This is a genomic window from Rhabdobacter roseus, assembly GCF_014202275.1.
GTDB classification, from domain to species: Bacteria; Bacteroidota; Bacteroidia; order Cytophagales; family Spirosomataceae; genus Rhabdobacter; species Rhabdobacter roseus.
The window spans coordinates 309,803-540,488 of record NZ_JACHGF010000004.1 but is presented as its reverse complement, the minus strand read 5'-3'; the positions used below and the strand labels follow the sequence as shown (position 1 = coordinate 540,488).

The window sequence follows — 230,686 nt, the reverse complement described above, 5'->3', positions numbered from 1 at the left end:
GCCAGAGGTACCTGGTCTTGTTTTTCTTTCCTGGCGTTTTTGGTAAAAAAACAAAGTAGCTCAAAATAACGTATTGCTCGGCGGGGTACTTCATTTCGCTGGAAAAAATACGTTACTTTGTATTCTTAAATTTTTTTAAGAAATCTCTTAGCCATTCGATCTTATGCAGCGCAGAACCTTTTTGCAACAAAGTACCCTGGCTACCTTGGGCGTGGCGGCGGCAGGCTGGTCGGTGGCGCAAAGTACCCCCGCCGACTTCCCGACGGTGCGGGTACCGGCCGAAAAGCGGAATTTTTCCAGTACGGCGGTGGAGGCCACCATCGAGCGCATGAAGCAGGTCATCAAAGATCCGGAGCTGGCCTGGATGTTTGAGAATTGTTTTCCCAATACGCTTGATACGACGGTCCATTTCAAAACCATTGAAGATAAACCGGATACCTTCGTCATTACGGGCGACATCGACGCCATGTGGCTCCGCGACAGCACCGCGCAGGTGTGGCCCTACCTGCCCCTCATGAAGCAGGACGCCAAGCTACAGCACCTGGTGGCGGGGCTCATCAACCGCCAGACGGCCTGCATCCTCATCGACCCGTACGCCAACGCCTTCTACGACCAGCCGCGCGAGAGCGAGTGGTCCAAGGACGCCACGGCCATGAAACCCATGCTGCACGAGCGCAAGTGGGAGCTGGACTCGCTCTGCTACGCCATCCGGCTGGCCTACCACTACTGGAAAACCACCGGCGATACGCGCCCGCTCGACCCCGACTGGAAGCAGGCCATGAGCCTGGTGCTGCAAACCTGCCGGGAGCAGCAGCGCAAAGAGGGGCGCGGGCCGTACCGCTTTGGACGCGTCACGTCCTGGTCGACGGACACCGTACCCGGCAACGGCTACGGCAACCCGATCCGGCCCGTGGGGCTGATCGCCAACATCTTCCGGCCTTCGGACGACGCCACCATCTACCCGTTTTTTATTCCGTCCAATTTTTTTGCGGTCATTTCGTTCCGGCAGGTAGCGGAGCTTCTGGAGGTAGTTCACCGCGATGCGGCGCTGGCGCAGGAGTTTCGGGCGCTGGCGACGGAGGTAGAAGCGGCCCTGAAAAAGTACGCCGTGTACCCGCACCCCAAGTACGGAAAGATCTACGCCTTCGAGGTAGACGGCTTTGGCAACTACCTGCTCATGGACGACGCCGGGATTCCGGGGCTCATCAGCCTGCCGTACCTGGGGGCGCTGCCGGTGAAAGACCCAATTTACCAGAATACGCGCAAGTTCATACTCAGCGAAGACAACCCGTACTTCTTCCGGGGCCAAGCCGGCGAAGGCCTGGGTAGTCCGCACACGCTGGTGGACCAGATCTGGCCCATGGGGATCATTGCCCGCGCCATGACGTCTACCAGTACCCCGGAGATTGAAGCACAGCTGCGGCTCCTCAAAACAACCCACGCCGGTACGGGCTTCATGCACGAGTCGTTTGATAAAGACGACGCCACGAAGTTTACCCGCAAGTGGTTTGCGTGGGTCAATACGCTCTTTGGCGAGCTGCTGCTCACGCTGGAAAAAACGCACCCGCAGCTGCTGGCTAAGGTGTACTAGCAAAGGGTCGTTCTCCCCTACTGAATCCGGCTGAGGTACTTTTTCTTTGTAAAGTACCTCAGCCGGATTTTCCTAAGAATTATAGGTAGCGGTAGAGGCCGCCTCAACGGCCTGGGGCTCGGCGGGTAGCTCGATGTAGAAGGTAGTGCCCTGGCCCGGCTCGCTCTCAAACCAGATAACCCCCTGGTGCGCCTCAATGATTTGCTTGGAAAAAGACAGCCCCAGCCCAAAGGAAGGCTCCCCGTGGGTACCTTTTCGCTTGGCTTCCGAGAACGCCTGAAATACTTTTTCCTTCAGATGTTCCGGAATCCCGATGCCCGCATCCTGCACGGTGAGCCGGAACGTCTGGTCGATTTGCTCCGCTTTCAGGCGGATCACGCCCTCCGTGGGGCTGAACTTAATGGCATTGGTGAGCAGGTTGCTCAGTACCCGCCACACCTTTTCGCGGTCTACCAAAAGCCGAACGGGCTCGTCCAGGATCAGCTCGATACGCTGATGTTTCTCCTCCGCTTTAAACCGCAGGGTATCCACGCACTGGTAGATCAGCGCCTGCACATCTACCCACTCTTTCTTCATGTCGGCGGGGCGGTTGTTGAGGTTGGTTGTGAGCAAATCATTGATCATCTTGATCGCGTGCTGGCTCGACTCCTGGGCCAGCTCCACCAGTTCGGCGTGCTCTTTGGAGAGCTGGGCTTCCTGCAGCAGGAGCATCGCGATGGTACCAATGGCCCCGATGGGATTGCGCAGGTCGTGGGCCACGACCTTCAGAATCCGGTCCTTGTTGTCGTTGATTTCGCGCAGATCGGCCGTAGCCTGCTCCAACTGCATGTTCTGGAAGGTCTCCTGCTTGTTGAGGCGCGTCAGCTCCGCTACGTTGCGCCGGGTAGTTTGCCAGTTTCGAACGAGCAGCAGCAGGATCACCAAAATCATGACCGCTACCAGGATGGCAATGTAGAGATATACTTTTTTTAATTCATTCTCTTTGCTGAGCAAGTTGTACTGGTACTGCTGCTCGATCCGCTCAAACTCCTTGTACACATCGGCGGTCACCAGGTCTTTGTTGGCTCGCTCCAGCGAATCGTTCAGCAGCATGTACTCTCTGAGGTACTTATAGGCGCGGTCGGGCTGTTGCAGGCGGTCGTAGTAGCCCCAGTTGAGCTTGTGAAGCCGGGCTTCCACCACCAGGCTTTTGATGGTATCCAGCGAGGTCGCCAGGCTTTCAGCCACTACCCGAACGTTGGCCAACTGGTTGGTTTCCAGGTACAGATTTCCTAGCTTTAATAAGGAAACCTGGGCGTCGTGGTTGTCAAATCCGGGCTGGCTGTTGATAGCTATGCTCTTTTTCAGCAAATCTTCCGCGATGGCGGTTCGTCCGGTTTTGGTGTAAAGGTCGGCCTGGTTGCCATACACCACTCCTTTGGCCCGGGCTAGGTACTCCTTCCGGTCGGGGTACACTTTTTCATTTTCCCGGATGTACGCCAACGCCGCCTTGCTGTAGTAAACCGCACTGTCAAGCATGCCTGCCCGGGCGTAGCTAAGGGCGGTATTGCTAAGTACCTCTTGGCGCAAAGCGAAGTTGGTGAAATCAGGCTGGCAGAAGGAGGCATCTTCAAAACACTGCTTAAAATTAGAAGCCGCATCCACAAACTTACCCTGTTTGTAGCTCACCATCCCGAGCCGGTAGGTATATTGGCTCTGAACGCAGCGGTCCAGCACCGTTTCGGCCATCATCTTCCCCCGGTAGTAGTGCTGGTAGGCCTCGTGGTACTTTTTATACTCAAAGAGTACGTCCCCTTTCCGAAAAATAGCCATGACGTACTCCAGCATGTACTTCTGCTTGAGCTCTTCGGTAGCCAGCGTCAGGGGGATGCTGTCCAGGTAGGCAATGGCGTTGGGGTAGTCTTTGCGCTCGAGGTAGTACTTGCCGCCCAGGAACGCATATTTCCGGATTTGGGCGCCCACTCCGGGCCGGTCGATCAGGTTATAGGCTGAGTCGAAAAAAGCCTTCGCGGCGTCAGGGTTTTTATCGAAATTTCGAAGCGCTAGTTCCTGAATACTATCTACGTAAGCGATATGGTCAGGATTGCGCTGAAACCCCGAATCGCACGACACCATACACAACCCCAGGCAAAATGAAAGTATACAAGTGCCCGCCGAGCCCCTGAAAAAATACTTGTAAATTTTTACCATAGGTTTGTTAATCAATTATTTAAATACTCTCGCCCCGTCCTCCTGCCTACGCTTCCTGGTAGCCTGCTGCGCCAAAAAGTCAAACTAAAGGTAGGTATAATTAATTCCCTGCACAAGAGCGGCTGAGGCCCGGCCAAGGTACTTAAAAGCAAGTACTTACTACTGTTTTTCTGATTGGTACGTAAAAATAGGAAGGTTATGGATGAATACAAACCGGTGATTTGAAATAGTCCCGCAGCCGGCCCCTATTTCGGCAAAAAAAGCGGAGTTCTATCTTTCTAAACCTGGGCGGTATCCAAGCTGTAGCCACTCTGACCACTACCCATTTCCACTCACTCCCCTTTTAACCTTAATTAACCTTGTTGCAAGGACGATTAACCTAGTTCCTGGCTACGGGCGGGTACCTTTGTTGCGTCTTATTTCCCTCCCAGCCACAGGTACTTTTAGCCATGAAAAACCTTTCCTTTTTCTTAATGCTCCTGCTTCTCTTCGGGCTCGGCAGGCCGCTACTGGCCCAACATCCGGCAAAGATCAGCCTGCAGGGCGTAGTACTTGACTCGGCCAGTCGGCCGCTCGAAGGAGCAACCGTGATGCTGCTCAGCGGGCGCGACTCGTCGCTGGTTTCCTTTGGGCGTTCGCAGGCCAACGGGCGCTTTGAATTTAAAAATGTAAGCAACGAAGGGTACCTGCTCCAGGTTACCTTCGTGGGCCTTCAGCCTTACCGCCAGCGCATCGAAGTACTGGCGGAGCCGACGCTGGAGCTAGGCACCTTGTCGCTAGTACCCTTTCCGAAAGACCTACAGGAGGTAGTGGTACGGGGTGAGCGGGCACCGGTCCAAATCCGGCAGGATACCATCGAATACAATGCCGACTCGTTCAAGGTGCAGCCCAACGCCGTGGTGGAGGACCTGCTCAAGCGCCTGCCGGGCGTGGAGGTAGAGCGCGACGGCACCGTACGCGCCCAGGGCCAGCAGGTACAGCGCGTCACCGTAGACGGCAAGGAGTTTTTTGGCCGCGACCCCAAAATAGCCACCCGCAACCTACCCGCCGACGCTATCGACAAGGTACAGGTACTGGACCGCAAGTCGGACCAGGCGCAGTTTACGGGCATTGACGACGGCCAGCGCGAGAAGACCATCAACCTCACGCTGAAGGAAGAAAAGAAAAACATGACCTTCGGCAACCTGACGGGCGGTGGCGGGCCCAACCACCGCTACGCGCTGCGCGGCAACCTAAACCGCTTTTCCAAAACCAAGCAGCTGTCCTTCCTGGGCATGGGGAATAACGTGAACCAGCAGGGTTTCTCGACCGACGACTACCTCAACTTTACCGGCGCAGCGCAGCGGATGATGTCGGGCCAGGGCGGTGTGCGGATTCAGATCAACGGCGACGGCGACAACGAGATCCCGCTCAACCTCGGCGGCCGCACCAACGGCTACCTCACCAACTGGGCCGGGGGCGTCAACTTCAACAACCAGCTTACGCCCAAAACCGAGGTCAACGGCAGCTATTTCTACAACCAGCTGGGCCAGAACGTCGACCAGCGCATCAACCGCCAGACTTTCCTGCCCGGTCGTACCTTTGGCAGTACCCAGCAAAACGCCCAGCATACCGGCAACGCCACGCACCGGATGAACCTGGTGCTGGACCAGAAGATCGATTCGGCCAACTCCATTCGCTGGACCAACCGCTTCGACTACCGCCAGACCACCGCCCGCGTGCGCGGGGAGAGCCGCGCCTTCGGGGCCGACGGCCAGCTCGAAAACGAAGGCCTGCGCACGACCTCCTCGCAGGGCGACGGCCTGCGCCTGAACTCCGACCTGCTCTTTCGGCACCGCTTCCGCAAGAAGGGCCGCACGCTGTCCAGCAACCTCAGCCTGGGCCTCGACCAGAGCGACCGCCAAGGTACCCTCCACGCCCTCAACCGCTTCTTTGGGAACAACAGCAGCACGCCGACGCGCGCCGATACCCTGCGCCAGGAAAACGAGCAAACCAACGACCGCCAAAACTACGGCCTGACGCTCGCTTATACCGAGCCGCTGGGCCAACGCAAGTACCTGGAGCTCAACTACGCCTGGCAAAAAGCGCTCAACGAGGTAGACCGGCGCGTGTACGATCTGCTCGACGAAGGACGCACCCGGCGGCTCAACGCCCCGCTCAGCAACCAGTTTCGGAACGACTTCACCTACCAGCGCGGCGGCTTCAACTTGCGTACCACCCAAACTACCTACAACGCCTCGGTGGGCCTGAGCGTGCAGCAGTCGTCGCTGAAAGGGGTACTTGTACAGCAGGACACGAACATCGAACGGAGCTTTGTAAACGCCCTGCCCAACGCCCGCTTTCAGTACAACTTCACCAATACCCGTAACCTCAACCTTACCTATGACACCGACGTACGTGAGCCGAGTATTCAGCAGCTCTCGCCCGTCGTGGACAACACCGATCCGCTCAACGTGTACGTGGGTAACCCGGCGCTACGGCCCGAGTACAACCACCGCCTCCGGCTGCAGTTTTTTGATTTCAACCAACTAAAATTCAGCAATTTGTTTGGCTTCGTGAGCTTCACCTACACGGCCAACCGCCTCACCGACAGCCAGCAGATCGACGCCGACCTGGTACGCACCTTCCGGCCCGTCAACGTCCGGAATGACTACAGCCTCATGGGTGACGTAGCCAAGGGCTTTCGCATCCGGCCGCTCAATACCCGCGTGAACCTCAGTACCAATTTGCTCTACAACCGCTCCATCACGCCCGTCAACGGCCAGGACAACCAGACCCGCCGCCTGGTGAGCCGGAACACGCTCCGGCTGGAGTACCGCTACAAGGAAAGCTTTGACCTGACGGCCAGCGCCCGCCTCACCTACAACCAAACCGCCTACTCGCTCAATACCACTCTGAACCAGCGCTTTACCAATCAAAACTACGACCTGGAAGCCAACTGGCGCCTGGGCAAGGTACTTACGCTGAGCTCCACCTTCGACTACGCCATTTACCATTTTCCCGACTCCGACTTCAGCCAGCAGGTACCTCTCTGGAATGCCTCGGTGGCCCGCACCATGCTCAAAAACAAGCGGGGTGAGCTGAAGCTCTCAGCCGTGGACCTGCTCAACCGCAACGTGGTCGTGAACCGCGTGGCGCAGGCCAACTTCGTGCAGGACGAGCAGATCCGCTCCTTGCAAAGGTACTTCCTGCTGAGCTTCACCTACTCGCTGGGGATTAAGCGGGGGCCGCAGCCGGGCGGAATACGCATCATGCAACAGTTTTAAATCAAATCATTGAATCACCAATTAATTAAATTCAATACCTATGAAAAAGTACCTTGCCGGACTGCTGCTAGCCCTCTGCGGCGGCACCGCCCTCGCCCAAAACACCGAGGGCATCGTGCTCTACGACCAGAAAGTGAACGTACACCGTCGCCTGCCCGACGAAGCCATGAAGGCCATGGTGCCGGAGTTCCGCACCAATAAGATGCAGCTCGCCGTACGGGGCGGGGAGTCGCTGTTTAAAAGCATCGAATCCAACGACGAGCCCATCGAGGCGAGCGGCGGCGCACGCTTGGTGATACGGGTACCACAAAACGAAATCTATCGTAACTTTGAGCAAAAGAAGAGCGTGGAGCTGCGCGAGCTGGCCGGACAGAAATTCCTGATCCAGGACTCGCTGCGCCAGGTACCCTGGAAGCTCACGGGAGAGTCTAAGAAAATCCACGGCTACGACTGCCTGAAGGCTACCTACATCCAGCCCGAGCGGCAGCAGCCCATCGTGGCCTGGTTTACGGACGCCATTCCCTGCCCCAGCGGCCCGGCCGTGTACGGGGGCCTGCCGGGGCTCATTCTGGAGCTGGACGTCAACGAAGGCGAAATGATCTACACGGCCACCAGCCTCGGTTTAAAAAAACTCACGGGCAGCGACCTGAAGGTACCTTCGGGCGGCAAGAAAGTCAGTGAGGCGGAGTTTAACAAAATCCGGGACGAGTACATGAAAGAAATGGGCAACGGCGGAATGCGGATCATCCGGAACTGATCCGCTTTGAGAAGTACCCCCGAGCCATCGGTATACAATATGAATCTTTTGCGTCGAAATAAACTACCCACCTTCCTCATGGTCGCCAGCCTGGTTTTGCTGGCGGCCTTTCAGGCATTTTGGCTGCGGAAAGAATATTTCGAGCAAAAAAATCTCCTTCAGAAGGAGACCGACCTACTGCTGCGCACCACCATCCAGGCCCTGGAAGATTCGGTATTTCAGCAAAAAGTGGGGAAGTACTTTCTGGAAGAAAAAACTACCTCCACACCTGCTTCTCCCAAGCCTAAAATCATTGCTCTGCGCCTTCGGCAATCCGAAAAAGGGGGGGTGCTCCCGTCTGCCGATACGCTTTTGCCCGAGCTAGAAAATTCGGCTTTCTTTACGGCAACCGACCTGCCGGCCACCGCGATCAAGAGCATCAAGGTACTTAGGTCCTCGTCGGGGATAGGCGACTCGCTGCGGCTACAAGGCCTACTGCACGACTCCACCCGCCAGCCCAAAATAGAGATCCGTATCGTGAGCGCCAAAGGGCAAGACGACTCTCTGCAGCAGATCATCAGTCGGGTACTTCGGCCTATCCAGGCCTCGGTAGCGGGTCGTCAAGAAGAAGCAGAAGTTAGGCCCTCAGAAAAGCCCCGTATCCTCAGATCCCGGCTTCCGGTCGACAAAAAAATAGTGATTCAGCTGGGCAAGGACACCCTCTCCCTGCAAGCGGTGCAAACCGACTACGCGCAGCGCATCCGGCAGGCCCAGATTCCGCTCGCTTTTACGATGCAGCGCAACGCCGGTGTCGACAGTACCTCCACCGCACTTCGTACCGAACCCGTACGGAGCACGATGCCGACGGGCTCTACCTACTCAGCCGCCTTTACCCGCTACCAGCCGTACCTGCTCCGAAAGATCACGCCCCAGCTGCTGTTTTCTCTTTTCCTGCTGGCTACCACGGCCCTGGCCTTTGCGGTTATTTACCGCAACCTGCAGCGGCAGCAGCGACTCGTCCAGCTCAAAAATGATTTTATCAGCAACGTGACGCACGAGCTCAAGACACCCATCGCTACCGTGGGCGTGGCGCTGGAAGCCCTGCAAAGCTTTGGCGTGGACCGCAACCCGGAGCAGACGCGCGAGTACCTGGCCATTTCTCGCCAGGAGCTCGACCGCCTCGCGATGCTGGTTGACAAGGTACTTAAAACAGCCCTTTTCGAGCAGCAGTCGCTGGCCCTGGCACCCGAGCCGCTGGATGCCGCCGAGCTGGTCCAGCAGGTACTGGGTACCTTGAGGCCGCAGTTGGAAAAATACAACGCTCAGTACCAGTACGTACCTGAAGGCTCAGATTTCGGCCTCCGGGGCGACCGGATACATCTTACCAACGTACTTTATAATTTGCTCGACAACGCCCTCAAGTACAGCCCAAGTACCCCCATTATTACCATCCGGCTGTGGGAAGACGCTACGCACCTCCGGCTGGAGGTACTTGACGAAGGCATCGGGATTCCGGAGCTCTACCAGCAGAAGATTTTCGAAAAATTCTTTAGGGTACCTTCGGGCGATGTGCATAACGTAAAAGGCTACGGCCTCGGCCTGAGCTACGTAGCCAGCGTGGTGCGGAGCCACGGGGGTAGTATTGAGGTGGAAAGTACCCTGGGCCACGGCAGCCGGTTCACGATCCAGCTACCCCGAAACCTAAGTCTATCAAGTACCGCAAGTACCTTTAAAAGTACCCCCTCATGACGCGCCTCAAGCTACTCTACGTGGAAGACGAACCCTTTTTGGGGAAAATTGTGAAAGAAAGCCTGGAAAGCCGCGACTTCGACGTGCGGATGGTAGCGGACGGCGGGCAGGTCATGGCCGAGTACGGAGCCTTTGCGCCCGACCTGTGCGTACTGGATGTGATGCTGCCGCAGCGCGACGGCTACGAGCTGGCGCGTGAAATTCGGGCGCTGAACCCCCGGATGCCCATCCTGTTTTTGACGGCCAAAACCCAGACCGACGACGTACTGAAAGGATTTCAGGTGGGAGGAAACGACTACATTCGGAAGCCCTTCAGCCTCGAGGAGCTCATCGTGCGCATCCAGAACCTGTACCAGCTGGCGCAGCTGCGCGAAGGCACTTTGTCACTGGCCCAGCCTACTGAGGTACCTCTCGAAAGTATCCGGCTGGGCAGGTACCTGTTTTTCCCGCAGCAGTACGAGCTACGTCTAGACGGCCACGTACGGAAGCTTTCGCACCGTGAGGCCGAGCTGCTGAGTATTTTGATTGAGAACCGGAACTTCAAAGTACAGCGCCGCGACATCCTGATGCGGGTCTGGGGCGACGACTCGTTCTTCAATTCCCGCAACCTGGACGTGTACATTACCCGCCTGCGCGACTACTTCCGCGACGACCCTCAGGTAGAAATCGTGACGCTGAAAGGCGTAGGGTACCTCTTCAAAGGCGCGGCTCCCTACCCGGTTCAGTCCGGCCGCTAGAGGTACCTGCTACACTTCGTACACAAAATACGGCTGGGCATAGCCCGCTTTCGTCAAGATGTGCTTGGCTACGTTGAAGACCTTCACACTCCCACCGATTTCGCCTTCTAGGGTGCCTATGTGCGCGTGGCCGTGAAAAGCCGCCAGGACGTTCCGGCGGCGCAGCGGATCGGCCAGGCGGGAAGAGCCCAAAAAGGGGTAGATAGCCTCCGGCTCGCCCACGATGGTATCTTTGATGGGCGCGTAATGCAACAAAACAATTTTTTTGATGTCTTCGTGGTCGGCGTCGAGGCGCGCCAGGGCGCGGTCCAGGTGCAGGGCTTCGTCAACGGCCTCCTGCACAAAAGCCTTCATGGCACCTTCGCCAAACATCGAGAGCATGTAGTTGTCAAATCCGCCGCCAAATCCTTTCACGCCCGCAAACCCCACGCCTTTGATCACCACCGCTTCGCCGTCCAGCACGTGGACGTTTTCTTTCTGCACCACCTGCCGGATCAGCTTATGGCGGTTTTTTTCGTAGTCGTGGTTGCCCAGTACGGCCACCACCGGGATCTTGCAGTGCTTGAGCTCATCAGAAAGTACCTCGGCTTCCATTTCGTCGCCGGTGTCGGTCAGGTCGCCGCAGATCAGCAGCACGTCGGCCTGCTCGGATACCTCTTTGAAGTAGTCGGCCCATTTGCCTTTGTCCGTTTCACGAACGTGGATATCGGCTACGGCCGCTATTCTTACTTTTTGGCTTTCTTCCATAATCAAGTCGTTTTGATTGTGGTTACTTTATAGTCCCACTCTTTGATGTCAATCATGTACTGGGTCTGGTCGATGATCGGCCCCCGGCACACCTTCTCTACGGGCGAGGGCAGGTCGTACTGCTCATGAGCCCGGACCATCAGCTCCTCAAAGAGCCAGCGCGGAATGATCTCGTGGAAGTCGGAAGGGTACACAAACTGAAACTGGAGTAGCTGAGCCAGCAGCAAATGCCAGTGCGGGTCCATCCGGAACAGCAGGCGTTTCCAGTCGAGCTTCTTTCCGCATTTGAGCAGGATATGGTTAACATCGGCCGCGTCGTAGCGCTCGCGGTTCTGGACGTACATCTTGCACCAGGCCAGCTCCACGGGCGACAGCAGAAGTACCTCCATGCCCGCAAACTCGCCCTTTTCGGCGTGCTCGTACCAGCTGTCGTCCACCGTGCAGATGTTATTGACGGTATCAAAAATAATATCAATGAAGTACTCTCCCTTGAATATTTTGGCCAGCCAACGTACGTCGGTCAGCTCGGTTTGGTACCCCCGGTCGGCGAATAATTTCAAGATTTTAGGGTACTCGCTGGGTTTGCAGAACAGGTCCAGGTCCTTGGTGTCGCGGTAGACGCCCGTGTAGTGGAACAGGGGAATGGCCCCGCCCACCATATAGCGAATCTCGTGTTCCTTCAGGAGCTGCAAAGCATCCCGGTAAAAGGCAAGCGCTTGCTCTTTTTGCTCTTCGGTTTCAATCATAGTAGCGGTTATGCCAAAGGGTTATTTTATTTCATTTTGCCGACTTTCTCTATCTTGAAGCTACCTTTAGTAGCGGCACAGGCAAGTAGTAATAAAATAACGTGCCATTGGATTTTGGCCCCTATCGCTTCCCCACTACGCTACTGAGCGGCGAGACGCCGTTCTCGTTAAATGCCTCAATAGCAAAGTAGTAAGGCACCCCTACGTTGAGCGCTCGCAGCTCGAGGGCGCCGGGCTGGTCGTCCCAGATCTGGTAGGTTTGGTACAATTTATCGGGACCAATTCCCCAGCGGATGTTGTAGCCCACCGCACCGGGTACTTTCTCCCAGCGGAGGTCGGCGTTGCGCTCGTCCGGCTGCCGTACTACCTCCAGCTTGCGAGGCGTGGCAGGTACCTTGCCCATGCCTTTGCCAAACACCCGAAAATCGCTGATGGCCAGGTTGGGCGACGCCACGTACCCGTGCTCGTACTTGACGTAGCGCGCCCGCCGGGGCTGCCCGTTGGGCTGCGGGGGTACTTCCAGGTAGGCGCAGGGGCGGTCGCGGCGGGGTAGTTGGGCCAGGTCGGCGGCCAATTCCCAGCGTTTGCCGTCGAGTGAGGTATAGAGCTTAAATTCCGTATAGACCTTGGCGGGGTCGTTGTCGTAGATGTTGGACTTGTAGTCGGTGTAGTTGATCTGCACGGCCCGTACTTCGTGCTCCTTTTCCAGGTCCAGGATCAGGGTTTCGCCCGGCTTATTTTGCTGTGCTACCCAAAAGGTACGCGGGTTTTCGTCGGTAAGGTGGGCGGGGCCCAAGGTACCTACGGGCAGCGTATCCCGCACCGACGACGCCCGCACGGGCTTGCGGTACGACAGCAGCATCCAGCCCGTAAAGAGCTCGTCGCGGTGCTGCCATTGTTGGGTGGGCAGGTAGTGGGGCAGATCGCCGAAGCGCGTGTTGGCGTACATCTGGTCGTCCTGGTCGAAGCCCGCCGGGAACATGGCAATGCGCCGCTCGAAGTTCCAGTTGACGGCAATCCAGGGCGTGCCGGTATTCCAGTAGTTGCCGTAGTTGTCCTGAAACGTATTGCCGTGCCCGGCCCCCTGCACAAACCCGCCGGGCTTGTACGAAATGGGGTTATAAGGTGCGTATTCAAACGGACCGAGCGGATCTTTGCCCACGTAGGTACCATTGGCGTATACGTTGTACTCGGTACCCGGTGCGCCGTATTGCAGGTAGTACTTGCCGTGGTGCTTGGTCATCCAGGCTCCTTCGGTGAACGGCTTGATGGGGTCGGAGTGGTTGGGGCCGAAGCGCTCCCAGCCGTGCTGGTAGGGGTCGAGCCAGAACATAGCCTGGTACTGGCTTTTGTAGGCCAGCCGCTTGCTATGATCCAGCTCCGCCCCGAAAATAGGGTACACGTTGGACGAGCCCCAGTACATAAACCAGCGGTCGGTGTCGGGATCGTGAAAAATGGCCGGGTCCCAGGGGCCGATGTCCTTGGGCAGGCGGGGCATCCAGCGGTTATAAAACTCAAAAGTACCCTTCTCGGGCTCCACCGAATACAAGATGGGCCGCTGCTCAAAGGTCGATTGGAATAAAAATAAGGTATCGTTGACGGATAGCGCCGCCGGGGCGCACATGTCCTCAAACGGCCAGCGGTTGGCTACGATGTACCGCCAGTTGACCAGGTCTTTGGAGTGCCAGTAGCCGCCCGAGATCGTCACGAAGAGGTAGTACTCGCCCTTGTGGTTCACAATGACCGGGTCGGCACCGGAGCGGTAGGAGATCCGCTCGTTGATTTGCTCAAAGTTGTACTTGTAGTCAATGTCCATCGGGTTGCAGTAGGTACGCGGAGGTACCTGGGCGTAGCCGGGCAACAAAGCTCCCAACAGGCTGATCAGTAGGGTAAAAAAAGTACGTATGACCATTGCTTTACCAGTTAAATACACGTCCGGAATAAAAAGGAACAGCGGCGGTAAGCTACGCAATTTTCCACAAAAAAGAGCGGCCCACGTTTCGTGAGCCGCTCTAAACACTACATACTCCACAACCCTATTCTACGCTAGAAAAGGTGTCACAATGGCAAAGACAGCCTCCTTGGTCAGAATTTCGTCAAATGCTTCGGTCACGGCTTCTTTGGATTTACCCGCAATGCCGTTAATATCTACTCCACCCTGTACGGTATTGTCCTCGCCCGCGTATACGGCAGCCGGTGAGCCTTCGTTCAGCGTTATCCAGGGCTTGATCTCGGGACGATTCCGGATGGTACCTAGTATTTTGCGGGCAACGGCGGCGTGGCGCGCTTCCACGGAGTGGATCTGTAAGGCGTACTCCAGCAGGGGCTTGTCTTCAGCCGCCATCAGGTTTCCGGCCTGGCCTTTATAGGCGCGCACGCCCGTATCTTCAAAAGCGTGCGACAGGAACACAAAGCCGTCGAAGGTATTGAGCGAATCGGGCAAAGTACCTTTGGCCGTAAAATCAAAGTTAGGCTTGGCAGGAGCGGCTGCGCCCAGTGCGCTTTCCAGGAACGCTACGTGCTGCGACTCGTGCTTGCCAATTTGGGCAAATACGGGCTTGTACATATCGGGGATCAGTCCGGCTTTGGCGTTTCCGGCCTTGTAGAACTCATCCTCCAGGTACTCCAGGGTAAGCGCAAACTTTAGTACTTCAATGGCTCCGGGCGTAAAGGCGAAGGCTTTATTAAATACCGAAGCCAGCGCAACGGGCGTAGCGGCCGCCATAAGCTTGGTGCCAAGGCTGGACATAAAGCTACGACGGGAAGCAAATTCCAAACGATCCAACGCCTCGGCGTCCACCTGTTTGATGTCTTCAATGAGTTTGAAAATATTCATAGTTTCTTAGAAATTTTGTAGGAATGGGAGATCGAGATCACTGGAAAACGGAGGCATTGGCGGTGAGCGTCGTTTTGAAGAACGGCTGCACGGCGGGCAGGATTTGCTTGGGCGGCGTAGCGCGGTCAAGCCCAAACATCATTCCGTTGACTTGCGCATCGACGATGTCGTCTCCGGCAAAAGAAGTCGTATTGGGCATCAACAGGTCGCGGATGGCCGCCGCATGGCGCGCTTCTACGGATACAATCTTACCGGCCAGCACCAGGTAGTCGGGCGTTGTGATAAGTTTACCGGCTCCGTTGTAGGCCGCTACGCCCGTATCTTCCAGTACCTTGGCGGTACCCAGTACGCTGGCGCGGCTCGAAAAGTCTACGCTCGAAAAATCCAGGGCCAGGCCCGGAATGATCATGCCCGTGGGCGTCAGCGCCGCTTGGAAGAAATCCCGGTGGATGATCTCGTGGTCACGGATGTCGGTCAGCATTCTCATTTCCATGTCCGTCATACCGGCGTAAGGCTTGGCTACGGCTTCGGTATAAAAAGCGGCTTCCAGCTGCTCCAAAGCGTAGGCGTAGTTCAGAATCCCTACGTCTCCCTCGCCCAGGTCTACGGTGGCTCCGTCGATACCCGGCACAATGTCGTGGTCTTTACAGGCTCCCAGCACAAATACGCCCAAGGTAGTTGCTACCCCCGCCGACCGCAAAAAATATCGTCTATTCACCCGGGTTAGCATCTGACCTCCCCTTAAATCCGAGTTGGTCATGAAGTTGTTTTTTTTGTTCATAGCAGTAAAAAGGTTGTTCAGTACCCTCCGCCCATCGGAAAGCATTTGTAAAGACCTACGGCGGAAGTTTTAGTATAGATTGAAATCAGGAAATAAAAGCAGCACACACGCCTATTTCAACCAGCCAATTTCTTGCACTAAATCAAGTCTAAAGTACCTGAGGAGGGTACTTTGATAGCACTTTTCAAATTCGTTATTTTTGCAAATTTTCCGCAAAAAATTCTCCAGAGCTACGTTCTCTCCGGCCGCAATTTCTTAAGATTCTACCCGGCTACCTGCGAGGTACTTCCCAAAAACGCCTTACCTTTGGTGCCGGAACCTGGATTAAGCAAACAGTACGAATGAAAATTAACTTTATCGAAGAGCTGCGGTGGCGTGGGATGTTGCACGACGTGATGCCCGGTACCGAAGAGCAGCTCAACCGCGAAATGACCGCCGGGTACATTGGTTTTGACCCTACGGCCTCGTCGCTGCACATCGGCAACCTGGCCACCATCATGCTGCTGGTCCACTTTCAGCGAGCGGGCCACAAGCCTTTTGCGCTGGTAGGTGGCGCCACGGGCATGATCGGCGATCCTTCTTTTAAGGCCGCTGAACGCTCTTTTTTGTCCGAAGAAACACTTCTTTACAATCAGGAGGGCATTCGGAAGCAGCTGGAAAGCTTCCTGGATTTTGACTGCGGGGCGCACTCGGCCGAGCTCGTCAACAACTACGACTGGTTCAAGGGGATTGGCTTTCTACAGTTCTTGCGCGACGCCGGCAAGTACCTTTCGGTAAACTACATGATGGCCAAGGACTCCGTCAAGAAGCGCCTCGAGACGGGCATTTCCTTCACTGAGTTTTCGTACCAGCTCTTGCAGGGCTACGATTTTTACTGGCTCTACAAAAACAAAGGGGTTCGGCTCCAAATGGGCGGCTCCGACCAGTGGGGCAACATCACGACGGGTACCGAGCTGATCCGCCGCAAGGAAGGCGACGAGGAGGGCTTTTTCAAGGCCTTTGCCCTCACCACGCCCCTCATCACCAAGTCCGACGGTACGAAGTTTGGTAAAAGCGAAGGTGGCAACGTATGGCTCGATCCGGCCTTCACGACGCCCTACGAATTTTACCAATTTTGGATTAACCAAGCCGACCTGGACTGCCACCGCCTGCTGCGGGTGTTTACCCTACTGCCCAAGGAAGCGATTGAAGCGCTGGAAAGCCAGCACGCCGAGGCACCGCACCTGCGGATCATGCAGAAGGCCCTGGCCGAGGAAGTAACTACCCGCGTACACTCCGCCCGCGACTACCAACTGGCCGTGAAAGCCTCGGAGGTACTTTTTGGCAAAGCCACGCTGGATACGCTCCGCACCATTGCGGCCGATGAGTTCGAGACGATCTTCGACGGGGTACCTCAGACCGAGATCAGCCGGGCCGACTGGGACAGTTGCCCCAACGTGACGGAGCTGCTTGCTACCACCACGCGCGGCGAAGTATACGCCTCTAAGGGCGAAGCCCGCCGGGCCATCCAGCAACATGCAGTGAGTATCAACAAAGTGAAAGTAACCGGCTCCGAGCAGGCGCTGGCCGAGTTTGATCTTTTACAAGACCGCTTCGTGTTGATTTCTAAAGGAAAGAAAAATCACTTATTGAAAATAAACTAACAAAGTACCCCTTCTGACCAGTACCAAGGTACCTTGAGCCTCGTGGCCAGGGTACTTTTTTTAGGCCCGATCAAAGCCAAAGATGGCGGCGTGGGGATTCTTCTTTTTCAAGATAAGGTCTCGGATAATCTCCGCCGCAATGACGCTGAAGAGGATGCCGTTGCCACCAAAGCCCAGCGCAAAGTAGGTGTTTGGGTGCTCCGCCACGCCCCCGATGTAGGGCAGCCCGTCCTGGGTTTCGGCAAAGGTACCGCACCATTCGTAGTCGCTCACGAAGGGCAGATCGGGGAAAAGCCGCCGGGCGGCCTGGGCCAGTTGCCAGCTCTTGCTTTTGAGGAGTTTGTCGCGCTTGACCGCACTCTGAAAGGCTTCATCTTTGCCTCCAATCAGGATGCGCTGATCTTCGGTAGTACGCATGTAAAGGTAAGGACGTGCACTTTCCCACACCAGGGCATTTTCGTACCAAAGCGGCCCGGCCTGCGGAATGGGCTTGCTGATGATGGCGTAGGTAGAATGCAGCCGCGTGACGGTCTGGCTGAGGTAGTTTTGAGATTCGTAGCCGCAGGCAATAATCAACTGGCGCGTCTTTATTTTTTTACCATTGCTAAGCCGCAAAAGTACCCCCTCCTTTTGGTGGACGACTTCGTCTACCTGGATGGTATCGTACACCCGCGCGCCTTTTTTGATGCACGCCTGAAACAGGCAATGCGCCAGCCGGTAGGTGTCGACCTGCGCCGCATCGTGCGAAAGAATAGCCCCGCTTTTTTTGATATGGGGAAAATGCTTTCGCAGGGTATCCTGATCCCACCACTCTACATTAATTCCGTGGCGTTTTCGGGCTTCGTACTCTTTTCGTAGCTCGGGTAGTTCGTCCTGCTTGGAGGCGTAGTACACACTTTTGCGCAGCGAGAAATTAACCTCCTCTCCCACCTCAGCGGCGATGTCCTGTAGCTTATAAATAGCCTCCAGGCAAAGCCGGTAGGCGGTTACGGCCTCTTTTTCTCCCCGAAGTTCCGTGAGTTTGGTGAGATGGGTATCGATTTCGTACTGGAGCAGGGCCGTACTGCCGGAGGTACTTCCCAGCCCGATGTGCCTTTTTTCCACCACTACCACCGGTACGCCGGCCTGGCTCAAGTACCACGCCATGAGTGCGCCCGTGATTCCGCCACCCATGATAACTACCTCCTCACTAAGATCCTCACTAATGGAAGGATAATTATTTAAAGCGCCATTTTTATAGAACCAGTACGGCTGGCCGCTTAGTAAATCCATGAGAGAGGGAATGCAGGTACAATGAGAGATTTAAATTCGTTACGTAGGTACCTGTCTTACAAAACTCATGCCGAGGGTAGCTTCCCAACTAAAGTACCTCTCACTCCCCCTTTCCCCGGTACAAATTAAGTACGGGTGCCGCGGTGGGGTTGTACTGGTAGGTGGTCCAGGTAGCGTCGTCGTAGATCTCCACGATGCGATAGCCTTTGTAGGCCGTACCCCAGCTACCGCCAAAGTGCCCGTCAAAGAAGTAAGGCTTACCGCCGCTCAGCTTCTGGCCGTCCTGGTCGTGGTCGTGGCCGTGGAAGGTAGCCAGCACGTTGGGTGTTTTTTCCAAGAGCTCCCGCACCTCCGGGCAGTCGATGCCATGGGCAGTCCAGGTGGCGGGGGTGATGTGCAAAAAAACGAAAATACCTTTCTTGGCGCTGTACTTGGCCAGCTCCTGGCGCAGCCAGGCCGCATCCGGGCATAGGTACTCGCCTTTTTCGTTGGAGGTATCGCCCAGGATGAAGGCGTACTCGCCGCGGGCAAAGCTGTGGTTGGTGGGGTACCCCCAGGTACCTTCCCAGACGTCGCGCCCCACGCGGTCGTGGTTGCCTCGCGTCACGAAAAACGGAACGGTCAGGCGTTTCAGGGTCGTTTTGAGGTCATACAGCAGGGTAGGCTCGTCGTGGATGAGATCCCCGTTGAAGATGGCAAACTCCAGCCCCTTCTGAAGCTTTTCCTGATTGAGCCAGCGAATCAAGTCGTTGTGAAAGGCCAGGTAGTCGGTATCAGGCTGCCCGTAGTGCCCGTCGGAAGCTACGGCAAAGCGTGAAATCAGGGCGGGTGGACCAGGGCTACGGAAGCCCAATAGGGAAAGCGCGGGGATAAACCTCAGAAAAGAACGCCGATCAAAAAACATAGAAAGCGAGTTATAACACAAAATAAAGAAGCGGGGTACCTTGGTACTATACTGTAAAATAAAAGAATTTGACTCATGGCTCTACTCATACGCACATACTTTCTGGTAAAATTAGCCTTTTGAGAAACTTTTTGGACCTTTGTACGTACATAGGGGTGAAGCGCCGGAAAGGTGTCCTAAGTAACAAGGGGCACGAAGGTACCTTTCCTGGGCACTTCTATCCTTGATGCGTAATCCTTATCGCTTTGTTACTTCACGTATGAAAAATCTATTCAAGAGGTACCTGCTGGTGGTAATACTGGGTACTTGGGCCAGTACCACGGCGCACGCGCAGCTGAGTGTGGATCTGAATGCCGGCTACGGCCTGCCCGCTCAGTCGGGCAGTCAGGGCTTACCGGGCGGCGGGCTGGGCGTCAAGTACTATTTCTCGCCCCGCTGGGCCGCGGGGGTGCGGGTGCGGGGCTACGCCGAAACCATCACCGAAGCCGACGGCGGCGTAAGCGGCAAGCTCGTAGCGGCCACAATCCCGATCATGGCCCATGCCGAATACTACCTCACCGCCACGGACCTGCACCCGTACGTGGGCCTGGAAGTGGGGGCCATCCGCTCGGCCCTTTCTGCCAAAATAAACCTGAACGGCCAGAACATCTACGACGATACCTACGGGGAAACCACGCTGGGTTTTGCGCCCAAGGTAGGGTTGGGCTATGATATCTCGCAGGGCATTGCCCTGACGGCCGAGGCCCTGTACCAGGTAGGTTTTCCCGGCAGCCGCAACGGTACGCCGCAGTTCGACCTGAAAAACTCGTCCCGGTTTCTGGCGCTGCACATTGGGATTTCCATCACCTTCGGAAACCGGTTCGAAGGCTACGTCATTCACTAGCCTATGGACCGCCTGCTGCTGCAAAAAGCGGCTTCCTACTGCGCCTACCAGGAGCGCACCCAGGACGAAGTACGTCAGCGCCTGCAAAAATGGGGCGTCTGGGGCGACGAAGCCGAGGAGATCATTGCGGAGCTCATCAGCCAAAACTACCTCAGCGAGGAGCGCTTTGCCCGTACTTTTGCCGGGGGAAAATTCAGGATCAAGCAGTGGGGCCGCCACAAGATCAAGCAAGAGCTAAGCCGCCGCGGCCTCACCGACTACACCATTCGGCAGGGCATGAGCGAAATCAGCGACGCCGCCTACGAAGCCTCCCTGGAAGAACTACTGCAAAAGAAGCTAAGTACCCTGCAACGTACCGAAACCGACCCGCTGAAGCGCAAGCAAAAGCTCATTCGCTTTGCGCTGGGCAAGGGCTACGAAAGCGAACTGGTGTGGCGACTCACCGAGAAGCTCCTAGGTACCTAAAGCAAAGTACCCCCGCCAAAAGAAGTCTGGCGGGGGTACTTTGGGTAAGCAGGTACTTTCAAGGTACTTAGAGGATTACCTCAGAAATCGTCGTCGAAGGCAATCTTATGGGACGACTCCTTGTCGTTCATGCCCGTCATCACGCCGGCCTTCTGGTACTCACCCACGCGTTTTTCGAAGAAGTTGGTCTTGCCCGGCAGCGAGATGAGCTCCATGAAATCGAACGGATTGGAAGAACCAAAGTGCTTCGAACAACCCAGGCGCTCCAGCCAGAAATCAGCCACGAACTCGATGTACTGCTTCATGAGCTCGGCGTTCATGCCGATGAGCGAAACCGGCAGGGCTTCAGATATAAATTCCTTCTCAATCTCGACGGCATCCAGAATGATTTCCTTCACCCGCGCTTCGGATAGTTTGTTCTTGATATGCTGCGTATAAAGCAGGCACGCAAACTCGCAGTGCAGGCCTTCGTCACGCGAGATGAGCTCGTTGGAAAACGACAAGCCGGGCATCAGGCCGCGTTTTTTCAGCCAGAAGATCGAGCAGAACGAGCCCGAAAAGAAAATTCCCTCTACCGCCGCAAACGCAATGATCCGCTCCGTGAAGTCCGGGCTATTGATCCATTTCAGCGCCCATTCGGCTTTTTTATGTACGCAGGGTACCGTGTCGATGGCGCGTAGCAGGCGGTCTTTTTCCGTAGGATCTTTGATGTACGTATCGATCAGCAGCGAGTAGGTCTCGGAGTGGATGTTCTCCATGGCGATCTGGAAGCCGTAGAAACACTTGGCCTCGGCGTACTGCACTTCACTCAGAAAGTTAATGGCCAGGTTTTCGTTCACGATGCCGTCAGAAGCCGCAAAAAAGGCCAAAATGTGCGAGATGAAGTGGCGTTCGCCATCGTTCAGGTTTTCCCAATCCTTCTGATCCTGCGAGAGGTCGATCTCCTCGGCCGTCCAGAAAGAGGCTTCGTGGCGTTTATACATTTCCCAAATATCCGAGTGCTTGATGGGGAACAAAACAAACCGAAGCGGGTCCTCTATCAGTAGAGGCTCTTGTTGGGAATTCGTCTGTGACATAGTTGGTTGACTTTATATTTTTTTTAGAAGTACTTATTGAAGAAATTGCGGGGCCGCGTGAGCCCTTGGCGATTGAATCAGGCTAAACAAAACTACGCCTTAATGCTTGCAAATTCAAGGACAGGTACCTGCTCTTTTAGACTTACGCTTGAAAAATTCTATTTTAAAAATTTTAACTTTGTCGCTATCAATCCGTTCACGAATGAATTCCCTCCGAAAGTGAAAACGGACGTATAGAGGTACTTACGGAGGAAGTACCTAGACCTAACTACCCGCATGAAAATCTCCGGATTTACGATCATCAAGGATGCCCTTCTCAACGACTACCCCATCGTAGAGGCGATCAGGTCCCTTCTGCCGCTGGTGGACGAAATGGTGGTGGCGGTGGGCCAAAGCCAGGACGGCACGCTGGGGCTGATCCAGGCCCTGGACTCCGACAAGATCCGCATCGTAGAAACGGAGTGGGACATGACGCTCCGGCAGGGAGGCAAAGTACTGGCCGTCGAAACCGACAAGGCATATTCGTATCTGGCACCCGACACCGACTGGGCCTTTTACATCCAGGCCGACGAGGTACTTCACGAGCAGTACATTCCCGTAGTGCGGGAAGCCTGCCAAAAGTACCTCCACGACCCACGCGTGGAAGGGCTGCTTTTTGATTACCTCCATTTTTACGGTACCTACGACTACGTCGGTGATAGCCGTACCTGGTACCGGCGCGAGGTTAGGGTTATTCGATTTAGTCCGGCTACGGACCGCCCACGCATCAGCGCTTTTCGCGACGCCCAGGGTTTTAGACGAGGTACCCAAAAGCTAAAAGTCAAGTCCTGCGGAGCGGCCATTTACCACTACGGCTGGGTAAAAAGCCCCGTACAGATGAAGAAAAAAATGAAAAACGTAGGGCGGTTTTGGAAGAATGAGGATAGCTGGCAAAAACTACTACAGACCGAAGATTTTTTCGATTTCAGCCAATTTGACTCCCTAAGCCGCTTCACAGGTACCCACCCGGCAGTGATGCAGCCGCGCATTCAGCAGCAAAACTGGAACGTTGAATTAAACCCCGAGCAAAAGAAATTTGCCCTTAAAGATGCGCTGCTCTACTGGTACGAGAAAAAAACCGGCCACCGCCCCTTTGAATTCCGAAACTACGAGCTCATTTGAAAGCTTCATTTGAAATAACTATCCAGGCCTTTCGCAAGTATATTTTATGCGTCCTATCCCACCTACGGTAAGTATTATAACTTCTGTTCGTAATCAGCTACAAATGAATAAGCTATTTGTAGAATATGTACAAAGGTATACTTATTACGAATATGAACTGATCGTGATCGATAACGCTTCCACGGATGGCAGTACCGAATTTTTCAAATCGACGGGAGCTACCGTCATTCGAAATGAAACTAATTATTCCTACCCCCATTGCCAGAATCAAGGGTTATCTGTTGCGAAAGGTCAGCTTATTGCTTTCCTGAATAATGATCTTATCGTTTCGCCAAATTGGGACCAAAAACTACTTGACGTAATGCAAAGGCAAGGCTATGATTTCCTATCGCCAGCCTCTAATGATCGGGCCGAAAGTGACAAAAAAACCCGAACGTTGAGGAATAGGTGGCGGCTCATTAAAAATCCACTCTTGACTCTCTTTGGCCCCCGCCGGGCTGTTCTTTTAGGTATGTTTAAGCTAATGTACCGAAACTGGGAGGCTTATCAAGATCAGCGCACGACGCATTTTGCGGGGAAGGTAAAGGAAGGTTTTTCCGGTTCCTGTATTGTAGCTACCAAGCAGGGTCTGGAGAAAATAGGTACATATTGGGACGAACGCATTCAGCGCGCCGATTTTGATTTTTACCTTCGAACCAAAAAAAGGGCGCTAACAGAAAAAGACGTGAAGCCGCTTCATTTAGCCCTGGAAGTTTATTTTCACCATTTTTCTCGGCTTACTCTAAAAAGCAAACATTACGTACCTTTCACTGACGCCGCTAACCTCATTACAGAAGATGAGAAATGGGGGTCCGAAAAAAAAGAGCTCATAGCCGATATTGAGTATTGATATTGAACTATAAAATACAACTTACGAACTCCTTCATTTCTACTAATTCCTAATGTCTATGTTTAATCGCATTAAAAGTCTGATAGAAAATAAAATAGCCAAGAAAAAAGCGCGGCGCTACACCCAAGAATACGGCCACGTACTCTCGACTTTCAACCTAGACGAAGAGGGAGAAATTGTATTTGCGAACTGGGCTAACCCGTTGATAGACCCTAAAGAAATTACCCAGCAGGAAGTAAATTTTTTCAAGAAATTTATCCCCAAAGGTTCGCTCTGCATTGACATTGGTACCCATATTGGTGATACCACCGTGCCGATGGCGCTGGCGGCGGGCAAAACGGGAACCACCCTTGGTTTTGACCCTAATCCGTACGTGTACAAAATCCTTCAGGAAAACGTAAAGCTGAATACCGATAAAACAAACATCATTACGTATCCTTTTGCGATCACCAATGTGGAGGGGGAATTTAGCTATGCTTCTTCGGAAGCCTCTTTTGGCAACGGAGGTATTTCAAACGAAGTAGTAACCGAACACGGAAATTATCAATTGACCAAAAAAGTAAAAGGCATTGTTTTAGAAGACTTCTTGCTGAAAAACTACGCCGCTGAGCTACCTACTATTTCCTTTATAAAAGTGGACGTGGAAGGGGCCGACCGGGAGGTGATCAGATCCCTGGAGGGCTTACTAAAAAAATACAAACCCGCTTTGGTAGCCGAATGCTTTACCAAATCTACTCCGGCAGAAAGAGCCGAGCTTTTCGACACGGTGTCCGGCCTGGGCTACGCGCTTTACTATTTTTCTGATTTTACCGACCAGGCTGAGATTGTCCCTATTACCTCAGCCAAAGATATGACGAAATGGAAAACGTTTAATTTTTACGCCATTTCCACCTAAGTACCTACCCAGCAAAGTACCTCCTTCCCAAAACCTCCCGGCTCAACAGTGCGCCGCTGCTGATATAGGTACCTTCTACACCCACGCCCACACCACCACGTTCCAGTCATCGACGTGGTCGCGGTGCCGGTGGATGGTCCGGAAACCTACCCGCTCGTGGGCGCGCTGGGAACGGACGTTGGCGGTAGAGATTTCCGTCACGAGCAGGTCGTAGTGCGGGTAGTACAGGTCTTTGTGTTTTTGATAAAGCTGATCGAACACGCCCTGGCCCCGCCAGCGCTCGTCCACGCACACCTGCCCCATGACGTAGTAGCGGCGCTGCGCCAAGGTACTTTCCTGCCAAAGTACCTCGTCCATGAGCGCAAACATGGGCTGTAGGTCCGGAATTAAAGTACCCATGGTAGGCAGCATGGCCAGGGCAAAGGCTACGACCTCGTCGCCGTCTTTGGCCATGACCTGCGGCGTGAGGCTGTGCATGAGCCGAAGCTGCTCCCACGTATGCCGGACCGTCACGAAACCCTGCTGCTGCCGGGCCTCGGCGGAGAGCTCCGTGCGGAGGTTTTTTTGTTGGAGGGCCAGGATCTGACGAAGGTCGTCGTCGGTCTGGGCATGGGTGAGTTGAAGAGCCACGGGGGTAGTTTTGACAAAAAACAAAAATAGCGTAAGGTACTTTAAAGTACCTAGATCCAGCGTTTGCGCCGGAAAAACCAAAGTACCACCAGCGACGACACCACCATCATCACCAGCGCTTCCCAGAAGCCCCAGGTGTCGTGGGAGGTAGGGATGATGTCGTAGTTCATGCCAAAGATGCCGGCGATGAGCGTCGGAGGCATGAAGATGATCGTCACGACGGTGAAGATCTTGATGACCTGGCTTTGCTCCAAATTGATCAAACCCATGAAGGTATTCTGGAGGTACTCCAGCCGCTCGAAGTTGAAGGTGGTGTATTCGAGCAGCGAGCTAATGTCCTTGAGAATAATCCGAAGGTGCTCCTTGCGGTCTTCGGGAAAGTACTGGCTCCGCAGAATGCTCGAAAGTACCCGCTGCTTATCGATGCTCGTTTCGCGCAGCATCATGGTGATCTCCTGCAGGCCGCTGATTCGGATCAGTACCTCCTGCCGGGCTTTTTGCTCGTGGGTGAGGTTTTTGCTGATGGTGGATATATCGCGTGAGATACTCTCCAGCGAGTCGGCGTCGGCTTCGATGCGCGTTTCGAGCAGCACCAGCATGAAGTCCACGCCCGTCTGGAAGGTCTCCTGGCTCACCTTCATTTTCTTCACCGTGTCGGCGAACGTCTTGGAGTCGCCCTGGCGGTAGGTAAAGAGCACGTTCTCGTGCAGAATAAACGAAACGGGGTAGATCTCGTAGCCGTCCGGGTTGATCCGGAGAAAATTGGAGTTGGCGTTGATGGTATTCTGCTGTTCAAAAAAACGCGAACTACTCTCGATTTCGACGATCTCCTGCGGGGTCTGGAAGCTGATCGAGCACTTGGTCTCCACCCATTCCTCTTCCTCGGGCGTAGGTGACTGCAAATCAACCCATAATAAATTGGGCAGATGCCCTAGTTCGCGAATGTCGTTTTCCCGCTTGATCTGCCGGCCTTCCTTATAAAATATACGTACCATATCTCCTTTGCTGGCTCCTTTCTCCGGCGGTGGCCTAAGCTCCCGGCGGCGAGGTAGTTCGTAGAACTATATCGTGAATTATTCCTAAGTTTCTGCCAAGTTAGTTGTATTTTTGCGCGATGCAAAATACCGCTCCCACCCGCATCTTCACGCTGCCCTTCTGGTTACTCAGCCTCAGTTCATTTCTGTTTTTTGCCAGCTTCAACATGCTCATTCCGGAGCTCCCCCGCTACCTCACCAGCATGGGCGGTGCCGAGTACAAGGGATTTATCATTAGCTTGTTTACGCTCACAGCCGGGCTGTCGCGCCCGTTCAGTGGCCGCCTCACCGACCGCGTCGGGCGGGTACCCGTCATGGCCTTCGGGTCGTTGGTGTGTTTTGTGTGCGGCTTTTTGTATCCTATTTTCACAACCGTCATGCCCTTTCTGGCGCTGCGGCTGGTGCACGGCTTCTCCACGGGCTTCAAGCCTACGGGCACGGCTGCCTACGTGGCCGACATCGTGCCGGCGCACCGCCGGGGTGAGGCACTGGGGATCTACGGGGTGAGCGTCAGCATGGGGGCGGCGCTGGGGCCCGCGTTGGGGAGCTGGGTGGCGCAGCACTTTTCGCTCAACGCCCTGTTCTACACCTCGTCGTTTTTGGCTTTTCTGTCGATTGGTATTTTGGCCAATATGAAAGAAACCCTGCCCCGGTCTTCGCGGCGGCTGTCAGTCGATGCGTTCCGGATTACCTGGCGGGACGTATTCGAGCCCAGCGTGTTGGCTCCGTCGCTGGTGATGCTGCTGACGTACTTTAGCTTTGGGGCGGTGCTCACGCTCATCCCCGATTTCAGCGCGTACCTGGGCCTGAAAAACTACGGTATCTACTTCCTCATCTACACCCTTACGTCGCTGGTGATCCGGCTGGTGGCCGGTAAACTGTCCGACCGCCACGGGCGCGTGGGCGTAGTGATTGTGGGCTGCTCCATGCTCATCATCGCCATGCTCTTCACGGCCTACGCCACTACTACCTTTCTGTTTTTTACGGGAGCGGTTTTTTTTGGCTTTGCTACCGGCATACTCTCGCCCATCCTGACGGCCTGGACCGTAGACCTGAGCTACGAGCACAACCGCGGCCGCGCCATGGCTACCATGTACATTGCCATGGAAGCAGGCATTGGACTGGGTGCGTACCTTTCGGCCGAAATCTACGCCAACGACGCCCGCAATCTACCGCTGGCTTTCGGGGTGAATGCCGCCCTGGCGCTGGTAGCGCTGGTCTATGCCGTGCTCATTTTAAGACAAAACCGAACCGCCAACCGTGCTCTTTGACGACTCGTATCGGACCCTCGAAAGTACCTCAGAGGGGTACTTTAAAGATCGAGGCAGTAAATTTTTTGCTTTTGCCTACCCTATTCGCTCCGAGGCCGACACCCGTCCACTGCTGGCTCAGCTCCGGGAGTTGCACCCCAAGGCGGTGCATCATTGCTACGCCTACCGGCTGGGGCTGGATCGTACCCACTACCGCGCCAACGACGACGGCGAGCCCTCCGGCTCGGCGGGGCGGCCCATCCTGAACACCCTCTACTCGCGGGATCTGACGAACGTCCTGGTGGTGGTGGTGAGGTACTTTGGGGGTACTTTGCTGGGGGTGCCGGGGCTAATTCATGCGTACAAAACGGCCACGGAGCAGGCGCTGGACCAGGCCACGGTGGTGGTCAAGTACCTCTACGACCGGTACGAGCTTTCGTTTACGTACGCACACATGAACGACGCCATGCGGCTGGTGAAAGACATGGAACTACCCGTGCTCGAGCAGCAGTTTGAACTCAATTGCCGGATGCAGGTGGAGGTACGCAAGACGCTCGTGGAGCGTTTTGCGGAGGCGTGCGAAAAAATAGTAGGACTGGAATGTACCTACCTGCCCTCGTAGAAAGGGGGTACTTGGGCTAGGATTTGATGTCGACGTCATCGTAGAAGTACTCGTCGAAGGTACGCTCGGAAGGCTCTCCGTAGCGAAGTACCGTATACACGAGCCAAATCATCAAGAACGGCGAAAAAATAAACATGACCGTGACCAGGCTGTGATTGGTATCCCAATGCCCCAGTACGGTATAAATGACTAAGAACAACGTCACGAAGCCGAGCGCGAAAAGTGGGTTCTTGAACATGGAGTTTCTTTTTTGGATTCTTTCTTTTGGTTTAGGAACGAAAAAAAACTTCTAAAAAAGTATGCCTGCATAGTGCTCATCTCTTGCTTTTTAGTTTTTTTTAGTAAAAGGTTTATAAAAAACTACGCCGCCGCCCTCCCAAGGGAGCGGCGGCGGCGTAGTTACTTCGTGAAATAAAGGAGACTAGTACCCCGGATTTTGTTTCAGGGTAGCTTTGCCTGCTGCCTGTGAGTTCACAATTTCCTGGAGCGGAATGGGGTAGTACTCGTGCTTACCTTTGGTAAACGCCACCCCGTTGAAGTAGGTCCGCTTGGCTTTCTCGACGGCATAGTAGGCATTCAAAACCTGATCGGCCAAGCCCCAGCGTACCAGGTCGAAGAAGCGGTGCCCTTCCATCCCTAACTCTATGCGGGTTTCAAAACGGACCGCTTTGCGGGCATTTTCAGCGTTGCTGAAGGCGCTGTCGCCTGCACCATACTCGCTGATTACGTAGTTGGCGGCGTTGCTACCGTTGGCGTTTTTCACGAATCCATCCGGATTAGCCGCCCGGCGACGTACCTGGTTTACCAGCTCCCGCGCCCGCGCCAGGTTGCCCAGCTCTACCTCACACTCGGCCAGCATCAGCAGTACGTGCGCGTAGCGTACCATGCGGTAGTTGTTGGCATTCAAGCGGGGGTTTCCCGAAAAAGTATTGGTACCTACATCGGAGCGGTACATCAGGTGCTTGCGGGGTGAGTAAGGCCCGCCGTAGGCCTGGTCGCGCACGTAGGCCTTACCCGGATGCACGCCCCAATCCAGGAAAGGAATTCCCCGGCGCCCCACGGTGTGGTCGAGGCGGGGATCAAGTTCTCCGGCGTCGGGCGTGAAGGGCTGCGTTACTTCGATGTTCTGGTCGTTTTTAACGTCCGAATTGTTGAAGGTATCAAAAAGCGGGAGCCCGTTTTGCGTCTTGAAGGCATTTACCAGGTTTTGGCTGGGTTGATAAAAACCACAGCAGGTCGTTACGCCGCCACCGCCGTAGGGGTAGTTGAGGGTAGCGCCTTGGTTCCCGTTTTCGCCGCCGGGGGCTCCGTCGTTCACGGAGTGCTGCACCTCAAAGATAGCCTCGGCGTTGTTGTTGGTAGCGGCCCGGAAGTTGTCGCTGTACCGCGCCACGAGGCTGTAGCGGCCACTGTTGACGATGGCGTCAAACTGTGCCTTGGCCTCGGCCCACTTCCGCTGAAACAGGTACGCTTTGCCCAACATAGCCGCCGCGGCCCACTTAGTAGCGCGGCCCTTTTGGGTTTGGGTTTCGGGCAGGTTATCAAGGGCATATTTGAAGTCGGCTTCGATATTAGGCCAGATGTCCTTGTCGTTGGGTACTTTGGTGCTGTTCAGGTCGTCGGGGTTGTACACTGTCTCGTCGATGTAGGGTACCATGTTCCAGGTTTTTTTAGCTTCAAAGTGAAAATGCCCCCGCAGAAACCGCGCCTGCGCCTTGATCTGCACCTTTTCAACGTCGGATAGCTCCGCGATCTGGTCCACCAGCAGTAACACGTCGTTGGCACGGGCCACGCCGTCGTACACGGCCTGCCACTTGCCCCGGAAGTGTCCGTTGTCGGGCTGAATGAGCTTTTGCTCAATCAGCGAAATCTCGGGTTGGTCACCGGCAATGGTACCCTTGTAGGCGTCGTCGGCGGCCACGCTTCCGTAGATCCAGTTGTCGGCCGAGCCGTGCCAGGAGGTAGTACCGGCTCCTACGCCGTCTACCAGCGAGTAGGCTCCCGTCAGGAGGTAGTTGATGCCCGCGCGGTTTTTCAGGGTTTCGAGCGAGAGCGCCGCTTTGGGTTTTACTTCCAAAAACTTGTCGCTACAGGAAGTAGCCAGTCCAAAGTAAAATAAGCTTACTAGTATGAATACTTTTTTCATCGTTGTCTTTCTTTTGATACGTTAAAATCATCCACCCTTACCAATCAGAAACTGAGGCTCAAGCCTACCAACGTAGCCCGGTAAGCCGGGTAAGCACCTTCATCGACGCCAATCTGACGGTCCTGATCGGTACCGCTGGAGTTGCGCAGGTTAATCTCCGGATCCAGGCCCGTATATTTGGTAAAGGTCAGCCAGTTTTGGCCTTGCAGGTAGACCGAGGCCTGCCCTAAACCTACTTTCGACAGAATCTTGGTCGGGATGGTGTAGGTCAGCTGAACGTTCTTGAGGCGCATGTACGAGCCATCTTCCAGGTAGTAGGTGGAAGGCTGGCTCGACACAACGTCGTTGGAGCGCAGTATGGGTAGTTTGGCGTCCGTTTTGCCGGGCTCCCACGACTCGTTCAGCATCCGTTTGCTGCGGTTTCCCCCGAAGGTGGGGAAGTCGGTCCAGTAGCGCACATAGTTGAAGATCTGGTTGCCCTGTACACCCTGGCCGAACAGATCCAACCGGAAGGCTTTGTAGCTGACGCTCACGTTGATCCCGTAGCTGAAGTCAGGGTGAGGAGTACCAATGATGGTGCGGTCACTGGCGTTGATGATGCCGTCGCCGTTCACATCCACAAACTTAAAGTTACCGGCTTTGTTGTTCACACCGCCGCCAAACTGCGCCGGCAGGCGGGTACCTTCTTCGTCGGTATTAATAAAACCATCAATAACATAGCCAAAGAAGGAGCCGATGGGCTGCCCGGCCTGGGTTACGCTCATGGCCGGGAGGCGCGTGGTAAAACCAAAGTACTGCGTGGCCGGATCGCCGGTAAGGGCAACGACCTGGTTGCGGTAGGTAGAGATATTGGCCCCCACAGAATACCGCAGATCCCCGTTGAGGCTGCTTCCGTTGTAGTTAAGCCCCAGCTCAACGCCTTTATTCACCATTTCTCCAATATTCTGGAACGGTACGGTGGCTACCCCTTGCGTACGCTGTACATCGGGCCGGAAGAGCATGTCGGAAGTACGGCGGTTGAACCAGTCGAAGTTTAGGTCTACTTTTCCTCGCAGCAGCACGGCATCAAAGCCTAGGTCAGTGGAGGTAGTTGTTTCCCACTTGGCGCGGGGGTTGGCAAACTGGAAGCGATCGTAGCCTTGTACCGACGAAGTATTAGCGCCGTTGAGGTCGTAGAAATTCTGGGCTGCATTGGTCCCAAAAATCCCGAAGGGGTTGTAGTTTCCGATCTCCTGATTACCGGTTTGTCCCCAGGCCGCCCGGATCTTCAGGTCGTCGAGCCAGCTGATTCCTTTCATGAAGCCCTCGTTGGAAATACGCCACCCGGCCGATACGGCGGGAAAGTACGCAATCCGGAACGCCTCGGCAAAGCGGGAGGAGCGGTCGCGGCGGACCGTCAGATCCAACAGGTACTTATCATTAAAAGAGAAGTTGGCCTTGGCAAACTCCGAAGCCAGCCGCCAGTCGGCGGCGGTACCGGAGTTGACCGACGTACCGGGGTTCCCGGCGTCCAGGTACCTGTTTTCGATGTCGTCGGAGGCAAAGCGCTGGCGACGGGCCGTAAATTGTTCCCAAAAACTTTTGATGGACTCGGTACCGGCCAGCACGCTGAAGCTTAGCCGATCGTCCAGGAAGCTTGTTTTGTAGGTTAGGGTATTGTACCAGGTCCAGGTCCACTCGTAGTTGTTGGTTTGGTCCAGCTGGTTAGCGCCCGCATTTTCGGACGACTCCAGATCCACGGCGCGGTACGACCGCATGTTGTAGAGGTTATAGTCTACTCCAAACTGCGTGCGGGCCGTCAGGTTTTTGGCAATGTCTACTTCGGCGTAGGCATTGCCAAACAGCCGGACGTTGCGGCCTACGTTGTCTTTGTTGCGCCACAGCTCTGCAATGGGGTTCCGGGAGTTGTCCAGGTCGGGGCCGGAAGTACCGGCGTAGTTGCCCATGATGTCCCGAACGGGAATGATGGGTTGGATCCGGAAGGCAAACGAAATGGGGTTGGATTCATTCTGGTTGCCGTTGGTTTGGCCTACGCGCTCGTCGAGTGCCACCTGGAAATTCTCTCCTACCCGTACCCGGCTGGTGACGTTAAACTCCGTATTGGCCCGCAGTGAGTACCGCTTGTAGTAGGTGTATTGCATAATACCCCTCTGATCGAAAAGGTTGAGCGACATGGCGTAGCGGCCGTTTTCGTTGCCACCCGATACTCCCAGCTGGTGGTTCTGGATGGGCGCGGGATTGAACATTTCGCCAAACCAATCGGTCCCTTCCTTGTTGGCGCGGCTAATCAGGTAGCGACTGCTGGGATTAAAGGGATCATAAACGTAGCGGCTGGGATCGGCGCGAGGGTCACCCTCTTTGGCTCCTCCGGGGATGATGTAGTCCGGAATGACGGGCGTGGCTCCGTTCCCAAACTGCGCGTTGCTGGGATAAACCAAGCCCGACTGCCCCGCATTGGGCGTAGCTACGCCGTTTACCAGCGTATTCAGGGCGTTAATCCGTGACCGCCACAGTACGTTGGCGTACTCCTGGGTATTCAACAGATCCAGTCCGCGCCAGGCGCTCTGCGTGCCGTAGTAGGTATCGTAGGTCAGCTTGGGTTTGCCGGCTTTGCCTTTTTTGGTGGTAATGATAACTACCCCATTTCCCGCCCGGGCTCCGTAGATGGAGGCAGCCGACGCATCCTTAAGTACCTGCATCGACTCAATGTCATTGAGGTTGAGCGAGTTCAAGCTACCTTTGGTAGGCGTACCGTCGATCACGTAGAGCGGCGAGTTGTCGTTGATGGTACCAAAGCCCCGGATACGCACCATGACGCCCCCACCGGGCGAGTTGTCGTTGGAGACGTTCACGCCGGCCACGCGTCCCTGCATGGCCTGGGCCAGGTTGGTGGCGGGCACGGCCAGCGCCTGCTTCACGTCAATGGTCGATACGGCACCGGTAATATCCCGCTTCGACTGCGTGCCGTACCCCGTTACGATGACTTCACTCAGACTTTTTACGTCGTCGCTCAGGGAAATGTTAATCACGCTCTGGCTTCCTACCGTCACTTCCTGCTTCATGAAACCAATGGAAGAAAAGACCAGTACCGCGTTGTTCCCCGGTACCGTGAGGGAGTAATTTCCGTCGGCATCCGTTACAGTACCGATCGTCGTGCCTTTCACCTGTACGTTGGCACCCGGCAGCCCCTGGTTTTCCGAGGAGGTAGTTATTTGGCCGGTCACGCGGCGTTCTTGCGCCTGCGCTAGTACTGCACTCAATACCAGCACGGTAAGTACAGCCCATCGGGCTGCATTTCGTACAATTCTCATCATACACATAGAGTAGTTGAAGGTTGAATAATTGGATAGATTTGGGGGTGCAATCAGGAAAAATTGCCATGAAATGTACACGATAAAAAAATCATAACTAGCATTTCATAATAAAAATATTTCTCCAAATAGTAACATTCTTAGTATACGGATAACTACACCTTGTCTACAAGCAAATGGAGCCGTTTTTTTAAAAAAGGTACCTGGAGCAGGCCCCAAAAAAGAATGATCCTACGGAGGCTTGAAAGCGGTACTCGGGCCGAACTCAACCTGGCTTTTTGCCGTTTTAAAAAAATAGATTTCCTTTACCGGTTCTTTACCTACATCTACCCAAAGTACCATTGAAACCACTGAACGACATTGACCTTACGGGCTACGACCGGATTGAAGTACAGGGCGCCCGTGAGCATAATCTCAAGAATATTGACGTTGAAATACCCCGTAATAAGCTCGTTGTTGTAACGGGCATCAGCGGGAGCGGAAAATCCTCCCTGGCCTTCGACACCATCTACGCCGAAGGGCAACGCCGCTACATGGAGAGCTTTTCGGCCTACGCCCGTGGCTTTATTGGCGAAATGGAACGCCCCGACGTAGACAAGATCAGCGGCCTGTCGCCGGTGATTAGCATTGAACAAAAAACGACCTCGCGCAACCCCCGCTCAACGGTAGGTACCGTAACGGAAATTTACGACTTCCTTAGACTACTATACGCAAGGGCGGGTGAGGCGTTTTCGTACGTGACGGGCCGCCGCATGGTGAAGCAGTCGCAGGACCAGATCATCGCCCAGATCCTCTCCCAGTTTCAGGGCCAGAAAACGACCCTGCTGGCCCCCGTTGTGAAGGGCCGCAAGGGCCACTACCGCGAGCTGTTTGTGCAGATTGCCCGCCTGGGCTACAACAAAGTACGGGTAGATGGCGACGTGCAGGACATTGTACCCAAAATGCAGCTCGACCGCTACAAGGTACACGACATCGAGATTGTGATCGATCGCCTCGTCCCGGACCCCGAGGCCGAAGACCCGCAGGTGCGCTACCGCTTGAGCCAGTCGGTCACGACGGCCCTCAAACAGGGCAAAGGCGCCATGATGGTAATGGGTACCGACGGCGTAGCGCAGTACTTCTCCCAAAACCTCATGGACCCCGAGTCGGGCATTAGCTACGACGATCCGGCCCCGAACAGCTTCTCGTTCAACTCGCCCTACGGCTGGTGCCCTACCTGCCAGGGCTTGGGCGTGGTGGAAGAAATTACGGAGGAGTCGGTGATGCCGGACAAGTCGCTCAGCATCAGTCGGGGCGGTATAGCGCCCATGGGCGAGTACCGCGAAGCCTGGATTTTCAAGCAACTGGAGGTACTTCTTAAGAAATACAAAGTTACGCTAAGTACCCCGCTGGAAAAATTTCCGCCCGAGGCGATCAAGGTAGTGCTGTACGGCAGCGACGAGGCCATCCCGGTACCTTCCAAAAAGTACCCCGGCACGGAGTGGGACACGAAGTTTGACGGCATTATCAACTTCCTGAAACGCCAGCAGGAAAGCGGCAGTGATAAGATCCAGGACTGGCTGAAGGATTTTTTGGTGGTACGTACCTGCCCCGACTGCCAGGGCGCTCGCCTGCGGCAGGAGTCGCTGCACTTCAAGCTTGACGCCAAAAATATTTCACAGCTGGCCGAAATGGACATTCGGCAACTGGCCGATTGGCTGGTAGATCTGGAAGAGCGGCTCGAAGAGCGGCAGCGGTTCATTGCTCATGAGGTACTTAAGGAAATCCGGAAGCGTGTGAAGTTCCTGCTCGACGTTGGCCTGGACTACCTCACGCTCAACCGCGCCCTCCGGACGCTGTCGGGCGGGGAGGCGCAACGCATCCGCCTTGCCACCCAAATAGGTACCCAGCTCACGGGGGTACTTTACATCATGGATGAGCCCAGCATTGGCCTGCACCAGCGCGACAACGTCCGGTTGATCCAGTCGCTTAAGAACCTACGCGACCTCGGCAATACCGTACTGGTGGTGGAGCACGATAAGGACATGATGCTGGCCTCTGACTACATCGTGGACATCGGCCCCGGTGCCGGTCGCCACGGCGGACAAATTGTGGGCCAAGGTACCCCCGAAGAATTCCTGAAGAACGGAACCATCACCTCCGACTACCTCAGCGGGCGGCGGGGCATCGAAGTACCTGCCCAGCGCCGCAAGGGCAACGGCCACACGCTGGTACTTAAGGGCTGCACGGGCCACAACCTCAAGAACGTGACCCTTAAACTACCCCTGGGTACTATGCTGTGCATCACGGGCGTGAGCGGCAGCGGCAAGTCTTCGCTCATCCACGAAACGCTCTTCCCCATCCTGACCCAGCACTTTTACCGCTCGCGCCGGGAGCCACTCCCTTACAAGAGCATCGAAGGCCTGGAGCACATCGACAAGGTGATTGAGGTGGATCAGTCGCCCATTGGCCGTACGCCCCGCTCCAACCCGGCTACCTACACCAACTTGTTTACCGACATCCGCTCGCTCTTTGCCGAACTACCCGAGGCCAAAATCCGGGGCTACAAGCCGGGGCGCTTTTCGTTCAACGTCAAAGGCGGCCGCTGCGAAGACTGCGAAGGAGCCGGGCGCAAGAAGATCGAGATGGACTTCTTGCCGGACGTGTACATCGACTGCGAGACCTGCAAGGGCAAACGCTTCAACCGCGAAACACTGGAGGTACGTTTTAAGGGAAAATCCGTAGCCGACGTCCTGGACATGACCGTGGAGCAGGCGCTGCCCTTCTTCGAAAACCAGCCGCGCATCCTGCGCAAGGTACAAACCCTCAACGACGTAGGGCTGGGGTACATTACGTTGGGCCAGCACGCCACCACCCTCTCGGGCGGCGAAGCGCAGCGCGTGAAGCTGGCCGAGGAGCTCTCCAAGCGCGACACCGGCAAAACGCTCTACATCCTGGATGAGCCCACCACGGGCCTCCACTTCCAGGATATTCACCATTTGCTCAACGTCCTGCAAAAGCTCGTCGAAAAAGGCAACACCGTGCTGATCATCGAGCACAACCTCGACATGGTGAAAGCCGCCGACCACGTGGTGGACGTGGGCCCCGAAGGAGGTACCCTGGGCGGCCAGATTGTGGCCGAAGGTACCCCCGAGAAAGTGGCCAAAACCGCGGGCAGTTACACGGGAAAATTTTTGAAGGAAGAGCTGAATTAAAGATTTAGGCTAATCGGCTACCTTAACCTGATTGTAGCTTCGTTTTGCCCCTGCAAGCTATATAATATTCAAAGAAGTTGCGATAGTAGCAACTTTACATTACAAAAATTGACTACAAGTACCAGCTGGTTTTCATTATCTGGATAGGTACCCATAAAGAATATGATCGAATCAACGTGACTCAAATCAAATACAATGGATAACCTGCAAAGCGAAAAACACTATAAAATGGCGCTGAGCCGGGTGTGGGAGTTAATGGAAAATCCTACGAAAACACCCGCCGAAGAACAGGAGATGGATATGCTAGCCACCCTGGTAGAAGCCTACGAAGCCCTTCACGTCCCGATGCAGCCCAGCGATCCCATTGCTTTTTTAAAATATAAAATGGAGCAGGATAACCTCAAACAACTCGACCTCATTCCTTTCATAGGCGACAAGACCAAAGTATCTAAAGTGCTGAATTACAAGCAAGAACTTACCGTAGCAAAGGGCTCCGCATACCCGTTAGCTTTTTGATTCCTGCCTGAAAATAGCCAAAAGGGAGCTTGCGGATCATAGAAACAAGGCACTGATCATCGAGCACAACCTCGACATGGTGAAAGCCACCGACAACGTGGTGGACGTGGGCCCCGAAGGAGGTACCCTGGGCGGCCAGATCGTGGCCGAAAGTACCCCCGAGAAAGTAGCCAAAACCGCGGGTAGCTACACAGGGAAATTTTTGAAGGAAGAGCTGAAGGGGTAGGGGAAATTTAGTCCTCCTACCCGCCTTCCAGGTGCCGGAGCAAATCTTCTCCCCATTTTTGCCAGACCCCCATAGCCATATCACAGATTTGGCGGGCTAGGGGTACTTCGGCAGTATACGGCTCGGCATTCATATAAGCTTGACCTGCGTAGTCCAGCGACTTTTCTTTATTCGGTAAAGTGTTCTGATAAAATAGTCCCAAACTAATAAGTGTTCTAGCAAGGTCTAATTGAAAAGCCAAGGGATTCTCCTGCGCCAGGCTTCTACGGATATCCAGCGCCTCGCTGTACTCCTCTTCGGCCTGCTTGAGCTGCTGCGTGTCAGAATGCAAAATCGCCAGGTTGTTCAGCGTCGTGGCCACAGCGGGCAGGTAAGCCTGGGGATTCTCCTGCGCCAGGCTTCGGTAGATATCCAGCGCCTCGCTGTACTCCTCCTCGGCCTGCTTGAGCTGCTGTGTGTCAGAATGCAAAATCGCCAGGTTGTTCAGCGTCGTGGCCACAGCGGGCAGGTAAGCCTGGGGATTCTCCTGCGCCAGGCTTCTACGGATATCCAGCGCCTCGCTGTACTCCTCCTCGGCCTGCTTGAGCTGCTGTGTGTCAGAATGCAAAACCGCCAGGTTGTTCAGCGTCGTGGCCACAGCGGGCAGGTAAGCCTGGGGATTCTCCTGCGCCAGGCTTCGGTAGATATCCAGCGCCTCGCTGTACTCCTCCTCGGCCTGCTTGAGCTGCTGTGTGTCAGAATGCAAAATCGCCAGGTTGTTCAGCGTCGTGGCCACAGCGGGCAGGTAAGCCTGGGGATTCTCCTGCGCCAGGCTTCGGTAGATATCCAGCGCCTCGCTGTACTCCTCCTCGGCCTGCTTGAGCTGCTGCGTGTTTTTATGCAAAACCGCCAGGTTGTTCAATACGATAGCCTTTTGAGCGTCATCCGCGGCGTACTTCAGCATCAATTCATAGTAATGAATGGCCTGCCTATGCTGATTATGCTCCGCCAAAAAATAGGCCGCCGAAAAACAACTATCATAGTTTTCCCAGATCGCTACGGCTTCGGTATAGTAGTAGCAGGCCTCGGTAAACCAGTTCAGGTTGTCTTTATCCAAAGCAATCAATTGGGCTTTGGTCAGGTACTCTTGGGCCAGGGTCTGTTTTTTCTGGGTCAGAAAAGCTTCTGCCTTTTCCAGCAAGGCTTTATCCCTTTCCAGCTCATCGGGGTTCAAGGCCCGGTTGGCCCCTTCCAGGTCGCCTTGCTCAAATAGCCTTCTGGCTTCGTGCAGTCGGGGGCTAGCGGGGGCACTGTCGCTGTATAAACGCAACGCCAGGGTACGTACGTTTTCTTCAAATACGGTGAGCTCCCTTTCTAGTTTATTGCGCTGTTGGCTCAATGTCAGGAGTTTCGTGGTCAGGTCCTGCAAGGTACCCGTGAGTAATTCCCGCACTTCTTCATCCTCCACGGTCGCTAATTTTTGTTCGTGCTTTTCTTTTTTCTGGCTTACTTCCGCAAATTCTTCGTTCAGTTGGCTGAGTTGAGCACTTAGCTGGCGGTGCGTTTCATAAATATCAAAATTAAGGGTCGAAATCCGGGCTACTACTTCATTGGCTACCTCCGTGGGCAGGATAGTCAACCGGCCTTCCATGCGCTCTATCCCCGCTTGAGTAGCTTTTACTCCCTCCAATACCTCGGCCATCTGCTCTTTCAGCATGGCCAGCAGTTTGGCGTTGAATATCTCGCTTACGCCTTCTACGTGTTTAATTTCTTCGGAGAAATTGCGGCACATCAATTCAAAAAAAGTCTGATGGTGGTCCCCCTGCATCCAACCCAGGCATAGCAAAGCTTCCAGCGCCTCGGGTACCTCCAGTCCACGGACGGTGCGCAGCTCATCCAGCACAAAGCGGTGTACCTCATCTTGCAACAGCAATTGCCGTTCGCTTAGCTCATGCGTGTAGTCCCACAATACGAGTTGATCAAATACCTTATCGGCGGGGTTGTCGGGTAGCGTTTGCTGGGTATCTACCCTCTCTATCTCAGCAGATAATTTGTTGCGGATAATTTCGATAAGCCGGATCTGGTAGTCCGTATCGCTCAGGGGGAAGCGGCACAGGGTAGGTAGTGTGCGTTGGAGTTTGTGATACAGGCCTTGTAGGCGGGTACGCTGGGTGGCCAGGTGCTCGCCACCATTGTCCAGGGTTTGAATGAAGACAATGCTCTCGTCACAGGTTTGTACCAGTGAGCTCAGGTACGAGCGCCGGATGGCCCGTTGCAGGGTGGCATTCACCGGTACGTCCAGGTCCGCCACGTTTTTCTGATACCAGCTTTTTCCGGTTTGCCAGAGCTTGTTCCCCGCCATTCCGCGCACGGCATCGATGCGGTTGCCCAGTATGCCCCCAGCCAGCACTCCGGTCATGTCGGTCACGTTGGTTTGCTGTACGTAAGTGAGGAGGTTTTGGGCCAGTAGGCCCAGTTCGTTAAGTTGCATAGTGCTGTGGGTGAGGTATTTTTCAAAAATAAGAAATACCAACCGATTATAGGAGTACTGCGCGCCAGCGGATATAAAAAAGGTACAACCTCGACATGGTGAAAGCCGCCGACCACGTGGTGGATGTGGGCCCCGAAGGAGGTACCCTGGGCGGCCAGATTGTGGCCGAAGGTACCCCCGAAAAAGTGGCCAAAACGGCAGGCAGCTACACGGGCAAGTTTTTGAAGGAAGAGCTGAAGGGGTAGGTACCTGGCTACGCTTACCGCCAGATCCAGAAGCCTTAGTCCGTGGTAAATCTTCTGGATCTGGTCTGTTTTGTGCCAGGATCAGATAAAAAACGACCGCTTATTTGCCAAATTCACATAAAATCTTTTTTTTGCAACGTTATTCTGTTCCGCCGCCATAAAGCGGAGGCAAAGGCTGTCCACCCATACCGTTCTATACTTGCTTTTCTACTCCTCCTTACTTGCTTCCGGTCATACAATTTCCGGAAGGTACTTTGAGCGGTCGCGGCGTCTGGTTTCTGATAAACATACGTACCGATCCTGCTATACCGTTGGAGCGGCCCGAGTCTTACCACTCCGGCAGCTGGCTCTGCATTTCACCCGTATTTCACGTATTCTATTTCTATCTGTTTAACCTAAATTTTTAAACTTCTCAACTACATGACCAAACATTTTACGATTCATCTCTTACTCCTTTTCCTTTGCTTTTCGACGGCGCAGCTACGGGCTCAGTCCGTCACGGTGCGGGGAAAAGTAACCGCTCAGGAAAACGGATCGGCCCTGCCGGGCGTGAGCGTGGTTGTTCAGGGAACCAACACCGGCACCACAACCGATGCCGAAGGAAACTACTCCCTGTCGGTTTCGGCGGGCAACACGGTACTTTCGTTTTCATTCATAGGGTACCTGGCTCAACGGGTTACGGTCAATAACCAAACCGTCATCAACGTAGCGCTGGAAACCGACGTGAGCCAGCTCGAAGAAGTCGTGGTGACAGCCTTTGGGATTACGCAGGAAAAACGGGCGCTGGTATCGGCCACGCAGGAAGTCAAAAGCCGGGACCTGGCCCTCTCGCGCGAGCCTAACCTACTGGACGCCCTCAACGCCAAGGTAGCGGGCGTGCAGATCACCCGGCAGGGCGGGTCGGCCGGGGCGGCTTCCAGCATCGTGATTCGGGGGATGTCGTCCATCAGCGGTGAAAACCAGCCGCTGTTTGTGGTCGATGGGATTCCCATCAACAACAGCTTCCGGACCACCAGCCGCTCTTCCAGCGTGGATGTACCCAACCGCGCCATCGACATCAACCCCAACGACATCGAGTCGGTGAACGTACTGAAAGGCCCGGCGGCTACGGCGCTGTACGGCATCCAGGCGGCCAGTGGGGTGGTGATTATTACTACCAAAAAAGGCTCGCGTTCCGAGGTACAAAACGTGTCGGTCAATTTTTCGTCCAATACCTCCGCCGACCGCATCATGCGCAACTTCCCGGCCCAAATGCGTTACGCCCAGGGTGACCGCGGCGTATATGCCACCGGTACTTTTGGACACTTCGGGCCTCCGCTCACTACCCTTCGCTACGACGGCTCCTCCAACAATCCGGCCGACGCCCGGGGTTTTCTGGTGGACATGAACCACCCTAGCGCCGTCGCCGATGCCCGGCTGACGCCCGTCAACAACCAGGATGTTTTTTACCAAACGGGGCTTACCTTCGACAACAACTTCAACGTCTCGACTGGCAATAAAAACAGCTCGGTGTACTTCTCCGTGGGTGATTACCGCCAGAGCGGGATCATCCCCTCCAACCAGTACAACCGAAGTACCTTCAAGCTCACGGGCGAATCGTCGCTGAGCAGTAAGCTGCGCGTGGCGGGCTCGGCTACCTACGTGTACAGCAACAGCACGCGCTTTGGGCGCGGCGATAACTTCGCCGACGTGGTGCAAGGTACCATCCGCACGCCACCCAGCTTCGATAACTCCCTGGGGTACGTACTTCCCAACGGGACGCAGCGGGCCTTCCGGACCAACTCTCCCGACAACCCTTACTGGACCATCAACAACAACCCCTACAAGGACGAGGTAAACCGCATCCTGGGGTACTTGCAGGCCAACTACGACCCTACCTCCTGGCTGAACGTGATGTACCGGATCGGGACCGACGCCTCCACCGACAAGCGCCGCCAGCAGTGGGCCGTGGGTAGTTTTGGGGGTGACGCCCTGCCCGGCGGACGCGTACAGGAAGATACCTACACCGACCGGATCATCAACTCCGACTTCATCGTGACGGCCACCAAGCAACTTAGCGATTTTAACGTATCGCTGATGGTGGGGCAAAACTACTACAGCCAGGCGGGCTCGCGGCAGTACTTCGACGGCCGGAGCCTGGCCATTCCGGGGCTTTATAACATCGCCAACGCCCAGAGCAACCTGGTCCAGATCCAGAATCAGTTTGCCAAGAAAACGGCCGCGCTCTTTTCGCGGGCCTCGATCGACTACAAAAACTACCTCTTCCTAGAGCTGAACGGCCGGAACGAGTGGACCTCTACCCTGCTGCCGCCCAACAACTCCTTCTTCTACGGCTCGGTGGGGACAGGCTTTATTTTCACCGAAGCCTTGGGCATCAACCAGGGTCTCTTCAGCTTTGGCAAGATTCGGGCCTCCTACTCGGAAGCGGGCCGGGATGCTCCCGTTTTCTCGGATCAGACTTTCTACAACCGCGGCTCCATCGCGGGAGTCTGGGGTGGTTCGCTGGTATTCCCGCTGCCTTCGGGCGTGGGGGGCGTCGAGCTTTCCAACCTGGCCGGCAATCCTAACCTGAGGCCGGAGCGGAACAAAACCATCGAAGTAGGTACCGAGCTGCGCTTCTTCAACAACCGCCTGAGCGTGGATGCAACCTACTACCGCGCCCGCAACGTAGACCAGATCATTTCGGTATCCGTGCCCGGCAGTACCGGCTACACCAACCAGCGCATCAACGCCGGTACCATCCAGAACCAGGGCTGGGAGGTCATCCTGAATGCCACGCCGGTGCAGATCAACGATTTCAAGTGGGACCTAATCGCCAACTTTACGCGCAATCGTAACGTAGTGCTCGAACTACCGGTTGACCGCATTCCACTGGACGGCTTCGGAAACCTGCGCCCGCTGGTGAAGGAAGGGGAGCCCTATAGCGTATTCTACGGCACGGGCTTCCAGCGCGATGCCAACGGCAACGTGATCATCTCTAACCAAGGCTTCCCGGTGCGGAACCCCATCACGGCCGACAATCCCTCGGGCGACGTGAAGCTGGGTGATCCTACGCCTAACTTCCTGCTGGGGCTGCGCAACAACTTCTCCTATAGAAACCTATCGCTGACCTTCCTCTGGGACATCCGCCAGGGCGGCGACGTAGCCAACGTGACCAGCAACTGGATGCGTGCCCAGGGTGTAGCCGACTTCACCTACGACCGCGGCCACCGGGTCATTTTTAAAGGCGTAAAAGCCGACGGCACGGTGAATACCACACCCGTGGTGATTGACGATGAGACCTACTATAATAACAATACCGGCAACCGGGACATCGCCGAGCGGTTCATTGAGGACGGTTCCTGGGTACGGCTGCGCGACGTAACGCTTACCTACGCGCTACCGGCAACGGTGGTGAGCAAACTGAAGCTACGCTCGCTCAACATCAGCGCCTACGGCCGGAACTTGCTCCTATTTACGGGCTACTCGGGCGTAGATCCGGAAACGAACTTGGCCGGGCCCAACACTTCCTTCGGCGTGGATGCCTTCGGTACCCCCACGACCCGCAGCGTGGGTATCAATCTGAGCTTAGGTCTTTAATTTTTACACTTTTTGTATTTGACGATCCTTATGAATACTATAAAAAACAAGTACCTGGCGGCCTGGCTGGGAGCATGCCTTTTTCTGCTGTCGGGCTGTGATCTCCAGCAGGCCAACGTCAACCCCAACGCCGCTACCGACGTACAGGTGAACGTGATTCTGCCCGTAGCGCAAGCCAACATGGTCTGGGCCATCTCCGATTTCAGTGCCCAAACGGCCAGCTCGCTGATCCAGCAAATGACCGGTACCCTCAACGTGCAGTACAACGTAAGTACCTACGCCTACTTGCCTACCAACTTTCAAAGTACCTGGAACAACCATTTTTACGCCGGGGCGCTGATGGACCTCAAAACCATCATGGAAAAAGCCACCGAAAACGGCTCAACGCACTACCGGGGCATTGCCAAGATCCAGACCGCCATGCTGCTAGGGTACCTGGTAGACCTCTGGGGCGACGTACCCTACTCTACCGCCCTGGACCTGGCCAACGTGGCCCGGCCTACCTACGACCGCGGCGAGGCCCTGTACCAGGAGGTATTTCGCCTGCTCGACAGCGGCATCGAAGACCTGAACGCCACCAGCTCCTTCTCGCCGTCTAACAACGACCTGGTGTTTCCGGCTACCAACGAGACCAACTGGCGCAACAACTCCCGCCCCCGCTGGATCAAGTCGGCTAATGCACTGAAAGCCCGCTACCATAACCACCTGAGCAAGATCGACCCTAACGGTTCGGCCCAGCAGGCACTGGCGGCCATCAACGCGGGTACTTTCGTGTCGAACGCCGAAGAAATGAAGGTGTCGTTTGGGACCACGCCCGACGCCGGAGGGCCGTGGTTTGGTTTCCTGCAAAATACCTTCGGGCAAAACAACATTTCGGTAAGTACCTTCTTCATCGACCTCCTGCGCGACCGCGTAGCACCGGGTGTCAACGACCCGCGCCTGCCCTTTTACGTACGCCCCAACGCCGCCGGTAACTTCGTAGGTACCCCCGCCGGGAGCCCCATGGCCAGCGGCGCTTCGCAGGTTGGTCCCTACATTTTTTCGGCCGATGCTCCTACCAACATCGTTACGTACGCCGAGGTGAAGTTCATTGAAGCTGAGGCCCACCTCCGGCTCAACCAGTTTGCCCAAGCCGCCACCGCCTACAACGCGGCCGTGAAGGCCTCGCTCTTACGGGTAACGGGCTCCGCCCAACCCGCCTACGAGGCCCGGTACGCCAGCGAAACGGCCGAAACAATTCAGCAAAACGGTCTTCAAAAACTCTTTACCGAAAAGTACATTGCGCTGTTCCTGCAAACCGAAGCCTGGGCCGACTGGCGTCGGAGTATCCCCGCCGGAGCGGCCGGTACCGTGAGTGGTATTCCCAATCTCAACCCGCCCACCACCAACGTCACCAACGGCGTTTTCCCGCGTCGGTTCCTGTATCCGCCGTCGGAGCTCGACAACAACAGCGCCAATATCCCCGAGACTTCCCTGACGGCCCGGGTGTTCTGGGACCGCTAGGCGTGGCTTTACAGGTACTTTTTTAGATTTTATTCAACTGAATATAAAAGCATTGAACTCTATGAAAAAACAACTTTCGCTCCTTCTGATGGCGCTGCTGGTGAGCCTGAGCGCCTGCTTCAATGAATATGACGAGGGCTATGAAATCCTGGGGCCCGTGGCCACCATTCCGGTACTTACCTTCTCCCAGGCCCAGCCTACCGCTGGGAGCCAGATCACGGTGAATTTCAGGTACTACTCCGAAAACATCGAAGTGAAAGAGCTCCGGCTCGTCCAAACGCTGAGCAACGCCACAACGACCGTAAGTACCAAGCCAGTCAGTGGTTTTAACCGGGACAATTCCTACGAAGATAGCTTTACCTACACGGTACCGAGCGTCAGTGCGGGCACGGTGATCAACCTGGGGGTGGAGGTAGTTACGACCAACGACCTGACTAACGCCCGGCGCGCCAACATCACGGTACGGTAGGGATAGGTACCTATCCCTGTAAACAAAAAGTACCCTCTCGGCCATCGAGAGGGTACTTTTTGTTTCTAAGGTACTTTAATGTCAAGCGTTCCTCCGGGCCACCCTATGCCCTTACCCCTATGCCCTCTGCTACTAAGCTTTACATCCAGCGGCTCAGGTATTCATTGAAGGTCTCCTTGTATTGGTCGCTCACGGGGATGGTGGAGTGGTCGATCTGAATGCTGTTGCGGGTTACGGCGGCGATTTTATCCAGGTTCACGATAAAGGAGCGGTGGACGCGCATGAAGTGAGTGGTGGGTAGTTTTTCTTCCAGGGCTTTCAAGCTGGTGAGCGAAAGCACCGGCTTCTGATCGCTTTTAAGGTGCACTTTTACGTAGTCCTTTAACCCTTCGATGTACAAAATATCCGCAAAGGCCACGCGCACCAGCTGGTACTCTACTTTCAGGAATAGATACTCTTCCTTAGGGTCGGCCGCGGCGGGTGCCGCCCGATGTACCAGCTCGAAGTACGCCTTCCCTTTGGTAGCGGCCCGCAGAAATTCTTCGTAGTTGAAAGGCTTAAGCAGGTAGTCTAGCGCATCGACCCGAAACCCCTCCAGCGCGAAGTGATTGAAAGCCGTGGTAAATATAATCCGGGGGCTTTTTTCGGCGGCGTTGTCCAGCACCCGGGCCAGCTCGATGCCCGTTAGGTCGGGCATTTGAATATCCAGAAAAATCAAGTCGACTTGCTCCTGATGAAGCGCCTGAAGGGCCTCCACGGCACTGGCGTAGCGGCCCACCAGGCGCAGGAAGGGCGTTTTTTCAATAAAGGCGCAGACCAAGCCCAGCGCCAGGGGCTCATCATCCACCGCAATGCAGTTCAGGATCATGTTACGTTCAATTTAAGATTGACCACGTACTCACTGCCCTTCTCTCCGGCTTCGAGGGTATACCGACTAGGATAGAGCAGATCCAACCGGCGGCGGGTGTTCACCAGCCCGATCCCGTTGCTTTCGTCCAAGGTAACTTTTTTATCGTTAAAGAGCGTATTACGTACTTCCAGCTGCAGCAGATTGCCCTGCTGACGCACCACGATCACAATGTGGCTCGCCTGCACGGCACTTACGCCGTGCTTGAAGGCATTCTCGATGAAAGGCAACAGCAGCATGGGGGCAATGGGTACGTCACTGAGCGGAGTAGGGGCCTCAAACTGTACCACTACTTTTTCGGTCAGCCGGAGCTTCATAAGCTTGATATAGTCCTGCACGAAGTCGATCTCGTGGCTCAGCATCACTTTTTCCTGCTGGGTTTCGTAAAGGACGTAGCGCATCATACGCGACAGGTTGTGCAACGACTCCCGGGCCGCCTCCACGTCTACCACCGTGAGGGCGTAGATGTTGTTGAGGGTATTGAAGAAAAAATGTGGGTTGATCTGCGCCTTCAGGAATGACAATTCGGAGTTGATCTTTTCGCGCTCGAGGGTTTGGCGCAGCAGCATATCCTTCTGCCAGTTTTGCACGGCCGTGAGGCTGGTACTAATGCCCAGTACCATCAGGGCCGTCATGAGCGAAAAGTAGTCGAGCCAGTCTTCGCGCTTCATGACGCCCCCCGCTTCCCGGGCGGCCCGATAAGCCCGCTCCATGTACTCGCGCATGTTGATGAACACCTCCAGGCGCTGCACCAGAAACGACACCAGCAGCACCGACAGCAGGTTGAGTACCACAAACCAGGCGATGCGGTTACGGAGCAACAACCGAGGTACGCCGAATAACGCATTGATGTAAAAAATAGCCACCAGCAGGCTAAACAAAAAGGCCTGCTTGATCCAGAACTGGGTTGGCAGTATTACATTCCAGGTCAGAGGTTGCCACAATAGTAAGAAAATCCCCAACAAGCTCCAGATGAGTACGTGAGTAAGGATGGTGACGTAACGACGTGGTGAGAGGGAGATCATGATAAGTTTACTTTCTTCTACTAGGCTAGTATACGCAAAAATCTTCACAATCATACATAGTACTTTTGGCAATACCTCTAGAGAGTCGACCGTTGCCCCGAAAACGCCGATCGAACGGGGGTTTCAGTCCATAGGTACCCCCCATGATCCTCAGAAGTACTTAAAAATAGAATCATCGGTTGAAAACGTACGTTGGTCGGTGTTCGCCTACTCTCTATCTATTGCATTTTTTAGGTACCTGCAAGTGTTTGTTATTTTGTAGGCAGGTATTCAAATCAAGTCCTATAACATTCCATGAATAAGTTTTCCATTCTATTAGCCATTAGTTTCGCACTTACTGCTACGGCTTACGCCCAGGTACCCGGTTTTCCGGGCGGACAACCACAGCCAACGGTCATTCCAGGTACTTCCGACGATGTTTCTAAAGGAAACAGCAAAATCAGTGGCGTCTTGATCGACTCCGTTTCCAAACAACCCGTCGAATTTGCGGTAGTGGGTTTATGGAATCCCAAAACCAATCAGCCTATTGACGGTACCACCACCGACGATAAAGGTAAATTTGAAATAAAAGGCATTGCGGCGGGCAAGTACCAGCTTAAATTCTCCTTCATTGGCTACAAGTCATTTGACAAAGACATCGAAATTGGCCGCCGGGACAACATCGACCTGGGCAGCGTAACCCTGGCTCCGGACATCGTTCAGCTGCAGGAAGTAAACGTAGTAGGCCAGACCGAGCTCATCGAAGAGCGCGTGGACCGGCTGGTCTTTAACGCCGAAAAAGACGTAACCAGCCGCGGGGGCGACGCCACCGACGTGATGCGGAAAGTACCCATGCTCACCGTGGACCTCGACGGAAACGTATCACTCCGGGGTAGTTCTAACGTACGGGTACTGATCAATAACAAACCTTCGACGATCATCGCCAGCAGCGTGGGCGACGCCCTGCGGCAAATCCCCGCCGACATGATCAAAACCGTGGAGGTAATCACCTCGCCCTCGGCCCGCTACGACGCCGAAGGTACCGGTGGGATCATCAACATCATTACCAAGAAAAACACCCTGCAAGGACTTACGCTCGACATCAACAGCGGCGTGGGGAACCGGGGCGCCAACCTGGGCCTGAACGGTAGCTACCGCGTTGGGAAAATGGGCTTTACCCTGGGTGGTTTTGGCCGCGCCAACTACAACGTAAAAGGGGAAGGCGAGAGCATTCAGCGCAGCGTAGCCGGAGCTGCCAATCCTTTTTCGATCCAGCAAAATTCTTCTTCCATGAACCAAGGGGCTTTTGGTCGCTATACGCTGGGCTGGGATTATGACATTGACAAAAATACCTTCCTGACGGCCAGCGTGCGCTACGGTACCCGCAACCAGTTCACGGACCAGAATATCAAAACCCTTCAGACCTTCCCGAATAGCATCAACTCAACCTTCCGGTCGGTGGATAGCAAGGATCTGTCAGGTACCGTCGACATCAACGTTGATTATACCAAAACCCTTAAGAAACCCCAGCAGGAGCTGAGCATCCTGACACTTTTCAGTCGCAACAACCGAACCAACGACTTCGACGCGAGCATCCATAACGGGGGCTTTGGCACGGGGTCACTGCTCGACCGGGAGTTCAACCGGAACAGCAGCTACAACCAGGAAAGTACCGTTGAGATCAACTACCAGAGCCCCATCAAGAAAAACCAGCTGGTAGAGATGGGTGGAAAAGGCATCATGCGGCAGGTAAAAAGTGACTTTAACTTCACCAGCCAGCTACGCCCCGACCGCATCGGGAGCCTCAACTACGACCAGAACGTAGGCGCCGCTTACTTCTCCTATACCCTGACGACCAAGAACAAGTACTCGTTCAAACTGGGTACCCGCTACGAGTACACCGACATCAGCGGCGTAGAGCAGGGCGACACCCGGCTGGATATTCCCAACTACCACAACCTGGTACCCAGCCTGAACGTGTCCAAAACGCTCAAAGGCGGACGTACCGTCAAGGCGGCCTACAACCGCCGCCTGCAACGCCCCGGTATTCAATTCCTAAACCCCAACATCAACGACGCTAACCCGCAGAACATCACGGTGGGGAATCCCAACCTGCGTCCCGAGCTGACCGACCAGTTTGAGCTAAGTACCAGCTGGTTCAAGAAGTCGATTTACCTGAATTTCTCGGCCTTTGCCCGTAATACCAACAACTCCATCGAGAACATCCGGGAAACCCTGGAAGGCGGCGTGATCCGGACTACCTACGGCAACATTGGTCAAAAACAAAACTACGGCGTCAATATCTTCGGTAACATTACGCTCTTTAGCATATGGCAGTTGGGCGGTGGGGTCGATAGCTACTACGCCATCATCAATAACAACAGCTCCGGCTCTAACGCCGCTGCGCTGGGTGCTTCTAACGAGGGACTGGTGCTGAGCGGACGCCTGTTCACCAACCTCACGCTCAAAAACGGCTGGGGTATCCAGGGTTTTGGCTTCATGCGGGGTCGGGAAGTACAGCTGCAAGGGTACCAAACTGGCTTTGGCATCTACAGCCTGGGCTTCAAGAAAGATTTCAACGAGAAGCGGGGTAGTTTTGGTCTATCGACGGAGAACTTCCTGGCCAATACCTTCAAGCTACGCACCGAGCTAAGTACCCCTACGTTTACGCAGAGTTCGGTCAACGCCCTTTACAACCGTGGGGTCCGGGTGAACTTCTCCTACAAAATTGGTAAAATGTCTTTCAACGATCAGCCACGCCGCCGCAAGAGTATCAACAACGACGACGTGAAAAGTGGTGGCGATGGTGGTGGCGATGGTGCCCAGCCTCAGGCCGCCCCAGGTGGCGCTCCTGGTGGTGGCGGCGGCGGCGGACGCCCTCGCGGCAAATGATATTATACTAAAAGAGCTTTATTAAAAAAGTAAATGTTATCCTAGTAAAAAAGGCTTGCCGTTATACGGCAAGCCTTTTTCGTTTTCTAAGCGAGGTACTTTCTTTTACTGCTTCACGATCTTCTTCACCACCGTCCCCTCGCGCGTCACGATGTTCAGCAGGTACAAGCCCGGCGTTATGTCGGTAAGGGGTAGTTTTTCGGAAGCCTGGGTCGTTGACGTACGGCTTATGGTTTTACCGTTCAAATCGCGCAGCACAAACTCCACCGCCTGGCCAGCACTTAAATCTGCCAATGGCCCTTCGATCGTGATTTCGTCCCGGGCCGGGTTCGGGTAGCAGATCCACTCCTTGGCTGGCGTTGCCGCCGGTAGGTAGGCTACTTCGGCTCCCATCCGGGCGTTGGGCGGGGTACTTCCAAGCGATTTGATCTCAATACCGAGTATCATGGGGTCATTAAGGCTACGACCAAACTGCAACGTCAGGAACCCATCCGACACCTGCACCAGGTAGGTTTTTTTGAGGGCGTTTCTGAGCCCGGCTTCCGCCCGGATCTCGAAGTTCTGCGCTATCGAGCTTCCTTCCAGCGACATGTGGAATAACCGTTGGCTGCCGCTTACACTTTCATTAAAAAACAGATTCACCTCGTACCAGTAGGTACCTTGGTACACAGGGAAGTTCCAAATCATATCGCCTCCGCCCTGGCTATCGCGCCGAAAAGTCTCAAAAATGGCCGTCGGTGCTCCCGTGGTATTGGTACTTACCACCGTTACTCCCGGTACGCTAGCTGCCTGTGCCACGTTGGTATAGATGGAGGGGGTCGTCTGCGTGTCGGCGCTCCAGTTCATGCCCGTGTCGCTGATCTCGGGGCCACCGGCATTGACCCGGAACATGAGCGTAGGAGTAGAAGGCGGTACTGCGTAGACCTGCAGTTGCACGGCAATGCTATCCTTCCCGCCCGTCGGATCGGTCACCACCAGCGAGAAGGTGTAGTTCCCGACGTTGCCTTGGGGTGCCGCCGTAACCACAATCGTATCCCCGGTTTGGAAGGTCACAAAACTAGGTACATTGTAGGTCGTAAGGGTCAGTGAGTCCCCGTCGGGATCGGTCGCGATGATGTTGAAGGTACTTGTGCTGTTATTGGGCACGGACTGGCTGGCGACGGGGCTAAATACCGGCGGGTTCAGAAAAGACTCGTACGCGCCCGCATCGTACTTACCGCCCAGGGGCCGCGTGTTGCCGTCAAAGTCCTTCGTAATATTCCAGGTACTTACGTTGATACCCGCATTGACGGCGGGCGAATTGACGGTAAGGTGGTAGTCGCGCGTGGAGCTATTCACAAACTGGGCCGCCGCTACGGTACTTAGCTTGCGGTTGCCCTGGTCGTCGGAAGTAGCCCCGCTCATGTGGCCAATGTACGCATTGTTCTGAGGCGCAACCAGCAGATTATTATATACTTTCTTGTTTGTGCGGGTACCATACAGCCGGATCGACTCCAGCCCTGAGGTCACGATGGTATTGTGGGCAAGCAACAGGGTAGAGCCCTGCGCGGGTACGGTGCGGTCATCGGCAAAGATACCCATTCCGCCCACCGAAGCTATTACGTTATTGATTATACGCAAGCCTCCCTGATAGCCCGGCATTGAAAACCCATTTCCTGGCCCATTAATAACCAAATTACTATAACACACCCCTCCGGCACCTCCGCCAACTTGAATCCCATTGTCTTGAAACTGCGCAAAAGGATCTCGCCCGAAATTCGTTACCACATTATTATATACTTCCGCATCGGGCGTACAGGCCACTTGAATGCCATCGGCACCCGTACTATCAACCCGGTTTTCGTATACCTTCAGGCCATAGATTAAATGCGGGTATACTACCCTGCTTTGCCCGTTACAATTGATCGTAAATCCGTCGTAAGACGTGTTTCCAATGTACAGCCCCTCACCACCCGTATGGTGGATGTAGTTGTGGTGTACTTTGACGTCGTTCATGACAAAGTTGCTCCGCCAGGTCAGTGAGTCGCAGTTGGGATCGGTCTTGACCATGATGCCCGCGAAGCCCGTACCGCTCACTTCGAGGTGGTCTAGCTCCACGTTGGTACTTAAAGCACCTACCGAAACCCCACTCGCCGGGCCACCCGTAGCCGTAATCCGGATGCCGTAGGGATCGGCGCTACCGGTACCCGTTACACGAATGTACTTGGAGTTTTGGAAATCGAGCGCGCTGTAGTAAGTATTGTGCGCAATCGTAACGGCCCCGCCGCAGTTTTTGAACGTAATGGGCTGCGAAGCCGTGCCCTGAAAATTAAGGAAGCGTAGCAGACTGTAAGTACCTGCCTGGATACAAACTACCTCGCCGGGTTGTACCTGCATTTGCTGGTTGTTGTAAATACCGCTGGCCGAAATCGTACGGGTGCAGCCGCAGTTTTGGGCCCGTAGGGGCAATAGGCCCGCCCCCATCAATAGGAGCGATCCGAGGAGGAAAGATTTTTTCATACAATGAACGTTGAGATTAATTGTGGGTTAAAAAAATAGGGTACTCAATAGTGCATAGGCATGTGGGGACGATGTTAGTAAACGAATTTATTTAATCCAATTTTTACTTAAAATTTTAAAAAAATTCTAATTGTAAAATAAAGGCATAGGCTTCAATTTACCCTACCGGCTTCTGGTGATCTATGTTTGATACTACCTATGATCTTCGTCATTCTTTTACAACTTAGGTACCTATATTGTTCATTTCACCCATTCAGTAGTGGTTACATTATAACCCGAAAGATATATACATTTTTGAATGTTAAGTATATAAATGTAACTACACCTAAAAATATTTTTACGTATCCTGCCGAAGTACCTCCAATGGAGGTCGCGAAAGTACCCCCCGGCTATTGACCAGCCCCACCACGACCGTCAGCAGCGAGACCAACCCAAAGACCGCCAACACCGGTAGCAACGCGGGCGTGAAGGTAGTTTCAAAACTATAACGGGCTAAAAGCCAGCTACTCACCAAGGCCACCAAAATACCCGTAAGGGCCGCCAGCGATCCCAGGAAAAAGTACTCCAGAGCCGTGATGGCGAAAATCTGGCGGCGGCTCGCGCCCAGCGTGCGTAGCAGCACGCTCTCCTGCAAGCGCTGGTACTTGCTGATCAGTACCGACGCCACCAGCACCACCAGGCCCGTCAGGATGCTGAGCCCCGCCATAAACCGGATCACGAAGCCGATCTTTTCCAGGAGCTCGTCAATCACCCGAAGGACCAGACCCAGGTCTATGAGCGAGACGTTCGGAAACTGCTGCACCATGGCCCGTTGAAAACGGGCCGATACTGCTTCCGAAGGTACTCGCGTGAGCAGCACGTGAAACTGGGGCGCTTCTTCTAGTACCCCTTGGGGAAACACGACCAGGAAATTGGTACGTACTTCGTTCCAGTCGACCTCCCGCAGGCTTCGGATCACCGTAGGTACCTGCGCGCCCTGTACGTTGAAAGTGAGCGTATCGCCCAGTTTAAGGCGGTTGCGCCGGGCGAAGCCTTCTTCCAGGGAAACAGGTACCGCCCCGGCCGGGCCAGGGGCCGTGCCAACCCAGGTACCTTCCACTACCCGCTCCGAGGCTGTGAGCGAATCGCGGTACGTGACCCGGTACTCGCGGCCAAAAATTCGTCGCGACACGGCGCTGTCTTGCCGGGCGACGGCCGCCGTAGCGCCATTGACCGCCTCCAGGCGCATGTTCACAATAGGTACCAGCTGCTCGGTGGGCAAGCCGTATTGCTGGGCCAGCGTCCGGACGGCCTCTTTTTGACTATCCTGAATATCGAACAATACGAGGTTGGGCTGGTGGCCGCTCGTCGAGAGCGTGACCCGCGTAAGGAGGATGGTTTGTACAAAAAATAGGGTACAAATGAAGGCCGTACCCAGCCCGATGGTCACGATCAGCAGGGTGGTCTGGTTGTTGGGTCGGTAGAGGTTGGCCAGTCCCTGCCGGGCTACGTAGCTCCAGCCGTCGGGAAAAAAGCGGCGCACCAGCCGCATCAGCAAAGTACCGATGCCCGTCAGGACCAAAAAGGCAACGCCAATCCCTACCGTAAAGAAAGCCGCCTGCGCCAGGCTCCTGACCTGAAGGTAGGTAAAGCCATACACAAAAAGCACGATAAGTACGTACACAACCCACTGAGCCAGCCCTTGCCGCGGCCGGGTACTTTCAAACGATACCCGCAAAGCGTAGAGCGGCGAAATGGCCCGGATGGACAGCAGCGGCAGTAGCGCAAAGAGAACGGAAATCAGAATACCCAGCCCTACGCCCTGCCCCACGGCCGACCAAGAGATGCCGGTAGTGAGGGTAATGGGCAAAAAATCCTGGATGATGACGGGCAGTACCTGCTGGAGCAAAGTACCTAGCAGCGCGCCCACCAGCGCACCGATCGCCCCCAGCGCCGTGATTTGAATAAGATAAATAAGAAAAGCCTGCGACGCCTTTACGCCCAGGCAACGCAAAATAGCAATGGAATTGAGCTTTTCGCGCACGTAAATATGAATCGCACTCGCTACCCCAATGCATCCCAGCAGCAGCGCAATGAAGCCCACCAGCGACAGAAAACGGCTCAGATCTCGAAATGAGCGACCGGTACTTTCCTTTTGGCTTTCGACGGTGGAGTAGTTGAGGTCTTCCGCGTCGAGCCGGGGCTCCAGGGTTTTGAGCAGGGCAGGTAGATTTACCTTCCGGTCAAACTGGAGGTAGTAGAGGTAGTTGATCCGGCTGCCCTTCTGCAGCAGGCCCGTGGGCTCCAGGTAGCGCATCGGGATGTACACCGAGGGAGCCACCGTGCTGGTGAGGCCCGTCTGGCCGGGGGCTTTTTGCAAAATACCGGCAATCCGGAACGTCACCTCACCTACCTTGATGGAGTCGCCCACCTGCGCTTCGTACTGCAGCATGAGGGTTTGGTCTACCAGCGCTTCCTGCCGGGTCCGGAAGGTACTTCCGGCGGCAGCGGGGGTGGTCTCCAGCTCTCCGTAGTAGGGGTACTCGCCCGCCAGGGCGCGGATCTGGGCCAGGCGTGAGCCTCCGCTCCGCACAAAGTAAATCATCGAGGCAAAGCTCCGCTCCTCCGAACGGCGGTTAGCCAGGGAGTCGAGCCGCTTTTGAAGCGCGGGGCTCGCGGGGCGGTTGCCCGAAAGGCGCAGGTCAGCCCCGAGCAGGCTGGCGGCTTGCTCATCAATATTCTGCCGCAGGTTGTCGCCGAGGGCGTAGATCGCCACCAGCGCCGCAATGCCCAGTACCATCGACGACACAAACAGCAGCATCCGCGACCGGTTGCGGCGGCTGTCGCGCCAGGCCATGCGCAGCAGCCAGCGGAAGTTCAGGCCGTCCTTAGGATTCATCGGAAATGAGCTTGCCGCCTTTCATGTTGAGAATACGCTGCGTCTTGGCCGCCAGGTCCAGATCGTGCGTCACCAGCACCAGCGTAGTACCGGCCTCGCGGTTGAGGTCAAAGAGCAGCTTCACCACCTTTTCGCTCGTTTCGGCGTCGAGGTTGCCGGTAGGTTCGTCGGCAAAAAGAATGCGGGGCTGATTGGAAAAAGCCCGCGCCAGCGACACCCGTTGCTGCTCGCCGCCGCTAAGCTGCGCCGGGTAGTGGTGGCCGCGGTCGGCCAGGCCTACCTTGTCGAGCAGCTCCAGGGCCCGCGGACGGATATTTTTTTCCTGGCGCAGCTCCAAAGGTACCATTACGTTCTCCAGCGCCGTAAGGGTAGGTAGTAGTTGAAAATTCTGAAAAATGAACCCCACGTAGCGGTTGCGTACGGCGGCCAGTTGATCTTCGTTGAGCTCGTCCAGGCGGGTATCGTGCAGCTCTACGCTCCCCGATGTGGAGCGGTCGAGCCCGGCGCAGAGGCCCAGCAGGGTCGTTTTGCCGCTACCCGATGGCCCCACAATGGCCAGGGTAGAGCCCGCCTCTACCGAAAACGTAATATCGTCAAGTACCCGAAGATCCCGGCCACCGCTCCGGTAGGACTTACTGACTTGCTGCAAACGCAGAATGGTGCTCATGCTTGATGGGGAGGGAATGACTGCGGGAATAAAGACTTTATGGCTGATTGGTACGAAAGTCGCACTAAATTGTTAACTAGCTACCAAACTCATTTGCAACGCATAGGGTTCAAAAAATATCATCTTAAAACAAGCCGCTGTGAATTTTAAAACCAAAACTACCTACCTATCGATCTGGTTGAGCCTGGCGCTGGGTATGCTCCTGGCCTGTAACAACGATAAATCCTCTACCAACGAGGAAGCCTCCAGTACCTCCGCGCGCGACACAAGTACCTCGGCAAGTACCAAGAAAACGATTTTGTTCTTTGGCAATAGCCTCACGGCGGGCTACGGCCTCGACCCCAGCGAAGCTTTTCCGGCCCTGATCCAGGCGCGCATCGACTCGCTCAAACTACCCTATACCGTCGTGAATGCGGGCGTGAGCGGCGAAACCTCCGCCGGGGGCAACGGGCGCATCGACTGGGTACTTCGGCAACCGGTGGCAGTTTTTGTGCTGGAGCTGGGCGGCAACGACGGCCTGCGCGGCATTCCGCTCGAGGAAACCCGAAAAAATTTACAGGCTATTATTGATAAAGTACGCGCCAAGTACCCCGAGACGAAAATCGTCCTGGCGGGGATGCAGATTCCGCCCAACCTGGGCCAATCCTATACCCAGGAGTTTAGCCGCCTCTACCCCGAGCTAGCCCAAAAGAATAACCTCACGCTGATCCCCTTCCTACTGGAAGGCGTAGGCGGCGAGGCCCGGCTCAACCTCCAGGACGGTATCCACCCCACCGCCGAGGGCCACCGCCTCGTGGCCGACAACGTGTGGGAGGTACTGGAAGGGGTACTTTAGCAAAAGTACCTTCATTCCGTTTACTCCGAGCGCAGGGTATCGGCGGGGTTGGTGAGGGCGGCCTTGTACGTTTGGAGGCCAATGGTCAGCAGGCCAATAGCCAGGAGGCTTCCCAGGCAGGTCAGGAATACTCCGGGGCCCAGGCTGGCCCGGTAGGTAAAAATAGTCAGGAAAAGGGATCCCAGAAAGTACCCCAGCGGCAGCGCGATGGCCGCGGCAATGAGGATCATTTTTACGAAAGTACCCGACAACAGGCCCATGATCTGGGCAACGCTCGCCCCCAGTACTTTCCGGACGCCGACCTCCTTGGTTCTTTTTTCGGTGGTGTAAGTCACCATGCCGAGCAGCCCCAGGCTGGCAATAACAAACACGATCAGGATCATGAGCCCGGTTAGTTTTCGGTCGCCCCCCTGGCTATAATCGTCGTAGAGCTGCTCCTCGTACCAGGAATACACGAAGGAGTCGTGCGGCTGGTACCGCTTCCAGATATTAGCCAGCGATGCCGTCACGTGCTCTTGGTTGGCTCCGTCGGTAATTTGGAGCGAAAGTACCTTTATCTCTTTCGGATCATAGCCCAGTACCAATGGCGCGACGGGTAGTTCGTAGCGCATGAAGCAGAAGTTTTTCACTACACCGGCTACCAGAACTTCGGTTTGGTTCAGCAAAAGCGTTTGTCCCACTACCTCCTGAGGGTTATTCCAGCCCAACGAATTCACCGCCTTTTCGTTAAGTACCACAAAATGCACCGTTGTGTCGGCCGTCGGGGGTAGGTTGGTACCGGCCACAAACGTCAGCTGCATATTTTCGATAAAAGGAGCATTCGTGGCGTAGAGATACGTTTCTTTGGCCGGTTGCTCCTGGCCTGCCGGGCCCACTTTACGAAGCTCTCCTTTTCCGGCTGCTTCATTAAAAGGAGCTGACGTAAGTCCCACGCGCTCCACGCTCGCTTCTTTGCTCATTTCGTTGGCCAGCAAGCGGAAGTCGCTCCCGGCTGCCAGCGGAATATTCAGGATATTCTTGCGGTTGAAGTTCTGATTGTCGGTAGCCATGTATTCAAACTGGCTGTTCATGATACCCGTAAAAGTCATAAGCGCCAGTGCGACCACAAATTGGATAATCGTAAGTACCTTGCGAAAATTGACTTTTCCTACACTCACCGGAGCCAAGGTACCTTTAAGTACCTGTACCGGCTGGTAAGAGGCCAAAATCCGGGCCGGTAAGAAGCCCGCCAAAAGGGCTACTCCCAGCGTGAAGCCCAGGAAGGTGAGCCACAGCAGCTGCGGATTCAGCACTTCCCACGTCAGCCAGCGTACCTGCACGTAAGACTTCATAAACAGCAAGCCCAGGTACCCAACAACCAAGGCCAGGAAAGCCACAATGACGCTCTCTACCAAAAACTGATTGACCAACTGCCAGCGCTTCGCCCCGGCTACCTTCCGTACGCCCACTTCCCGCGCCCGGCTCAGTGAGCGCGTCAGGGTAAGATTGACGTAGTTGAAACTGGCCAGCAGGATAATGACCAACGGAATGAGCAAACTGACGCCGATTTTCCAGATGGGCTCCACGTAAGGATTGTTGAGCAGATTTTCAAAATCGGGAGAAATGTCCCCCAACGCCTGGCTCCGAAAGGCGTGTCCTTTGAGGTCTTTAACGTTCAGTCGCTGGTTGCTTTCCTGGGCCACTGCGGCCAGCGCCCGATCCAGCGCCTGCGGCGGGGTACCTTTAGTGAGGAGTACAAAAGTATAGGTGTTGTAGTCGAGCCAGCTGTCGGGCTGTCGCTCGGGGTGCAGCAGCGGGAAGGTAGCCATCGATACCACCATATCCGACTTGAGGTGCGTTTGATGTTTTCCTAAGGGCGCAAAAACCCCCACAATCGTGAAAGTACCCAGCTCCCGGTGCGTGAGCGTACGCCCCACCGGATTAGCCGTCCCGAAAAAGCGCTCGGCGGTTTCGTGCGTGAGTACCACCGTTCGAGGCTCCACAGCGGGCTTTCCGTGAGCCAGCTTAAAACCAAAAACCTCGAAATAGGCCGGGTCGGCGTAGAGACCGCTGGCTTGTAACGACTTGGCGCCATTGCTAAAACTACCCCCAAACGCCCGGATCACGCGCACCGACTTCTCAATGCTACTTTGCTCCTGCTTCAGCTTTTCACCCAGCGGAAAAGGCGTGGAAGCCAGGCTGTGCTTGGTGCCATCGGTACCGGTGGCGTCGGTGATGATGCGGTAGGTGCGGTCAGCGTAAGGATGAAAGGTGTCTTTTTCAAAACTACTCTGTACCTGAATGAGCTGCATGAAGCAAAACGCCATGGCCAGCCCTAAGCCTATCACATTGATGAATGAAAACAGCTTGTGCTTCCATAAACTGCGCAGGGCGATTTTGAGGTAGTTGAGTAGCATGGCGGCTTTGTTTAGTATGGAAGTCAAAAAATCAAGGTACTTTGGTAGAGGCTCAAAATATGTACCAAAAGAACTAGGAGCTCACTATCAGTATTTTATGAATTATAAAACGTTCAATTCCGGACAGGGCTACGCAAAAACGAACACCTCGGCCACCACTTTTAGTACCCTCCGCTTGCGCCCAAAGTGGTAGGTACCTTTGTTGCCGATGGCCAAAGTACCTGCTTGTCGAAAGTACCTCTTGAGGATTTTGAGGAGCCAAGCCACAGAAAATAAAAAGGTAGATAGACTTAGTAGAAATAGCTACTTGGCTTATTTACAAAGTACCTTTCCCAAGGGAATTCATGACTAAAAAGTCAGAAAGTACCCTTAAGAGCGCTATTGAAAGTACCTTAGAACTAGCTAAAAGGTACTTTTATTGGTGAATTTGTATAAAATATTCGGGATATTTTTGGTTTAAAAAGAGCAACTCTATGGCAACAGCAAGTACCCTCTGCATTATTGGCAGCTCCAATACGGATATGGTGGTGCGGGCGGAGCACCTACCCGCCCCCGGCGAAACGGTGATGGGAGGTACTTTTCTGATGAATCCCGGCGGCAAAGGAGCCAACCAGGCCGTAGCGGCCGCTCGCCTGGGCGGGCAGGTACAGTTTGTGACCAAGGTGGGTAACGACCTTTTCGGGCGGCAGGCCATCGAGCAGTTTCAGCGCGAAAAAATAGACACCACCTACGTGCTCGTTGACCCGGATCTGCCCTCCGGCGTGGCGCTCATCAACGTAGACGCGCGGGGCGAAAACTGCATTGCCGTAGCGCCCGGTGCCAACGCCAGCCTACAAGCCGCCGACGTAGCGCCCGCCCTGGCAGAGTTGCCGGCTTCTGCCCTGGTACTTCTGCAGCTGGAGATTCCGCTGGATACGGTCGCGGCGGCCATCCGGCAAAGCCACGCCCAAAACCTGCGGGTGGTACTTAACCCGGCTCCGGCGCAGGTACTTCCACCCGACTTACTCCAGGGCCTCTACCTCATCACGCCCAACGAAACCGAAGCTGAGCTACTAACGGGCCTTCCGGTACGCGACGAAGCGTCGGCCCGGCGTGCCGCCGAGTGGCTGCGGCAGCAGGGCGTCGACAACGTCATCATTACGCTGGGTGCGCGGGGTGTATACCTACTGACCAATGATGTGTCCCGGATGATTTCCGCCCCGGCGGTGCAGGCCGTCGATACCACGGCCGCCGGTGACTGCTTCAACGGCGCGCTGGTCGTGGCCCTTTCCGAACAACTACCCCTGGACGAAGCCGCGGCTTTTGCCTGCCGGGCCGCCGCCATCAGCGTGACCCGCCTGGGCGCGCAAGCCTCCATGCCCCAGCGCCAGGAAGTAGATCAGGTACCCTTTCTTGCTCATCCTAATTCATAAACCCTATGTTCATCATTGAAAACTACAGCACAGCGGTTATTTTCTGCGTAGTAACCATGCTTTGTTGGGGCTCCTGGGCCAACACCCAGAAGCTCGCCGCGGGTACCTGGCGCTTCGAGCTATTTTACTGGGACTACGTCATTGGCATCGTGTTGCTCGCTAGTATCCTGGCTTTTACCGCCGGAAGTACCGGTACCGAAGGCCGCCCCTTCCTGGCCGACCTACGCCAGGCCAGCGGTAGTGCCATCGGCCAGGCCATGCTGGGTGGGGTCATCTTCAACGCGGCCAACATCCTGCTGGTGGCGGCCATTGCCGTAGCGGGCATGTCGGTGGCGTTTCCGGTGGGCATTGGCATTGCGCTGGCGTGGGGGGTGGTGGTCAACTACCTCGAAAACCCCGTGGGCAACGCTTCGCTGCTGTTTCTGGGCGTGGCGCTCATCGTGGCCGCCATCCTGCTCAACGCCTACGCTTACCGCCGCACCGCCAGCCAGGCCGGTGGCGTATCTACCCGTGGCCTACTGCTTTCGGTGGCGGCGGGGGTACTGATGGGTTTCTTTTACCGGTTTGTGGCGGCGTCTATGTTTCCCAACTTCACGGTACCCGAGGCCGGAAAGCTCAGCCCCTACACGGCCGTTTTCTTTTTCTCGATAGGGGTACTTTTGAGCAATTTCCTGTTCAACTCCATCCTCATGAAAAAACCCATCGAAGGCTCGCCCGTAAGCTACGGGCAGTACTTCCAAGGTACCTCCCGGAACCACCTGATGGGCATACTGGGTGGGGCCATCTGGTGCCTGGGCATGAGCTTCAGCATTTGGGCTTCCGACCAGGCTGGTCCGGCTATTTCGTACGGCCTGGGGCAGGGCGCTACCGTGGTGGCCGCGCTTTGGGGCATCCTGATCTGGAAAGAATTCCGGAATGCGCCCAAGGGTACTTCCCTAATCCTGAACGCCATGCTGATCTGTTACATTCTCGGGCTAGGTACTTTGATCGCCGCCCGCTAACTTTTTTCTTTAAACTACCCCATGAAATACCTACTCCTCGGCGGTCTATGGCTCGTGCTGCTGGCCTGCGCTTCGTCCGGCCAAACGAAGAAAACTGCCGCTTCGAAAACCAGCAAAATTCGGCTCATCATCGACACCGACGCCAACAACGAGCTCGACGACCAGCACGCCCTGGCCTACGCATTATTTAACCGACAGGTCTTTGACATCGAAGGTATTACGGTCAATAGCACCCGCAACGGCGGGAACATCCAGGGCCACTACGACGAAGCCGTGCGGGTACTTCAGCTGTGCGGAGCTTATGGCGACGTGAAGATTTACAAAGGTGCGCAAGGCCGCTACGCCGACATCCAAAACCACCTAAACGAAAGTACCTACGACGGCCATGAAGCCGTTGACTTCATTATTAAACAAGCCCGCGCCAACGACGCCCGCCCCTTGGTACTGCTGCCCATCGGGAAGCTCACCAACATAGCGCTGGCGCTGAAAAAAGCCCCGGATATTGCGGACAAAGTACGGATTGTATGGCTGGGCTCTAACTACCCCGACCCCGGCGAGTACAACCTGGACGACGACACAACCTCGGTGAATCCGGTGGTGCACTCGGCGGCGCCTTTTGAAATGGTGGTAGTGCGCAATGGCAAGCCCAGCGGTACGGCGGCCGTGCGGGTCACCCCCGCCGACGTGGAGGCCAACATCAAGGGGAAAGGCCTAAAAGTACCTCGCCCTGTAACCGGCCGACACGGCAACGCTTTCACCACCTTCGGCGACTACGCCGTCGACCTGTTTTCGCACATCGACCTGCACGGCAGTCCGCCGTCGCGCGCGCTGTACGACATGGCCGCCGTGGCCATTGTGAAAAATCCGACCTGGGCCGACCGCACCGAAGTACCCGCCCCTACCCTCACCGGCAACCGCTGGGTACTTCCCACCAACAACCCGAAGAAAATAGTGATCTGGGAGAATTTTAAAAAGGACGAGATCCTGGCCGATTTTTACCAGTCTTTGGCCAATCCTCAGTAGGCATCAACATAATATCCGTCCCTAAGCATCGAATTTCCTTCCTTAAGGTATGCTCATACTTCACTCGTTTTACAAGTACCTTTACTCTCATGCTTATGGCTAATTTTTTCTGTACGAATGCTCCTTTACTCCACTTATCTTTTTGCTATTTCTTTCCCTCCATGAAGAGCGAAGGTTCTAGGGGGTACTTTCCAAATAAGGATGAATCGTAGTCGTACCGCTCCCAGTCTTCTATTTGGGAGGTATTATATTCCTGAATCGCTATTTCAGAGAAGCCCGCCGCTTTAAATACCTTAGCCAGTGAGATCCGGTCGTAGAGCCAGCGATTGCGCTCATTCTGGATTTCTACGTCCAGGCCCGGCGATAGCCTGAGAAGTACCCGCCGTACTACCGCCCAAACGAGCTTTTGCATTCTGAAAACAAGAGGAGCCGGGGAGCCATCAAAATAGGTAGGCCGACGGGGCGAGTCCATGCTTTGCTTGTGGTTGGGATCTACCACAAAATTCAGCGAATCGCCATTTAGATATTTCAAGTAGGTTTTATCTACGTTATTGGCTCTCAGTACCTCAGCCATACGGCCTCCCGATTTTTTACGTACGGCTTGGTCGATCACGTTCAGGCACGACCACTCGTAGCGGAAATCCTGCCGGGCATCGGTTCCTTCCTGATCAAGAACATCCAGCTGCTGAACGTACTCCCGGGCAAAAAATTCCAGGTCGGGGGTAGAGATGCGGCAAATTCCACCGGGCTTAAGTACCCGGTGCAGTTCTCTCAGCGCGTGAATGCCCTCCTCATACGAGAGATGCTCAAAGACATGGAAGCTATACACAGAATCAAAGCAATGGTCTGGGTAGGGAAGCTTGCCCTTTAGGGAGCTATTGGTTAAATGGGGCTCTTTGGGGTAAGGCAGTGCGGTGAATCTCAACAAGTTCCATTCGCCCGCTAGCTTCCTTCGCTCCTCATTAAAGAATATACTTTCTGTTCTCCATACCAAGAGATTGGATTTACCGAAGGGATTTTTAATCAGCGACATAGATTATAGGCTAGATTGGCAGATTTCTAAGAAGCGACGAGCGAAGTTTTTAAGGCCGTCAATATTTTTGCGCTCTCCCATTTGCTCACGCGCCGGGTCAGCCCTCATAGGCAGCGAATCCCAGTGCTGATCAATCAGCTCTGCTAACTCAGAGGACGAATGAGGATCAAAGAAAAAAGCATGGTCGGGCTCTTGCTCCAGGTGCATGGGCGTGCGCGAGACAAATACGGTTTTACCCAATCCCCGGCAGTCTTCGAGCAAGGCGCTCCAGCCTTCAAACAACGACGGCTGAACGATGGCTCTGGCGCCTCGCATCAGTTGTACTTGGTCCTTGCGCGGCAGCAGGCCCAAGATACGGATTTCTTCCTCGAGGCCCTGCTCGTGAATGAAGTTTTTAAGGCTGTCGGCGTAGTCTGGAAAACGGAAATCGTGGAATGCTCCCGTACATACAAGTACCACCGGTTTTCCCTGCTTTTTAAGTTTATGAATGGCTTCAAAAAGCATGAGATGATTTTTGTGTTTCCAGAATTGGCTCGGAAACATCAGGTAGTTTTCGGGTAAATTATACTGCTCTCGGTAGACCTCCGGATCTTCTTTCCGCCAGTTATCGCCCAGGTACATACAAAAAGGAAGCAGTTCGAATTTGTTTTTTGCCTTAGGAGCTAACCTACAGGCATCGTTGTAGCTGAACGGGTTACTCACAATAATTTTATCCGCTTTCCGGGCCATCTTTTTAAATAGCCATGATCTCATAAACCGTTCAGAAGAAGAAAAAAACTGAGGTAGGTGGAGATGCTGAAAGTCTGGAATCCAGCATACGAGCCGGGCAGAAGAATGTGTTTTGGAGAGCAGTCCATTGGCAGGAAAAATGACATCTACTTGATTGGATTTCAATAAGATAGGCAAGTTATTTTCCGGAAAGAAGGGACGTTTATTTCGGCGCCATCGTTCTACGGCCGCCAGGCTTTTTTTCAGGATAGGAAAGCTTGTCCCAAAATAATAGTCAAAGGGGTACATGCCTTTGACTAGCGCCGAAACATCCTGATAAGCCGCAGGATGATGGTCTTTTTCGTGCAGAAACAAAGACGTTTTATCTTTTCTTTCGGCATCAAGTAATGATTGTCCAACGAGCAGGCTTTGGATATAGAGTCTACCAGCTATCCAATTACTACTACCATAACCAATAATACCTACATGTAGAGGGTCTGTCATACTTTTGTTTAATAAGCAGCTTTGTAATTATCATTCTCTGCTTACCCACAAAAATAGAATAATTAGGCAATGTTTAATCCTAATATTGAGCCAAAGATTATTTCACCTATCAAGGAGCGTCTCGGAGAAAGAAGATATGCCTTGATAGGTGAATTTGAACTTACTTTTCCTGCTCGCTGAGCATAGATACCTCCACACTATTGGCGTTAGGCGTAAACTCCAGCGTACGGATGGGAAACGGAATGCTGATGTCGTGAGCGTCAAAAGCCGTTTTGATGGCTTTGATGGCTTCGCTTTTGGCCAGGGGTGGACCCGCCTTGGTTTGGTCCAGCCAGAACCACAGCAGAAAATTGATGCTGCTGTCTCCGAATTCGGTAAAGTGCAGCTCGACCGGCTTATCCGTACGGACAAAGTCCAGGGCCACTACGGCGGCTACGGCCACCCGCTGTACTTCCGCCAGGTCGTCGCTGTAGGAAATACCGCAGTCGATCTGCATACGTCGCTCGCCCGACTTGGAGAAGTTCTTGATCGGGTTCTGAAATATTTCCTTACTGGGAATCTCTACTTCCTGACCAGCGAAATTGTCAATAATGACCGACCGTAGATTAATGGATTTCACCTTGCCAAAATAATCTTTCGTTTCGACCACGTCACCAATGCGGATGGGCCGCTGCAAGGCAATAAAAGTACCCGAGATGAAGTTGGAGGTAATGTCCTGAAACGCAAACCCAATGGCCAGCGCAATAACCCCGGCCCCGGCCAACAGGGAAGTCACGGTTTTGTCCAGCCCCAGAATACCCAGCGCAAAGAACAGCCCGACGGCGACGATGACTACGCGCGTGAGCGCCGATACCAGGTTGACGAGGGAAATATTGTGTGACATCCGTCTCATCATGCGGGTAACAAACCGCCGGGCGTACTTGGCCAGAAAACTAAACAAGACGACGACCAGAACCGCCAGGATGAAGTTGGGTACCAGCGAGAGGGCACCTTTGTACCATAGGGTCAGTTTATTAATAATAGGGGTAATGAATTCCGAAACGGGCAACCACATAGTGCTTCAGTTAATGTAAAAAATCAAAACTTCGCTCTGTATACTACCAACCATATGCCTTTATGGTTCTCTGGCGTCTGGTATTTAGCCCTAGAATTGAGCCACTTTTGCCAATTCCTCAGGCTAAACTGTTATCTTTGCCGTATCAATAGCCCATCCATTTTTTTGTAGTAAGATATGAAATTCGGAGTAGTAGTTTTTCCTGGTTCCAATTGTGACGATGATACCGTTTTTGCGCTTCAACACAACCTGGGGCAAGAGGTAATCAAATTGTGGCACAAAGACCACGACTTGCAAGGGTGTGATTTCGTTATCCTGCCCGGTGGGTTTTCCTACGGAGATTACCTGCGTTCAGGGGCAATCTCCCGCTTCTCCCCCATCATGAACGAGGTGATTCAACACGCCAAACGGGGTGGCTACGTAATGGGCATCTGCAACGGTTTCCAGATCGTTTGCGAAGCCCATTTGCTGCCGGGCGTACTGCTCCGCAACATCGAGCAAAAATTTATCTGCCGCAATATTCACCTCAAAGCCCAAACGAACCAGTCGTTGCTGACGGCAGGGTTGGATCAGGAACGTGCCTACCGGGTACCCATTGCACACGCCGAAGGTAGGTACTTTACCGATGCGGATACGTTGAAGAAACTCAACGACCAAGAGCAGGTACTTTTCCGCTACTGCGACGCCCAGGGAAACGTAAGCGAAGCCGCCAACCCCAACGGCAGCCTGGAAAACATCGCGGGGATTTGTAACGAAAGCCGTAATGTATTCGGCCTAATGCCCCACCCCGAGCGCGCCGCCGACGAAGCGTTGGGAAATACCGACGGCAAGCTCATCCTGGAGCAGGTACTGAATGTACTCGTGTAAGGTACCCTTCCACGTACCCTGCTAAAACAGAAACGCGGGCGACCTTTTGGGCCGCCCGCGTTTCTGCTTGTCGATGATGAATAAAATCCTTTACCGAAGATCCACTACTTCCACGCCGGGGTATTGCTTAGGGTTGAAAGCAAAATGGCTATCGGCCACGTTGACTTCGGGCTCAAAATTGTCGACCCGGTAGGTCACTTGTTGTCCGCTTTTTTGGGTAATTTTCCAGCTTTTGATGGACTTATCGTTTTTATTAACCCGAATCTCCACCTTCGCTACCTGGCTATTTTTTCCCGTAGGTTGTAGCTCTACTACTTCGTAGGTTTGAGCGCCTTCCTTTACTTCCTGCACAAAGCGGTACTTAAAGCCCTTCTTGTACGCGGTATAGATCTGCGTAGGGTTAAGGTCACCGGTTTCGCTGGGGTCGAAGTCTTGCAGGTTTACTTCGTTGGTTTCCTTGATGTAGGTCGCCATGGTACTTCCGTCGTTGAAGATCTCTTGTCCGGCCATTTTCAGGCGAAACTTCGTGCCTTTCACCGTGGCGTCCCCTTTCATGGATTTGCCTCCCTCGGGACTATAGGTAAATTGCGCCCGAAACGACTTCATATTCTTGTACTTATTGCTCATCGCATCCAGAATCTCCGCCGCTTTTTTATCATTCTGCGCCTGGGTTGGCTCCACCATGACGGCCATTGCTCCCACCAATACCAGCATTAAAAAAACGATTTTACTTTTCATGTGTATGTAAATAAATAAAAGATTGATTATGGTTTTCTGTATAACACGGGGTAGGTACTTCCTCATTCGCTCCGTTGGACTACGCCGCCTGCCCAAAGTTTAAACGCAAGTACCCCTTGGGATGTTTCAGTCCTCTCGGAATGGCCATGAAGTACCTTAGGCAATCCCCAGCGACCGCAGGTGCTGCTCCAGACTTTCCAGATCGTGGAAAAGTACATCCCGTGCCTTGCTTCCTGTAAAGGGCCCTACGATGCCCGTGATCTCCAGCTGGTCCACGATGCGTCCCGCCCGGTTGTAGCCCAGCTTCATTTTTCGCTGGATGAGGGAGGTACTTCCCTGCTGATGTGCCACCAGTAGGCGGGCGGCTTCGCCCAGCAGCGGGTCAAAGTCTTCGGCATCCAGCTCGGCGCGTCCTTCACTCGCTTCGTCGCCCTCGTATTCGGGCAGGGCGTAGGCGCTCTCATAGCCCCGCTGGCTGCCAATAAAGTCACAAACATCTTCGATTTCGCGCGTATCGATGAAGGGACACTGCAACCGGATAATGTCGGAGTTGATGGCCAGCAACATATCCCCCTGCCCTACCAGCTGCTCGGCTCCGCCGGTGTCGAGGATGGTACGGGAGTCGATGCTGGAGGTTACCCGGAAAGACAACCGCGCCGGGAAGTTGGCCTTGATCAAACCCGTGATCACCTTGACCGAAGGCCGCTGTGTAGCCACCACCAGGTGGATGCCTACCGCCCGCGCCAGCTGCGCCAGGCGCGCAATAGGCGTCTCTACTTCCTTGCCGGCGGTCATCATGAGGTCGGCGAGCTCGTCGATCACCAGCACAATGTAGGGCAGGAACCGGTGGCCTTTCTCCGGGTTCAGGCGCCGCTGCACAAACTTCGCATTGTACTCTTTCAGGTTCCGCACGGCCGCTTCTTTCAGCAGGTCATAGCGTGAGTCCATCTCGATACAGAGCGAATTGAGCGTATAAATTACCTTTTTGGTATCGGTAATGATCGCTTCCTCGCTGTTGGGTAGTTTGGCCAGGTAGTGCCGCTCGAGTTTGTTAAACAGCGTGAGCTCCACTTTTTTGGGATCTACCAAAACAAACTTTAGCTGGGCCGGGTGTTTTTTGTAAATGAGCGAAGCCAGGATGACGTTCAATCCCACCGACTTGCCCTGGCCGGTAGCTCCGGCCATGAGCAGGTGAGGCATCTTGGCCAGGTCGACGATATGAATTTCGTTCGAGACCGTTTTGCCCAGCACGATGGGCAGGTCGTAGGTACTTTTCTGAAAACGCTCACTACCCAATACCGAGCGGATGAAAACCGTCTCGCGGTTTTTGTTAGGTACTTCAATACCAATGGTACCCCGCCCCGGCATGGGCGCGATGATGCGGATACCCAGAGCCGCCAGACTCAGCGCAATGTCTTTTTCCAGGTTCTGGATTTTAGAGATACGTACCCCCGCTTCGGGTACTATTTCGTAGAGCGTTACGGTAGGGCCAATGGTCGCTTTGATCTTGGCAATGTTGATTCCGTAGCTCTTCAGGGTCTCCACGATGCGCTCCTTGTTGCTTTCCAGTTCATCCTGCGACACTTTCTCCTGATGGTTATCACTGATTTCGTTCAGCAAATCCACCGTCGGGAATTGGTACGCGGGGAGGTCGATTGTGGGGTCGTACTGCCCGAATTCCCGCAGTACCCGCTCGCTGATGTCATCTCCTTCGGGTTCCTCTTCTACGGGCAGCAAAGGTACTTCCTCTACTTCCAGCTCCAGGCGAAGTGCGTTCGCGGGAGCTATTTCTAGCTCGGGCTGAAAGGGTACTTCCAAACCTACCACGGGTGCGGGTGGTACTTGCTCTTCCTCCGGGTCGAGCACGTCCTCGTCATCATCGTAGGTATCTTCCATCACGGCCCGCAGACTGGTCAGTGCAGGGGCTGGTTTTTCTTCCTCCTCTTCCACAACTACGGTCGTCGGCCCGGCGGGCTCGGCATCTACCGCAGTCTCCAAGGGCGAGGAGGTACTTTGTCCCCAGCGCTCGGGAGAAGATACATTATAGAAATACACCACAAATACGAACAGCACGAACACAATGACCAGAATACTACCCCAGCGTAGCAGATCGAAAAGTAGCGTATTGACTTCGTACCCAAACCCTCCCGACAAAAAGCTCAGGCGCTGCTCGGTCCCGCTCATGAGCACAATGTACCCCATAAGGACACTGATCCATAAAGTATAGAAAACGATTTCCTGGGTAGTGCGCGCCAGCGGCAACGGCTCCGTTCCGAAAACCAGCTTCCAGCCCGAGAAGAAAGGTACCAGGGGCAACGCCAGGGCCGCTACGCCAAACCAGCGATAAACGAAAATCTGCGATGCCGTCGCCCCAAAAAGTCCCAGCAGATTTCGGGTCTGACGGCCCACGTGACGCACGGGCTCCTCACCCAGCGCGTCTACGACGCTTTGGTCAGCGGTGCCGGTAAAAATATACGAAAGAAAGGCTATTTCCAGTAACAAGCCGAGCAGCATCAGGAAAGTACCCCAGGCCAGAATGCTCTTCGGGCTGGATACAATTTGTCTCCAGTCGAACGATAATTGGCCTGCCGCTTGGTTTACCTTCGGTGCTTTCTGTCGATGCGTGTTTCCTCGGGGTGGCTTTTCGGACATTACGGCTGTAGTCTAATACTCACAATGGCTATACTGCTAGATAAAAACGTTGAGGGTCAAGCTTGCGAAACCAACGCCTTACAAAGGCGGCGGGCGAGTCCGGGGCCTTCGTAGATGAAGCCCGTATACACTTGAAACAGGGCCGCCCCCGCTTTCCGTTTTTCAAGCAGGTCGGACGGGGAGGCGATACCCCCTACACCGATCACGGGAAAGGCGTTTTCGGATTTGGCACAAAGGTAACGAATTACTTCCGTGGAATGGTACCTGAGTGGCTGACCGCTCAGCCCACCCGCTCCGATTTTTTCCACTTCGGCGGCGGGCGTGTGTAATCCTTTGCGCCCAATGGTGGTATTGGTGGCGATTACCCCCGCAATGCCCGACCCCTTCACGATCGCGACGATGTCGTCCAACTGGCTTAGGTTCAGGTCTGGGGCTATCTTCAGGAAGATCGGTTTCGGTTTGGGTTGCGAGGTATTCAGCGCCTGAAGCTCCCGAAGTAGCTGCGTGAGCGGCTCTTTTTCCTGCAGCTCCCGCAGGCCGGGCGTATTGGGTGAGCTGACGTTCACGACGAAGTAGTCTACGGCGTCATACAGCGCCCGAAAGCACTCCAGGTAGTCGTCCAGGGCGCGTTCGTTGGGGGTATCTTTGTTCTTGCCGATGTTCCCCCCCACGAGTATATCCGACTGACGGTAGCGCAGCTTGGCGGCCGCTACGCCCGCTCCCTTGTTATTGAAGCCCATCCGGTTGATGAGGCCCTGGTCGGCTTTGAGGCGAAACAAGCGGGGCCGATCGTTGCCCGACTGCGGCCGGGGCGTTACGGTACCTATCTCAACGTAACCAAACCCCAGCGCGGCCATTTCGTCCACCAGCTCGGCATTTTTGTCGAAGCCCGCCGCCAGGCCAATGGGGTTTTTAAACCGCAGCCCCGCTACCTCCTGCACCAGCGATGGATGCTCGAAGGTATAAAGCTTCCGAAGCAAGGCCGGTACCAGCGGAAGCCGGTACACAAACCGTAGTACATCACACACAAAATGGTGGACGCGCTCGGCATCAAACAGGAACAGGATGGGTAAGAGAAGGTACTTGTACATTCCGCAAAGGTACACGGTTCAAAGCAAGTGGTAAGCGGAATGTCCTTTATTTTTTAGCGTACGAGTACGGGTTTTCCCTTTCTATGATTAGCGCATTATATTTTTTGAATAGAAGCCGAATTGATACAAAACCGCAAGCCCGAAGGGGCCGGGCCATCCGGGAATACGTGCCCCAGGTGGCCATCGCATACGTTGCACATCACCTCTACCCGCTGCATTCCGTAGCTGGTGTCCAGGTCGTACTGAATTACCTCCGGCGCCACGGGCTCGGTGAAGCTCGGCCAACCCGTGCCCGACTCAAACTTGACCGTAGAGTCAAATAGCGGCGTGCCGCAGGCCCGGCAGGCGTAAAGCCCCGGCTCGTGCCGCTCGCAGTACTCTCCCGTAAAAGCCCGCTCGGTACCTTTCTGGCGAATGATGTAGTACTCTTCCGCACTTAGCTGCGCTTTCCACGCAGCTTCACTTTTCTCGACCCGTTGCGGGGGAGTAGGACTACCTTCGGTAGCATATTTTAGTACGTCGTTCCAGTTCATTTATTTTTCAGCTTTATACCGTGGTCGTTAGGGCTATTTGCTGGCTTTACAACAACGAAAGGCCGTAAAGCGTTTGGGGGAAGGTACTTTATAGATTGTAAGTACCTTGAGTACCTATTAAATGAAAATAATTTCTTGGAAAAGTACCCTTATTCTTATTTTTTTCCTATTTCATTATGAAGTGTAGGTATAAATTCGGATATTGGACTTTTCTTATTTAGTCATCCCCCCACTAAAGCCAGTCGCCGCATGATTTCGTCTCTTGAGGGTAAAACCTCCTCCGGGGCGGAAGCATCAGGTACATACCCTATCCAATCCTGAGTGGAGCAGGTATCCGTGTGCGCAAGGCTTCTGAATGGTCAATTAATTCTGAAAAATAAAATTGTTGCTTGTGAGAACTGGATTTAAAGTACTAGGACTGGTAGGAATGCTGGCCGCAGGGCCGGGCACGTACGCTGAAACTCCCCCGACTATTCATACAACAACGGCGACCGCCAAGGAAACCAAAGACTTGGTGAAGGTCATTGGAAAAGTGGTAGATGCCGCCAAAAATACCCCCGCCAGCTTTGCCACAGTGGCCCTGCTCCGTACCGACTCGACGGCCGTAAGCGGCGTGATGGCCGATGAAAACGGTGTGTTCTCTATTCCAGAAGTACCTCCGGGCAACTACATCTTGCGCATCACTACTGTGGGGTATGATACCCGCTTTGTCTCCAACGTAAGCATAGCGACCGAGGCCGGCACCACCGACCTGGGGGTTATTGGCCTCACGGCCTCGGCCCAGGAGCTGAGTGAAGTGGTGGTACGCGGTGAAAAAACCATGATTGTGAACGACATTGACAAAAAGATTGTGAACGTAGGGAAGGATCTGCTGGCTACGAGCAATAACGTGAGCGAGCTCCTGGAAAAGGTACCTTCGGTGTCGCTGGACGAAAACGGCAACCCGATGCTGCGCGGCAAAGGTAATGTGGTGGTTCTGATCGACGGGAAGCCTTCGTCGCTGTACGGGAATGACCTACCCACGGTACTTCAATCGTTTCCGGCGGAGCTGATTGAGCGCATCGACGTCATGACGACCCCCTCCGCCAAGTACGAGGGCGAAGGGGCCTCGGGCGTTATTGACATCATCACGCGCAAGAGCCGCATCAAAGGTACCAACGGCAACCTGCGGGGTACTTTGGGTAACAACTGGAATAACAATGGCTCAGGCTATATCAACCATAAAGAAGGCAAATGGGGCCTCCGGGCGTCGGGCAGCGCGCAGCAGCGCAAGTGGTTTTTCCGGCGTACGCTCCAGCGCGAAAACTACCTGGGCGAAACCACTACCCGGCTGGACCAGAACGGAAACGGACAAGACGGCAACACGAGCCTGTTCGGGCGGCTGGGCGTCAACTACGACTTCGATGAGCAAAACAGCCTGGGGGTGGTGGTGAACTACTCGCAGGATCAAAATCACAACCGTAACTTCTACCACAACGAAACACGCTTGCCGAATGGCGAGCTCATCCAGCAGTTTGACCGCCTCTCGAACGGAAATTCACGCGGCAACAACGTCAACGCCAACCTGGATTACCGCCATCTTTTCAGCGACAAGGATCACGTCTTTACCTTTACGGCCAACTACTCCGAGGGGCAGTCAAACGGTAGCTCGGAGTTTGACCAGCAGAGCGATTGGGACGAGCTTGACCTCCGGCAGCAAAGCCTGCGCCAGAATAACCGGCAGGCGCTTTTTCTGAATGCCGACTACACCTGGCCCATCACGCCCAAAGCTACGCTGGAGGTAGGAGCGCGAAGCCGCCTGAACAGCAGCACTACCAATAATGCCTTCTATACCTATATTCCCGACACCGATACGTTTGTGATCAATCCCAACGCCAGCAATGAGTTTGGGTACAGCGACGCCAGCTACAACGGCTACGTGACCTTCACCCAAAAAACCGGCGACTGGGGTATACGGGGCGGCCTGCGCGTCACTGACGCCACCCAACACATCAATCAGATCAGCCGTCAGCAATCTTTCAAGGCCCATTTCCTGTACCTGGTACCTACCCTGGCCCTGTCCCGAAAACTCGACGACGAAACGCTGGTGAAGCTTAATTATAGCCGCCGGGTACAACGCCCGCAGGCCGATCGGCTCAATCCGTTCACGGACATTTCGGACCCGCGCAACATCCAGAGCGGCAACCCGAACCTCACGCCGGAATATACCCACAAAGCCGAGCTGGGCTACTCGAGCTACAAAGACAAAGGAGGCTGGGGCCCATCGATGTTCGTGGATTACTCCAACAACGCCATTACGCGCATTCGAACCATCGACGAAGAGGGGATTGCGTACTCGCGCTTCGACAACGTAGGGCGGGAAATGGCCTACGGCTTTGAGACGGACTTTTCCCGGCAAATCAGCGAGAAGATCAAGGTCAACGCGACGGGACGTATTTTCCGGAGTGAGGTAGTTTCGGAAATTGCCAACATCGACAACCAAACCTGGAGCTACTCGGGCAACCTGAACGCCTTCATGCAACTACCTTTTAACGTGCGGGCTTCGGCCTACCTCAACTACGACGGCCCCCGGGCCATTGCGCAGGGAACCCGCCAGGGTACTTTCATTGCCAACATGGGCCTTCGCAAGGACGTCCTCGAGCGCCGGGGTACGGTCTCCTTCAACGTGCAGGACATTTTTCTGTCGCGCATTTACCAGAGCGAGCTCCGGACCGACACCTACCTGCAAAATTCGCTCTGGCAGCGCACCAACCGTTTTGTAGGCCTTACCTTCCAGTATAAATTTGGTAAAATCTCCGCCAGCGGCGACAACGACGCTTAGTCGATCGGCCTCATTCACGAGCTTTCAAAAAAGTCAGGGGGTACTTTGCGGTTTATGGCAAAGTACCCCCTGACTTTTTGAACGAATCCTCTTTCCCGAACCTTAGCTCGTCATGGCGGCCAGTAGGTCGGCCTGGGTAATGATATGTACCCGATTGGCTTCATCCCGTACCAGCAGGGCTTTGTTTTCCCGGTCGATGAGCGACGAAAGCGTATCTACAGTACTATCCAGGGCCACAAACTTAAAGGGCTTGTCCATCACCTCTTCTACGGTGTGCTGACGTACTTCTGGGTTTTCGATCAGGCGGTGCAGGATCACCGAATCCGTGAGGCTGCCTACTACTTCCTGCTCGGCATTCACGACCGGCAGCTGGGAGATACTTTCCCGGTTCAGCAGGCTGATGGCCTCGTCTATTTTGGTGTCGGTCCTGACCGTCAAGAGCGCGCCGTGGCTATTTTTTTGTTGGACAATGTCGCGGGCCGTAGCGTAGGTACGTTCCAGAAAGCCGTGGTCCTTCATCCAGGTATCGTTATAGATTTTGTTCAGGTAACGGGTACCGTGGTCGGGCAGGATAATCACCATCACGTCATCGTCGGATAAGTACTGCCGGGCATACTCGAGCGCCCCGTGCACCGCCGAGCCGCAGCTCCAGCCCACAAAGAGCCCCTCTTCGCGCGCCAGGCGGCGGGTCATGATGGCCGCATCTTTATCCGTAACTTTGATGAAATGGTCGATCAAATCAAAATCGACGTTTTTGGGCAAAATATCCTCACCGATCCCCTCCGTAAGGTAGGGGAATATCTCTTTCTCATCGAAAATTCCCGTTTCCTTGTATTTTTTAAAAACCGACCCGTAGGTATCAATCCCCAGGGTAACTACCTCGGCCTTTTGCTCCTTGAGGTACTTGCTGGTACCGCTGGCGGTGCCGCCCGTTCCCACGCCCGTAGCGAAGTGCGTAATGCGCCCCTCCGTTTGCTGCCAGATCTCCGGCCCCGTTGTTTCGTAGTGCGCTATGGCGTTGGAAGGGTTGTCGTATTGGTTGGGATACAGCGAATTGGGAATATCCTGGTTCAGCTTACGGGCCACCGAGTAGTAGCTGCGCGGATCGTCGGGCAGTACGTTGGTAGGGCATACCACCACCTCCGCGCCCACCGCCCTCAGAATATCGATCTTCTCCTGCGACTGCTTGTCGGCCATCGTAAAAATGCACTTGTAGCCCTTGGCAATGGCCGCCAGCGCCAGGCCCATGCCGGTGTTGCCACTGGTCCCTTCGATGATCGTCCCGCCGGGCCGCAAGGTACCGTCCTTCTCGGCATCTTCAACCATCCGGATTGCCATGCGGTCCTTGACCGAATTACCCGGATTGAAGTACTCTACCTTGGCCAGGATGGTACCTTTAATTCCCTTCGTAACGCGCTGCAGCTTTACCAGGGGCGTGTTACCAATGGTTTCTATGATTGAGTTGTAGTACTGCATAATTCTAAGTGAGATTTTATTTAAAAAAAATAAACGCTTTAAACTACCTGTCCAAAGTACCTCCACTACCTGGCGAAAACGCAACGAGCGCTGCGGCTCACAGCTCCCCGAAATTCCTCAGTTCGTTTCGGTTGTCATCGACTGCGGCCGGGCAAAATCGCAGCGGTGGCCTTTCCTCATACTGGAACAATTTTTGTAAAATCTAGTATAGTAAGTGAAGCAATACCCGACCAAGTACCTCAAAAGAAAGCATACTTTACACAAGTTCGGCTTTTTTTCGTTTGAATAGTACCAGCAAGGGTATTACCTTACAGGCTTCCCTCCGCTACCAGTATACACGATTACGTACATAAAAAGCAAGCCAAGTATCATGAAAAGTACCCTCTCTACCCTTCTGTTTATTCTTATTGGCTCCACTCTTTCCCTGGCCCAATCCAAAATCACGGTCGACTCCGTCTTCAATAAGTACTACGACGCCACCGGCGGCAAAGCCCTTTGGGACAATATAAAAACGTACTCGATGCAGCGCTCCTACCGCGCAGGTACCTCGGCCGACTACGATGCCGAGGTGTACGTATCGCTGCCCGAGCAGGCCATGCACAAGTCGAAAATCATTATGAAGCGCGGCTTTGTTTACGCCGTGAAGGGCAACGATGGCTGGCTGAAGATCCCGCTCGGAAGCGGCGATAAGGTGACCAAGTACCAGGTAAATGACCTGGGCAAAGCCGAGCAGACCAGCATGCGCGCCGAAATGTACGATCTGTTGGTGCCTTTCCTAAACTACCAAACCCGCGGCTACGTGGCCACGCTGGTAGGTACCGAAACCCTCAACGGCAAGCCGGTACATCAGGTAGAATTGCAGAGCAAAGACGTGCGATACAACCTTTATTTTGATGCCGGTTCAGGGCTGCTTGTTCGCGAAAAACAACTCGAAGGGGGCGTCGAGACCGTAACGGATTATTCCAATTATACAAAGTCCAAATACGGAATTATGTACCCCGCCGCTGCCGTCGAGACTAACACCAAAGATAAGAAGGCCATTAAAGTAACGACGGCCTCACTCGCCATAAATGAGGCGATCAATCCCGAGTATTTTAAGCGATAAGTTTTTTTTAGGTACCTCCCGGTAGTTTTGGCTACTTGCTCGGCGCTCGGGAGATTTGGTATGCTTTATGAAAAAAGTTGTAACCGTAATAGCCATCATTTTCCTGGTGATCATTCTGCTGGTAGGCGTACTACTTTGGGGAATACAAACACCCGCCGGGCAGGAGTTTCTTACCAAGCAGGGTACTTTGTACCTCCGAAGAAAGCTGGGAACCCGCCTGGATATTGAAGCTATTCGGTTCAGTTTTCCCGACTGGGTCGCCATAGAGGGAGTGTACCTGGAAGATACCCAAGGAGACACCCTGGTGTCGGGTGAGCGCCTGTACGTAAACCTGGATATGTGGGGGCTGGTGAAAGGGAATGTAGCCTTGAATACGATTGAGCTGGAAGGCATGCGCGCTAAAATAAACCGCACCCTGCCCGACACGACCTTTAATTTTCAATTTATTATAGATGCCTTCGCCTCGGATACAGATACCCCGGCCGACACTACTTCCGAGCCGCTGGAAATGCGGCTGAACGAGCTAACCCTCAAGCGGGTACACCTCACCTACCGCGATGCTGTTATTGGTACTGACGCCGACGCCAACATCAACCTCGCGCAGGTTTATTTCAGTAAGTTTAATCCTACCCGGTCGCAGTACCACCCCGACCGCTTCGTGGTGAACGGAGCCCGGGCAGACCTTCGGCTTTACGAAGCATTGGTCAAAACAGAAACACCCACCACACCAGCACAGCCCGCTGATCCTGCCGATACCCTGGACGTAAAAGTAGGTGACCTGGATATTCGTAATTTTAATTGGACGTTTGTGGACGAAGTAGGTGGCCTGAAAAACGGGCTAACCCTGGGCCGACTGGCCGGCCACGTAGACCATACCGACCTCAATAATCAACGACTGGACATCCGAAACCTACTGCTGGAAAACACAAGTACCTACGTAGCCTTTTCTCAACAACCTAAAAAACCAGAGGATGAACCGACGGCCGCTGCGGCAGATACCGCCTCGGCGGGCTGGAACGTGCGGGTAGGTGAGCTTAAGGTAGCGGGCGTCAACCTTCGGTACGACGACTTCAACGAGCCCCGCCAGCCCAAAGGCCTCGATTTTGCCCACTTGGATGTACAGGGGCTCGTCGTAGATATGACAGGCTTCGTTTTTGCGCCCGATAGCATTGCCGGGCAGCTGGGCCGGGCGGCTTTCCGCGAGAAAAGCGGCTTTGTGTTGCAGGAGCTACGGACCGACTTCACTTACGCCACCCAGCAGACCTACCTGAAAAACCTGTATATCAAGACCCCCAACACGACCATCCGGGACGAGCTTGTACTACGGTACCGCAACCAGGAGCAGCTAACCGAAAACATAGGTCAGGTACAGGTGCGGATGCGCCTTACCAATAGCCAGGTGGCTTTTCGGGATCTGCTCATGCTTTCGCCCGACCTGGCCGAAGTACCTCCGTTTGATAAAAATCCCAACGCCTCGTTGCAAGGGAGCGGGCTCGTGACGGGCACGGTCAATAACCTTCTGCTGTCCAATATTAATTTCCAAACGCTCAACGGTACCCGGCTGCGGCTCAACGGCCGCATTCAGGGCCTGCCCGACACCGATCGCCTGGCCGTAGATCTCAGCCTGGACGAGCTTTCTTCCACCCGCTCCGACTTACTGAGCCTGGCTCCTGCCGATGCCATCCCCGCTTCTATCGAACTTCCGGAGCGCATTAACCTCACAGGCAAAATCCAGGGTACTTTGCAGGATTTGACCATGGACGCGACGCTGGGTACTTCCCTGGGTAATGGCTCTTTTAACGGCAACATCAAAAACAGCACCAACCCTAGCCTGGCTACCTACAACGGCACCCTCAGTTTTCAGGAGTTTGACATGGGTACCTTCCTGAAGCAGCCACCCGAAGAAATGGGTAAAATCACCTTGTCTACGGACGTAAACGGGCAGGGTTTCGAGCCCGCTACCATGCAGGCCCGCCTGAATGGCACCGTACAAAGCGCCAGCCTGAAAGGATATACTTACAATAATCTGGCTCTAAAAGGAAACATTGATAAAGGTTTAGTCGATTTTGAAGCTTCCCTCAACGACGAAAACGTAGCAGTGCAGCTTAGCGCCAATGCCGACATTTCGCAGGAGTACCCCGCCGTTAAAGCCGACGCCAGCATCGAGCGCCTAAACCTACTGGCCCTCAATCTCTACGAGCAGGATCTGCGTATCCAGGGAAACATCAACGTCGACATGTCGTCTACCAATCCCGAAAATCCGTTGGGAAGCATCGTGGTACAAAACTTCGTTCTGACCCAGGAGGGAAATCCCATTGCCGTTGATAGCCTTGCCATCAACCTACGGAACGTAGAAAATGGCCGCGAAGCTACGCTGGAATCACCCTTTCTGAAGGCACGCCTGCAAGGTACTTTCACGTACCCCGAACTCGGTGATATGGTACTGACGGAGGTGAACAAATACTTTGTGGTTTCGGATTCCGTTCAGGCTCCTACCCAGCCGTACGATTTCGAGATAAACGCCCGCCTGGCCCACCACCCGGTGCTGCAATCGTTTGTGCCCGCCCTCACCAAGCTCGATACGGTGCGTTTCGATGCCCGCGTCAGCAGCCAGGCCGACACCTCTCTCCGCCTGGACCTGGTCGCACCGTTGATCGAGTACGATACCATGCGGATAAGCAATACGACCTTTAATTTAAGTGGAGTAGGTACCGAAGCCAATTTTACCGCAAACGTAGGGGAACTACTGAGCAGTGGCTTCCGGATGCGCCGGGCCTCGCTGGAAGGAGATATTATCAACAACGACGTCATTTTTAATTTTGTAGTAAAAGATTCGCTGGACGATAACCGCCACGCACTGGCCGGACATCTGGCCTATAACGAGGGGCAGTACCGCTTTAACCTGCGCGATGAGCTCCTGCTGGACTACCAGCCCTGGCAAACCGATTCGACGGGCTATATTCAATACGGTGCGGATGGCTTGCTGGTACGCAATTTCTCCATTGGCCTGGAAGATCAAAAGTTCCTTATCAACTCCACCACCGACGAACCCAATGGCCCCATCGAGATTGTAGCCGATAGCATTGCCATTGGTCCCTTCGTAGCGCTGGTAACGCAGGACACCACCCTGGCGGCCGGTAAGCTGAACGGCGATATCATCGTCAGGGATTACATGGAATCGCCCTCCTTCACCGGCGACCTGGTCATCAATGACCTGGCCGTTACGCAAATTGCCATTGGCGACCTGACCGTAAAGGCTACCAACGAAACGGCCGACCGGATTTCGGCGGAGGTAACTCTGCTGAGCCGCAACAACGACATGACCATCACCGGAGACTACCTGCTCGACTCCGAAAAACCGCTGGACTTTACCCTAAACCTTAAGAAGCTGGGTGCGGAAACCATCGAAGCCTTCAGTTTTGGGCAATTGCGCCGCGCTCAGGGCTCGCTTTCCGGCCAAGCGACCATTCGGGGGGCCGCTACGAGTCCGGAGCTAAACGGTGCCGTTTCTTTTGACAGCGTATCTTTTACGGTAGCTCAGCTGGGGGCCAGGTACCTGATCAATCAGCGAAAGATTGCCTTTGAAGGGCAGAAAATTGTATTCAACAACTTTGTAGTGACCGATTCGCTTAACCAAAATCTGGAGGTGAACGGGAGTGTCAACATAGCTGACTTGCCGGATATCGCTTACGACATGAACATCGAGGCGCATGACTTTACGGTACTTAACGCCACCCGCCGCGAGAACGACTTTTTTTACGGCAAAGGCCTTATTGACGCCAATTTGAATATTAAAGGAAAAGGCTCGGAATCAATCATCGACGGGACCATTCGGCTCCGGCCTGGCAGTGACATTACGGTGATTCTGCCCGATGACGCAGCGGGTGCCGAGGCTACCGAAGGGGTGATTCAGTTTGTGGATATGAGTAATCCCGGTAGCATGGAGCAGGCCGACTCACTGGCCGCTGCTAAGGCCCCAACCATTGAGTTTGCCTCCGAAATGTCGCTCAACATCGAGGCCGACGACAAGTCCAAATTCACGATCATCATTGATGAGCTGAACGGTGACAACCTTAAAGTAAGTGGAAACGCCCAGCTCAACACCGGAATTGCCCCCAACGGGGAACTGTACCTGGTGGGCTTATACGAACTTACGGAGGGCTCCTACGACCTCACGCTCGAGGTACTTAAGCGCCAATTTACCATTCAAAAAGGGAGCCAACTCACCTGGACCGGCGACCCTATGAAAGCAGACGTAAACATCACGGCCGTGTACACCGTACAAGCTGACCCCGCTGCCCTGGGGCAGGGAGGTGCCCAATTTGGCAAAGTACCTTTTGACGTACTGCTCAAAATGCAGGGTAGTTTGGAAAGCCCGATCATCAGCTTCGACATTCGGGCCTCCGAGCAGCTTGGCCGAGAGGATATTGAGCAAATAAATACCTTGCTGGTACAACTGCAGAACAACGAGGCTGAAATGAACAAGCAAGTATTTGCCCTGCTGGTACTGAATAAATTCATGACCGAGCAGGCCTCCTCGGCGTCTTCGGGTGGTTTTAGCGCCGAAGCCGTAGCGCGGCAAAGTGTAAGTCAGCTACTCACCGAACAGCTCAACCTGCTGGCTGGCGGCCTGGTGAAAGGGGTGGATCTTAATTTTAACTTGAACTCTACCTCCGATGCCTTAGCCGGCAACCGGACCGACCTTAACGTAGGGCTCAGCAAAGGTTTCCTGAACGATCGGCTGACCGTATCCGTCGGGCGTAACTTCGAATTGGAAAATTCAAACACCTCAGCCCCCGGATCCACCGAGCTTTTTGATAACCTGGCGGTCAACTACGCCCTAACCCGCGACAACCGCTACATGCTCCGAGCTTACCGTAAAAACCAATACCAGGCTGTTTTGCAAGGATTCATCATCGAAACCGGAGTAGGCTTTATCCTTACCCTCGATTATGACAAGATCCGCGAACTGTTCCAAAAGCAAGAACAATGAAATTGACTTCTAATCTCTTTTATATTAGCTTATTAGGTTTAGTTTTGGGCGGCTGCTCCATTGATCGCTATATACCCCAGGGCGAAAGCCTGTACGTTGGCGGGAAGGTAAAAGTAGAGTCCGATTCGACCTCCCGCAGATACGTTGCCAACCTCGAAGGCCCCCTGGAAGACCTTTTACGCCCCGCTCCAAACAAAACCCTTTTTGGCTTTCCGTACAAAGTCTGGCTTCACTACTGGATTGGCGAGCCTAAAAAGGAGAAAGGTTTTCGGAACTGGTTTCGCAGAAAATTCGGAGAACCTCCCGTGTTTGCTACCCAGCGGATTGTGGCAGCCAACGTGGGGGTCATTACGGGGTACCTGAACAACGAGGGGTACTTTCGCTCCAGCGCCACGGGCGAACTAGTCGAGAAAAAAAAGCGTACGGTGGAGGCTCACTACACGGCTTATCTTAAACCCCGCTACTACATCGATTCCGTCACCTTCGTGGTGCGGGACAGCAGCCAGTTTAGTAAAGACTTACTAAGTACCCAACGAAGAACGCGCTTCAAGACTGGGGACCCTTACCGCTTCGAGGTAGTGCGAGAGGAGCGTCAGCGCATCGACCGCATCCTGAAAACCAGAGGGTACTACTATTTTAATCCCGACTATTTAATCATAAAAATAGATTCGACCCACAGCAATAATACCGTCAACCTTTTTGTAGAGCTGAAACTCACCGCTCCCCAAACGGCCATCAAGCAGTACTACATCAACGATGTCTACGTATACGCGAACTACAACGGCCTTTCCAACGATACTCTTTCGGGCCAGGTTGACTTGCAAGGTGGTCTGCACATTCTGGACCCGGAGCGTAACTACCGTCCTCGCATTTTCGACGACGCCATTGGTTTCCGGCAGGGCCTGCGGTACAGCAGTGCCGTGCATGATGTATCGCTCTCCCGGTTGGTGAACTTGCAGAATTTTAAGTTCGTTAAGAACCGCTTTGAGCTCATACCTCGCTCTGACTCGGCTTTTCTTGATGTATACTACTACCTTACGCCGCTTCGAAAGAAAGCCCTGCGGGCGGAATTGAGCGGTGTTACCAAATCCAATGACTTAGCCGGTAGCCAAATTAGCCTTTCCTGGACCAACCGTAACCTGTTTAGAGGAGCCGAAATTTTAAGGCTCAGTTCCAACGCGGGTATTGATTTTCAGGTAGGTGGTCGAGCGGGAAACGACAGTTTGCGCAATAATAATTTTCTGCGCCTCAATCTTCAGGGTGAGTTATCCTTTCCGCGCTTTGTCATTCCTTTTTATAAACCCGACCCTGCTACCGGCCAAGCCTTACCCAAAACTACCCTCACCCTGGCTTACGAAACCCTGACCCAGCAGGGCTTCTACACCCAAACCTCCATGCGAGGCCAATGGGGGTATACCTGGCGCCGAAATACCGAAGTAGAACAGACGTTTATGCCGTTGGGCGTCAACGTCATTCGGACCCGTAACGTCAGCAATCAGTTGGTAGAACGGATTTTTGCCTTTGAAACGTCCGATCAGGATCGACTCCGTTTTCTTCGCTTGCTCGATAGCCGCCTGATCCTTGAAACTCAGTACAATATCATTTACCGGCCCCGTACTCGCCTCTCCCGGCGGCACCAGTTTTACCTGAGCGGTGGAATCAATACGGCGGGTAACCTGGCTGGCCTACTAGCCAAAAACCGAAGAGGAGAAGAAAACGATGGTCAGCTTTTCGGAGTTTTCTACGAACAATTTGCCCGCTTCGACGGCGAGTTACGCTACTACTTCGATATTTCTCCCCGCATTCGTTGGGCCAACCGCTTTCAGGGTGGGCTGGGTATTCCCTACGGCAATTCTTACGCCTTGCCACAGTTTAAGCAGTATTTTGCCGGAGGTAGTATTGGGCTGCGGGCTTTCCGCGCCCGTACGGTTGGCCCCGGCGCTTACTACGCCGACTCCACCACCCGCTCGCTGCTGGGCGACAATTCGTTTGGCGACATCAAATTGGAATTCAATACGGAGTTCAGAATTAAATTTACCTCCCTGATCAACGGCGCTATTTTTGCCGATGCGGGCAACATATGGAACTACCGCCTCACGGAGCTCTACGGCCCCGAGGCCGTTTTTGGGCCTGATTTCTACACCCAGATAGCCGCTGGCGGAGGATTGGGTATACGTTTTGACCTGAATTTTTTGGTTTTTCGGGTCGACTTGGCTACGCCATTTCGTAAACCCTGGTACACGCTGGAAGAAGGCCGAAATCCCTGGGTATTTAATGAATTTAACCTAAGAAGTAAGGAATGGCGACAGCAAAACCTCGTACTGAATATTGCCGTAGCGTATCCTTTTTAGCCGATCGATTGGCTAGGGGCGAATTTCCTGGCAAAGCTCAATCAGGACGCCCTGCGTATCTTTAGGGTGCAGGAAGCATACCCATTTGTTGTCAGCACCGCGCTTAGGTACTTCACTTAGCAACCGAAAGCCCTCCTCGCGAAGGCGGGCCATTTCGGCTTCGATATCGTCTACCTCAAAGGCAATGTGGTGCACGCCTTCCCCTCGTTTTTCAATAAACCCTGCGATGGGGCAGTCGGGTCGGGTAGCTTCCAGGAGCTCTACTTTAGTTTCATTGATCTTAAAAAAAGAAGTAACGACGCCTTCCGATTCTACCTCTTCTTGCCGGTAGGGTAGTTGGTTGAAAAGTCTGGTGAAAAGCTCATTTGAAACGGCCAGGTTTCGGACCGCAATTCCGATGTGTTCTACGTTGGTAAACATAAGCTCGGTCGAGGTTTCAATAACGATTCTGACTAGCGACGGTTATCCTGATTCCCCAACATACTAAGGTAGCTCTCAAACCGGCTCATGGCAATGGCCCCGTCTTCTACTGCCTGTTTCACGGCGCAGCCCGGCTCGTTGACGTGGAGGCAGTCATGAAAACGACACTCGTTGAGCCGATCGCGCATTTCGGGGAAATAGTGGCTTATTTCGTTGGGCTTCATTTCGACTAGCCCCAGCTCTTTAATGCCCGGCGAGTCGATGAGGTAGGTACCTGCTTCCAGCTCGAACATCTCGGCAAAGGTGGTGGTATGAACCCCTTTATTGGCAAAAGAAGAAACCTCCTGCGTGCGTAGATGCAGCGTAGGCGCAATGGCGTTGACCAACGAAGATTTACCCACGCCCGAATGCCCCGACAGCAGGGAAATCTTTCCTCGTAGCAGTTGGCGCAGCTCCTCCAGACCACCACCGGATATGGCCGTGGTCGTCAGGCAGCGGTACCCCAGGCTTTCGTATAGGTCTATCAGTTCTTGTTGAAAAGCAACAAAATCTTCGCTAAGCAGATCCTGTTTGTTAAAAACAAGTACCCCCGGAATGCGGAATGATTCGGCCGTAACCAAAAAACGATCAATAAAACCCAGCGAGGTACGCGGAAATACCAACGTGGCTATCAGGATAGCCTGATCGACGTTGGCCGCTAGCAAATGCGCGTGGGCCGTCTTGTGGACGGACTGCCGGATCATGTAATTTTCGCGCGGAAGTATCTCTAAGATAGTACCTGTGTTCTCTACCTCATCTTCTATTTCATACCTCACCCGGTCGCCTACCGCAATCGGATTGGTTACTTTCAGCCCTTTTATCTTGAATACACCTTTCAGGCGGCATTGCCAGATATGCCCGCTTGGCTCTTCCCGTACGTCGTACCACGAGCCCGTGGAACGTATTATTAGCCCTTGTCTCAATCGCTCGATACGTGTTTCTAATGATTAGTTATAAGGTTTCATCTACTGGACCTTGTACGCAAGATACTACAAGTTTCCACAGTAAATCAATGCTACCTCTTTGCTTTCTTTATTTAATTTTATTAAAAAAAGACAAATAATTAATAAATTTTATTAAATATTTGACGAACAAGGCAATAAAATCATAACTTAGGGTCTCCATTTTTAGGATCAATCAAGTACCCCGAAAAATACCAGCTAAATTTTTACATAGTTACGCCTTTAAACATCCTATAAGATTTCAGTATGACTTCTATTTCCGAGGAGGCCAATTCAGTCATAGACATTCGTAAGAATCGCCTCAGAAGCAATCTCTTACTTGAACTCTATCAATCAGGCGACACCTCCATTAATAGGATGGCTCGTCTTTTCCACGCCAGCATTCCGTCTGCTACAGGAATAATCAACGAACTTATACGGGAGGGATGGATCACCGAAACCGGAACGGGCCCGGCACGCGCGGGGCGGCCACCGGTACTGTACGGCCTCAATCCCAAGAAGTACCTGACACTCATCATGGACATCAACCGCCATGATACGCAGCTGGTGGTCTTTGACCTTTCGAACCAATTGATCGTCAGGCGGCAGATTGATATACGCCTGGACGACACGCCCGCTTTCCTGGAACTGCTCTTTGAAGAAACCGAGAACTTCCTGGCTAACCACGGCATTACCCGCGACCGACTGTGGGGAATCGGTGTTTCGATGCCGGGGCTCATCAACGCCGCTCAGGGAATCAACCAGACGTACCTCCACCTTACCAGTCCGGGCGAAACCTTGTCCTCCCGTCTGGAAAATCACTTTCAGGCCCCGATCTGTCTTATCAACGACACCCGCGCCACAACCATTGGCGAGCACCGCTTTGGCTTGGCTAAGGACAAGTCGCACGTACTCACCATCAACATCGACTGGGGCGTAGGACTGGGAATTCTGCTCAACGGAGAGGTATTTAACGGCGCGTCGGGTTTCGCCGGAGAACTGGGGCATATCCAGGTCCGGTCGGATGGCATCCTGTGTCATTGTGGCAAAGTAGGCTGTCTGGACACGGTAACCTCGGCCATGGCGCTCATCAGGCAGGCTCGCGAAGGCATCGAGGCAGGGCGCGCTACCATTCTGCCGCAGCTGGTGCGCGGCAACCTCGACGCCCTGGACACCAGCCATATCATCGAAGCCATTCACGCCGGAGATGAGTTCTCCATTGATCTACTGGGAAAAGTAGGTTCGGAGCTGGGCAAAGGATTGGCCACGGCCGTGCACCTGTTCAACCCGGAGGTAATCATTATCAGTGGGTTATTGGCAGCGGTAGGGCCCTTCATTTCCAACCCCATCGAGCAGGCAATCAACAAGTATTGCCTGGTGGATTTTAAGAACTCCCTATCCATCCGAATTTCGCAGCTAGGTACCAAGGCGCGGCTATTAGGGACGCAGGCTCATTTGTTTGAGTACCTGGTCAACAAAGAATTTGCCATGTAGCCACGGGCTATGACAGCAGACGGTGTACCACCTGCATCACCTGCTCGGTGGCCCCGGTCCGAGCCTGGACGTACTGGCGGTTCAGGTTTCCTTTTTCTGCCCGCAGCGCGCTGTCCGTAAGCAGCCGTACCATCGCTTTGCCCAGCTCGGAGGCGTCAGACACCGCCAGGGCGCCTCCGGCTTCGGTAAGATCTACCGCTTCCTGAAATTTGCGGTAGTTTTTATTGCCAAAAAAAACGGGAAGTCCGAAGGTCGCGGCCTCGAGGATATTGTGCAGCCCTGCCCCAAAAGCCCCTCCAATGTAGGCCATTTGGCCGTAGCGATACAGCGACGAAAGCATCCCGACGTTGTCGATGAACAAGCAATCGGCTGACACATCTGCCGCCGTATAGGCCGAATAGCGCGCCGTTTTTAACCTCAGCCGCTTAGCCCATTGTTCCAGCTCCGCATCGTGTATTTCGTGCGGGGCAATGATTACCTTAAGTGGTTGCTCCAACCCATTAAGTACCTCAATAAGTACCTTCATGTCGGCCTCCCAGGCCGAGCCTACCACCAGGCAAGGTACCTGCCCAACAAACGCTTCAATCAGCGGTAAACTGCGGGCAGCCTGGGCAATTTGATGCACGCGATCAAACCGGGTATCGCCCGCACAACTGACCGAAGAAATGCCGATTCCGGCCAATAAACGCTCCGATTCCCCATTTTGTACCACTATGTGGTCAAAGTACCTCAGCATGGTTCGATGCAGCTGCCCGTAAAATCGAAAGAAGGGTTGGGTAGGCCGAAAGATAGACGCAAAGGAGACGATACTGGCCTTCTGAAGCCGCAATTCGTGCAGGTAGTGGTACCAAAATTCGTATTTAATAAAGAAGGCTATGCGCGGATTGACCAGCCGGACAAATTTACGGGCGTTGACCGCCGTGTCTAACGGCAAGTAGCACACATAGTCGGCTACGGCATAGTTTTTTCTGACTTCATAGCCGGAGGGTGAAAAGAAAGTAAGCAGAATGGCGTAGCCAGGGTAGTTCTTTTGGAAAGCTTCCATCACCGGCCTGCCCTGTTCAAACTCTCCCAGCGAAGCCGCATGAAACCAGGCCACGGGACGACCTTCGGTACTACCCGGCAGCTCATTACTTAGGCGTAAGAGTAAGCCTTTCCGCCCGTCTACCCAGCGTTTAGCTTTGGGATGAAAAAGCGCCACTACGTGCATCAGCCACGAATAGGCCTTAATGGATAAGGTATAAATAAGTACCGACAAGCGTACAAAAAGTTGGTTGCCAGCGGCAAAACTACGCAGTATTTCTTAGTAAAGAATAGTTATCTTTTTTAATCGAATCAGGACTTATGGATAATGCATCAGAAAGCAAGGAGCACCGCAATAAGCTAGATACCATCGTAGAAGTACTCAATGACTTGAAAGAGCGTGGATACAAATACGATTTTAATCTCACCGCCCATGCTCTGCAGTTTTACGAAAACGGACAAGCGTACAGCTTGTCTCCGGACGACTTCGAGATTGTAGAAGTACGTCGGTTTGAAGGCATGTCTGACCCTTCAGACAATGCCATCATTTATGTCATTGAATCCACCCGAGGTCTGAAGGGTACTTTGGTGGATGCATACGGCGTGTATTCAGATGAGCTTTCGCAGGAAATGATCAAGAAACTGGACACCCGCTATACTACTTTATATAAAGATCCTGAGGGAGGCGACCAAACGGATCTGTACTCCAATCCCAAAGAGGGAAACCAAACCAAGTGAAATTTTGGTTTACCTGACAAGTACCCTAGAGGGAAGTACTTTTGGAAAATTTTAGTAGCACTACGTTATGAATTGGACGCCGCTCGAGAACGAGGCACAGCTTGAAAAGATCCGGCAGGAGTCGGAAACACACCCGGTCTTACTATTTAAGCACAGTACACGCTGTTCTATCAGCAGTGCCGCCTTGGCCCGGTTGGAACGCAAATGGGACCAAAGTCGCTTAGGTACTTTAAAGCCTTACTACCTGGACCTAATTACTTTCCGATCTCTTTCCGGGCGCATCGCGGGCGACTTTTCCGTACAGCATCAATCGCCTCAGGTACTGCTTATTAGCCGGGGCAAGTGTGTATACCACGCTTCGCATTTTGACATCGGCTTTGAGGACTTGCAGCAGCAAGTAAGCTCGCTGGAATCTTAGAGTTAAAACGGCTAACGCCTCCGAACCTGGTTCGGAGGCGTTAGCCGTTTTACTTATACCTCCTGGGCTACCTTCCAGTTAAAACGAACTACCTGCTCAATGTCAGGATGCAGGCTCAGGGCCACCGGACAGGTGTGAGCCGCCCGCTCAAGCTTCGCTTTTTCTTCCCGGGCTAGCTCCCGATCCGTGACCATTTCCAGCAGCACCTCTACCTGGGCAATGCGCCGCGGCAGTTCGGCCGTCATCACCTTCGTGATTTCCAGTTCTGTGCCTACCAGATCTATTTCGTCGCGGCGCGCCACGATGCCCATGATGGTGATCATGCAGCTCCCCAGGGCACCCGCCACCAGGTCCGAGGGTGAAAAAGCTTCTCCGCGGCCGTGGTTGTCGGTAGGCGCATCCGTAAGCAGTACGGTTCCTGACTGCAAATGAGTGGCTTCGGTGCGTAGTTCACCCAAGTATTTCGTTTTAATTGTAGGCATAAAGCTTTCTTTTTCGTTATAAGAACATAAATTTATAAAAAACCGTTAAAGAGGTACCTCTTTGACCAAGTATATAGTCTAAAATGTTACATTTAGTGCTTCATTTAACCTAAATGATCAAGCTGAGAAATTTTACAACTACGGGTATGAATTGGATCAAATACATGGTATTGGGTAGCCTGTCTCTGAGCCTGGTAACCAACGCATGGGCCCAGCGACGAGATCCGGATCTGGAAACCGACAACTATTCGTCTATTACCTCCTTTGGGGTTACGACCAACACCAACTCCGGTATACTAGGTGGCTTTGTGGTACGTCATTCCAAAGCACTACCCACGCTTTTTCAGGGAAAGACACAGTATAGGTACCTGGCTTTGGAGGTAGTAAACGTAAAGCATCCTAAAGAGATGGCCAGGCCGGTTTTCTCGACCGGCTCTCGCTATATTGATGGTAAACAAAACTTCCTGTTTGTGCTTAGACCCCAATACGGACGTGAGCTCATGTTTTTTAACCGCCACGCCGACGAAGGTATTTCCATCAGCGGTATCGTAGCGGCAGGGCCTTCCATTGGCCTGGAAAAGCCCTACATGGTTCAGTATCAGTCTCGGAATGGCGTATTAGTAACCGAACCTTACGATCCTGCCCGGCATTCCCCCAACGAAATTCAGGGCTCGGGGAGCTTTTTCCGGGGCTTTGAAAAAACAAAGTTTGTTCCTGGTCTGCACGTGAAGACTGCCCTTAGCTTTGAGTTGAGTGCATTTAGAGACAACCTGACGGGCCTGGAAATCGGCTTTCTGGCCGAGGCCTTTACCCGCCAAATCATCATTATGCCTTATGCTCAGAACCGTAGCTTTTTTACCTCTGGCTATATTTCGCTCTACTTCGGTAACAAGAAGTAGTTTACACGCCTGCCTTCGGGCAGGACTTCATTCTAATCGTTTTTGTTTTAATAAAGGCAAGTTTTACTTGCTCCCTTGCGTATGATTGAATTACCCGTAATCCCTTCTGAACGAAAAAAACGCCCCGATTGGCTTCGGGTAAAACTACCCGCCGGGCCTGACTATCTGCGGGTACGACAGCTCGTGGACAATTACAAGTTGCACACCATCTGCGAGAGTGGCAACTGCCCCAACATGGGTGAATGCTGGGGGGCTGGTACCGCTACCTTCATGATTCTTGGCAACGTATGTACCCGCAGCTGTAGCTTTTGTGCCGTAGCCACGGGCCGCCCCAATGAGTATGACGTAGACGAGCCGCGCCGCGTGGCGGAGGCCATCAAGCTCATGGGGGTAAAACACGCCGTGCTTACCTCCGTAAACCGGGATGAGCTAAAAGACCGGGGTGCCGAAATATGGTACCAGACCGTTCGGCTCGTGAAGGAAATGAGCCCCGAAACGACCATCGAAACGCTGATTCCGGACGTAAAAGGCAACTGGGATGCCCTGGCACGCATGGTGGAAGGGGGCCAGGAGGTAGTGTCGCACAATATGGAGACCGTGGAAAGGCTCTACCGGGGCGTGCGGCCGCAGGCTAAGTACATACGCAGCCTCGAGCAAATTCGCCGCACCAAGGAGATGAATCAGCGGACTAAGTCGGGCATGATGCTCGGACTGGGCGAGACCGCTGATGAGGTGTACAAGGCCATGGACGACCTCGTCGCGAACGGCCTGGATATTCTTACGCTGGGCCAGTACCTCCAGCCTACCAAAATGCACCACGAAGTGATGGAATGGATTACCCCGGAGATGTTTAATACCTACCGTGAAGAAGGCCTGCGGCGCGGCCTGAAGTACGTTGAATCGGGGCCGCTGGTGCGTTCCAGCTACCATGCCGAACGCCACGTACACGTACCCATCTGAGAAAATAGTTATTGCCGCCTAAAACATCTCTTTGTGTCAGGCGGTTAAGTTCTCAAAGCCTTGTCTGATCTTTGGCAAGGCTTTTTTAGTAAGTGGGGTATTCATAACACGACTCACCGCAGAGGCTCATGAAACGATACGATTACATCATAGCGGGCGGCGGACTAGCCGGACTGAGCCTGGCCTACCACCTGAATCAATCCATCTTACGCACTAAGTCTATTCTTATTATTGATAAGGATCTTAAAACAAAAAACGACCGTACCTGGTGCTTTTGGGAAAAAGGGGAGCAGAATCCCTTTGAACAAATTGTGTTTCGTAAGTGGAATCAAGTGTACTTCTATGGCTCCGAAGGCTTTGCGAAGACGCTCGACCTGGACGACTACTACTACAAATGGATAAAGGGCATCGACTTTTACGACTTTGTAAGAACAGATTTAGTCACCAATCCCAATATCGTTTTTTTAAACGCCACCATTGAGCGCATTCGGGATACACCCGACGGTGGTTTCGTCATTACGGACCAAGGTCAGTACATGGCCGACTACGTTTTTGATAGCATCACCCCTTTGAAGCTCAACTTGCCGGGCCAGCATAACCTGCTGCAACATTTTAAAGGCTGGGAAATCGTATCGCCCAAGCCGGTTTTTGACCCAACCTGCCCCACCATGATGGACTACCGCGTGGAGCAAAATGGGACGGGCGTGCGGTTCGGATACGTACTTCCTATCGATTCGTACCGTGCCCTGGTGGAGTACACGCTTTTCTCGGATAAATTACTAGAGCCCACCGAATACGACGCCGAGCTACATACCTACATACGAGACTACCTCAAGATCGAAGACTTCTCCATCGAGCAGGAGGAGTTTGGCGTTATACCCATGACCGACGAACCCGCTGATGACAAAGAACTTAAGCATATTGTTCGGATCGGTACTTCGGGTGGGTACGTAAAGGCATCTACCGGCTACGCCTTTAGCCGTACGCAACGATTTACCCAGCAGCTCATCGGGCAACTTCTGACGGTTGGCTCGCCAGTGCGCCGCCGCAAAACGATCCGAAGCTTCTTCAAAGGCCTCCAGGATAGTACCCTACTGAACGTCCTGCTCTACGGGAGGCATTCGGGTAGTAATATTTTTACCATGCTCTACAAAAGAAACCCAACGCCCCGGCTGTTTGCCTTCCTGGACGAGGACACCCACCTCATGGATGACCTCCGCATCATGGCTACGGTACCTTTGGGGGCTTTTACCAAAGGGATGCTCCACGCGCTGGTGAAGCGGCTCTAAAAAAGTTAAGGCCTTATTTTTGGACTTCTGCTTGGTTATATTCCTGAAAAAATTCAATTTTGCAGCCAGCATCCAGAAGCTTCGGCGGAAGCGCCAACCGGGTCGGAACGCCACGGTGGTCATGAACGATGCGGGCCCAGCTCGGTAAGATACAATGCAATGGCTAGTTTGCCCAGCCATGTTGTACCGAAAAAGACCAAATAACGTTCGCTTTTCCTCGCCTGCTACGGTTGCTTTCTTTAATTTACAGCATCTTGATTCTGTAAATGTAAAACTGTACACTGTAAACCATCACGTACTTTATGCCTTACTTATTTACGTCGGAGTCTGTGTCGGAAGGACACCCCGATAAAGTAGCCGACCAGATCTCGGATGCGCTCATTGACAACTTCCTGGCCTGGGACGCTAGCAGCAAAGTAGCCTGCGAAACCCTCGTCACGACGGGCCAGGTAGTATTGGCTGGCGAAGTAAAAACGAATACCTACCTCGACGTGCAGAAAATAACGCGGGAGGTGATTCGTAAGATCGGCTATACCAAGAGTGAATACATGTTTGAGGCTAACTCCTGCGGTATTCTTTCCGCTATTCACGACCAGAGCGCGGACATCAACCAGGGCGTGGATCGGAAAGTAGAAAACGAAGATTTTGAAGCTAAAGCCAACGCCCAGGGGGCGGGTGACCAGGGTATGATGTTTGGCTATGCCACGCGTGAGACCGAAAACTACATGCCGCTGGCCCTAGACCTGGCCCATAAAATCCTGCGGGAGCTATCGGCCATTCGTAATAATGAGCCAGAGCTTATCCCGTACCTGCGCCCGGATGCCAAGTCACAGGTGACCATTGAGTACAGCGATGACAACGTCCCTCAGCGCATCGATACCATCGTAGTATCTACCCAGCACGACGACTTTGATACCGAAGCCGCCATGCTTGCGAAGATCAAGGAGGATATCATCAGCATCGTGATTCCCCGCGTGAAGGATCAGCTGAAGCCTGAGCTGCAGCAGCTTTTTAATGACCAAATCACGTACTACATCAATCCTACGGGCAAATTTGTAATTGGTGGCCCTCACGGCGACACTGGCCTGACGGGCCGCAAAATTATTGTAGATACCTACGGCGGTAAGGGTGCCCACGGCGGTGGTGCTTTCTCCGGTAAAGATCCTTCTAAGGTAGATCGCTCGGCTGCTTACGCCACGCGCCACGTTGCCAAAAACATGGTAGCTGCGGGCCTCTGCGACGAAGTACTGGTGCAAGTATCCTACGCCATTGGGGTAGCCAAGCCTTGTGGGTTGTTTATCGACACCAAGGGTACCGCCAAGGTAGATCTAACCGACGGGGCCATTGCCCGCAAAATTGAGGAGCTCTTTGATATGCGTCCGTACGCCATCGAGCAGCGCCTCAAGCTCCGCAACCCCATCTACTCCGAAACGGCCGCCTACGGACACATGGGGCGGCAGAACGAAGTCGTGAAGAAAACTTTCAAAGGAGCCGACGGCACCGAAAAGGAAGTAGAGGTTGAACTTTTTACCTGGGAGAAACTAGACCATGTAGAGCTGATCCAAGACGCCTTCGGCTTATAATTGGTTGGACCTAGTATATTATTTAGCAAAATGGGCAGGCTCCTGAGGAGCCTGCCCATTTTGCTTATACTCAAAGTACCTTTCGTTACATTAGTTCAACGGCTTCGGTCTCAGTAATTTTGTCGATCTGCTTCATGCGTTCGAAATTCTTCTTGCGCGACAGGAAGGTGTACATCGCCGGAATTACGTAGAGCGTCAGAACCAGCGAAAACGCCAGGCCACCCATGATGACGATCCCCATGGACATTCGGCTGCGCCCCGCCGAGCCCAGCGCCATGGCAATGGGCAAAGCCCCCAAAATGGTCGCGAGGCTGGTCATGAGGATAGGCCGGAAACGCAGGGTAGCCGCTTCCAGTACCGCTTCGCGGATGCCCATGCCCTGCTCCCGTAGCTGGTTGGCAAACTCCACGATCAGGATACCATTTTTGGTCACCAGCCCAATGAGCATGATCATTCCGATCTGGCTGAATATATTCAAGGTTTGATTGAAGTACCAGAGCGAGAAAACCGCTCCGCCAATGGCCAAAGGTACCGTAATCATGATAATGAATGGATCGATGAAGCTCTCAAACTGGGCGGCCAAAATAAAGTAGACGAGGATCAGGGCCAGAAAAAACGAGAACAGGGTACTTGATGAGCTCTCGGCATAGTCGCGGGAGGAGCCGCTGAGTGACGTCCGGATACTCTCATCCTTGAGCTTGTCGCGCGCCCGGTCCATCGCCGCTATACCGTCCCCGATGGTTTTGCCCGGTGCCAGGGAAGCCTGTACCGTAGCACTCATGTAGCGGTTGAAGTGAAATAGTTGCGGCGGGCTGCTTTCTTCCTCCGTTTTAACGATGTTATCCAGCTGCACCAGCACGCCCTGATTGTTTTTCACAAACATACTTTTCAGATCCAGCGGCTCATCCCGGTTGGCGCGGTCGTACTGGCCAATGACCTGGTACTGCCGACCGTTCATGGTAAAATACCCAAAGCGCTGCCCGGCAAAGGCCAGCTGCATGGTCTGGGCTACGTCTGATACGGACACTCCCACTGACTTGGCTTTTTCGCGATCGATATGTACCTGGAGCTCGGGCTTACTGAATTTTAAGTTGACATCCGTGACGGCAAAGGTGGGATCGTCCGAAATTTCTTCCATGAACTTTGGCAAGTACTCCCGAAGCTTTTCGAAATCAGGGGCCTGAATCACGTACTGTACGGGCAATCCACCGCGCGAATCGACGGCAATGGTTTGCTGCTGCACCACAAAGGCTTTGGCGTCGGGTAGTTGTTTGAGGCGCTTGGTAATCCAGTCAGCAATCTCCTGCTGGCTAATGTCTCTTTCCTTTTTATCTACCAGGGCAATCCGCCCATTTCCGGTATTGGAAGCCCCTAATCCAAAGCCATTGGGTGAAGTAACCAACATAATCCCTTTTTTGCCAGGCATAGAATCCATTAGTACCTGACCTACACTTTGCACGTAGTTATCCATAAACTCGTAGGACGAGCCTTCCGGAGCCGTCATCGATAGCCGGAACCAGTTCCGGTCATCGAGAGGAGCCAGTTCGGACTGCACATCTTTCCCAAAAAACCAGATCATGCCCAGCGTCAGTGCGATCAGCGGAAGGGCCACCCAGCGTATCTTCAGAAAGCTGGCCAGGGCATCGTGGTAGTTGGTAGTGATTCGCTCAAAGAAAGGCTCCGTCTTCTCATAAAACCAGCTACGCTTGTTGCTTTTACGCACCAAGTAGGCGTTCAGCATGGGGGTGAGCGTTAGAGATACAAACGCCGAGATAAGTACCGCCGCCGAAATAACAATCCCAAATTCCCGAAACAACTTCCCGACGAAGCCCTGCATAAAAATAACGGGCAAAAACACCGACGCCAGCGTAATGGACGTAGACAGTACGGCAAAGATGATCTCATTGGAGCCTTTAATTGCCGCCTCGATGGGGCTCATTCCCTGCTCGATCTTCTTGAAAATATTTTCGGTAACAACGATCCCGTCATCTACTACCAGCCCGGTAGCCAGTACAATAGCCAGGAGCGTGAGTACGTTGACCGAGAAGCCCATCAGGTACATGATGAAGAAAGTACCTATCAGGGATACCGGAATGTCAATGAGGGGCCGGAAAGCCACCAGCCAGTCACGGAAAAACAGGTAGATGATCAGTACCACCAGCACGATGGCGATCAGCAGCGTTTCGCCTACTTCTTCAATGGAGCGCCTTACAAAAATAGTATTGTCAATCAGCGTGTTCAATTCATAGTCGGCAGGAAGATCCTTTTTTATACCTTCCAGTCGCTGGTTTACCTCGTCTGAAATGTCCAGGTAGTTGGAGCCCGGCATGGGCGTCACCGCCAGGCCAATCATCGGTATATTATTAAGCCGAAGAATGGTTTCTTCCACTTCGGGGCCCAATTGAGCGTTACCAATGTCTCTCAGGTGAATCGTCTGGGTACCCGTATTTTTAACGATCATCTCGTTAAAATCGTCCTCCGTCCGGAAACGGCCGATGGTTTTCACTGTCAGTTCGGTGCTATTGCCCGTCAGTTTGCCACTGGGTAGTTCTACGTTTTCCCGGTCCAGCGCATTTTTTACATCCTGACTGGTAATGCCCAGGGCGGCCATTTTGCCGGGGTCCATCCAGATCCGCATGGCGTATTTTTTCTGCCCGAATATACGGATGTCGCTCACGCCGTCAATGGTTTGCAGCCGTTGAGCAATTATATTCTCGGCGTAGTCGCTCACCTCCAGGTGGGTGCGGGTGCGGCTCTGGAAGGTGAGTACCATGATGGGCTCCGAGTTGGCATCGGCCTTGCTCACGATGGGGGGCCCGTCAATGTCCAGTGGCAGGGTACGGGCGGCTGAGCCTACTTTATCGCGGACGTCGTTGGCGGCCCGTTCCATGTCGGCCCCAATGTCAAACTCCACGGTGATCTGGCTTACGCCCTGGCTGCTCGTCGAGCTGATGGACTTGATCCCTTCAATGCTATTCAGCTGCTTCTCGAGCGGCTCCGTAATCTGGGACTCAATGATGTCCGCGTTGGCACCCGTATAGCTGGTCCGGATGGAGACCACGGGCGGATCTATGGAAGGAAACTCCCTCATGCCTAGGTACTTGAACCCAAGGAAACCAAACAACAGGATGAGCAGGTTCATCACAATGGCCAGTACCGGGCGTTTGATCGAGAGCGTTGAGATACTCATGAAATGGAATGGGTTATAGCTAATTTACTTTCACGGGCGAATTGGGCTTCAAAGCCATAATCCCCGACACGATCAACGAATCTCCGGCCCGCAGGCCATCGGTAATCTGCACTTTTTGGTCTGTGCGTAGTCCCGTCGTCACCATCGTTTCCTGGGCTTTCCCGTTTTTTACCACAAATACTTTTTTCCCCTTCAATACGGGCACGATCGCCTCCGTCGGGATCATGATCGAGCCGCCGCTGCCCGTCAGGTCGATCTGTACTTTAACGAACATACCCGGCACAAACCGCCCGGACGGATTTTGAGCCAGGGCCCGGATGCGCAGCGTCCGCAGGTTTTCGTCTACTTTGGGATCTACCGCCACGATCCGGGCCGAGTAGTTGGTCGGATCGCCGTCCAGGTTCAGCTTCACCGTATTGCCCAAACGTATACTCTGGGAATACTTTTCGGGTATAGTGAAATCAATCTTAATGGGATTGGTTTGTACGAGCGTAGCCAGCGAAGTACCCGGTGCCATGTAGGCTCCTTCACTCACATTCTTGAGGCCGATCGTGCCGCTAAACGGGGCTCTGATTTCGGTTCGTTCCAGCTGTGAGTAAATCAATTCTTTATCGGCTCCAATGGTCCGGTAGTTATTGGCCGTAATCTCGTATTCCTCGCGGCTAATGGCCTCAATGTCCAGCAGCTTCTTTTGCCGGGTTTCTATCTGCTTGGCCAGCTCTTCGTTGTATTCCAGTTTGGTCAGTTGAGCGCGCAGGTCCCGGTCGTTGATCTTGGCAATGAGCTGCCCCTTGGTTACGCGGCTCCCCTCCCGGATATCCAGCTTAATGAGCTTGCCCGCCATTTCGGCCTTCAGCTCCACCTCTTCGTTGGGTACCACCGTCCCCGAAGCATAAACCAGGTTTTCCACGGTTTCCATCCGGGCCAGGTACACATTCACCGGAATAGCCGCCGCTCCGCCTCCCCCACCGCTTCCGGTGTTCGATTTTGGCTTTGCGGCCGTACCTGGCGAGTTGGCATCGGATTTTGGAAAAAGGAATAGCTTTCCTACCACTAACAATACAATAATACCGGCTATTAAAAGAAGGGGGCGCATGAATGGTACTTACAACGAATTAATACTAAAAATGTAGGGTAATAAATACTTGTTTAATACAATTGGCACGTTCTAGCCATAGTATTTTGTGACAACGGAATCAAACCTAATTTTTTTATCGTAAAGCTATAAAAAACAATTGATACTTTTGAGTAAAAAGTGATTTACCCTACTAGGCCTTTTGGTGCTTGCTTCGGCCTAAGTACCTGATTGGCTATAAATAGTTATATTAGTAAGATCGGTTACTTAGGGCACCTGAGCTGGTAAGCAAAATCGGGCCGACCTTATAGAGGCCGACCCGATTTTGGGTATGGTCAGATTGTCCAGATGCTTATTCTTCTACTTCCTCGGTTGCTGCTACTTCTTCTATTACCGCTACGGCAGCGTCGGGTAGTTTAGGAGCTCGGGTTTTATTACGTTTATTTTTAAATTTCTTTACCTGCATTTTAAGCGTATCAACCGCCAGATCGGTCGCTTCCTCAAAGGTAGTTCCCTGTTCTCTCACAAATACCGTCCCCCCCGGCACGTACAGTTTTACCTCGAGAAGCTTGGTCTGAACTTTATTATTTTCATTTTTATCAAGTTTCAAAAAAACCTCCCCACTGGTGATACGATCATAGAACGTTTCCAGCTTATCCATCTTTTGTTGAATAAAAACCAACAATTTGGGGTCAGCGTCGAAGTGGATCGCTTGCATCTGCAGTCTCATAAGCACTCGAAATTTAGGGTGAAACATACTTCCTACCGACCATAAACCCGGCAGAGGATAAAATAGCGGTTCGGCCTTCCTCCAACGGAATGCCGAACCGCTACGTGCACCAATGTAACCTGCGGTTGACGAATCGGTAGATTAAATCTACTAAAAAAATAAACACAATGTCAAGGAGGTACCTTAGTTTTTTTACGGGCCTCTACAACGGCCCGCCGGGTAGGTACCTATACATCTTCCAGCAGGGTATGGAAGGACGCGGCGCGGTTGCGGTAGCGCTGGTTATGCTTCCGTTGTAGCTGGGGCTCGTGCAGCGCCAGGTACAATTCGTACTCGGCCAGGGTGTTGAAGTAGTACTGGCAGGTGTAGGTTACACCGCCGTTGTCAAGCTCGGTAAGCAAGCGCAACAGCCGGTTTTCGGCGGGTAGCCCGGTAGCCATGGCCTCCGGAATGTGCTCGCTTTTCATCCAGTGAAGCCATTCCTGCTCTGCTTCGTGAAGAATACTGGTGGTGATGTTATAGAGAATCATACCTTTGTGGCTTATATCAAAGAAAAAGTACCTGCCTGCTGAGTCAACGGTGGCGAGACAAATTTTGTTTCTTGCCGTAGATCCGAAGAAAGTTGACGGAAAGATGCATACTTTTTTCTTTTTTTGTAAATCCGGGTACTGCCCTTGTCTTTTTTTAACCAACTATACCCTTTTTCCCATGAACGCTCTTTTACACGCCCACTCGGGGCTCCGCTACGTGGTGCTGGTTCTTTTGCTGGCGGCTATTGCTACGGCTTACTCCAAATGGCAAGGTGCCCACACCGACGACAGCAAACTGTACTCCTTCGCGCTCATTTCGGCGCACATTCAGTTGCTGCTGGGGCTGATCCTGTATGTAATGAGTCCCAAGGTAGACTTCAGCCTGATCAGCGACCGGCTGTATCGCTTTTTTACGTTGGAGCATTCGCTCATGATGCTCATCGCCATCGTACTCATTACGGTAGGTCGGGTGCGCTCCCGCAAGGTAGAGGGCGCGGCCAAGCACCGCACCGTGCTGTATTTCTACGTGCTAGCCCTGGTGCTGATCCTGATCGCCATCCCCTGGCCCTTCCGGGATTTGGGTGCAGGCTGGTTCTGAGGTACTTTCATTTAAGTGCGCGGTCGGGGGTACTTTTGGTATAAAAGTACCCCCGACCGTTTTTTTATACTAAATAGCGGCTCTGCTGGCTTAGAGGTACTTTGGCGGTGGGCGGTGCCGCGCTCACGGAAGTCGCGGGGGTACTTTACTTACGAGCTAGGCTGCAGCAAGTCCCACTGGTTGCCGTAGAGGTCCGCAAAGACGGCCACCGTACCGTAGCTCTCTACCCTGGGTGGCCGCACAATCGTCACCCCATGAGCAAGTAGCTGCTGGTAATCCCGCTCCAAGTCATCGGTATAGAGAAACAAAAAAACGCGTCCGCCGGTCTGGTTGCCCACGCGGCTTTGCTGGGCTTCGTCGGCCGCTTTGGCCAGCAGTAGCTTACAGCCCTCCGAGCCGGGAGGAGCCACTACTACCCAGCGTTTGGTAGGGCTTAGGGGGGTATCTTCTAGCAGGGTAAAGCCCAACTTTTGGGTATAAAAAGCAATGGCTTCGTCGTAGTCGGCTACCAACAAAGCAACCTGAGCCAGGTACTGTTTCAAAGGAGATACGTGTTTACAAGGTACTTACTAACCCTCCATCCGGGTACTTTTTCAGGGTACCTGGCCCCCGCCTCAGCGGGTACCTACGCGGTGGATCGGATTGCTGCAATCGCCCTTATGGGTGATACTGAACACTCCCGAGACGTCCCGTCGGCCCGCCCGCTGAATGACGATATACTCACAGTTGTCGATCACGGCGATGTCGTACGGGCCAATACGGGCATTGGAATTGCGCAGGGAATTGGCCCGAGGCATACAGGACGAAACCGACAGCAAGATCAGCAGTCCAAGAAGGTACTTAGGGGTAAGTAGGGAGCAAATTATTCGCTTTTTCATGGTCATTGTATTTATTGGAAAAACTTCCAAAAGCAAAATAACCATACCCAAGGTACCTGCAGAACTACCCGAACAAATCGCTGGACAGGTACCTATCGCCGCGGTCGCAGACAATGAAGACGATCAGGCCGTGATCCAGTTCCTGGGCCAGCTGCAGGGACGCCCAGGCCGCACCACCGCTACTCATGCCCGAAAAAATACCCTCTTCGCGGGCCAGGCGGCGCGCCAGGACGGTAGCGTCGGTCTGTGAGAGCTCCATGACGCGGTCCACGCGCTCCCGCTCAAAAATCCGGGGCAGGTACTCCTGGGGCCACTTGCGAATGCCCGGTATACTCGAGCCATCCGTAGGCTGGCAGCCCACAATCTGTACGTTAGGATTTTGCTCTTTGAGGTAGCGCGAAGTACCCATGATGGTGCCCGTAGTACCCATCGCCGACACGAAGTGCGTGATTGCGCCCTGGGTGTCGCGCCATATTTCGGGGCCGGTGGTGCGGTAGTGGGCGCGCCAGTTGTCGGGGTTGGCAAATTGGTTGAGCATCAGGTACCCTTCCTGCTGCGCCTTCTCATCGGCGTAGTCGCGGGCACTTTCGATGCCATCGGTAAGCGTTACTTTAGCCCCGAAAGCCTCCATGGCAAGTACCCGCTCGCGGGTGGAGTTTTCGGGCATGACGAGCTCAATCTCGATGCCGTACAGGCTGGCAATCATGGCCAGGGCAATGCCCGTATTGCCGCTGGTGGCTTCGACGAGTTTCATGCCCGGTTTCAGCTCGCCGCGCTGTAGGGCACCGCTGATCATGCTGTACGCGGCCCGGTCTTTGACGCTCCCGCCGGGGTTATGGCCTTCGAGCTTGCCGTATATTTTTACGTTCGGATTCGGGTTTAGGCGGGTAAGTTCTACCAGGGGTGTATTGCCCACCAGATCAAGAATGGAAGCCATTGGTTAGGTTTATGAATTGAAATAGTAAACGGTACTACACTTATAAAATACGCCAAAGTACCTACGAAGTACCTTCCGAAGGGGTACCTTGCGGAGGGGTACTTTCGGGCGGCGTGGCGCGCTCCGCCCGCAGACCTTCCCAGCCCGACCGCAGGTGCAGGTCTTGCTGCGGGTAGGGTACTTCGATGCCCGCAGCCCGGAACCGGGCAAAGGCATCGAAGCGGATATCGCTTTTAATATACTCGATGCGCCAGGCGCTGAACGTCCAGAACAGCAACTCATAGTACACGCCCGAATCGCCAAAATCGCGCAGGCGAACGGTAGGCTCCGGGTCGGGGGCCAGCTCGGGATGCGCTTTGGCACTCGCCAGCAAAAGGGCCGTCACCTGGGCGGGGTCATTTCGGTACGAAGCCCGAAACTGCACAATGAACCGGGTCAGGGAACGGTTGTGCGACCAGTTGATGATGTTATCATTGATAAACTTAGAATTAGGCACAATGATTCCGATGGAGTCGCGGGTTTCGACGGTGGAGGTACGCAGGCCTACGTTGGTCACGCGCCCCACCAGTCCGTTGTTGAGCTCCACGATGTCGCCTACGTTGATGCTTCCTTCAAATAATAAGATCAGCCCCGACACCAGGTCGTTGAAGGTTTGCTGCAGCCCCAGCCCCACACCTACCAGCAAAGCAGCCGAGCCCGCCAGTAAAATGGAGAGCCGTACGCCCGCTACCTCGAGGGCCAAAATAAAGAAGATGGTGTAGGTAAAGTACCTCACCAGCTGAATGACCGCCTCCTGCCGTCCCGCATCGACCTGTTTTCGGCGAAAGAAACCCTGCCGAAGTACGCTGGATATGGAGAGGATAAGGAGTTTACTCAGTAGAAAAAAGATGACGATCAGCAGAATATCAAAGACGGTTATCTCGTAGTCTTTGACCTTAAAGAGGTTGAATTCCAGAAACTGGCGCACCTCCCGCGGTAGTCCCTGGCTGATCTTCTCTACCTCCTTGACAATGCCTGGTGTTTTCGCTTGCAGTAAAATCATGCGGTTCTAAATGGATTAGCTCACTGTATCTTTTAACGCAAATACGGGTAAGAAACCCTTATCAATCCGGATAAAACGGCCGGGTACTACGACGGCTCGGCTTCGCTGCTAAGGGGTTTTATCAGCCTAAAAGTACCCTTGCGCGCGCTCGAAGCAAGCCCGCTTCTTCAGTACCCGGCGGCCTGCCCGTCTTTGCGCGAGTCGCTGGCACCGTGGTATACTTTCTGTTCAGGGTCGTACATAATGGCCTGGTAGCCCCCGTAAAGCCCCAAAGCGTAGCGAACATCGTGCCCAAGTACCATCAGCTGCCGAATGGTTTCGTAAGAGTAGCCCGCCTCCAGCGTCAGAAAGCCCCGGTCGGCCATGCGCTCGCCGGTGGGCTCCGACGAGCCCTGGTGGTCAATACGGGGAGCGTCGCCAGCCTCCTGCGGATTCATGCCGTAGTCGACGATATTCATCAGGATTTGGGCGTGGCCCAGCGGCTGAAAACTCCCACCCATTACGCCGTAGCTCATGAAGGGTTTTCCATCTTTGGTAACAAAAGCCGGAATGATGGTATGAAACGGACGCTTGTGCGGCGCGTAGGTATTGTTCTCCCCTTCGTTGAGGCTATACATTTCGCCCCGGTTCTGGAGCATGAACCCCAGGCCGTCGGGTACCATGCCGGAGCCAAAGCCCCGGTAGTTGCTTTGAATGAGCGAAACGACGTTGCCTTCGCTATCTGCTACGGTCAGGTATATGGTGTCGCCGTCGCGCAGGGCCGGATGGCCCGCCTCCACCCGGCTGGCCGCCTGGGCCGGATTGATGAGCTTGCGGCGTTCGGCGGCGTACTCTTTAGAGATCAGCGTACGGATGGGAATTTGGGCAAAGTCCGGATCGGCGTAGTACTTAGCCCGGTCTTCAAACACCAGCTTCTTGGCTTCGGTAAAGAGGTGAATGCGCTCGGGGCCGTCGAAGGGTATTTTGGAAAAATCGTAGCCTTCCAGGATATTCAGTAGCTGGAGGGCGGCAATGCCCTGGCCGTTGGGCGGAAGCTCCCAGAGGTCATAGCCCCGGTAGTTGGTCGAGACGGGCTCCACCCAGGTAGAGGTATGCTCGGCCAGGTCGCGGTAGCTGAGGTACCCGCCCTGTTTTTTCATGAAAGCATCGATGGTCCGGGCGATGTCGCCCTTGTAAAATACCTCCCGCCCGCCCTGGGCAATTTTTTCCAGCGTAGCCGCCAGCGCCGGATTTTTGAACAGATCGCCGCGCCGGGGTACTTTGCCGCCCGGCGCGTAGGTACTTTGGACGTTAGGCAAATCTCCAAACGCGGCTACCATCCGCGACCAGTAGAAGGCCGCCTCGTCGTGGACGGGGTACCCGGCGCGGGCATAGTGAATGGCGCTGGCCAGCACCCGGTCTATGGGTAGCTTGCCAAAGCGCTCGTGCAGCTCGAACCACCCATCTACGCAGCCCGGTACCGAAACGGGCAGCGGCCCGCGCGCCGGTAGGTGGGTGAGCCCCTGCCTCATGAGCTCGGCCAGGGTGAGGCTATGGGGCGAGCGCCCCGAGGCATTCAGGCCGTAGAGCTTCTGGGTTTTGGCCTCCCATACCAGCGCAAACAAATCTCCGCCGATGCCGTTCATGTGAGGCTCCACCACTCCCTCCAGGGCGTTGGCCGCAATGGCCGCGTCTACCGCGCTACCGCCCGCCCGAAGTACCTCCAAAGCGGCCTGGGTACTGAGCGGATGGGAGGTACAAGCCATGCCCCGCTGGGCCATCACCACGGCTCGGGTAGCAAAAGTTTTGCCGCTGAGCCGGTCCTGGGCACGGACGAAGGTACTTTGGCTCAGAAAAAGTAGACCTATTACTAACGTGTGTCGCATAGCGTCGAGGGTATAATATCCAAATCCAAGGTACTTACTTTTGACCAATAAACAGAAGCCTCGTATAGCACCTTTCCCAGCTCGGCTGGCCTTTTATCGGCTTTACGGGCCAATTTGACGGTTTAAGCTTTTTATTCATTTTTTATTCTTTGTTTGCTTCCGTACTTTAAATTCTCTTAAACTACCCAAAGCAAGCACCGGAGTAGTACCCACCCGCGCCTGCCGCTAACCTAGCCTGAACCCTTTACTCAAACTTGAAAAAAAATACCGTACTTTTTGAAGTCGCCTGGGAAATATGTAATCAAATTGGAGGAATATTCACGTTTATAAGTTCGAGACTTACCCCCATGACCAAAAGCTGGGGCGAGAACTATTTTCTTCTGGGCCCTTACTTTCCCAATAGTGCGAAGCTGGATTTTGTTCCCCTTCCCGAACCGGCCGACAGCCCGGTGGGTGAGGCCATCCGGGCTATGCGCCGGGAGGGATATCAGGTGCTGTACGGCTACTGGCTGCGGGAAGGCTCCCAAGCGCGGGTGCTGCTATTTCCTACCCATCTCAAACAGCTGGACGCCGTAAAGACCGGCCTTTGGGAAGGCTACCAGGTACCTACGCTCGGGGCCGAGGAGCTGGTCAATCAGGTGATTTCCTTTGGGGAGCAAGTCCGTATTTTCCTTACCAAAGTGACGCAGCTCGCCGGGCCTGACCAGGACGTGATGGCGCACTTTCACGAGTGGATGTCGGCCAGTGGGCTGGCTCAGCTGCGCGACGAGGCCGTGCCCGTCACGACCGTGTTTACGACGCACGCCACGCTGCTCGGGCGCTACCTGGCTCCCAATGAGGAGGCTTTCTACGACCGGTTTTCCGGCTTCGATTGGCTGCAAAAAGCCCGGCAGTACGCCATTGAGGCCTCCGCCCGCCTGGAGCGAAACGCCGCTCAGGCCGCGCATGTACTCACCGCCGTGAGCGAAACCGCCGCCCAGGAATGTGTTACTTTTCTGGGTCGCCAACCCGACTACATCATTCCGAACGGCCTGGCGGTATCGGCGGCTTCGGTGCCTGAAATTTCTTATAATGAGCCTAAGGGTCGGCGGCACCTCGAGCAGTTTGTGCGGGGGCAGTTTTTGCCCCGCTATGACATTCAGCCCGAAAACACCCTCTACTTCTTCGCCTCGGGGCGCTACGAGTACCGCAACAAAGGCTTCGATCTGCTGCTGAAAGCCCTTTCACGGCTTAATCAGCAGGTGAAGGAAGAGGCCCTGGAAGTAACGATTGTCGTATTTATAATTACCCGGCGGCCCTTTCGGCACCTCAAGCCTGAGGTACTTGAAGCGCACGCACGCTACACCGAGCTCCGAAAGCTCTGCAACCAGGTAAGTACCCGGCTGGGACCTAAGCTTTTTTCGGCCCTGGCCACCACGCGCAAGGACACGCCGCTGCCTAACCTGAATCTGCTGGTGGATGAAGACCTCCTGCGGCGATGGCGGCAGGCAATTTTGGAATTCAAAAAAACGGATTTGCCGCCTTATGTAACGCACGCGCTGTACCACGACGACGACATCAGTACCTACTGCCAGCAGGCGGGTTTGCTCAACTACCCCGAAGACCCCGTCAAGGTTGTGTACCACCCCGACTTCATTCACCCGAGCAACTCTTTGTTTGGCCTGGATTATCCGGATTTTGTTAAGGGTTGCCACCTGGGTATTTTTCCAAGCCTGTACGAGCCCTGGGGCTACACGGCCGCCGAATGCGCCCAGCAAGGTACCCCTACCATCACAACCGACCTCTCTGGCTTTGGAAAGTACGTATCCGAAAAATTCCCGAACCCGGAGCGCAAGGGGGTGCACGTTCTTAAGCGTCGCTTCGAAACCGACCAGCAGGCGGTAGCGCAGCTAGCGGCTACGATGTTCCGCTTTAGTCGCTCTTTTGCCAACGGCTTGGCGGCGCCCCGCTGCGAGCTCGCTCCTCAGCTGGAAGAAAGCCTATCCTGGGAAAAGCTACTGCGCTTTTATGAGGAAGCATATAAGCTAGCGCTCGTCCGGAGCCGTCCTTCCGCCAGCTTATACTAAGGTACCTTCTGCCCTTCCTCCTAATAACCCATCGAACCGCTAAGAAGCTGTTTGAATTATTAATTTGATGGCGAAACGAAGGATTTTCGAGCGAAACGAGGCATTTTTTCAGCTCGTAGCCGGAAGCTACGAGCTGAAAAAATAACGAATCGGACCGCCGAGCGGTTGCAGCCGAAAAGACAATGTTACAGCTTAAAGAAACGAACTCAAACAGCTTCTAAACGGTACCGGTGTAGCCTAGCGTGAGCATGGTGATGTCGTCAAACTGCGAGGCCGCGCCCATGAATTGGATCAGCGTAGCCAGGGTGGCTTCGTTAATTTCTTGAGCCGTACTAAAATTACGCTGGGCGTAAAATTCCTGCAGGAGGTTCAAGCCGTAGCGTTCGCCGCTGAGGTTATTGGCGTCCGTCACGCCGTCGGTATACAGCACCAGCCGATCTCCGGCGCTGAGGGTGAGCGTCTGGGAGGTATAATCAAAATCGCCATCGATGCAAAGCGCCATCCCGCCGTGTTTTTTTACTAGCTCAACGCTTCCGTCCGCCCGGATGATCACGGGAGGCTCGTGACCGGCATCCACGTATTCCACCACGCCGGTCTTTATATTAAGGATTCCGATCCAGGCCGTTACGAACATGAACGAGGAGTTGTCCTCGCTCAGGAAGGCATTGATGATATTTACTTTTTCGCACAGCGTATCCTGAATTTTATTGCAAAACTGGCTTTTGAAAATAGCCTTGGTAATGGCCATGAATAGGGCCGCCGGAATTCCTTTGTCCGACACGTCACCGATCATAAAAAACACACGCTCGGCATCCATAATGTGGTAGTCGAACAGATCCCCACCCACTACTTTGGCCGGGTGAATAAAAGCGTGCAGGTCTACGCCCACCTCGGCAAAAGCCGGAGGTACCGTTTTGGGAAGCATCGAGAGCTGGATTTCCTTGGCTACGTTCAGGTCATTCTGAAGCGCCATTAGCTGTAGCCGCCCCTGTTCCAGGCTGGAAAGCATTTCGATATGCTCCACGGTTTTGTTGATGGTGATCTCCAGGTCCTCGAAGTTGACGGGCTTGGTAATGAAATCAAAGGCCCCGCGGTTCATAGCAGTACGGATGTTGTCCATATCGCCATAAGCCGACACCATGATGGCTTTCAGGTAGGGCTTGTTCTTTTCGTTGATCTTGGCAAGCAACGTAAGGCCATCCATGCCGGGCATGTTGATGTCGGACAGGATCAGGTCCACCTCCCCTACTTCATCGAGCTTGTCCAGGGCTTCTATGCCGTTATTGGCAAAAATAAACTCGTACTTTTTCTCGCGGATCTGTTTTCTGAATAGCTGCGTGATGAGCGTTTCCATATCCAGTTCGTCATCTACGCTTAATATTCTAATGGCCATTATGGAATAGGTTTAGATAGTTAGTAGTTGTTTTTTTGTACTTCGTCAATCCACCGGAATCGTTATTACAAATTCCGTATACTCATGCTCCTCGGAAGTAACCGTGATGGCGCCCCGGTGCACATCCACGACAATCCCGTAGCTAAGCGATAATCCTAATCCCGTGCCACGGCCCGGCGGTTTGGTGGTAAAGAAGGGAGTAAACAGCCGCGTAATTACTTCCTGGGGCATTCCCAGGCCATTATCCCTAAACGTTAGCTCCACCTGCCCGTCCAGGCGCCGGGTCACGATGCGTATCTGCGGCACGTACCCGTCCAGGTTTTGCTTTCGTTTTTCGTTAACTACGTAGCAGGCATTATTAATCAGATTCAGGATAACTCGCCCGAGCTCATTGCCCGCTATCCGCACCAGACCTACCTGAGGGTCCAGCTGAAAATCAAACGTCACGTTGAATTCCTTGTCTTCGCTACGTACGCCCTGGTAGGCGAGTTTGGTATATTCCTCAACCAGCTGGTTCAGGTCCGTAGGCGCAAACTGGGGGCCGTCGGCTCTGGTCTGCAGGAGCATACCGGAGATAATTCGCTCAATTCGTTTGCCGTTCTCGTTGATCTTGACAATGTTCTGCGAGAGCATCTCCAGCAAGTCGCGCTGATCCAACAAGTCGTCCTCAACCAGTTCGGTTAGCGGTTTCTGGATGATCGCACCAATTTCTTCTACCAGATTAGCCGACAGCCGGGAGAAGTTATTGACAAAGCTAACCGGATTCTTGATCTCGTGCAGGATGCCGGCCGTTAATTGACCAATCCCCGCCAGCTTATCAAGTTGGGCAATCTTTTGTTTGTAGCCTTCTATCTCCAGGTTTAATGCCTCTACATTACTGTGGAGCATAGTGGCGGTACTGCCAAGGTCATCGGTCGTGCTTTTTTGCTCCTCCATAGTTTATTAATATTTATAGAATTGAGTACTTACTCTTCCTGCATCCAGCCTAAAAAGAGATCGTTAGGTAGCTACTTTTTTTATAACCGTTTCTTCCGACGCCTTTACGGCTGGCAGCACGATGGTCACTTCGGTATATTCTCCCTCTTTGGAATCCAGCGAAATCCGGCCCTTATGAAATTCCACAGCCTCTTTACTCATGTACAAGCCCAGCCCGGTACCTTTGGAGGTAGGCTTGGTAGTGAAAAAAGGATTGAATAATTTTTCCCGCTCTTTCTGCGGAATTCCCTTGCCATTGTCCCATACCTGAATACGTACCTCGCCGCGGATCTCGGCGGTTTTGATCCGTATCTCGGGCAAATACTCTTTCGTTAGTTTACTCTTTTCAAGTACGGCATAGCAGGCATTGTTGATGAGCCCATGCAATACCTGCGAAAACTCGTAGGGCTGCAATCGTACGCGCGGAAGCCGCGCCGCCAGATCGAACGACAACTGCACGGAAGCCGCCCCTTTGTATTCATTAAGTACCTCCTGGAGCGACGATTTGGCTTTGCTTTCCAAAAAGGGATTTAGTTCCGTAACAAAAAATTCAGTCGATTTCCCCTTAAGCAGTTTTTGCATATCCTTGACGATACGCGTCGTACTGTTGCCGTGCTCGTTGATCTTTTCAAGATTCTTCTTAAGCATATCGTAGGTACTTACTACCTCTTCATTTTCGTCTTCCGTGAACACCTGCTGGTGCTTTTCGGTAATTTCCGCCAGCTCTTCAACCAGGTACTGCGACGACTGCGAAAAGTTATTGATGTAGTTGAGCGGGTTCAGAATACGATCCACGATTCCTTTGGTGAGCTCCCCTACCGAGGCTAGTTTTTCCTGCCGGATCAGCTCTTCCTGGGTCGACTTAAGGTTATCCAGGGTTGTTTCCAGGTTATCCAGGATCTTGGCTTTGATGTACGCCCCGATGAGGTGCTCCTTGAGGTTCCGGACCATCTCAAAGTCTCGCTTCTCAAAGGCATGCGTGCGGGACATGTTCTCCAGCGTAATAAAACTTTTGACTTCTCCCTCGACACGGATCAGTGTGGTCATGAGCGATCGGGGCGGCAGGAGTACATCCAGGGCGTTCTCGAGCTCTTCGTACTGGAAGTCGTTCTTTAGAAAAACATCTTCTACTACCTCCTCACTTCCCTCCACGTACCGCTTCATGGCCTGCGGGTAGGTAAGGGTCACGTCGGCTACGGCGGCCAGGTCGTTGACACCCGCCAGTGCTATAAACTGAAACCCGTTGATCTCTTTGTCGTAAACCAAGGCCGAGGCCGCCTCTACATTTTGAAAAAGACACAACCGATCCAATACTACCTGAAACAGCTGATCAATGTTGACCTCGTTGTTAATTGCCTTCACGAAATCATCGATCCGCTCGAGCTGGTCGTTGGTAGCCGCCAGTTCTTCCGACTGCTTTTCCAGCTCTTCTTTTTGATTTACTACCTCCTCGGTACGCTCCTGGATCAGGTTCTCGAGGCTCTCTTTTTCTTTAATAACCGCTCGCAAGCGCCACCGCACCAGGTAGTAGATAATGATGCCAAGTACCAGTATGTAGAGAGCCACGACCCACCACTTCAGGTACCAGGGAGAAAGTACCGTAAACGAAAAAGAGGCTTCCTGGGAAATATTGTTGTAAAGGTCCCGGGCCTGCACCCGAAACGTATACGTACCGGGCAGCAGGTTGGTATATTCCTTGCGGTCCGAGAGGGTCCATTCTGACCAGTTCTTGTCGTAATCGTCGAGCCGGAACTGGTACTGGATCTGCTCGTTGACGAAGTAGCTGGGAAGCGCGTATTCGATCAAAAGATTATTTTGATTGTAATTGAGCGTGATCTGGCTCGTGTTGGTAGATGAGTCGGTCTGGGTGAGCCCCCCGATCCGCACCAGGCCCGACGAAGAGGTAATCTGCCGGATCAGGGTTGGGTACTTCGACGAGTACTCTTTGTCAATCTTGCGGTCTAGCCGGTACAGGCCCTGCGGCCCGCCCGCCCAGGCCACGGAGTCGCGGTCGGGGTAAATAACCTGGAAAGGGACGTCGACCAGGGGCAGAAAAGGCGTCTCTACTTTTTCGTAGGTAGTAGGTACCGTATTCCCTTTTTTACGATACAGCGTAAGCCTTTTTTCATTTCCTAAGGTAGCCCATAGGTCGCCCTTGTCGTCTTCTACCAGTTGGTCAAACCATACTTCTCCGCCTTCCTTTCCCTGCCCGAACAAATCAATTCTTTCGAAGCGGTCCTGGGCCGGTACGTAGCGAAAAACGCCATCTTTGTTGCAGGAGATCAACCCCTGCGAGCTCAGGGATACCTTATTGTATAGCGTACTGGCCAGCCCTTCTTTCTCGGCGTAATAAGAAATTTTGCCCGTATGGGTATTGAGTTTGTAAATTCCTTTGGACAACGTCACGAGCCACATATCACCCGAGGTACCTTCCACAATGTCCATGATTTGCTCGTTGATGCCTCGCATACGCTCGTAGCGGCGTCCGGTTCCATTCAGGCTCAATACCGCCAGGCCATCTTCCAGGCCCACGTATACCTGGTTGGGGTTATCCCGTTTGGTGGTGATACAAAGCGAAAAATCGTTGGTGAGCTTTCGGGTACTTCCATTCTGGACTTCCAGCACCCCCTGGTTGGTGGCTACCAGCAAGGCTTGGCTGGTCTGCGCCAGATCGAGACAGCTTGCCCTAAAGCCACCGAAAAGCTGGATTTGATCTTCGGCAATGGTAAAGAGGCCATTCAAGGTACCTACATACAGCCGCCCCTGAAAGCGGGTCACGGCCGTCACTTCTCCTTTGAGGCCATTGGTACGGTCAAACTTCGAAATGGGAGACGGTACATCGACCTGCGCGATGCCTTCGTTGAGGGCCATCCAGACGTTATTATCGCGGTCGCGGAAAAGGTAGTTGACCTGCGTGTCCTGGAGCCCCCCTCCCGCTTTGATGGTGTACTGGATGGCTCCGTCGGGAGAGAGCGCCAACAGGCCGTCGGAAAGGGTACTTATCAGCAGGGAATTATTCCGTAACCGAAGCCCGCAGGTCGCTTTGTAGCGGGTAAGGTAGGTACTAGCCGGGCTAGTAAATACTTCGAGGCGCTCGCCCACGAGTTTGAACAAACCCTGATTGGCCGTAACGACCAGCGCGCGCTGGTCGTCCAGCGGAATGAGCGAAACAATATCCAGAAAGGACGGGAAATTAGCATCGACCTGTACTTTGCGGTATTGCCCTTTTTCCCAAAACAGCAAGCCGTCTTTACGGCTGTACATAAATAGCTTGCCTGCGTGCTGAAAGGCCGACTGAATGCGAAAGTTAGGACGAAAGGCCTTGACTGACTTGCCATTCCAGAGGTAGAAGCTCTCGTTGCTCACGAAGCATATCCCTTCCCTGATGGGCAGGATCTGGACAATGGCGCCAATGTTCTCCTTGATCGTGGCCGACAGGCTCCGGAACTGCAACGCCCCCAGGGAGTCCGGGGCCAGGTACCCAAATTCCCCGTTGGCCCCCACAAGTACCCGTCCGGCCTGATCCAGCTCCAGGGCCGATACCCGCGTGATATTTTGCGTCGGGATGGTTCGCCACTTCACGCCGTCGTACTGAAGTACCCCCGCAAAGTTGGCAAAGTACATCATACCGGATCGATCCTGGGTAATGGCGAAATTCTGCCCGTGAGCCCCGTAATCGTTCGGGTAGTAGACCTTGAGCAGCGGGCTGCCGAGCTCCGTGTTGGAGGTACGGATCACCGGCTGCGCCATAACCCCTTGGGCCCACAGGAGGAGCCCAAGGGTACAGCCAACCACCCACTTTCGGCCTAGCCAAGCCAAAAGCAACGTGGCACGATATCCCTGTATGTCGTAAAATTTGTTCATGCAATCCAGTATTAATAATAACCCGTAGAATGCCCACTAGCCAGGTCGATGAGCATCGACGAGAGCAGGTTGAGTAATCAAAGGTATATGAAGAGGTATCTTGTACGTTTGGACCAGGTACGCTTCCGATGCTTCCTGGGCGGTGATCAGCTGTGGAGCCCCCGATGGCCCGGCCGGTGGTACCTGCCACAAAGTACCGCTTCCTACCGCGCCTTCTGAGGCCAACACCAAGGTACCGTGGGTCACGATCAGGGTATAGTCTTCGTCTGGTTCTACCAGCTTTTGAAGATCAAGTACCTCATGCCGTTCCAGCCGCAGGTAGTGGGCGCGCAGCAGAATGCTTTTCAGTTCTTTGATTTTCAGGCTACGAAGTACCTCCACCGACCAAAGCCTTCTCAGCTTGCATACGAGCAGTTCTTCATCGTGACTAACCCAAGCCAGCTCCGACACGATGGCCCCGTGGAAGTCATCATGCTGCCGGGCCAGGTTTTGGGTCAGCGAGGTATAGCGTTCGGGATTTAGCACACGAAGTACATACAGGGCCGTTTCCGAAATAAGCCGGGAAGAGGCCACGGCATTGGCTACCAGGATCGGCGTCACGCTCTCTGGGGTATCATGCTGCAACTCTTTGATGGCGATGGCTTTGGTCCAGGGCGAAATCCGCGTGTAATCCTTGTTGATGATATCCTTGAGACGATCCTTGACCGACAGCGTTTCCTGCGGAAATACCGCCTGGTACCGGAGGTTCATCTCTTCCAGTGAGCTGCCGTCGATCATCGGAAGTACCTTGTCTTTGACCGGCTCGGGCAGGAGCAGCTCGGAGATTTCCATGAGGTAGTCACGCACGTCCTCGTTTTTATTTTCAAGTAGTAAGGTGATTACCTTGAATTTATCGCCGTAGATCACCGAAAGTACCGTAAATACTTTGAGAATGGTGCGGTAGTGCTCCCGCTCCAGCGCTTTGCCCAGTTCACTATCGGGCTCATAGGTACCCAGAATGTCGGTTTGGGCGGCTAGTAGCCAGGCCAGAAATGCCACGTGGTCCTCAAATTCCTGCAGCAGAATCGTCTGTTCGGTATGCGTCGAGACGTAGCCCAGGTTCTGGAGCGTCTCGATGACTTTTTCCCGCACCGACCGCTGGGGGAAGTTGAGTTTACGGCGCAAAAAACGGATGGCTTCTTCGCCCCCTATTTGTTCCACAATCTCGATCAGCTTCTCCTGATAGTCCTCTTCCTCCGAACTATTGAGAAAAAAGCGGTCGATTTCGCGCAGCAGTGGCTTCCCTACCTTTGCCAGGGCTTTGGCGGCTGGCAAAGCGTAGCGTTCCGAATTCAACTGCTCCAGCAGGTAGGGCCAGAGCTCGGGGCGATACAGCGCTCCCGAGGCCTCCAGCGCGGCCTCACGTACGTTAGGGTCAGGGTCTTGCAAAAGCGGAATCAGGTACTTGTAAGCCAAAAACCGCCCGGAGCAACACAACCCGCGCGCTGCCTCAATGCGGTCGGCTGATTGGGGTGACGAAACCATCGTGATAAGCGCTTCGAACGAATGGGACTGGCTCGTAGCCGGATGCTTTCTGGTAGTTCGGCGGGGCTGCGCGTCCCTGGGTTGCTGTAGAGGATACACCCGGTCGCGGATGGTACTTTTGTAAGTACCTTGGGTCTTGATGGAAATATACAGCCACAGCACCGCAATCAAAAGGAACAAAACCGAGAGTAGCTGGGCATCGATAAAAGGTACCTGGGTAAGTACCAGCAACAGCACCCCCGCCAGCAACCCTCCGATGGCCTTAGCCCGCCCCTCGATCCGTCCCTGGACTTCCAGGCGGATACGAGCCGCAATCGGCTGAAAAAGTACCTGAAAGGCCGGTTCACTGATGGCTTTCCGAATGGCGCTCATAAAAAAGCGGCCCAGTACGATACACGCAAAAAAGAGGGCGGCGGCTTCGTACGCGATTCCGTACAGCGACGCCAGTATGAACCCGAACACCAGGCTGGCTGGCAGCATGATGATGCCGATCCGTAAGCCGTACTTACTAAGTAGCCGGTTGTAAAAGAAGGTTTTGATGAAGAATTCGATGATGGCTGAAATCCCAAAAAAGAAGCCCAGGAAGCTGGCCAGAAGTACCTTATCAGGAAAAATGGCGCGCGATTCGGTGAAGAAGAGGTACTCTACGTAGAACAACCCAAACACCGGCAGCAGGGCCAATAGGAAAATATTGGAGTAGTACGCTTTGTTAATAAGGGGCGGCTCAGGCTCCGGCTTTGCCTGGGTTACGGCCGTTTGGGGCGTTCCCCCTTCGTGAGCCAGGTCCAGTACGTCGGTATCAACCAGGAAAATGCGGTGTAGCCGATGCATCAGCACGGCACATATGATCAACAACCCTACTACGGTGTACAAGAGGTAGTCTGCGCTGATGTACTTGATCACCAGGGGAATAGACAAATAGGCCACTACAGACGAAATCACGTCGCCGGTGCTGATGAGGCTCGAAAGGCGCTTGGCCTGTTGCAAATTAAACAGCTTGGCCACCACGCCCCAAAACGTGACTCCGTTTACCAGGACAAATACGCGGTTCCAGATGAAAAGTACAAAAAATACCCATTTGCTACTCGTATAATGGTGAATGGCCACCAGCCCCGCAATGGATACGATCAGAAAAATGAGCAGCCCTTCGGCCAGCCTGGCAAAGGAGGTGAGGCGCTGCGCCTGCGTAACCAGCAACCCCAAGCTGTACACAAATACCCCCCCAACAATGTAGGCCTGCGGGAGCGCCAGGCTGTTAAAACTCATCAGAAACGAAGACGCCACTACCGTATAAAAGATGGCCATCGCGCCCCCCATGACAAAGGAATACCCTATCAACAGGAAGACTAATTTTTCTTCCCCTTGCTTGATGTTCAGTAGTTTGAGTAGGGTATCACGTTTCCACATGCTGCTTTTAATCAACTTCTTTAATCATGAAATAGATACGACGTTCGGGTATCTGAAAGGGTGGCTCCAGCTGATCGATCAAGCTAAAACCCAAGCGGCCGAGTGACTGCACCCTCGACTCCAAAGGCTGCGCCGTAATGAGCCGTGCCCCGGCTTGTATGGCGTATTCTACGCGTATTTTATCCAGCAGGTTAGCCAGGCCCATACCGCGGTAAGCGGGGGATACCACCAACCGGTTAATGGAGGCTACTGGTAGGCGGTCGTACCAGTCCAGTTTTTTTCCATATAGCAAATCAATGTAGGGTATGCTATCAAACGAATAGTGAAAGCTCATGCGCGCCGACGCAATCGCTACATTATCCTTCGTCACAATCCAATGGTGCGCTTCCTGATCCAGCTCTTCGATCCAGCTACTGCGGGAGAAAAAAGCGGTGTTAATGCCCTTTTCTTCCCGCCAGGCATTAATCCGGAGCGCGCCTATTTCGTCTATCCGATCAGGATATTCGATTTTTTCCAATATAAAATCCTGATCTACCAATTTAAATCGTTGAGGCATAAGTTTCATGTGCGGTGTATGGAAATGCTCTGCCGTAGTCATGCTTTTCTTGCTTAGGATACTGGTGCTCTCTTTTCTTAATGGTGCTTCTTTTACTATGCTACGTCAATTAGTTAATATCAAAAAGGAGAGCTATTGAAATATTACGGCGGTCTTGCGGGAACCGCGAAGCCGACGCCACGCCCTCGGCCGCCCGGGTACCGGGGACAAAATATTCGGCATTAAGCAGGTTAGAACCCTGCACCTGTGCACTCACGCCTTTAAAAATATTTTCGTACGTCAAGGCCGAATTAAGTACAAATATGGGATCAAAGCGCGTGATCGGGTTGCTACTACCGGAGGTACCTGCTCCCGTTTTGCGGGCGCTGACGTAGTTGGTCGTGACGCTGAGGTTTAACTGCTTCGTGATCGTATAGACCCCACCCACGTTACACATCCAATCGGCAATGTCACTGAGCCGCACCGCCTCCCCGCTTTCGTTACTCAGATCCAGGGGATTGGTATAGGTAAAGTTGGCCCACAGGTTAAGCTTTGAGGATTCGTATTTGGCCTCGGCCTGGAGCCCCATGATGCGGCGGCGGCCCAGCGCCTGAAACTGCGAAGTAGGTACCCCGGCGGGCGTTGTGGTACGCGTGAGGCCCACGGCATTGCTGTAGTTGGCGTGGTATCCCACCAGGCTCATGGAGGTACTTTTGGAAAACTTTACGTAAGCGCTCGCTTCTATGTTCTTAACCTTTTCGGGTTGCAGGGTCGGGTTGTTAAGAAGTCGCTCGCTGGTCGTAGCGTACTTCTGCAAGTACGAGGCATCCTTAAAAGCCTCCGCGTAGATCCCTTTTAAGACAAATTTACCCTTGGTGTAGACCGCCGCCAGACGGGGATTGACCACTACGCCGTAGCCTCCATTCTGCCGGATTTGGTTGTAGTCCATCCGGACACCAAGTACCACCTTGAGTTGTTCGGTCCAGTTGTAGGTAGCTTGGCTAAATACCCCCAGGTCTATTACTTTAAAATTATCGCCCCCGGCCAGGGTAGAATCCGGGCGTCCGGTTTCATCGGGTGTTTCCATCAGGGATGTGATGTAGTTGCCCTGAATGATGCTATTCCGGAGTTCTACTCCGCTGTTGATATCCAGCTTAGTAATGGGCGTCCAAAGTACCCGAAACTCGTTACGCAGCTGGTTGGACACCCGGTACCAGTAAGGTACCGAATAGGTAGGCTGGCGGTTGTTGAGTAGGTCGATGATGCTCAGACTGCCGTTGTAGTAGCCCCGGTACGAAGCCAGGTTCGTCTCTCCTTCCAGTTCGTGTAGCCGGTAGGAAGTCAGGTTCAGCAGCTGTACTTTATCGTTGATGTACTTGTTGTAGGTCAACGACAGGGCGCGGTTCAGCCACACCCAACGGGTCAGGTCGCGGGTGACGAGTCGGGACTGGTTGGTGTACCAGGGTACCGCGCCTTCGTCGGTTTTCCAGTTGAGCAACGAAAGCGTAAAATCACTGAACTCTACCTTGGCCCGGAACATCCAGTTTTGGGAGTAGTTGTTGTACTCCACCGGATTCCCGTTGATGCTGGCATTGAAGAGGTACTGATTGTCCAGCTCGGCGGCCTTTTGCCGGCCCGCTTCGGTAAGGTTGATGGCCGTAGGTACTCCCGCGGCCGATCGCTGTACTTCGTAGAGGTTGCTCTGTGGAAAACGCGTTTCCAGGTTGGTACTTTGCAGGTACTGTTGAGCCCGGGCCTCCCCGGTGATGTTACGGCGGAGGTAGTCATCAGGTACCCGGGCGTCGTAATTCCATTCGGGATAGCGCGACAGATCCAATTCGTCCGACGTAAACATCCGGGCGGTTACCGACACGGCCACGTCCTTGGTGCGGGCCGTAGCCACGCCATCGAACACCTTTGTGTTCATCCCCGCGTAACGTACCTGCCCGGTACCGGAGAAAGACATCTTTTTTCCCTCAGGCATTTCCTTATCAAGTACTTTCTTGGTAATGAGGTTGATCACCCCCACAAAGGCATTGGCCCCGTACATGGTCGAGGCAGGCCCGTAAATGATCTCGACGCGGTCTATATCGGACAGCGCGTACTGTCTCGAAAACTGAATGTTGTCCGATTGCAAGTCGTTTTCTTCCACGCCGTCCACCAGCAAAATGCTCCGGTCGTTGCCCGTAGACCGATACCCCCGCTGGTAAAATACCATGTAGCCGGGGCCGTTGCCCCGAATTACGTCAAAGCCCGGAATATCACTGAGCAGCTGGGTGAGGTCGCGGTAGCCGCGCTTGAGGATGTCGTCGCTGGTGAGTACGGTAACCGTAGCAGGTACCTGTAGCAGGTTTTCGGCTTTTTTGGATACCGAAGTAACCTGGATGATCCGCTCTTGGAGCTGTTTTTGCTGGATGACCAATTCTTTGAACTGCGGCAAAGCCGAGTACTCCGGTTCGTAGTTTTGGTTAATCCCCAGGATGTACCTTACGCTCTCGGCGGCCTGCGGCAGCGAGTCCATGGCCATGTACGTAAGGGCCGCAATCTTGTAGGCTTGTACCTGAGCCGTGGACGAAAATCCGTTTTTCAAGCAGGGCTTCAACAGGCTGAGTACCTCGTCAAAGTTGCCCAGCCGGTACCGTCGGTCCGCTTCGGGAATGACCACCGAGGCATCACAATTGCCCTGCGCCCAACCAACCGTGCCGTGCATACTCACCCCCACTAGGAGTATGTACGCCAGTTTTTTTGCGGGCCGGGCTAAAGTGATACACCAAAATAAAATAGCATGTATACCTGCTCTCATAGCTTTTACAAATTATAAATAGCGCTTTAAATCTTCCTGCCTGTACTCCCCTACTGTAACCGGCGCGACAACTTCTCGTAGGGAATGTCTTTGCCTATGTACTTGTCCCAGTCTTCGGGCGACAAATCACCGGATACTTTGTTGGCCAACTCCAGGAAGAGTGCCTCCGAATTGATATCCCAAATACGTACCGTTTTGTCGGCTCCGCAAGCAATGAGCTTCGTCCCATCTTTCGTAAAGTCGATGTTCATGACCCAGTAGTCGAAGTCGCTGAGCGTAACGGGTTGCTGCTTAGAAAGGTCTGAGAGCATGCTCCAAACTTTTATCTTCCAGTCGTAGCTTGAGGTAGCTACCCGGGTGCCATCGGGCGAAAACACGATCTGGCTAATGGTAGAGGTATGCGCTCCCGAAATGCTGGTGGTAGTACCGCGGATCGGCTCATCATTTCGAACAGAAACCATATACAGCGCCCCCTCGGAACTACCCACAAACAGCTGGGTACCGTCGGGGCGGAAAGCCAGGGCGGTGATACGGCCCCGGAGCCGCCCCAGGTCATACTCGGTAGGTGCCTTGGCCAGATCGTCCAGGTCCAGCCGGATTAATTTGCCACTAGCACTACTCAGGTATACCTGTTTGCCATTGGGAGCCAGGTGCGCGCTCGTGATGTTTAGTCCCGTATTCACGTTTTGTCGAAGCACAAACCGCTTGTTGGCCAGGTCCCAGCGGCGCAGCTGGCCGTTGTTACTAATGGATAGCAGCTCGTTGCCTTCCTTTTGAAGCTGTAGGAAAATCACGGCCCCGTCGTGGCCAATCACCGTTTCGCTCGGCAAGCTTCCCGAAGCAAAGGAATCCCAGCGCACGAGTTGTCCGTTGGAAGTACCTACGAACAACGTGCTACCACTGGCAGAAAACGCGAGCGAGCGAATGCTTTTAAATGTTTGCTTAGGGTTGATGAGCCTTAGGGGCCTTTCGTTAGAAGCGTTGTAATTCCAGATATTGATCACCCCATCGTCGCCAGCCGTGGCAAACTGGGCGCTGGATTTCACGGGGCTTTCGGCCACGATGCGCACAATATCCGTGTGTCCCTGGAGGGTAGCCTTGGCTCCACCGGCCTTGGAAAGCGCGTTAAAAACGTCGGGATTTTCCTTTTCTCCGCCGTTGCGGCGGTTAAACTGGTAGGCATGGAGCGCCAGGAGGGCCGACAGCTCGTCGTTGGCCGCGGCCTGCATTTGGTACGACTGCGTGGCAATAAACCGTGCGATGGCTTTGGCCCGTTGCTGGAGAGCGTCATTGCGGGCCACTTCGGCTTCGCGTTGCGCTTTGAGGGCATTTTCCTTTTGCCGTTCGGATTCCTTCTGAGCTCCCACAGCCACCTCCCGCTGCCGCTCCGTTTCCTGCTGGGAGCGAACGGCCACGGCGCGGGCGCTATCTGCTTTTAAGCGCTGCTCTTCGGCCACGCGTCGGGCCGCCTGCGCCGCAATACTCTCCCGGATGGCCTTTTCTTGTTCCTCTACGGCAATGGCTTTCTGCTCCTCGGTAAGTGCTTTTTGTAGCTCCGCAATGACGCCCTGTTGCTCCGCGATCTTTTGCTGGGAGACGGCCTCCTTGGTTTGCTCTTCGGCCCGCTTCCGCTCCCGAAGGGCCAGGCTTTCTTTGTCCAGCGCCAGCTTTTCACTCTGCTCAGCCTGGGTGCGAAGTACCATAGCGACAATCAAAAATAGCAGCGAAACCAGCGAACTAAAGCCCAAGATAGCCGCAAACGTGCGGGCCCGGCGCAGCTCGGTCCGCTGTCGGTTTTCTTTTTGCTGTACTTCCAGTTCAAACTGCTTCTTGCTGTACTCAAGAAAATTGAGTCCCCGCTCAAAAAAGGGATCGTAGCGTTGCGCCCATTCCAGGGTAGGCTGGCGCTCGGCCAACCATTTAAGCCCCATCTGTAGTTCCGGGTTCACCCACAACCCAGCTTTACCGTCCTGGTACAACTGGGCCGAGTAGCTGAGCTGCTTGTAGAGCTTGGCTGACTCCAGCTCTTCCTCGATCCAGAGGCGGGAGCGCTCCCACAGCGACAAAATTCGTTCTACCGAGACGTCCAGGATCGAATCCAGGTCCAGCTTCACGCTTGGCTGGGGCGTTAGAAAAGAGGCACCCCGCTCACGAAAGACCTGGATGACGTCCGTCAGGAGGTAGTCGGGCAGGCCCGTAATACCCAGGATCTCCCGCAGCGGCGTGGGGTGAAGGGTTGGGGTGTCGTTGGGCCCCAGTACAATGAGTGTCTTGAATAGCTTCTCAGCCGCCAGGCGACGTTTCTCGTCCAGCCGCTGTATATAAATCTCTTCGGCGTGCAGCGTAATGGCGTTCTTCATGGTGCCGATGGCCTCGTACTCCGCCAGGCTAATGGGGTCGCTGTCTGACTTACTGGTACGCCAGCGATCCCAGGTACGCATCAGCGCGTGCTGCATAATAGGCAGGTAGTCGGAGTGCGCCGCCATTTCGGCCAGTAGGTTCTGCACCAAATCCGGCGTAATGCGCGCGCCGGATACCTCTACGGGCTGAGTAATGGCCTCCCGCATTTCCGACTGGCTCATTTTGGGCAAGAGGTAGTAGCCCAGGTTGATGGCTTCCGTCAAGCCCTTGAAGTCCGTGCATTGATCCAGGTAGTCGGACCGCATGGTAATGACGGCGTAGATAGGTACTTCGGTTTGGTGAATTAACCGCAGCAAAAGCCGAATGAAGGCCTGCGTCTCGGCCTTATCGTTTGCTTCACTGGCGCTCTCGTACCGGAAGATCTCCTCAAATTGGTCAATGACCAGCAGCAGGTTTCTACTCAGCAGCGGAGCCAGCGGCTCCATAACCGCCTCCGGGTTCGACAGCAGCGTAGCCTCAAAGTCTTCCGGGATCTGGCCTTCCCAGGCCCCTCCTTCTTTCCGAAGGCGAGCCTTAAGAGCCGTCACAAAGCTTTTGATTGGCTTGGCTCCGGGTTTGAACAGCACAACGCTCCATTCCTCCTGGCCCGCTTCGGTATCGGCCAGGGAGGGGATCAGCCCCGCTTTAACTAAGGAGGACTTCCCACTCCCTGACGAACCGATCAGCGCCAGAAAACGCCCCGTAAAGAGCTTGCGCTTCGCTTCACTAATGTGCGATTCCCGCCCGAAAAACAGGCGGCTGTCCTCGTATTCGTAGCTTCTTAATCCGGGAAAAGGGTTCGAATGGGTTATCGTTACCATGAGAGGGGATTCTTTTCCGAAAATTTAGAAACCAGGTTTTAAAATAGCGTTAAAAGTAATCAATAGCATTGAACCATGCACCAGGTGGGCACGTACTTACTCTAAATTCATGACGAAAATATTTCGATTTTTCCCGTCTTTGAACTCATACCGAAATTCATCGACTCCATTGATGGTCAGGAATATGCCCAGCCCTCCGATCTCGCGCTCTTCCAGCGTTTGGGTCAGGTCTTCTTCATTGGGCAATTCTCTGGCCAACGGATCAAAAGGAGCCGCTGCGTCTTCAATGACTAGCATCAGTTTGCCATCAACGACCTCCGAAGACATCTCTATAGTCCCTTCCATCCCAACCCGCTCAAACCCGTACAGAATAATGTTCGTGGCGATTTCGTCTACGGCTAACTTAAGAGCGTAGGTGGGCTTTTTGGAAAGGCCCACCTCGTTAGCTACCTGCCCCGCGTATTCCCTGATGGAATCCAGCGAGTCTACAGTACCCGGAAAACTTTTTGTTTCCATAGGTACCTATTACAAAACAGGGTATTCGTCAACGATATTGACGCTGTGGTGCAGCCCTGTCTTCTCGAGGGTATCCAGGATCAGTTCCTGGGCCTTCACGATGTAAATAGACAGGTGAGAGCCTACTTTCTGTTTAGAAAAAATAAGTACCCGCAAACCCGCCGACGACATAAAGTCCAGCTTCTCCATGAACAGGACCAGCTCGTTGATGGGTTGGTTAGCGATCTTCTCGATTTCAGTTTGGAACACGCGCGCCGACAACGAATCCAGCTCTCCGGCCAGTGTCATTTTTGCGGTCTGTTCCTCCACTACGGTTTGTATTGTAAAAGCCATGATACAAATTTAAGTTAAAACTTTTAGGATTTTATTTAAAAGTAGAAAGAAGGAGTTACTTACCGATCAGGATGATCGTAGCCCTCGGCCCCACCAGAAAACGCTGCTGGTCTTCGATCATAGGTTCTTTCCCAATCTCGAAAATATCCTGGCCCGAAGGCATGTCAGTATTGACGGCCAAATGCCATTTTTTTCCTTCCGGTAGCACCGGTAGCTCGTAGTAGAGCGCATCCCAGTACATGTTGGCCGCTACGTAAATGGTGTCGTCCAGGATGGTACCTCGCTTGGCGTGGGCACCATCCAGCATGAATGCTAAACAGCGGCTGGACTCCGAGTGGTCGCACTGCCAGGCTTGGGTACCGTGAAAACTGATGTCGGGGTACCCGCTGCCTACGTAGTCGCGGTGTTCAAAGTGGGTAGCACTCCGCAACACGGGGTGGGCGCGCCTAAACTTCGTGATCCGCTGAGCAAAATGAAAAATATCCTGCTTTGGTTCCAGCAGCGACCAGTCCACCCAGTTCAGCTCGTTGTCGTGGCAGTAAGTGTTGTTATTACCTCCCTTGGTCGTAGCCATTTCGTCGCCCGACAGGATCATAGGTACCCCCTGGCTCACCATCAGGAGCGTGAGAGCATTTTTGATCTGCTTGTGCCGCAAGCGGTTGATCTCCGGATCGTCGGTCTCGCCTTCCACGCCGCAGTTCCAGGAGTGGTTGTCGTTGCCGCCGTCGTTGTTGTTTTCGCCGTTGGCCTCGTTGTGCTTTTCGTTGTACGCAAAGATATCGTACAGCGTGAAGCCATCGTGGCAGGAAATAAAATTAATGCTGGCGGTGGGCCCGCGGTAGTAGTATAGGTCGGGCGAGCCCTGAATCCGCTGCACCATTTCACCTACCATGCCTTCGTCCCCTTTCAGGTACTTGCGCAGGGCGTCGCGGTACTTGCCGTTCCATTCGGCCCAGCGCCCGTAGGCCGGAAACGACCCTACCTGGTACAGGCCACCCGCATCCCAGGCTTCGGCAATGAGCTTGCACTTGGCCAGGATGGGATCGTACGCCAGGGACTCCAGCAGGGGTGGGTTGCTCAGCGGCGCGCCGTTCTGGTCGCGGCCCAGGATGGCCGCCAGGTCAAACCGGAAACCGTCGATGTGGTAGTCGGCGGCCCAGTAGCGCAGGCAGTCCAATACCATGTTTCGCACCACGGGGTTGTTACAGTTCAGGGTATTGCCGGTACCCGAAAAGTTGAAATAATACCCCTCCGGCGTGAGCATGTAGTAGGTCTTGTTGTCAATGCCCCGGAACGAAATGGTATGCCCGCGGTGGTCGCCCTCGGCGGTATGGTTAAACACCACGTCCAGCATGACTTCGATGCCGTGCTTGTGCAGCTCTTTGATGAGGGTTTTGAGCTCATCCACCTGCATCCCAAACTTACCCGTAGCGGCAAAGCCGGCCTTGGGCGAGAAGAAGTTGACCGTGCTGTACCCCCAAAAGTTCACGATCAGCCCGCCGGTGGCGGGGTTTTCGCGGCTATTTTCCCACTCGTCAAATTCGTAGATCGGCATCAGCTCCACGCAGTTGATACCCAGCTCCTTGAGGTAGGCTATCTTGCTGCGAATGGCCGCAAAAGTACCTGGGTTCTTAACCCCGGAGGAAGGGTGCTGCGTAAAGCCCCGCACGTGCATCTCGTAAATCACCAGGTCTTCAATGGGCGTTTCGAGGGCATGGTCGTTCTCCCAGTCGAAGTCTTCAAAGACCAGCCGCGAGCGGTACGGGTAGACGTCGTCCCAGTTGGGCGTAGCCAGCCAGGTATCCCGTCCACCGATCGCCTTGGCGTAGGGGTCGCAGAGGATCACGCTTTTGTCAAAACGATGCCCTTCTTCGGGTTTGAAGGGGCCGTCCATGCGGTAGCCGTATTCCAGGCGCTCGTAGTCCAGATCAAACACAATCATGGAGTACACGTTGCCGGTCCGAAATTCCTCCGGGAAGGGGATCTCGGCAAAGGGAGCATCCTCGCCCCGCTCAAACAGCACCAGGGTGCAGGAGATGGCCGCGCTGGAATAGATGCTGAAGTTGATCCCATTGGGTACCATCGTGGCCCCAAAAGGCAGCGCATGGCCCCGCCGAAACTTGATGCCTTCGTGCTCGTGCGTGGGGTAGTAGTCAATCCGGATGTCTGTGGCCATACCTACGCTTGTTTAAGAACCGTGAGCGCTTCGTCGAGCGTCTCAACGATCGTGAAAAAGTTAATGAATCCCGTCGTGGACATCACATCCTGGATCTCTTCGGACACGCCAATCAGCACCACGCGCCCGTTCTGCGCCTTGATGTTCCGGTAGATCATCAAAAGTACCCGCAAGCCCGCACTGGACATAAACTCCACCTGGCTAAGTTCAAGCCCGATTTTCTCGCTTTTATCGGTGGCTAGCTTGGCGTTCCGCTCAAATTCCGGGGCTGTCTTGCTATCAATATTGCCCTTTACCTCCAGAATGGTTATCTCGTCAAAATCCTTTATCGTCACTTCCATAGTTAGGCTGTTTTAGGTTTTATTGAACGGGGCTGATCAGCACTTTCACCCGTACCCGGTCTTCGGTCTCAGGTAGTTTTACGGTCAGTGCCTGGGCGTCGAAATCGCTATACGGCTCGTCATTGATAAAACATTCGCTGATGTAGATGCTACCCTGGGGCAGGATATCCGGCGAAACAAAAAGCGTACGATCCTTGAAGCCACTCGGGAACGGCTTGAAGTAGAAGTAGGTAGGCTTCTTGGTGATCAACAGGTTGGTATACACCGCCGACAGGTAGCAAAGCTCCGTGCTGTGGTAGGCGCTCATGGAGTGGCTCCCCTTGAAGCGCTCCGTTCCGAGCAGGTACGGCATACCCGTCGAGAATACGTTGAAGTACACACCGCCATCATCGGTATCCAAGAAGAAGGCGTTGTAGAAGGCCGCCGATTCGCGGGCGTACTTTTCGTAATCTTCTTCGCCCAGGATGCCGTACAGAATCATGTACGCCAAAATGGCCTGCTCCTGCTGCCACCAGGCCTTGCGGTCGTGCCACACAAACTTATGGTGGCCGTTGGTTTTGGCTTCGCGCTCTACCACGTCGTACCAGCCACCGCGCTGCTGGTCGGAGCCCGCGGCGGGCATGAGTTCGGCAATTTTGCGGGCAAACTCCTCGTACTCTTCCTTGGGTTTCAGCGACTGCATCCGCATCAGGTTCCAGGCGATCTTGAGGTTGTGCCCCACGACGCCCCGGTTTTGCTGCCAGCCCCAGCTTTGGTCTTTGCTCCAGTCATCAAAAAATTTCTCCTGCACAAAGGGGCTGTTCTCGTAGTCGGGGAAGTACTTCGTAATGGTGTCGAAGGTGTACTCCAGGAAGTCGGCGTACTTCTGCTCACCCGTAGCCAAGTAGAGGTTAATGAGGTAGGCCGGCGCGTGGTCACCCACGGAGTTCCAGTTTTTGCGGGCGCGGTTGTGGCCCAATGAGTCTTCCTTCGCACTCAACGAAATGGGATGAATGTGCGAGTAGTACCCTTCCAGCTCGTTGTCTTTGTAGTATTTTTCAAACAGCTCGATGGTTTTTTCGATGTCGAACATAATACGCTGATCGCCCGTGATGCGGTAGGTCTGGGTAGGACCCGCCAGAGCGTAGATTTGCTCGTACATGGGGATGGAGTCGTAGTCGTCGCCAAACTCGGAGGTAAGGAGCTTGGTTTCGCGCTGGCCTTCTACCTTCACGCCGTGGTACCAGTAGATCAGGTCGTCGTCCTGATCAAAGAACCGCATGTGCTCGCGCAGGTACTCGGTACCCAGCTCCGCACCTTCCAAAAACTCGTCCTTGCCGGTAAGCATGTAGGCCGAGGCCAGTCCGTAGACCATCCGCGAAATGGTGTCGGTTTCCTGAAGGTAGTCACCGTGCTTGGAACCCGCCAGGTTCAGCATGGTGCGGTAGTTTTTGTAGTTGATCTGCTCCTGAGGGTAGTTAAACTGCCACTTGAGGTAATGGCTGGCAATGGAGTCAATCTGCTGAATCCACCAGTCCTGCTCTTCGTGGCGGTACTCGCCTACCTGGTGCCCCGGGAAGATCATCCATTGTACCTCAAAAACCGTTTCGGCCTCGTCGGTAGCGGGATAAAACGTACCATAGGCGTACAGGAACTGCCCGTCGGCGGAAAGAAATTCGTTGATTTGACCGGAAGCATCCTGGTAGCCTTCCGTCAGGTTCCGGATGCTGCGGGCGTAGGTAGAGTCGGTCAGATTGACGTTAAACTGGCGCTTATCGGAGGTTTCCAGCGTGAAGGTACGTGCCTCGGGATTATAACCGGATACATAACCCGCGATGGTATCCGAAAAGGTGAAATCAAGTTTCATGCTTGTAGGCGATTAAGGGTTGTAAAATAAATTGTATACAAATCCAGGAACGGAAGAGGGGGTACTTGCCTATTCGTCCTGGTATCCTTGGGTAATCTCGACGATGTTGCCTTCGGGGTCTTTCAGCCAGACCGTCTTCCAGCCGGGAATAAAGTCATCGAACTGCAAAGGCCCCAACGTGATGACGGCGTCGCTGCCCATTTCGGCCAGCTTGCCTTCTACGTCCTCCACCGAAAACGCAATATGCCGCAGCCCCGGGTAGTGAGGGCCGTCGGCTTCGGCCATGGGATAGGGCCGCTCCTCCTCGGGCGGAAATACTTCGAAGTAAAAATTATCGTCGTTCTTGAGGAACACCAGCTCTGCCCCGTCGCCCAGGTCGATGGTCCGGGCCCGGCGGAAGCCAAAGTACTTGGCATAGTACTTCTCAAAGCGGGGAAGGTCTTTGACCGTAACGGCCAGGTGGAAAAAAGTCGCTTTCATCGCTGCTTAGTTAGAAGGGGTCTCCGAAAGTATCTCAATGATTTTCTTGGCAAAAAGGTGGGCATGCCCGCCGGAACGGCCCGTTACCAGGTCGCCGTCTACCACCACGTCTTCGTTGGTGTAGATGGCTCCGTAGGCTTTGGCGTCACCGATCAAGTTGTTGTGGCACACCAGCCTCCGGCCCTTTACCAGCTCCGTGGCCGGGGCCGTCAGCCACAGCCCGTGGCAAATAATTCCTTTCAGAATACTTTCTTCGGCAAATACCCGCTTCAAAAACTCCGTAGCGGGTGGGATCTTCTCGACATCCTCGGTGTACCGTAGGCGATCCGACACCATACCCGACGGCACGATGATAGCATCGTAGCTGCGGAGCTCTTCGTCGCTCATATTTTCAAACGACTCCCAGCAATCCATGGGTGCGCGGTACTCGTGGCCCAGGAAGGTAAGCTTATCCTGCCCCCACAACCGGCTCAGAAAATGAAGCTCGGCCCCCTCTTCGGGGAAGCGGAACTTGTAATAAAATATTTCGTTTTCGAAGAAATCGGCCTCCAGCAGGACCCCGATTTTTTTTCCGGCAAGCTTCATGCTACGAGAAGGTTAAAGGTAAGTACTTAGGCCAGGGAACCGTCGGGGTGCTGCACCATGCCGGCAAAATGGATGGCGATGCGGCCATCCCGAAGTACCCAGCTGTCGGCAAAGCGCATCTCGCTTTTTTGGCCGTCCACGGTCATGGTGATTTGCTCGGTGATCATGAGCGTTTCGGGGTCTTCGGTTTCGGCCCAGAACACGATGTCCGTTTCCAGGCCGTCGATGCCCAGAATTCCCTGCATGTGTTCTTTGATTTCCTCGCGGCCTTTATAAATGATCGGCTTTTTGGTAAAGCTGCTGATGAGCAGGGCGTCGTCGGTATATTGGTCCAGCAGGGCGTCGATGTTCTTATCCAGGATGTGCTGAATGTGCTCCCGGTACATCTGGCCCAGCTTGGTGTTAGGTACATTTTCCATGAATCGAAGGTAGTTGGGTAAAGGTTTAGGAACTCAGTTAAAGGGTAGCGGAGCCTTCGTGGTACTCCAGGCCGTCGACGATGTACTTGGCGATCAGCGGCTGGCCTTCGGGACCTTCCACGATTTCCCAGGTTTGGAAGGCATCGCACTTGATGCGCTTGCTGTAGGCTTCGGGCGCATTCCAGACGCTCGCCTCCCACTGCACCACTACCTTAGATACCGCGGTGTTGCCGTCAATGGTAGATTCTACGGACTTGACGGTATGTACCTCATCGAAGAAAATCCGGATGACCCGCTGAAACCAGCCTTCAAAACCAGCGTGGCCGTAGACCGTCGCTTCGGGAAAAACCATCTCCAGGCCGTCGTTGATGAGCATAGGAAGTACCTCTACCATGGGTACGTGTACATCCAGCTTACGGTACCAGTCTTCGGCAAATGCTTGTATGGATTCTTGGGTTAACATACTTGTTTGTGTTTTTTAAGATAAAAAAATAAAAATCAGTGGGGGGGAATACGCAAAGAGGTACTTGGAGCGGATATTTACTTCCAAAGTACCTGCCTACCCTATTCCCGAATCATTTCGGCGGCTCTCTCCCCGATCATGAAGCAGGCCGCTACGGTATTGCCACTCGTGACGGTCGGCATCACCGAAGCATCAGCTACCCGGAGCCCTTCGATACCATGTACCTTCAGGCGCGGACTTACGACCGACATTTTATCGACGCCCATGCGGCAGGTACCCGCCGGGTGCCAGAGCGTCGAGGCTTGCGAGCGAATGTACCCTACCAGGTCTCCCTCTTCGCCGGGTACCATTTCGCCACCGCTGAGTTCCTGGAACGAAGGCGTCGCGGCCAGCTTCCGCACCAGCGTAATGGCGTCTAAAAGTACCTGCACGTCGGCTTCGGCCTGGAGGTAGTTGGGGTTGATCTCGGCGGGCTCGAGCGGATCATTTGATCGGAGCTTCACTTCGCCACGGCTTTCGGGCTGCACCAGAATAGGCAGGAAGATACAGACCGGCCCGCCCAGGTCGGGTAAGATCGGAGCGAGCGGCCCTGGCAGGCTCGGCGTGAAATTGAGCTGCAGGTCCGGTACGCTCTTCTCGGACTTCGTCCGGACAAAAAGTACGTTGCCGGTCAGCAAAGTGGTATTGGGCATCATGATGCGCGAGCGGTAGATCATGGGTAGCTGCAGGTGGTCCTGCAGGTTTTTTCCCACACCCGGCAGATCCGCCACCACGGGTATGCCCAGCGCTTCGAGCTCCTCGGCGGGGCCGATACCCGACAGCAGCAAGAGTTTCGGCGTAGCCAGTGCCCCCGCCGCCACGATCACTTCCTTCCCGGCCAGTACCTGCGTGGGTACTTTGTCGTCGCTTTGGATACCGCTTAGGTACTCTACGCCCACCGCCCGGCCGCCTTCGATCAGGACACGGGTCACCTGGGCACCGGTCAGGATGGTGAGGTTGGCGCGGTCCTTAATGGGGTCCAAAAAGGCGGTAGCCGCGCTGGCCCGGTGGCCGTCCGGCCCGATGTGAAACTGCAGCAGCCCGGCGCCATTTTCCTGGCGCTCGCCGTTGTAGTCCCAGTAGGGGCCATCGAAGCCCAGCTCCGTAGCTCCCTTCAGGAAGTGCTCCGAGCGCATCACGTCGTCGGGACAATCCCGAACGGAGAGCTCGCCGCCTACCTGGTGGTAGTCAGAGGGGCCGTTTTCAAAATTTTCTAATTTTTTAAAATAAGGAAGTACCTGCTCAAAGCCCCAGCCTTCGGCTCCCAGTGCTTCCCATTCGTCGAAGTTTTTAGGATTGCCCCGGACGTACATCATGGCGTTGATGGAGGTACTTCCGCCCAGTACTTTACCCTGGTTGATCAGGATGGAGCGACCGGCCAGGTCGGGCTGCTCGGTTGTGAGGAGCTTCCAGTCTACGTCGGAGCCCCATAAGCTGACAAAACCGCCCGGATCGTGGATGGCCGGTTCCTGATCCAGGCCTCCGGCCTCGATCAAAAGTACCCGAGAAGCCGGATCGGCGCTCAGTCGATTGGCCAACACACTACCCGCAGCCCCTGCCCCCACAATGATGTAGTCATACGAAGGATTCATTGCCATAGCGTTAACGATAGTCGTGGGTTATTGTGAACAGTTGGTTTTGACCCAGTCGGGCTTGAAGTTTCCTTCCAGTACGAGGTCGATCAGGAAGGGTTTGTCGTCGGCAAGCATGCGCTCGATGGCCGGGGCAATTTCTTCCTCTTTTTCCACGCGCACGGCTTCTACGCCCAGCGACTGGGCCAGCAAATCGAAACGGATGGCTGGGTAGGACAAATCAAACGACAGCGGGTGGTCGTGGACGGGAATCTCCCGTTCTTTCCAGTACACGTCGATGTTGAGCTGTAAGAGCTTGTAAGAACCGTTGTTACACACCACGAACTTCGCGCCGGTATCGTGCCGCACCGCCGACCAAAGCGCCTGGATGGTGTACATACTACCGCCGTCGCCCGAGAAACCGATCACGGTTTTGTCGGGATTGGCTAATTTGGCCCCAATGGCCCCCGGAAACCCTACGCCCAGCGAACCGCCGCGGGTCACGAAGTAGTGGCCGGGTAGTTTGGGCGGAATGTAGCGGGTAATGGCCGGGGAGCTGGTAAGCGCTTCGTCGAACACGATGGCGTCGGCCGGTAGGTGCTCGGCCAGTACTTTGGCAAACTGCGCCATGTGCAGGCGACTGCCGCCCGTATGGTTTTTGTCCTGCTCTATTTCGGCGGCTAGCTTCTGAGCTTTGGCCTCGCCGATCTGCCGGGTTCTTGCCTCAGCCGCCGCTTTTTGTTCGGGGGTGATCAATTCTTCCAGCACCGCCGCCAATAATTCGAGCGAATCTTTTGGATCAGCCACGACACCCACATCCACGCGGTGGTTTTTGGCGATCTCGTAGGCGTTGAGGTCGAAGTGAAGTACCTTGGCGTCGGGCGCGTAGATGTCGTCCAGGTCGGGAAATACCTCGGGTACCATGTAGGTACCTACAATCAGGTTGGCGTCGCCTTTGCTGGTGATGGGCTTGCTAAAGCTACCAAACATGTGGCCCGTAGTACCTTGGTAGAGCGGGTGGGCATTGTCCATAACCAGGTCACCAAAATCGACCCCGTATACTTCAGCCCCCAGCAGCTCAGCTACCTTGGTCATGGCCGGTACGGCTCCCGAGTAGGCCACGCCATCTCCTATAAACATGACTGGCTTTTCGGCCGCTAAAAGTACCTCCGCGGCCTGACGGATCACGTCCGGTGAAGGTACCACCCGCGTAGAAGGAATGGCCGTAGGGAATACGGGCTCGTCGTTGAGCTCGTCCAGTACGTCCATGGGCAGGCATACGTACACCGGGCCCATCGGCGGCGTAGCCGCTATTTTGACGGCCCGGCGTAGCGTCCGCAGCAGCGATTTAGAGGAGAGTACCAGGGTGGAATATTTTGTCACCGGGGCCATCATGGCCACCAGATCGTTGGCCATTTGGGCGTCCATGTTCATGTACTGCAGGCCCGCGTCGGAGCCAATCACCACCAGTGGCGCGTGGCCGCGCTTGGCCTGGTACAGGGCCCCTACCGCGTTGCCGATTCCCGGTGAGCTATGGAGCTGCACCAGGGTGGGCTTCTGGGTGGCACGGGCGTAGCCGTCGGCGGCCATCACCGCCACGCTTTCCTGCAGCGTCAGGATGTACTTCATCTCCGGGTACTCCGCCACGGCGTCCAGGAACCCCTGCTCTACCGTGCCGGGGTTCCCGAACATATGATCCATGCCGTCGGCCAGAAACTGTTCAATGATTTTCTGATTTCCGGTTTTACCAGCCATAGCGCTTGAGTCCGTTGTCGAGTACATTCACAAACTGCTCCCCAAACTCGTAGGAACACTGGAGTGAGCGAGCCGTAATGAAGGGGTAGTCTACGATCACCGAAGTTTCTTTCCCAAAGTTGCCGTGGTACTGTCCTTCGGGGCCTACGGCGTCGGTCAGGATGTACTCCAGCACGTAGGGCGGAGGCCCCATGTTCAGGTCGGTGTGCAGGAAGCCCGTACCGTCGTGGTAGTCGTACTCGATGCAGTGGCCCGTCACGTGCTTGCCCCGGATGATGGAGCGGCGCTCGTTGAAGTCACGCGCAAAGACCAGCGGCGCTACGCCGTAGCAAATACCGGCCACGGGCATGTCTTTCTTGTAAAATGCCAGGATGATGTCGTGTACCCGTTGGTTGTTCACCATGTCGATGATCGGGCCGCTACCACCTACCAGGAGCACGGCGGCGTACTCTTCGGTAAGCTTGTCCTGCGCTTCTTTCAAATCACTGAAGTACTTCTCAAAAGCGCGCAGGAAATCCGGCGTGGAGAAGTAGGGGCGCTCCGGAATCACCTCCGACATGTTCAGCGCGTTCTCGAGGCGGTTGGTAGCTTCGAAGGCTTTTACTTCTTCGGCGGCCTTGGGGGTAGTGACGCACACGCCCAGCGGTGGATCTACGTAGGTGGTATCATAGCTGGGAGGAAGGGCCTCGGCTTTTTTGCCGTGGGGGGTCATAAACTCCACCGTATAGCCAGCTTCTTCCAGCTTCATGAGTGGTCCTACGAGTTCGATCCCCCAGTATCCGTATTCTGACAGGATTGCTAAAATTTTCTTAGACATGGTCAAATAATGTTATTAAATGGCGTTTTTTTTGTTACGGTTTTCAATATACGTAATCCCTGACAAGGTACCTTCTTATTTCAACTGCTCAATCAGGCCCCAGTCGTCCCAGTTGGCCCAGGCTTCCTTGATTTTACCATCCACGACGTGGTACATTACCAGGCCTTTCCAGATGGCTGTGCGTCCGGTGGCCGGTATACCCGCAAAGGTGTCCTGGTGGGTACCTGGGGCGGCAAAGCGCACCACTACTTTATCGCCTTCGGCTACTACATCCACCACTTCCAGCTTCAGGTCCGGGAAAGCCCCGTACAGCATGTCCATTTGAGTATGCAGCCCTTCTTCGCCCTTGATGGCCTCCGGTACTGCTGAGCGGTCTATGTAGAAGTCGGGAGCGGTGAAATGCGAAAATTTACTAAAGTCGCGCTCCACCAGGATGGCTTGCACGTAGCCTAAAACGAGGTCTTTATTTTCTTGAACTGACATAATTTCTACGATTGTTTAATGATGATCTGTTACACTTTCCACCTACGGGTACGCGCTGTGCGGGTACCTTAAAAGTCGTACAGGGCCTTGATACCGTTTATTTGCCGCATCAGTCCCATGACGTCGTTTTGCACCCGAGCTTCGATCATTTTGCCATCGGGCGAAAATTTGAAGAAGGTGATTCCTTTGATGCTTACCTCGTTGTTGCTGGGAGGTACATTCCGCCAGGTACCTACGTGCTTGGAGGTCATCCGCCAAAAACCTGCTCCCTTTGTTTCGTCCGCTACCACATCGCCTTCGTCGTCGTCGACATGGTAGGTTAGGTTCTCAAAGATCTGACGGTTGATGCCTACTAGTTTTTTAAATGCTTCGCGGTCTTTCAGATGCGCGAAGGCCAGGATAAAATTGAAATCAGGGTCCAGGATTTCGTCGGCGGTATCCATGTCTCCTTTACTCCAAATTTCCCGCATGAATCGTATAATTGATTGGGCATTTTGCGCTGCGCTTGCCATGGGTGCCGGGGTTTAAGGGGTTGTTTTTTAGTCTAAATGGGGTAGGACTACCTACCGCAGAAGGGATAGGTAGTCCTGAATTGGGTAGCGGGATACTTAAGCGCCCGGAGCACCAGGAGGAGGAGGTACTACGCCCAGTTGCTGCAGCAATCCTAGCTCATCTACGTTGGCCCAGCGCTCGGCAATTTTGCCGTCCTGCAGCCGAACCGTCGTGGTACCCGTCAGGGTCAGGGATTTACCGCTCGGAGGCATGCCCATTACGCCGCCCGTATCGGTACCATTCAGCCGCCAGCGGTGAACGACCTTGTCCGCCGTATATATTTCGTCTTCGATCGTGAGCTTAACGTCCGGCATGGCGTGGCGAAACATCCCTACGATATGCTTGAAACTACCCGCACCGGGCTCGGATACGGTTTTACCACCTACCTGCGAATGGTCTACGGCATCTTCGGAGAGGAGGTCTTCCCGAACGTTGCCTTCATTCCAGGCTGACTCGAAAAATTCAATGCAAACAGCGTTGTTTTGTTCAGGTGTAAAAGACATAGCTTTTGGTATTATGGGTTATAAAAAAAGGTTATAGGATACTTTTGAAAAGGCTCCGGTATTCACTCAGGCGGGAAGTACGCCCATTTGCTGGAGCAGCCCCAGGCTATCCTGCGCTACCCACATCTCCACGATCTTCCCGTTTTCGAGCCGAAAGATGTCAATCCCCCGATCGGTTACGGGCAGGTGCGTGGCGGGGCGGCCCAGAAACTCACCGGTATTGGTGGCTACATAGGACCACCGGCTTACTACCTTATCGCCCTCAGCGAGCTCATCGTGAAGCTGGAAATGCACGTCCGGGAAAGCAATCAGAGCGGTCTCAAACCATTTTCGTAGTGTAGGAGGCTGGTGGGCCTGCCCATCCGGAAAATGAAAAACGACGTCCTCAATGGCAATTTCGTCCAGAAGCTCTCCGCGTTTTTCATTCCACAGCTCAAGCCAGTAGCGACGTACTACGGCTTTATTTTCCTCTTGTACTGACATAACTACCTTTCGAGTGAGGGGGAATGAGAATTATTTCCAGCTACGTGCACCCTGCGCTTAGGCCGGGATGACGCCCAGCTGCTGCATCAGGCCAAAGTCGTTTTCGTTGACGTGTACCGAGACGATTTTGCCGTGACGAATCGTGAAGATGTCAATCCCGTAGTCCTTGATGCTGTTGCCGGTAGGAGGCGCGCCCAAGAATTCACCCTGGTGGGTACCTTCGATGGACCAACGCGAAGCTACCTTGTTGCCCTCCGAAAACTGCCGAAGTACCGAAAACTTAATGTCGGGGAAGGCGTTGCGCAGGTACAGTACAAACCCGCGGAAGGCGTCATAGCCGGCAATAGGCTCGGGCTGGGTAGGAATGATAAACGCAAAGCTCGGGTCCAGGATCTCCTCGATTACTTCCAGCTTGCCCTGGCTCATGATTTCTTCAAAGTACCGGGTAGCCAGCAGCTCGTTTTGCTCGGCGGTGGTTTCGGGAGCGGGCGCTTCCGACGGAATCACGCCCAGCTGCATCATCAGGCCCAGGGTATCTTCGTGCCCGATGGACTCCGTGATTTTCCCGTTTTTGATGGTGTGCCAGGTCATGCCGTCGATCTCAAAAGAACGTCCGTTGGCTTCGATATCACCCTTGACCGTCACCAGGGGGCCACCCGTGTGGGTACCTCCACCGATCCAGCGCGTCACTACCCAGTCGTCACCCGCTACCATATCCTGCGGGTTGATGTAAAAGTCCGGAAAGGCGCTGTGCAGCATACCCACCAGGCCCAGGAATCCGTCGGGACCGTGAAAAGGCTCGGGGTGCGTAGGGAGGGTAAAAACAAAGTCCGGATCTAGGATTTCGTAGGCGGCTTCGGCGTTCATGCCGTTCATAACCTGATAGAAGTAGCGTCGGGAAATTGCTTTGTTCGAATTCATTTGTGCGTTAAGGTTTAGTTGTATCTCAATCCGCCCGCTACCCCAGGAGACCCGTCAGGCTCTCTCTTCGGTTGGGCGCTATTAGAAAAGGGAGGTCAAATATGGCCCTAGCTTGAAGGCCGGGCGGGCAAATCATGACCGAACCTGACAAATAAAGACCTGAACCCGTTGATTCGGGACCTCAAACCTTCCGCCCAAAAAAGACTATCTAAGTACCTTATAGTCCAATATTAGTAACTATATAAAGTACCTTTTCGCCCACCCTCTTAATCACTGCCAGAAAACCTAACCCCCTCATTTATACTAAAATTGATACAAAAAAGTACCCCCGGCTCGGGGTCGGGGGTACTTTGGAGCGAGCAGGTACTTGCCCATCAAGTACCTGGGGTACCTAGGACGAAAGAGAGGCTTGCGGCCCAATGGGTAGTTGCGTCAGAACCGTCGTTCCTTTTCCTTCCTGGCTCCGGACCACGATCTGCCCGTCGTGCATTCGGATGATGTTGTTCGTCAGGGGCAGGCCGATGCCGTGCCCTTTGTAGTTGACGGTATTGGAGCCCCTGAAAAACGGAATGAAGATCTGAGGTAGTTCGCTATCCGGAATCCCGATACCCTGATCCGTCACCTTGACGTTCAGCCATTTGTTATCCGCAAAGACATCCACCACTACCTTACTTTGGTTGTCGGAGTACTTACAGGCATTCAGGATAATATTGGCAAAAGCGGCCTTCAGCAGCAGCAGATTCCCCACTACCCAGAGGCTTTCTTCCTCGGTAGGTAGTTGGTTAAAATTTATCTCTACCTGGTTTTCGGGCATAATCCGGTCCACGTTTTTCTTCACCAGCAGAATCATTTCGTCGATCCGGATCTGCCCCCACTGCTGTTTTTTGCCGTCAAAGCCCGTTTGGGCCAGCTTCAACAAGCTACTGATCAGGTATTCGAGCCGCTCCGACTCGCGCAAAATGGTGGCGAAGCCGTTACGAGCCGTTTCCGAAAGGCAGGGATCCCGCACGCCCAGCTCCGCCTCGCCGCTGATGATCGTGAGCGGGGTACGTAGCTCGTGGGAAGCATTGCTGACGAAATTATTCTGCATCTCAAACGTGACTTCGAGGCGGTCCAACATGCTGTTGAAGGTATGCGAGAGGTCCGACAGCTCATCTTTGCCGTTGCCGTTTTCCAAGCGCAGGTGCAGGTTATGAGCGCTGATGCCCTTCACATCTTTGATGATTTGCCGCACCGGCTTGAAGATCTCGCGCGAGAACAACCGACCCGCCGAGTATACCACCAGAATACAAATGAAGAAGCCAATGATCTTCATGCGCTTGAGGTTTTCGAGCTCCTCCAGCCCGTAGACATCCACGGCCGAAGATACCAGGATGAAGTTGTGATTGGGCTCGTGAATGGCCATCCCCACGTAAAAAACGCTGCCATCAAAGTGGCGGGCGTTGCCGCCCTTTTGAATATCGTTGTAGAAGCTGTCCGGCAAATGGAGCTTGGGCCGGGCCCCGATGGGCGTGCCGTCGGGGGTGGTATTGATGAAGTAGTGAATCTCCGAAGGCAGGTTCTTGAGGTGTTTTTCCTTCACTTCATAGTAAATAGAGCTATTGTTCTCGTTCTCTTCCAGGGCCGCGTGGGCTTCGATCTGGGCCCGTACTTCGAGGCGGTGAAAGAAATTATTAAAGGTACTTTGGGTCGAAAAATAGTAGATAAAAACGCTGTGCAGCAGAATGATCGTAGCCGTGAGCAGCGTAAAGAGCAGGGTAATTTTGTTTTGAATGGTCATAGTTGTGTCAAGGGTTATACCCGGGGAGTACGGGTACGCACAGGGGTAACGCCCAAGGTACCTTGACTAGTACGTACGCACCCCACTAGCAAATATACCTATAATCCTATGATAGCCCCTTTAAAATACAAGCTATTTCGGCTACTCTCACCTCCGGAAGTACCCCTACGTCCGTTTTTGACGAAACATGTCGTTCCGAAATAGGTTTAAAAGGTACTTAACTGTTCATCCTGACGCAACTCATTATTTGATACTACACATGAAAAACTATCTGATCGTGGGCGGTTCTTCGGGTATTGGCCGGGAGCTGGTACAACTCCTGGCCAGCGCGGGACACCAGGTCTACGCCACCTACTGCCAGCATCCCGTCCAGGACGACTCCCCTCAGGTAGCCTATCATCCGCTGGATGTAACGGCCCCCGAGCTGGATCTCCAGTTTCTGCCCGCCCGCCTGGACGGCTTCGTCTACTGCCCGGGTAGTATCAACCTGGTTCCGTTTGCGCGCCTCAAGCCGGATGACTTCACGCAAGACTTTCAGCTACAGGTGACGGGGGCCATTCAGGTCATGCAGGCCATTCTTCCCCGGCTCAAAGCGGCCGAAACGGCTTCCGTGGTTTTTTTTTCTACCGTAGCCGTGCAGCTGGGTTTTAGCTTTCACAGCCAGGTGGCGGTTTCTAAAGGGGCCCTCGAAGGCCTTACCCGCGCTTTGGCCGCAGAGCTCGCTCCGTCCATTCGGGTCAATGCGGTGGCCCCTTCCATCACCGATACCCCGCTGGCCGCCAAGTACCTGAACAGCGAAGAAAAGAAAAAAGCGAACGCGCAGCGACACCCGCTAAAAACCATTGGTACCCCCCGCCACATTGCCGACATGGCCGCCTTTCTGCTTTCTGACCAGGCCGCCTGGGTTACGGGCCAGGTACTGCACGTGGACGGCGGGATGTCCCGGATCAAACTCTATTAACACAACCGTATCGACCATGCTGATTGACAAGACGATTCCCATTTCCTACATTTTTAACAAAATCCGGAGCGACCTATTTTACGTGCTGCTCGTAGCCCTGGTTGTACACGTGCTTACGCGTAACTACTACCCCGTGCTACCCGAAATGCCCCTGTCCATCCCGGCCTTTCTGGGTACGGCCATTTCGGTTCTGCTTTCGTTCAAAATGAGCCAATCGTACGATCGCTGGTGGGAAGCACGGAAGGTTTGGGGTGCCATTGTTAACGATTCGCGCAGCCTGGTGATCCAGCTCCAGACCTTCCTGCTCATGCCCCAGGCCGACGAGCGGGTGAAGACGATGGCCTACCGGCAGATCGCCTGGTGCTACTCGCTGGGCCAGTCGCTTCGGGGCCTGGACCCGCTCGAAAACGTAGGTACTTTTTTGTCAACCGCGGATCTGGATCAGCTCAAATACCACAACAACAAGCCGCTGGGGATTTTACAACAGAACGCGCTCGACCTGAAAGCGCTCAAGCAAAACCAGCAGATCGACGGCTTCACGCACCTACAGATCGATAGTACCCTGGTGCGACTTTGTGAGTCGATGGGCAAAGCCGAACGGATCAACGGCACCGTATTTCCCACTACCTACCGTCTCTTTCTGCATTTTACCATCTTCCTGTTCGTGATCATTCTGTCCATTGCCCTTCGCAACGTGGCAGTCTACTTTGAAGTACCCCTGCTGATTGTTATCTCCATGATTTTCTTTCTGCTGGAAAAAACGGCCACCCACCTCCAGGACCCCTTCCGCAACCGCCCCAGCGATACCTCCATGACGGCCATCGCCCGCACCATCGAGATCAACATCAAGCAGCTCCTCCACGAAAAAGAGATCCCCGCGCCAAAACAACCCGACGGGTACTATATCATGTAGGTTTTTTGTAAATAGCCTGGGTAGTTTGGCTTCCGGCACCGGGCAGGCCGTCGGGGGAATAGTACCTGGATTAATCCAAGCTAAAGTACCTGCCAACGCAATACCCCCTTTTTTACTTTTGTGCTTGCTTTTATAACTATTCTAAGTCTGTGCAGGCCACCGAGCTGGCCTTCTGGCTCGAGATTATTCTTTTCTAAGTACTTGACTGCTTGCTGCTTTTTAGTAAATTTACCCGCTATTCAAAACAATCTGAACCTATGAAGACCAACGTCATATCCGAAAACGCTCCCCTGCAAAGCCTCGACGAGTGGGAGGACGACCTGCTGGAGCGCTACCCTGAACCCGCCCAACCGGCCAAAGCCAAAGAAGAATTCCGTAACTACGACGAGCCGGGGCGCGATACCGTCCGCGAGTTTTACCGCCTCAACCATACCTACCAAACCTACGATTTCGTGCTGGAAAAGGAGCGGGAGTTCCTCAAATTTGACAAGCGCGAGATGTCTATCTGGGACGCCTTCGACTTCCTCAATACCCTCGTCGACGACTCCGACCCCGACACCGACCTGGATCAGTTGCAGCACCTGCTGCAAACCTCGGAGGCCATCCGGGCCGACGGCCACCCCGACTGGTTTGTGCTGGTAGGGCTCATGCACGACCTGGGCAAGGTACTTTGCCTGTTTGGCGAGCCGCAGTGGGCCGTCGTGGGCGACACCTTCCCCGTGGGCTGCGCCCATTCCGACAAGATCGTGTACCCGGAGTTTTTCCAGGCCAACCCCGATACCTACGACGAGCGCTACAATACTAAGTACGGCGTATATGAGCCCAACTGCGGCCTGCGCAACGTCCACATGTCGTGGGGGCACGACGAGTACATTTACCAAATGCTGAAAGACTACCTACCCCAGGAAGGCCTCTACATGCTGCGGTACCACTCGTTCTATTCGCAGCACCGCGAGCACGCCTACGAGCACCTCATGGACGAGCACGACCACGAGATGTTCAAGTGGGTCGATAAATTCAACCCCTACGACTTGTACTCCAAGTCACCGGTTCCGCCCAACTGGCAGGAGCTGAAACCCTACTACCAACAGCTGGTAGAGAAGTACCTTCCCAGGACGATTAAGTTTTAGAAGAGAAATAAGCCCCACAGAATAGCCGCCGGATAATCCCCGGCGGCTATTATTTTTCGTAGGGTGCTTGTGCGGCAAGGTACCTGCGCTGTACCTTTGAAGGTACCTCTACCGGCTCTTCCTCTTCATGTTAGCTTTTTCGATTGTCGTGTACCTGCTGCTGAACCTGGGCATTGGCCTGTGGGCTTCGCGCCGCGTGGCTACTACCAAAGACTTCATCCTGGCCGGACGCCAACTCCCCCTGGCGCTGGCGGCGGCGGCGACCTTTGCTACCTGGTTTGGCTCCGAGACCATCATGGGCGCACCCGGTGAGTTTATCAAGCACGGGGTACTGGGCATCATCGAAGATCCGTTTGGGGCGGCGCTCTGTCTGTTTCTGGTGGGGATTTTCTTCGCGCGGCGTTTTTATAAAATGAACATCATTACGTTTTGTGATTTTTTTCGGCTGCGCTTTGGGCGCTCGGCGGAGCTGTCTTCAGCCCTGCTTATTATTCCTTCCTACTTCAGCTGGATCGCCGCGCAGCTGCTGGCAATGGGTACCGTGCTGCGGGTCGTGTTGGGGTGGTCGCTCACGACTTGTATTCTGCTCAGTTCGGCGGTCGTGATTTTGTATACGCTCAGCGGTGGCATGTGGTCTATTTCCATAACGGACTTCCTCCAAACGCTCATGATCATCGCGGGGCTGGTGTTTGTGTCGGTGCTTTTGTACCAAAAAGTAGGCGGTTTTGCGCCCATTATAGAGAAAATGCCGCCCGGCTTTTTTCGCTTCTACCCTGACTTTACCCTCAAAAGCTCCGTGGAGTACTTTGCGGCCTGGATCACGATTGGACTAGGCTCCATCCCGCAGCAGGATGTGTTTCAGCGGGTCATGGCGGCCAAGTCGGCCGATGTATCCGTGAAAGCGTCGCTGTTGTCGTCGCTGATGTACCTGACCGTAGCCCTGCTACCGCTGTTCATCGGGCTGTGCGGGCATTTGCTCTACCCGGAGCTCGAAGCCAATTCACAGATGATCATCCCCAACATGGTGCTGCTCCATACGGCGCTGCCCATGCAAATCCTTTTCTTTGGGGCGTTGGTATCGGCTATTCTCAGCACCACGAGCAGCGCCATTCTGGCTCCAGCGGCGGTACTGGGCGAGAATATCGTCAAGTTTTTCCGGCCCGAGCTCACCGACCGCCAGTTGCTCCGGACCATCCGGCTGGGCATCGTGGCCATCACGGCAGTCTGTATTGGCATGGCTACCACGCGGGAGAGCATCTTTGAGCTGGTCGCTGAGTCGTCGGCTTTTAGTCTGGTGTCGCTGTTTGTGCCGCTGGCCGCCGGGCTGTACTGGCAGCGGGCCAATCAGCTGGGGTGTATTCTGGCCATGACCGTGGGGCTAGGTACCTGGCTGCTGTGCCTCCAGCTCGACACCAGCTACCCGCCGCTGATCTACGGCCTGCTGGCGAGTATCGCCGGGATGCTGGTGGGGGTAGTAGTGGGGAAGCGAGCCGTGCCGGAGCTGGTGGAGGAGTAGGTACATGATTGTTAACAATGGCGATTTTAGCCATGAGCCGCAGCGTAAGCAACTACGCTGCGGCTCACTTTTGACTACTAAGACCTAATCTTTCGGCGTCCACTCCCGTATCGTCACCGTCACCTTGCCCCGCCGGGCGGTGTTAGGGTAGATGTAGGTGTTGTATTCCATATCATCAACATATATTTCGAAGGTACCTACATCAATTTTTACAGAATCAACATATTCTTTGCTTCGCTCATAGCACGGTGTTGCACTATAGCCTGCTGTAAAGGGTAGTTTTCCATCCAAATAGCACAGGGAGTTAATCCTAAGTTTGCCATCAAAATGTCCTTCAATAGTGGCACTGTATACATTGCCACTTTTAGGAACATGTTTAATCTTATACGCTTTGGAAAAGTCTGTAAACACATATTGTTTGTTGATGTCATCGTGACGCCCGCAGCCAGTTCCTGCTGCCAGTAGGCTAAGTAGCAGAAGCTTAGTTACACAGGTTCGCATTGGTAGTGGGTTGTAAACTGCCGAAGTTCGAATTGTTTGAATCGCTTAATCGCCTACCAGCTCCATTATCAATGGCAGTTTTAACGGCATCCAGGATAGTGGCGTGAGAACTACCGGGAGGAACTTGCTCCGCAATATATCGCCCAAGCCTGTTGTTATGAAAATCCATGCGTGTATTTAAGTCCGGTTCTGAATCTAAATTAGCGGGCTCAGGCTTTCCCTCGTGCGCATCAGCCAATCCTTGAGCTAGCTGAGGCCCCCATACGCTTGTGTTCAGCGCGTTCCAGTAGGCGTGTTTGAAGGCATTTTGATTTGTTCCGTCTTGGTCAGGAAACCAATTGCCATTTTTATAACACCCGTACCGCTGAAAGGAGGCTTCTTCTGCTTCTCTTCTATTAAACCAAGCTTCACGTGCTTTACCATAATTAATCAAAAGCCATTGTTTCTCAGCGGCATTTAGTTCGTAATTAAACCATTGTTGGAACTCAGGGTTTTCGAATACATCGGGTGAAGAGCCAGGGGAGCCATCTACCACCCCACCATTTCCACCCGGGCCACCGCTTCCACCCGGGCCACCGCTTCCACCCGAGCCTCCTCCACCGCTGCCAGCCCAGATACCATAACTGCCATAATTAGTACCGCCGCCACCGGGCCACCAGGTAGTTACACAGGTGGTATTCGTATAAAGATAAGTACATCCAGGTCCGGGAGCGGTTGTTCCTCCTGGACAAGAATACCAATCTGTCACAACACATTGTTGTATAAAGTCACTGGTACGGGCGTTCTTTGTTGATAGTACCTGCTGTGTTATGCTACCTTTTTCAAAAACAAATCCTTTTTGAAGATGGTCAAACCAATCAGTTATGGTAATGATACCCTCAAAGGGCACTACTTTTTTGCGATTTTCAGACCTTTGAAGATATTTATAATCAGGTACTACCTGAATTACCTCATAATGATTTTGACCTTTGCTATCCTTATACAGAATTAAGGCATTCAGCTCGTTTATAGATAGCCCTTTGTCTTGCTTTTTACGCTCTTTTTGTGAAAGATCAAAGAAAGGGGTAATGTTTTTCTCATATTGAAGAGGTACTACTACCGCTTCTGCAAAATCAAATTTATACTTGTATGCTTTTTCCCAAAGCGGCTCTTTCTTGTTTGAGGTTTCACCTGTTGTTCGAAGTCTGCTTTCTTTCTCAGTGATAGTAACATTAAACCAATGCTTCGCTTCAATAAAGCTTAGGTGAGAAGTAGAAATAGTAGGAGCGGGAGGAATTTCATTAGTTAATTTGGTATCCTTACAGGCATCCACTACACACCATAGCAGCATAAAACAAAACAATTTAGCGATTTTCAAAATTTTCTTCATAATGATGTGATTAGTTTATGGCTTCACCTACTCTGTTAGTAGCGGATTTTCGGCAACCTCCGTGGAGGAAACGGTAGTGGGGTTTTTTTACAAAAAAAATGCTCTCAAGCAAGAAGATGCAAAAAGAGCACAGTAAATTTAGTAAACGGTCAACTATGGGAGCAAAAGCGGGTTATAAGCCCCAATTCTCCCGCTACCGCCAGTTTGTAACCTAATCCTGTCCCATAAAATTCATGCTGTTACAAGATGTTATCTTTGAGTAAGATAAAGCCTACGAAAGATGAATACATCGACTCATAACCCTGCCTTTTGGGAAGCGGAAATGCGTGGCGCTAAGTTGCCCGACGAACGCTTTCGACCCAATCTGATTCGGATGTGCTGCCAAATGCAGGCCAAGCCCGGACATTCCTTTTCGGCCGCGTGCGGCCCGTCTGTGCGTAAGTCTGCCCATCGGCTTTTTTCCAAGGACGCCTCGGTTGATATCCAACAGGGCCACCGCCAGATGACCAGCCAGCGCTGCCAGTCCCAGGGCTTGGTGCTGGTCGTGGAGGACACGACGGACCTGAACTTCTCGGGCCATGGACATACCCAGGGTCTGGGTAATTTGGGCGGTAGAAGAGACGTCAAAGGGCTGAGTATGCATTCAGCCCTTGCCCTAAGCACAGCAGGCGAGCCTCTGGGGCTGATCGGGCAGCACATCTGGGCTTCCCTCAGCAGTGGTCGCAGCCAGCATGAGCGCACCTACCCCATTGAGCAGAAGGAAAGCTACAAATGGATTCGCACCAAGCAGTGGGTCAACGATTGGCTATCGGGCTACACGGGCCGGGTGCTGGTCGTGGGCGACCGAGAGGCGGACTTCTATGAGCACTTTGCCTGGCCCCGGCAAGAAGCCGTCGAACTGTTGGTGCGGGCGGGCCACCTGCCACGCAAGATTCATCACAACGGGGCGCTCACCACCCTGGGGCTACTCCCGCAGGCTGCCGAGCCCCTGGGCCAGATGAGCGTGGAAGTCTCCCGGCAGAGAGACCGGCAGCCCCGCACGGCGCGACTGCAAGTACGTATTGCCCCCCTGAGCTGTCCACCGCCGTACGCCAAGTCAGGCCCCCGTGTGCCGATGACCCTGGTACATGTGAAGGAGCAGGGTACCCAGGGGGGCGATGAGCCGATTGAGTGGTTTTTGTTGACCACAATGCTGGTAAGTAGCTTTGAGCAGGCCTGCCAAATCGTGGGCTTCTACGCCCTGAGGTGGATCATTGAGCGCTTCCACTTTGTGCTCCGAACCATCCGGCTGGGCATCGTGGCCATCACGGCAGTCTGCATTGGCATGGCCACCACGCGGGAGAGCATCTTTGAGCTGGTCGCTGAGTCGTCGGCTTTTAGCCTGGTGTCGCTGTTTGTGCCGCTGGCCGCCGGGCTGTACTGGCAGCGGGCCAATCAGCTGGGGTGTATTCTGGCCATGACGGTGGGCCTGGGTACCTGGCTGCTATGCCTCCAGCTCGACACCAGCTACCCGCCGCTCATCTACGGCCTGCTAGCGAGTATCGCCGGGATGCTGGTGGGGGTAGTAGTGGGGAAAAGATAATTGGACTATATTTGTTATAAATAAGCAAAGTATATGGATAAGTTATTGGAACGTATTACGCTCAATCCGGAGGTGTGTAGCGGCAAACCCACGCTTAGAAATATGCGCTTTACCGTGACTCAAGTACTCGAATTGCTAGCCTCAGGTATGACACACGCAGAAATTCTTGAAGATTATCCGTACCTGGAGAAAGAGGATATTCAGGCCTGTCTTTTATATGCAGCGCATATGGCTGATGCCCGCACCATCGTAGCTGTCCTTCACAAAGCGGCCTAGCCTTCCTGATGCCCAATTTATTGTTGATAACGCGACCTATGCGCTTCCTGGCCGCGTAGCGGTCGAATGTTTATAGAGTGATGTCTATTGTAGATGATCCTGGCGTGCCTTTAGGTACGCAACCCACCGCTCGTTGCGTACCTAAGAACATCTTGGCTATAAACATCGCGTGCTGATGGTACTTATTTCACTTTATCATCAGTGAGCTAGGCACTACCTCCGGGTGGAATAGAATTCAGCAAACAGCTTGCATCTTACGTTAGCTTTCAGAGGAAAAAGCCTTTTCATGAAAAACGCTCATGAAAAAAGAACCAAGTACCCCTGCCCAGGCTCCCCAGTCCGGCTCGCGCCGCCGTTTCATGAAGTCGTCCTTGGGATGGACCCTCAGCTTGCCTTTGCTGGCTGACCTCAGTCCCTTTGCCTATTCTCCGCCTTCTTTCCCAACCCACAACACCGCTATGCTCGCTTCGGATGATTCAAAAAGTATCATTGGTCCGTACGGCCGCTGGGCCGCCAGCCTCCGGCCCGACCCGCCCACGCTATCGCTCCGGGCGACCCCGCGCAAAAAGCTAAGTACCTGGAAAAAGGAAGCGCTGGCCAAAGTAAAGGAGCTTATGGCGAGTCCGCCCCTAGGCGTACCGGCCACCGTGACGGTAGAAAAAAAATACACCTACGACGGCCTGGACATGGAGGAGCTGAGCTGGCAACTACCCTACGGACGCCCCACCAAAGCGCTGCTATTGAAGCCGGAAGGTACCTCAAAGCCCCTGCCAGGCATCCTGGCTCTGCACGATCATAGTGGCGAGAAATACTACGGTTACGCTAAAATCACCCGTACCTCCGACCAGCAGGATCGCCACATGCAGGAGCACCAGGCGGGCTACTACGGAGGCATAGCCTGGGCCAACGAAATGGCCAAACGGGGCTACGTGGTGTTGGTGCCGGATGCGTTTCTGTTTGGAAGCCGCCGGGTGTACTATGAGGATGTGGAGGGAATCAGTTGGGGAATGACCAAAACCAACAACCGAAGCGACGCCGAAATTTCGAGCCAGGAAGACATCAATACCTATAACGCTTGGGCGTCGGATCACGAGCACGTCGTATCCAAGTCGCTTTTTTGCGCCGGAACCACCTGGCCGGGGGTGGTGCTGGCTGAGGACCAGGCAGCGCTGACCATCCTGAGTCAGCGTTCCGACGTGGATGCCAATAGGCTGGGCTGCGCGGGGCTGTCCGGTGGGGGCCTGCGCACGGTGTACTTAGCGGGGCTCGACGAGCGCATTCGATGCGCCGTCAGCGTGGGTTTTATGTCTACCTGGAACGATTTCCTGCTCCATAAAGCCTACACCCATACCTGGATGGTGTACACCCCGCTGCTGCCCAACTACCTGGAATTTCCGGAAATACTCGGCCTGCGGGCCCCGCTCCCGGTTATGGTTCAAAGTAACAATCAGGACCGGCTGTATACCTTGCCCGAGATGCAAAAGGCCGACGCTATCCTGCGCGAAGTATATGACCTGGCCAAGGCCAGCGATGCCTATCAGGGGCGTTTTTACGACGGCGACCATAAGTTTGATGCCACCATGCAGGCCGACGCCTTCGCCTGGTTTGATCGGTGGTTGGGCTAACCTACCATGTGTACCCGGCTGGTGCCGTCAGTCCCTTTTTCGACCTGAATCTGTACCGGAATGCGGTCCTTCATTTCGTGCCGGTGCGAGATTACCCCCACGATTTTCTGGCTGTCGGACTGGAGTTTTTCCAGCGTATCCAGGGCTGTTTCCAGGCTGTCGGGATCGAGGGTACCAAAGCCTTCGTCAATGAACAAGCTCTCGATCCGGACGTTGCGCGAGGCCAGGTCCGACAGCGCCAGGGCCAGTGCCAGGCTAAGGGTAAAAGTCTCCCCGCCCGAGAGCGTCGTGACGGCCCGGGGCAGGTTGCCCTGGTAGGTATCCAGCACAAACAGGCTGTCGGCTTCGTTGCGGGGTTTGTCCAGCATGTAGCGGTCGGAGAGCAGGCGCAGCCGCAGGTTGGCCAGCCCGATGAGGTTGCTCAGGGTGAGGCTTTGGGCAAAGTTGCTGAAGGTATTGCCCGTGGCGTCGCCGATGAATTTCTTGAGCAGCTCCCACTTGTGCCGCTGGTGCCGCAGTTCGGTGAGCTCCGCCTGAAGGTGGGCAAAGCGTTGCTGATTGCGCGCGTTGGCGTTTAGCTGCTCGGTGTAGGTAGCGGCTTCGCTCAGGTACTGGTCGCGGAATTTGCGGTACTTTTCGGTTTGCAAAAGCAGGTCGTCGAGGAGTACTTCGGGTACTTGTCGGGCCGCTTTTTTACCCGCAAGATCCTCCCGAACGGCCTTCTCCTCCCCCGCCAGCTGCTTATGCCGGTCGCTCAGTGCCTCGCGCTGGTGCTTAAGGCGCTGGTACTCTTCCGTCGGGAGCAGGCGGGCGTTGGCTTCTTCTACGGAAGGTACCCCCATCCTTTGTAAGTGGTCCTCCAGTGTACGCCGGAGATCCGTAAGTACCTGGTCGGTCTCAACTTGCTGCTTTTGGTTTTCCAGCGTCGCTTCGGCGGTGGTTTTGGTTGTATTTTCCCAAGCCTGCCAACGGCGGCGCAGCGCGTTGGCGTCGGCCTGGATGTCGGTACCGGCGTAGCGTTTTTTGAGGGTACTTTGCTGCCAAAGTACCTGCGCGCGAAAATCCTGCAACTGCCCAAAAAAACCCTTCAGGCGCTGGATCGCCTCGCTGGTTTGCTGGGCAATGCGCCAGGCGTTCACCTGGTTGCGCTGGTTAGCGATCGCTACTTTCCGAATTTCTAATTGTTCCTTATCCAGCTCCCCGTCGGGGTACAGGCTGGCGGCCAGGTCTTTCACGAGGGCATCTAGTTTCCGAAAACCCTCGCGCAGCTTTTCCAGCTCCGGAGCCAGGGTATCTACCCCCTTCTGGGCCGCTTGCAGCGAGGCGGCCAAGGTCTGCTCCTGCTTTTGAAGTACCTTCAGCTCGGCTTCGGCGCGCTGGATGGCATCCTGCAAATCCAGAAAATTAGTGAGGTACTCGTGCACGAAAGGGTGGTGCAGCGAGCCGCAAAGCGGACATTCTTCGCCTTCCTTGAGCTGCTTGCGCTGCTCTTCAAAGCTCTGGCGCGTGTAGGCGCGGTCGCGCTGCTCGCGGAGCTGCGTAAGGGTACCTGCGTGTTTTTCCAGCTCCACGCTGAGCTGGGTGAGCCTGGGCGTATCTTGCTGAAGTACCTGGCGGGCTTCTTCCAGCTGCGTTTTTTTGGATTTCCCCTCGGCCTCTAAAAAGGTACGTTGCGTGAGGTAGTTGGAGAGCTCGTTCAGCGATCGTTCCTGTAGGCCTAGTTTTTCCAGTGCACTTTCCGCCTCAAAGTCGGTCGGGAAGCGCGTAAGTACCTCCTGCTGCTTCGCCCATTCTTGCTCCAAAATAGCCAGCGAGGCTTCCAGGTCTTTGACGGGTAGTTTTTGCAAGAAAGGCACCCGGGAGGTCTCCACCTCCTGCTGGATTGCCGCCATCAGCGGCGAGGCCTGCGCGCGCTGCTCCTTGATCTGCCCCTCCAGTGCCAGGATTTCCTTCTCAAAAGCATCCAGGCTCGCCAGCCAGTTTTCGGAGGTAACGTCGTTTTGCCCCGTCAATAGGCCGCCTTCGTACAGCAGCTGCGTGTGCTCGTTGGCGAGTTGCTGGGCGCGTTTGGCCAAAACCTCCGCCTGCTGTTGCAGCTTGTCGCGCGAGGTATTTTTTTCTTTCAAAAGCGCCAGGTCACTGGCAAACTCCCGCACCGACTCGTGCTGCCGGAGCTGCTCTTCCGAAGGTGCAAAAGCCGTGAGCTGCTGGTGGAGCGCCGCCTGCGCCTGCGCCAGTTTTTCCAGCTTTTGGCTAAGTACCTTTTCCTCTTCCAGGAGGCGTTTTTCGGTGTCCCAGTACTGATACTGCGTTTCGGCTACCTGCCGCTCGGCTTCGGCCTGCTGGCGTTTTTGGTGCAGGCTAGTGATCTCCTCGTCGGTCAGGAGCCGCACGCCCTGCATTTCGGCCTCTTTGAGGCGTAGTTTTTCGGCCCACTCTTTGTCTTTTTCAAAGGCCGCCGCACCGAGCTTGCGGTACAGGTGGGTACCCGTGATGTCTTCCAGCAGGCGTCCGCGCGCGTTTTTGTCGGCTTTCAGGAATTCCGCAAAACTACCCTGCGCCAGGATGATCGACTTCACAAACTGCTCGTACCGCAGGCCGATCAGCTGGGCGTTCACCTCGGGGTAGTCGGAGAGTTTCTTGACGTCCAAAAGTACCCCCGAGGGTAGTTCGGCGATTTCCATCTGGTAGTTGTTCCAGTTGCCGTTGCGGTTTTTGGCAATGGACCAGCGCGAGCGGTACTGCTTGCCGCGGGCTTCGTACTCCACTTCGGCGTAGGCTTCGCTGCGGGCTTCGTCGGCGGCTTTCAGGTTCACCACCGAGCCCTGCTTGTCGATCTCGGTTTTGGAGATGGTGCGCCCAAAGCGGGGTACTTCGTTGTAGAGCGCCAGCGTGATCACGTCCAGCAGGGTAGATTTGCCCGCCCCCGTAGCCCCCGAAATAATGAACAGCCCCGTGGTCGAGAGCGGGCTCCCGGTGAAGTCGATGGCCGGATGCTCGCCGTAAAACGAGTTGATATTTCTAAACCGAATGCGAAGAATTTTCATGTTTGCGGAGGGAATGAATGCGCCTCGTCGACCTCGGTCAGTAGCTCCTCAAAGGCCTCCAGCAGCAGCGCCTGGGTAGGCTCATCGAGCTGCTCGGCGGCCAGGCGGCGCAGAAACACCTCGCGGGGCGTGAGGTCCTCAATGTCGGTACCTACGCTGAAGAGCTCGTCGGCTTCTTTGAGGCGATTTTCAAACGTGAGGCGCGGCTTGATGATCCGGAAGTCGGCCTTTTCAAATTCGCGCAGCAACAAATCGAAGCGCACGCTTTTCTGGGGGTCAAAGGTAGGCTCCACGACGTTGAGCTCCAGCAGGGCCTCCAGGGTACCTTGCGCCTGAAAGGCTTGGAGGCTTTCCCAGACTTCGTCCAGCGAGCCGGTGAAAGTACGGAGCTCGCGGAGGCGGGGCGTAGGAAGTACCTCCACCTGCACGGGTTTGTCGGATTCGAGCGTGAGCTCGAGCAGGTACTTGGGGTCATGGCGCTCGCTAAAGCTGAGCGGCAGCGGCGAGCCGGAGTACCGCACGCGCTCGCTGAGTTTTTGGGGTTTGTGAATGTGGCCCAGCGCCAGATAGTCGAAGCCCTCGGGGAAGTGGTCGCAACTAAAGGCCGCCAGCCCGCCCACGGCGTGGATCTCGCGCTCGCTGTCGGACACGGTAGCGCCCTGCACGTACAGGTGGCCCATGCCGAACAGCGTCAGGCCGCGGTACTGCGCCTGGTGGAGGTCCAGGTGGCGCTGGTAGTGCTGCCGGATACCCTGCCGGATGGCCTCGGAGCGGTCGTCGTAGCTTTGGCCCGACACCGACCGCCGCAGGTCCACGTCGCGTAGGTAAGGTACCGCCGCTATGGCCAGGTTCAGGTCGTCAAAAATTAAAAGCGAATCGGCGCAGTCGTCGGTGGCGCAGCCCACAATCCGGACGTCCATGTGGCGTAGGATTTCGCGCGGGGCGTTAAGTACCCCCGGCGAGTCGTGGTTGCCGCCCGTAATGACCACCCGGCACCGGCAGCCGATCAGCCGCTGCAAAAAACGGTAGTAGAGCGTGAGGGCGGCGCTGGACGGAAAAGCCGTATCGAAGACGTCCCCCGCCACCAGCAGCAAGTCAATGCGCCGCTCCTCGATGAGGTCGCCCAGCCAATCCAGAAAAAGGCGGTGGTCTTCTTCAAGAGGGTACTTGTGCAGCTGCTTGCCAATGTGCCAGTCGGCGGTGTGGAGTATTTTCATGAATAGCGAATCAGTACTCAGTCATTTTTCAAATTCTCATTCTCCTCTTGTACCCAAGCCAGCCACTGCCCCTGGGCTTTCATCACCTGCTCGATGAGGTCGCGCACGGCCCCGTGACCACCCGTGCGGGGCGACACGTAGTCGGCTATGGCCAGGATCTCGTCTACGGCGTCGGCAGGGCAGGCCGCCAGCACGTCGCGTTGCATTACCTCGAAGTCCGGGATGTCATCGCCCATGTACACGATTTCCGTCTCACTCAGTCCGTTGTCCCGCAGGTACTTTTCAAATACGGCCAATTTACCGTCGGGCGAAGCACCGATGAAGATGTCGCGCACGCCCAGGTACTCGAGCCGCCTGCGCACGCCGCCCTGGTTTTGGGCCGAGAGAATGGCCACCCGGTACCCCATTTTCAGGGCGCGGTTGATGCCGTAGCCGTCGCGCACGTTGAACGTGCGCGGCTGCTCGCCGGTCTCGAGGGCCAGTACACTGCCGTCGGTAAGTACCCCGTCGACATCGAAGATAAACGTACTAATGCGTTGAAAGCGATCGGATAAAGGCGGATGCATAAGGTCAGTCTTTAGGATTATAATGGGTACTTACCAAAAGCCGATGGTTGACTTCCCGCAGGTACCTCATTGGTTCAACACGAAATTAGCGTTAATTTTGATTTTTCCCTAGCCCGGAAATTATCCTTTGCCCCGCATGGACATCCAATCACTTGCCGAAAAGTACCAAAACGAGATTCTCCAAAATGTAGTACCTTTTTGGGAAAAGAATGCGTTCGATCCGCTCTACGGCGGGGTCTACGAAGCCATTAGTGAAAGCGGGGAGGTACTTTCTACGGATAAAAACGTAGGATGCCAGTGGCAGGCTGTGTGGACTTTTTCAGTGGTGTACCATACCCTGGAGCCGCGCCCGGAATGGCTGGAGCTGGCCCGCCGCACGGCCGCGTTTGCCTGGGAGAAAGGCCGCCACCCCAAAGGAAACTGGTACCAGAAGCTGGACCGCCGGGGCGTGGTGGTAGCCGAAGCCACCGACTATGCTCCGGCCCTACTGGCCACCATGGCCCTGGGGCAGCTCTTCCGGGCCACGGGCGAAGGTACCTACGCCGAAACGGCACAAAAGCTACTGACCCAAACCCTCAAGCGCCGGGATACCTCCCTGCGCAAGCAGCGGGCCGACGGCACTAAAAGGTACCTCAAGCCCCTCGCCGACGGCGCGCTGATCGGGCGGGCGCTACTGGAGTCGGAAGCGTTCCTGGACCGAAAAGTCCACAAAGGCCTGGTGGCGGAGTTTGTCCATGAGCTCATGAACGACTTTTACGACAAACGGACGGATATTTTGCTGGACCACGTCACGCCCGAAGGGCACTTCTGGGACTGCCCCCAAGGCCGCACGCTGGTACCGGGCCGCGTTTTTGAAGTAGCCAGTTGCCTCATGGAGCTTGCCGAACGAACCCGCAACCGAAAGCTGCTAAGCCAGATGGTGGATCTCGTGGAACTCACCATGCAGGCCGCCTGGGACGAGCCGCTCGGTGGTTTTTTTCACAAAATGGACATCAAGAGCCTGCCGCCCCTGGAGCCCGACTGGTGCCACAAGCTATGGTGGGTACAGCTGGAAGCGCTCCCGGCCCTGCTGAAGGCGCACCTGGTGTCGGCGCGCCCAGGCTTTCTGGCGCGGTTTGAGCAGTTGCACGAGTACCTCTGGGCACACTTCCCGGACCCGGCGCAGGGCGAGTGGTACGGCTGGCTCGACCGCGAGGCGAGGCCGTACCTCCGCCACAAAATCACGGCCGATAAAGGGTGTTTTTATACTATAAAAAACCTGTTGGCCACCAGCCAACTCCTCCGCCTGGCGGCCGACACCGAGCGGTCGGCCCGCAGCCCGAAGGTGGTATTGGCTCAGTCCATCCCGAAATGACGTAGCCGGATGCTCTCTGTAAGCTGGCGGTACAAGCCCGTCCACTCGGGACTCACCGGTTGTAGGTATGCCAGGTGCTGGCTCGTGATGGACCAGTCGTTTCGTCGGGCCGGGCCGGTTTGGGCCAGGGCCGGGTCAGTGGAAGCCAGGGCTTTTTCGCAGGTTTCGCGGATGAGGGGTTTGAGCAGGGTGAAATCCAGCTGCTCGCGGGCCAGCAAGTCGTGGGCGATGGTGAGGAGGTGGTTGGTAAAATTACAGGCAAAAACGGCCCCGATGTGCAGTACCTGCCGCTCCTCGGAGTCGACGCGGTACACCTGGGTACTTACCGAGCGGGCCAGTGCCGTCAGTTCCTGCTCGGTATCGGCGTCGGTGGCCTCTATGCAAAACGGAATCTGGGCGTAGTCCAGGGGTACTCCTTTCGTGAAGGTTTGTAAAGGATAAAGTACCCCCGTGCGCACGGGTACGTCGCTGTAAATGCCCACCAGCCGCTGTAGCTCCGCCAGCGACTGCGTGCCCGAGGTGTGCACCAGCATGACGCCGTCGGGCAGGACGATGCGCTCGATGATCCCCGCCAGGGCGTCATCGGCCGCCGCAATGACGATCAGGGCCGATTCGCTTTCGGCAAAGTTGAGATCCGGCTGAATGGTGGCGTCGTACAGCAGCGTAGTAAGCAGGCGGGCGTTCTGGCTGTCGCGGCTGTAGACTTCGTTCACCACGTGGCCGGCGTTCTCGAAGGCTTGCGCCAGATGCCAGGCTACATTACCGGCTCCGACGAAGGAAATTTTCATAGCAAAGGTTGGTTTAGGCCCATAAACTCGGTAAGTCGTGGAGCAAGTTAGGAGAACTCAGGTAACCTAGCGTATTTTAAGGCAAAAAAAGTAACTCACCACGGCTTAAAGTACCCTCCGGAAAGAGCGATTGGGTACTTATTGAAAATAATGACGTAGTTTTTCATTTTTGTTACAATCTTTTTACGCTTCAGATCTTGCCAAGCAAACCCCACATTGATGTAGTTATTCCCGCTTTCAACGAAGAAAACGCCGTCGGGAACGTGGTCCGCGACCTGCCCCGGAGCTGGGTACGTGAGGTCGTAGTGGTGAATAACAACTCCCGCGATGACACCCGCCGGGCCGCCGAAGCGGCGGGCGCAACCGTACTCGACGAACCCCGCCAGGGCTACGGCTACGCCTGCCTGCGGGGCATTGAGTACCTAAAGCATAAAGAAGTACCTCCCGAGGTGGTGGTGTTTATCGACGCCGACTACTCCGACTACCCCGAGGAGCTACCTACGCTGGTGCAGCATCTGACGGACCACCAGCTCGACCTGGTGATTGGCTCCCGGGCGCTGGGGAAGCGACAGCGGGGCTCCATGACGCCCCAGCAAGTATTTGGCAACTGGCTGGCCACCACGCTCATGCGCTGGCTCTACGGCATTCACTACACCGACCTGGGGCCTTTTAGGGCGGTGCGCTTCGCTACATTACTGGAAATGAACATGCAGGATAAAACCTACGGCTGGACGGTGGAGATGCAGCTCAAGGCCGCTAAACTGGGTTTTGCCGTGGGCGAAGTACCCGTTACCTACCGCGTCCGGATCGGCCACTCCAAGGTGTCAGGTACCCTGAAAGGTACTTTGCTGGCGGGTTACAAAATTTTATCCTGGATTTTTAAGTATAGATAACCCTCTTTTCGCTCCTAATCGTGTAACTTACTTTATCTTTGGTACTTCAAGCAGCTCAATCCAGACCTTCTTTTATATGAAGCACACTTTACACGCTATTGCCTTATCAGCGCTTTGTTTTTCCTACGTTTCCGCCCAGGATTGTAAACCTACCCTCAACCTGACGGGTACCACCAACGTCTGTGAGGGCGAGTCGCTGGAGCTGCGCGTCCAGAACGGCGCGGGCAAAACCATTCGCTGGCAAAAAGACGGAAGGTACCTCACCAACCGCCAAAGTACCCTACAGGTCATTGAAAGCGGCGAATACCGCGCCGAAGGTACCACGCGCAAAGAGCGCTGGGAATGGGCTGGCTCCGGTGCCGCTCCTACCAGTACCTCCCTCTATGACATGCAGTACCTGCCTGGCGGCACCGGGTACCTGGTGGGCGACAAAGGTACCTTTCAGAAAACCACCAACGGCCAAACCTGGACGCCGATCCGTACCTCGCTGACGGCCAATCTCCGCAAGCTTTTCTTTGCCGACGCCCAAACGGGCTGGGTGGTGAGCGAGCAGGGTACTTTGCACAAAACCACCGACGGCGGCACCACCTGGACCGCCCAAACCAGCTACACCGGTGGTGCGGTGAGTAAGCTGTACTTTGCCAGCGCCCAAACGGGCTGGATCTTGGCCAACCAAAAACTACTAAAAACCACCGACGGCGGCACCACCTGGACTACCCTCAGCGGCCCCGCTTCCGAGCTGCGGGATTTTTCGTGGGTGGATGACTCCCTGGGCTGGGCTACCAACACCACCGGACTCTACAAAACCACCGACGGGGGTACTTCCTGGGCCCTGGTTCGGGCAAAGCAGGGACAGGAAAACCTGGGTAACGTCCATTTTTCGGATGCGCAACACGGCATTCTCTCGGTTTATCGCCAGGAGCTTACGGGGGCGGGGTACTTTGCGATGCTTCGTACTCAAGACGGCGGAAGTACCTGGGAACAGGCTTCGCTGGGAGGCAAAAGTACCTCGGACCAACTCGGTATTGCGGGGCTTACGTCCTTGAAAGCGCACTTTGTTTCGCCTGCTGAAGGGTACTTTTTTTGTGAATATACCGCCCAGGAAGCCATGACGACCTGGGCCAGTAAGGCCATCTTTGCGACCCTCGATGGGGGTAAAACCTGGACTAAGGTGTTTGATGCCCGTAACTGCGGCGCGCGCGATGCCGCTGGCTGCCCCAGTGGCATGGCCTACCTGCCCATCAACGCGTTTGGGGTGCTGGAAAGCGGAACGGTAGGTACCGTGGGCGGCGGGGGCTTCAACTACCTGCTGTCGTTGCCTGTGGAGAACTCCGCTACCGTGCCGGGCCTGCGTACCTTCCAGAACCTAACTTCCGTCCTGGCTTTTGACAACAATACCGTTGAGGTAGTGGGTGGGCAAATGCCCGTGTTTACCGGCTCCCGGCCCTTCGGCGACCACCCTTCCAACTTCAGCGTCCAGCTTGCTTCAACCGACGGCGGCGCTACCTGGCGGAAAGACGAGCGGTCGTTTCGGGTACCTTACCAGGAAATCCGGGCCGGTGACGCCGAGATGAGCTGGCGCGCGGGCTACAACAGCCTGAGCTTTACGTACGACAAAGGCAAAACCTGGACCGAGCTCTTTAAGAAGCGCTACGACTACACGGTGTACTCCGCCCAGATGGACTACGAAACCTACGGCTGGATGGTTGCCAACAAAAGCATGGGGTACCTGAACAATTCCCTCTACCGCTTCAACGTGGAAGACAACGGCGACGTGGTCAGGACCCTCGTGGAGTTACCCTACGGCGGTGATCCGGCCCTGGGCAATGGCGACGACACCAGCCGGATGAATCCGTTAAAAATTTACTTTTTCTCGCCCGAGGTTGGTTATGTTACCACCACCAAAGGGAAATTATTCCGGACTACCGACGAGGGCTACACCTGGGAAGCCCTAAGTACCCAAAGCAACCGCATTTTGTACGATATTAACTTCGTGGGTGATTTGACGGGCTTTGTGGTTGGCCCCGACGGCATTCAAAAAACCACCGACGGCGGCGACAGCTGGAGCTACGTACTTCGGGATGTGGCTTTTAAAGGAATCCGTTTTTTGAACCCCCAGGAAGGATATGCCGTGGGGGACGGGCTGTACCAAACTACCGACGGGGGTACCCGCTGGGAAAAGATAGACCTGGGAGCCGAAGTAAGCCTGAATGCCATCGCCTTCATGGATCGCAACCACGCCTGGGCCGTGGGTGATTTCGGCGTGGTATACCGCCTGGTGACGGATGTCTGCCAAACGCTCTCCGAGCCCGTGGTAGTGAACGTGAATCCTTTTCCAGAGCCTCCGGTCATCACGGCCAGCGGCGAGCTGAAGCTGGTGTCGAGCGTGCCGACCGGCAACCAATGGTACCTCAACGGCACGGCCGTCAATGGCGCTACGGCGGCTGAGTATGCGCCCCTGGCGTCGGGTACGTACACCGTCACCACCACCGAGAACGGTTGTGCCAGCGAATTTTCGGAAGGATTTACTTTCACCATTACCTCGGACGACCCTCTGCTGGCGTCGGCCGTGACGGTGTACCCCAACCCTACCTCGGAGCAGCTGTACGTGAAGCTCAAGGCGCTGGGCCAGCCCGTGAGCCTGGAGCTGTATTCGCTGCAAGGCGTGCGGGTCGCTCAGAAAAACATAGCCGCTACCAATCAGGAAACGGTGGTACCTTTAGAGCTGGCAGGCCTGCCGACGGGCGCGTACGTGCTGCGCATCCGGAGTGGTACCTTCTCCCAAAGCAGTAAGGTACTTGTGAGCAAATAGTAAGGGGTATGACAGACAAATATTTAGCTTAAAATGCTGCTTGATTTTCAGCAGTAGCCTTTTTTAATAAAAAGCTAAAAAAAATGACGTATAGGAGCCAACCCTTTGGCTCCTATACGTGTCTTAAAGGATATCCAACCAATAAGCCGCACACAGCATGAAATACTATCTACCTCTTTTTAGCGCTTTAGCTTTATTCTTCTTTACGCGCCTGGCAGCCCAGGACTGCAAGCCTACACTCACGGCCACCGGTGCCACTACTATTTGTGCAGGCGACACGGCCTGGTTGTTCGTCGCTCCACAACCCAATACAACCTACCGCTGGTTTCGCGATGCGCAAGAGCAGGGCTTTGCGGACGACACTCTGGTAGCGGTGCTGGCTTCGGGGAGTTATCAGGTGGAAGCCCGGCAGCGCGCTCAGCAAGTCAAACGTATCCTGACGGGCCGCACCGAGCGAAATCTTTTTTCACTAGGATTCAACGGACAGCAGATTTTGGTGAATGGAGGCGGGTTTTACTACTACTATACGCTGCCGACACAGAGCATGGTCCGTACCTCGCTGACCTTATCGACCCAAGGCGAAGAAGTATCCTTTTTGGATACTATTCAAACAGCTCCTTATCATAGTCTGGGATTCTCGCGCGCCGATTCAACCTTTGGTTGGCGGGTGGCGGATCGCCTGGCTGAGTTTACTAATGACGGGGGACAGTCGTGGTATCCCATGCCCATCGAATCAACAACACCGCTGTCGAGTATACGAGACCTAAGTCTTAAAAAAGCGTACTTTGTTAATCCTACGACGGGTTTTCTGGCCATCGAAGTCTACTACTATCGGGCGGTTACGCATCCTCCGGCTTTGTGGACGTACAAAAATGGCATCATGCGGCCAGTCAATATTTTCCGTCCTGATTATCATCAATACGGTACCGGGCGAGACGAAAACGTGACGGATCTACAATTTCCTACTGACAGTACTGGCTTTGTGCTTTCAAGCACGGGCGGCATTGCCAAAACCACCGACGCGGGCACTACCTGGACTATTGTCAATCCAAGCAAAGGCCTGCGCAGCGCCTACTTCCTGCCCTACGAATACAACGAGACGGCAAGCCGGACGGCGGCGCGCCTCAACGCTGAATACGCCGGACTAGGCTGGGCGGTGGGCGACAGCGGGCGAATCTTGAAAACCATCGACGGCGGCTTGACCTGGCTGGATCAGTCGGTAGATGCCGCTTACCAGCTCACCAAGGTGTACTTTACTTCCGAGCTGGACGGCTACGCCGTGGGCAAAGGCGGGTTACTGCTCAGTACCCAGGACGGTGGTGCCTCCTGGACCCGCTGGGAAACCCCCACTCAGGAAGATCTCAACGACCTGCTCTTCACCGACGCCGACCACGGCTGGGCCGTGGGTAACAAGGGGGTGATCCTGCAACTCAACGCCACCAGCTGTCAGTCGCTCTCCGAGCCCGTGGTGGTGACGGTGAACCCCGTTCCGGCCCCGCCGACGATCACCGCCAGCGGGGACCTCAAGCTGGTGTCGAGCGCTCCAACCGGCAACCAGTGGTACCTCAACGGCACGGCCGTCCAAGGCGCTACGGGCACCGAGTACTCGCCCATGAGTGCCGGTACGTACAGCGTCACTACCACCCAGAGCGGCTGCGCCAGCGGGATGTCAGAAGGCTTTACCTTCACCGTTACGTCCGACGAACTGTCGCTGGCGTCGGCCGCGGCGGTGTACCCCAACCCTACCTCGGAGCAGCTGTACGTGAAGCTCAAAGCGCTGGGCCAGCCCGTGAGCCTGGAGCTGTATTCATTGCAAGGCGTGCGGGTCGCGCAGAAAAATGTAGCCGCTACGATTCGGGAAACGGTTGTACCTTTGGGGCTGGAAGGCCTGCCGACGGGCGCGTACGTGCTGCGCATCCGGAGCGGTACCTTCTCCCAAAGCAGTAAGGTACTTGTGAACCGCTAACCAACGTCTTGACCGAACACATCTTACAGTACATCGTTCTGATCCTTTACCTGCTGCCGTTGCTGTTTATTTTAGCGTACAGCCTGGCGCAGTTGAGCTTGGTACTTCTTTATTGGAAAGAAAAAAGAAACGAAAACGCGGAGCCCGTATCGGATCATTGGCCGCCCGTGACGGTACAGCTGCCGGTCTATAACGAACGCTACGTCGTGGAGCGGCTCATCGAGGCCGTCATGGCACTGGACTACCCGCGCGAGCTCCTCCAGATCCAGCTCCTCGACGACTCCACCGACGACACCGTAGAGCTGATTGCCCGCAAGGTACTTTACTACCAGGCGCAGGGCTTTACGATACAGCACATCCGGCGGCGCGAGCGCACGGGCTTCAAAGCCGGGGCGCTCGCGCACGGCCTGGATACCGCCACGGGCGAATTCATAGCCATTTTTGACGCCGATTTTATCCCCGCTCCCCCTTTTTTACGCCGCACGCTTCCTCATTTTACCAACCCAACCGTAGGCGTGGTGCAGAGCCGCTGGAGCCACCTCAACGAAGACTACTCCTGGATCACGCGCCTGCAGGCCTTCGGGCTGGACGCCCACTTTACCATCGAGCAGGTGGGGCGGAGCGCCGGGGGGTACTTTATCAATTTTAACGGTACGGCCGGGCTGTGGCGCAAAGCCACCATCGCCGACGCGGGCGGGTGGTCGGCCGATACCCTCACCGAAGACCTGGACCTGAGCTACCGGGCGCAGCAGCGGGGCTGGCGGTTTGTGTACCTGGAAAACCTCCTGAGTCCCGCCGAACTACCCGTCACGATGCCCGCCGTGAAGTCGCAGCAGTACCGCTGGACCAAAGGGGCCGCCGAGTGCGCCCGCAAAAACCTGGGAGCCGTCTGGCGCGACCGGCAGCTTCCGCTGGCTACCAGGCTGCACGCTTCTTTTCATTTGTTGAATAGCTCCGTTTTTATCGCTACGCTGCTCATTGCGCTGCTCAGCGTGCCCATGCTCTGGCTGCAGGTACCCTGGCCGTGGCTCGGTCTGTTCCAGGTAAGTATGGTCATTTTAGCGGTTTTTTACTGGTCGGCCTACCGCCAGAAAGGTACTTTTGGGACGTTCGTCATTACCTTTCCGGCCTTTATCACCATGATGCTGGGGCTCTCGCTGCACAACGCCGTGGCGGTGCTGGAAGGGTACTTGGGCCGAAAAACGCCCTTCGTCCGCACGCCCAAATTCAACGTGACCTCCCGCACCGACGCCTGGCGACAAAGTACCTACCACATCCGGCGCGTTCCGCCGCTCACCTGGGTGGAGTGGGCGCTGACGGGGTACTTTGCGCTGGGGCTCGTGATGGGCGTGCTGCGGGGGCAGTACGGGGCGTTTGGGTTTCATTTGCTGCTGGTACTAGGCTACGGATCGGTGGCCTACTACTCGGTGCGCCATTCGCTGGGCAAGGCATGAGGTACTTGTACGGGGTACTTTGGGCGCTACTTTCGCTGCTGGGCTACGGCTGGCTGGCCTACGGTACCGCCCGCACCGACAGCGCTCAGCTGCTGCTGCTGTGGGCCGGGCTTTTTGCGTTGTACGCGCTACTATTTTTTATTCCAAAGCACAAAGTACCCCTTGCGTGGCTCCTCGGGGCCGCCATAGCCGGTAGGCTGGTGTGGCTAGTGGCGGTCCCTGCCCTTTCCGACGACATTTACCGCTTCATCTGGGACGGACAGCTCCTGGCCCACGGCCACAATCCCTACCAGTACCTACCCACCGACCTCCTGAAGGTACCCTGGGCGCGGGCCGTCGGGCTCGATGAGGTACTTTACGCCCGACTCAATTCGCCGCATTACTACAGCGTGTACCCGCCGCTGCTCCAGGGGTGGTTTGCCGTGGCTACGACGCTGGGCGGTGCCAGTACCCTGGCCGCGGCGGGTTGGCTGCGGCTGCCGATCGGGCTGGCGGAGGTGGGTACTTTGCTACTGCTGCCGAAGGTACTTGTGCACTACGGGCTGGAGAAAAACGCCGCCCAGCGGCGCGCCTGGCTGCTCTACGGGCTCAATCCTTTCCTTATCGTAGAGCTGGTGGGCAACCTGCACTACGAGGGCGTCACGATCTTTTTCATGATGCTGTGTTTGTCTTTTTACCAAAAACAAAAAAGGGTACTTTCAGCCCTGGCGCTGGCTTTGGCGGTGGGCTTCAAGCTGCTGCCGCTGATTTTTTTGCCGCTGCTGCTCCATCAACTACCCGGCCCGCGGCGCTTCAGGTACCTGACCGTGGTAGGCGTGGGCGTGCTACTCCCCTTTGCTTTCTTCTTTAACCCCGACCAGGTACTTCACTTTTCCAGCAGTCTGGACCTCTACTTCCGGCGCTTTGAGTTCAACGCCGGGCTGTACTACCTGCTGCGGGCCGTGGGTACCTGGCTGCTGGGCTACAACCCCATCGGGCTGTTGGGGCCACTGCTCTCGCTGCTGAGTCTGGGGGGTATTTTGTTTCTTTCTTATGCCCGAAAAGTACCCTTTACGCTGCCCGAGCGCCTGCTGTTGATCCTGACGGTGTACCTGTTTTGCGCCACCACGGTGCATCCCTGGTACGTAGCGCCGCTGCTGGCACTGGGTACTTTTACCCACTACAGGTACCCCCTGCTGTGGTCGGTGCTGCTGCCGCTGACGTACCTGGCCTACGCCCAGGTACCTTTTCAGGAACCAAGGTGGGTACTGGTACTCGAATACGGGCTGGTGTGGGCCTGCCTGGCCTGGGAACTGAGAAGGTGCCTGTCGACTCGCCACAGCTAAGGTTTTTTTTGGGCGGAAGGTCTTCCACCCGCCAAGGTACCCTTGGGGCCAAAGATTCTACTGGCTCTTGAAAGAGCTTTATGCCTACTTATCCTTACCCCCGCTATAACCTTCCTTGGCTTTCTGTTTTAAGGTGTAGGGAGTAAGTGTTATTCAGTTATGCTGATTTTAATAAAAGCTGAAAACGTATGGCCCACAAATAAAAAACCACCTATGCATTTTGCATAGGTGGTTGATTTTCAAGTGGACTCGTAGGGATTCGAACATATTTACTTTATCTTAATTGAAATTGTTAAAGAATAGCCATTTTCTATGCAAAGAATAGGATTTCCTAATTTCACTTATCAGTATTTGTTAAGATAAATAAAGAAAAAACGTCCCCTAATACGTCCCCTCTTAATAAAGTGAATACTTTTTTCACTAGTTTTATCTCACGTTTCGACAAATGCAAGATATACTGTGAAAAGGACCTTAAATGAGGTACGGTTCGTGCTTAAAGAGCCGGCCGCTACTACCCCAACGCTTATTTATCTCCTATACCGTTTTGGCGGACAGCGCTTGAAGTATTCTACCGGGGAGAAGATCATTCCCTCTGAGTGGGATGAGGAGAGCCAACGCGCAAGAGTTACCCAGAAGGATCGAAACCTAAGGCAGCTCTATAAAGACATCAATAATCAGCTTGATCGGTACGAAGGTAAAGTCAAGGAGCTTAGACGCGACTTTGACTTAACTGGTATTCCTCTGTCTACCGAGGTATTTAAAGAACATCTCGACAAAGAATTCAAAGAGGGGGCCCGACCCAAGAAGAAGAGTACCGAAAACCAGGAAAGTCTCTTTCAATTTGTAACACGCTATATTGAAGAGTGCCGGGATGGAAAAAGGCTCATTAGCCGGAAGAATAGAAAATACAACCCTAATTCCCTAAAACACCATACTACTACCCTACACAACTTGGAGGAATTTCAACGGTTTACAGGACGAGGTATAAATTTCTCCAACATTGACGTAGCCTTTCATAGGTCCTTCGTAGAGTGGCTGACCAATGAAAAAAAGTACGCACAAAACACTATTGGCAACCAAATCAAGAATTTAAAGTCCTGGCTTACCGCGGCCCATAAGGAAGGGCTACATCAAAATAGGGCTCACGAAGGTGAAGAGTTTAATAAGCCCAGTGAGGAAACGGCTTCGGTTTACCTCAACGATAAGGAGCTTGACCTAATTTATCACCTCTCTCTTTCCGAAAATAAAAGGCTGGATAAGGTCAGAGATCTTTTTTTGATCGGCTGCTACACGGGCCTACGTTTTTCGGACTTCTCTCAGCTCAAGCCTGAAAACATTACCCATGGGGGTAGAATCCTTTCGGTTACTACCCAAAAAACAGGTTCCCGGGTTTTCGTTCCAATGACTCCCAAGGTGACTGCCATATTAGAAAAGCATTCATTCGATCCACCAAGGGCGATGAGCAATCAGAAGATGAACGATTATCTCAAAGAGCTCGCTAAGCTGGCAGGATTAACCGAAAGAGTTGAGGTGACTATAACTAAGGCTGGCCGCAGGATCACAAAGTATGTAGAGAAATTTAAGCTGATATCCACTCATACGGCCCGCAGATCTTTTGCTACTAACGCCTACCTGGCAGGAGTGCCTACCATTGACATCATGAAAATTACCGGACACAAGACGGAAACAGCCTTTATGAAATATATTAAAGTCTCAGGCGAAGAAACGGCCATCCGGATGCTGGAACACGATCATTTTAGGCAGTCGTCAATCACCATAGCCGGGTAGATTTTATCTCCAAAATCATTCTTCAACATCCAATCGAAATGAAAGCCATGGAAGGCCTATCTAAATTACTTGAAAGTCAAGGCATTAATTACCTCAGAGAGATTATTCTAGAAAGGAAAGAACAAGAATTTGAAGAGCATCTAAAAATAATTGCCATAGGAATTACCTTGGCCGAGATGGATAAAGACAGAACATTGGCCAATCAGCTCAGGGCAGAGAGGGAACAGATTTTGAATAAAAGAGCTGATTTTTATCAAAAGCTGAAAGAAGAGGAGGAAGAACCAGCTCAATCCTCAAAACATACTTTTGACCCCCAAAATCCAAAATTAACCTGGACTGGCAAGAACAATGATGTTTACCAAGTTTTTCTACGACTAAAATCTAATCCCAGATGTTGCATCCAGCAATCCGAAGATGAGATAAAACGATTTGTTAGCAATCATTTCATTGGTTTAGCGCCTAGTCGACCTGTAGTAAAGCAATTAACGTGGACAGGAGAAGCAACGGCCCTATACTACGCATTTGGAGAAATGCTTGACCTGAGATTGTTTAAAGAAAAAAATAAGGAAGTCGCCATTTTTATAAATTTTCGTTTTGGATTAGGAGTTGAAGATGAAACTGTAAGATCCGCAGTGTCCAGGAAAAACCCTCCTAAGCCTCACCTTATGAGCAACTTAATGCTGGTTGAGGAGCCAAGGGGATGTCTTTAATTTAAACATAATTTATACACACCCAATACACATTCTTGTCGTTACTTATCATTGCATAGCTACTTCGTGCCAAGTTAAATCAAATAATTTGACACGATATGGCAACTCCAAAAACAATTCAGCTAGTTAGCTACACCCCTGAGCAGTTCGAGACCTTACTAAAAGAGTCAGTAACGGCAGTATTACAGAGGTGGACTCCCCCTATTAAATCTCAATCTAACTTACCCGAATACCTCACAAGGCAGCAAACGGCAAATTTGCTTCAGATCTCACTAGTTACTTTGAATGATTGGTGCAAGAGGGGGGTTCTTCAATCGAAGCGTATCCAGGGAAGGGTCCGCTTTGAGCGAGCAGAGGTAGAGTCTGCCCTCAAAGACATCAAAAACCTGCGCTACAAAAGGAAATAATCCCTCAGCCTTACAAGCGCCATGGAGATCACGTTAAAAATATCCGTCCTACCCGTCGAGCCGAGTTACTCTGAGCTGAGAATCCTTTTCGACGCCCTTGCTGACTACAACAAAAAAATTAAGTTGAAGGCAGCTGATTATAGGCAAAGGGCCCATGAGCTTGAACGGTCCGACATACAGCGGCTAGATCAAGAAGTCGATGCTTTGGACAGTCTTATTACCAAGCTGTCGGAAGAAAAGGGAAAAATAGATTGGCACAGCCTGATTTGGCTTCAATAGCCTAATGATGCTAAATCAGGGAGCAGGATTGTGTATAAAAAGAAGGAGGCAGCCAATGGCCACCTCTCTCTGAAAGTTTCGACAATCCTAATAACATAGGTTATCAAGATATATCTTCAAAGATACAACATCATGGCTTACAGAACAAAACAGCCTATACCGGCTGGAGGTAAGACAATAGCCGAAAAAAGCGAAAATGCGTTGGATGTGCTGCGTAAAAAAGCGAATCAAGCGACCCGCCTCCGGCACCCTTCATTGCCTCAACACGCCCTTCCCAAGGCCAAGTTTTCTGACCGAACGACCAACGGCCTTACCAATGCTGTCATTACCTATATCCGCCTGTTAGGAGGTCAGGCCGAACGGATCAGCGTCGAGGGGAGGGTTATCGACCGCCGAAAGACCTTTGTCGACGTCATCGGCCGCAGCCGAACCGTAGGAAGCGTCCAACGTATACGCTCCTCCGCACAAGTAGGAAGCGCAGACATCGCAGCTACGATCAACGGCCGTTCCGTGAAGATCGAAGTTAAGAAAGGCTCGGATCGCCAACGTAAAGCCCAACGTGAATACCAACGTCAGGTAGAAGGAGCTGGAGGGGTCTACTTGCTCGTTTCGAATTTTCAGCAATTCTACGACTGGTACGAGGCCTTCATTGGGGCAGAAAAGAGATTGTTGGTATGAAAAATACGCAATATTTCCCCCACGACTACAATGCTCGGAATGACCCCGCGATCAGCATTCTCATCAGCGAGTTCGGGGCCGCTGGATATGGTATTTATTGGTGTTTAATAGAGATGCTACACGAAGAAGAAGATAACAGGATCCTGGTCAAGGAGCTGTTTTACCGTGCTATATGCGTAAAAATGATGATCGACGCCGAACAGGTCAAAGCGATTGTCGGGCGTTGTCTGGAATATGAATTATTGCAGGTTGATGAAGGATACTTATACTCAAACCGAGTACTCAGAAACGTAGAAAAGCGGGAAAAGGCATTGGAGCAGCGATCAGCTGCAGGGCGGGCCAGTGCAGAAAGTAGAAGGCGTAAGGCAAATTCAACGACCGTTGAACGACCGTTGAACGAGACACAACAACCGTTCAACGAATCGCAACGAACTTCAACAAATAAAATAAAAGGAAAAGAAAAGAAAGAAAATATAAATATACCCTTTGATGTTTTTTGGGATTCGTATGACAATAAAGTTGGTAGGGCTGCATCTCAAAAGAAGTGGGAAAAACTGACAGATCAAGAGCGCGATTTAGCCCTACAGGATATTCCCAAATATATTGAATGGCTCATTGATCGCCTGCCAGACCACAAGAAGGGACTCAAGGAAGAACGTCGCAAGTATCAGAATTACCCTTTAAAGTACCTCAACGGCCAGCATTGGTTGGATGAAAGGGCCCCAGTCTCCTTACCTCCCACTACCCCCGCCCACAGAACCAAAATACTACAATGACGACAAATAACGAACTATCCGCTCCCTGGACTCAGCCCGGCTACCAGGGCAAGCTAAGGACAACGCCGAAGCTGACAGCCTCCCTCCAGGCGCATATTGACCCCGAGGCTTTGGTGGAAACGACCTTTCAGCTTCTCATCGAGGGGAGCATTGATGAACCTAAGGCCACAAAAATAATCCGAAACCATGAAGACCACCCATAAAGGCACCTCCCTGGATTCCCTGGCCAGGTTCGTTGATGTCTACCAGGAGCGTCTGCTGGTCACGGCCCTGGCCCATCATCCGGCTATGATCGCCCCGGTTCAAAAACTACTGCCCGGAACGGAGGTCTTCCAGGATGAGGCAGCCCGCATTTGCTACGAGTGCATTAGTGAGCTTCACCGTGAAGGAGAGATCATTCGGCCCCATGCGGTCTTGACCCGGATACGGGCCCGGGGAAGGTTTGAAACGTTGAAGGCCGCCAAGCTCTCACTGGCCTTTGACGACATGGCCCCCAATAAGCCCGTAGAGATCATTGATTGCGCCGAAGGTATACTCTCTCTTTATCGCAGGCATAAAGCCTATGAGCTTAATTTAACTCTCCATCAACAGCTTTCTGGTGAGGCTTCTGATACCGAGCTGGCCGACATCTGTCAAAACGTTCATAAAGCACTTACGCTTTCGGGTCTGGGCAAGCTGGAAAAATCCAGCAAGGAAGCCGCCATGGAGGCGCTGGGCAAGGTCAACAAGAGCATGGCGGCCCGGAAGACAGGAAAGACCGTTGGCGTACCCTCTGGAAGCGCTAAGCTGGATAGGTACACCGGAGGTTGGCAGGAAGACCAGCTGATCATCCTGGCCGGTCGCCCCGGATCCGGAAAGACCAGCTGCGCGCTGGATTTTACCCTGGCCGCGGCCCGGGCCGGGCATCCCGTTGGTTTCTTCTCGGCCGCCAACCTGACCGGTATTGAGTACCGGCGCATCCGCAACGGAGAAGTTGATTTGGAAGACTACAAGCGAATTGAGAATGCTTTGGCTGAGCTTGCCAAACTACCAATCTATTTCTTCGACGACACCGCCGTCAAAGATGTCCACCGCCTGGAAGCCATTGCCAGCGAATGGAGAAGAATCCATAAGATTGAACTCATCATCATCGACTACATCCAGTACCTGGAGATCAAAGGGCACACGAAGGGCTACGACCGGGTCACGGAGGTAACCAAAGCCGTCAAGACTATGCAGCGGAACTTGAAAATTCCGGTCATTGCCCTGGCCCAGCTCAGCCGGGCTACCGAAGGGCGTTCCGACCCCAGACCCAAGGATTCGGACCTCAAAGAGTCCGGGCAGCTGGAACAGGACGCCTCGCTGATCATTGGCCTGTTCAATCCGGAGTACTATGCCCGCAAGAACATAACGCTCTACGATGAGCAGTACGGGGAAGGAAATAAGGTACCCTTCAAGCCGGGTACCTACTGTCTGTACCTTCTGAAAAACCGGGATGGGGATGTAGGGCGGGCGGATCGCTTTGCCGATCTAGCTACCGGCCGATTCAGTGACCATTCTCCTGCGTTTCAGCCCCTGGAAGCCAATTCCAATTACTCGACGCCCATGTCGAGTGAGGTTAATCTAACCCTTGAAAAAGTCGACGATACTCCATTTTAGCTCCTCAACAGGAGGAATAGTTACAAACAGAGGTGCGCTAAATACCCTCTATTAACGATTACAATAAAAATTCTACCCTTTTAGCTTAATTGAAGCGCGAAAAGAATCATTGTAAACCAAGTAGTATGATTGCGTTCATTATGAAATCTTCCCCGTCACGATGCACCCTAAGCCCTGAACTTAACAACAGGCCCTCTCGCGATGATTTATACACCATCTACATCCGGATTATCGAGAACCGGAAAAAGAAGCGCATCAAAACGGATCTTGCTATACCTAAGGAGCACTTCAACCCTAAGGCAGAATATGGACATTGGGTTAAGCGCAAGGATCCAAAACATGCCAAATACAACCGGCAAATAGAAAAGGCTATCATCGAACTGCAGGAGGAAATCCAGTGGATTAGGGACCAGGGATTACCAGTATTTGAAAGCATCAACCGGGAGCCGGACCCTAACTCCGAAAGCACACTCACAGTCCAGCAGCATTTTGATAGCATACTGGAAGCGACGAAGGTAGAATACTCCTACATCTACTACAAAGGCTCCATGTCTAAGCTAAACCGGTTTGCCGATTTTATCGGAACAGAAGTGCCTCTGACTGATGTAAATCCTGAGCATATCCGTCTATTTAAGCTCCACTTAATCGAAAAGAAACTCTCGAATGTGACGATCAATAATATCATGAAAGCAATCCATAATGCTTTTCTTCCAGCCCTTAGAGCTGGTACCATCGAGAAGGACCCCTTCCGGGCAAACACGAGCCTTACGGAGTACCCCAGCCAAAAGCCGCGACTCACCGATGAGCAGATCAACCAACTCGAAGCTTTATATCTTAAGAGCGATAAAGCAAAAAATTGGACATTCCACGCTAGGAACATGTATCTATTCTCCTACTATAATGCTGGTATCCGGGTAGCGGATCTGATCCAGCTCCGCCGCGGAAATATTACCCCAGATGGAAGGCTGGAATACGAGATGGATAAGACCGGTCACCGTAAAAGCATTGCCCTGAACGCTGGAGCGCGTCGGATCTTGGACATTTACTTCAATCCCATGGCCAATCCCATGGACTACCTCTTTCCGGTGCTCGACAGCAATGCTCCCTACGCCCACTATATCACCCACCGTGAAAAAAAAGATATGGACTTTGAGCTAAAAAAAATGCTCTTTAACGCCATTACCACCAAGACTTCGCAAATCAATAACAACTTAAAAATAGTCTCAGAGGCAATTGAACTTGGCTTTAACATCACCTTCCACACGGCCCGTCACTCCTTCGCCGACAAAGCCCGGCGCTCCATGAAGAAAGAAGGAAGCAAAGTGACGATGTACGACATAAAAAACGCCCTGGGGCACAAATCAGTCGTGACCACAGAGCGTTACATCAATTCGTTTGATAAGGAAAGCCTGGATGAGGCTATGGGGTCGATTTTTGATTTGTAGATCACGTCGATATGACCAGAGATCTACTACCCCTACCGTTTTGCAGACCGTAAAAAAGAAAAGAGCACTAAATTAAGATTGATATGCTCATTGCCGTAGATGAAACGAAGTTAAATGCCCTGACGGCCGCGGTAGACCGACTTGCAGAGGAGGTTAAAGCGCTGCGCCTGAAGGAAACCACCCAGGAGGTATTAACCCACAATGAGGCCGCAAGGTACCTAAAAGTAGCGCCTCGTACCCTGCATGAATACAAGCGCCGGGAGCAGATTGCCTTTATCCAAGTTGGCCAGAAGGTACTTTACACTCGCCGGGACTTAGATACGTTCCTTGAGGAGTACAGGGTGCCTGCGCGGTAATTGATTGAAAAATGGAACAAATTCCATTTCTGTAAAACGGCAAAATGCATATATCAAAAATAGATCAATCGAAATATTATCTTTCTACCTCCTCCCCATGATCCATCTAACTACAAAAATATTAAACCCACTTATGGCCACGAAAACAGACAAAACGATTATCACGACGAGTGACTTGGCGAACCGGATTGCTCAGAAGCATCAAGCAGTAGCGCATGAGGAAGATTTAGAGGAAAGGGGTCATGCCAATAATCTTCAACATCAGCGCACAGAGCTCCAGGCCCTCCTCGACCTAGTAGAGGAGGAGCAATTGACAGGCAATAATTAAGACAACGCGATAGGAATAGCAGTTCCCAATCCCTTACACGTGTCATTAGCCTAATTTCTAACTATGGCAAAGCGAAAAGTAACTACGAATAAAGGATGGTTCACTGAAGGTAATGAAGCTCGGAGAATCAAGAATAGCGACCTTGAGTTGCTAGTAGACCAATATTGCGAGCATTTATCAAGGGGGTATTCTAAACACACGTTCGCGCCTTGCGATTACAGAACTATTGAACAAAATGCCACCGAAAGCCAAGCCGAAAGGGTACGTTCAGCAGCAGCGAAGGGATTAGGCGTTTGGGAGCGAATTGTTCAAAGTGCGGCTTTCGGACTCCCTACCAATTTAATAAATGGAGGGAGTATTGAGCCAAATAAAGTCAATACCGCGCTTTTAATCTTTACGATGAAAAATAAGCTTGGTGCTATGGAACAAGGGGAAGAGAAGAGAAAGAGTGAAGGGGATAAGGAAGACCAGCCGACGAGGCAACATGCTTTTACGGTTATTCTCCCGAATGATGAGGGTGTTTCAGTCGAATTAGATCTATCTAACATCGGTGCGGCCGATGAGAAAGAGGCTTAAAGTAGATTTGATAATAATTCCCACGATTACCCGTCCTGACATATGAAATTAAATATCGACTTTCTTGCATACATTGAAGTAGAGACAGTTGGTGAGCAAATTGATTTCCAAGATAGCTTACTCAATACGCCTGGTGCATGCAAGCCCGAAGGTGCAGAGGCTCAATATTGGGAAGTCTCCAAACTGGCCCTTCAAGCTGGGCTATTAGTACTCAAGCTTAGGGCTCTCTATGATCAGATTGTGGATTTCAACGAAGGTAGATTTGACGATACAGAGGAAGTGCTAGGCGGATCTGACTCATCCGATCCTTACGAGGAACTACGGCGCCGCGTTGTTGGAGGAAGCTTTTATAAGGGCCTTCCTGCGAATATTGAGCAATATTCTGAGCTTCTGGACTACGTTCAGAGTGCACGAGCGCGCCGGGTGGAAGAGGATATGCGCCACATAAACCTACCCGAGACCTACCGATGCTTTCGGACAGTTGATCAGTCCGGCCGACTTGAGATAGTTGCACTGCAACATCGTACGGAGGAGCGTGAGATAGAGCTGAGCGCTAAACAGGCCCTTTTCGACATTGAAACCGAGCACTGCCTGGATAACTACAATGCCTGGTACCAGGAAATGATGAGAGCTATTGACGAAAGGAGGCCATTTGCAGAGATGTTGGCTCTGTTCAAATAGCCCCCCCCCGCATTGCCTACGCCTGGGAGCCACCCGCCAGGCTCGCAACACCATCCACTGCCGCGGCAACAGCTTCTACAACGTCAACAAGGGCAAGATCTACGCAGACATCATCCATTACCTGATGACCAAGCTACCGGCCGAGATGCTCGGCACCCTGAAGGAGTACTACGAAACGCCGTTTATATGAAAGGGGGGAGTAGATCTAGTATAGCTTTTAAGAGAAGCTTCCTTAGAATAGTCCTATAAAAAAAACTACCTAGAAAAATATTATTACACTTTCTTCTAACTTTAACTAAAAAATTTGCGTTAGATTTAGTGAGAATTAGAGAGAAGGCTACTTTTATTACTATCTCTCATTTTACCACGAATCACTATGAGTCAGTCAATTAAAGATACGATTCTCCAGATCCTAGGGGCTGCCAAAGGTGTGTTCGAGACTACCTTTAGTACGGATATGGATATAATGAGTCCCGAGGCCAAGCAAATCATGTCTAATCCAGAAGACAAGAAAAAGTACATTGAGGCCATCGAGAGCCTAAGGGATACGAGCGGCCAGGAAAAAACCATAGAACTCTCCACGGGCAAAATCACGCTGGTATCGTAATGCCCGTATGGAGACTCCCATTTCCGTTATTACGACCCTGTTTATAGTTCTTCTAATCGTTCCAGGGGTCTTCTTTAAACGTTTTTACTTCACAGGTGAGTTTTCCAAGCAGTTTGGCGTAGGCCTTTTTGCGGATAGGCTAATCACTAGTATTTTTTGGGGGCTAATTGTTCAAATCATCACCTTTCTGACCTTTAGTAGATTCTTTGGCTTTACCCTTAAAGAAATCAAGCTCTATATTACCAATGGATACGCCAAATTAGCTAAGAATGAGCTGCCTGATGACTTCGACAACTACAACTTGTGGATGATCCTGGGGTATCTTTTTGCTTCCATAGTGATTGCTGCTTTACTAGGTATTGTTTGCCATTCAATTATTCGAGCATTCAAAATTGACACTAAATTCCGCGTTTTTAGATTTTCAAACCACTGGAACTACTATTTCAGAGGCGATATATTGTCGTCTGGTGATTTTAAAAAACAGCGAAAGGGCAAAGTTTTATCCACCTATATAGATGTAGTAATGGATGGAGGTAATCAAAAGCCCAAAATGTTTTCCGGATTTCTATCTCAGTACACAATCTCTGCTAGAACTGGCGAGCTTGAGGCCATTTTTCTGACGGATGTCAAAAAGTATTCAGAGAGCAAGCAAGCCTTTAAAGAGATTCCCAGCGACTTTTTAATAATACCCTACAATAAGGTTATAGACCTAAATATCAGATATAACACACTCAAGGCAGAAGATAACATCAAATACAAACTATTAGTTAAAGCACTCTTTACAACCTCTTTTTTATTAGCCTTCTTATATGTTCTCATATTTCCTTGGTTATTAGGCTTATCGTTTTTTAGAACCCTAGTAGGAATGATATTTCTAAGTTGGGCCTTGATTTTTTTTAGTGCCTTAATTCAATCATCTATCAAGGTGTTAAGGGCAAAGCCGGTGGATCTACCCACGAAAATTGCTATTACCTGTCTCTTTGGATTTTTTTTATATCTAGGCCTCCTTGTATTAAAGCAGTCTCTTTGCTTTTCGTGTTTAATTGACTGGGTTATATCGAAGCTCCCAAGTAAGCCTTAAGCACATAGAATTCTTGTCCTACTGAGTGCCGAAGGTACCCTGCAATTTCGTAGGGTACCTTTTTGTGTGTAGGCATGCAACTCGTAGAACATTCCACCTGGCAACTCAAGATCGACGGCAAGCCCGCCATCCCGGTTGCGGAAGGGTACAGGGTTAGTGATAGCGCTATCAGGGAGCACAAGAGAACTAAGCCTGATGAGTTGATCGAGGGCAAGCATTTTATCAGCGTCAGTAATCCTGGCGCCATTGGAAATCAGGCAACGGTGTACTGGAAGAAACGAGGGGTCATTCGGTTGGGATTTTTTGTCCGTTCCAAGCAAATCAAAGCCTTCCGATTGGCTGAGGATATAAGCCTAGGCCATAAAGTAGAGGTTACCCGGCTCTCCCCATTAAGCTCCCGCTGCAACAAAAAATTGAAATTTCCACACTAATTCTTTTAATTTAAGGACCTTTCGCGAAGGTACTTTTTCTTTCTCCTTGGGTCGTCTACCCGCATCAGGCAAGCAAACCTACTACTCCTTGGGCCGTTCCCCCGCAGTGAGCATCAGCACTATTTTTTGTAGTTACTTAATATCTATAGGTATATGGCCCATGCCTACAAACTGACCTATTTCACTAAGACGGCGACGATCAACCCGAAATCAATCGGAAAGATTACTGTTGCGCGCGAGGAGGGAGAAGCCTTTTTCCGGGAAAAAATGTCCGGCTCGATGACCCTCAGCGGGGATGACTACCTGTTTATGCTGGAAGCCCAGGCCTACGCCCAAAACTGCTGTCAGGAACTCACGCTGAGCGTTGAGCAAGTATGCCGGGAAGAAGTAGATGTCTTTTGGGAAGGTACCTTTACACTACAGGACTTGGAATGGGACTACGACCAGCAGAGCGTTACGATCACAAGTGTCAAAGTCAAGGACCTCTACGGGGCTATTATCGGCAACTGGCATAGGGAAGTGAATTGGTTGGATTACAAAGTGCTGACCCCTTTCAAGTTTCCGGTACCCACTACCGAGGAATTTAACCCCGCGGGCTCGGACATGCACAGCCGGGCGCGGCACTTTAACAGTGCCTTGCTCTACCTCATCAAGCAAACCCTGCTGGGTACCGGCTACGAAGATATGGCCGAGGTGACCCTGGCCGAACTGTCGGAATTTCTTTGCGCGGACACCAACCCAGTTACGGGTAAGGAAAACTACCTCCGTGACGTAAGTCTGCTTCAGATTTCCGATGCCAAACGACCCAGTGCCTCAAATCCGGCCATTAAGGGCATAGTAACCTTAAAGGATGTGCTCGACAATCTGAAAAAGATGTACAATGCCTACTGGACCATAACCGAGGAGGGCAAATTTAAGATTGAGCACATCAGCTATTTTCCGCACGGCTCCTATACGCCTCCTGTCGTTACCCTGGATCTGACCGCGCCGGCCTACAAGGAAACGATGCGGGGTACTAACCGGCTTTCGTACGCCAATGACCGGCTGAAAGGCATTGAGGGCGTTGAATTCAGTATTAGCAAATCGGCCTTTGAGGCCAAATCGGAAGTGTATACCGAGCCCAAAAATCCATCCAGCGCGGAGTTTTCGGCGGCATACATGACTTATTCCGAGTCGTGCGTGCCCAGGGATTCCAAAGGCGAGCGGACGGAAGAGGTAATCAGCGTGGGCCTGTTCACGACCGATTGGCAAACCATCGTGTACAGGCCCGATACGATGCCGGATGAAGGCTGGGTATTGGTACACACGATTATTAACCCGGCCTGGAGCGAAGTACCCTACGGCTGGCTTCCTATTTCGGGCCTACGGTACCCCAACGGGCACCTGGCCGCCTCACGCCTATACTACGACTTTGGCCGTTATGCAAATAGTTTCGCATACGGCCTATTCGGCAACCAAAAAGAACAGCCCCCTAAGCCCATCACCACCCCACCGGCCGCAGCTATTGAGCTCCCGCTAAAAAGCCGGTCAGTCAAGCCAATTAAAAAGTTTGCGACCGTGCAGCTTTCGCGCTGCTGCGGGGAGGTTTACGACTTCACTGGCCTGGTAAAGCATCCGTTGGCTGAGGTGGCGGAGATTGATCAGCTGGAATTTGATCTATTGACGCAGACGGTGGAGCTAACCATTGTGGCGGCCAACGAGTGCTCGGACATCCCATTCCCAGAATACTACGAGCCCATAGAGCCGGAGCAGGGTTGCTACCCGGCAGGTACCCTTCTGCGGACGGAAGAAGTAAGGCGATACAGCCAAAATAATGCGGCTTACTACGTCACCGTAATTGAATTGGCAGATGTGTACGCCGATGGGAAGTGTGCCGAGTACAAAACGACACGAACCAAGAGTTTGACCACGCCCCGACGCGGCAACGGTCCCAGATAAATACCATTAATCCTTCAAGAGCTATCCGGATTTTGGATAGCCCAATTTGCATCTATTAGCCATGGCAGATATTGAAAATAAATTTACGATGGACGTATCCGAGGTGCTTTCTGCCTTGGATCAGGTCGGCGGCGGGCTGGATCAGTACGAAGCCAAGGTGAATAAAGTCAGTAAAGCGGATCCCTTTAAAGAGGCGGCTCAGGGAGCAGCTGATTTGGAAAATGAGCTGCTTACCGGAGCCAAAGCGTACGCCGTCATCACCAACTCCACCAAGGCCTTTGAGGATGAGATCAAGCGTCTGAACAAAGAAAAGGCAGAACTTACCAAGCGCCAAAAGGAGTTTATTGCGGCGGGTAAGTACGAAAAGATGCAGTCCGACCTGCAAAAGATCAATGCCCGTATTAAAGAGTTGCAAGCTGGGTTAGGAAAAGCCAACCGCGAGGGTAAAAAGACCGAAGGTTTATTCTCAAAAATCAAAGGCTTTGCGGCCGGCTGGCTCATTGCCGGGTCAGGCGGGGGTGGGGGCATGGGCTTGGGCTTAGGCTCGGTGCTGGCTGGCATCAATCCGGTGCTGGGGGCTATGGCGGGCTTGTTGGGTACCGTAACCACTAAAGCCTATCAAGCACAATCGGCCTGGGAAGGAATTGAAGCATCCTTGTCCGTTGCGCTGGGTAGCATGAAGCTGGCCAATAAAGATATGGCTATCTTGGAAGGGTTGGCGGCCAGGCTCCCTGTTGGCTTAAACGAGCTAACCGAAGTATTTAATAAACTCGTAAATAGAGGGTTTAAGCCAACGGCGAAAGAAATCGCCAATCTTTCCGGCTTAGCGGCTTCGCAAAATAAATCCTTTGACCAGCTGATTGAAGCCATATTGGATGCCGAGGAAGGGGAGGTGGAAAGGCTAAAAGAGTTCGGGATACGGGCTAAGAATGAGGCAGGCAAAGTGACAGTAACCTTCCAGGGGGTAACCAAAACCTTTACCAAGGGGGCTAGGGAGGCGGCTCAGGCGTTTTCGGAGATGAGTCAGGAACTGGGGCTTGACAAACTCAATGATGCGAAAATGAAAACGCTGGAAGGGCGGGCCTCTAATTTGGGCGACCAAGCCGACCGGATTACCCGCCTCGTCGGTAATTTGATGGTACCCTTTTTTAATGCGGCTCTCGAAATTGCAGCAGGTTTTTTAGGGGTCGTTGACGGCATTGTGACGCAGTTTAGTCAATGGGCGGGTATTATGTCTGCCGCAACCGGCGATGTTGCGGCTTTTAATGAGCAGCAACGGAAGGTCATTGACTACGAGGCCAAGCTGGCCCCTTTACTTAAACGATACGAAACCCTTAAAAACCAGGCCAGTCTTAATGCTAAGGAGCAGGAAGAGTTGCGGAAGGTGATCGACCAGATCCAGCAGCTAGTACCGAATGCAGCGACCGGGTTCGATAAGTACGGCCGGGCGCTGGATATTAATACCGGGAAAGTCCACGAATTTATAAAGGCACAAAAGCAAATGGCCGACCAAATGCGGAGGGAGGCACAGGAGAGTATTGCCGAGGAGCGCGAAAGGTTGCTTAAAGAAAAAAAGAGGATAGAAAAAGAGTTGAAAGATGGATATGTGGATAATTACTCTGCCACAACCGGGGGGATTGTTCACACCCCTATTACGCTAACTCCGGAGGCGATTTTGGAGAGACAGCGGCGGTTGGCCGAACTCGAAAAACGAAGGAAGGAGCTGGCCGAACAGCGACGGGCGTTGCGGCAGGGCCGAATAACCGAATCCGGGGACTTGGAGTACGGTGAGCCCAAGCCCATTGCGCCCGCGGCCGAGATAGACACCAAAGCAATCGAAGCCCGTAAAAAGGCTTTGCTGGACGCACAAAAAGACCTGCAAAACGAAATAGCCAAGCTGGAAAAAGAATATGGCAAGGAAAGGCTAGAATCCATGAAAAAAGACGGCTTGGCTTATATTAAAGAAAAGAAAAAACTTAGGTTGCTAGAAATTGACGAAGAGGAAAAGGCCCTGCTAACGCTCACCCAACTAGCTGCTGGTGCTGCAAAGGGCAAGTTTGATAAAGATAATAAGCCCATTGCTGACACCTCTGCCGCGCTTGATCCGAAAACAAAAGGTATCCTGGATGCAAGACGGCAAATGGTGAGGGATGCAAGCCACTTAGAGGAGATAGAATTTATATCAGCCGCCGAGCGTAAGCTAACCCATGAGCTCAGCAATGAGTACCAACGTCAGTTGCAGGACGTGGAGTATAAGTATGAGGAGCTTTATAAGCTGGCTGAAATAGATGCCGATAAACGAAAAAAGCTCGAAATACAGAAGCAAAAGGAGCTTCAAAAGATTGAGTTTGAGCGGAACATGAAGTTTCTGGGTGAGGCCGAGGAGACTGAAACGGCGCGGGCTGAAATAAATCTCATTGAAGCCCAAGCCAAGGCCCGTATAGATCTGGAACTGGAGGCCCGGCGAAAACTACTTTTAGTAGAGCGCAAGTACCAGCTTGAGCGCATGGCGCTGATTGAAGACAGCGGGGATGAGGAGGCCCAAAAGCGCATTGAGTCTATCCGGGCCATGATTGCCAAGATCGACGCCGAAATTAGGGCAGTAGATAAGGATAAGGAAAGGATCACCCTTTTCCAGAAGATGCTTTACAAGGCCGGGCTCAATGATGAGGATATTCCTAAGCTCAAAGAATTCGCCCAACAGTTTATGGGGGTACTAAATGAGCTCTACCAAAACCAGCTCCAGCTAAGCCAACAGCGTGTTGAGCGCCTCACGGCCGAGATCGACAAGCGAAAAGAGCAGGTAGACCGGGAAAAAGAGCTAAACGAACAGGGTTTGGCCAATAACCTTGATCTGCGGCAGCGGGAGCTGGAAGTTTTGCAAAAGCAGCGTGAGCGGGCCCAGAAGGATCAGGAGCGGCTTCAAAAGATACAAATTGCTTCAGATTCAATTATGCAGGCCTCGCAACTCATCACCGCGTCAACGAAAATTTATAACTCACTTTCGATGCTGGGACCTGTCGGGGTGGGTTTGGCCATTGCATCCATCGCAACCATGTTCGGGACTTTTGCCGCCGCTAAGGTCAAAGCTTTCCAGCTTGCCAAGGAAGCCCCTAAATTTAAGCACGGAGGCCAGGCCCGCGGCAAACTGCACTCGGAAGGTGGTATTAATGTCGAGGTGGAGGATAGGGAGTGGATCATCAACCGCCGCTCCTCCATGAAGTACGCTGACCTGCTAGATGCCATCAACCAAAACAAGGAAGGAGCGATCCTGGACTACCTGGTTAAGGATGCTTTGGGCGGTACAGGCGTTTCGGAGGCTGAGCGTACGGATTCGGTAAGGCTGGTAAGGGAATACCAAAGTGCTACGGCCCGGCAGGAGAACGAGCAGATCAAGCTGCTGCAACAGGTTAACGAAAGGCTGGAAGCCATCGAAAAGGGTACCAACCGGATACCGGAAGAGCAAATGATTGGTCTGGGAGAAAATAAGTACCTGACCAAGAAAGGCAACGTGACGGTGGTCCGGGAGCTTCCGGTTGCTGAATAAAGGTATTTTATACAATTTTAGGACTATATGGTATGTTAGTGAGTAGGAAGGTATTAAGGGGAGCTTAATAGGATAAAATCCTCCAAATACCTAAAAAAAATGAAATATTCAGCTTTCCGCATCACAATCAACCAATCTAGACAGACAAGTCTTTTTGGTGCTTTTAGCCCACATGACCCTGTTGTTCTTGACAAAAAAGAACTACTTGCAGTAGTGGTTAATAAGTTCGAAAAAAGTACCAAATTTACTTTTGAGCACAAAAACAAAAAGTTTCTTGTTTACTTTATTAAAAGAATTGATGGTCGTACCTATTTGCTGCAAATTGCTAGAGAAGACTTGGTCAACCAACCTAAAGAAGGCGAAACCCATATTGAAACAGAGGAGACGACAATAGTTCCTTTTGTTCATTTTATTCTTGATATTGATACCCAAATTATTTTGATTCAAGAACGCTCCAGCGTATTTAAAGAAACTAGGTCAGCTGCCAACCGCATTTTAGACGCATTTGTTAGAAATTTAACTGAATATAATGTGGAGGTTGAGATGAATTCAATTACTCATGTTGAAGATTTTTGGGCCGAAGTTGAGAATGCACAAAAGATTTACTCACTCTCAATTGATATAATGCCCCCAAATTTATTTGGATCAAGATTTAGATCTGCAATTGATGTTAAAGAGGTGCATGAAGAAACCAATTTTAAAAAGTTTAGGATTTATTTTGCAAACAAACTGGGGAGGTTAAGAATAAAAAGGAAGGAATTTAGTGACTTGCTTCGCACGGTTGCTTCTGGGGGTGGAGATTATGCATTGCAAATTATTAATGATATTGGGGATCGAGTTAAAATAACTAAAGATATAGTAATTCAGGCACTTATATTACCAGATGAAGTCGAAGACATCAATTACTTAATACTTAGGAATGAGTTAGACAAGATAGACCGCCTTAATGATTATAATCTTGGAGGTAATGATGAGGAAATTTTTACAACGCTATCTGAGGCTGATCAAAAGGTAGATGGCAATGAAGGCGAGCAGATGGTAGATGATGTAGGCTCGGAGAGCGTTGACCCAGAAAACGACATTTTGGAAAAACAATTATCACTTTTTCCAAAGAAAGATAATCCTGAATTACCCCCCCCAAGTACGGATTTTGATGCACTAGAAGGTGAAGACCCTGAAGCAACCAGGCTTCTACCCAAGAAGAAAAAGAAAGATGATTAAATTCCTTAAAATAGTTGGAGTAATTATTATTGCTATGATACCATCACTCATCGCAATACATTGCCTTAAACTTTCTAATGTGAAGTTTATAGGTAGTGAATTTCTTTTGGGGTACTTAGGTATATTTTTAGGGTTCTCTTTTTCAATTCTGACATTTGTTTTATCCGTAGTCGATAAAGTAAAACAATCTATTGAGCCTAATTATACCGTAGAACAGAAAGAGACTACACAAAACCGCATCAAGAAATTCGTAGACGAGCAATTTGATATGCTCTTTTTCCTTTTTTGCTCCTTTATATTTGTCGTACTAATTATGGTGGTTGAGGTTGTTAATTTGAGTAATGCCTTAAGTAGTATTAATATATATATTGATAAAAGTAAAATATTCCACATTACTAAAATAAATCTACTTGATGCGGCAAAGTTTTCAATATTTGCTCTGAGTATATATGGGATTTATGACCTTCTAATAGGGACTATGAGATTTTACATGTCTTCTGATGGAATAATTAATAGAGAGTCAAAAAAATAAAGCGATAAAACACTTCGAATTATTTTAGTATAAAATTTGGATTATTTATACCATGAAAGAAAATACTGAGATGGACAATATTATAATTAGTTCTGCTGATACTGAAATTGGCCTTATTGATGAAAAAAAGAAAACCTGTTTTGTGATTTCACCTTTAGGTCATGCTAATTCCGAAACTAGAAGGGCTGCCGATGGACTTATTAATTCGGTAATAAAACCCGTGCTTGAGGCAATTGGCTTTGCTGTAATCGCGCCACATGAGATTGAAAATCCAGGATCTATTACTAATCAAGTTATAAAATATCTTCTAAATGCTGATTTGGTCGTCGCCAACTTGACCGAACTCAACCCAAATGTAATGTATGAGCTTGCAGTTAGACACGCTAAAAGACTCCCTGTGGTGTGTGTAGTTGAAGATAGAACTGTTTTGCCATTTGATATAGCTACTGAAAGAACTATTTTTTATACAAATGATATGGCTGGGGTGGTTGAATTAGGCCAAAAGATAGGCAAAATGGCAATTGAGGCTTTACATGAGACAGAGCCCGATAACCCAATATATCGGGTTGTAGACTCTCAAATTATGCAAGAAGCAATATTAAATAAAGGTGGCGATAATGTACAGGCTTATATTATAAATAGTATCACTGACTTGTCAAACCAGATCAATAATTTAAGTGCAAACTTTAAAACAGTATTTAAACCATCGAATATAGATCATAATAACATGTTGGGCCAAAGGAGCATATATACAATAAACTATACTGTAACTATATCAAAAAAAGAAAGCCATCTTCAACTTGCGGACGAAGAAAAGGTTATGCATGCAATTCTGAAAACAGGAAAAGTATTTCATATAGATCCGCCAGTTTGGGGGTCAGATGGTAAATTGAAAATTACATTTGGTCTGTCGAAGTCACTTGATATTGATAGGGTTGTAGGAGACTTGGTTGCTAATGGATACCTTGTCGCTTATAGTCCAAGCTGACTAGATCATGGTTGTTCCTTCAACAAATAATTGAAAATCCCATCCTAATTCCTTTACTTTAAGGGTACTTTCACATAGTACCCTTTTTCTTTCCCATTGGGTCGTATACTCAATGCTGAATGATAGTGATAGCTCAGATAGCTTTCGGCCTGATAGGCCCTTCCGGTTTCACTCTTCGTATACGAAGAGTGAAAATAATCACATTCTTTCACGGGTAAAGACAACTCGTTTTTACCCAACACCTAATCTATCTGAGCGCCATATTCCATTTTCATGACCATCAAATTGGGGCGAAGAACTTTGTAGTTTTTATCCAACAGGATATCGAGCGTATCGAGTTTTTTGAGGGGCCCGAACTTACCCTTTATTACAGTCTTGGCGGCAAAAAAGGTGGGCTTGAGGTCTGCGCGGCCTTTCTTCCGTTCTTCCAGGTTAGTGATCTTTTGCGCATAATGGGCCAAGGAGTCGGCATACTCTTTAAAATCTTTCTCGTTGTCTGCTTTTTCAAGTAATGTAGCCCGATCTATATAAACCTCCTCATCAAGGCTTTTTTTGCTTTCTCTATTAAAGCGGACAAGAAATTCAAATGTTTCGTAGCGAAGCTTAGCTGCAGCAATGTCCATGGAGTCGAGGTAATGGATATTGACACGCCGAAATGAGAGGGCACGGAGCTCTGCTAGCTCATAATCATAACCACCTTCATAGGATCGGTTGTCGACCTCCTGCCGTACCGCCTCCTCAATTTTTTCGCGGATAGCCTCATCTGAGGGCTGGCAGGCTAGCAGGGAGGTTAGCAATATGATTGTCATCGTATAAGCCTTGGGGCGAATTTCCATCTGTCGTTTCACTTTTATTTGATACCTCACAAAGTTAGTATATAAGCCAAATTAACTATTTTCACTGTGTTGTGAGATTTTTTGACATTTTGTTTTGTAGAGTACTCTACAAATATTACCTTTGAAGCATGAAACAATTTACTACGATTCCAGAAGCCTTTGATTGGTGGATCAAAAACATCTACCCGACCCTCCCACCGGACGTAAAAAAAGGAAAGCCCGTCTCAGCGTGGCGAGACTATACCCATGGGGGCGGAGTGTCTGAGAAAAGGATGAAGGAAATACTTATTGAATTTGGTCATTTTGAGATCAAAACGATCATCACTTATCGACCTTAATTTTTTTACCCTTGTCTTGTAGATTATTCTACAAGATATAATAAAGAAAAAACCCGAAGGATGCGTCCTAGGAAAACTCTCCTTCGGGTGATTTTAAATCAATTACCTAATCCAAAATCATGTAAAACTATGAAGACAAATGCTAATGCCCAAGCGGCACAAACTCCTATTTCGTGGTGGGAGGCTCCTAGTCCTCGATTAGAAAGCCGACAGAAGGCCTTATTCGAGCTCATTGATGATTTTTATTGTGTCTTCGGCCGGGATATGGCCCACGAACACCTTCATGAGCTCTTGACAATTGTATTTGGGGATAATGATGAAAAGGAAGAGGAGCTCCAGCTCACCTCCAAGGCTATCTCAGATTTAGCTACTCGGACAACTCAATTAATGGTCTTCTTTGCTCGCCTTGCAGGGGTTTGGGGCTCTCTTGAACGCATCTCTTTGGATGAAAATTATATCAAGAAGGTAAGCCAAAGACAAGTTGAGGCCTAGTTATAGGCATCTCGCTTTGCAAATGCAGAGTGTCGGTAAAATCTATTGACTCTTTAAAGTTCTTGAAATCATGAATACTCCCATAAACAACCAAACACCTCAAGTCCCCGCCCCCTGGTGGGAGGCCCCTAGCCCCTACTCAGGCGAACAGCAGAAAGCGCTCTATGAACACATAAATAGTTTTTTTGATAGCGTTGGTCCTGATTTCGTCGCTGAGCATCTTTATCAGCTGGTATCGATCATTATGCTGAATAACAACGACAAGGACCAGGGCTGGGAAATCAGCCCAGAGGAGGCCCTTACCATTGCCTCCCACACAGCCCAAATTGCTTTTTTCTTTGCTCGTTTTGCTAAGATCTGGCATTCGCTCGAATGGCTATCATTGAGGGATTGCCACAACGGAAAGCCTTGATTTTCAGGCCAAAATCGTCCCCTAACTCGTCCCCCAAAATAATAAGCCCCTGCAAGTTTTTAATTTGCAGGGGCTTATGATAAAAAGTGTGGACTCGTAGGGATTCGAACCCCAAACCTCCTGATCCGTAGTCAGGTGCTCTATCCAATTGAGCTACGAATCCGTTTCCGAATTGGACTGCAAAAATAGCAGCCAAACTCAATTCTACCAAATTCTGGCTCTTAAATTTTTACAACTACTGCCATAAAAATGCTATCTACCCTGATAATCAGGCTTACGTTTTTGCAAAAAGGCCGTAATACCCTCTGCGGCGTCGCGGCTGGCTCCGAGTTCGTCTTGCTGTTGTGCTTCCAGCTCCAGCAGCGTGGGGAGGTCGGAGTGATACGCTTCGTTGAGTACCCGCTTCATGGCACCAATGGCCCGCGTGGGCGCGTGGCGGTAGTAATGAAGCGTCTCTTCCACGGCGGCGTCCAGCTCGGCGGCCGGTACCGCCCGGTGAATCAGGCCCAGCTGAGCCGCCTCCGGCGCGTACACCCGTCGACCCGTCGAAGCCAGCTCGAAGGCCCGCGCCATACCCACCAGGCGGGGCAGGAAGTAGGTAGCCCCGGCGTCGGGCATGAGGCCAATCTGCACGAACATCAGGCTCAGGTAGGCGTCTTCTCTAGCCAATACCACGTCACAGGCCAGCGCCAACGAGCAGCCCGCCCCTACGGCCAGGCCGTTGAGCCGTCCTACCACCGGCTTGGGAATGGAGCGGAGCGCCATAATAAGGGGAATGTAGCCCGTCCGCAGTGCTTCGCCCATGCCGCTCGCTTCGCCCAGCCCAGCCTTGAGGTCAGCGCCGGAGCAGAAGGCCTTGTCGCCCGTGGCCGTGAGCAGTAGTACGCGCACGCGGGTATCGGCCTCGGCGGTCTGCACGGCCTGGGCCAGCTCCCGGAGTAGCGCCGGGCTCAAAGCGTGGTAAACGTCCGGCCGGTTCAGGGTGATCCGGGCCACGCTATCGGTAACTTCGTACAGCAGATTCTCGTACATAGCAGGTGTTGATACAATGAGTGCAGCAGTGAAGGTACTTAATTGAAGGTAGTTATCAAAAAAATACAAAGACGGTTTCGACGCTCACCAGCAGCCCCAGCAGCAGTCCGGCGCCGATCTGGCCCGGCGTGTGGGCGTTGAGGTGCAGGCGCGCGCTGAGCAGCCAGCCGGTCAGGAGCACCGAGCCCACAAGCAGGTAGAAGAGGTGGAAATCGCCGTAGCGCACAAAAAGCCCGCTGATGGCCCCCACGCAGCCGCCGATGCCGGTGGCGTGGGCGCTGATTTTCCAGCGCAGGCTCACCACGGCTACCACGGCCATGGCAAAAGTGATGCTACCCAGCACAATGGCGATCTGCGGAGCCAGCTCACTGATGGGCTGAAACCGCCAGCCAAACAGGTAGGTAGACAGCACGTAGATAAGCACCGTGATGACGTAGGGAATCTGGCGGTCGCGGAGGGTTTCGAGCCGCAGGCTCTGCACAAAGCCCAGCCGGTAGAAGTAGTAAATGAGCAGGGCGGGAGCGGCGAAGGTATTCAGAAACAACAAAAGCAACAGGCTGCCCTGCGCCGACAGCGCCAGCGAACTCACCCCCAGCAGGTCGGGAACTAACCAGAAAAGAACGCCAAATAGGTAGGTGGGTAGCAACAGGGGGTGGAAGGCCACCGACAAAAAGTTAGCTAAGCGGGTATTCAATTTTTGCGCCAGGGTTAGTATACACACGACAAATGTACTCCTAAAAGGGTACATCAACAACGCAAAAAAAGTTTGGCTCGGTGTGTATACGGCTCAAATCTGCTTGCGCAGGCGCGCTACGGGAATATTGAGCTGCTCGCGGTACTTAGCCACCGTGCGGCGGGCTATAAAGTACCCCTTTTCGTTGAGCATTTTTTCGAGCTTGTCGTCCGAGAAAGGCTTGCGCTTGGGTTCGGTTTCGATGAGCTCGCGCAGGATGTTCTTGACCTCCCGGCTGCTGACGTCCTCGCCCGACTCGGTGGAGATTCCTTCGGAGAAAAAGTACTTCAGCGGGTAGAGGCCGAACTCGGTCTGGATGCTCTTGCTGCTCGCCACCCGTGACACCGTCGAGACGTCCATCTCGATGATGGTGGCAATGTCTTTGAGGATCATGGGGCGCAGCCGGTTTTCGTCGCCGTCCAGGAAGAAATCGTACTGGTACCTTAGGATGGCATTCATGGTGCGCATGAGCGTAGCCTGCCGCTGTTTGATGGCATCAATGAACCACTTGGCCGAGTCGAGCTTTTGCTTCACGAAAGTGACCGTCTCGCGGATGTTCTTGTTGGTTTTATCGCTTTTGTGGTAGGTATCCAGCATTTCGGCAAAAGACCGGTTGACGCGCAACTCAGGAGCGTTGCGGCTGTTGAGGGTTACTTCCAGCCGTCCGTTGTTGTTGATCAGGATAAAGTCCGGGGTGAGGTAGTGCGCCCGGTCGTCGTCGCCCTCTACCGAGCCCGGCTTGGGATTGAGGCGCGTAATGAGCAAAAGTACCTGCCGGGCTTCTTCCTGCGACATCCCCAGGCGCTTCTGAATTTTTTCGTAGTGCTTTTTAGAAAATTCTTCGAAGTAATGCTCAATGACCTGGATCGCCAGCTGCACGATCAGGTCCGACTGCTTCTTGCGGCGTAGTTGCAGCAGCAGGCACTCGGGCAGGTCGCGGGCACCAATGCCCGCAGGCTCCAGGGTTTGTATTTTATGAAGTACCTTTTCCAGCTCCGGCTCGCTGGTATAGATCCCCTGCGTAAAGGCCAGGTCATTGGCTATGGAGCGCAAGGGGCGGCGCAGGTACCCGTCGCCTTCAATGCTTCCCAGCAGGTGCAGGCCCAGCAGGCGTTGCTGCTCCGTCAGGAGCAAAAACCCAAATTGTTGGTAGAGGCTGTCGGCCAGGGTGTGACGCGAGGCCATCGGCATTTCGCGCTCTTCCTCGTCCTGAAAAGTACCATCGCCGTACATTTTGTAGCCATTGAGCTCATCCTGGTTAAGGTATCCATCGATGTCGAGCTCATCGTTGCGCCGATCGTCGTAGTCGGAATCTTCGTCAAACTCCGCTTCGAACTCATTTTTCTGGATCTCCTCGGCGCCTTCTTCCAGCGCCGGATTGATCTCAATCTCTTCTTTGATGCGTCCTTCTAGCTCGGCCGTGGGAATTTGCAAAAGTTTGATGAATTGAATCTGCTGTGGGGATAATTTTTGCAGCAGACTTTGATTAAGAATCAGTTTTTGCATGGTTCAGTAGTTGTTTATCATAAAGCTGAGTTTATAGCCCACTATCTTCCACACGAAACGAACGCTCTTTTGCAACTTGGCTATCAATAGTCGTACCAATTTACCATATTCTCTCAAAAACGAATGAAAAAAGTTACAAAATTTATGTAATACATTCATAAACAATTACTTAAATTTCATCACTTCTTCCTTTTTTGTCTACTTTTAGGCACAAAAAGGAAGTTACAATTCCGGTACGAATAGCGCTGGGCGGGTAGGTTTTCGACGCGTAATTTGTAATTTTGCGACCTCATTGCACTGAGCAAAACCATACTATCTCTATTATCCAATATACATGGGTCCTGTACAGATCAAACAACTCCTGAAAGACGCCCAGGTGGGGCAGTCGGTGGTCGTGAAAGGCTGGGTACGTACCAAGCGCGAGAGTAAAAATGCGATCTTCATCGCCATCAACGACGGCTCCACGATCCACAACATCCAGGCCGTAGCCGCGCCGGGCGAGATCCCGGACGACACCCTACGCCTTATTACGACGGGCTCCTGCCTGAATGTAACCGGCCAACTCGTAGAATCACTGGGCTCGGGACAGGCAGTAGAAGTAAAAATAGAGTCGGTGGAGGTGTACGGCACGGCCGATCCAGACCACTATCCGCTCCAGCCCAAAAAGCACTCGTTGGAATTTCTCCGCGAAATAGCTCACCTGCGGCCCCGCACCAACACGTTTGGAGCCATTCTGCGGCTGCGGCACGCGCTGGCTTTTGCCGTGCATAAGTACTACAACGACAACGGATTCTTCTACCTCCATACGCCCATCATTACCGCCTCCGACGCCGAGGGCGCGGGGGAGATGTTCCGGGTGACGACGCTGGACCTATACAATCCACCCAAAAACGAGGAAGGCAAGATCGACTTCAGCGAGGATTTCTTCGGCCGCGAGGCCAACCTCACCGTATCGGGGCAGTTGGAAGGGGAGCTGGGTGCCCTGGCGCTTTCCAAGATCTATACCTTTGGGCCTACTTTCCGCGCCGAAAACTCCAACACCACGCGGCACCTGGCCGAGTTCTGGATGATTGAGCCCGAAATGGCTTTCTTCGAACTGGAAGACAACATGGACCTGGCCGAGGACTTTGTGAAGTACGTGATCAGCTACGCCCTCGAACACTGCGCCGACGACCTGGCGTTTCTGGAAAAGCGCCAGGCCGAAGAAGAAAAAAACAAGCCCCAGACCGAGCGCTCCATGCCCCTGCTGGAAAAGCTGCGCTTCGTGGTGGAAAACCCCTTCGAGCGACTCACCTATACCGAAGCCATCGAGATTTTGCTGAAATGCAAACCCCACAAGGAGAAAAAGTTTCAGTACCCGGTGGAATGGGGCATCGACCTGCAAAGCGAGCACGAAAGGTACCTGGTGGAAAAACACTTCAAGAAGCCGGTGATCCTGACCAACTACCCTCGGGAAATCAAGGCGTTCTATATGAAGCTCGACGAAGACGGGAAAACCGTGCGGGCCATGGACGTGCTCTTTCCCGGCATTGGGGAGATCATCGGCGGTAGCCAGCGCGAAGAAAACTACGATAAACTCCTTGAGCGCGTACATGAGGTAGGTATTGAGCCCGAAAACCTCTGGTGGTACCTCGAAACGCGGCAGTTCGGCACGGCTCCGCACGCGGGCTTCGGACTGGGCTTCGAGCGGCTGGTACTTTTTGTATCGGGTATGGGCAACATCCGGGATGTGATCCCCTTCCCGCGTTATCCCAAGAGCGCTGAGTTCTAAAAGTACCCCATTTTGTAACCTGCCCATGACCGGGGAGAATGCTGACATTCTCCCCGGTTTTTTTATGATCTGCGTCAATTTGCCCGATAATTATAGGTTTTGCCTCCTCATCGGCGTATCTTTGAAATACAAGGTACTTTTTTGCTACCACTCACGATCCATACCCCCCATAGGCTATGTACACAGGAGAAGTTACAAAAGAGGACACCCGGGCGCATCAGGGAAAGGTTATTTCGGTACGCGGGAGCGTTGTAGACATCTGGTTTGAGGATTCGGTTCCGGCCATGCACACCATGCTCTACGCTGGAGACGACCACCGGATTGCCATCGAAGTGCTGGCTCAGCTGGACACCCATAACGTCCGGGGCATTGCCCTCACCCCCACGCAGGGACTGCGGCGGGGTACGTGGGTAAAAAATACGAACGCTCCCCTCAAAGTACCCGTGGGGCCCGCCACGCTCGGGCGGATGTTCAATACCTTTGGCGAGCCCATTGACAAGCTTCCACCCCCGGAAGACGTCTCCTGGCGCAGTATTCACCAGGCCCCTCCTCCCCTGAGCCAGCGTTCCACGCGATCCTCTATTTTTGAAACCGGCATCAAGGCCATCGACGTACTGGTACCCCTGGAGCGTGGCGGCAAAGCCGGGCTGTTCGGTGGCGCGGGCGTGGGAAAGACCGTACTCCTGACCGAGATCATCAACAACATGGTGGCGCACCACGAAGGCGTTAGCCTGTTTTGCGGCATTGGTGAGCGCTGCCGCGAAGGCCAGGAGCTTTACTACGAAATGAAAGAGGCGGGGGTACTTAAAAATACCGTCATGATGTTTGGCCAAATGAACGAGCCACCCGGTGCGCGTTTTCGGGTGGGCCACGCCGCACTTACCATGGCCGAGTACTTCCGCGACGACGAACAGCGGGACGTGCTTCTGCTCATCGACAATATCTTCCGGTTTATTCAGGCCGGCATGGAGGTTTCCGGGCTCATGGGGCAGATCCCCTCCCGGCTGGGGTACCAACCTACCCTGGGTACCGAACTGGCCAAACTCCAGGAGCGCATCGCCAACACCGACAAGGGGGCCATCACCTCCATCCAGGCTGTGTACGTACCAGCCGACGACCTCACCGACCCGGCGGCGGTCCATACCTTTGCGCACCTGTCGGCTTCCCTGGTACTTTCCCGCAAGCGGGCCAGCGAGGGCCTGTACCCGGCCGTGGACCTGTTGCAGTCGGGCTCCAAAATGGCCACGCCGGGGGTTATTGGTGAGCGGCACTACCGGGTGGCCCAGCAGGTACGCAAGACGCTCTCCAACTACGAGGAAATCAAGGACATCATTGCCATGCTAGGCCTGGAGCAGCTGGCCCCCGAAGACCGGGCGCTGGTAGGCCGTGCCCGCCGCCTGGAACGCTTTCTGACTCAACCCTTCTTTTCTACGGAGCAGTTCAGCGGCATGCCCGGCAAGGACGTTAGCCTTAAAGAATCGCTGGATGGCTGCGAGGCCATTTTGCAGGATGAACTCAAGGACTACCCCGAGAGTGCTTTTTACATGGTAGGTACCCTGGAAGACGTGCACGAAAAGGCCCGTAACTTGAAGAACCGACCCAGTTGAACCTAATCAATATCAATCTATCCGCATGGAAGCGCGCTACGCTACGTTGAAAGTATTGCTGCCGTTTCGGGTTTTTTCCGAAGTAGGTCGGGTCACGCGCCTGGTAGCCGAAACCGCCGGTGGCTCGTTTGGGATACTGCCCAATCGGCTCGACTGCGTAGCCGCCGTGGTACCCAGCATTTTTGAGTACGAAACCGACGAAGGCCAGGTACTGTACCTGGCCGTTGACGAAGGCATTCTGGTGAAGACGGGTCCCCTGGTGCGGCTTTCAGTACGTCACGCCATCCAGGGCGACGACCTTCGTACCCTCAAGGAGGCCGTCGAAAAGGAATTTAAGGTACTTCAAACTAGCGAGAAGGACCTGCGGGCGGCCATGACCCGCATGGAAACCGGCTTGATACGGACCTTGAAGCAGTTTCACGATTAGCCAAACGAACTAGGATGAACCCCGAGGAACCGAACCATTTTAGCCGCCAAATCGAGCAAAAAGCGGAACGCAAACTGACCGCTCAACGCCAAAACCAAAGCGTCTGGTTCGGGCTGGGGATGTTTGGGCTCGTAGGCTGGTCGGTGGCGATACCTGCCCTGATCGGCACGAGCCTCGGCGTATGGCTGGACCGCCGCTATCCGCAGAACCACTCCTGGACCCTAAGCCTGCTGGTGGTGGGGTTGATGGTAGGTTGTGTGATTGCCTGGCAGTGGCTGGGAAAAGAAGATACAGAAATACACCAAAAGGAAAATAATGGCAACGATGAGTAATCTATTCGACTACCTGATTTCCCTGGCGGGCGGACTGGTACTGGGCGGCCTGTACTTTGGTGGCCTGTGGCTCACCGTCAAGAAAGCGCTGACTGCGCGCTACCCCGCCCTTTGGCTACTGCCCAGCTATGTGCTTCGCATCGGGATGGCCCTGGCCGGCTTCTATTGGCTGTCGGCTGGTGCCTGGCCGCGTTTGCTGGTCTGTGTGGCCGGTTTTTTGCTCGTGCGGGTGGTGAGTATCCGGTGGGTGCAGGCCAATCCCGCCGCACCGAACAGAAAGGAGGCTACCCATGAGACTTAGTCCGGACGAAATCATCCTGTGGGAATACGGATTTGTAAAAATCAACGCCACCATCGCCACCACCTGGGTACTTATGCTACTCATGGTCGTGGCGTCCCGGCTGGTTACCCGCCGCCTCCTTACCGAGCATCGCATTTCGCGCTGGCAAAGTACCCTTGAAATCATCGTGATCGGCATCAACGAGCAGATCCGCGAAGTAGGAATCCGCGAGCCCAAAAAGTACATCTCTTTCCTGGGTACTTTGTTTTTGTTCATCGCCGTTTCCAATCTGCTGGCCATTGTGCCGGGCTATCATCCCCCCACCAGCTCCCTTTCCACCACGGCGGCTCTGGCCGTCTGTGTGTTCTTGGCCGTGCCGGTTTTTGGCATTTTGGAGGTAGGTCTCTTAAAGTACCTTTCCTCCTATTTGCAGCCCAGCTTCATCATGCTGCCCTTTAATATCATCGGGGAGCTCTCGCGCACGCTGGCGCTGGCGGTGAGGTTGTTTGGTAATATGATGAGCGGGGCCGTGATTGTGAGCATCCTGCTGAGTATTACCCCTTTCCTGTTCCCGATCGTGATGACAGCCCTGGGCATGCTCACGGGCATGATCCAGGCCTATATTTTTAGCATTCTGGCGGCGGTGTACATAGCCGCCGCAACCCGCTGATTTTTCCCAAAGCAATGATTTTAACCCAAGTACCTAACCGAACACGACTTACTTTCCTTCAAACTTTACCTCTATGGATAACGTAACCTTAATCGCCATCATTTCCATTGCTACCGCCGGTCTCACGATCAGCATCGGCTCCATTGGCCCGGCCCTTGGACAGGGCAAAGCCGTGGCGTCCGCCCTGGCATCACTGGCTCAGCAGCCCGACGCCGCTCCCACCATTACCCGTACGCTCTTTGTGGGGCTGGCCATGGTCGAGTCTACGGCCATCTACTGCTTTGTGGTCGCCATGATCATCATTTTTGCCAATCCCTTCTGGAACTACATCATTTCAAATTAATAAAACGACGCTGTCATGCTAATCGATTGGTTTACGGTTGCCGCGCAGATTGTTAATTTCCTCGTGCTGGTTTGGTTACTGAAGCGGTTTCTCTACAAGCCTATTCTGGAAGCCATTGATGCGCGCGAGCGGCGGGTCGCCGCCCAGCTGCAGGAAGCGAACACCAGGATGCTGGAAGCTACCCAAAAGGGAGAGGTACTTGCGCAAAAAAATGAAGCCTTTGACCACCAGCGCCAGGAGCTGCTGCAAGAGGCCGTGGACCAAGCTAAAGCGGAACGAAAACGGCTCCTGGAAGAAAGCCGGGCCGAGATCCAAACCCTGCGGCTAACCCTGGAACAAGCGCTTCGGGACGAACAGGGAAGCGCCCAGCAGGTGGTGAGGGCACGGATTCAACACGAGGTGATTGCCATTAGCCAGCAAATCCTGACCGACCTGGCCTCTCAGAGCCTCGAAGAACAGATGGTGGCGGTGTTTGTGGAGCGACTAAAACAGCTCGGCGAAACCGAACGGAAACCGCTAGTAACGGCTTTCCAATCCCCCTCCGAGCAGCCACCGCTGACCCTTTACAGTGCTTTTGAGCTCGCCGCCGATCAACGGGCTATGTTGCAGGAAACGTTGACCCAGGTACTGGGAAGTACCCCTCCGCTGCATTTTTCCACCCGGCCTGAGCTCCTGAACGGAATCGAGCTAAGCGCCGAAGGCTACAAGCTATCCTGGAACGTATCGGACTACCTCCGCGATTTGGAAACACGCATCCTGGAAACGGCCAGCGAACCGGCCGAAAAGACCGCTTGACCCGCCGTCGAGGTACCTCCCTTTTAGTATCACACCCTGATTTTATATGCTATGGCACCGACCAGCCTCCTCCATACCCTTGACAAAACCTTTGCTGAGGTAGAACAACGACGCGCCACCTACCAGCCTACCCTGGCTCTGCGGGAAGTAGGCGTGGTGCAAAGCGTGTCGGCCGGAATAGCCAAGGTAACCGGCCTGCCCAACGTAGGCTACGAAGAATTGCTCCGCTTTCGGGGCAACCTGTACGGGATCGCCTTCAACGTAGACGCCCACGAAATAGGCGTGGTACTGCTTTGCGACGACGCCCTGCTCAAAGCCGGCGACGAAGTAGAACGCACCGGCCGGGTGATGGACGTCCCCGTGGGCTATGCGCTGTTGGGGCGGGTAGTAAGCCCGTTGGGTGAACCGCTGGACGGAAAAAGTACCCTGGTAGGTACCGAGCGCTACCCGGTGGAGCGTCCCGCTACGGCCATCATGGACCGGGCGGCAGTAAGTACCCCGCTGCAAACGGGCCTGAAAGTAGTCGATGCGCTGATTCCGGTGGGGCGCGGGCAGCGGGAGCTCATTCTGGGCGACCGCCAGACCGGCAAGACGGCCCTGGCCCTGGACGCCATCATCAACCAGCGCGACCAGGACGTCATCTGTATTTACTGCGCCATCGGCCAGCGCGCCTCCTCCGTGGCCAACGTCATTGCGAGGCTCGAAGAGAAAGAAGCTATGGACTACACCGTTGTGGTGGTAGCCGAAGGCAATACCTCGCCGGGTTTGCAATTCATTGCCCCCTATGCAGCCACCAGCATTGCGGAGTTTTTCATGGAACGGGGCCGCGATGTACTGATCGTCTACGACGACCTGACCAACCACGCCCGGGCCTACCGGGAGCTGTCGCTGCTGCTGCGGCGTCCGCCGGGGCGGGAAGCTTTTCCGGGCGATATTTTTTACATCCACTCGCGCCTGCTGGAGCGAAGTACCCACCTGAGCGAAGAGCTGGGCGGAGGTTCGCTGACGGCCCTGCCCATCGTGGAGACGGAAGCCCAGAACATGTCGGCCTACATTCCTACCAACATCATCTCCATCACCGACGGGCAGATCTACCTTTCACCTACGCTGTTTTCGCTGGGGGTACTTCCGGCCGTTGACGTAGGAAAATCCGTGTCGCGCGTGGGCGGGAAGGCACAACTCTCGGCCTACCGGGCGGTGGCCGGAAGCCTCAAACTCGCCTACGCCCAGTTTGAGGAACTGGAGTCCTTTGCGCGCTTCGGTGCCCGGCTCGACGAAGCCACAACCCAAACCCTTGACTACGGCCAACGCATCCGGGCCTGCCTGGTACAGCCCGAGCTACGGCCACTCTCGGTACCCGAGCAGATCGTGGTGCTGGTGGCACTTACCAGCGGCCTGCTCACGCAGGTACCCCTCGAGCAAATACCCACGGCCGAAGCCCAGTTGCACCAGTTGGCGCGGGAGGACCTGAAAGCCAGCCTGATGGAGCGGTTGTACTGGGCGCAGCCCTTGTCCGACGAAGACCGTCAAACGATCACGGCCGCCGCGCGCGAAGTGCTGACGGATTTTACGAAAGACAGCTAACCAGCCTCTTTATGGAAACCTTGCAGGCCATAGCCCGAAAAATAGACGGTGCCCAGGACCTGGGATCGGTGGTACGTACCATGAAAACCATGGCTGCCGCCAACATCGAGCAGTATGAAGCCGCGCTCACTTCCCTGCACGACTACCACCAGACGGTGGCCCTGGGGCTGGCGGCCTACTTTCGTCACGAAGGCCTGCGTACCCTTCCTCCTTCCCCTCCAGCCTCCGCCCAAAAAACCGTAGGCGTGCTGGCGCTGGGGTCCGATCAGGGGCTGGTGGGACAGTTCAACGACCTCCTGGCCGACTACCTGACGGACCACCTAAGTACCTTACCCGGAGAGAAAATAGTGTGGGTCGTGGGCGAAAGGCTCTACGGACACTTGGAGGGAGGTACCTACCACCCGGCCCGGCTCTACACGGCCCCCTACTCCGTGGCTGCCGTAACCCAACTGGTGGGCCAGGTACTTCAACAGCTGGAAGAAAGCCAGCGGCAGGAGGGCATTACGGATTTCTACCTTTTTCATCACCAGCCCGTAGCGCAGGGCGGGTACCTGCCTACCGGGCAGTTGCTGCTCCCGCTGGACAAAAACTGGTACCAGCAACTGCTGCACACGCCCTGGCCCACGCCCTGCGTTCCGCACGTACAGGGGCCCTCTACGCCCACCCTACAGGCCCTCATTCGGGAGTACCTGTTTGTATCGCTTTTCAAGGCTTGTACCGAATCCCTGGCCAGCGAAAATACCAGCCGACTCATGGCCATGCAACGGGCCGAAAAAAATATTGAGGAAATTCTCCAGGAGCTCACCCAACGCTACCACCGCTTCCGCCAAAGTACCATCGACGCCGAACTCTTCGACGTCGTGTCGGGCTTTGAACTGCTGGGGAAAGACTAAGGTACCTCCCGCCTAAGTCCGTGGACGGTTTTTGGAGTAGGAATCCGTAAAGCAATTTGCTTTATTTTCTCTACTTTTGCGGTAGACTAAGCTCGGGAAGCAGTACTTCAAAGTACCTTGATGCGAAAGTCTCCAAAACCATAACCCGTATTTTTGCTACGCTCCGTTCATGTTTGCCACGCTGCTCATCTTTTTAGTCATGGTACCCGGCTTCGTGGTGGTGGGCGTATACCTGGAACGAAAGGTATCGGCCTTTATCCAGGACCGCATGGGGCCCATGGAGGTAGGGAAGTGGGGGCTGCTGCAACTCATCGCCGACCTGCTCAAGCTCCTCCAGAAGGAAGACATCGTGACCAAAGCCGCCGACCGGCGGCTGTTCCTGCTGGCTCCGTTTGTGATTTTTGCGGCGGTGTTTGCGGGCTTTGCCGTGGTACCGCTGGCTCCGGAGCTGAGCGGCTCGGGTGCGGCCGTGGGGGTATTTTACCTGCTCACGATCGTGTCGGTGGATGTGATCGGCATCCTGATGGCGGGCTGGGGCTCCAACAACAAGTACTCGCTGTTCGGGGCCATGCGGGCCGTGGCTCAGATCGTTTCCTACGAAGTACCCCTGGGGCTGTCGATCCTGTGCGTGGTCATGATCACCCAAACTTTAGATCTACAGGCCATCAGCTACCAGCAGGGCATTTATTCTTCCGAAACCATTTATCTCTTTGGTCTGAAAAATCTCAACCTGGACGTCACCCAGGTGGGTGGCTTCCTGGCCTGGAACGTGGTTCGGAATCCTTTTTTGCTCATCGCTTACGTGGTTTTTTTTATCGCATCGCTGGCTGAGTGTAACCGCGCGCCCTTCGACCTGCCCGAGGGGGAGTCGGAGCTGGTGGGTGGCTTTCATACGGAGTATTCGGGCATGCGCTACGCGCTCCTAATGCTCTCGGAGTACGGCATGATGCTGCTCGTATCGCTGCTGGGGGCCATCCTGTTTCTGGGTAGTTGGAATACGCCTTTCCCCAACCTCGGCCCCCTGCGCCTGGCCGACTGGACCAGCGGTGAGCCAGGTACCTGGCTGGGGTACCTTACGGGGGCTTTCTGGCTGCTGAGCAAAGCGCTGCTGGCGGTGCTGGTGCAAATGTGGGTGCGCTGGACGCTGCCCCGCCTCCGCGTAGACCAACTCATGTACCTGGGCTGGAAGGTACTTACGCCCGTGGGGCTGGTCTTATTCTTCTTCTCGGGCGTATGGCGGCTACTGGGCGTGTAGAGTAGGTATTTTTAGTGCTACAAAGTACCTTGAGGTACTTTAGTCAAATAAGCCCTCCTGATCCAGTGCCTCCATATAAAGCAAACTGCCCGCCACGTTAGGATGCTGGTAGTCACCGAAGTGAGCTGGCTCGGATAATAGATTAGAAAAATCATGTACTTCCTTCTGGCAGGCGCTTTCTACCTGCTGAATATACTCTTCGAGCCCCGCCAGCCGAAACGTCGGGAAATAAGGCCCTACTACCAAATGTACCTCCGTACCGGCCTCTTCCAGTTCCCAGATTGTCTTTTGAAGTGCCACCAATTGCTGAGGCTTCACCTTAAGTTGGTAAGGCTCTAATAAGGCCGCATTCTCCACCATCGCCTGCGTAATGGTCCGATCGAGCAACCAATCTTCGTCCGACTGGTTTAAGTAAAATAGCGCCCGCTGAAATACTTCGCTGTTATAGCGATAAAGATGGCTCACCCTACTAGCCCGGTACGTTTTCACATCTTGCTGCCGGAGCAAATCAGCAATAGGCTGTGAGCATGTTGCGTAGGCTTTAAAGGAGCTGATGAGTTCTTGGTTACTTTTAGTGCAGAGCGTGATATCAATCAAAGCCACTTTTGGCGTTCCATTTTTTTGCAGTTGATCCTGCACAATCGCCCTAGCCAGATTCATGGGCAAACCGTTATAACTGATATTTAAGGTACTTTTGCCGGTTAATTTCTCTATGGCTGGTTGATAGAACGTCAACCCACGTGAATTGCCGATCAATAAAATATCTACATTTTTAGTAGCGCCCTTTTCAATACGTGAATAGCGAAATTGACTCCGCTCTATCAGCTTTTGCAGTATCATTCCTCCCAGGCGATCACCAATGAAAGCAAGAAGTACCAATCCTATAATCCAGTAACTATTTTTCATGCTTACTTTATTGAAATTTAGAATTGAAAATATATAAAGGAGTCGGCGTCGAAGGTACCAAAGAACGCAATAAGCCACAGTACCAAAGCCATCGCTACCACCCGAAAGACAGGCCGCTGTACGATCAGGATCGTCAGGTTTCGTCGGATGTTTATTAACTCTGCCAGCAGCAGAATGATGATCATGACTGCCGCCTGCATCACATGAAACTTGTTTTGTACGCTGGTCCAGTTGAACTGCTCCAAGGTGGCGATCCGCCGGATAATTGAGAAAGCAATAGTCAGATCGGGAGCTCTAAAAAAAATCCAGGCAAAGCACGTCAGGGCATATACGGTTACTAGGGCCAGGCCTCTTTGAATCCAGCGGGGCATGCAGAGTACTTTTTCTACCCTTTCGATGCTCGAACTCAGCAACCGCTGCGCTACCAGGTACAATCCATGCAGGAGCCCCCAGACTAAGAACGTCCAGTTGGCACCATGCCACAGCCCCCCGAGCAGCATGGTGAGCATCAGGTTACGGTAGGTCTTAAAGGTACCTTTCCGGTTTCCTCCCAGCGGAATGTAGAGGTAGTCACGTAGCCAGGACGAAAGGGAGATATGCCAACGGGTCCAGAATTCACTGAAGCTCTTAGAAAAATAGGGCGAATTGAAATTGGTAGGAAATTGATACCCCATAATATGGGCGAGCCCAATGGCGATACTGGAATAGCCGGAAAAGTCGCCATAAATTTGGAAAGAATATAAAAGTACCCCTACCAGTAGATGTGAAGAAGAAAACGTCTCGGGAGCCGCAAAACACTGATCCACAAAGGGGGCCAGGCTGTCGGCCAGAGCTACCTTTTTGTAAAAACCCCACAGACACCACCCCAGTCCTTCCGTGAAACGATTCCAATCAAACCGCTTCTCTGACCTGAACTGCGGCAAAAACGAACGAGCCCGCACGATAGGGCCCGCTACTAGCTGCGGAAAGAGAGAAACAAAAGTAGCGTAGCGAAAGTAGTTGGTCTCGGGCTCGATCTCCCGCCGGTAGATGTCGATGGTGTAGCTCATCGACTGGAAGGTATAAAACGAAATCCCGACCGGTAGCACAATGTGCAACGTATGAATGGCCGGCTCAAAACCTGCAGCCCGGATAACCGCCGCCGTGGAGTCGATAAAAAAATTAAAGTACTTAAAAAAGCCCAGGACGGCCAGGTTGGTGGCTATACTGGCCCACAGGTACCTTTTCCGCCACTGAGGGTCGTGGGTTCGGTGCAGCCTGAGTCCCAGGGTAAAATCCAGGGTTATTGTAAAGGTAAGTAGTACCAGGAAGCGCCAGTCCCACCAACCGTAGAATAGGTAGCTGGCCGCCAGCGAAAGCCACATACGGCTTCGGCCTTTTAACCAAAAATACAGCGAGAAAAAACCGGTAATAAATACGAGAAAGGGTAAACTATTGAATACCATAAGGAGGTCACTGGGGTTATTCCTGCCACGGAGTATTTCTTATTACAAAAGTACCCATGGCACTACAAATAGCCCGCTCTGTTTCGATAAACCGCCTGTTCTGGTAAAAAATGAGTTACAATTTTCGGTTTTTTGGTAGCTCCCAAACAAAACACCCGAGCCGGAAGTCCAGCTCGGGTGTTGTCAGAAACAACCCATTCTCGTTAAAAAACGAATAGCCATGTAGCTAGTCTTTACTTAGATTTTATCCAGGTGGCACACCAGGAGCGGGGTAGGTACCTCCAGCACCAGTTCTTTGGACAAGCTGGGATTCAAAACGCTCGCCAGCCAGTCGCGCGGCTGATTGGCCACAACCAGCAGGTCGGTTTGGTGGGCAGCCGTATAGGTACTGAGTCCATCGCGCACCGAAGGAGCATCCATTTGCTCAAAGTCAAAGTGTTCATTTGGGAACTGCTGCCGGATGTCAAAAATAAATTGCTCGTCGTCGAAGAGGTTCAGCTGATCAGACGCGTTGATTTTCAGCAGCGTAATGCGCGCGCTGCTTTGGCGAGCCAGCTCAAACACAAAACCCAGGGCTCCCGTTTCGACGCGCTCGAGCTGCGTAGCGTACACAATACTTTGGATAGCCCGCCGGGGCGAGTTTTCGGGTACTACCAGTACCGGACAGGGCGCTTTGAGCGCCACGCGGCTGGCCACAGTACCCAGCAGCCGGTCCAGGGCGTTGCCACGCCCCGTTCGGCCCAGCACCACCAGGTCGGGCTGGAGCTCCGTAATGGCTTTCAGTACACCGTCGGCCGCCGCCCCGTAGCGGAAGTCAGTTTTTACTTCCAGGCCGTCGGCCTGTAGCTCCCGCCGCAAGTGGAGCAGCTCGTCTTCGGCCAACTTTTCGGCTTCGTCGAGGGTAGAGAGGATGCGGTCGGCCGGGCCCGTCACCTCCATGAAGGGAGGGCGAAACACGTGCGTCAGGTAAAGTACCGCCTGGTCAGACAGCGCAATCCGCTTGGCCAGGGTCAGTGCCGTAGCCGCGTTGGCAGAAAAATCAGTGGCAACCAGTATCCGTTTCATAATCCAGCGTCCGTTAGTAAATGACCTAACAAAGGTCCCGTTAAATAAGGTACCTCTCGCTGACGGCCGTCAGGTACCTACGGTGATCGTTATCAGTTTTTTCCGTTATGTTTACAGACAAAACCCATTCTGGGTAGTTGTAATACCAAAACGCACGTAGCAACCAACCATCCTCGCTTTTTCTATGAAAAAACAGCTTCTTTTAGGGATCTTTGTGGCCCAGCTACTGGGTACGCTGGCCTGGGCCCAAAAATCTGCGAATCCTCCCGCCGAAGGCTTCAAGGCCGAGGCCTCGGAACCGCGCGCCATCATCCTGGCCGACGAGGTCATGGAGGCCATGGGCGGCCGAAAAAACTGGGATAAAACCCGCTACATTACCTGGAATTTCTTCGGGAACCGGCGGCTGGTTTGGGACAAATGGCAGGGAGACGTGCGGGTAGATTACCTCAAAACCGACCAAACGGTACTTCTGAACCTCAATACGGGCAAAGGCCGGGTGATGAAAGACGGCCAGGAGCTTACCCACGCCGACTCGATCGCGAAGTACGTGGAGCAGGGAAAAAGTGCCTGGATCAACGACGCCTACTGGCTGGTGATGCCCTATAAGCTCAAGGACTCGGGCGTGACACTCAGGTACCTGGGGCACGAGCCCACCGAAGACGGGGCCAAAGCCGAAAAAATACAATTGACTTTTGAAAAGGTGGGCAACACGCCCCAAAACAAGTACTACGTCTGGGTCAGCCCCGAAACGCACCTCGTAACCCAGTGGGCGTACTTTTCGGAAGCAGGCAACGAAAAGCCGAACTTTATCATGCCCTGGAAGAGTTATAAGAAGTACGGAAAAATCCTGCTTTCCGGCGACCGAGGCCAGCGCCAGCTTACCGAGATTCAGGTCTTTGATAAGCTACCGACCCAGGTCTTTAACTCATTTGAAAAACCGGTTTTGTAATCCTCTACATTTTAGTACTAAGCTACTCTTCATGACCACTCAACCGTTAGCAACACCCGCTTCCAGCCAAGGCCAGGCACTCGGAAAAACGGGGGTTCTGATCGTCAATTTAGGTACCCCTGACAGCCCCAGTGTGCCTGATGTGCGCAAGTACCTTCGTGAGTTTCTGATGGATGCGCGCGTGATCGACATTCCGCCGCTGTCGCGCTGGATGCTCGTCAACCTGATCATCGCTCCTTTTCGCGCCCCTAAGTCGGCCAAGATCTACCGGGAAGTATGGACCGAAGCAGGCTCTCCGCTGAAAGTATACGGCTACGCCGTGGAAGAATTACTGCAAAAAACCCTGGGCGACGACTACGTGGTGAAGCTGGCCATGCGCTACCAAAGCCCCAGTATTGAAGATAGCCTGATGGCATTTCAAAAGCTCGGCTTATCCAAGCTCACGGTCGTTCCCTTCTTTCCGCAATACGCCTCGGCCACCACGGGTTCCATCTACGAAGAAGTGATGCGGGTACTTAAAAGCTGGCAGATTATGCCCGAGATGCGCTTTATCAACAGCTTCCTGGACCACCCCGGCTTCATTGAGGGCTTTGTGCGTCTGGGCCAAAAGTACATGCAGCAGCGCCCCTACGACCACTACGTATTCAGCTACCACGGCCTGCCCGAGCGCCAGATCCGGAAGGGGGACGTCACGGGGCAGCAATGCCAGCTGGGAAGCTGCTGCGACAGCCTGCACGCCCGCAACCAGCACTGCTACCGGGCTCAGTGCTTCGAGACCACACGGCGGCTCGTCAAAGAACTTAATATTCCCGAAGGAAAATACACGACCTGCTTTCAGTCTCGCCTGGGCAAAGAGCCCTGGATACAACCCTACACCGAGGAGCTGGTTAAAGAACTACCCAAAAAAGGCGTCAAAAGCGTGTTGGCCTTTTCGCCGGCCTTCGTGGCCGACTGCCTGGAGACGACCATCGAGGTAGGTGAAGAGTACAAGGAGCTCTTTGAAGAGCTGGGCGGCGAGCACTGGCAGCTGGTGGAGAGCCTCAACGACAGTGCGATCTGGGTCGATACCCTGGCCGACCTCGTCCAAAAGGCATAGTCTTTTTACCATTCCTATCCTGTTTGTTATTTTGACAGCAAAGTACCCCGGCCTGGAATTCCAGGCCGGGGTACTTTCCGGGAATCCCATTAACTGATGTACCTATGAAAATTGCCGTTATTTCTACGTCCCCGCGTAAGGGGAGTAGCTCCCTGAAAGCCGCCCGCTACCTCGAAAGTACCCTGCGCGAGTCGGGCCAGGAGGAAGTAGAGCTCCTGAATTTTGAAGAGGTAGACATCCCGATGGTAGGGCGCGGTAGCCTGGACAAAGAAAAACTGACGCCCTTTCAGCAGAAGCTCGTAAGTACCTGGGAAGAAGCAGAAGTGGTGATTTTCACCATTCCTGAATACAACTGGACCACCAGCGGGGAGCTCATCAACGCCATGCACCAGTTGGGCGGGAAGGCCTTTGCTTCGCTGTTTCACGAAAAAGTATTTGCGCTGGTAGGTGTATCGTCGGGGCGCGGCGGGCGGCGTCCCTGCCTGGAAATGACCGTTGTACTCAATAAGCTCATTAGCTTTCTGAACCAGTCGTCGGTGGTGTCGCCCAAACTTTTTGAGTCGCACGAGACCGGGAAAAACCTGGACGAAGCGGGCAATTCCACCGGCAATGGTGTGTACGAAAAGGGCGTCAAGGACTTTGTAGACTACACGCTGAAAATAGCCCGCCGCTGGCACGGCGTAGCCGTAGGTACCTGATCCTGCTAGCCTGCTTTTTTTGAACTACTTCCCAAAGTACCCTTCGCTGGAATTGGAAACGATCCCCATGGCGAGGGGTACTTTTTTGGCCAAAGTACCTTACTTTTAAAAGTACCTTACCTACCCGGGCGAATCTAGCAGATCGGCTCCCGCTTGTAGAGCTCGGCCACTACCTGTACGGCGTGGTCTACTTCCTGGGCGGTGGTGAATTTGCTGAACGAAAACCGGACGTTGGCGCGGTCGGCAGGTACCTGCAACGCGCCCAGTACGTGCGAGCCCACCTCCGAGCCGCTGGAGCAAGCACTCCCGCCCGAAGCCGAAATCCCGGCAATATCCAGGTTGAAGAGCAGCATATCGTTGATGTCCGACGGCGGCAGGCTTACGCTCAGCACGGTGTACAGGCTGCGGTCCAGATCGGCCGAGAGGCCGTTAAAAAGTACCCCTTCTATCTTTTCCCGCAGCTGGTCGATCATCCTTTTTTTCAGCCCTTCGATGTGCCGCCGGTGCTCATCCATGTCGCGGTAGGCTATTTCGAGCGCCTTGGCCAGGCCTACGATACCGTATACGTTTTCGGTTCCGCCGCGCATGTTGCGCTCCTGCGCGCCGCCGTGCACAAACGGATGGATGCGGGTACCTGGGCGCACGTACAGAAAACCCACGCCCTTCGGCCCGTGAAATTTGTGCGCCGCCCCCACGATGAAGTGCGCGCTGAGCTGCTGCAAATCGTGGGGGTAGTGGCCCATCGTTTGCACCGTATCACAATGAAAAATAGCGTCGTAGCGACTACAAAGCTCCCCTACCGCGTCCAGATCCAGCAGGTTGCCGATCTCGTTGTTGCCGTGCATGAGCGACACCAGCGCGCGCGGCTGGGTACTTAAAAGCTCCTCTAGGTGATCCAGGTCAATCTGCCCCTTTTCGTCTACCCGCACCAGACTCAGCGTGATGCGCCCCTGCCGGGCCAGATGCTCCAACGTGTGCAGCACGGCGTGGTGCTCCAGCGGCGACGTGATGGCGTGGGTAAGGCCCAGCGTTTCGATGCTACCGCGAATGGCCGTATTGTCGGCCTCGGTGCCGCCCGAGGTGAAGAAAATCTCCGCCGGTGCAGCATGGAGCAGGCCCGCTACGGTCTTGCGTGCCCGCTCGAGGGCTGAGCGCACGGCGCGCCCGTGGGCATGAATGGACGAGGGATTTCCAAACTGCTCGGTCATGAGCGGCAGCATGGCTTCCAGTACTTCCGGGTCGAGGCGGGTGGTGGCGGCGTTGTCGAGGTAGGCTTTCATGAGCTTTATGGGGCATCAAAGATACAAGCCGCAAATATACGTTTATTGCCCGATGATTGCTATAACAACCAGTCAATAAGTAGCTCGAACGGACGTCAACGCCAGGCAGTAAAAGCCGTCCAGGCAGCAAATGGCGCTCGTAGTGCGCAGGGAGGTTTCATACAAAGTACCACTGACAACTACCTGCTGTCCCTCTTCCTGATACGCTTCGGGTAGCTCGCAAACGTAGCCTACCCTGAAGGAATCAATGGTGCCGGGTACATGCATCCAAACGTAGTAACGTACCGCCGCCGAGTCGTAGGCGATCCTGCCCGGACGTTCCTGGATTTCCTCTACTTTTTTCCCACAATCCAGACAGCCGGGAGCGGGCTCTTTTTTCTGACAGGAGAGTCCTGATACCAGAACGGTTAGCCCAAAAAATACCAGGTACTTCTTCATCGTATTTTGCTTTTTGATAAAAGACAAAAGGAAGAGTACCTGGTACACAAAATGGTTGGAACGTCTATTTTCGCTCCGAGATGATTTCCTTGATATCGGAGATGATTTTATTGGCCAGGTTATCGGCCGTCGCCAGGGTTTCGGACTCGGAGTAGATCCGGATAATGGGCTCGGTGTTGGATTTGCGCAAATGGACCCACTCGCGGTCAAACTCAATGCGTACGCCGTCGACGGTATTGATGGGCTGCCGGGCGTAGCGCGTCTTGATGCTATCCAGTACCTTGTCAACGTCGATGTCGGGCGTCAATTCAATTTTATTTTTGGAAATGAAGTACTTGGGGTACATCTTCCGTAGCACCGAAGCCGACTTGCCAAACTTGGCCAGGTGGCTCAAAAACAGCGCAATCCCCACCAGGGCGTCGCGCCCGTAGTGCGCCTCGGGGTAGATGACGCCCCCGTTGCCTTCGCCCCCAATGATGGCGTTGTGTTCCTTCATCATGGTCACGACGTTCACCTCCCCGACGGCCGAAGCAAAGTACTGGCCGCCCGCTTTGAGGGTAACGTCCCGCAGGGCCGCCGTGGACGACAGGTTCGAAACCGTGTTGCCCACCTGGTTTTTGAGGACGTAGTCGGCCACGGCCACCAAGGTGTACTCCTCGCCAAAGGGCGAGCCGTCTTCGCAGATGAGCGCCAGGCGGTCCACGTCGGGATCTACCACGATACCCAGGTGGTACGAACCATTCTTGATTTCATTACGAATTTCGCGCAGGTGCTCCGGCAGTGGCTCCGGGTTGTGGGCAAAAAGGCCCGTGGGCTCGCAGTTGAGCTTCAGGATTTGCTCCGTATGGACGCCCAGCGCTTCCAGCAGCATCGGTACCGCCAGGCCTCCCGTGGAGTTGACGGCATCCACGACAATCCGGAAGTTGGCCGCCACGATGGCCTCGCGGTCTACCAGCGGCAGGGCCAGGATCTGGTTGATGTGCCTGGCCAGGTAGGTATCGTCGATGCGGTAGGAGCCCAGTTTCCGGACCTCCACGAAATCAAAATCTTCTTCTTCGGCCAGGCGAAGTACCTCCGCGCCTTCTTCTCCGGAAATAAACTCACCGAGGCCATTAAGTAGCTTGAGGGCGTTCCACTGGATCGGATTGTGGCTGGCCGTCAAAATAATTCCTCCGGCGGCTTCTTCGGCGGGCACGGCGATTTCGACCGTGGGGGTCGTTGACAGCCCCAAATCGATCACGTGCAGGCCCACGCCCTGGAGTGAGGCCGCCACCAGGCGGCTCACCATTTCGCCCGAGAGCCGGGCGTCGCGCCCAATAACTACCTTGGTATTAGCCGGATTACTTCGGCGGAGCCAGGTTCCGTAGGCAGCCGCAAACTTCACGACATCCACCGGTGTTAGCGCCTCGCCCGTTTTGCCACCTACTATGCCACGAATCCCCGAAATTGATTTAATCAACGTCACGATGAGTATACTTAAAATTAGTTCGGGGCAAAAATAGCGATTTTCCCGCGCCTTAGGCAGATTATTTATTGAAGGCACTTATACCTGCGTGATGGACACCTCGGTAGTAAGCAGCGAGGTGGCCATACCCCGAAAGGTACCCATCACGGGGGCCAGCCGGTCGTAGTCGGCGGAGGCACCCAGGCTAATGTGGTGGTTGGCAACGGCTTTGCCCTCCGTAGGGTCGAAGCCCCGCCAGCCCGCTCCGGGCAGGTACACCTCGGCCCAGGCGTGTAGTTCGTGCTCCTGCTGCGGACTGCCGTACAGGTACCCACTCACAAAGCGCGCCGCCAGGCCCAGGCTACGGCAACTGGCCATAAACAAGCGGGCGTAGTCGCGGCAGGAGCCAAAGCGGTTGAGAAGGGTAGTTTCCGGTGAATGGGCATCGCCTACTTCGCGCACTTCGTAGGTAAAATGCTCGTACATGTAGCGGCTGAGCGCCATTAGAAACGGCACGGTTTCCCACTGGGCGTCGTAGGCCATTTTGCGGGCAAACTGCTCCACGTAGGAGGTGACGTCGCTGCGGTTTAGGTAGGGGGCCAGGTACTTCTGGATGTGCTCCGGGTACTGGAAAGGAATATTCTTGGTTTCAAAAGGGAAAAGTACAAAGTCGAACACGTTTACCTCGTCCGAGCTAAGTACCAGGCTGGCTTCCACCAAGAGCTGGTCGGTGGGCTGATTGAAATAAATGATTTGCTGCACGTTCCCTTCTACGTCAACATTCCGAACTACCTTGAAGGGCTCGGGTTGGAGCGTTAAGGTATAGTCAAGTACTTTTTGGTGCGGGTAAGCCCTGGGATAAAGGTAAAGCGTATGCGGGTCCAGGCTCACGGATTTGTCGTACTCGTACCGGAGCGAATGCTTTACTTGTAGGTTCATGAAGCCTCCATAATTTTGGAAAAGATTGGCTCCATCCACTCCACGGGTAGTTTCTGCACCGAGTTTTTGAGCAGGGCACTCCACTGCTTGGCGATGTAGTCCAGGTCGTCCTTCTCGAAGCGGTGCTCGATGATCCGGAAAGTATCCTTTTCGTACAGCACCACGTCGATGGGGTAGTCGACGTCGTTGGAACTCACGCGCGTGGAATCGAAAGACAGAAAACCTACCTTGAGGGCGTCCTGCATGGAGGAATCAAACCGCAGGCTGCGGTACAGCAGCGGCTTCCCGTAGCCCGAGTTCCCGATGATAAAAAAGGGAGATCCCGCCCCTATTTCCACCCAGTTTCCTTCGGGGTAAAGCAGAAATAGCTTATGTTCTTCGTCGTTTTCGAGCTGCCCGCCCACGATGGAAAAGAGGTTGAACGACAAGCCCGCGTCGATCAGCGAGCTTTTGTCTTCCTCGGCCACCCGCCTCACCTGCGCTCCGAAGGCATTGACGGCCTTGTAGAGCTTATTAAAAGACGAATCCTGCTCGTCGAGTACTTCTTTGAAATAGGTAATGGCTTTATCACGCACCGACCGCAGGCCTGCCGTCATGATAAACATCGAGTGGTTTTCGAGCTGATGTACCGATACTTTTTTATTGGTAGACACTTCGGTACCGGACGTTAGGCGTGTGTCAGCGATGGCCACTAAGCCGGAAGCTACCTTGATGCCGAGACAATAGGTCATAATTAGGAAACGGTAAACGTACGTGTTAAAGGGGTCTGAATAGTAAAAAATAGTTGTTTTTAACTACCCTTTACCGAACTGCTAAGTTAAGAAAAGTTTTGGTCAGTCCATCCGCTGACTTTGGAACTGCCCCATACTTCCCTGGGATTGCGACTGTACCGGTTTTAGCCCGAAATACAAATCGTAGATGGCGTTGTCTACTTCGTTGTTTTTGATCTGGAACTGATCCAGGTACTGATGCAGCCCCGATTTGAATACATCTTCCACGTCCGTAAAATCAATTTCGCTCCGCAGCTTGCTGAGCTTTTTCTGGGCCAGGTTGGTGTACCCCTTTTCGGGCACGGCCCCTTCGATGGCGTAGAGCGATAGCTCCGCCTGCCGCACGCAGTAGGCCAGTGCGCGCGGAAAAAGCTTGTCCAGAATCAGGAACGCCACGATGTTCATGGGTGTGAGGGCCCGGTGGGTCTGCCGGTACATGTTGTAGGCACTCACGGACTTTAGTACGGCGGTCCACATCATGAGGTCCAGGGTGGAGCCGGTAGTACCGGTGTCCTGAAGCAGCGTGAAGTACTTCACATCCAGAAAGCGCGAGCTTTTGTCGGCCCGCTCGATATGCCGGCCCAGGCGCCCAAAGTGCCAGGCTTCGTTGCGGGTGATGGTGGAGTCCACGACGCCGTGAAACAGCTGACAGCGCCGCTTGATTTCTTCGAAGAACGCCTGCATGTGATCCATGTTCCGGAAGTCGTCCGGGGCCGTGTCGCGCATCATGAGGTAAAACGTATTGATGCTCTCCCACATCTCCTTCGAGATCGTCTCGCGGATGGTACGGGCATTTTCGCGGGCTTCTGACAAGCAACTCACGATGGAATTGGGATTGCGCTTATCGAAGGCCATGAAATGGACCACGTCCTCGCGGCTGGGACTATCGTAGTACTGATTGAACAGAAAATTATCCGCCGTAGCGATCAGGAGAGGTTCCCACTGCTCGTCCACATCGGGGGGTAAGTCCAGCGCCATGCTGAAATTCACGCCCACAAAACGGGCGTAGTTTTCTACCCGCTCCATGTAGCGGTTCATCCAGTAGATCGAATTAGCAACGCGGCTTAGCATAGGTCAGGAGGTACTTTTTATTAAAAATAGGTGTGCCTGGATCGCCCCAAGGCTTTCTTGCACTGAGAAATAAATAAAAAAGGTACGTCAAATCCAAACCCGGCTCGATGCTTCCCGAAAAAGTATAATAAAAGTACGTAATCCTGCCATAAGTACCTGCCGCCCCCGACGAAGGTGCTCCTAGTGCTAATCGCGGTAAAGTACCCGGTTTTGGGGTAGTTCCCAAGTACCTGACGCTGCTACTCCAGGCCTAGCTCCTGCCGTACCTGCCGGGCACCGGCGCACATACTGGCCAGTTTGCGGCGCGAGGCCCAGCGGGCGGTTTGGCTCAGGCCGCAGTCGGGCGCTACGGCCAGCTTATGGGCGGGTACATACCGCAGGCAACGATGAATGCGCTCGGCCACGTCGGCCACGGTTTCCACGTAGTAGTTCTTCACGTCGATGATCCCCACGGCTACGTCCATGGCTTCCGCAAAGTCGGCCAGTCGCTCAATTTCGTCAAACTCGCGGTTGGCCATTTCGATATGTACTTCGTCTACCTTCAAATCCAGAAAATCCGGCAGCATGGGGTGGAGCTTGCGGTACCCCACGGGCCGCCCCTTAAAATTGCCGAAGCACAGGTGCGTGGACAAGCGGCACTTCCCTACCACGGGCGCAATGGTGCGGTTGAAGAGCTCCACGAAGCGACGGGTGTCTTCCTTGTAGGCGTAGCAGCTCATGGAGGGTTCGTCCACGGTTATTTCGGTGCAACCCGCCGCCACGAGCGCTTCCAGCTCCCGGCTCACAAAAGGCAGCAGCGCCTCCGTCACATCAAAGCGATCCTGGTACAGCTTCCCGTCGGGAATCATGCGGCCGCTCAGCGTGTAAGGCCCCGGAATGGAGGCCTTCAGAGTAGGCCCGGCCGGGGCCAGGCGCGCCAGGCGGGTGTACTCAGCCACCGCTCCCAGGCCGTTGGGGGCCGTGAGCAGCTCCACAATGCTGTGCTTGCCCCGCTGGTCGTGGGCGGGCGGGCCAAACTTCCGCGTTTCGGCGTGGTTAGGCCGCAGGCCTTTGATGAAGCCGTAGAACGACAGGTTAAAATCCAGGCGGGTTTGCTCGCCGTCGGTGATCACGTCCAGGCCGGCCGTCACCTGGTCGTGGATGGCCGCCACCACGGCGTCGTCGATCATCTCTTCAATATCGGCGGGACCAAATTGTTCCAAATTCTGGGAAGCAAATTCCAGCCAGCCCGGAAAGGGGTAGCTGCCAATGACGGTAGTACGTAGGGGAATGGGTTGCATGGCGAAGGGGTTTAGAACAAGGTACTTGGAAATTTATTTCTCGCTGACGTACGAAGGTACCCCTACCTGCGCGTACAGCCGGGCCAGGCGGTGGGCGTGCTCGTCGTAGGCGGCTTCAAAAAGCTCCGTAGCCCGCTGGGTACCTACCACCACCCCGGCGCTAAGTACCTTGGGCGGACAACCGGCTTCGGTCAGCAGGCGGGCCGTTTCGGCTTTCAGGCAATTGATGAGTAAGGTACCTCCGAGGGTACTTCCCGGCGCTACGGGCGTATCCAGCCCCGGCACCTGCACCATGGCGTCGCCCACGGGCGCTCCCGTATCCAGGATCAGATCGGCGAAGTCGCTGAGTTTCTTGCCGTCGGCGCGTTTGGAGGTACTTTGGTCCAAGTGCGCCTGCGTCACCAGTGCCACCACCTTGATCTTTTTTTGCTGAAACAGTTCGGCCATTTCGATGGGTACCACGTTGCAGCCGCTCGACGAAATAATCAGCGCGGTATCTTGTTCCGAGAGATCGAAGTTCCGCAGGATGCGGTCGGCCAGGCCGGGTACATTTTCCAGAAACATGGCCTGCCGCTGCCCGTTGGCCCCAACGACCAGGTTATGAAACGTCAGCGATAGCTCCACGATGGGGTTGAATCCCGGAAAAGACCCGTAGCGTGGCCACATCTCCTCCACCATGATGCGGCTGTGCCCGCTTCCGAATAAGTGTACCATGCGCCCGGCCCGGATGGTGTCAGCAAACCAGCGGGCCGCCGTTTGGATATTCGCCTGCTGCTGCTCCACCGTGGCCAGAATAGCCCGGCTTTTATCAAGGTACTGTTGGATTACATTCATGGGGTACTTGGCTTGCTTAGGTATATAGTTAAGAGTATCCAACGGCAGCTCTACGGCTGTTTTAGTATAAAAGGAAAAGAAGTGGGTTTGTTAACCTAAAGTCGTGAAAGTACCTCTCACAGGTCCATGGAAGGCTAACAGTCCGCAAGGTACCTGCAAGGGCATTGGCGGCCCTCAAAGTACCTTCAGCTCGGACAGAATCCGGCGGGTGAGTTCTTTGCGCTTGGCCCCGAAGTCGTCCATTTGCTGCTGGCGGGGCTTGTAGATCCGGGTGGCAAAAAAATACACGTTGTCGGCAGTTTCGAGGTACCCCACGTACCAGCCCACGTCCTTCGGCTCGATGTCGGCCCAGCCGGTTTTGGCCCGCAGCGTGTAGGTAGGGGTACGTTCTTCCACCATCACCTCCTTGCCAATGCGGTAGGTACTTGGGCTAAAAGGGAGCGTTTCGGCCTGGAGCTTTTGCAAAAATTCCAGCTGGTTTTTGGGCGAAATCTTCAGGCTATTCCCACTCCCCAGCCAGAATTCCGTCAGTCCACCGCTGATGTCCTGGTTGCCGTAGTCGAGTTTTTTTAGGTAGCTACGGTACTTGTCCGGGCCGATGCGCCGGGCCAGCTCCTGGTAAAACCACACCGTTGAGTTTTTGTAGGCGTTTTTCAAATCATAATCCTGCTCCCAGGCTTTGAGCCACTTGGGGGTTCCATCCCACTTAAGTACCTCGTTCTCGTCCCGGATGACTTTTTCTTCCAGGGCAATGAAGGTGTTAGGGATCTTGAAAGTAGAGGCGGGCGAAGTACCCTTCGTGAATTCGGCGCGGCTGGTGGTGTAGTACTTTTTCTGCTTCAGATCATACAGGCTAAAACTACCCTCCACGCCCGCTTCCTGAAAGTACCCGCTGTAGGGAAGTACCTCCTGCGCGTAGGTACCCAGGCTCAGCAGTCCCAGCAGCAGGGTACTTAGGAGCTTGCTTGTATACGCCTCTTTTCTAAGGTACTTCATGTGTTTTATGTTTTTTGGATGGTCTTTCTGTTGAGCGGCGGGCGGGTACTTCAAGCGCCCAAAGTACCTGCCGGGTACTTTCTCCGGTATTTACGGCGGACTTAGGATGACAGGCCGAAGCCTATCCTTACTAGCACAAAGGTGTAAAAAAAATCAACAAAAAAAGCCCCAAATCGTACGATTTGGGGCTTTTTGCTCCCGAAGCTGGGCTCGAACCAGCGACCCTCTGATTAACAGTCAGATGCTCTAACCGACTGAGCTATTCGGGAGTATGTTTTGCCTTGGCTCTTCTGCTGAGCGAACTCAACTGCTCCAACCGACCGGCACGGTTAAGGAACAAGTAAGAAGAATACAAATCGGCGTTTTTCCGAATTGTGGGTGCAAATCTAAGCCATCTTTTTGTACAGCGCAAGGGTTGCTCCCAAAAAAATATCAGTTCCGTACCCGGTCCAGAATTAACTCCTTGACTTTCTTGGCGTCTCCTTTGCTAAAATTATAGATGACTATTTCGGGGCGCATCCGGGGAATGACCCGAATGGTGGAGAAAAACACGCCGCTGTCGATCTCCACGCCGGAAATATCGGCGTAGAAAACGAAGTTGTCTGAACTGCTGAACATCTTCCGGACTTTGAAGGTCACGCCCTTGTCTCCGAAGATGACCTCATCCGGAAAAAGTGGATTCTTTAGGCTGCTGGCTCTGAAACGCTCGTTCATGGTTTAGTTAGGTTGTTTTTAGGATGGCACAAAGATAAGAATACTATTGGCCAAATGGTGCAAGAGGCCACACTGGCCGGGCAATAAAAGGCAAATGGGCCGCTTTCTAGGAAGAAGGCGGCCCATGTACAACTTACAACTAGTGTGTGTTCGTGTGTATTTGGGTAGTATAATGTAAGGAGGGCATACGAACCGCCCCTTGGCTATCGGGGAGATCATGCTGTAAAAGTACCCTAAATACTCCAGTCCGGCTCCCGGGTTTCGACGAATGGTAGGTTTTGTTCGGAAAATGGAAAATTACCGTTCTTTTTTGGAATATAAGAAAGCAACCCTCCCTGCCACTTGCCTTAGCGCTTGGGTACGTGAAGTACCTTTTTGGTCTCGAAAAATTCTTCAGTGAAGTAGTCCGACAGCGCGAAGACATTCACTTTTCGGCCGTATTCCTGAATCTCCTCGGTGAGGTCGCCGCCTTTGAGGTACAGCACGCCGTTGGGGAGCTCATGAAAGGAGTTCGGGCTGATGCAATGCCGTACCCAGCCCATGAAGGGTTGCAGGCGCGTAACCGCCCGGCTCACCACAAACTCGTACGTATCGGCGGGTAGTTTTTCGGCCCGGATCTGCTCGGCCCGGACCTGCCGGAGCTGCAGGGCGTCCGCGACCTCTTTGACCACTTTGATCTTCCGCCCGATGCTATCCACCAGGTGAAAGTGCGCTTCGGGGAAGAGGATGGCCAGGGGAATTCCCGGAAAGCCACCGCCTGTTCCTACGTCCAGCACGGTAGTACCTGCTTTGAACTGAAGTACCTTGGCGATCCCGAGCGAATGCAGCACGTGCCGCTCGTACAGGGCGTCTACGTCTTTGCGCGAGATGACGTTGATCTGGGCGTTCCAGTACTGGTACAGCTCCTGTAGCTGGGCAAATTGCGCCCGCTGGTGTTCGCTGAGGTGGGGAAAGTAACGGAGCAGTAGTTCCATGGGTTGATGCCTGATAAAGGTACTTTGAATGAGTCTATGGTTAAAAGACTTGTGTATTGAATGCCGCGATGGGTCATGGTAGGCGCGCAAGGTACCTGGTAAGTACCCTTTGCACAACCATTACCGCCACGTAATTTTCGATTTGCGCCGGAATAGCACCAGGGTACTCATGCGCAGGTAGTACAGGTAGAGCGCCAGGTCCATCGCCGGAAAGGTATACCACTCCACGGTGCGGTCGAGGCGGCGGTTTAAGAAAGCCAGCACAACCCACTGCACCAGCCAACGTACCCCAAAAACTACCGCCACGGCCTGCATCAGCAGTACTTCCTGCTGCCAAACGGCGTAGCCAAGTACCAGGAGTCCTACCGTCCAGAATCCTGAATGCGAACCAGACAGAAGCCCCAGCAGCCACTTGTTGCGCGTGCGGTAGTGCTTTCCCACCGACAGATGCCGCTTTTTTTGGACAAACCAGCTTTGCCAGGTTTTCTTGGGATAAGAGTATACGAACGAATCCGGGTCCAGGGCAATGGCTACGTTGGTGGAGGTAGCGACCTGGTTCATAAACAAGTCGTCGTCACCACCCACGATGTGTTTGTGGCGGTAAAAACCCCGATGGGCAAAAAACAGGGAGGTCCGGTACAGGAGGTTGCGCCCTACGCCCATGTAGGCCCACCCTACCCGGGCAAAGGAAAGGTACTGTACGGCAGTATAGAATGTTTCACAGCGGATAAACCAATTGAGCAATCCTTTTTCCCGGAAGTACGGAGAAAACCCCAGCACCACGTCCCGTTTGTCCCCGAGCCGGGCGGCCATGGTGGCGATCCAGCGCTCTCCGACGGGGCGGCAGTCGGCGTCGGTCATCAAGGCCACGGGGTACTTTGCGTGCTTCATGCCTACACTCAGGGCGTATTTTTTGGAGGTGATGTGCTCATGCTGCTGCTCGATGCGAATGAAGCGTACGTGTTTCCACTGCGTAGCGGTTTGTTCCAGGTACTCCTTGGTACCGTCCTCAGAGCGGTCGTCGAGCACCAGTACCTCAAACGCGTGGTATTGCTGGGCATCCAGCAAAGGGAGTAGCGCTTCCAGATTTTCACGCTCGTTCCAGGCGCATACCAGCACCGAAACGGCCGGGTATTCGGCTTCAAACAGCTTAGGGCCCTGATAACTCGTTAACCGCGTAAAAATGAACAGGTAGAAAAAGAGCTGGATCAGGGTGAAAAGGCCCAGTAAGACAAGTAGAGGTATAGCCACGCAGTAGGTTTTAAGTCAGCCGTTTTTAGAAGCAAATATACGCGCCTGCCAGAAATGTTGACGGATAACCTCTTATTTTTGCGGCCTCATCAACGAGTCAGATCAAGCATGAAATTCCACCTCGAAGCTTTTGACCCCTCCACTAAAGCCAGGGCCGGGCGAATCGAAACCGACCACGGGACCATCCAAACCCCCATCTTTATGCCCGTGGGTACAGCGGGCTCGGTGAAGGCGGTGCACCAGCGCGAGCTCAAAGACGACGTAAAAGCCCAAATCATTCTGGGTAATACTTATCACTTATACCTACGTCCCGGCCTGGATATTATCCAGAAAGCGGGTGGTTTGCACGGGTTCAACGGCTGGGACCGGCCCATCCTGACCGACAGCGGCGGGTATCAAGTGTATTCCTTAGCGGGAACGGGGAGAAAAATCAACGAATCGGGTGTGGCATTTAAGTCCCACATTGACGGTTCGGTTCACACCTTCACGCCCGAGCGGGTCATGGATATTCAGCGGGTTATTGGGGCTGACATCATCATGGCTTTTGACGAATGTACCCCCTACCCCTGCGACTATGGCTACGCGCGCAGTTCCATGGAGATGACCCACCGCTGGCTGGAACGTTGCTGCGTTCGCTTCGATAGTACCGACAGCGTATATACCCATCGTCAAGCCCTATTTCCCATTGTGCAAGGCAGTGTTTATAAAGATCTTAGAAGGCAATCGGCTGAAACCATCGCTTCCTTTGAACGCGAAGGGAATGCCATCGGAGGACTATCCGTGGGAGAGCCCGCGGAAATCATGTATGAATTGACGGAAGATGTGTGTGACATCTTACCCAAAGACAAGCCGCGCTACCTCATGGGCGTAGGTACCCCTGCCAACCTGCTGGAGTGCATTGCACTGGGGGTAGATATGTTCGATTGTGTGATGCCGACCCGTAATGCCCGCAATGGTATGATTTTTACTACTGAGGGTACTATCAATATCAGAAATGAGAAATGGAAGGACGATTTGTCGCCAATTGATAAAAACCTGGGGGGATACGTCAGTACTTTTTATTCGAAAGCGTACCTTCGCCACCTGATACGGTCGGACGAAATGCTGGGCGCTCAGATTGCGAGCGTACACAATCTTACCTTCTATCTGTGGCTGGTTGGTCAAGCTCGTGAGCAGATCGTGGCCGGAAATTTTCTCAGCTGGAAAAAAGGAATTGAAAAAAAATTGATGCAACGCCTTTGAAAGAAAAAAAAAGGGCGTTTTTTTCGGGTAAAATTTTAGGAATATAACGCCTTTAAGGTAATTTTAGGTAACCTCCAAAGTTGGTTAACTCGTATAGTTAGCCTATTTTTGCGTCAGCCCGAAAACAAAAGCCAAATCTCCTGCCCGAAGATTTGCTAAATAGCATCGTATGACGGTTGTTACTTAACGTTGAATCCTTGTTCATCTCATAACGCTAACCTGTATAGTATGAAAAAAGTATCCCTGTTGATTAGTTCGCTTGCCTTGGGGTCACTTATGGCTTTGCCACTGAGCGCGCAACAACAGCAGCAGCCGAACTCACCGGACTATAATCCGAGAGCCTCCTACGAAGGCCCCTATAAGTTAAATACCTGGTCTATTTCTATCCACGGTGGGCCATCGCAGTTCTTTGGCGATTTGAGAGAATACGACTTCACTCCCGTAACCAAGAACTCCGCCGATAGCTACAGCGAATGGGGAACGTTTCAGGGAGGCCTTACCCTGAACAAGCAGCTTACCTACCTATTTGGCGCTCGCCTGGACGTATCTACCGGTGCCCTTCGCGGGATGAAACGCCGTAACTACTTCCGGTATTTCCGGGGTGCCTATACGGACGCCGCCCTGTCGGGTACGGTAAACCTGAAAGGGTTGCTGTTTGGCCCTACCAAAATGAAACACTGGAAGATAGACGGGTACGTAGGAGCCGGACAGGTTTGGTATAACTCAACGGCCTACGAACTGGGTACTGGACGTGAATTGCGTAGCACCGAAGGTACTACCAACGACTGGATTGTACCGATGGGCGTAACCATCAATTATGAACTTACCCGCCGCCTGGACCTAGGCCTGGATTTCCGGGTTAATCACACCAATTCCGATTTTATCGACGCTACCTACGGTGGTGACTACTCGCGTGATCCCGGTGACGGCTTCCGGATTATTGACCAGCCTACTTCCCGGAAAGGAAATTCAGCCCTGGATAAATACGGCTACGGCTCGGTGATGCTAACGTATAAGCTAGGCAAAAACCCGCTGCGCGTGAGCAAAGTGGATGGCAAATACGAGTACAATCCGGATCAGGGCGGTTACTACCACCTGCGCTATACCGATCCTAAATTGCTGGTGAAACCGCCTAAAATCCTTACGCTGGAAGAAATGGACTCGGTGGCCAAGGCTAACCGCCCCGCCGACATCGACCCACGGCTTCTGCTTGACAGCGACGGTGACGGGGTATCTGACTTCTTTGATAAAGAGCCTAATTCACCCGCCGGTAGCGTAGTGGATGGTAGCGGTCGGGTGATTGACTTCGACAGCTACGTGAAAAACGCCCTGGCTTCGGGTATCACCTGTTCCGAAATCTTCGCTAACGTAACGTTCGATACGGACAAAAACGTGCTCAAACCCGAATACCGCGAAATGCTTAATAATGTAGCTGCCCTCATGAACCGCTCGGGATGCCGTCTGCAACTAGCCGGACACGCCGACCGCCGCGCTTCTGATCGCTACAACATGGCCTTGTCGCGCCGCCGGGTTGAAGCCGTAAGAAACTACCTTGTTAACGAAGCCGGCTTGCAGGATGCCAGCAAAATCATCGTTGACTATTTCGGAGCTTTCAAACCAATTGCTGACAGCGCCACGCGTGACGGTCTCATGAAAAACCGTCGGGTTGAGCTGAAACTGATGCCGTAATCAAGGCCTCCGGTTCTGATAAACAAGAGAAAGGCCTCCTCAGGGAGGCCTTTTTTCGTCCCGTTTATGTAGCTTTGCCCCGTTCAAATTCAAAAACCGGCTATACACATTCCTTCGATCAGGTGTATCATCAACTTCTCAATAAAGAAAAGAAAATCGCCGTTATCGGCCTGGGGTACGTTGGGCTCCCTCTGGCACTGGAATTGGCCCGTCACTTTGAGGTCATCGGTTTTGACATCAACGAAGCCCGCATTGGCCTGATGCAAAAAAGCATAGATCCTTCCCGGGAAGTACCTGCTACCGAGTTTGCCGATCGAACCATCCGTTTTACGCATTGCCCGGACAACCTCCGAGAAGCCCATTTTTTTATTGTAACCGTCCCCACCCCGGTTAATGAATTTAAAGTACCCGACTTACGGCCCTTGTACAAAGCCTCCGAGCTGGTGGGGAAAGCCCTTAAAAGGGGCGACTATGTAGTGTACGAGTCAACCGTTTATCCCGGCTGCACCGAGGAAGATTGCCTACCCGTGCTGGAGAAAGAGTCGGGCCTACTCGTAGGAGCGGACTTCAAGATCGGCTATTCGCCGGAGCGCATCAATCCCGGCGATAAAAAACAAACGCTCACGACGATCCTTAAAGTAGTATCGGGCAGTGACCCGGAAGCACTTGCAGCCATTGCCGCCGTGTACGGGCGTATCATCAAGGCCGGTATCTACCAAGCGCCGAGCATCAAGGTGGCCGAGGCGGCCAAGGTGATTGAAAACACCCAGCGCGACCTAAATATCTCGCTCATGAACGAGCTGGCCATTATTTTTGACCTGATGGGCATCGACACCCAGGAGGTGATTCAGGCCGCCGGTACCAAATGGAATTTCCTGAAGTTTTATCCCGGATTGGTAGGCGGGCACTGCATCGGGGTGGATCCGTACTACTTGCTTCATAAATCCAAGAAACTGGGGTACATCCCGCAGGTCATCAACAGCGGTCGGCGTATCAATGACGAAATGCCCGCGTATGTGGCCAAAAAACTAGTGCAGATGCTTATCCAAAAAGGGAAAAGTCCACACACTACGAAGGTACTGGTGATGGGCATTACCTTTAAAGAAAACGTGGCCGACATCCGTAACTCCAAAGTAGCGGATCTGATCAAAGAATTGATGGAGTATTCGGTTCGGGTGCACCTGGTTGATCCCCAGGCCTCCGCCGAAGAAGTTGCCAGTACCTATAACCTTACGTTGCAGCAAGCGCCCTCTAACGACTACGATGCGGTGATTGTGGCCGTGGCGCACAAGGAGTATCAAAACCTGGACGAGGGGTACTTTGAATCCATCACTAAAGCTGATCCCATCCTGATGGATTTGAAAGGGCTCTATCCTCAGCAGCGAGCACGCATGGCGTACTGGCGCTTATAATTCCTAAATGATTTGTCCATTACTATTTGTTTTTAAATTAGCTGTATGAAACAATACGATTATCTGATAGTGGGAGCCGGTCTCTGGGGTAGTGTGTTTGCCCACGAAGCCACCAAACGAGGTAAAAAGTGCCTGGTGATTGACCGCCGCCCGCACATCGGCGGCAATACATACTGTGAGTCAACCGAAGGAATCAACGTGCATGTGTACGGAGCCCACATCTTTCACACCAACGATAAAGAGATTTGGGACTACGTCAATTCCTTCGTAGAATTTAACCGCTACACCAATTCGCCGGTGGCCAATTACAAGAGCGAGCTCTATAACTTACCCTTTAACATGAATACCTTCTACCAGCTCTGGAAGGTACGTACGCCCGAAGAAGCCAAAGCCAAAATAGCCGAGCAGGTTCAGGAAGCGGGCATTAAAAACCCGCAAAATCTGGAAGAGCAGGCCATATCGCTCGTAGGAACCGATATGTACGAGAAGCTCATCAAGGGTTATACCGAAAAACAGTGGGGCCGCAAGGCCACCGAACTACCTGCTTTCATCATCAAGCGGCTCCCGGTCCGGTTTACGTACGATAACAACTACTTCAACGACCGCTACCAGGGCATTCCCATGGGCGGTTATAACAAGCTCACCGAAGGACTGCTCAAGGGCTCGGAGCTTCGATTGAACGTGGATTTTTTCCAGCACCGACAAGAACTCAGCAACCTGGCCGAGACGCTCGTCTACACGGGGAAAATCGACGAGTACTTTGATTTTCAGTTTGGGGCGCTTGAGTACCGCAGCCTGCGGTTTGACCATCAGGTGCTGGATACCGACAACTACCAGGGCAATGCCGTAGTCAACTACACCGACGCCGAAACCCCTTACACGCGTATTCTGGAGCACAAGCACTTTGAGTTTGGTACCCAGCCCAAGACCGTCGTTACGCACGAGTACCCGCAGGAATGGACCCCCGGTGCCGAGCCCTACTACCCCATCAACGACGAAAAGAATGATAGCCTGTTCCGGCGCTATAAAGCCTTAGCCGAACGGGAAAACGTGATTTTTGGTGGTCGCCTGGCCGAGTACCGCTACTACGATATGCACCAGGTCATTGGCTCGGCGTTGAAAAGAACGAGGGTACATTTTGGGGAGGAATAAACGGCTTATGGCAGCGATAAAAAGTATTCTTGGAATGGTAGTGGCCCTGTGGCTACTCAACGCCTGCCGTACCCAGCGCGAGCTACCCATCATCGCCTCGCAGGAGCTAACGACCCGCCCCATTGTAGCCGATACGGCGGCCTACGTGCTCAAAGTAGGTGACCAGTTGCAGATTCGAAACCTGAACTGGTCATCGGCGCTTTTTCCCGACCCCAGCCAGCTCAAGGTAGGTGTTGGTGCCAGTACGGAGGGTTTTATAGCCCTGGTGAGCTCCGATGGGCATATCAGCCTGCCCGAGATCGGACGGCTGAACGTAGTAGGCCTCACCCGGCAGCGCCTCACGGATACGTTGTCGGTGCTATACAGTAATGTTATTCGTGATCCTTTATTTGAAGTTTCCATTATGAACTTGCGCATTAAAGTACTGGGAGCCGTGAATACCCAGGGGGTTTTTCCGCTGGAAAGCGAGTCTCAGTCGCTGGGTGAAACGCTGGCCAAAGCGGGAGGGATTCGGTACAGCGATGCCAGCGATCGGCTACAGATCATTCGCAGCGACGGCCAGAAGCAAATTGTGATCGATTACGATTTCCGGGATTTGGGGAATCCCAATATCATGAATCAGCGCGTTTATGACAATGACATCGTGTACATTGCTCCTACCAAAGAGACCATCCGTACCCTTAAGCTTCAGCGTAATCTTATCCTGGTCCAACCCATACTCATTGCCATGAACCTGACCATTCTCATCATTAACCTGGTTCGCTAATGGCTTCCCTAGCTGCACCTATTACCCATGCCAATCAGGTACTTGCTTCACTGGGGAGCGACCTGCACGTGCATCTGCTGCCCGGTATCGACGATGGAGCCCGCACCGTAGCGGATGGCCTGACGCTGCTGGAAAAGCACTACCAGTCGGGTATTCGAAGCATCGTAGCTACGCCGCACGTGCGGGCCGATTTTTTTCTCAACACCCAGGCCTCCATCCGGGCCGCCTGGGAGCTCATCTACCCGGAAGCCCAGCGGCAATGGCCCGACCTGCGGCTGACCTACGCCGCCGAGTACTTTGCCGACGACTACCTGATGAGCCTCATTGAGCAAGAGGAGCTGCTTCCTTTATTTGACAGGTACCTGCTGGTGGAAACCTCCATGAACAGGGAAAGTCCGTACCTGAGCGAGATTATCCGTACCTTACTGGACAAAGGATGGAAGCCCGTGCTGGCCCACCCCGAAAGGTACCGGCCCTGGCACAAACGCCCGGACCGCTACGCCGAACTACACGAAATGAATGTCATTTTTCAGGTAAATTTGCTTTCCTTAGCGGGCGTGTACGGCCCGGCTGAAAAAGCGATGGCCGAAAAGCTCATTCACCTGGGCTGGGTAGGGGCCGTGGGCTCCGATTTGCATCATCCCAACCAGTACCATTATATACAAAAAGCCGTTCAGAATCCGTTCTTTCAGATGTTGAACGATGTACCTTTGCTAAACCACGCGCTACTACACACAACCAGGAATGAATAGAGAGAATGAAAATGCCTTTTTTGAGCAACTACTGGGAAGTTCGGAAAGCATTAACTTCCAGCGGGTTGGCAAGGTATTTCTGAGCCGCTGGTACTGGATCGTCAGTGCACTCATCCTGGCGGGCATTTTCTGTTTTTTGTACCTGAAGCTGGCTACCCCCCAGTACGTTACCTCCGTTACGCTGAAATACTCCGACAAGCAGTCGGAACTGGACGAAATCAGCAGCTCCAAGCCTACCTTTCTGTTTAATACCAGTAGCAACGACTACCTCACCGAGAAGTACAACGTGCAGTCGCCGGAGGTAGTCCAGAACGCTATATCTAAGTTAAATAATTCCTTTACATTCTACCGAATGAAGGATCTGCGCCGTATCGACGTGTATCCTTACAAGCCGCTGGTGCTGGAAGTACTGGCTTACGACCCCAAAAAGTACCAGCATGGTACTTTTCATTTAGAGACTGACTTTGAGCTGCTCTACGAAGTCAATGAGCAGGAAGTACCTTTCAAACTAGCGGCTCGGGCTATCATAACGGTGCCGGGGCTTACCTTTCGAATTAATAAAATAGATACTCAGGAAGACTACCTTTACGAATTTACGTTCAATGATCCGGCGCGGCTGGTAAGTAGTCTGGCCTGGCGTATTAGCCTCGACGAAGTGGAAGAGGCCATGCCCGTCATGAGCCTTTCGTTTCGGCACCACAACTATAAATTCACCGAGGACTTTCTGGAAAAATTGCTGGAAGCCTACGGCGAATACGACCTGAAACAAAAGCAACAGTCGTCGGACCTGACGATCCGCTTCATCAAAGATCAGGTGGAGGTTTACGCCGCTTCGTTGAAAGAAGCCGCCCGTGATCTGGAGCTTTTCAAGCAGCGCAACCAGCTTTTTAACGTCTCCTCTTCGGCCAGCGAGATCACCGGGAAGGTACGGGAGCTGGAACAACGCAAAAATGAGCTGGAAATTCAAAGGGCTTATATTGCGATGCTGGAAAAAAACCTGGGAAGTACCTTTGAGCCCGTCAACTACCTCTCGATTGGGCTCGACGGCACCACGGACGGCGTTTTGATTGGCTTGCTGGAACGATTCAACACCCTTATCAGTCAGCGTAAAGATTTGCTCCTGAAGTTTAGCCCGAATGCCGCTACGATCCGGAACCTGGACGAAGAATTGAACAAGTACCGGCAACAGATTCTGGAAAACATTGCGCTCCAGGAGCAAAAGAATACAGGTACTATAAAAATCCTGACTGAGAATATCAATACGCAGAAAAGTCGTTTTGGCCAGATTCCGGCCCTGGAAAAAAACTACATCTACCTGCAAAGCAGCTTCGATGTCAACCAGAATATTTACTCCCTATTGATCAATAAAGAAATCGAATCGTCCATCGTGCGGGCCGGTATGTTGCCCTCCTTTCGGGTCATTACCCAGCCCGAGACGGACAAGGTTTCGCCCAAGTCTTTCCAAATCATCACGCTTTTTGTGTTTGCGGGGCTACTTTTGGGTCTGGGCTCGGTACTAACCGCCCGCTACTTCAATCAATCTTTTTCGGATATAGGCCGGGTAGATACTCACCCGCGTGTGAGCCTGCTGGGCATTGTGCACCATTTCCCGCAGAAAATAACCAACAGCGGCCAGGATCTTACCAATTTCCTGACCGACCGCAACATCTTTACCGAGTCCATGAGCGCCCTCCGTACCCGGCTGAGCTTTTCCAAAAGCAAACGCGAAGGGTACCTGCCCGGCGAAGGCAAGCAAATCATCATTACCTCCGAAAAATCCGGCGAGGGCAAATCGTTCGTGACGGTTAATCTGGCCCTTTCACTGACCAAAATTGGTAAACGCGTGGTGGTGATCGGCGCTGACCTGCGCAAGTCCAGGCTGCACCTTTTCTTTAACGACTCCAATCAGCGCGGGCTTAGTGATTTCCTTCAGGAAAAAATAACCGACCTCACCAAAGTACCCCTTTCATCCAGCGTGCCCAATCTGTACTACATCCCGGCGGGGCCCGCTCCGTTCAATCCCGGCGAACTGTTGCAAAAACCGCTGTTTGAGACATTGCTCGCCTACTGCCGCCAGCAGTATGACTACGTTCTGATCGATACCGCTCCCGTGGGCCTGGTAGCCGACAACGTACCGCTCCTCCAGCAGTGCGACCACGTGCTTTTTATTTTGCGCTGGCTCTACTCCGACCAAGAGGCCTACCGCATACCCGGCCAACTGGCCGACGAATACGACCTCCCCGAAGTGAAAGTAATTGTAAATGATTTTTATCCGGATAATCTGCACGGTAGCTTCACGAGCAGCCCCAGCTACGGCTCAGGCTACAGCCACTACCGCTACGACTACGCCTACCGCGACAACGGGTACCTCTCCAACGGCCAGCCCAGCTGGAAGGAGCGCCTGCGGAAGGGCTTCCGCCGCCGGAACAACGTGTAGACCCAAAGCCTTGTACCTAGTATTATGACCTATAAACTACCCAAAGTCATCGCCGAGATTGGTTGCAACCACCTGGGGCAATTTGAAATCGCCAAGGAACTCATCCGCCTGGCTAAAGAGTGTAGGGCCGACTACGCCAAATTTCAGAAGCGCAACTCCCGCGAACTGCTGACCGAAGAACAATACAACGCGCCGCACCCGGTACCTTACAACGCCTACGGCGCTACCTACGGCGCCCACCGCGAGTACCTGGAGCTGAGTACCGAGCAACACGCCGAGCTCAAAATCTACGCCGAGTCCATCGGGATTGGCTACGCTACCTCGGTCTGGGACGTGACGTCGGCGCAGGAAATTATCGGGCTACAGCCGGATTTTATCAAGGTACCTTCGGCCTGCAACAACCACTTCGAGATGCTGGCCCTGCTGCGCGATACCTACGCCGGCGACGTCCACGTGTCTTCGGGCATGACCACCTCCGAGGAGCTCGAAACCCTCGTGCAGTTTTTTGAGGAAACGGGCCAGGCACGCCACCGCCTGGTACTTTACAGCTGTACCTCGGGCTATCCGGTACCTTTTGGGGATATTTGCCTGCTGGAGATCCGACGCCTCTACGAGCTCTTCGAAACCCGCGTGAAGGAGATCGGCTTCTCGGGCCACCACCTGGGTATCGCCGTTGACGTAGCGGCCTACACGCTGGGGGCAACGTGGATCGAGCGGCATTTTACCAAAGACCGCACCTGGCGGGGCACCGACCACGCCGCTTCGCTGGAAGTACCCGGCCTGCAAAAGCTCGTGCGCGATTTGCACCATACCTTCGAGGCGTTAACCTATAAACCCAGCGAGATTCTGGCGATTGAAGAAGTACAGCGCCAAAAACTCAAGTACCGTACGGCATGAAGGAAATCCTGGCGATAGTACCCGCCCGGGGCGGTAGCAAGGGCCTGCCCGACAAGAACATCCTGCCGCTGGCCGGGCATCCGCTGATTGGTTACAGCATCCGGGCCGGGCTGGTCACGCCCGCCATCACGCGGGTGATCGTATCGACCGACTCGGAGCGGATCGCGGCCATCAGCCGCAGCTACGGGGCCGAAGTACCCTTCCTGCGGCCCGCCGAACTGGCCCAGGACCACAGCACCGACCTGGAGGTATTTGTACACGCCCTCCACTGGCTGCGCCAGCACGAAAACTACCATCCCGACCTGGTGGTGCAGCTACGGCCTACCTCGCCCATCCGGTTTGTCCAGGACCTCGAAGCCTGCATCCAGCGGATGCTTACTTCGGAAGCCGACAGCCTGCGGGTCGTGACGCCCGCGCCCGTGACCCCCTACAAGATGTGGACCGTGGCGGACGAAAGTACCCCCATGCAGCCGCTGCTGACCCTGGACGGGGTACCTGAGCCCTACAACCAGCCCCGCCAGCAGCTACCCACCATTTACTGGCAGATCGGCACGCTGGACGTGATCCGGCCCGCGGTGATCCTGGAGCAAAATTCCATGTCGGGAAGTACCATTCTGCCGCACATCGTGAGCCAGGATTTCGCCGTGGACATCGACGATTACAGTAGTTTCCTCAGGGCCGAAAGTATTATTAAAGTACACGATTGTATCAAATTTTAGCATGATCGCTCCCGAAGTACCCCTCGTTGTGTTTGGTGCGGGCTCCATTGGGGAGCGCCACGCGACGCTATTGCGGGAGCTGGGGTACCTGAACGTGGCCCTGTACCGGCAGCGCCAACTACCCCTGCGTACCCTGCCCGCTGACGCGGTACGCACCTTTACCCAGCTCAGCGAAGTGGAGGAATTCGGCCCCTACGCGGCGATCATAAGTACCCCCACGGCCCAGCACCTGGAGCAAACCACCTGGTGCGTGGAGCGCGGCCTGCACGTGCTGGTAGAAAAGCCGCTTTCGCACACCACCCAAGGCATAGCTGAGCTCAGCCAACACGCTACCGAAAAAAACGTACTAGTGCAAACGGCCTACATGCTGCGGTACCACCCGCTGCTGCAACGCCTCAAAGGCTGGATCGACGCCGAGGCCTTCGGTCCGTTGCTATCGTTCCAAAGTACCTGGGCCGAGTACCTGCCCCACTGGCACCCCTGGGAAGACTACCGGACTTCCTACGCCGCCCGGCGCGCACTCGGCGGCGGCGTGGCGCTCACGCTCAGCCACGACCTGGACCTGGCTCACTGGCTGGTGGGTACTTCGGCCAGTACTTGGCAGCGCGCCGACAACTACCGCTCCTCGCTGGAGGTAGACACCGAAGCGGGGGCGACCTTCCTGCTGACTTACCCCCA

General features: G+C 53.7%; 194 protein-coding genes, 2 tRNA genes and 1 pseudogene (1 of these 197 only partly in view). 101 read left to right on the top strand and 96 right to left on the bottom strand.

Annotation, left to right across the window (positions count from 1 at the left end):
* Positions 1 to 163 precede the first annotated feature (163 nt).
* Positions 164 to 1,591, top strand: a complete 1,428-nt coding sequence (locus tag HNQ92_RS16260) for a glycoside hydrolase family 125 protein (protein WP_184175102.1) — start codon at positions 164 to 166, stop codon at positions 1,589 to 1,591.
* A gap of 72 nt (positions 1,592 to 1,663) precedes the next feature.
* Here the strand turns inward: HNQ92_RS16260 and HNQ92_RS16255 are convergent, their stop codons facing one another.
* Positions 1,664 to 3,706, bottom strand: a complete 2,043-nt coding sequence (locus HNQ92_RS16255; protein WP_184175101.1) for a sensor histidine kinase — start codon at positions 3,704 to 3,706, stop codon at positions 1,664 to 1,666.
* 524 nt (positions 3,707 to 4,230) lie between these two features.
* On the opposite strand from HNQ92_RS16255, the gene HNQ92_RS16250 reads away from it, so the two are divergent.
* From HNQ92_RS16250 to HNQ92_RS16235, 4 genes are read left to right on the top strand one after another with little or no spacing between them, the layout of a single operon-like run.
* Positions 4,231 to 7,047 carry an outer membrane beta-barrel protein gene (locus HNQ92_RS16250; RefSeq protein ID WP_184175100.1) on the top strand — a complete coding sequence of 939 codons (2,817 nt, stop codon included), beginning with the start codon at positions 4,231 to 4,233 and terminating at the stop codon, positions 7,045 to 7,047.
* A 40-nt stretch (positions 7,048 to 7,087) separates the two neighbouring features.
* On the top strand, positions 7,088 to 7,804 hold the full coding sequence (locus tag HNQ92_RS16245; protein WP_184175099.1) for a GLPGLI family protein: 717 nt from the start codon (positions 7,088 to 7,090) through the stop codon (positions 7,802 to 7,804).
* A gap of 39 nt (positions 7,805 to 7,843) precedes the next feature.
* Positions 7,844 to 9,532: a sensor histidine kinase gene (locus tag HNQ92_RS16240; protein ID WP_184175098.1), complete on the top strand. Its 1,689-nt coding sequence runs from the start codon at positions 7,844 to 7,846 to the stop codon at positions 9,530 to 9,532.
* A complete protein-coding gene (locus HNQ92_RS16235) occupies positions 9,529 to 10,269 on the top strand; it encodes a response regulator transcription factor (protein WP_184175097.1) in 741 nt (246 codons plus the stop codon). The genes HNQ92_RS16240 and HNQ92_RS16235 overlap by 4 nt, the downstream gene beginning before the upstream one ends.
* 9 nt (positions 10,270 to 10,278) lie before the next feature.
* Here HNQ92_RS16235 and HNQ92_RS16230 read toward each other — a convergent pair whose 3' ends face one another.
* From HNQ92_RS16230 to HNQ92_RS16210, 5 genes are all read right to left on the bottom strand, one after another.
* Positions 10,279 to 11,016 carry a metallophosphoesterase family protein gene (locus HNQ92_RS16230; protein WP_184175096.1) on the bottom strand — a complete coding sequence of 246 codons (738 nt, stop codon included), beginning with the start codon at positions 11,014 to 11,016 and terminating at the stop codon, positions 10,279 to 10,281.
* A 2-nt stretch (positions 11,017 to 11,018) separates the two neighbouring features.
* Positions 11,019 to 11,762 (bottom strand): nucleotidyltransferase, encoded by a 744-nt coding sequence (locus HNQ92_RS16225; protein ID WP_184175095.1) that lies wholly within the window; start codon positions 11,760 to 11,762, stop codon positions 11,019 to 11,021.
* A gap of 121 nt (positions 11,763 to 11,883) precedes the next feature.
* Complete coding sequence (locus HNQ92_RS16220; RefSeq protein ID WP_184175094.1) at positions 11,884 to 13,674, bottom strand: family 43 glycosylhydrolase; 1,791 nt, start codon at positions 13,672 to 13,674, stop codon at positions 11,884 to 11,886.
* A 129-nt stretch (positions 13,675 to 13,803) separates the two neighbouring features.
* Entirely contained in the window at positions 13,804 to 14,598 is a 795-nt protein-coding gene (locus tag HNQ92_RS16215; protein WP_184175093.1) for a ferritin-like domain-containing protein, read from the bottom strand.
* Positions 14,599 to 14,635: 37 nt separating this feature from the next.
* Positions 14,636 to 15,379, bottom strand: a complete 744-nt coding sequence (locus tag HNQ92_RS16210) for a ferritin-like domain-containing protein (protein ID WP_221307468.1) — start codon at positions 15,377 to 15,379, stop codon at positions 14,636 to 14,638.
* Positions 15,380 to 15,726: 347 nt separating this feature from the next.
* On the opposite strand from HNQ92_RS16210, the gene tyrS reads away from it, so the two are divergent.
* A complete protein-coding gene (tyrS, locus tag HNQ92_RS16205; RefSeq protein ID WP_184175148.1) occupies positions 15,727 to 17,022 on the top strand; it encodes a tyrosine--tRNA ligase in 1,296 nt (431 codons plus the stop codon).
* Between the two features lie 60 nt (positions 17,023 to 17,082).
* Here tyrS and HNQ92_RS16200 read toward each other — a convergent pair whose 3' ends face one another.
* Together HNQ92_RS16200 and HNQ92_RS16195 are read right to left on the bottom strand one after the other, a co-directional pair.
* On the bottom strand, positions 17,083 to 18,294 hold the full coding sequence (locus HNQ92_RS16200) for an NAD(P)/FAD-dependent oxidoreductase (protein WP_184175092.1): 1,212 nt from the start codon (positions 18,292 to 18,294) through the stop codon (positions 17,083 to 17,085).
* A 100-nt stretch (positions 18,295 to 18,394) separates the two neighbouring features.
* Positions 18,395 to 19,198, bottom strand: coding sequence for a metallophosphoesterase family protein (locus tag HNQ92_RS16195; RefSeq protein ID WP_184175091.1), 804 nt, complete (start codon positions 19,196 to 19,198; stop codon positions 18,395 to 18,397).
* Between the two features lie 259 nt (positions 19,199 to 19,457).
* Here HNQ92_RS16195 and HNQ92_RS16190 point away from each other — a divergent pair, with 259 nt between their 5' ends.
* Together HNQ92_RS16190 and HNQ92_RS16185 are read left to right on the top strand one after the other, a co-directional pair.
* The gene (locus tag HNQ92_RS16190) at positions 19,458 to 20,081 is read left to right on the top strand and encodes an outer membrane beta-barrel protein (RefSeq protein ID WP_184175090.1); all 624 of its coding nucleotides are present in this window, start codon (positions 19,458 to 19,460) and stop codon (positions 20,079 to 20,081) included.
* Positions 20,082 to 20,084: 3 nt separating this feature from the next.
* A complete protein-coding gene (locus tag HNQ92_RS16185) occupies positions 20,085 to 20,546 on the top strand; it encodes a regulatory protein RecX (protein ID WP_184175089.1) in 462 nt (153 codons plus the stop codon).
* Between the two features lie 80 nt (positions 20,547 to 20,626).
* Here the strand turns inward: HNQ92_RS16185 and HNQ92_RS16180 are convergent, their stop codons facing one another.
* Positions 20,627 to 21,622, bottom strand: a complete 996-nt coding sequence (locus tag HNQ92_RS16180; RefSeq protein ID WP_184175088.1) for a ribonucleoside-diphosphate reductase small subunit — start codon at positions 21,620 to 21,622, stop codon at positions 20,627 to 20,629.
* Between the two features lie 276 nt (positions 21,623 to 21,898).
* On the opposite strand from HNQ92_RS16180, the gene HNQ92_RS16175 reads away from it, so the two are divergent.
* From HNQ92_RS16175 to HNQ92_RS16165, 3 genes are read left to right on the top strand one after another with little or no spacing between them, the layout of a single operon-like run.
* A complete protein-coding gene (locus HNQ92_RS16175) occupies positions 21,899 to 22,783 on the top strand; it encodes a glycosyltransferase family protein (RefSeq protein WP_184175087.1) in 885 nt (294 codons plus the stop codon).
* Positions 22,784 to 22,829: 46 nt separating this feature from the next.
* Positions 22,830 to 23,672: a glycosyltransferase gene (locus HNQ92_RS16170; RefSeq protein WP_184175086.1), complete on the top strand. Its 843-nt coding sequence runs from the start codon at positions 22,830 to 22,832 to the stop codon at positions 23,670 to 23,672.
* Positions 23,673 to 23,730: 58 nt separating this feature from the next.
* Positions 23,731 to 24,567, top strand: coding sequence for an FkbM family methyltransferase (locus HNQ92_RS16165; protein WP_184175085.1), 837 nt, complete (start codon positions 23,731 to 23,733; stop codon positions 24,565 to 24,567).
* A gap of 75 nt (positions 24,568 to 24,642) precedes the next feature.
* Here HNQ92_RS16165 and HNQ92_RS16160 read toward each other — a convergent pair whose 3' ends face one another.
* Entirely contained in the window at positions 24,643 to 25,197 is a 555-nt protein-coding gene (locus HNQ92_RS16160) for a GNAT family N-acetyltransferase (protein WP_184175084.1), read from the bottom strand.
* 50 nt (positions 25,198 to 25,247) lie between these two features.
* A complete protein-coding gene (gene corA, locus HNQ92_RS16155; RefSeq protein ID WP_184175083.1) occupies positions 25,248 to 26,192 on the bottom strand; it encodes a magnesium/cobalt transporter CorA in 945 nt (314 codons plus the stop codon).
* Positions 26,193 to 26,311: 119 nt separating this feature from the next.
* Between corA and HNQ92_RS16150 the strand changes: the two genes are divergently transcribed.
* Both HNQ92_RS16150 and HNQ92_RS16145 read left to right on the top strand, forming a co-directional pair.
* Positions 26,312 to 27,502: an MFS transporter gene (locus HNQ92_RS16150; protein WP_184175082.1), complete on the top strand. Its 1,191-nt coding sequence runs from the start codon at positions 26,312 to 26,314 to the stop codon at positions 27,500 to 27,502.
* On the top strand, positions 27,492 to 28,103 hold the full coding sequence (locus tag HNQ92_RS16145) for a YigZ family protein (protein ID WP_184175081.1): 612 nt from the start codon (positions 27,492 to 27,494) through the stop codon (positions 28,101 to 28,103). The genes HNQ92_RS16150 and HNQ92_RS16145 overlap by 11 nt, the downstream gene beginning before the upstream one ends.
* 16 nt (positions 28,104 to 28,119) lie before the next feature.
* Here the strand turns inward: HNQ92_RS16145 and HNQ92_RS16140 are convergent, their stop codons facing one another.
* The 3 genes from HNQ92_RS16140 to HNQ92_RS16130 form a co-directional block, all read right to left on the bottom strand.
* A complete protein-coding gene (locus HNQ92_RS16140; protein WP_184175080.1) occupies positions 28,120 to 28,341 on the bottom strand; it encodes a hypothetical protein in 222 nt (73 codons plus the stop codon).
* Between the two features lie 183 nt (positions 28,342 to 28,524).
* On the bottom strand, positions 28,525 to 30,249 hold the full coding sequence (locus HNQ92_RS16135; protein ID WP_184175079.1) for a RagB/SusD family nutrient uptake outer membrane protein: 1,725 nt from the start codon (positions 30,247 to 30,249) through the stop codon (positions 28,525 to 28,527).
* Positions 30,250 to 30,293: 44 nt separating this feature from the next.
* Positions 30,294 to 33,518, bottom strand: a complete 3,225-nt coding sequence (locus HNQ92_RS16130) for a SusC/RagA family TonB-linked outer membrane protein (protein WP_343063009.1) — start codon at positions 33,516 to 33,518, stop codon at positions 30,294 to 30,296.
* 383 nt (positions 33,519 to 33,901) lie between these two features.
* Here HNQ92_RS16130 and uvrA point away from each other — a divergent pair, with 383 nt between their 5' ends.
* The 4 genes and pseudogenes from uvrA to HNQ92_RS16110 form a co-directional block, all read left to right on the top strand.
* On the top strand, positions 33,902 to 36,754 hold the full coding sequence (uvrA, locus tag HNQ92_RS16125) for an excinuclease ABC subunit UvrA (protein WP_184175077.1): 2,853 nt from the start codon (positions 33,902 to 33,904) through the stop codon (positions 36,752 to 36,754).
* Between the two features lie 98 nt (positions 36,755 to 36,852).
* The gene (locus tag HNQ92_RS29190; protein WP_184175147.1) at positions 36,853 to 36,957 is read left to right on the top strand and encodes a type II toxin-antitoxin system HigB family toxin; all 105 of its coding nucleotides are present in this window, start codon (positions 36,853 to 36,855) and stop codon (positions 36,955 to 36,957) included.
* Positions 36,950 to 37,270 carry a helix-turn-helix domain-containing protein gene (locus tag HNQ92_RS16115; protein WP_184175076.1) on the top strand — a complete coding sequence of 107 codons (321 nt, stop codon included), beginning with the start codon at positions 36,950 to 36,952 and terminating at the stop codon, positions 37,268 to 37,270. Before HNQ92_RS29190 ends, HNQ92_RS16115 begins: the two co-directional genes overlap by 8 nt.
* A 25-nt stretch (positions 37,271 to 37,295) precedes the next feature.
* A pseudogene (locus HNQ92_RS16110) lies at positions 37,296 to 37,496 on the top strand (hypothetical protein); the annotation flags it as partial.
* Positions 37,497 to 37,512: 16 nt separating this feature from the next.
* On the opposite strand, the gene HNQ92_RS16105 reads toward HNQ92_RS16110, so the two are convergent.
* Entirely contained in the window at positions 37,513 to 39,966 is a 2,454-nt protein-coding gene (locus HNQ92_RS16105) for a tetratricopeptide repeat protein (protein WP_184175074.1), read from the bottom strand.
* Between the two features lie 95 nt (positions 39,967 to 40,061).
* Here HNQ92_RS16105 and HNQ92_RS16100 point away from each other — a divergent pair, with 95 nt between their 5' ends.
* The 4 genes from HNQ92_RS16100 (at position 40,062) to HNQ92_RS16085 (ending at position 45,762) form a co-directional block, all read left to right on the top strand.
* Positions 40,062 to 40,211 carry a hypothetical protein gene (locus tag HNQ92_RS16100; protein WP_184175073.1) on the top strand — a complete coding sequence of 50 codons (150 nt, stop codon included), beginning with the start codon at positions 40,062 to 40,064 and terminating at the stop codon, positions 40,209 to 40,211.
* A gap of 420 nt (positions 40,212 to 40,631) precedes the next feature.
* Positions 40,632 to 43,790 (top strand): SusC/RagA family TonB-linked outer membrane protein, encoded by a 3,159-nt coding sequence (locus HNQ92_RS16095; RefSeq protein WP_184175072.1) that lies wholly within the window; start codon positions 40,632 to 40,634, stop codon positions 43,788 to 43,790.
* A gap of 30 nt (positions 43,791 to 43,820) precedes the next feature.
* Entirely contained in the window at positions 43,821 to 45,293 is a 1,473-nt protein-coding gene (locus HNQ92_RS16090; protein ID WP_184175071.1) for a SusD/RagB family nutrient-binding outer membrane lipoprotein, read from the top strand.
* A gap of 61 nt (positions 45,294 to 45,354) precedes the next feature.
* Positions 45,355 to 45,762 (top strand): hypothetical protein, encoded by a 408-nt coding sequence (locus tag HNQ92_RS16085; RefSeq protein WP_184175070.1) that lies wholly within the window; start codon positions 45,355 to 45,357, stop codon positions 45,760 to 45,762.
* Between the two features lie 139 nt (positions 45,763 to 45,901).
* On the opposite strand, the gene HNQ92_RS16080 is transcribed toward HNQ92_RS16085, so the two are convergent.
* Together HNQ92_RS16080 and HNQ92_RS16075 are read right to left on the bottom strand one after the other, a co-directional pair.
* A complete protein-coding gene (locus HNQ92_RS16080) occupies positions 45,902 to 46,630 on the bottom strand; it encodes a LytR/AlgR family response regulator transcription factor (RefSeq protein ID WP_184175069.1) in 729 nt (242 codons plus the stop codon).
* Positions 46,627 to 47,694 (bottom strand): sensor histidine kinase, encoded by a 1,068-nt coding sequence (locus HNQ92_RS16075; RefSeq protein ID WP_184175068.1) that lies wholly within the window; start codon positions 47,692 to 47,694, stop codon positions 46,627 to 46,629. Before HNQ92_RS16075 ends, HNQ92_RS16080 begins: the two co-directional genes overlap by 4 nt.
* A gap of 294 nt (positions 47,695 to 47,988) precedes the next feature.
* Here HNQ92_RS16075 and HNQ92_RS16070 point away from each other — a divergent pair, with 294 nt between their 5' ends.
* The gene (locus tag HNQ92_RS16070; protein ID WP_184175067.1) at positions 47,989 to 50,565 is read left to right on the top strand and encodes a TonB-dependent receptor; all 2,577 of its coding nucleotides are present in this window, start codon (positions 47,989 to 47,991) and stop codon (positions 50,563 to 50,565) included.
* A 105-nt stretch (positions 50,566 to 50,670) separates the two neighbouring features.
* On the opposite strand, the gene HNQ92_RS16065 is transcribed toward HNQ92_RS16070, so the two are convergent.
* From HNQ92_RS16065 to HNQ92_RS16055, 3 genes are all read right to left on the bottom strand, one after another.
* Entirely contained in the window at positions 50,671 to 53,064 is a 2,394-nt protein-coding gene (locus HNQ92_RS16065) for a right-handed parallel beta-helix repeat-containing protein (RefSeq protein ID WP_184175066.1), read from the bottom strand.
* Between the two features lie 337 nt (positions 53,065 to 53,401).
* A complete protein-coding gene (locus tag HNQ92_RS16060) occupies positions 53,402 to 55,942 on the bottom strand; it encodes an ABC transporter permease (RefSeq protein ID WP_184175065.1) in 2,541 nt (846 codons plus the stop codon).
* Entirely contained in the window at positions 55,932 to 56,609 is a 678-nt protein-coding gene (locus HNQ92_RS16055; protein ID WP_184175064.1) for an ABC transporter ATP-binding protein, read from the bottom strand. Before HNQ92_RS16055 ends, HNQ92_RS16060 begins: the two co-directional genes overlap by 11 nt.
* Positions 56,610 to 56,748: 139 nt before the next feature.
* Here HNQ92_RS16055 and HNQ92_RS16050 point away from each other — a divergent pair, with 139 nt between their 5' ends.
* Entirely contained in the window at positions 56,749 to 57,444 is a 696-nt protein-coding gene (locus tag HNQ92_RS16050) for an arylesterase (protein WP_425504291.1), read from the top strand.
* Between the two features lie 20 nt (positions 57,445 to 57,464).
* Here the strand turns inward: HNQ92_RS16050 and HNQ92_RS16045 are convergent, their stop codons facing one another.
* Together HNQ92_RS16045 and HNQ92_RS16040 are read right to left on the bottom strand one after the other, a co-directional pair.
* On the bottom strand, positions 57,465 to 59,867 hold the full coding sequence (locus HNQ92_RS16045) for an ABC transporter permease (protein ID WP_184175063.1): 2,403 nt from the start codon (positions 59,865 to 59,867) through the stop codon (positions 57,465 to 57,467).
* Positions 59,868 to 59,969: 102 nt separating this feature from the next.
* The gene (locus HNQ92_RS16040) at positions 59,970 to 60,107 is read right to left on the bottom strand and encodes a hypothetical protein (protein ID WP_184175062.1); all 138 of its coding nucleotides are present in this window, start codon (positions 60,105 to 60,107) and stop codon (positions 59,970 to 59,972) included.
* A 206-nt stretch (positions 60,108 to 60,313) separates the two neighbouring features.
* Between HNQ92_RS16040 and rbsK the strand changes: the two genes are divergently transcribed.
* The 3 genes from rbsK to HNQ92_RS16025 are packed head-to-tail and all read left to right on the top strand — an operon-like array spanning position 60,314 to position 63,276.
* The gene (rbsK, locus tag HNQ92_RS16035; protein WP_184175061.1) at positions 60,314 to 61,252 is read left to right on the top strand and encodes a ribokinase; all 939 of its coding nucleotides are present in this window, start codon (positions 60,314 to 60,316) and stop codon (positions 61,250 to 61,252) included.
* 5 nt (positions 61,253 to 61,257) lie between these two features.
* The gene (locus HNQ92_RS16030) at positions 61,258 to 62,253 is read left to right on the top strand and encodes a GRP family sugar transporter (RefSeq protein ID WP_184175060.1); all 996 of its coding nucleotides are present in this window, start codon (positions 61,258 to 61,260) and stop codon (positions 62,251 to 62,253) included.
* Positions 62,254 to 62,274: 21 nt separating this feature from the next.
* Positions 62,275 to 63,276, top strand: coding sequence for a nucleoside hydrolase (locus HNQ92_RS16025; RefSeq protein WP_184175059.1), 1,002 nt, complete (start codon positions 62,275 to 62,277; stop codon positions 63,274 to 63,276).
* A 145-nt stretch (positions 63,277 to 63,421) separates the two neighbouring features.
* On the opposite strand, the gene HNQ92_RS16020 is transcribed toward HNQ92_RS16025, so the two are convergent.
* From HNQ92_RS16020 to HNQ92_RS16010, 3 genes are all read right to left on the bottom strand, one after another.
* Entirely contained in the window at positions 63,422 to 64,309 is an 888-nt protein-coding gene (locus tag HNQ92_RS16020; RefSeq protein WP_246440248.1) for a class I SAM-dependent methyltransferase, read from the bottom strand.
* Between the two features lie 3 nt (positions 64,310 to 64,312).
* A complete protein-coding gene (locus HNQ92_RS16015; protein WP_184175057.1) occupies positions 64,313 to 65,521 on the bottom strand; it encodes a glycosyltransferase family 4 protein in 1,209 nt (402 codons plus the stop codon).
* A gap of 160 nt (positions 65,522 to 65,681) precedes the next feature.
* Entirely contained in the window at positions 65,682 to 66,575 is an 894-nt protein-coding gene (locus tag HNQ92_RS16010) for a mechanosensitive ion channel family protein (protein ID WP_184175056.1), read from the bottom strand.
* Positions 66,576 to 66,752: 177 nt separating this feature from the next.
* Here HNQ92_RS16010 and purQ point away from each other — a divergent pair, with 177 nt between their 5' ends.
* A complete protein-coding gene (gene purQ, locus HNQ92_RS16005; RefSeq protein WP_184175055.1) occupies positions 66,753 to 67,442 on the top strand; it encodes a phosphoribosylformylglycinamidine synthase subunit PurQ in 690 nt (229 codons plus the stop codon).
* A 90-nt stretch (positions 67,443 to 67,532) separates the two neighbouring features.
* Here purQ and lolA1 read toward each other — a convergent pair whose 3' ends face one another.
* The 4 genes from lolA1 to msrB all read right to left on the bottom strand — a co-directional run bounded on the left by lolA1 (position 67,533) and on the right by msrB (position 72,456).
* Positions 67,533 to 68,180 carry an outer membrane lipoprotein periplasmic chaperone LolA1 gene (gene lolA1 / locus HNQ92_RS16000; RefSeq protein ID WP_343063008.1) on the bottom strand — a complete coding sequence of 216 codons (648 nt, stop codon included), beginning with the start codon at positions 68,178 to 68,180 and terminating at the stop codon, positions 67,533 to 67,535.
* A gap of 156 nt (positions 68,181 to 68,336) precedes the next feature.
* Entirely contained in the window at positions 68,337 to 70,832 is a 2,496-nt protein-coding gene (locus tag HNQ92_RS15995; protein ID WP_184175054.1) for an FtsK/SpoIIIE family DNA translocase, read from the bottom strand.
* 56 nt (positions 70,833 to 70,888) lie between these two features.
* Complete coding sequence (locus HNQ92_RS15990) at positions 70,889 to 71,923, bottom strand: quinone-dependent dihydroorotate dehydrogenase (RefSeq protein WP_184175053.1); 1,035 nt, start codon at positions 71,921 to 71,923, stop codon at positions 70,889 to 70,891.
* Between the two features lie 95 nt (positions 71,924 to 72,018).
* Positions 72,019 to 72,456, bottom strand: a complete 438-nt coding sequence (msrB, locus tag HNQ92_RS15985; protein ID WP_184175052.1) for a peptide-methionine (R)-S-oxide reductase MsrB — start codon at positions 72,454 to 72,456, stop codon at positions 72,019 to 72,021.
* A gap of 514 nt (positions 72,457 to 72,970) precedes the next feature.
* Here msrB and HNQ92_RS15980 point away from each other — a divergent pair.
* On the top strand, positions 72,971 to 75,277 hold the full coding sequence (locus tag HNQ92_RS15980; protein ID WP_343063007.1) for a TonB-dependent receptor: 2,307 nt from the start codon (positions 72,971 to 72,973) through the stop codon (positions 75,275 to 75,277).
* 102 nt (positions 75,278 to 75,379) lie between these two features.
* On the opposite strand, the gene HNQ92_RS15975 is transcribed toward HNQ92_RS15980, so the two are convergent.
* Complete coding sequence (locus tag HNQ92_RS15975; RefSeq protein WP_184175051.1) at positions 75,380 to 76,753, bottom strand: cystathionine beta-synthase; 1,374 nt, start codon at positions 76,751 to 76,753, stop codon at positions 75,380 to 75,382.
* Positions 76,754 to 77,123: 370 nt separating this feature from the next.
* On the opposite strand from HNQ92_RS15975, the gene HNQ92_RS15970 reads away from it, so the two are divergent.
* The 3 genes from HNQ92_RS15970 to tamL all read left to right on the top strand — a co-directional run bounded on the left by HNQ92_RS15970 (position 77,124) and on the right by tamL (position 85,202).
* On the top strand, positions 77,124 to 77,858 hold the full coding sequence (locus tag HNQ92_RS15970; protein WP_184175050.1) for a LolA-like protein: 735 nt from the start codon (positions 77,124 to 77,126) through the stop codon (positions 77,856 to 77,858).
* A 67-nt stretch (positions 77,859 to 77,925) separates the two neighbouring features.
* Positions 77,926 to 82,851 (top strand): translocation/assembly module TamB domain-containing protein, encoded by a 4,926-nt coding sequence (locus HNQ92_RS15965; RefSeq protein WP_184175049.1) that lies wholly within the window; start codon positions 77,926 to 77,928, stop codon positions 82,849 to 82,851.
* Positions 82,848 to 85,202, top strand: a complete 2,355-nt coding sequence (tamL, locus tag HNQ92_RS15960; protein ID WP_184175048.1) for a translocation and assembly module lipoprotein TamL — start codon at positions 82,848 to 82,850, stop codon at positions 85,200 to 85,202. The genes HNQ92_RS15965 and tamL overlap by 4 nt, the downstream gene beginning before the upstream one ends.
* 12 nt (positions 85,203 to 85,214) lie before the next feature.
* On the opposite strand, the gene mce is transcribed toward tamL, so the two are convergent.
* The gene (gene mce / locus HNQ92_RS15955) at positions 85,215 to 85,622 is read right to left on the bottom strand and encodes a methylmalonyl-CoA epimerase (protein ID WP_184175047.1); all 408 of its coding nucleotides are present in this window, start codon (positions 85,620 to 85,622) and stop codon (positions 85,215 to 85,217) included.
* 32 nt (positions 85,623 to 85,654) lie between these two features.
* Entirely contained in the window at positions 85,655 to 86,584 is a 930-nt protein-coding gene (gene rsgA, locus HNQ92_RS15950) for a ribosome small subunit-dependent GTPase A (RefSeq protein ID WP_184175046.1), read from the bottom strand.
* 285 nt (positions 86,585 to 86,869) lie between these two features.
* On the opposite strand from rsgA, the gene HNQ92_RS15945 reads away from it, so the two are divergent.
* On the top strand, positions 86,870 to 88,096 hold the full coding sequence (locus HNQ92_RS15945) for an ROK family transcriptional regulator (RefSeq protein WP_184175045.1): 1,227 nt from the start codon (positions 86,870 to 86,872) through the stop codon (positions 88,094 to 88,096).
* 7 nt (positions 88,097 to 88,103) lie between these two features.
* On the opposite strand, the gene HNQ92_RS15940 is transcribed toward HNQ92_RS15945, so the two are convergent.
* Entirely contained in the window at positions 88,104 to 89,354 is a 1,251-nt protein-coding gene (locus HNQ92_RS15940) for a 3-deoxy-D-manno-octulosonic acid transferase (RefSeq protein ID WP_246440243.1), read from the bottom strand.
* Positions 89,355 to 89,440: 86 nt separating this feature from the next.
* On the opposite strand from HNQ92_RS15940, the gene HNQ92_RS15935 reads away from it, so the two are divergent.
* Both HNQ92_RS15935 and ytxJ read left to right on the top strand, forming a co-directional pair.
* Positions 89,441 to 89,857: a hypothetical protein gene (locus HNQ92_RS15935; RefSeq protein ID WP_246440241.1), complete on the top strand. Its 417-nt coding sequence runs from the start codon at positions 89,441 to 89,443 to the stop codon at positions 89,855 to 89,857.
* A 67-nt stretch (positions 89,858 to 89,924) separates the two neighbouring features.
* Positions 89,925 to 90,275 carry a bacillithiol system redox-active protein YtxJ gene (gene ytxJ / locus HNQ92_RS15930; protein ID WP_184175044.1) on the top strand — a complete coding sequence of 117 codons (351 nt, stop codon included), beginning with the start codon at positions 89,925 to 89,927 and terminating at the stop codon, positions 90,273 to 90,275.
* 53 nt (positions 90,276 to 90,328) lie between these two features.
* Here the strand turns inward: ytxJ and HNQ92_RS15925 are convergent, their stop codons facing one another.
* Positions 90,329 to 90,757, bottom strand: coding sequence for an OsmC family protein (locus tag HNQ92_RS15925; protein ID WP_184175043.1), 429 nt, complete (start codon positions 90,755 to 90,757; stop codon positions 90,329 to 90,331).
* 146 nt (positions 90,758 to 90,903) lie between these two features.
* Between HNQ92_RS15925 and HNQ92_RS15920 the strand changes: the two genes are divergently transcribed.
* The 4 genes from HNQ92_RS15920 to metK all read left to right on the top strand — a co-directional run bounded on the left by HNQ92_RS15920 (position 90,904) and on the right by metK (position 95,488).
* Entirely contained in the window at positions 90,904 to 91,656 is a 753-nt protein-coding gene (locus HNQ92_RS15920) for a hypothetical protein (protein WP_184175042.1), read from the top strand.
* An 81-nt stretch (positions 91,657 to 91,737) separates the two neighbouring features.
* Positions 91,738 to 92,616 (top strand): lipoyl synthase, encoded by an 879-nt coding sequence (lipA, locus tag HNQ92_RS15915; protein ID WP_184175041.1) that lies wholly within the window; start codon positions 91,738 to 91,740, stop codon positions 92,614 to 92,616.
* A gap of 128 nt (positions 92,617 to 92,744) precedes the next feature.
* Positions 92,745 to 93,905 (top strand): lycopene cyclase family protein, encoded by a 1,161-nt coding sequence (locus HNQ92_RS15910; RefSeq protein WP_184175040.1) that lies wholly within the window; start codon positions 92,745 to 92,747, stop codon positions 93,903 to 93,905.
* A 302-nt stretch (positions 93,906 to 94,207) separates the two neighbouring features.
* Entirely contained in the window at positions 94,208 to 95,488 is a 1,281-nt protein-coding gene (gene metK / locus HNQ92_RS15905; RefSeq protein ID WP_184175039.1) for a methionine adenosyltransferase, read from the top strand.
* Between the two features lie 85 nt (positions 95,489 to 95,573).
* On the opposite strand, the gene HNQ92_RS15900 is transcribed toward metK, so the two are convergent.
* The 4 genes from HNQ92_RS15900 to HNQ92_RS15885 all read right to left on the bottom strand — a co-directional run bounded on the left by HNQ92_RS15900 (position 95,574) and on the right by HNQ92_RS15885 (position 101,013).
* Positions 95,574 to 98,678, bottom strand: a complete 3,105-nt coding sequence (locus tag HNQ92_RS15900; RefSeq protein ID WP_184175038.1) for an efflux RND transporter permease subunit — start codon at positions 98,676 to 98,678, stop codon at positions 95,574 to 95,576.
* Between the two features lie 19 nt (positions 98,679 to 98,697).
* The gene (locus HNQ92_RS15895; RefSeq protein WP_184175037.1) at positions 98,698 to 99,774 is read right to left on the bottom strand and encodes an efflux RND transporter periplasmic adaptor subunit; all 1,077 of its coding nucleotides are present in this window, start codon (positions 99,772 to 99,774) and stop codon (positions 98,698 to 98,700) included.
* A 331-nt stretch (positions 99,775 to 100,105) separates the two neighbouring features.
* The gene (gene hpf / locus HNQ92_RS15890) at positions 100,106 to 100,483 is read right to left on the bottom strand and encodes a ribosome hibernation-promoting factor, HPF/YfiA family (RefSeq protein ID WP_184175036.1); all 378 of its coding nucleotides are present in this window, start codon (positions 100,481 to 100,483) and stop codon (positions 100,106 to 100,108) included.
* Positions 100,484 to 100,710: 227 nt separating this feature from the next.
* Positions 100,711 to 101,013 (bottom strand): DUF4286 family protein, encoded by a 303-nt coding sequence (locus HNQ92_RS15885; protein ID WP_184175035.1) that lies wholly within the window; start codon positions 101,011 to 101,013, stop codon positions 100,711 to 100,713.
* A 178-nt stretch (positions 101,014 to 101,191) separates the two neighbouring features.
* Between HNQ92_RS15885 and HNQ92_RS15880 the strand changes: the two genes are divergently transcribed.
* Positions 101,192 to 101,611 carry a cytochrome B gene (locus tag HNQ92_RS15880; protein ID WP_184175034.1) on the top strand — a complete coding sequence of 140 codons (420 nt, stop codon included), beginning with the start codon at positions 101,192 to 101,194 and terminating at the stop codon, positions 101,609 to 101,611.
* Between the two features lie 149 nt (positions 101,612 to 101,760).
* Here the strand turns inward: HNQ92_RS15880 and HNQ92_RS15875 are convergent, their stop codons facing one another.
* From HNQ92_RS15875 to ggt, 5 genes are all read right to left on the bottom strand, one after another.
* A complete protein-coding gene (locus HNQ92_RS15875) occupies positions 101,761 to 102,153 on the bottom strand; it encodes a VOC family protein (RefSeq protein WP_184175033.1) in 393 nt (130 codons plus the stop codon).
* Positions 102,154 to 102,225: 72 nt separating this feature from the next.
* Positions 102,226 to 102,489 (bottom strand): hypothetical protein, encoded by a 264-nt coding sequence (locus HNQ92_RS15870; protein ID WP_184175032.1) that lies wholly within the window; start codon positions 102,487 to 102,489, stop codon positions 102,226 to 102,228.
* A gap of 64 nt (positions 102,490 to 102,553) precedes the next feature.
* A complete protein-coding gene (cysM, locus tag HNQ92_RS15865) occupies positions 102,554 to 103,426 on the bottom strand; it encodes a cysteine synthase CysM (protein ID WP_184175031.1) in 873 nt (290 codons plus the stop codon).
* 61 nt (positions 103,427 to 103,487) lie between these two features.
* Positions 103,488 to 104,468 carry a mechanosensitive ion channel family protein gene (locus HNQ92_RS15860; protein ID WP_184175030.1) on the bottom strand — a complete coding sequence of 327 codons (981 nt, stop codon included), beginning with the start codon at positions 104,466 to 104,468 and terminating at the stop codon, positions 103,488 to 103,490.
* 167 nt (positions 104,469 to 104,635) lie between these two features.
* Complete coding sequence (ggt, locus tag HNQ92_RS15855; RefSeq protein WP_184175029.1) at positions 104,636 to 106,333, bottom strand: gamma-glutamyltransferase; 1,698 nt, start codon at positions 106,331 to 106,333, stop codon at positions 104,636 to 104,638.
* Positions 106,334 to 106,587: 254 nt separating this feature from the next.
* On the opposite strand from ggt, the gene HNQ92_RS15850 reads away from it, so the two are divergent.
* A complete protein-coding gene (locus HNQ92_RS15850; RefSeq protein WP_184175028.1) occupies positions 106,588 to 108,399 on the top strand; it encodes a glycogen/starch synthase in 1,812 nt (603 codons plus the stop codon).
* A gap of 217 nt (positions 108,400 to 108,616) precedes the next feature.
* On the opposite strand, the gene HNQ92_RS15845 is transcribed toward HNQ92_RS15850, so the two are convergent.
* The 25 genes from HNQ92_RS15845 to HNQ92_RS15725 all read right to left on the bottom strand — a co-directional run bounded on the left by HNQ92_RS15845 (position 108,617) and on the right by HNQ92_RS15725 (position 140,184).
* Positions 108,617 to 109,792, bottom strand: a complete 1,176-nt coding sequence (locus HNQ92_RS15845) for a PP2C family protein-serine/threonine phosphatase (RefSeq protein ID WP_184175027.1) — start codon at positions 109,790 to 109,792, stop codon at positions 108,617 to 108,619.
* 45 nt (positions 109,793 to 109,837) lie between these two features.
* Positions 109,838 to 110,728 carry a sensor histidine kinase gene (locus tag HNQ92_RS15840; RefSeq protein ID WP_184175026.1) on the bottom strand — a complete coding sequence of 297 codons (891 nt, stop codon included), beginning with the start codon at positions 110,726 to 110,728 and terminating at the stop codon, positions 109,838 to 109,840.
* 63 nt (positions 110,729 to 110,791) lie between these two features.
* Entirely contained in the window at positions 110,792 to 114,631 is a 3,840-nt protein-coding gene (locus HNQ92_RS15835) for a sensor histidine kinase (protein WP_184175025.1), read from the bottom strand.
* Positions 114,632 to 114,667: 36 nt separating this feature from the next.
* Complete coding sequence (locus tag HNQ92_RS15830) at positions 114,668 to 117,562, bottom strand: HEAT repeat domain-containing protein (protein WP_184175024.1); 2,895 nt, start codon at positions 117,560 to 117,562, stop codon at positions 114,668 to 114,670.
* Positions 117,563 to 117,569: 7 nt separating this feature from the next.
* A complete protein-coding gene (locus HNQ92_RS15825; RefSeq protein ID WP_184175023.1) occupies positions 117,570 to 118,118 on the bottom strand; it encodes a GNAT family N-acetyltransferase in 549 nt (182 codons plus the stop codon).
* Positions 118,119 to 118,227: 109 nt separating this feature from the next.
* Positions 118,228 to 120,807: a TonB-dependent receptor plug domain-containing protein gene (locus tag HNQ92_RS15820; protein WP_184175022.1), complete on the bottom strand. Its 2,580-nt coding sequence runs from the start codon at positions 120,805 to 120,807 to the stop codon at positions 118,228 to 118,230.
* Positions 120,808 to 120,950: 143 nt separating this feature from the next.
* Positions 120,951 to 124,121: an nSTAND1 domain-containing NTPase gene (locus HNQ92_RS15815; protein ID WP_184175021.1), complete on the bottom strand. Its 3,171-nt coding sequence runs from the start codon at positions 124,119 to 124,121 to the stop codon at positions 120,951 to 120,953.
* A gap of 96 nt (positions 124,122 to 124,217) precedes the next feature.
* Positions 124,218 to 124,637 (bottom strand): ATP-binding protein, encoded by a 420-nt coding sequence (locus HNQ92_RS15810; RefSeq protein ID WP_184175020.1) that lies wholly within the window; start codon positions 124,635 to 124,637, stop codon positions 124,218 to 124,220.
* Positions 124,638 to 124,646: 9 nt separating this feature from the next.
* Entirely contained in the window at positions 124,647 to 124,970 is a 324-nt protein-coding gene (locus tag HNQ92_RS15805) for an anti-sigma factor antagonist (protein WP_184175019.1), read from the bottom strand.
* 55 nt (positions 124,971 to 125,025) lie between these two features.
* On the bottom strand, positions 125,026 to 127,146 hold the full coding sequence (gene glgX / locus HNQ92_RS15800) for a glycogen debranching protein GlgX (protein ID WP_184175018.1): 2,121 nt from the start codon (positions 127,144 to 127,146) through the stop codon (positions 125,026 to 125,028).
* Between the two features lie 2 nt (positions 127,147 to 127,148).
* Positions 127,149 to 127,487: an STAS domain-containing protein gene (locus HNQ92_RS15795; protein ID WP_184175017.1), complete on the bottom strand. Its 339-nt coding sequence runs from the start codon at positions 127,485 to 127,487 to the stop codon at positions 127,149 to 127,151.
* Positions 127,488 to 127,506: 19 nt separating this feature from the next.
* The gene (locus HNQ92_RS15790) at positions 127,507 to 129,333 is read right to left on the bottom strand and encodes an AGE family epimerase/isomerase (RefSeq protein WP_184175016.1); all 1,827 of its coding nucleotides are present in this window, start codon (positions 129,331 to 129,333) and stop codon (positions 127,507 to 127,509) included.
* Positions 129,334 to 129,402: 69 nt separating this feature from the next.
* Positions 129,403 to 129,813: a VOC family protein gene (locus tag HNQ92_RS15785; RefSeq protein ID WP_184175015.1), complete on the bottom strand. Its 411-nt coding sequence runs from the start codon at positions 129,811 to 129,813 to the stop codon at positions 129,403 to 129,405.
* Between the two features lie 6 nt (positions 129,814 to 129,819).
* Positions 129,820 to 130,398, bottom strand: coding sequence for a DJ-1/PfpI family protein (locus tag HNQ92_RS15780; RefSeq protein WP_184175014.1), 579 nt, complete (start codon positions 130,396 to 130,398; stop codon positions 129,820 to 129,822).
* A gap of 26 nt (positions 130,399 to 130,424) precedes the next feature.
* Entirely contained in the window at positions 130,425 to 130,817 is a 393-nt protein-coding gene (locus HNQ92_RS15775) for a nuclear transport factor 2 family protein (protein WP_184175013.1), read from the bottom strand.
* A 37-nt stretch (positions 130,818 to 130,854) separates the two neighbouring features.
* Entirely contained in the window at positions 130,855 to 131,280 is a 426-nt protein-coding gene (locus HNQ92_RS15770) for a hypothetical protein (protein ID WP_184175012.1), read from the bottom strand.
* A gap of 101 nt (positions 131,281 to 131,381) precedes the next feature.
* Positions 131,382 to 132,911: a GMC family oxidoreductase gene (locus HNQ92_RS15765; RefSeq protein WP_221307466.1), complete on the bottom strand. Its 1,530-nt coding sequence runs from the start codon at positions 132,909 to 132,911 to the stop codon at positions 131,382 to 131,384.
* A 27-nt stretch (positions 132,912 to 132,938) separates the two neighbouring features.
* Positions 132,939 to 134,645, bottom strand: coding sequence for a thiamine pyrophosphate-binding protein (locus HNQ92_RS15760; protein WP_184175010.1), 1,707 nt, complete (start codon positions 134,643 to 134,645; stop codon positions 132,939 to 132,941).
* On the bottom strand, positions 134,635 to 135,462 hold the full coding sequence (locus HNQ92_RS15755) for a type 1 glutamine amidotransferase domain-containing protein (protein ID WP_184175009.1): 828 nt from the start codon (positions 135,460 to 135,462) through the stop codon (positions 134,635 to 134,637). The genes HNQ92_RS15760 and HNQ92_RS15755 overlap by 11 nt, the downstream gene beginning before the upstream one ends.
* Before the next feature lie 75 nt (positions 135,463 to 135,537).
* Positions 135,538 to 135,945 carry an ester cyclase gene (locus HNQ92_RS15750; protein ID WP_184175008.1) on the bottom strand — a complete coding sequence of 136 codons (408 nt, stop codon included), beginning with the start codon at positions 135,943 to 135,945 and terminating at the stop codon, positions 135,538 to 135,540.
* A 68-nt stretch (positions 135,946 to 136,013) separates the two neighbouring features.
* Positions 136,014 to 136,415 carry an ester cyclase gene (locus HNQ92_RS15745; RefSeq protein ID WP_184175007.1) on the bottom strand — a complete coding sequence of 134 codons (402 nt, stop codon included), beginning with the start codon at positions 136,413 to 136,415 and terminating at the stop codon, positions 136,014 to 136,016.
* A gap of 138 nt (positions 136,416 to 136,553) precedes the next feature.
* Complete coding sequence (locus tag HNQ92_RS15740; protein WP_184175006.1) at positions 136,554 to 137,000, bottom strand: ester cyclase; 447 nt, start codon at positions 136,998 to 137,000, stop codon at positions 136,554 to 136,556.
* 66 nt (positions 137,001 to 137,066) lie between these two features.
* A complete protein-coding gene (locus HNQ92_RS15735) occupies positions 137,067 to 137,483 on the bottom strand; it encodes an ester cyclase (RefSeq protein WP_184175005.1) in 417 nt (138 codons plus the stop codon).
* 57 nt (positions 137,484 to 137,540) lie between these two features.
* Positions 137,541 to 138,404 carry an ester cyclase gene (locus HNQ92_RS15730; protein ID WP_184175004.1) on the bottom strand — a complete coding sequence of 288 codons (864 nt, stop codon included), beginning with the start codon at positions 138,402 to 138,404 and terminating at the stop codon, positions 137,541 to 137,543.
* A gap of 391 nt (positions 138,405 to 138,795) precedes the next feature.
* Entirely contained in the window at positions 138,796 to 140,184 is a 1,389-nt protein-coding gene (locus HNQ92_RS15725; RefSeq protein ID WP_184175003.1) for a HAMP domain-containing sensor histidine kinase, read from the bottom strand.
* A gap of 259 nt (positions 140,185 to 140,443) precedes the next feature.
* Between HNQ92_RS15725 and HNQ92_RS15720 the strand changes: the two genes are divergently transcribed.
* From HNQ92_RS15720 to HNQ92_RS15705, 4 genes are all read left to right on the top strand, one after another.
* Positions 140,444 to 141,145: an SDR family NAD(P)-dependent oxidoreductase gene (locus HNQ92_RS15720; RefSeq protein WP_184175002.1), complete on the top strand. Its 702-nt coding sequence runs from the start codon at positions 140,444 to 140,446 to the stop codon at positions 141,143 to 141,145.
* Between the two features lie 16 nt (positions 141,146 to 141,161).
* A complete protein-coding gene (locus HNQ92_RS15715) occupies positions 141,162 to 142,058 on the top strand; it encodes a bestrophin family protein (RefSeq protein WP_184175001.1) in 897 nt (298 codons plus the stop codon).
* Between the two features lie 257 nt (positions 142,059 to 142,315).
* Positions 142,316 to 143,188 carry an inositol oxygenase family protein gene (locus tag HNQ92_RS15710; RefSeq protein WP_184175000.1) on the top strand — a complete coding sequence of 291 codons (873 nt, stop codon included), beginning with the start codon at positions 142,316 to 142,318 and terminating at the stop codon, positions 143,186 to 143,188.
* 127 nt (positions 143,189 to 143,315) lie between these two features.
* Positions 143,316 to 144,704 carry a high affinity choline transporter 1 gene (locus HNQ92_RS15705; protein WP_184174999.1) on the top strand — a complete coding sequence of 463 codons (1,389 nt, stop codon included), beginning with the start codon at positions 143,316 to 143,318 and terminating at the stop codon, positions 144,702 to 144,704.
* 84 nt (positions 144,705 to 144,788) lie between these two features.
* On the opposite strand, the gene HNQ92_RS15700 is transcribed toward HNQ92_RS15705, so the two are convergent.
* Complete coding sequence (locus tag HNQ92_RS15700; protein ID WP_184174998.1) at positions 144,789 to 145,205, bottom strand: hypothetical protein; 417 nt, start codon at positions 145,203 to 145,205, stop codon at positions 144,789 to 144,791.
* Entirely contained in the window at positions 145,186 to 146,574 is a 1,389-nt protein-coding gene (locus tag HNQ92_RS15695; protein ID WP_184174997.1) for a DUF6973 domain-containing protein, read from the bottom strand. Before HNQ92_RS15695 ends, HNQ92_RS15700 begins: the two co-directional genes overlap by 20 nt.
* Before the next feature lie 280 nt (positions 146,575 to 146,854).
* Between HNQ92_RS15695 and HNQ92_RS15690 the strand changes: the two genes are divergently transcribed.
* The 3 genes from HNQ92_RS15690 (at position 146,855) to HNQ92_RS15680 (ending at position 150,057) form a co-directional block, all read left to right on the top strand.
* Complete coding sequence (locus HNQ92_RS15690; protein WP_184174996.1) at positions 146,855 to 148,156, top strand: IS4 family transposase; 1,302 nt, start codon at positions 146,855 to 146,857, stop codon at positions 148,154 to 148,156.
* Between the two features lie 33 nt (positions 148,157 to 148,189).
* The gene (locus HNQ92_RS15685) at positions 148,190 to 148,432 is read left to right on the top strand and encodes a DUF433 domain-containing protein (RefSeq protein ID WP_184174995.1); all 243 of its coding nucleotides are present in this window, start codon (positions 148,190 to 148,192) and stop codon (positions 148,430 to 148,432) included.
* A 299-nt stretch (positions 148,433 to 148,731) separates the two neighbouring features.
* Positions 148,732 to 150,057: a prolyl oligopeptidase family serine peptidase gene (locus HNQ92_RS15680; RefSeq protein ID WP_184174994.1), complete on the top strand. Its 1,326-nt coding sequence runs from the start codon at positions 148,732 to 148,734 to the stop codon at positions 150,055 to 150,057.
* Here the strand turns inward: HNQ92_RS15680 and HNQ92_RS15675 are convergent.
* The 3 genes from HNQ92_RS15675 to HNQ92_RS15665 are packed head-to-tail and all read right to left on the bottom strand — an operon-like array spanning position 150,054 to position 154,887.
* On the bottom strand, positions 150,054 to 153,104 hold the full coding sequence (locus HNQ92_RS15675; RefSeq protein ID WP_184174993.1) for an SbcC/MukB-like Walker B domain-containing protein: 3,051 nt from the start codon (positions 153,102 to 153,104) through the stop codon (positions 150,054 to 150,056). The genes HNQ92_RS15680 and HNQ92_RS15675 overlap by 4 nt on opposite strands.
* Positions 153,101 to 154,321 (bottom strand): exonuclease SbcCD subunit D C-terminal domain-containing protein, encoded by a 1,221-nt coding sequence (locus HNQ92_RS15670; protein WP_184174992.1) that lies wholly within the window; start codon positions 154,319 to 154,321, stop codon positions 153,101 to 153,103. Before HNQ92_RS15670 ends, HNQ92_RS15675 begins: the two co-directional genes overlap by 4 nt.
* 17 nt (positions 154,322 to 154,338) lie before the next feature.
* Positions 154,339 to 154,887 (bottom strand): KdsC family phosphatase, encoded by a 549-nt coding sequence (locus tag HNQ92_RS15665; protein ID WP_184174991.1) that lies wholly within the window; start codon positions 154,885 to 154,887, stop codon positions 154,339 to 154,341.
* Positions 154,888 to 155,023: 136 nt separating this feature from the next.
* On the opposite strand from HNQ92_RS15665, the gene HNQ92_RS15660 reads away from it, so the two are divergent.
* Positions 155,024 to 156,241, top strand: a complete 1,218-nt coding sequence (locus HNQ92_RS15660; RefSeq protein ID WP_184174990.1) for an AGE family epimerase/isomerase — start codon at positions 155,024 to 155,026, stop codon at positions 156,239 to 156,241.
* Here HNQ92_RS15660 and HNQ92_RS15655 read toward each other — a convergent pair.
* A complete protein-coding gene (locus tag HNQ92_RS15655) occupies positions 156,223 to 157,029 on the bottom strand; it encodes a Rossmann-like and DUF2520 domain-containing protein (protein WP_184174989.1) in 807 nt (268 codons plus the stop codon). The two genes, HNQ92_RS15660 and HNQ92_RS15655, sit on opposite strands and share 19 nt — an antisense overlap.
* 197 nt (positions 157,030 to 157,226) lie before the next feature.
* On the opposite strand from HNQ92_RS15655, the gene HNQ92_RS15650 reads away from it, so the two are divergent.
* The 9 genes from HNQ92_RS15650 (at position 157,227) to HNQ92_RS15610 (ending at position 168,663) form a co-directional block, all read left to right on the top strand.
* Positions 157,227 to 157,922, top strand: coding sequence for a glycosyltransferase family 2 protein (locus tag HNQ92_RS15650; RefSeq protein WP_221307465.1), 696 nt, complete (start codon positions 157,227 to 157,229; stop codon positions 157,920 to 157,922).
* A 76-nt stretch (positions 157,923 to 157,998) separates the two neighbouring features.
* A complete protein-coding gene (locus HNQ92_RS15645; RefSeq protein WP_184174988.1) occupies positions 157,999 to 160,734 on the top strand; it encodes a YCF48-related protein in 2,736 nt (911 codons plus the stop codon).
* Positions 160,735 to 160,891: 157 nt separating this feature from the next.
* Positions 160,892 to 162,700, top strand: a complete 1,809-nt coding sequence (locus HNQ92_RS15640; RefSeq protein WP_184174987.1) for a YCF48-related protein — start codon at positions 160,892 to 160,894, stop codon at positions 162,698 to 162,700.
* A gap of 8 nt (positions 162,701 to 162,708) precedes the next feature.
* On the top strand, positions 162,709 to 164,154 hold the full coding sequence (locus HNQ92_RS15635; protein WP_221307464.1) for a cellulose synthase family protein: 1,446 nt from the start codon (positions 162,709 to 162,711) through the stop codon (positions 164,152 to 164,154).
* Positions 164,151 to 165,479 carry an MptA/MptB family glycosyltransferase gene (locus HNQ92_RS15630; RefSeq protein ID WP_184174986.1) on the top strand — a complete coding sequence of 443 codons (1,329 nt, stop codon included), beginning with the start codon at positions 164,151 to 164,153 and terminating at the stop codon, positions 165,477 to 165,479. Before HNQ92_RS15635 ends, HNQ92_RS15630 begins: the two co-directional genes overlap by 4 nt.
* 459 nt (positions 165,480 to 165,938) lie before the next feature.
* Entirely contained in the window at positions 165,939 to 167,267 is a 1,329-nt protein-coding gene (locus HNQ92_RS15625; RefSeq protein WP_343063006.1) for a site-specific integrase, read from the top strand.
* A 38-nt stretch (positions 167,268 to 167,305) separates the two neighbouring features.
* The gene (locus HNQ92_RS15620) at positions 167,306 to 167,977 is read left to right on the top strand and encodes a hypothetical protein (RefSeq protein WP_184174984.1); all 672 of its coding nucleotides are present in this window, start codon (positions 167,306 to 167,308) and stop codon (positions 167,975 to 167,977) included.
* A 98-nt stretch (positions 167,978 to 168,075) separates the two neighbouring features.
* The gene (locus tag HNQ92_RS29185) at positions 168,076 to 168,384 is read left to right on the top strand and encodes a helix-turn-helix domain-containing protein (protein WP_184174983.1); all 309 of its coding nucleotides are present in this window, start codon (positions 168,076 to 168,078) and stop codon (positions 168,382 to 168,384) included.
* 21 nt (positions 168,385 to 168,405) lie between these two features.
* Positions 168,406 to 168,663, top strand: a complete 258-nt coding sequence (locus tag HNQ92_RS15610; protein ID WP_184174982.1) for a hypothetical protein — start codon at positions 168,406 to 168,408, stop codon at positions 168,661 to 168,663.
* A 342-nt stretch (positions 168,664 to 169,005) separates the two neighbouring features.
* On the opposite strand, the gene HNQ92_RS15605 is transcribed toward HNQ92_RS15610, so the two are convergent.
* A complete protein-coding gene (locus HNQ92_RS15605; protein ID WP_184174981.1) occupies positions 169,006 to 169,287 on the bottom strand; it encodes a hypothetical protein in 282 nt (93 codons plus the stop codon).
* A 50-nt stretch (positions 169,288 to 169,337) separates the two neighbouring features.
* Between HNQ92_RS15605 and HNQ92_RS15600 the strand changes: the two genes are divergently transcribed.
* From HNQ92_RS15600 to HNQ92_RS15520, 17 genes are all read left to right on the top strand, one after another.
* The gene (locus tag HNQ92_RS15600; protein ID WP_184174980.1) at positions 169,338 to 170,117 is read left to right on the top strand and encodes a DUF4373 domain-containing protein; all 780 of its coding nucleotides are present in this window, start codon (positions 169,338 to 169,340) and stop codon (positions 170,115 to 170,117) included.
* Complete coding sequence (locus tag HNQ92_RS15595; RefSeq protein WP_184174979.1) at positions 170,114 to 170,320, top strand: hypothetical protein; 207 nt, start codon at positions 170,114 to 170,116, stop codon at positions 170,318 to 170,320. Before HNQ92_RS15600 ends, HNQ92_RS15595 begins: the two co-directional genes overlap by 4 nt.
* Positions 170,304 to 171,755: a replicative DNA helicase gene (locus tag HNQ92_RS15590; protein WP_184174978.1), complete on the top strand. Its 1,452-nt coding sequence runs from the start codon at positions 170,304 to 170,306 to the stop codon at positions 171,753 to 171,755. The genes HNQ92_RS15595 and HNQ92_RS15590 overlap by 17 nt, the downstream gene beginning before the upstream one ends.
* Positions 171,756 to 171,880: 125 nt before the next feature.
* Positions 171,881 to 173,200 carry a tyrosine-type recombinase/integrase gene (locus HNQ92_RS15585; RefSeq protein WP_184174977.1) on the top strand — a complete coding sequence of 440 codons (1,320 nt, stop codon included), beginning with the start codon at positions 171,881 to 171,883 and terminating at the stop codon, positions 173,198 to 173,200.
* A gap of 83 nt (positions 173,201 to 173,283) precedes the next feature.
* The gene (locus HNQ92_RS15580; RefSeq protein ID WP_184174976.1) at positions 173,284 to 173,556 is read left to right on the top strand and encodes a helix-turn-helix domain-containing protein; all 273 of its coding nucleotides are present in this window, start codon (positions 173,284 to 173,286) and stop codon (positions 173,554 to 173,556) included.
* A gap of 133 nt (positions 173,557 to 173,689) precedes the next feature.
* Entirely contained in the window at positions 173,690 to 173,884 is a 195-nt protein-coding gene (locus tag HNQ92_RS15575) for a hypothetical protein (protein WP_184174975.1), read from the top strand.
* A gap of 63 nt (positions 173,885 to 173,947) precedes the next feature.
* Complete coding sequence (locus HNQ92_RS15570; RefSeq protein ID WP_184174974.1) at positions 173,948 to 174,460, top strand: hypothetical protein; 513 nt, start codon at positions 173,948 to 173,950, stop codon at positions 174,458 to 174,460.
* 42 nt (positions 174,461 to 174,502) lie between these two features.
* Positions 174,503 to 175,141 (top strand): hypothetical protein, encoded by a 639-nt coding sequence (locus HNQ92_RS15565; protein ID WP_184174973.1) that lies wholly within the window; start codon positions 174,503 to 174,505, stop codon positions 175,139 to 175,141.
* Positions 175,113 to 175,331: a hypothetical protein gene (locus tag HNQ92_RS15560; protein WP_184174972.1), complete on the top strand. Its 219-nt coding sequence runs from the start codon at positions 175,113 to 175,115 to the stop codon at positions 175,329 to 175,331. Before HNQ92_RS15565 ends, HNQ92_RS15560 begins: the two co-directional genes overlap by 29 nt.
* Before the next feature lie 186 nt (positions 175,332 to 175,517).
* The gene (locus HNQ92_RS15555) at positions 175,518 to 175,748 is read left to right on the top strand and encodes a hypothetical protein (RefSeq protein ID WP_184174971.1); all 231 of its coding nucleotides are present in this window, start codon (positions 175,518 to 175,520) and stop codon (positions 175,746 to 175,748) included.
* Positions 175,749 to 175,755: 7 nt separating this feature from the next.
* Positions 175,756 to 176,829 (top strand): hypothetical protein, encoded by a 1,074-nt coding sequence (locus HNQ92_RS15550; RefSeq protein WP_184174970.1) that lies wholly within the window; start codon positions 175,756 to 175,758, stop codon positions 176,827 to 176,829.
* Between the two features lie 74 nt (positions 176,830 to 176,903).
* A complete protein-coding gene (locus HNQ92_RS15545) occupies positions 176,904 to 177,260 on the top strand; it encodes a hypothetical protein (protein ID WP_184174969.1) in 357 nt (118 codons plus the stop codon).
* 153 nt (positions 177,261 to 177,413) lie between these two features.
* Positions 177,414 to 179,198, top strand: a complete 1,785-nt coding sequence (locus tag HNQ92_RS15540; protein WP_184174968.1) for a hypothetical protein — start codon at positions 177,414 to 177,416, stop codon at positions 179,196 to 179,198.
* Positions 179,199 to 179,259: 61 nt separating this feature from the next.
* Positions 179,260 to 182,745 carry a hypothetical protein gene (locus HNQ92_RS15535; protein WP_184174967.1) on the top strand — a complete coding sequence of 1,162 codons (3,486 nt, stop codon included), beginning with the start codon at positions 179,260 to 179,262 and terminating at the stop codon, positions 182,743 to 182,745.
* Positions 182,746 to 182,844: 99 nt separating this feature from the next.
* Entirely contained in the window at positions 182,845 to 183,966 is a 1,122-nt protein-coding gene (locus tag HNQ92_RS15530) for a hypothetical protein (RefSeq protein WP_184174966.1), read from the top strand.
* Complete coding sequence (locus tag HNQ92_RS15525) at positions 183,959 to 184,498, top strand: hypothetical protein (RefSeq protein ID WP_184174965.1); 540 nt, start codon at positions 183,959 to 183,961, stop codon at positions 184,496 to 184,498. The genes HNQ92_RS15530 and HNQ92_RS15525 overlap by 8 nt, the downstream gene beginning before the upstream one ends.
* Positions 184,499 to 184,550: 52 nt before the next feature.
* Positions 184,551 to 185,486: a hypothetical protein gene (locus HNQ92_RS15520; protein ID WP_184174964.1), complete on the top strand. Its 936-nt coding sequence runs from the start codon at positions 184,551 to 184,553 to the stop codon at positions 185,484 to 185,486.
* Between the two features lie 242 nt (positions 185,487 to 185,728).
* On the opposite strand, the gene HNQ92_RS15515 is transcribed toward HNQ92_RS15520, so the two are convergent.
* Positions 185,729 to 186,334, bottom strand: coding sequence for a hypothetical protein (locus HNQ92_RS15515; protein ID WP_221307463.1), 606 nt, complete (start codon positions 186,332 to 186,334; stop codon positions 185,729 to 185,731).
* A gap of 116 nt (positions 186,335 to 186,450) precedes the next feature.
* Between HNQ92_RS15515 and HNQ92_RS15510 the strand changes: the two genes are divergently transcribed.
* From HNQ92_RS15510 to HNQ92_RS15500, 3 genes are all read left to right on the top strand, one after another.
* Positions 186,451 to 186,660 carry a hypothetical protein gene (locus HNQ92_RS15510; protein WP_184174962.1) on the top strand — a complete coding sequence of 70 codons (210 nt, stop codon included), beginning with the start codon at positions 186,451 to 186,453 and terminating at the stop codon, positions 186,658 to 186,660.
* A gap of 129 nt (positions 186,661 to 186,789) precedes the next feature.
* Positions 186,790 to 187,152 (top strand): hypothetical protein, encoded by a 363-nt coding sequence (locus HNQ92_RS15505; protein WP_184174961.1) that lies wholly within the window; start codon positions 186,790 to 186,792, stop codon positions 187,150 to 187,152.
* Between the two features lie 70 nt (positions 187,153 to 187,222).
* Positions 187,223 to 187,564, top strand: coding sequence for a hypothetical protein (locus tag HNQ92_RS15500; protein WP_184174960.1), 342 nt, complete (start codon positions 187,223 to 187,225; stop codon positions 187,562 to 187,564).
* 89 nt (positions 187,565 to 187,653) lie between these two features.
* Here the strand turns inward: HNQ92_RS15500 and HNQ92_RS15495 are convergent.
* The 4 genes from HNQ92_RS15495 to rpoN form a co-directional block, all read right to left on the bottom strand.
* Positions 187,654 to 187,727, bottom strand: a tRNA-Arg gene (locus HNQ92_RS15495).
* Between the two features lie 89 nt (positions 187,728 to 187,816).
* Positions 187,817 to 188,596 carry an enoyl-CoA hydratase/isomerase family protein gene (locus HNQ92_RS15490; protein WP_184174959.1) on the bottom strand — a complete coding sequence of 260 codons (780 nt, stop codon included), beginning with the start codon at positions 188,594 to 188,596 and terminating at the stop codon, positions 187,817 to 187,819.
* A 55-nt stretch (positions 188,597 to 188,651) separates the two neighbouring features.
* The gene (locus tag HNQ92_RS15485; RefSeq protein ID WP_184174958.1) at positions 188,652 to 189,290 is read right to left on the bottom strand and encodes a Re/Si-specific NAD(P)(+) transhydrogenase subunit beta; all 639 of its coding nucleotides are present in this window, start codon (positions 189,288 to 189,290) and stop codon (positions 188,652 to 188,654) included.
* Between the two features lie 93 nt (positions 189,291 to 189,383).
* Entirely contained in the window at positions 189,384 to 190,835 is a 1,452-nt protein-coding gene (gene rpoN / locus HNQ92_RS15480; protein WP_184174957.1) for an RNA polymerase factor sigma-54, read from the bottom strand.
* 334 nt (positions 190,836 to 191,169) lie between these two features.
* Here rpoN and asnS point away from each other — a divergent pair, with 334 nt between their 5' ends.
* From asnS to HNQ92_RS15425, 11 genes are all read left to right on the top strand, one after another.
* The gene (gene asnS, locus HNQ92_RS15475) at positions 191,170 to 192,606 is read left to right on the top strand and encodes an asparagine--tRNA ligase (protein ID WP_184174956.1); all 1,437 of its coding nucleotides are present in this window, start codon (positions 191,170 to 191,172) and stop codon (positions 192,604 to 192,606) included.
* Between the two features lie 176 nt (positions 192,607 to 192,782).
* Positions 192,783 to 194,213 carry a F0F1 ATP synthase subunit beta gene (atpD, locus tag HNQ92_RS15470; RefSeq protein ID WP_184174955.1) on the top strand — a complete coding sequence of 477 codons (1,431 nt, stop codon included), beginning with the start codon at positions 192,783 to 192,785 and terminating at the stop codon, positions 194,211 to 194,213.
* Positions 194,214 to 194,238: 25 nt separating this feature from the next.
* Positions 194,239 to 194,640 (top strand): F0F1 ATP synthase subunit epsilon, encoded by a 402-nt coding sequence (locus tag HNQ92_RS15465; protein ID WP_184174954.1) that lies wholly within the window; start codon positions 194,239 to 194,241, stop codon positions 194,638 to 194,640.
* Positions 194,641 to 194,654: 14 nt separating this feature from the next.
* The gene (locus HNQ92_RS15460; protein ID WP_184174953.1) at positions 194,655 to 194,972 is read left to right on the top strand and encodes an AtpZ/AtpI family protein; all 318 of its coding nucleotides are present in this window, start codon (positions 194,655 to 194,657) and stop codon (positions 194,970 to 194,972) included.
* Positions 194,965 to 195,273: an ATP synthase subunit I gene (locus HNQ92_RS15455; protein ID WP_184174952.1), complete on the top strand. Its 309-nt coding sequence runs from the start codon at positions 194,965 to 194,967 to the stop codon at positions 195,271 to 195,273. The genes HNQ92_RS15460 and HNQ92_RS15455 overlap by 8 nt, the downstream gene beginning before the upstream one ends.
* On the top strand, positions 195,263 to 195,922 hold the full coding sequence (locus tag HNQ92_RS15450) for a F0F1 ATP synthase subunit A (protein WP_184174951.1): 660 nt from the start codon (positions 195,263 to 195,265) through the stop codon (positions 195,920 to 195,922). The genes HNQ92_RS15455 and HNQ92_RS15450 overlap by 11 nt, the downstream gene beginning before the upstream one ends.
* A gap of 73 nt (positions 195,923 to 195,995) precedes the next feature.
* Entirely contained in the window at positions 195,996 to 196,265 is a 270-nt protein-coding gene (locus tag HNQ92_RS15445) for a F0F1 ATP synthase subunit C (protein ID WP_184174950.1), read from the top strand.
* A gap of 15 nt (positions 196,266 to 196,280) precedes the next feature.
* A complete protein-coding gene (locus HNQ92_RS15440; protein ID WP_184174949.1) occupies positions 196,281 to 197,060 on the top strand; it encodes a F0F1 ATP synthase subunit B family protein in 780 nt (259 codons plus the stop codon).
* Between the two features lie 51 nt (positions 197,061 to 197,111).
* Positions 197,112 to 198,644 carry an alternate F1F0 ATPase, F1 subunit alpha gene (locus HNQ92_RS15435; protein WP_184174948.1) on the top strand — a complete coding sequence of 511 codons (1,533 nt, stop codon included), beginning with the start codon at positions 197,112 to 197,114 and terminating at the stop codon, positions 198,642 to 198,644.
* An 11-nt stretch (positions 198,645 to 198,655) separates the two neighbouring features.
* A complete protein-coding gene (locus HNQ92_RS15430; protein ID WP_184174947.1) occupies positions 198,656 to 199,537 on the top strand; it encodes a F0F1 ATP synthase subunit gamma in 882 nt (293 codons plus the stop codon).
* Positions 199,538 to 199,706: 169 nt separating this feature from the next.
* A complete protein-coding gene (locus tag HNQ92_RS15425) occupies positions 199,707 to 200,792 on the top strand; it encodes a complex I subunit 1/NuoH family protein (RefSeq protein WP_184174946.1) in 1,086 nt (361 codons plus the stop codon).
* A 39-nt stretch (positions 200,793 to 200,831) separates the two neighbouring features.
* Here the strand turns inward: HNQ92_RS15425 and HNQ92_RS15420 are convergent, their stop codons facing one another.
* From HNQ92_RS15420 to HNQ92_RS15410, 3 genes are all read right to left on the bottom strand, one after another.
* Positions 200,832 to 201,698, bottom strand: coding sequence for a hypothetical protein (locus HNQ92_RS15420; protein WP_184174945.1), 867 nt, complete (start codon positions 201,696 to 201,698; stop codon positions 200,832 to 200,834).
* A 17-nt stretch (positions 201,699 to 201,715) separates the two neighbouring features.
* Positions 201,716 to 203,062, bottom strand: a complete 1,347-nt coding sequence (locus HNQ92_RS15415; RefSeq protein WP_246440237.1) for an MBOAT family O-acyltransferase — start codon at positions 203,060 to 203,062, stop codon at positions 201,716 to 201,718.
* Positions 203,063 to 203,380: 318 nt separating this feature from the next.
* Positions 203,381 to 204,208 carry a universal stress protein gene (locus HNQ92_RS15410; RefSeq protein WP_184174943.1) on the bottom strand — a complete coding sequence of 276 codons (828 nt, stop codon included), beginning with the start codon at positions 204,206 to 204,208 and terminating at the stop codon, positions 203,381 to 203,383.
* A gap of 184 nt (positions 204,209 to 204,392) precedes the next feature.
* On the opposite strand from HNQ92_RS15410, the gene HNQ92_RS15405 reads away from it, so the two are divergent.
* From HNQ92_RS15405 to HNQ92_RS15395, 3 genes are all read left to right on the top strand, one after another.
* Complete coding sequence (locus HNQ92_RS15405) at positions 204,393 to 205,157, top strand: hypothetical protein (protein ID WP_184174942.1); 765 nt, start codon at positions 204,393 to 204,395, stop codon at positions 205,155 to 205,157.
* A 31-nt stretch (positions 205,158 to 205,188) separates the two neighbouring features.
* Positions 205,189 to 206,253 carry a ferrochelatase gene (gene hemH / locus HNQ92_RS15400; RefSeq protein ID WP_184174941.1) on the top strand — a complete coding sequence of 355 codons (1,065 nt, stop codon included), beginning with the start codon at positions 205,189 to 205,191 and terminating at the stop codon, positions 206,251 to 206,253.
* 104 nt (positions 206,254 to 206,357) lie between these two features.
* The gene (locus HNQ92_RS15395) at positions 206,358 to 206,951 is read left to right on the top strand and encodes an NADPH-dependent FMN reductase (RefSeq protein ID WP_184174940.1); all 594 of its coding nucleotides are present in this window, start codon (positions 206,358 to 206,360) and stop codon (positions 206,949 to 206,951) included.
* A gap of 134 nt (positions 206,952 to 207,085) precedes the next feature.
* On the opposite strand, the gene HNQ92_RS15390 is transcribed toward HNQ92_RS15395, so the two are convergent.
* The 13 genes from HNQ92_RS15390 to HNQ92_RS15330 form a co-directional block, all read right to left on the bottom strand.
* On the bottom strand, positions 207,086 to 208,231 hold the full coding sequence (locus HNQ92_RS15390; protein WP_184174939.1) for a cysteine desulfurase family protein: 1,146 nt from the start codon (positions 208,229 to 208,231) through the stop codon (positions 207,086 to 207,088).
* Positions 208,232 to 208,303: 72 nt separating this feature from the next.
* The gene (locus HNQ92_RS15385; protein WP_184174938.1) at positions 208,304 to 208,669 is read right to left on the bottom strand and encodes a hypothetical protein; all 366 of its coding nucleotides are present in this window, start codon (positions 208,667 to 208,669) and stop codon (positions 208,304 to 208,306) included.
* Positions 208,670 to 208,733: 64 nt separating this feature from the next.
* The gene (gene glmM, locus HNQ92_RS15380; protein WP_184174937.1) at positions 208,734 to 210,134 is read right to left on the bottom strand and encodes a phosphoglucosamine mutase; all 1,401 of its coding nucleotides are present in this window, start codon (positions 210,132 to 210,134) and stop codon (positions 208,734 to 208,736) included.
* Between the two features lie 78 nt (positions 210,135 to 210,212).
* Positions 210,213 to 211,052: a transglutaminase family protein gene (locus HNQ92_RS15375; RefSeq protein WP_184174936.1), complete on the bottom strand. Its 840-nt coding sequence runs from the start codon at positions 211,050 to 211,052 to the stop codon at positions 210,213 to 210,215.
* The gene (locus HNQ92_RS15370; RefSeq protein WP_184174935.1) at positions 211,049 to 211,783 is read right to left on the bottom strand and encodes a proteasome-type protease; all 735 of its coding nucleotides are present in this window, start codon (positions 211,781 to 211,783) and stop codon (positions 211,049 to 211,051) included. Before HNQ92_RS15370 ends, HNQ92_RS15375 begins: the two co-directional genes overlap by 4 nt.
* 102 nt (positions 211,784 to 211,885) lie before the next feature.
* Positions 211,886 to 212,893 (bottom strand): alpha-E domain-containing protein, encoded by a 1,008-nt coding sequence (locus tag HNQ92_RS15365; protein ID WP_184174934.1) that lies wholly within the window; start codon positions 212,891 to 212,893, stop codon positions 211,886 to 211,888.
* Between the two features lie 239 nt (positions 212,894 to 213,132).
* On the bottom strand, positions 213,133 to 214,173 hold the full coding sequence (locus HNQ92_RS15360; protein WP_184174933.1) for a methionine synthase: 1,041 nt from the start codon (positions 214,171 to 214,173) through the stop codon (positions 213,133 to 213,135).
* A gap of 33 nt (positions 214,174 to 214,206) precedes the next feature.
* Positions 214,207 to 215,007 (bottom strand): sugar isomerase domain-containing protein, encoded by an 801-nt coding sequence (locus HNQ92_RS15355; protein ID WP_184174932.1) that lies wholly within the window; start codon positions 215,005 to 215,007, stop codon positions 214,207 to 214,209.
* Between the two features lie 174 nt (positions 215,008 to 215,181).
* Positions 215,182 to 216,003, bottom strand: coding sequence for a class D beta-lactamase (blaOXA, locus tag HNQ92_RS15350; protein WP_184174931.1), 822 nt, complete (start codon positions 216,001 to 216,003; stop codon positions 215,182 to 215,184).
* A 195-nt stretch (positions 216,004 to 216,198) separates the two neighbouring features.
* A tRNA-Asn gene (locus tag HNQ92_RS15345) sits at positions 216,199 to 216,272 on the bottom strand.
* Between the two features lie 163 nt (positions 216,273 to 216,435).
* Positions 216,436 to 216,717 carry a hypothetical protein gene (locus HNQ92_RS15340; protein ID WP_184174930.1) on the bottom strand — a complete coding sequence of 94 codons (282 nt, stop codon included), beginning with the start codon at positions 216,715 to 216,717 and terminating at the stop codon, positions 216,436 to 216,438.
* A gap of 347 nt (positions 216,718 to 217,064) precedes the next feature.
* Entirely contained in the window at positions 217,065 to 217,691 is a 627-nt protein-coding gene (gene rsmG / locus HNQ92_RS15335) for a 16S rRNA (guanine(527)-N(7))-methyltransferase RsmG (RefSeq protein ID WP_184174929.1), read from the bottom strand.
* Positions 217,692 to 217,811: 120 nt separating this feature from the next.
* The gene (locus HNQ92_RS15330) at positions 217,812 to 218,942 is read right to left on the bottom strand and encodes a glycosyltransferase (RefSeq protein WP_184174928.1); all 1,131 of its coding nucleotides are present in this window, start codon (positions 218,940 to 218,942) and stop codon (positions 217,812 to 217,814) included.
* Between the two features lie 108 nt (positions 218,943 to 219,050).
* On the opposite strand from HNQ92_RS15330, the gene tgt reads away from it, so the two are divergent.
* The 10 genes from tgt to HNQ92_RS15280 form a co-directional block, all read left to right on the top strand.
* Complete coding sequence (gene tgt, locus HNQ92_RS15325) at positions 219,051 to 220,184, top strand: tRNA guanosine(34) transglycosylase Tgt (RefSeq protein ID WP_184174927.1); 1,134 nt, start codon at positions 219,051 to 219,053, stop codon at positions 220,182 to 220,184.
* 228 nt (positions 220,185 to 220,412) lie between these two features.
* Positions 220,413 to 221,873, top strand: a complete 1,461-nt coding sequence (locus tag HNQ92_RS15320; RefSeq protein WP_184174926.1) for an OmpA family protein — start codon at positions 220,413 to 220,415, stop codon at positions 221,871 to 221,873.
* Positions 221,874 to 221,995: 122 nt separating this feature from the next.
* Positions 221,996 to 223,285 (top strand): nucleotide sugar dehydrogenase, encoded by a 1,290-nt coding sequence (locus tag HNQ92_RS15315; RefSeq protein ID WP_184174925.1) that lies wholly within the window; start codon positions 221,996 to 221,998, stop codon positions 223,283 to 223,285.
* A gap of 45 nt (positions 223,286 to 223,330) precedes the next feature.
* Positions 223,331 to 224,437: a UDP-galactopyranose mutase gene (gene glf / locus HNQ92_RS15310; protein WP_184174924.1), complete on the top strand. Its 1,107-nt coding sequence runs from the start codon at positions 223,331 to 223,333 to the stop codon at positions 224,435 to 224,437.
* Between the two features lie 7 nt (positions 224,438 to 224,444).
* Positions 224,445 to 225,203 (top strand): polysaccharide biosynthesis/export family protein, encoded by a 759-nt coding sequence (locus tag HNQ92_RS15305; protein WP_184174923.1) that lies wholly within the window; start codon positions 224,445 to 224,447, stop codon positions 225,201 to 225,203.
* Positions 225,203 to 225,955 (top strand): tyrosine-protein phosphatase, encoded by a 753-nt coding sequence (locus HNQ92_RS15300; protein ID WP_184174922.1) that lies wholly within the window; start codon positions 225,203 to 225,205, stop codon positions 225,953 to 225,955. Before HNQ92_RS15305 ends, HNQ92_RS15300 begins: the two co-directional genes overlap by 1 nt.
* Entirely contained in the window at positions 225,948 to 228,392 is a 2,445-nt protein-coding gene (locus HNQ92_RS15295; protein WP_184174921.1) for a GumC family protein, read from the top strand. The genes HNQ92_RS15300 and HNQ92_RS15295 overlap by 8 nt, the downstream gene beginning before the upstream one ends.
* A gap of 24 nt (positions 228,393 to 228,416) precedes the next feature.
* Entirely contained in the window at positions 228,417 to 229,289 is an 873-nt protein-coding gene (locus tag HNQ92_RS15290) for an N-acetylneuraminate synthase family protein (protein ID WP_184174920.1), read from the top strand.
* Positions 229,286 to 230,008 (top strand): acylneuraminate cytidylyltransferase family protein, encoded by a 723-nt coding sequence (locus HNQ92_RS15285; protein ID WP_184174919.1) that lies wholly within the window; start codon positions 229,286 to 229,288, stop codon positions 230,006 to 230,008. The genes HNQ92_RS15290 and HNQ92_RS15285 overlap by 4 nt, the downstream gene beginning before the upstream one ends.
* A 1-nt stretch (position 230,009) precedes the next feature.
* On the top strand, positions 230,010 to 230,686 hold the 5' portion of the coding sequence (locus HNQ92_RS15280) for a Gfo/Idh/MocA family protein (protein ID WP_184174918.1). Its footprint extends 289 nt past the window's final position; the window shows 677 of its 966 coding nt (coding positions 1-677); it begins with the start codon at positions 230,010 to 230,012; its stop codon lies off the right edge, out of view.

Coding starts and splice junctions, on each gene's coding strand:
- HNQ92_RS15720 (WP_184175002.1), top strand. CDS start 140,444: ATGAAAAACTATCTGATCGTGGGCGGTTCTTCGGGTATTGGCCGGGAG.
- HNQ92_RS15680 (WP_184174994.1), top strand. CDS start 148,732: ATGAAAAAAGAACCAAGTACCCCTGCCCAGGCTCCCCAGTCCGGCTCG.
- HNQ92_RS15780 (WP_184175014.1), bottom strand. CDS start 130,398: ATGAAGCTTGCCGGAAAAAAAATCGGGGTCCTGCTGGAGGCCGATTTC.
- HNQ92_RS16070 (WP_184175067.1), top strand. CDS start 47,989: ATGAATAAGTTTTCCATTCTATTAGCCATTAGTTTCGCACTTACTGCT.
- HNQ92_RS16115 (WP_184175076.1), top strand. CDS start 36,950: ATGGATAACCTGCAAAGCGAAAAACACTATAAAATGGCGCTGAGCCGG.
- HNQ92_RS15455 (WP_184174952.1), top strand. CDS start 194,965: ATGAGTAATCTATTCGACTACCTGATTTCCCTGGCGGGCGGACTGGTA.
- asnS (WP_184174956.1), top strand. CDS start 191,170: ATGGGTCCTGTACAGATCAAACAACTCCTGAAAGACGCCCAGGTGGGG.
- HNQ92_RS16225 (WP_184175095.1), bottom strand. CDS start 11,762: ATGATTGAAACCGAAGAGCAAAAAGAGCAAGCGCTTGCCTTTTACCGG.
- HNQ92_RS16230 (WP_184175096.1), bottom strand. CDS start 11,016: ATGGAAGAAAGCCAAAAAGTAAGAATAGCGGCCGTAGCCGATATCCAC.
- glf (WP_184174924.1), top strand. CDS start 223,331: ATGAAACAATACGATTATCTGATAGTGGGAGCCGGTCTCTGGGGTAGT.
- HNQ92_RS15840 (WP_184175026.1), bottom strand. CDS start 110,728: ATGGAGGAGCAAAAAAGCACGACCGATGACCTTGGCAGTACCGCCACT.
- HNQ92_RS15305 (WP_184174923.1), top strand. CDS start 224,445: ATGGCAGCGATAAAAAGTATTCTTGGAATGGTAGTGGCCCTGTGGCTA.
- HNQ92_RS15870 (WP_184175032.1), bottom strand. CDS start 102,489: ATGAAAAAGCGAATAATTTGCTCCCTACTTACCCCTAAGTACCTTCTT.
- HNQ92_RS15445 (WP_184174950.1), top strand. CDS start 195,996: ATGGATAACGTAACCTTAATCGCCATCATTTCCATTGCTACCGCCGGT.
- HNQ92_RS16210 (WP_221307468.1), bottom strand. CDS start 15,379: ATGAACAAAAAAAACAACTTCATGACCAACTCGGATTTAAGGGGAGGT.
- HNQ92_RS15825 (WP_184175023.1), bottom strand. CDS start 118,118: ATGCCTCAACGATTTAAATTGGTAGATCAGGATTTTATATTGGAAAAA.
- HNQ92_RS16030 (WP_184175060.1), top strand. CDS start 61,258: ATGTTCATCATTGAAAACTACAGCACAGCGGTTATTTTCTGCGTAGTA.
- HNQ92_RS15520 (WP_184174964.1), top strand. CDS start 184,551: ATGAAAGAAAATACTGAGATGGACAATATTATAATTAGTTCTGCTGAT.
- HNQ92_RS15725 (WP_184175003.1), bottom strand. CDS start 140,184: ATGACCATTCAAAACAAAATTACCCTGCTCTTTACGCTGCTCACGGCT.
- HNQ92_RS15405 (WP_184174942.1), top strand. CDS start 204,393: ATGAAAAAACAGCTTCTTTTAGGGATCTTTGTGGCCCAGCTACTGGGT.
- hpf (WP_184175036.1), bottom strand. CDS start 100,483: ATGAGACTGCAGATGCAAGCGATCCACTTCGACGCTGACCCCAAATTG.
- HNQ92_RS15945 (WP_184175045.1), top strand. CDS start 86,870: ATGACTTCTATTTCCGAGGAGGCCAATTCAGTCATAGACATTCGTAAG.
- HNQ92_RS15390 (WP_184174939.1), bottom strand. CDS start 208,231: ATGAAAGCCTACCTCGACAACGCCGCCACCACCCGCCTCGACCCGGAA.
- HNQ92_RS15860 (WP_184175030.1), bottom strand. CDS start 104,468: ATGATTTTACTGCAAGCGAAAACACCAGGCATTGTCAAGGAGGTAGAG.
- HNQ92_RS15970 (WP_184175050.1), top strand. CDS start 77,124: ATGAAAAGTACCCTCTCTACCCTTCTGTTTATTCTTATTGGCTCCACT.
- HNQ92_RS15505 (WP_184174961.1), top strand. CDS start 186,790: ATGAAGACAAATGCTAATGCCCAAGCGGCACAAACTCCTATTTCGTGG.
- HNQ92_RS15580 (WP_184174976.1), top strand. CDS start 173,284: ATGCTCATTGCCGTAGATGAAACGAAGTTAAATGCCCTGACGGCCGCG.
- HNQ92_RS16055 (WP_184175064.1), bottom strand. CDS start 56,609: ATGAGCACCATTCTGCGTTTGCAGCAAGTCAGTAAGTCCTACCGGAGC.
- HNQ92_RS15645 (WP_184174988.1), top strand. CDS start 157,999: ATGAAGCACACTTTACACGCTATTGCCTTATCAGCGCTTTGTTTTTCC.
- cysM (WP_184175031.1), bottom strand. CDS start 103,426: ATGGCTTCCATTCTTGATCTGGTGGGCAATACACCCCTGGTAGAACTT.
- HNQ92_RS16085 (WP_184175070.1), top strand. CDS start 45,355: ATGAAAAAACAACTTTCGCTCCTTCTGATGGCGCTGCTGGTGAGCCTG.
- HNQ92_RS15730 (WP_184175004.1), bottom strand. CDS start 138,404: ATGAATTCGAACAAAGCAATTTCCCGACGCTACTTCTATCAGGTTATG.
- HNQ92_RS15670 (WP_184174992.1), bottom strand. CDS start 154,321: ATGAAAATACTCCACACCGCCGACTGGCACATTGGCAAGCAGCTGCAC.
- HNQ92_RS15995 (WP_184175054.1), bottom strand. CDS start 70,832: ATGTCCGAAAAGCCACCCCGAGGAAACACGCATCGACAGAAAGCACCG.
- HNQ92_RS15925 (WP_184175043.1), bottom strand. CDS start 90,757: ATGCCTACAATTAAAACGAAATACTTGGGTGAACTACGCACCGAAGCC.
- HNQ92_RS16075 (WP_184175068.1), bottom strand. CDS start 47,694: ATGATCTCCCTCTCACCACGTCGTTACGTCACCATCCTTACTCACGTA.
- lipA (WP_184175041.1), top strand. CDS start 91,738: ATGATTGAATTACCCGTAATCCCTTCTGAACGAAAAAAACGCCCCGAT.
- HNQ92_RS15320 (WP_184174926.1), top strand. CDS start 220,413: ATGAAAAAAGTATCCCTGTTGATTAGTTCGCTTGCCTTGGGGTCACTT.
- HNQ92_RS16150 (WP_184175082.1), top strand. CDS start 26,312: ATGCAAAATACCGCTCCCACCCGCATCTTCACGCTGCCCTTCTGGTTA.
- atpD (WP_184174955.1), top strand. CDS start 192,783: ATGTACACAGGAGAAGTTACAAAAGAGGACACCCGGGCGCATCAGGGA.
- HNQ92_RS15910 (WP_184175040.1), top strand. CDS start 92,745: ATGAAACGATACGATTACATCATAGCGGGCGGCGGACTAGCCGGACTG.
- HNQ92_RS16220 (WP_184175094.1), bottom strand. CDS start 13,674: ATGGTCATACGTACTTTTTTTACCCTACTGATCAGCCTGTTGGGAGCT.
- rsmG (WP_184174929.1), bottom strand. CDS start 217,691: ATGGAACTACTGCTCCGTTACTTTCCCCACCTCAGCGAACACCAGCGG.
- HNQ92_RS15375 (WP_184174936.1), bottom strand. CDS start 211,052: ATGAACCTACAAGTAAAGCATTCGCTCCGGTACGAGTACGACAAATCC.
- hemH (WP_184174941.1), top strand. CDS start 205,189: ATGACCACTCAACCGTTAGCAACACCCGCTTCCAGCCAAGGCCAGGCA.
- HNQ92_RS15920 (WP_184175042.1), top strand. CDS start 90,904: ATGAATTGGATCAAATACATGGTATTGGGTAGCCTGTCTCTGAGCCTG.
- HNQ92_RS15630 (WP_184174986.1), top strand. CDS start 164,151: ATGAGGTACTTGTACGGGGTACTTTGGGCGCTACTTTCGCTGCTGGGC.
- HNQ92_RS15450 (WP_184174951.1), top strand. CDS start 195,263: ATGAGACTTAGTCCGGACGAAATCATCCTGTGGGAATACGGATTTGTA.
- HNQ92_RS15845 (WP_184175027.1), bottom strand. CDS start 109,792: ATGGCCATTAGAATATTAAGCGTAGATGACGAACTGGATATGGAAACG.
- HNQ92_RS15760 (WP_184175010.1), bottom strand. CDS start 134,645: ATGGCTGGTAAAACCGGAAATCAGAAAATCATTGAACAGTTTCTGGCC.
- HNQ92_RS15370 (WP_184174935.1), bottom strand. CDS start 211,783: ATGACCTATTGTCTCGGCATCAAGGTAGCTTCCGGCTTAGTGGCCATC.
- lolA1 (WP_343063008.1), bottom strand. CDS start 68,180: ATGAAAAGTAAAATCGTTTTTTTAATGCTGGTATTGGTGGGAGCAATG.
- HNQ92_RS15740 (WP_184175006.1), bottom strand. CDS start 137,000: ATGTCTTTTACACCTGAACAAAACAACGCTGTTTGCATTGAATTTTTC.
- HNQ92_RS15705 (WP_184174999.1), top strand. CDS start 143,316: ATGTTAGCTTTTTCGATTGTCGTGTACCTGCTGCTGAACCTGGGCATT.
- HNQ92_RS15785 (WP_184175015.1), bottom strand. CDS start 129,813: ATGAAAGCGACTTTTTTCCACCTGGCCGTTACGGTCAAAGACCTTCCC.
- HNQ92_RS16215 (WP_184175093.1), bottom strand. CDS start 14,598: ATGAATATTTTCAAACTCATTGAAGACATCAAACAGGTGGACGCCGAG.
- rpoN (WP_184174957.1), bottom strand. CDS start 190,835: ATGCAAAAACTGATTCTTAATCAAAGTCTGCTGCAAAAATTATCCCCA.
- HNQ92_RS16020 (WP_246440248.1), bottom strand. CDS start 64,309: ATGTCGCTGATTAAAAATCCCTTCGGTAAATCCAATCTCTTGGTATGG.
- msrB (WP_184175052.1), bottom strand. CDS start 72,456: ATGAACTGGAACGACGTACTAAAATATGCTACCGAAGGTAGTCCTACT.
- HNQ92_RS16165 (WP_184175085.1), top strand. CDS start 23,731: ATGTTTAATCGCATTAAAAGTCTGATAGAAAATAAAATAGCCAAGAAA.
- HNQ92_RS16065 (WP_184175066.1), bottom strand. CDS start 53,064: ATGAAAAAATCTTTCCTCCTCGGATCGCTCCTATTGATGGGGGCGGGC.
- HNQ92_RS15570 (WP_184174974.1), top strand. CDS start 173,948: ATGGCAAAGCGAAAAGTAACTACGAATAAAGGATGGTTCACTGAAGGT.
- HNQ92_RS15355 (WP_184174932.1), bottom strand. CDS start 215,007: ATGAATGTAATCCAACAGTACCTTGATAAAAGCCGGGCTATTCTGGCC.
- blaOXA (WP_184174931.1), bottom strand. CDS start 216,003: ATGAAGTACCTTAGAAAAGAGGCGTATACAAGCAAGCTCCTAAGTACC.
- HNQ92_RS15790 (WP_184175016.1), bottom strand. CDS start 129,333: ATGAAACTTGATTTCACCTTTTCGGATACCATCGCGGGTTATGTATCC.
- HNQ92_RS16025 (WP_184175059.1), top strand. CDS start 62,275: ATGAAATACCTACTCCTCGGCGGTCTATGGCTCGTGCTGCTGGCCTGC.
- HNQ92_RS15530 (WP_184174966.1), top strand. CDS start 182,845: ATGAAATATTCAGCTTTCCGCATCACAATCAACCAATCTAGACAGACA.
- HNQ92_RS16260 (WP_184175102.1), top strand. CDS start 164: ATGCAGCGCAGAACCTTTTTGCAACAAAGTACCCTGGCTACCTTGGGC.
- HNQ92_RS15880 (WP_184175034.1), top strand. CDS start 101,192: ATGAACGCTCTTTTACACGCCCACTCGGGGCTCCGCTACGTGGTGCTG.
- purQ (WP_184175055.1), top strand. CDS start 66,753: ATGAAATTCGGAGTAGTAGTTTTTCCTGGTTCCAATTGTGACGATGAT.
- HNQ92_RS15770 (WP_184175012.1), bottom strand. CDS start 131,280: ATGTTAACCCAAGAATCCATACAAGCATTTGCCGAAGACTGGTACCGT.
- HNQ92_RS15690 (WP_184174996.1), top strand. CDS start 146,855: ATGAATACATCGACTCATAACCCTGCCTTTTGGGAAGCGGAAATGCGT.
- HNQ92_RS15365 (WP_184174934.1), bottom strand. CDS start 212,893: ATGCTAAGCCGCGTTGCTAATTCGATCTACTGGATGAACCGCTACATG.
- HNQ92_RS15610 (WP_184174982.1), top strand. CDS start 168,406: ATGGAGATCACGTTAAAAATATCCGTCCTACCCGTCGAGCCGAGTTAC.
- ggt (WP_184175029.1), bottom strand. CDS start 106,333: ATGCGACACACGTTAGTAATAGGTCTACTTTTTCTGAGCCAAAGTACC.
- HNQ92_RS15440 (WP_184174949.1), top strand. CDS start 196,281: ATGCTAATCGATTGGTTTACGGTTGCCGCGCAGATTGTTAATTTCCTC.
- HNQ92_RS16080 (WP_184175069.1), bottom strand. CDS start 46,630: ATGATCCTGAACTGCATTGCGGTGGATGATGAGCCCCTGGCGCTGGGC.
- mce (WP_184175047.1), bottom strand. CDS start 85,622: ATGTTTACCAACGTAGAACACATCGGAATTGCGGTCCGAAACCTGGCC.
- HNQ92_RS16095 (WP_184175072.1), top strand. CDS start 40,632: ATGACCAAACATTTTACGATTCATCTCTTACTCCTTTTCCTTTGCTTT.
- HNQ92_RS15460 (WP_184174953.1), top strand. CDS start 194,655: ATGAACCCCGAGGAACCGAACCATTTTAGCCGCCAAATCGAGCAAAAA.
- HNQ92_RS15435 (WP_184174948.1), top strand. CDS start 197,112: ATGGCACCGACCAGCCTCCTCCATACCCTTGACAAAACCTTTGCTGAG.
- HNQ92_RS16015 (WP_184175057.1), bottom strand. CDS start 65,521: ATGACAGACCCTCTACATGTAGGTATTATTGGTTATGGTAGTAGTAAT.
- HNQ92_RS15300 (WP_184174922.1), top strand. CDS start 225,203: ATGGCTTCCCTAGCTGCACCTATTACCCATGCCAATCAGGTACTTGCT.
- tgt (WP_184174927.1), top strand. CDS start 219,051: ATGAAATTCCACCTCGAAGCTTTTGACCCCTCCACTAAAGCCAGGGCC.
- HNQ92_RS15695 (WP_184174997.1), bottom strand. CDS start 146,574: ATGAAGAAAATTTTGAAAATCGCTAAATTGTTTTGTTTTATGCTGCTA.
- HNQ92_RS15465 (WP_184174954.1), top strand. CDS start 194,239: ATGGAAGCGCGCTACGCTACGTTGAAAGTATTGCTGCCGTTTCGGGTT.
- HNQ92_RS15415 (WP_246440237.1), bottom strand. CDS start 203,062: ATGTGGCTTTCGCTGGCGGCCAGCTACCTATTCTACGGTTGGTGGGAC.
- HNQ92_RS15750 (WP_184175008.1), bottom strand. CDS start 135,945: ATGTCAGTTCAAGAAAATAAAGACCTCGTTTTAGGCTACGTGCAAGCC.
- HNQ92_RS15430 (WP_184174947.1), top strand. CDS start 198,656: ATGGAAACCTTGCAGGCCATAGCCCGAAAAATAGACGGTGCCCAGGAC.
- HNQ92_RS16105 (WP_184175074.1), bottom strand. CDS start 39,966: ATGCAACTTAACGAACTGGGCCTACTGGCCCAAAACCTCCTCACTTAC.
- HNQ92_RS15595 (WP_184174979.1), top strand. CDS start 170,114: ATGACGACAAATAACGAACTATCCGCTCCCTGGACTCAGCCCGGCTAC.
- HNQ92_RS15545 (WP_184174969.1), top strand. CDS start 176,904: ATGCAACTCGTAGAACATTCCACCTGGCAACTCAAGATCGACGGCAAG.
- HNQ92_RS16255 (WP_184175101.1), bottom strand. CDS start 3,706: ATGGTGTCGTGCGATTCGGGGTTTCAGCGCAATCCTGACCATATCGCT.
- HNQ92_RS16180 (WP_184175088.1), bottom strand. CDS start 21,622: ATGTCACAGACGAATTCCCAACAAGAGCCTCTACTGATAGAGGACCCG.
- HNQ92_RS15500 (WP_184174960.1), top strand. CDS start 187,223: ATGAATACTCCCATAAACAACCAAACACCTCAAGTCCCCGCCCCCTGG.
- HNQ92_RS15600 (WP_184174980.1), top strand. CDS start 169,338: ATGAAAAATACGCAATATTTCCCCCACGACTACAATGCTCGGAATGAC.
- HNQ92_RS15360 (WP_184174933.1), bottom strand. CDS start 214,173: ATGCAACCCATTCCCCTACGTACTACCGTCATTGGCAGCTACCCCTTT.
- HNQ92_RS15340 (WP_184174930.1), bottom strand. CDS start 216,717: ATGAACGAGCGTTTCAGAGCCAGCAGCCTAAAGAATCCACTTTTTCCG.
- HNQ92_RS15895 (WP_184175037.1), bottom strand. CDS start 99,774: ATGCGCCCCCTTCTTTTAATAGCCGGTATTATTGTATTGTTAGTGGTA.
- HNQ92_RS15810 (WP_184175020.1), bottom strand. CDS start 124,637: ATGGAAACAAAAAGTTTTCCGGGTACTGTAGACTCGCTGGATTCCATC.
- HNQ92_RS15715 (WP_184175001.1), top strand. CDS start 141,162: ATGCTGATTGACAAGACGATTCCCATTTCCTACATTTTTAACAAAATC.
- HNQ92_RS16245 (WP_184175099.1), top strand. CDS start 7,088: ATGAAAAAGTACCTTGCCGGACTGCTGCTAGCCCTCTGCGGCGGCACC.
- HNQ92_RS16175 (WP_184175087.1), top strand. CDS start 21,899: ATGAAAATCTCCGGATTTACGATCATCAAGGATGCCCTTCTCAACGAC.
- HNQ92_RS15815 (WP_184175021.1), bottom strand. CDS start 124,121: ATGGTAACGATAACCCATTCGAACCCTTTTCCCGGATTAAGAAGCTAC.
- HNQ92_RS15535 (WP_184174967.1), top strand. CDS start 179,260: ATGGCAGATATTGAAAATAAATTTACGATGGACGTATCCGAGGTGCTT.
- HNQ92_RS15830 (WP_184175024.1), bottom strand. CDS start 117,562: ATGTGGAAACGTGATACCCTACTCAAACTACTGAACATCAAGCAAGGG.
- HNQ92_RS15765 (WP_221307466.1), bottom strand. CDS start 132,911: ATGAATCCTTCGTATGACTACATCATTGTGGGGGCAGGGGCTGCGGGT.
- HNQ92_RS16235 (WP_184175097.1), top strand. CDS start 9,529: ATGACGCGCCTCAAGCTACTCTACGTGGAAGACGAACCCTTTTTGGGG.
- HNQ92_RS15745 (WP_184175007.1), bottom strand. CDS start 136,415: ATGCGGGAAATTTGGAGTAAAGGAGACATGGATACCGCCGACGAAATC.
- HNQ92_RS15965 (WP_184175049.1), top strand. CDS start 77,926: ATGAAAAAAGTTGTAACCGTAATAGCCATCATTTTCCTGGTGATCATT.
- HNQ92_RS15975 (WP_184175051.1), bottom strand. CDS start 76,753: ATGCAGTACTACAACTCAATCATAGAAACCATTGGTAACACGCCCCTG.
- HNQ92_RS16135 (WP_184175079.1), bottom strand. CDS start 30,249: ATGAAAAAAGTATTCATACTAGTAAGCTTATTTTACTTTGGACTGGCT.
- HNQ92_RS15900 (WP_184175038.1), bottom strand. CDS start 98,678: ATGAGTATCTCAACGCTCTCGATCAAACGCCCGGTACTGGCCATTGTG.
- corA (WP_184175083.1), bottom strand. CDS start 26,192: ATGGTACGTATATTTTATAAGGAAGGCCGGCAGATCAAGCGGGAAAAC.
- HNQ92_RS15565 (WP_184174973.1), top strand. CDS start 174,503: ATGAAATTAAATATCGACTTTCTTGCATACATTGAAGTAGAGACAGTT.
- HNQ92_RS16185 (WP_184175089.1), top strand. CDS start 20,085: ATGGACCGCCTGCTGCTGCAAAAAGCGGCTTCCTACTGCGCCTACCAG.
- HNQ92_RS16190 (WP_184175090.1), top strand. CDS start 19,458: ATGAAAAATCTATTCAAGAGGTACCTGCTGGTGGTAATACTGGGTACT.
- HNQ92_RS15385 (WP_184174938.1), bottom strand. CDS start 208,669: ATGAAGAAGTACCTGGTATTTTTTGGGCTAACCGTTCTGGTATCAGGA.
- HNQ92_RS15775 (WP_184175013.1), bottom strand. CDS start 130,817: ATGGAAAATGTACCTAACACCAAGCTGGGCCAGATGTACCGGGAGCAC.
- HNQ92_RS15835 (WP_184175025.1), bottom strand. CDS start 114,631: ATGAACAAATTTTACGACATACAGGGATATCGTGCCACGTTGCTTTTG.
- HNQ92_RS15555 (WP_184174971.1), top strand. CDS start 175,518: ATGAGTCAGTCAATTAAAGATACGATTCTCCAGATCCTAGGGGCTGCC.
- HNQ92_RS15655 (WP_184174989.1), bottom strand. CDS start 157,029: ATGAAAATTTCCTTCGTCGGAGCCGGTAATGTAGCCTGGCATCTGGCG.
- HNQ92_RS15665 (WP_184174991.1), bottom strand. CDS start 154,887: ATGCATCCGCCTTTATCCGATCGCTTTCAACGCATTAGTACGTTTATC.
- rbsK (WP_184175061.1), top strand. CDS start 60,314: ATGGCAACAGCAAGTACCCTCTGCATTATTGGCAGCTCCAATACGGAT.
- HNQ92_RS15820 (WP_184175022.1), bottom strand. CDS start 120,807: ATGCACGGCACGGTTGGTTGGGCGCAGGGCAATTGTGATGCCTCGGTG.
- HNQ92_RS15490 (WP_184174959.1), bottom strand. CDS start 188,596: ATGTACGAGAATCTGCTGTACGAAGTTACCGATAGCGTGGCCCGGATC.
- HNQ92_RS15935 (WP_246440241.1), top strand. CDS start 89,441: ATGGATAATGCATCAGAAAGCAAGGAGCACCGCAATAAGCTAGATACC.
- HNQ92_RS15575 (WP_184174975.1), top strand. CDS start 173,690: ATGGCCACGAAAACAGACAAAACGATTATCACGACGAGTGACTTGGCG.
- HNQ92_RS15620 (WP_184174984.1), top strand. CDS start 167,306: ATGAAAGCCATGGAAGGCCTATCTAAATTACTTGAAAGTCAAGGCATT.
- HNQ92_RS15540 (WP_184174968.1), top strand. CDS start 177,414: ATGGCCCATGCCTACAAACTGACCTATTTCACTAAGACGGCGACGATC.
- glgX (WP_184175018.1), bottom strand. CDS start 127,146: ATGGCCACAGACATCCGGATTGACTACTACCCCACGCACGAGCACGAA.
- HNQ92_RS15290 (WP_184174920.1), top strand. CDS start 228,417: ATGACCTATAAACTACCCAAAGTCATCGCCGAGATTGGTTGCAACCAC.
- HNQ92_RS15675 (WP_184174993.1), bottom strand. CDS start 153,104: ATGAAAATTCTTCGCATTCGGTTTAGAAATATCAACTCGTTTTACGGC.
- HNQ92_RS16060 (WP_184175065.1), bottom strand. CDS start 55,942: ATGAATCCTAAGGACGGCCTGAACTTCCGCTGGCTGCTGCGCATGGCC.
- HNQ92_RS16090 (WP_184175071.1), top strand. CDS start 43,821: ATGAATACTATAAAAAACAAGTACCTGGCGGCCTGGCTGGGAGCATGC.
- HNQ92_RS15990 (WP_184175053.1), bottom strand. CDS start 71,923: ATGTACAAGTACCTTCTCTTACCCATCCTGTTCCTGTTTGATGCCGAG.
- HNQ92_RS15590 (WP_184174978.1), top strand. CDS start 170,304: ATGAAGACCACCCATAAAGGCACCTCCCTGGATTCCCTGGCCAGGTTC.
- metK (WP_184175039.1), top strand. CDS start 94,208: ATGCCTTACTTATTTACGTCGGAGTCTGTGTCGGAAGGACACCCCGAT.
- HNQ92_RS15710 (WP_184175000.1), top strand. CDS start 142,316: ATGAAGACCAACGTCATATCCGAAAACGCTCCCCTGCAAAGCCTCGAC.
- HNQ92_RS15660 (WP_184174990.1), top strand. CDS start 155,024: ATGGACATCCAATCACTTGCCGAAAAGTACCAAAACGAGATTCTCCAA.
- HNQ92_RS15295 (WP_184174921.1), top strand. CDS start 225,948: ATGAATAGAGAGAATGAAAATGCCTTTTTTGAGCAACTACTGGGAAGT.
- HNQ92_RS16140 (WP_184175080.1), bottom strand. CDS start 28,341: ATGTTCAAGAACCCACTTTTCGCGCTCGGCTTCGTGACGTTGTTCTTA.
- ytxJ (WP_184175044.1), top strand. CDS start 89,925: ATGAATTGGACGCCGCTCGAGAACGAGGCACAGCTTGAAAAGATCCGG.
- HNQ92_RS16010 (WP_184175056.1), bottom strand. CDS start 66,575: ATGTGGTTGCCCGTTTCGGAATTCATTACCCCTATTATTAATAAACTG.
- HNQ92_RS15285 (WP_184174919.1), top strand. CDS start 229,286: ATGAAGGAAATCCTGGCGATAGTACCCGCCCGGGGCGGTAGCAAGGGC.
- HNQ92_RS16100 (WP_184175073.1), top strand. CDS start 40,062: ATGGTGAAAGCCGCCGACCACGTGGTGGATGTGGGCCCCGAAGGAGGT.
- HNQ92_RS16240 (WP_184175098.1), top strand. CDS start 7,844: ATGAATCTTTTGCGTCGAAATAAACTACCCACCTTCCTCATGGTCGCC.
- HNQ92_RS15550 (WP_184174970.1), top strand. CDS start 175,756: ATGGAGACTCCCATTTCCGTTATTACGACCCTGTTTATAGTTCTTCTA.
- HNQ92_RS15585 (WP_184174977.1), top strand. CDS start 171,881: ATGATTGCGTTCATTATGAAATCTTCCCCGTCACGATGCACCCTAAGC.
- HNQ92_RS15885 (WP_184175035.1), bottom strand. CDS start 101,013: ATGATTCTCTATAACATCACCACCAGTATTCTTCACGAAGCAGAGCAG.
- HNQ92_RS16195 (WP_184175091.1), bottom strand. CDS start 19,198: ATGTTTTTTGATCGGCGTTCTTTTCTGAGGTTTATCCCCGCGCTTTCC.
- HNQ92_RS15735 (WP_184175005.1), bottom strand. CDS start 137,483: ATGTCAGTACAAGAGGAAAATAAAGCCGTAGTACGTCGCTACTGGCTT.
- HNQ92_RS15640 (WP_184174987.1), top strand. CDS start 160,892: ATGAAATACTATCTACCTCTTTTTAGCGCTTTAGCTTTATTCTTCTTT.
- HNQ92_RS16170 (WP_184175086.1), top strand. CDS start 22,830: ATGCGTCCTATCCCACCTACGGTAAGTATTATAACTTCTGTTCGTAAT.
- HNQ92_RS15420 (WP_184174945.1), bottom strand. CDS start 201,698: ATGAAAAATAGTTACTGGATTATAGGATTGGTACTTCTTGCTTTCATT.
- HNQ92_RS15510 (WP_184174962.1), top strand. CDS start 186,451: ATGAAACAATTTACTACGATTCCAGAAGCCTTTGATTGGTGGATCAAA.
- HNQ92_RS29185 (WP_184174983.1), top strand. CDS start 168,076: ATGGCAACTCCAAAAACAATTCAGCTAGTTAGCTACACCCCTGAGCAG.
- HNQ92_RS15700 (WP_184174998.1), bottom strand. CDS start 145,205: ATGCGAACCTGTGTAACTAAGCTTCTGCTACTTAGCCTACTGGCAGCA.
- HNQ92_RS15805 (WP_184175019.1), bottom strand. CDS start 124,970: ATGGCTTTTACAATACAAACCGTAGTGGAGGAACAGACCGCAAAAATG.
- HNQ92_RS15755 (WP_184175009.1), bottom strand. CDS start 135,462: ATGTCTAAGAAAATTTTAGCAATCCTGTCAGAATACGGATACTGGGGG.
- HNQ92_RS16250 (WP_184175100.1), top strand. CDS start 4,231: ATGAAAAACCTTTCCTTTTTCTTAATGCTCCTGCTTCTCTTCGGGCTC.
- HNQ92_RS15425 (WP_184174946.1), top strand. CDS start 199,707: ATGTTTGCCACGCTGCTCATCTTTTTAGTCATGGTACCCGGCTTCGTG.
- HNQ92_RS15410 (WP_184174943.1), bottom strand. CDS start 204,208: ATGAAACGGATACTGGTTGCCACTGATTTTTCTGCCAACGCGGCTACG.
- HNQ92_RS15395 (WP_184174940.1), top strand. CDS start 206,358: ATGAAAATTGCCGTTATTTCTACGTCCCCGCGTAAGGGGAGTAGCTCC.
- HNQ92_RS15795 (WP_184175017.1), bottom strand. CDS start 127,487: ATGGAAGTGACGATAAAGGATTTTGACGAGATAACCATTCTGGAGGTA.
- HNQ92_RS16200 (WP_184175092.1), bottom strand. CDS start 18,294: ATGGATTTACTAAGCGGCCAGCCGTACTGGTTCTATAAAAATGGCGCT.
- HNQ92_RS15525 (WP_184174965.1), top strand. CDS start 183,959: ATGATTAAATTCCTTAAAATAGTTGGAGTAATTATTATTGCTATGATA.
- HNQ92_RS15685 (WP_184174995.1), top strand. CDS start 148,190: ATGGATAAGTTATTGGAACGTATTACGCTCAATCCGGAGGTGTGTAGC.
- tamL (WP_184175048.1), top strand. CDS start 82,848: ATGAAATTGACTTCTAATCTCTTTTATATTAGCTTATTAGGTTTAGTT.